Below are 230,686 nucleotides of genomic sequence, written 5' to 3' on the forward strand. Positions count from 1 at the left end.
CTTGTCGATGATGCTGTTATTTGGTTTTCATATAGAAACGGCTCATGGAGAAACACCTCAAATGGAAAAGCGCCCGGTGACACATCAAGTGAAATTAACAGCAGAACAACAAAAAAAAATTGAAATCCTTGAGCAGCAAATTCTTTCTAAGCGAAAAGAAGTCATTGAGAAATATGTACAGTACGGCGTGTTAACAAAGGAACAAGGCACACACATCACGAAACGAATGGATGAGCATTACACTCATTTGAAAAAGAACGGATTTGTTCCATTGCTGAAAAAACCACAGCACCATCGCCCATGATAATGATGAAACCGGCAGCTTTAAGTGCCGGTTTTTTATTGTCGATCAGAAGGTGAGACTTTCCCCATCTTGAGGGACAAAAATGGCTTGATCTGCATGATGCTCTTGAACGTAAGCTTCTAAAGCAGCTCTTGTTAACAGGCAATGATTCACTGCCTCAAGATGACAGACGACAATTTGAGCTTTTGGCTGAGAACGGTGAATGTCTAGAATCTCTTCCTTGGTCATTGTAATAGGATCGCCTTCTAAAAATTGAGCAGCCCCGCTATTGACCACAATGACGTCTGGCTTGCTTGTATTCACAACCTCTTTCGGTTCATCACACCAAATGGTATCACCTGCAATATAAAGGGTAGGTTCATCAGGGTGAGAGAAAACAAAACCGCTCACCTGCCCCATCCGCTTCGCCGTTTCTCCCGTCCCATGCTGTCCGCCTGTACGTTTAATATGAACGCCGCAAATGTCCATTTCATCTTCAATGCATGTGACATGCTGAAATCCAGCTTCTTCAACTTCTTTTCGATCCTTCTCCGATTGAGTATAAATTGGTTGATCCTGAGCTAATTTCCTTTTGGCCTCGTCGTCAAAGTGGTCCACATGTAAATGAGAGAGTAAGACAGCATCTGGGTGTAACAGACTGTCTAAATCTATATTTACAGGAAGCTCCACAATAGGATTGTTCAAATGTTGATTGGCTGTATGAGGGAACGGTGGATATGTTCCTTTTGCTGCTAAAAAGGGATCGATTAAAAAAGTTGAATGACCATAGTGAAGGTATAAAGTCGCATTGCGAATGAGTGTAATTTTCATAAAAAGGCCTCCTTTTTTTCTGATTAAGTTTACAGTATATTAAAAGAGTTCTACGTGACAGAGGATTATGAAAGTCTTTTGGCAGAAGGGCTTGATTTTTGAAAGAGGTGAGCCAATGCTAGACCAAACAGATATGAATATTTTAAAAGAACTATCAAAGAACAGCCGATTAACGATGAAAGCTCTAGGTGAAAAAGTTCATTTAACCGGCCAAGCTGTTGCAAATCGGGTGTTAAAGCTAGAAGAAGAAGGTGTGATTGAAGCATATACCATTTCAATTGATTGGCAGACACAAAAGACGATTCAAACCTTTTTGCAGCTATATACCCGTAGTCATCATCATGAACCACTTTTGTCGTTTCTTTATAAAAAGGAAGAAATCAAGAATTTGTTCAAAATAAGTGGTGAAGGCTGTTATATGGCTGAAGGACATTTCTCCAGTCGTGATGAACTTGATCAGTTTTTAACGGAGCTGACGAATTACGCAAATTACAAACTGTCTATTGCGGTTAAACGTCTCATTCATCAGTAATAGAAGAGACGCAGGAGGAAAAGGAACGATGCAAAAATTAATCGAAAATCAAGCTGAACCGATGACAAAGGAAAGAATCAAAGCAGACTTGGTTCAACTTGGTGTGAAAAAGGGCATGATTTTATGTGTTCATTCATCTTTATCATCAATCGGCTGGGTAAATGGAGGCGCTGTAGCCGTCATACAAGCATTGATGGAAACCTTAACAGAAGAAGGGACACTGATTATGCCGGCACAAACGTTAGAGCTTTCTGATCCCGCCGATTGGATCGATCCGCCTGTTCCTTATTCATGGTGGAAATCGATCAAAGAAACAATGCCAGCATTTGACCCAGCTTACACGACACCAGCAGCAATGGGAAAGGTGGCGGAAACATTTTGGAAATACCCAGGCGTGGCGAGAAGCAATCATCCCCATTTTTCATTCACCGCCTGGGGGAAAAGAAAACATGAAATTCTGCAACACCATGCACTTTCCTTTGGATTAGGAGAGCATTCGCCTCTTGGCCGCATGTATGATCTTCATGCTCAAGTGCTGCTGCTTGGTGCATCATTTGAGAGCATGACAGCTTTTCATCTAGCTGAATACCGAATTCCTCAGCAGGACCTCATGACAAGAGGAGCCCCTATTTTAGAGAATGGATGGAGGGTATGGAAAGAGTACCAAGATATCATCACAAGAGAAGAACTATTTGAACAGATTGGCCGTGATTTTCTGCAATCAGGAGGCATCCATCAGCACAATCAAGTTGGACTTGCCAGTTCATATTTACTGCCCATGAGAGAATCGGTAGACTATGCGGAAAAGTGGCTTGATCTATACGATCAGTCGTAATCTACACTGTTTGGAAATTTACATAATAAACGTCTTGATCAGGCTGCTGTGAGGTGTAGCAGGTAAGCTGATAGTCTCCTTTTGGAATGGAGAAAGACAGCACTCTGGCCATGACGCTTGTGATATAAACTTGATCATTTGTAAGCGTAAAGGGAACTGTTATAGCTCTATCAACCGAGACTTGGGGCTCATCGCTATTTAATGTCACAATAATAGACGCCTTTCCATTATTGATTCCTTCAAAGGAAACTCCTTGATCTCCAGTTGCAAATCCTTGAAGAATGTCCTCATCTGTCCAATCAATGACAGGTGGTGTTTCGCTTCCGGTGTATACCGTGATTTGGTGGTAGGAGATAGATAGGGAATAGGCTTGATTTAAGTGATTCATATAAAAAACTCCTTTATTTAAGAATTTTTGTTGGAACGTGAATGGTTGAAAGAGTGATTCTTGAGGAGAAAGTTAGGCAGCAAGACGATTGTCGCCGTCTTGCGCTATTTGGTGTGGGATCTAGATGTGAAATTGCGAGACCATTGCTTTTAAATCTCCTGCTAAATGGGCGAGCGCTTCTGATGAAGCTGTTACTTCTTCCATTGCAGCAAATTGTTCTTCTGTTAAACCGGCTACTTGCTGTGAATGTTCACTTGTTCGTTTCACGCCTTCTGTAATAGACGCAAAAGACTGTTTCGCATCGTTTGTATAAGCTGCGATTTTTTGTGATGCACTTGATAAATGTTTAATGCCATTTGCCATTTCTCTCATCGACTGCTGGATATCATGAAATGATTCCTCTGTATGAGAGATAAGGACAGCCCCTTGAGCCGCTTCCTCTCTTACTCGTTTGATGGCATTCGTCGAATGAGTCATCTCTTTTTGTATTTCAGAAATGAGATGGGAGATCATGTTTGATGATGCTTGAGATTCTTCTGCGAGCTTTCTCACTTCGTCTGCGACAACAGCAAATCCTTTTCCATGCTCACCTGCCCGTGCTGCTTCAATTGCTGCATTAAGAGCTAGCAGGTTTGTCTGGCTGGCGATATCTGTAATGACTTTGGAAATATGATCGATTTCAGCTGAACGTGTTTCCAATGCTTGAATCGCTGTACCATTTTCTTCAATTGATTTGGCAATAGACGTCATTTGTGAATGAACTTCACCGATATTGTGTACACCTTTTTGGGCCACTTCTTGTGCGGAGTGACTTCTTGAAGCCATTTGTCCTGCATTTTCAGTGATGTTTGCCAGCTCGTTTGATACTTGAATCATTTTGTGCTCACTAGCTGTCATTTGAGCGGACTGTTCTTCTGAAGATTGTGCCACTTCTTGAATCGTGTAGGTGATTTTTTCTGATGCTGCACTCGTTTCTTCTGCGCTAGCTGACAGCTGCTCAGAGGATGTGGCCACTAATTCAGACGTGTTCATGACATTTAGAATGGTTTGATTTAGTTTTTCACGCATCTTATTGAAATGGCCAGCCAGATCAGACAATTCATCACCAGCAGTATCCTTCACATTGATGGTTAAATCACCTTCGCCTGCACTCTTAATGGCAGAAGCCATATGCTTGAGACGTGCCTGAATCCGTTTAGTGAAAATAGAAATAATGATGACCGAAACGATCAGACTTAACAAAAGGACGATGACAAATTGTATATAGAATGACTGAAGCATTTGTGAAATCATGCTTTGATTGGCGCCAGTATAAAAAATACCAATTGTTTCGCCTGCTTCATTTTTGATCGGCATATAAGCCGTTTGATAGTCTTTCCCGGCAACATTTGCTGTGCCGTAATAGTTTTCTCCTTTATCTAAAACAGTGGTCTTCACTTCAGGAGAGACTTCTGTACCTACAGCTCGTTTCCCGTTTAACATGACATTCGTAGCAACGCGGGTATTTCCTTGAAAAATCGTGATGGTATCACCGGTATATTCGGCTAATTGGTCAACCAATGTGTCATGATCATTAATTTGCGTATTTCCTTTGAATAGCTTGTCCTCTTTAATCTGCCACGAGCCTTCTACTTTTTCATTCAGGTAGGCGTAGCCTAGTTTTAAATCACCTTTTGCTTTTTCAGTTGCCATTTGCTTGATGTTTTCTGTCATCTCGCGATTCACCACATAACCAACAACTGCGGAAAAGATGATGAGGACACTTAAAAAGATCAGCAAAATTTTGGCACCGATCCTCAGTTTTCCCTTTTTCTTCATGCTTTTTAACTCCTTTAGGTATAAGGTAGGGTATCCCTCCTTAAGGATTATCGGCATGAAAAAAGTGTTTAAAATACCTGCATGCAGTCATGTGAAAATTTTTTTAATATAGAAAAGGGAAAGGCTGCTAATCGATGATAAATTGGATTCTTGTGCCGTCTGGATCATCCGATAATTGATGACTTACCCACGAGCCTGCGCCTCTATTATCAGAAGGGCGTACATATTTGACAGAAGCTCCTGTGCCTCCTTCTTTGCACATCGCCATTGGCCATTCGTCACGATCATACCCGCGCTTTGTTGGAACGCCATGTAATGATCGGTCCCTCTGCTCATCACTATGTTTACGGTCAATTGTACAAATGGACGAATGACCTTCATCAATGGCTTCTTCTATGTGCTTGGCTGTTTCGGGATAGCGGTCTGATGGAAAATGAATCGTTTTGTCATAAGATGAATTCGCTGTCTCTTGTTTCCCTTGCTCCAGCTGGATATAGCCTGTTGCTACACCAATAACAATCAATAAAAGCAAGAGAAACATTTTAAGAAGTTTCATAGGTGCTGGCTCTCTTTCTTGTTTGCGTATTTTGTAAACAGAAGTATAGCAGAATTACTTACCAATTTCCCCTGGTTTTGAAAAAACGCCTTTTAAAATTCAAAAAACAGATTTTACAAGATTTCATGCTTTTCATTTTTGTAAAAATTCATAAAAATTTTAATTTTGTAGATTATAAAACGAATATGCTCATTCAAAATGGCTTTATCACTGCTTTTTGAGCTAATTTCAAGAATTTAACACACAGAAATTTCAAAAAAATAAAATTGACTAGACCGATCTGCTTTAATAATATGGAGTCAAATATCAAAAAATGTCGTAATTTATCAAAATATGATTCTAATTACATTGTAGGAGGGAAGTACAAATGGCGGATGTCTCATACCGGCTCGGAATAGACATAGGCGGAACATTTACTGATTTATCGTTGATAAATGAAGCAACAGGGGAGCTGACTGAACTCAAGACACCCACAGTGACTGATGACCCAGCCCAAGGAATTATCAATGGGTTAAATCTTCTAAAAAAAAGAGGTGTTGATTTATCCAACATTCAATACCTCGTTCACGGAATGACAATTGGTCTTAATACATTATTGCAGCGAAAAGGAGCAGATTTAGCCCTTTTTGTGACAGAAGGATTTCAAGATATATTGTCACTTCAACGTTTACGACTACCCATTCCTTATGACTTCAATTCTCGTTTGCCAGAACCATTGATACCACGGAAGCATGTATATCCAATCTCTGAAAGGTTGATACACGATGGTACGATCAAAAAACCTCTCCATCTGCAGCAGTTAGATGATGCAGTCCAGCATGCTATATCTAAAAAGCTAGCAGGTATCGTCATTTCTTTTTTACATAGTTATCAAAACCCAGTTCATGAATTACAGGCAAAAGCCTATATCAATCATCATTATCCACAGTTAGAAGTCCTTACCTCATCTGAATTATGGCCTCAAATGAGGGAATACGAGCGTACAGTGATGTCTGTTGTTAATTTGTACATTCAACCAAAGGTGAAACAGTATTTGCAAACACTGAAAAGTCGTTTGAAGGAAGAAGGTGTACCAATTTCTCCATACATTACACAATCAAATGGTGGTTTAATGGATGCAGAAAGTGCGGCAGCCTCGCCTGTGAAGACTCTCTTTTCTGGTCCGGCAGCCGGTGTCATCGGTGCGGCTAGAATTGCAGCATCATCTATTGAACCCAACCTGATCACTTTTGATGTTGGGGGGACGAGTGCAGATATCTCGATTATTCAAAATGGAAAGCCTACAATGGCGCAATCGAATCAGCTTTCAGGCTTCCCAATTATTCTTCCATCTGTTGCGATGTATTCAATAGGAGCAGGAGGAGGTTCGGTAGCATGGATTGATCAGGGCGGACTTCTAAAAGCGGGGCCAGAATCAGTTGGCTCAAACCCGGGACCAGCTTCGTATGGAAAGGGAGAAAAAGCAGCTTTAACTGATGCGTTTCTCATATGCGGTTACCTCAATCAAGAACGTTTTGCCGGAGGACATTTACAATTACAGTTGTCTGCGGCGAAAAAGGCTTTTCAGCCAATTGCTGATCAGCTCAACAAAACGGTTGAAGAAGCGGCTGACCAGCTCATTCAAGTAGCCGTAGCCAATATGTACACAGAATTAAGCAATGTGATGGAGCAGCAAGGGTTTGACCCTAGAGATTTTAGTTTGCTGGCGTTTGGCGGAGCAGGGCCGGTTGTGGCGAATTTCCTTGCGAGAGAAATTCATGCGAAAAATGTGGTTGTTCCTCCAAGTCCGGGTACATTATGTGCGTTAGGTGCTCTGACTGCTGACTTTATTCATGATGCGGTGCTGTCGAAGAAAATATGCTTACAAGACTATTCGATCAACCAACTAAAACAAGATTATGAGAAGCTGTCGCGAAAAGCGACTGATTGGGTCAGCCAGCAAAACATTCAGCATATCAATCAGACATCCATTCTATTATTAGCAGACGCACGTTATCAGGGACAGGCATTTGAGATTGAACTGCCATTATCGATTGATTGGCTAAAGCAGGAACAAAATATCCACCAACTCATTGAAGCCTTTCACAAATTGCATCAGCGTCAATATGGTCATAGGGATGATCAGGCAAAAATCGAGTTTACTCATTTACGCGTTCGAGTCATAGGCGAGACGCCTCCGCTGCCTTTTTCACCTGTTCATGAAAGCAGCGGACAGTCTTTGAAACCATATGAATATAGGCGGATTTTTATTGAAGAAAAAGAATACGAAGCATCGGTTTATAACCGGGATACTCTGTCAGTAGGTTCTATTGTAAATGGGCCTGCCGTTATTGAGCAGGATGATACAACAACATTAATTTTGCCAAACTGGGCAGGCAGCATTGATCCATCAGGTAACTTAGTGATTTCAAAGGAGGCGGCTTTACATGAGAACTGACCCAGCAAAGCTTGAGATGATGCGCAGTTATTTTAATGCGATTGCATCAGGTATGGGGCATGTCATTGAACGGACGTCATTTACGACCTTCGTTAAAGAATCTGCTGACTTTGCGACAGCATTAGCCACGCCATCTGGAGATTTCTTTGTTTATCCGAAGACAGTAGGTGTGACGATCTTTTTAGGGCTGAGTCTAAAAAAAGCGATTGAAGAAAGCGGGCCGATGCAGCCAGGAGACATTATCATCACTAATGATCCTTATACGACAGACGGTTTGGCGACTCACCTTCCAGATGTCCATATCATTAAGCCGATTTTTGTAGATGGTGAAATCGTAAGCTATGCTTGGTCTTTTGTTCATGTCAGTGATGTGGGTGGGCTTGTGCCTTCGAGTATTTCACCGACAGCAACGGATGTTCATCAAGAAGGATTAAGAATTCCGCCAGTGAAAATTTATGCAGGCGGGAAAGAGAATCAAGTCGTACGTACCTTTTTAAGAGCGAACAGCCGCGCTAGTCATCTAAATGATGGTGATATTAATGCGATGATTGCAGCAGTTAATACAGCAGATATTCGGTTAAAAGAAATGATTGAGAAATTTGGAAAATACGAAGTGAAACAAGGAATGATAGACTTGCTGAAGCAAGCCGAGGATCGTGCTGGAAAGGTCATTGAAGCTATACCGGATGGAACGAGTGAATTTGCTGATTATTTAGATGATGATATGATCTCAGACGTCCCTATTCGGTTGAAAATCAAGCTAACGATTAAAGGGAAACGGCTGACGCTCGATTTTTCTGAGTGTGACCCGCAAGTGAAAACAGCCTTTAACCTCGTTACCAATGGTCAGAAGCATTCCTTTCTTTATCAAGGATTGATTAATTACATCATTAGTAAGGATCCTTTTATACCGATTAATGGTGGAATAACGTATCCAATTGACGTGATCTCTCCTAAAGGAACGCTGGTGCATCCAGAATACCCGGCTTCTGTCGGGATTCGTCATTCGATTACGATGAGGCTGTACAATGTCGTGCTAGGCGCCATTGGTAAGCTGTTACCTGAAGCGGTGCCGGCAGCAGGTGCAGGTCAATCTGCTATTGTGGTTCTCTCAGTACCTGATGATCAAACGGGTGGCAGGAAAATGTCCGTTGTCGAACCATTAGGCGGAGGCGGCGGTGCTCAAAATGGTACTGATGGAGTGGACGGTATTGATCATTCGTCAGGCTTTTTGAAGAATACCCCAATTGAGAGTTTGGAACAGCATATTGATATTCATGTTCACCGATATGAACTTCTGCCGAATACAGGTGGAGCTGGTGAAAATCGAGGCGGACATGCGATTGGTTTGGAATTTGAAATGATAAAGCCTGAATCAATGGTGACAGCACGAGGAATGGAACGGATGAAGTTTCAGCCTTGGGGATTAATGGGCGGCCGAGCAGGATCGGTTGGTGAGGTCAAGCTGATCACGGCTAATGGTGAGAAACAAGACCAGCCCAAAATAGATGTTCTGCGACTTGAAAAAGGCGATATCGTTCAATTGATTTCACCAAGTGGAGGCGGCTGGGGGAATCCATTTGCCCGAAAGAAAGAAAAAGTCCTTCAGGAAGTGGAAGCAGGTCTATTAAGTGAAGAGAGAGCGCTGCAGCAATATGGTGTGAAAGTATATTTAGACCAAAATAAATGGAAGATTGATGAGGAGCAGACGAGCAGGGTGCGAGAAAAGGTTGATGTTTCTGCATCTACTGACGTGTGGGATTTCGGAGAACAAAGAGCAGCTTATGAGAAAGTATGGACGGACGAAGCCAGCAGTGAGCTGGCCGTTCAGCTTCGTTCCTATCCGGCTAACGAACGTACGCACTATAAACATGCAGTTCATCAACATTTCAGTCATAGAAATGAGCCGTTAACAAAGGAAGATATTACTCAAGCACTTTGTCAATTGAATGGACAAAAAGGGGGAAATAAATCATGAATAGAAGATTAATTGCTATTTTTGCAGGTATCCTATCAATCGTTGTACTGCTGGCCGCTTGTGGTGGAAATGGAAAGGATCAAGGCAAACAGCAGCAGACTGTGATTGTTGGCGTATATGGAGGCGATTGGGAAAAGAATATCAAACCAATCCTCGAAAAGTTTGAAAAAGATACAGGAATTAAAGTGCAAACCGTCTCTGGGGCGGATTCTGAATGGTTTACAAAATTAAAAGCGTCAAATGGAAAAAATCCACCATATGACTTACTAATCTTACAGCCCGATACGATTCAAAGAGGTATCGCAGCAAACGTTCTTGCGCCTATTGATGAAGATCAAGCGCCGAACGTCAAAAAGCTTTACCGTTCTGTCCAAAAGAAGCTTACTGTGAATGGAAAACAATATGCAGCAGGCTTTAGTATGGGGCAGCTTGGTATTGCTTATAGAAAAGACCTCGTCAAGCAGGAACCAAACAGCTGGACTGACCTATGGAGCAGTCAGCTGAAAGGGAAGGTAGCCATTTCATCTCCGACTTATTCAGCCGGTTTGCAATTTTTCTCTGCACTTGTTCATGCGCAAGGGGGGACAGAATCAAATCCTAAGGATATTGATAAAGCATTTAAAAGTCTCGCGCAGTTAAAAGGTCATGTAGCTGCTTTTCCAGATAACCCAGGATCGATTCAAACCTTGTTAGAACGTGGGGATGTTGCGGCTGTTCCATATTGGGACGGGCGAGTATTTGCACTTGAAGAAGAAGGAATGGATATTGGTTTCTCATATCCGAAAGAAGGTGCTGTTGCAGCTGTTGCGAGCTGGGCTTTAACGAAGGGAAGTTCGCATGAAGAAGCGGCGTACAAACTATTAAACTACTTAAGTGGAAAAGAAGCTCAGGAGGCTTTCTCGGAAAAATCTTATTATGGCATGTCGAATTCTGATGTGAAATACGATGACAAGATTAAGGGGAAAGTGAAAGTTGGAGAAAATTATTACAGCAAGCTGACGTGGGTAGATTATGAAACAGCGACCTCTGAGCTTGGCAATTGGACAAACCGATGGAACGAAGTATTAGGCGGAGGAAAATAGGTGATCGCATGAGTGGAATTCATTTAGAACACATCAGTCAGCACTTCGGTGAGCAGATTGCTCTCAACGATGTCAGTCTTACGGTGAATGAGGGAGAGTTTTTCTCCCTTCTTGGTCCTAGCGGCTGCGGAAAATCAACGTTATTAAACATCATTGGCGGTTTTTTAGAACCAACAAAAGGTGTCGTCTATATTGGTGATCAGGATGTGACAGCTTTGCCGCCTTACCAAAGAAAAACAGGTATGGTCTTTCAAAGCTATGCACTTTTTCCGCATCTGACTGTATTTGATAATGTGGCGTACGGGCTAAAGGTTCAAAAGAAAAAGAAGGCGGAAATCAAAGAGAAGGTGATGGAAAGCTTGTCTCTTGTTCAATTAGAGGCATTTGCGAAACGGATGCCCCACCAATTAAGCGGTGGTCAACAGCAGCGGGTAGCGATTGCAAGAGCGCTGGCGATTCAGCCATCTGTTCTCCTTCTTGATGAACCGCTCAGCAACCTAGATGCCAAACTAAGAAAAAATATGCAGACAGAGCTGCGAAATATTCAAAGGAATGTCGGGATTACAACCATTCTTGTGACACATGATCAAGAGGAGGCCTTAAGTCTTTCTGATCGGGTTGGAATTTTAGGAGAGGGAAGAATTCAGCAGATTGGGACGCCTTTAGAGGTGTACCGCCAGCCAAACAATCGATTTGTAGCTGAATTCATCGGACAGGTGAACATCTTTGAGGCTGTGTACAATGAAGCTGATGCGGCATTTACAGTTCCGCATGTCACCCATTCAAACGGTCAGCATCTTCAGCTGCAGGCTGCGGCACATCAAGAGAAGAGGGAAAAGCAACTGCTTATGCTGCGTCCTGAAAGAATCAGCATCTCTTCTGAGCGGGAGGAAGTAAAGCCGAACCATGTATCAGGCATGCTGTCAGATGTGAGTTATATTGGGCATTCATTACGTTTGGTTGTGGGACTTGATCATGGTGAAATCATTGTCCATGCTTCTGATGCGGCATTTCCCGAGCTGCCTAAAGTTGGAGAAACCGTCCATATCCATTGGCAGCCTGAAGATATCGTTTTCTTAGATTCGAAGGTGCATACGTGATGCGAATCAAGAAAAAGAATCAACGATTTCATTGGTTTATGCTGCTGCCAGCCTGTTTGTTTCTTGTTGTATTTTTACTAGCTCCTCTGGTGATGATGCTCGTTCTCAGTTTTCGCGATGTCGATTCGATGATGAATACATTACAAACGTATAGCTTTTCTCAATATATTCATGTGTTCACGACAGATGCATATGTAAAGGCGATTGGAAGTACTGTGTGGGTGGCTTTGCAGACAACGGTGATTTGTTTATTCATGGCATACCCCGCAGCATACGTGCTCGTCAAAGCACCTAATCCGCGTCTGCGGGCATTTTTCTATATCCTACTTGTGTCGCCGCTTTTGACAAGTGTTGTGATTCGGACATTTGCATGGATTGTTCTTCTTTCGCAAAATGGTCTGATCAATGGCATGTTACTAGATTTACATGTAATTGAGAAGCCGCTCTCGATGCTGTGGAATATGAATGCGGTCATTATTGCCTATGTCCAAGTCATGCTGCCATTTGCAGTACTGCCGATCGCAACAAGCTTAACCGATATGGATCGTCACTTAAGACCGGCTTCTATGAGTCTTGGAGCTGGCCGGATTCGAACCTTTTTTCATGTCACCTTACCACTGACCATTCCAGGCATGGTGACTGGCGCGATCATCGTCTTCTCACTGGCAGCAGGAAGTTATATCACCCCGCTGTTAGTCGGCGGACGGATGCAGCCGCTGCTGCCGCTGTCAATTTATCAGCAGGTCATGCAGGTGTATAATCTGCCTCTTGCTGCCGCTATGTCCTTTACATTATTGGTTTGTGTGCTTGTGGTAGTCAGTCTATTAAGCTATTTATTGAAGCGTTGGGAGGCGAGGATGCATGCGTAAAAAGTCAATAGGTGACCGCTTGCTTTCCATCCTGATTTGGACTGCTGGGTCATTGGTTTATCTTTTTTTAACCATACCTGTTCTTGTGATCGTCCTATCTGCTTTTAGTCCAAATGCCTTTCCTGAATTTCCACCGACTTCGTTCTCTGTTCGCTGGTTTCATGAGGTCGTGTCAAATCCAGAATGGATGGAATCTCTTCGGATCAGTGTGATTCTGCTGTTCATCGTGACGCCTCTCACGGTTCTTTTAGGGACAATGGCTTCGTATGCTTTAGCAAGGCTTTCCTTTAAGGGAAAGGAGGCTGTCCAAGCTTTCATTCTGTCACCTCTCATGATTCCTCAGGTGGTGTTAGGGATTGCGATGCTTTACTTGTTTACGGCTATGGGCTTTACAGGGTCTTTGTGGGCGCTCGTCATTGGTCACGTCATCATTGGTTTTCCCTATGTGGTTCGAACGGTAGGCGTGAGTGTTTCGAATTTAGATCCGCGGCTTGAGCTGGCTTCAATGAATCTTGGCGCAGGACCCATTCGCACGTTTTTTCGAGTCACATTGCCTTTGATTAAGCCGGGAATCATTGCAGGAGGGGTGTTTTCAGCTGTGACGTCATTTGGGGAAATATCGATCAGTTTGTTCGTTTCCTCTCCTCAAACCATTACAATCCCCGTCAGGACCTTTAATTACATTGAGCAGACCTTTGATCCGAGTGTCAATGCGATATCTGTCATATTTATTATCATTTCTATCATTGCGCTGCTCATTATTGAGAAAACGATTGGTCTGTCTAAGGTGATGTAAATATAATGAAGAAACAAGGAGTTGTCATTTGAAATGACAGCTCTTTTTTTGTTGTTTTTACAGTAAAAAAAATTCATTTTTTTAGGGAATATAGTTCTTAAGATTTAAGAATTTGCGGGGAACGCAAGGAGACCTCTATCCTACGTTTTCGGTCATATTTTCAAAATTTAAGGGAAAATATGAAATTTTTGCGGTATTTAGTCGATTATTTTCGGTTGAACGCAACTATTATTAGTTATTTTCGGTAAATATCGTCAATTCTCACAGGATCCCTTCGGTATGACGCATGAATCTTTACACCCATTTTTCGGTGAAAAAAACAATATTTTCATATAAAGTGGACGTAAATAGAAAATATCTAAAAGAAAAGAAGAAAAAGGCAAATCTATGGAAACATAGAGACGCAAAGCCATGTCCTAAGGTAAATGATTCTTTTTTTGCTAAGGTCGGCAGGCTACCGAATGAAAATGGGAGTCCCTCCGTTTTATTCGGGGTGGGCTCCTTTTCTGTTAAACCGTCTATTTTAATGAAATAGACTTGGTTCTTTTGATATAGAGGGTGCAGGGTGAAATTGGTGGAGAAAACATAGAAGAGGCGGAGGATGAGAATGAATACAGTTTATTACCCCTTAACACATGCGCAAAAGCGAGTATTCTACACGGAAAGATTTTATCCAGGTACAAGTATTTCTAATTTGGGTGGATTCGCCAGGTTGAGATCAGCATCTGGTCTCGATCCTTCTTTGGTCGTCGATGTGCTTCAAGCGTACATTCGACAAACTGACTCTCTTCGGCTGAGGCTCGTGTATCGAGATGAAGAAGAGGAGCCTGTTCAATATATCAAACCTTATGAAAAACAGCCGATTCGCATGGAAAAGGGCTGGAGTGTAGAGGAGGTAAGGGCTTGGGCAAACGAGCAGATTCGTGAGCCAATGCCATTGATTGACAGCCCCTTGATTGAATTTACGGTGTTTCAAATCAGTGATCAAGAGTGCTGGCTGTTCTGTAAAGCACATCATATTGTCGCGGATGGTATTTCCATCATTTTAATGGGAAATCGCATTATTGACTTATATCATGACATGCTGCAAGGAGTAGACATCTCGCCAGTTGAGGAGATTTCCTTCGTTGATCACATCATGAGTGAGCAGACCTATGAATCTTCTAAACGTTTTCAAAAAGACCAAGCTTTTTGGAATGAGCAATTTGCTCATATTCCAGACTTCGCATCGTTAAAACCGCATAAGGGATACGAGATGAGTTTACATGCGGAGCGATTTTCAGGGGATGTTCCAGATTCTTTAAAAGAGAAGCTTCGTGTCTTTTGTGAAGAGCAGAAAGTCAGCATGCTTTCAATGTTTATGTCCACTGTCTATATTTACTTACATCGTTTTAGCGGTATGGAAGATGTCGTTCTTGGAACCTTTATGGGCAACCGGACGAATGCCAAAGAAAAAAAGATGATTGGGATGTTTGTATCCACGATTCCAATGCGTGCATCTGTTCAAGGGTCGCAATCGTTTCTTGATTTCGTAAAGCAGGTTATGGCGGATCAAATGAAGATATTACGTCACCAAAAGTACCCTTACAATCTGCTCATGAATGATTTGCGGGAAAGAGAAGGGTTTACAGGACGCCTTTTTGATATTTCTTTAGAGTATCAGGTGATGCAGTGGCAGAAAAAAGAGAATCTGTCGTTCATTACTGAACCGATTTTTAGCGGGAGCGGAATGAATGATATTTCAATACATGTGAAAGACCGCTGGGATACTGATACATTGACCATTGATTTGGATTACCGTACAGATGTATTCACAGAAGAAGAAATGAGTAAGATGTTTGATCGATTCTTGATATTACTAGAAGCGGCCGTCTCTCAGCCTGATCAGCTGATCGGGACACTGCCTTTACTTTCAGCAGGTGAACAAAAGGAGCTGCTGCAATTATCTGAAGGAGAATCGTTTGAAAGGCCAGCAGCAAAACCGGTTCATCACATGTTTGATGAGACAGCCCACAAATATGCAGACCGGACAGCCGTTATAGCAGAAAATGGAACAATTACTTATGGAGAGCTGCAACAACAGGCAGAAAAGCTGGCTCGTTTTTTACAAATGAAAGGTATCTCACGTGATGTGCCTGTTGCTGTTTTGATGGAGCGGAAGACAGATGCCATGGTAGCAGTCTTCGGCATACTAAAGGCTGGCGGGGCATATGTACCAATTGATCCGGCATTACCTGAGGAGCGCATTCAATTTATTGTGGAGGATTCAGGTGCTTCTATTGTGTTAACAGATGAATCTTTCATTCAAGAGTACCCAGTCCTCTCGGAAAAATTGATCGTGCAGCAGCAAATATTATTAGATGGTGGACAGCTGCCTGAGCTCGTAGAACAGACGGCGCCGGAGGATTTAGCCTACATGATTTATACATCCGGTACGACTGGAAAGCCGAAGGGCGTCATGATTGAGCATCTTCAGCTGCATCATTTGGTCCATGCTTTGCATCATGAGATTTATCAAGGGACGAATGAGCTACAAATGGCGCTTCTAGCCCCATTCCATTTCGATGCATCGGTCAAACAAATCTTTGCTGCCCTTTTATTTGGACATACGCTTCATATCATCCCGCGAGAAACGACGAGAAATGGCATGCAGCTAGCGGCTTATTACAGAAAACATCAAATTGAAGCGGCAGATGGAACACCGGCGCATGTGCAGCTTTTACTTGCTGCGGATTTGGACGGGCTGTCATTGATGCACATGCTGATTGGGGGAGAAGCGCTGCCTGCGAAAGCAGCACGTTCACTCATCGAAGCAGTTCGTATGAGTCAGCCTGATTTTACTCTGTGGAATGTGTATGGTCCAACTGAGACGTGTGTGGATGCGGCGGTGCATCGTCTAGCTCTCAGTGAGCTGAGCGAATCAACTGAACAGCGCTATGTGTCGATTGGAAAACCGCTTGGTCATCACCGTGTTTATATTTTAAATGAACATGATCAATTACAGCTACATGGGGCTGCTGGAGAACTGTGCATTGCCGGTATAGGTGTTGGGCGAGGCTATGTGAATCAGCCTGAATTGACGGAGAAGGTATTCACAGCAGATCCGTTTTCTCCGCATGAGCGGATGTATCGAACGGGGGATCTAGTCAGATGGCTTCCAGATGGCACGATTGATTATCTTGGCAGAATGGACGATCAAGTGAAAATAAGGGGTTACCGCATAGAAACAGGCGAGATTGAAGCTGTGATGGAGCAGGTAGATGGAGTTGATAAGGCTGTCGTGCTAGTGGTTGATGAAGCGGATGGAGAAAAGGCGTTAAGTGCTTACTATCAAGCTCGTCAAGAAGGTGTGTCTGTTGACATGCTGCAAGCGGCTATCAAACATCAGCTTCCAGCCTACATGATGCCTCTTTATTTTAAAGAGCTCGATGCTTTTCCACTCACAGTCAGCGGCAAAGTCGACCGTCGTGCACTTGCTGCGTTAAAAGGTGATAGAGCGGCTCATGCTGTTTATACGGCACCTAGAAACGATATAGAAACGAAGCTTGTTCATTTGTGGGAAGACATTCTTGATCAAGAGAAGATCGGTGTATATGATTCTTTCTTCGATCGAGGCGGGCATTCGCTCAAAGCGATGACCGTACTTACACAGGTTCAGCGAGACTTGCAAGTGGAGGTGCCGCTGTCCGTTTTATTTGAACAGCAGACGATTGCTGCTTTGGCTGCTTATATTGAGCAGGCAGAAAAGTCTTCTGAAACGGTGATACCAAAAGCGCCGGCTGCTGATCATTATCCATTGTCGCCTCCACAGCAGCGCGTCTACATGGTGAGTCAATTGGAGCAAAGCACTGCATATCATATGCCTGCTGTTGTGAGGTTAAAAGGAATTCTGCAGCTTGAGAAGCTGACTGAGGCTTTTAACAGACTGATCACACGTCATGATATGCTGCGTACTTCTTTTCATACGATAAAAGGTGTTCCTCGTCAGCGGATAGCATCATCAGTGTCCTTTCAAATAGAACAGCTGACAGGCGGTACGATGGAAGAAAACATGCAGCAATTTGTCAGACCTTTTGATCTTGAGTGTGCGCCGCTTCTTCGAATTGGTTTGCAGTCATTGCATGATCAGGAGCATTTGCTCTTTTTCGATATGCATCATCTGATTTCAGATGGTCTTTCGATCGATTTAATGCTGCGTGAGCTGTCAGATGCTTACGAGGGCTTGGTTAAAGCACCATTGAAGCTTCAATATCAAGATTATGCTGTTTGGCAGCAGCACCAAGGCTTTCAAAAAGAAGAGGCATTTTGGCTGCAAGAATTTTCGGGCGATATTCCGGCTTTACAGTTGCTGACCGATTATCAGCGACCAGCTGTCCAGTCTTTCGCAGGTGATCGTGTCATCAAAGAAATAGATGAAGTGTTAAAGAATCAATTACAGGAGCTTGTAGCAAACCATCACACGACACTGTATACAGTCTTGCTTTCTGCTTACTATACATTGCTTGCCAAATATACAGGTCAAAAGGAATTCGTGGTCGGAACACCGGCTTCAGGGCGTGTGCATACAGATTTGAATGACATGATCGGTATGTTTGTCCAGACACTTGCTTTGCGGTCGGAGGTAGATCCGAATGGAACCATGTCTCAGCTGATTGAGCAAGTAAAGAAAAAGACAATGCAGGCATTTGAGCATCAGCAATATCCATTTGAACGGCTGCTTGAAAAGCTGAATGTGCCAAGAGATTTTAGCCGTCATCCATTGTTTGACACCGTCTTTACACTCGCGCCGGATCATGGAGCAGCTCAGCATATTGGAGACATGCTGGTCGAGGTTGAAGAAACCAATTTCCATATTGCGAAATTTGATTTAACACTGCAAGCGATGGAGTCCGATCAAGGTTTATCCTTTGTACTTGATTACAGTACGGCTCTATTTAAACGAAGTACGGCAGAGCAGATGATGAAACATTATATTTATCTGCTGGAGCAGATGGTTCAAGCGCCGCAGGAAGCTATTCAATCCTATCGATTACTGTCTGAACAAGAAGCAGAAGCTCAGTTAAATAGGTGGAATCCGTTACCTTCGCCTTATCCAGCAGAAGAAACCATTGTGACGCAGTTTGAAAAACAGGTGCAGCAGCATGGTCATCAGCCTGCATTGCAATGTGAAGATGTGGTTCTTTCTTATCAAGAGCTGAATGACCGAGTGAATCAGCTGGCTCATTATTTGCGTGAAAATGGTTTTGAAAAAGGGATGAAAGCGGCCTTATTCTTTGAACGATCCAATGAAATGGTGCTCTCTGTTCTGGCTGTGCTTAAGGCGGGCGGTGTCTATGTACCAATTGACCCCGATTTCCCTGATGAGCGCGTGAAGCACTTTTTAACAGACAGCGGTGCACAATTCTTACTGACACATCAAGTGCTGCGCCATCGCTCGGTGCTCACTGCATTTGAGGGAACCATCATAGAAACAGAAGATCAAGCGATTGCTCAGCAGTCAGACAGCCCTATAGATGTTCATATTTCACCTGAGGACTTAGCGAATTTGACCTATACATCTGGTACAACCGGTAAGCCTAAAGGAAATATGGTGACACACCGGAACATTTTGAGAACGGTGAAGCAATCGAATTATCTCACCATTCATCCTGAAGACACAGTGATGAGCCTCTCAAACTATGTATTTGATGCCTTTATGTTTGATGTGTTTGGTGCATTATTAAACGGAGCGAAACTCATTGTTCTGCCAAAGGATCATATTTTAAACATGAATGAGCTTTCTGGAGCGATTAAGAAGGAAAAAGTCAGTATTTTAATGATCACGACAGCTCTTTTTCACTTACTCATCGATATGAAAAAAGACAGCCTGAAAAACGTAAGAAAAGTGCTGTTTGGCGGAGAACGTGCTTCTGTGCCTCATGTAGTGACTGCACTTGAGACAGTTGGGAAAGACAAGCTTGTTCATATGTACGGACCTTCTGAGAGCACAATTTTCACCACATATTATCCTGTGAATCACATTGAGAAGCAGGCGTTATCCATCCCAATCGGAAAGCCAGTGAGTCAAACGGCTGTTTATATTGTAGATGAGTTTGGACAAGTTCAGCCGCCGGGCGTGGCGGGAGAGCTATGTGTCGCTGGTGATGGACTGGTGAAAGGATATTATAAGCAGCCAGAACTAACAAGCGAAAAGTTTGTCAAAAATCCTTTCCGCCCTGGAGAGACCATGTATAAAACGGGCGATCTTGCGCGCTGGCTGCCGAATGGAGATATTGAATTCATTGGACGGATCGATCATCAAGTGAAGATTCGCGGACAGCGTATCGAGCTTGGGGAAATTGAACACCAGCTGCTGCAGCATCCTCAGGTGAAGGAAGCTGTCGTCATTGCTGCTTCGAATGACACCTTATGTGCGTATTTCACAGCGGAAGGATCTGTTTCATTATCTGATTTGCGCGAGCAAGCAGGACGTGAACTGCCTGTATATATGATGCCGGCATTTTTCATGCAATTAGACGAGCTTCCTTTGACGAATAATGGCAAGGTCGATAGGCGGGCGCTGCCGGCACCTGATCTCAGTGAGCAGGGGGCAAATGAATACACCTCTCCTCAAACAGAAACAGAGCGTCTGCTGGCGAACATTTGGGAGGAAGTTCTTGAAGTGCCGCGAATCGGCAGGCATGATCATTTCTTTGAATGCGGAGGCCATTCGCTACGCGGCATGAAAATGCTGAACAGGCTTTATGAAGAGATGCAGGTGGAGCTCACTTTGAAGTCTTTATTTGAATCCCCAACATTAGAAGCGTTCGCCCTTGCAGTTGATCAAGCGGATCAAACGGAGATCAAGCGAGTGGAAGTTGCCAAAGAAGCGGCCTATTATCCAGTGACATCTGCTCAGAAAAGACTGTTTGTTTTGGAGAAAATGACTGATGCGGAGCAAAGCTATCATATGCCGGCTGCCTTAAAGCTAGAAGGCGTCTTTGATGAAAAACAATTTGAAAAGGCAATTGATCAGCTAGTCCAACGTCATGAAGCTTTCCGAACGAGTTTTGATTTTGTTCAGAATGAACCTGTTCAACGGATTGAAACAAATGTCTCTATAGACATAGAAAAAATTGAACAGAACGGCCGAGACATACAGGAATTGATGAATGACTTTATCAGGCCATTTGATGTAGAAAAAGCGCCTTTACTCAGAATAGGGCTGGTTTCTGTCTCCGTAAATGTCCATTATTTACTGATTGATATGCATCATATCATTTCAGATGGTGCGTCTGTTGGCATTTTAATTGAGGAGCTATCAGCCCTGTATCGGGGAGACAAACTAGAGGAATTACCTGTTCAATATAAGGATTATGCAGTTTGGTCAAAAAGTGAGGCATCTGCTGCGCAAAAAGCAGCTGAAGAGGCATTCTGGCTGGATCAATTAGAAGGGGAACTGCCTGTACTGGCACTGCCGGAAGACCTGCCAAGACCAAAAGTGCAAACATTCGCAGGAGACCGTGTCTCATTTACAATCGAAGGTTCGCTTAAAGCGAAATTGGACCAACTCGTTAAAGCGCTCAACAGTACGACCTATACAGTCCTGCTTGCTGGCTACAGTATTCTTTTGAGCAAGCTTTCAAGACAAGAGGATATCATCATCGGTTCTCCGGTTGTTGGCAGAACCCATCCTGATATTCAATCTGTGATCGGCATGTTTGTGAACACGCTGGCACTTAGAACAAGACCAGCAGGACATCAGACAGCTGCTGAATTTGCGTCAAATGTGCATCAGCTTGTGTTAGAGGCAAACGAGCATCAGCTGTACCCATTTGAAGAATTGGTAGATCAGGTGCAAACGGTTCGAGATACAAGCCGCCATCCAATTTTTGACGTGGTATTCTCAATGGAAAATGCGGATATTCGTGATTTATCAATGGATGGGCTTCACATTGTTTCACAGCCATTCGAAGAGAAGATCGCCAAATTTGATTTGACCTTAACTGGAAACGAATCCGCAGATCAAATTGAGCTCGTGTTTGATTTTAATTGTTCTATCTTTCAAAAGTCGTCAATTGAAAAGTGGAAAGAATATTTCCTTCATTTGCTTGAACAAATGGTGTCAGCACCAGATCAATCGTTAGATCAAATGCGATTATTGTCACCGCAGCAGCAGCAAAAACAGCTGAACGAATGGTCAGGGCCAGACCTTGACGTCCCATCAAATCAAACCGTTCATGCCCTGATTGAGGCTAAGGCACAAGAAGCGCCGCACCAAAAAGCGGCAACCTTCTGCGGAACGAGCTGGACGTATAAAGAGCTGAACAGCCGGGCGAATGTAGTCGCTTCAAGACTTATCGCAAACGGCACAAAACCAGGAGACCGCGTCGGTATTCTCACCCGTCCTTCTCTTGACATGACAGCCGCTGTCCTTGGCGTCCTCAAGGCAGGTGCGGCATTCGTTCCAATTGATGCAGACTATCCAGCGCAGCGTATTGCCTACATGCTGGAAGACTGCGGGGCAGAGGTACTTCTAATGCAAAAAGGACTCACTGCACCATCTTCATTTACAGGTCATGTGTTGTTCATAGAAGATGCGGTAGAAGGAGAAGCTCACGAGATTCAGGTTCATATCAAACCAACGGATCTCGCTTATATGATTTACACGTCCGGGACGACAGGACAGCCGAAGGGTGTCATGGTTGAGCACCAGTCCCTTGTGAATCTTGCATTTTGGCACAATGATGCGTTCCAAGTGACGAAAGACGATCGAACTGCGAAATATGCTGGCTTTGGCTTTGACGCCTCCATTTGGGAGATGTTCCCGACGTGGCTCGCCGGCGCAGAGCTGCACATTATCGACGAAGCGATTCGCCTCGATATGATCAAGCTCAATGCTTATTTCAATGAAAAAGGCATCACCATTGCCTTCCTGCCGACCCAGCTATGCGAGCAGTTTATGTCAATGGACAACCATTCTCTGCGTTATTTACTAACAGGCGGAGACAAGCTTAAACAGGTAAAGCCAGTTCCATACAAACTAGTGAATAACTACGGTCCAACTGAAAATACAGTCGTAGCGACAAGCGGAATGATCGATCCAGAAAAAGGCACGATTCCGATAGGAACAGCCATTGCCAATACACGTTTTTACATCATGGGTTCTTTATACGACCTGTCGCCGCCAGGCGTACCTGGTGAGCTCGTCATTGCAGGAAAAGGATTGGCAAGAGGCTACTGGAATCTTCCAGAGGAAACTGACAAACGATTTGTCCCAGATCCATTTTATCCAGGCGAGCGCATGTACCGCACAGGCGATTTAGTGAAATGGACAGAGGATGGTGAGCTGATCTATCTCGGCAGAATAGACCATCAGGTCAATATCCGCGGCTTCCGGATTGAACTGTCAGAAATTGAAGCGCAGCTTTTGACGCTGGATTCGGTCAAAGAAGCCGTCGTGACAACGGTCAAAGATGCGGGTGATCACGACGCCCTTGCCGCTTACGTAATCACGAAGAACGATACAGATACAGAGAACTTAAAAGAAAGCCTAAAACGCACGTTACCAGAATACATGGTGCCATCATGGATCATAAAACTAGATCAATTTCCAATGACGGCCAATGGAAAAATCGATCTCAAAGCATTGCCAGCACCTGATATCGAAGCGAATCAAACGGTATACGAAGCACCAAGAGACGAAGTGGAAACACTGCTTTGCGGCATTTGGGAAGATGTCCTTGGCGTCAGCCAAGTCGGCATTCACGATCACTTCTTCTTCCTTGGCGGAGATTCGATTAAAGGCATCCAAATGGCAAGCAGACTCACGCAAGCAGGCTGGAAGCTCGATATGAAACTTCTATTCCAGTACCCAACGATTGCGGAGCTGCGCCCATATATCGAGGAAGCTGATCAAATGACAGCAGACCAATCACCTGTCGAAGGAGAAGCCATTTTAACACCGATTCAGCGCTGGTTCTTTGAACGAAACTTTACGAATCAGCATCACTGGAACCAATCGATGATGCTTCATGCGCCAAATGGTTTAAATGAGAAAAACGTTCAGCAAGTACTGGAACAGCTCATGATTCATCATGATGCCTTGCGAATGGTGTATCCGCTCGAAGAAGGGCGCGTCATCCAGCGTCATCGAGGAATCGAGGAAAATAATGTGGCAATTGATGTGGTGGAAGTAACAGGAGAGCTGTCACAGCAAATTCAGCAGGTAGAAAAGCTGGCAAATGAAGTGCAGGCGAGTATACCGCTAGCAGACGGGCCTTTAGTGAGACCTGCCATTTTCCGAACGGATCAAGGGGATCATTTATTGCTGGCTGTACACCATCTTGTCATTGATGGTGTGTCATGGCGCATTTTCCTTGAAGATTTCATGGCTCTTTATGAACAGTCGAAGCGCGGGGAAACTCTTACCCTTCCTGAAAAAACACACTCCTTCCAAGAATATGCCCAGAAGCTGACTGAATACGCTGTGTCAGATGAGCTGCTATCGGAAAGAGATTATTGGAAAAAGGTGCTTGCGCATTCCGTTCCTCCACTTCAAAAGGATCATGTCACGGAGGATCAACGAATGCTTCATACACATACCATTCGTTTTACATTGTCTGAAGAGGAAACACGCAGTCTGTTGACGGATGTACATGAAGCCTATCAAACAGAAATCAATGATATTTTGCTGACGGCATTAGGGTTGTCCATGAAAGAGTGGACAGGTGAAGACAGGCACTTTATTCATCTTGAAGGACACGGGAGAGAGGACATCCTTCCTGCAGTCAATGTATCACGGACCATCGGCTGGTTTACTAGTATGTATCCTGTGTTATTGGATATGTCGCATGCAGACGATCTTTCTTATCAGATCAAGTATTTAAAAGAGGAACTCAGACACATTCCGAACAAGGGCATCGGCTATGGCGTTTTAAAATACTTAACACCTGACAAGATGAAGGACGATATCGATTTTCAAGTCACACCAGATATCAGCTTTAACTATCTTGGTCAGTTTGATGAACAGATCGGCGGCGGTGAATTGAGGCGTTCTCCATGGCATGCAGGACAATCGCTGAGCCCTGAATCTGAGAAACCTCATGCGCTGGATATTGTTGGTTTCGTAGAACAAGCAATGCTCCATGTGACGATTTCCTATCATCACCTTGAATTCGAAGAACGTACGATCGAACAGTTCAAGGAACTCTTAGAAAAGAATGTGAAGGCACTGATCTCACATTGTCTATCACAGGATGAGAGTCAGATCACACCTAGTGATGTGGGGGATGAGGATCTCACCATGGACGAACTTGAAAAGCTAATGGATCTATTTTAAGCAAAAATGAAGAGGTGGACTTATGAGCAAGCAGAAAATTCAAAAGGTATATCCTTTAACACCAATGCAAGAGGGCATGCTGTATCATGCCATGCTAGACCCTAATTCCTCCTCTTATTTCACACAGCTTGAGCTTGGAATAAGCGGAGATTTTGATCTCGATCTTTTTGAAAAGAGTCTCAATGAACTCGTACGGACATATGACATTCTGCGTACAGCCTTTGTTTATCAGCAATTACAAAAGCCTCGTCAGGTTGTACTGGCTGAACGTCATATAGATGTGTATAGAGAAGATCTATCTCATCTGAATCATCAAGAGCAGAAAAAGGTATTGGATCAATATAAAAAGCAAGTGAGAAAGCAAGGATTTCACTTAACGAATGATCTGTTGTTGAAAGTCGCTGTTTTTCAATTAAATGAAACAAACTGGCACCTGATTTGGAGCAACCATCACATTATTATGGATGGTTGGTCCATGGGTGTGTTGATGAAAAAACTGTTTCATTACTATGAATCTTATCGGAACGGCCGAACACCGGATCGCTCACAAGGTAAGCCTTATGCGGACTATATCCAGTGGCTTGGAAAGCAAAACAAACAAGAAGCGGAAGACTATTGGAAGGAGCGGCTGGATGGTGCTGTTCAGCACCAAGGGCTGCTGCAGCAAAAAGAAGCGAACGGACAATATGATCATCGGGAATGGACGTTTACATGGGACGCTCAAACGGTACAAGCCATTCAAGATGCGGCAAGACAATGCCAAGTGACAGCACCGAACCTTTTTCAGGCTGTCTGGTCCGTTCTTTTAGGCACCTATCATGCAGCAGATGATGTCACATTCGGAACAGTCGTATCAGGCAGACCTCCAAGTGTGTCTGGGATTGAGCGGATGGCAGGGCTGTTTATCAATACGATACCTGTTCGGGTGACATTGGATCAGGAGCAGACCTTTAAACAGCTGTTTCAAACGGTTCAGCAGCATGCATTGGAAGCGGAAAACTATGATTTTATGCCGCTTTATGACATTCAGCAGAAAACAGCTGCTGGAGGAAAGCTCTTTGATCATTTGGTTGGATTTGAAAACTATCCTTTAGATCAAGAGCTGTCTGGTGACACCATGTCTGCACGTCTCGGTTTTGCCATTGATGTAAAGGACGGATTTGAACAAACGAATTTCGATCTCAATGTTCTTGTCTATCCGGGTGAAACGTGGACATTGACATTCAAATACAATGCGATGGCTTTTGAAGAAAAGGTCATTGAAAACATATCCAAACATCTGACCAACCTCATGAAGCAAATCATTCACAATCCTGACGTACGTCTTCATGAAGTGACATGTATTACAGAAGAAGAAAAGCAGCAAATTGAAGCATGGAACCAGACGGAGCGAGATTATCCGAAGCATCTGTCCATTCCTGAGCTGCTCGATGAACGTATCAAAGCGCAGCCTGACCATCCGGCATTAGTCGAAGGCGAGCGAACATTCACATACGAAGAGCTTGGACAGGAAATCCGTCGTTTAGCCAGCAGTCTTGTTAAAAACGGCGTTCAGCCGGGGGATGCTGTGGCGGTATATATGAACCGGTCAGCAGATGCGGTGATCTCTATTTTGGCCATTTTACATGCAGGGGCTGCTTATGTACCGATTGATCCTGCTCAGCCTGAGGAGAGAATCCGTTGGATGCTTGAAGACAGCGATGTATCCATTTTGCTCTATGCTGACAGCCAGCCGCCAGTTGATGAAAGCATCAAAGCTGTTTGTGTGACCGGCTTGTCTCATCACTCACAAGCGGAGTTATCAGTCGAGACGTCTCCATCTCAATTGGCATATATCATGTTCACATCGGGATCAACTGGACGGCCAAAAGGAGTTCAAATTGAGCATCAGCATATTGTGAGGTTAGCATGCTCTCAGGAAAAAATAGGGTTGAAAACGTCGGATCGTATGGCGCATACAGGAGCTGTCAGCTTTGATGCGATTACCCTTGAAATCTTCACTACGCTTCTGAATGGGGCGACGCTTTATCCTGTTGACCGTGATACTTTATTGGATATTCACCGATTTGAACAATTTATCCAAACACATCAGATCACAGCGCTCTTTTTAACGACTGGTTTATTTAATCAGCTCGCTCAGCAGCGGCCGCAAATGTTCAAAGGGTTAAAAACATTATTCACCGGCGGTGATGTGATCAATGTGAAAAGTGCGGAGCTTGTGAAAAAGCATCATCCATCAATTACCTTGCTGAATGTCTATGGCCCAACTGAAAATACAACCATTTCGACCATTTACGAAGTAAGAGGAGATGAAATGGGCCCGATCCCAATTGGTCAGCCGATCAATCATACGTCAGCTTATATTTTAGATGACTATCAAAGACTTCAGCCAATTGGAGCCCCAGGAGAGCTGTATGTGGGCGGAGATGGTGTTTCAAGAGGGTACATCAAACGTCCAGATTTGACTGATCAAGTATTCATGGCAGATCCTTTTAAGCCGTCAGGACGGATGTATCGAACGGGGGACTTGGCTAGATATGGTGCAGATGGTCAGATTGAATTCCTCGGCCGTGCCGATGATCAGGTGAAAATTCGTGGTTTCCGTATTGAGCTTGGTGAAATTGAATCAGTGCTTCACCAAGAAGTGGGCATAGATGAAGCAGTTGTACTTGTTCAGCAGCTTTCTTCAGATGAAAAGGAAATCATCGCTTACTTCACAGGGACACTGACAGAAGAAGAGGTAAGAGATGTATTCAATCAAAAACTGCCAGCTTATATGGTGCCGCACCATGTGATGAAGCTGGATACCTTTGCACTGACATCGAACGGGAAGGTAGATCGAAAAGCTTTACCAAAGCCTGACGAAGTGCATCGCGAGGAAATCAAAATCATTCTGCCTGAGACCGAGACAGAAAAGGCACTCGCTGACATTTGGGAGGAGCTTCTTGGGAAAACGATTGGGATAGACGAGCATTTCTTTATGGCTGGCGGGCACTCACTCAAGGCGATGATGATGTCTGCGAAGGTTCAAGAAGTGCTTCAAAAGGAAGTGCCGATTCAAGTGATTTTCGAGAAGCCGACGATTCGCTCATTAGCGGCTTACATCGATCAGGATGGTCAAGAAGAAGCCGGACATCCTATTTTGCCAGCAGAGCAGGCGGACGAATATCCGGTATCACCAGCCCAGCGCCGTTTATATATTTTGCAGACACTTGAACCTGACAGCACGAATTATCATATTCCGATCGTCTTAACGCTTGAAGGAACACTCGAATATCAGCGGCTCAAATCAGCATTTAATCAGTTAATCCAAACACATGAAATTTTAAGAACGAGCTTTCATATGAACGGGGAAGACATTGTCCAAAGGGTGCATGAATGGACTGAATTTGACCTTCCTGTTCATGACATCAAGGAAGAAGAGGCGGAGGCATTTCTTACAGAACGTCAATCGCCATTTGATTTAACAGCAGCACCCCTTTTGCGAGCTCAGCTGCTGAAAGTCAGTGAGAATCGTCATCTTCTCGCCTTAGAAGCACATCATCTCATTACAGATGGCAGCTCCATGAAGACATTCATTCAAGATTTGGCGAAGGCCTACGATGGGGAAGCTCTTGCTGAACGAGCCCTTCATTATAAAGATTACGCTGTCTGGCAGCTAAGTGAAGAAGAAACGGAGAAACAGAAGGAGCATGAAGCGTATTGGCTGAAGCAATTTGAAGGAGATTTACCGGTTTTAGAGCTGCCAACTGATTATCCTCGTCCAGCAGAACGTGATTTTACTGGAGAACGATTCATGTTTGGCTGTGATCAAGCAACGACTCAGCGCATTCATGAACTGCTTCAGAAAACCGATACGACCATGTATATGTTCTTGTTATCTGCCTTTCAAGTGCTTCTTGCCTCCTATAGCGGGCAGGAAGATATCATTGTGGGTTCGCCTGTTGCTGGACGGACACACCCTGATATCCAGGACATGCCGGGGATGTTTATCAACACCATTGCGATGCGCGGAAAACCAGAACAAACCAAAACATTTTTACAGCTGCTTGAAGAAATAAAAGAAACAAGTGTTGACGCTTTTGCACATCAAAGCTATCCGCTCGAAGAGTTAATTGCATATCTTCCATTAGACCGTGATACAACTCGGAGCCCGCTTTTTAGCGTGTCATTTAACATGCAGAACATGGAGGTACCGGCGCTAAAGCTCGGCGATCTGCACATTTCGCCTTATGCCATTCAGCATCACTCGGTCAAATTTGATCTATCTTTAGAAGCATTTGAACGCGAGGGAGCATTAAAGCTGAGCTTTGACTATGCAGCGGCGTTATTTAAAGAAGAGACCGTCCGCCGGTTCGGAACTCACTTCCTGGCGATTATTCGTGAGGCGGTTCGTCATCCAGAGGAACAGATCGGCTTGCTCCATATACTGGATCAGCATGAACAAATAGAGCGTCTGGAGAAAAAAACCGAAGGACAAACATATCGTCATGAGCCATTCCATGTCCAATTTTCACGTCAGGCGAAGGAAACACCGGATGCTATCGCCGTCATGGATGATCAAAGAAAACTCACCTATCGCGAGCTTGAGGATATGTCATATGCACTTAGCTGTGAGCTTAAGAAACGAGGCGTCGAGAAGGAACAAACTGTGGCACTGATCCTTGACCGCTCTGTCTATGTCATCGTCTCCATGCTTGGTGTGATGAAAGCAGGAGGAGCGTTTGTCCCGATTGATCCGGCCTTTCCGGCTGAACGAATCCGCTACACATTAGAGGATTCAGGTGCACAAGTCATCGTGACAAATGAGTCTCTAGCAGATTCCTATCAAAATCATAAGTCGATTCAAGTGGTGCAGGTTGAACAAGCAGTGCATCAAAGTCATCCACTAGAATTGCCGGAAGTATCGGTTGATCAGCTTGCTTATGTCATTTACACATCTGGGACAACAGGGAAGCCGAAGGGTGTACAGCTCACACATCGTAATCTATCACACTATGTCAGCTGGCTGAAAAATGAGGTGACATTGCAGGAATGTGATCGGACGGCACTGCTTTCTTCTTATGCATATGATCTTGGTTACACAAGCATTTTCCCTGTTTTAAAAGCAGGGGGGACACTCTATGTTCCTCGTGAAGACGTGTATACAGACCCTGTACGTCTGATGCGGTTGATTGATGAACAAGAGCTGACTTATATCAAAATGACACCATCCTTATTTCATATGATGGCAGATTCTAAGGAACATTCATTTAATGCTTTACGCCTGGTGGTACTTGGAGGAGAACCGGTGATCCCTGAGGATGTTGAAACATTTATGATGCAGCATCCATGCGTGGCAGTAATGAACCATTACGGTCCGACTGAGACAACCATTGGTACAGTGACCAAGCTGATCACACCGCAAGAGCTGGACGCTTTGAAGGAACGATCTTTGATCGGACAGCCAATTGCTCACACAAGAGCGCTCGTATGCAATCAGCAGCAGCGGCTTGTCCCTTATGGCGCGCCGGGAGAGCTTTATATATCTGGAGAAGGCGTGTCGAGAGGATATTTGAATCAGCCTGAATTAACAGCAGAACGTTTTCTTGAAAATCCATATGATCCTCAAGAGAGAATGTATCGCACAGGGGATTTGGTCAGACAGCATGCAAATGGAGATATTGAGTTTCTTGGACGAGTCGACGATCAAGTGAAAATCCGCGGCTATCGCATTGAGAAACAGGAAATTGAGCATGCCGCACGTGCACTGGCATCTATTCAAGAAGTCTATGTAAAAGTCCTGCACCTGTCCGGGTTGCCGGAGCTTGCACTCTATTACACAGCGACTGAACACATTGGAACACTGACGTTTAGAGAAAATCTTGCGGAGACACTGCCGGATTATATGATTCCAACATACTTTGTGAAAGTCGATTACATTCCACTTACCCAAAACGGAAAGGTGGATGCGAAGTCTCTGCCGCTTCCGCATGAGGTGCATATGAACCGTACGGCGCATGTGGCACCAGAAACGGAACTTGAGCGGGCGCTGTGTGACATTTGGTCAGAAGTTCTTGGGGTTGAACAAATAGGTGTTCTTGACCACTTCTTTGAATTGGGAGGTCATTCCCTCAAGGGCATGGTGCTCATTTCGAAGGTGCAAGCAAAGCTGAACAAGCATGTGCCGCTCAAAGTCCTTTTTGAAAAACCGACCATACGGGCAATGGCAGCCTACTTGGAAGAAACGGATTCTTCGGTGGTGACATCCATTCAGCCGGCGGAAAAGCAAGATTTCTATCCCGTTTCTTCTGCTCAAAAACGGATGTATGTCCTGCAGCAGCTGCATCCAGAAGCAGTCACTTATCATATGCCAGCCGTTTTAATGATGGAAGGCAGTCTTGATGTAAAGCAGCTGGAAGCAGCGCTTCAAGCCTTGATCGACAGACATGAATCACTTCGGACAGCCTTTGTAGAAATTGACGGCGTACCCGTTCAAAAAGTCTATCGCCAAGTACCGTTTACATTAGAGGTTGATGAAATAGAGGGCGATCAGGAGCAGTCTGTCGTCGAGTCATTCATTACACCATTCTCATTACATCAAGCACCATTAATGAGGGCAAAAGTGGCGAAGCTTTCTGATGAGAAATATGTATTCATGATGGATATGCACCATATCATTGCAGATGGTGTCACACGCAGCCTGCTAATTCAAGAACTCGCAGAGCTGTATGAGAAAAAGACGTTACCGCCAGTTCAGCTGCATTACAAGGATTTTGCGGTATGGCAGCAGGAAGAAAAGCAGCAGGCGCTGCTTGAGAAACAGCGGCAGTATTGGCTGGAGCAATATGCACAGCCGCCGGAAGACTTAGCACTGCCCCTTGATTTTCCGCGTCCTCAAGTTCAGTCATTTGAAGGAGGGCGAGTCGATAGATGGTTGTCTGCTGAAAAGGTGCAGTCCATCAAAACGCTCATGGCGGAAAAAGGTGTGAGCTTGAACATGGTGATGCAAACGGCATTTGCCATTTTCCTTTCCAAGTTAACTGGGCAGACAGATATCGTCATAGGCGCTGTGACCGCAGGACGTACGCATGCTTCGATCGAACGGGTTCCAGGCATGTTTGTCAATACACTGGCTCTTCGAAACGAAGTGCAGCCAGAAGAAACGACAGCGCAGCTGCTTGAAAAAATGAAAGATCGCAGCCTGTCAGCCTATGAACATCAAGAATTCCCGTTTGAGGAATTGGTGGCTCAGTTAGATCTTCCGAAAGACACGAGCCGCAATCCATTGTTTAGTGTCATGCTGACAACAGATGACCGTGACCTGACGTTACCGAATTTGAATGGACTCAAGCTGTCGCAAAAGCAGCAAGATACCGTTCATGCAAAATTTGATATAACGCTCGGTGTATTTGAAGAAAATGACCAAGTGGGCTTGCGCTTTGAGTATGCGGCGGCCCTGTTTAAAAAGAGCACCATTCAGCGCTGGAGCATGTATATTGAAAAAATCATAGACGATATGCTGGCTAAGCTGAATCAGCCAATTTCAGCGCTATCTCTCATAACTGAAGAGGAAAAACGAGAGCTGATCAATGAATGGTCAGGACCTGCCCTAGACGTCCCGTTAGATCAAACCGTTCATGCCCTGATTGAGGCTAAGGCGCTTGAAGCACCGCACCAAAAAGCGGCAACCTTCTGCGGAACGAGCTGGACGTATGATGAGCTGAACCATCGGGCGAATACAGTCGCTTCAAGACTTATCGCAAACGGCACAAAACCAGGAGACCGCGTCGGTATTCTCACCCGCCCATCTCTTGATATGACAGCCGCTGTCCTTGGTGTCCTCAAGGCAGGTGCGGCATTTGTTCCGATTGATGCAGATTATCCAGCGCAGCGTATTGCCTACATGCTGGAAGACTGCGGGGCAGAGGTACTTCTAATGCAAAAGGGACTTACTGCACCATCTTCCTTTACAGGTCAATTGCTGTTCATAGAAGATGCCGTAGAAGGAGAAGCTCACGAGATTCAGGTTCATATCAAACCAACGGATCTCGCTTATATGATTTACACCTCTGGGACGACGGGACAGCCGAAGGGTGTCATGGTCGAGCACCAGTCCCTTGTGAATCTTGCGTTCTGGCACAATGATGCCTTCCAAGTGACACACGAGGATCGAACTGCGAAATATGCCGGCTTTGGCTTTGACGCCTCCATTTGGGAGATGTTCCCGACGTGGATCGCCGGTGCAGAGCTGCACATTATCGACGAAGCGATTCGCCTCGATATGATCAAGCTCAATGCTTATTTCAATGAAAAAGGCATCACCATTGCCTTCCTGCCAACGCAGTTATGCGAGCAGTTTATGTCAATGGACAACCATTCTCTGCGTTATTTACTAACAGGCGGAGACAAGCTGAAACAGGTAAAGCCGGTTCCATACAAACTAGTGAATAACTACGGTCCGACTGAAAATACAGTCGTAGCGACAAGTGGAATGATCGATCCAGAAAAAGGCACGCTTCCGATAGGAACAGCCATTGCCAATACACGTTTTTACATCATGGGTTCTTTATACGACCTGTCGCCGCCAGGCGTACCTGGTGAGCTCGTCATTGCAGGAAAAGGGCTAGCTAGAGGCTACTGGAATCTTCCAGAGGAAACAGACAAACGATTTGTCCCAGATCCATTTTATCCAGGCGAGCGCATGTATCGCACAGGGGATTTAGTGAAATGGACAGAGGATGGCGAGCTGATCTATCTCGGCAGAATAGACCATCAGGTCAACATTCGGGGCTTCCGGATTGAACTGTCAGAAATTGAAGCGCAGCTCCTGACGCTGGATTCGGTCAAAGAAGCCGTCGTGACAACGGTCAAAGATGCGGGTGATCAGGACGCCCTTGCCGCTTACGTGATCACGAAGAACGATACAGATACAGAGAACTTAAAAGAAAGCCTAAAACGCACGTTACCAGAATACATGGTGCCATCATGGATCATAAAACTAGATCAATTTCCAATGACGGCCAATGGAAAAGTCGATCTCAAAGCATTGCCAGCACCTGATATCGAAGCGAACCAAACGGTATACGAAGCGCCAAGAGATGAAGTGGAAACGCTGCTTTGCGGCATTTGGGAAGATGTCCTTGGCGTCAGCCAAGTCGGCATTCACGATCACTTCTTCTTCCTTGGCGGAGATTCCATTAAAGGCATCCAAATGGCAAGTAGACTCACGCAAGCAGGCTGGAAGCTCGATATGAAACTTCTATTCCAGTACCCAACGATTGCGGAGCTTCGTCCATATATTGAAGAAGCCGATCTTCTCACAGCCGACCAATCACCTGTCGAAGGAGAAGTCATTTTAACACCGATTCAACGCTGGTTCTTTGAACGAGCATTCAGCGATCAGCACCATTGGAATCTCTCGATGATGCTTCATGCACCAAATGGATTTGACCTTTCCATTACAGAACAAGTCATGCAAAAACTGCTTTCACATCATGATGCACTGCGTATGGTATACAAGCAGGAACATGGCGGCATCCTGCAATACAACCAGCGGGAGCTCATGGAACCGCTGGCGATTATTTCTCATGATGTCTCAAAAGAGCACGACGTGAAAAAGGCTGTTTCCACATATGCCAATGAGTATCAGCGTCAGCTGAACCTCGAAACAGGTCCTTTAATGAAAGTGATTTGTTTCCATGCAGAAGATGGCGATCATTTACTCATCGTGACACACCATTTAGTCATTGACGGTGTCTCATGCCGGATTTTACTAGAGGACTTTATGTCTCTATATCAGCAGGCAGTTCAGGGACAAAAGCTTGTCCTGCCGCTGAAAACTCATTCCTTTAAAGAATGGGCAGAGGCCATTGAACGTTATGCACAGTCACAGCCTTTAAAAAGTCAGCAGGAGTATTGGGCAGAAATTGAAAGCAAACCATTAACCGCATTACCTGTGGATCATGAAGTGACGAAAAGAAAAGTTGCCGAAACCAAATCGGTTCAAATGCAGCTGACAGAAACAGAAACTGAACATCTTTTGACCGATATTCATCTGCCGTACACTACGGAAATGAACGATATTCTTTTATGTGCTCTCGGTCTTGCTGTTCAAGAGTGGACAGGTGAGTCCCATGTACATGTGCAGCTTGAAGGTCATGGTAGAGAGGATATTTTATCAGGGCTGGATGTCTCTCGCACAATTGGCTGGTTTACGAGTATGTATCCAGTTGTTCTTGAAGCGAAGCCGGATCAGACCATAGCTGATGCTATTAAAGGAACGAAAGAAATGCTGCGGCGTGTGCCAAATAAAGGAATCGGCTATGGGATCTTAAAATACATGACAGCCGCTGAACCGTCAGGGCAGCACGTACATCCTGAAATCAGCTTGAACTATCTTGGACAGATTGATCAGGAAGTGACGACAGAACTCTTTGGGCCGTCGACTTATGATATGGGACGACAGGCAAGCCCTGATTCGGAAGCTGTTTATAAGCTGAACCTTAGTGGTCTTGTTCAACAAAATCGATTCATTTTATCTTGTTCCTATTGTGCAAGTGAATATGAAGAACAGACGATACAGCAGTTCATGGCATTGTTGAAGGGGAAAATTCAATCCATCATCACTCATTGCTTAGCGCAGCAAGAACGGGAATTTACGCCAAGTGACTTCTCTGCGGCTGACCTTGAAATGGATGAAATGGACGACATTTTTGACATGCTTGAGGAGAAATTGACTTAACAACACGAGATGAATCATAAAAAAGGAAGGGAGGATGAAATAGATGAGTCAATTTAAAAGGGATCAAGTTCAAGACATGTATTATCTGTCACCGATGCAAGAAGGAATGCTGTTTCATACCCTCCATCATCAAGAAAAGGGCTTTTATGTAGAGCAAATGGATATGAACGTTAAGGGCACACTGCGTTATGACTTACTTGAGAAAAGCATGAATATCATCGTGGAGCGGTACGATATTTTTCGTACCGTGTTTCTCCACGAAAAAGTAAAGCGCCCTGTCCAAGTTGTACTAAAAGAACGTCCTTTTACACTTGATGTTGTGGACTTGCAAGATCTTTCTGAAGACGAACAGTTTGAACGTATAGATAAATTCAAACAACAGGATCAGCTGAGAGGATTTGACCTCTCGAAGGATTCTCTCATGCGGGCATCTGTTTTCCAAACGGGCCCTGCCAGCTATCGCTGGATATGGAGCTATCATCATATCCTTCTGGATGGCTGGTGCTTTGGACTTGTGGTACAGGAGTTATTTGCGATTTATCATGCACTTTTACATGACGTCCCTTACAAGTTAACGCCGGTCAAACCATATAAAGAATATATAAAGTGGCTGGAAAAACAAGATAAGCAAGCATCACTTCAATATTGGCAGCAATCATTAGCGGGGTTTGATGGACAATCGACCTTTAAAGAGCAGCGGAAACAGACGAATGAACATGAATTAGGCGAAATTGAATGGTCCATGAGCAAAGAAGAAACGGCCGCTTTATCAGAGTTAGCGCTGCAGCAAAATGCGACGTTAAGCAGTGCGCTTCAATCAGTCTGGTCGGTTCTGCTGAGCAGGTATCAGCGGTCAAATGATGTGCTGTTTGGAACAGTTGTGTCAGGACGTCCGGCAGATTTGGCTGGCGTTGACAGGATGGTTGGGTTGTTCATCAATGTCATCCCAAGAAGAATTCAGCTGACAGATCACATGACATTTCGTGCGCTCCTGTCAGAAACACAGCAGCAGTCTCTTGCTGCCGAGCCGCACCAATATATTCCGATTTATGATATTCAGGCAAAGACAGGTCAGCAGCAGCTCATTGATCATATTGTTGTGTTTGAAAATGTCCCAGCCGCAAAGAAGGACGAGCAAGAAGCACGATTAGGGTTCACGGTGGAGGACATGAATGTCTATGAAAAATCAAACTATGATCTCAATCTGCTCGCATCGCCTGGAGAAGAATTACTATTGAAGCTGGCCTTTAACCAAAGAGCGTTTGATCCTCAATTTGTTCATAAGTTAAAGGAACAGCTCAGCCTATTGATACATGAGGCGGTCAAGCATCCCGATCAATCGGTTCATACACTCCCATTCGTCACAAAACAGGAAAAACAGCTGATTCTTGAGGAATGGAATGCACCTGAGCTTGAGCATGACCAGCTGTATTTATCGAAATGGTTTGAGCATAATGTCCGCAAACAGCCAAATGCAGTGGCGCTATCAGCAGAAGAGCAAACGATGACATATGCTGAACTGAATGAACAGGCCAATCGATTGGCACGACATTTGCAAAAAAATGGAGCCGAACATCAAACGGTCATCGCCATTTTAGCCGATCGAACGCCTGAACTCATTGTCAGTCTGCTTGCTGTCTTAAAAGCAGGCGCAGCCTATGTGCCAATTGATCCCGACTATCCAGAAAGCCGCATTCAATACATGCTTAAAGACAGCGGAGCGACGCATCTTCTGACTCACTCATCTTTTATTGGTCAGGCGAAGGGACTTGGGTTTGCTGGCACGTATCTGTTTGCAGATGATCAGGAGATTTCACTAATGAGCTCAGAGAATCTGCCGCTAGAAGCAGGTTTACACGATACGGCATATATCATGTATACATCAGGCACAACGGGTCAGCCAAAAGGCATCATGACAACCCATTCCAATATTGCCCGGGTGGTCAAAAATACGAACTACTTAACCATTTCAGAAACAGATACACTACTGTCGCTATCCAACAGCGTATTTGATGGCTTTACCTTTGATGTATACGGTGCACTTTTAAACGGAGCAAAGCTTGTCCTGCCGAAAAAAGAAACCATTTTAGATATGCATGAGCTGACGGAGCTGATTAAAAGAGAAAGCATTTCTGTCATGTTTGTTCCAACTGCTTTATTTAATCTTCTTATTGATGAAGAAACCGATTGGATGCGCAGTGTGCGCAAGGTGCTGTTCGGAGGTGAGCGTGCATCTGTACAGCATGTGAGAAAAGCCTTTGATGTCATGGGGAAAGGCAGACTAATCAATGTCTACGGCCCAACTGAATCAACGGTTTTCGCCACCTATTATCCTGTAGATGAAGCTCCTCCGATCGAAGCGCATTCTATTCCAATCGGAAAGCCGATTAACCAAACGGGTGCTTATATATTGAGCCAGCACGGACAGCTTCAGCCGATTGGAATGGTTGGAGAACTTTGTCTCAGCGGCAAAGGGCTTGCGAAGGGGTATTTGAATCGTCCTGATCTGACAAAAGAAGCCTTTATCACACATCCATTTGCTGCGGGAGAAAGGCTGTATCGTACGGGTGATTTGGCTTATTTTCGAGCAGACGGTCTGATTGAGTATGCAGGCAGAGTGGACGATCAGGTGAAAATTCGCGGCCACCGAATTGAGCTGACAGAAATTGAAGCCCACCTTCTCATGCATCCGGGCGTAAAGCAAGCTGCTCTTATGACGGATCAGCATGGCTCGCAGCATACAAGACTGCTCGCCTATATGACGTGTGAGGAGGAGTGGAAAGACAAAGTTGATGTGATCAAGTCAGGGCTGAAGGAGAAACTTCCGGCTTACATGCAGCCTCATGAGCTGATCAGACTTGAGAAAATGCCGTTGACACCAAACGGAAAGATTGATAAACGTCAGCTGCCAAAGCCGGAGGCGCCTCAAGGAAACCGCCATGTGAAGCTTCCGGCCAATGAGATAGAACAAAAACTGCTTGTCATGTGGCGTGAAGTACTTGAACGAAATGATATTAGTACAGATGACCATTTCTTTGAGCTTGGCGGACATTCTTTAAAAGCGATGTCACTTTTATCAAAGGTGTCGAAGGAATTCGATGTTCAGGTGCCTATTCACTTGCTGTTTGAGACGCCGACAATTGAAGCCATCAGCCGTTATATTCAACAGCAGGATCAAGAAGCGGCCGGCTATCTTGTATTCAATGAATCTCAAACGCCAACAGTCTTTGCTCTTCCGCCATTACCGGGCTACGGCTTTATCTATCAGGAAGCTGCCAAAACGCTTGATAGCGTTCGTTTGATCGCCTTTGACTTTATTGAAGCTGATCAACGCATGACGCAATACGTTCAGCATATTCAGCACCTTCAGCCTGAAGGACCGCTGACTTTGATGGGCTACTCTGGCGGGTGCTATCTGGCCTTTGAGATCGTTCAATCGCTTGAACAAGCAGGACGGACGGTGGAAAAGGTCATCATGATCGATTCCTATAAGAAAATTGGTGAAAGTGATTTAGAAGGACGATCCATTGATGACGATATCGCAGCGATTGTCCATCAATCAAAGCAAAGTGAACTTGCCCAAGAAGAGCTCGTTCAAGAAGCGCTTGCTCAAAAAGCGCGGGCCTATTATGAAACATTTGTTAAGGGGGTGAATCAAGGAAAGATACAAGCAGATATTGATTTCATCCAATCAGAAGAGCAAATTGAGATTCCAGACTGGATGGGTCATTGGGAAGATGCGACGACCGGTGCTTATCGCTATTATCAAGGCTATGGTCAACATGCTGACATGTTCAAAAACAAAGAATGTGCAGCTCAAAATGCCCAGCTGATCCAAAAGATCGTCAATCAAAAAAATAGAGAAGCCGTTTTGTAAACTTTAGATCAGGCAGGGATGCACATTGGCAGCCCTGCCTGTCAAAAAAGGAAAGGAACTCATATGAAACCATCAATTATGAACGAATCAAATGTACATGAATCAATGGATAAGATTTTACAAGATGTACAGAGAACCATTTTACAAACCAACGAAATCGAACGCTTCGCTGTTTTTTCTCGTGAAAAAACCATTCGACCGCGGCCATATCACCTCTCTCATTTATTTCTCGACAATCACATGGAGCAGGAGGCCGCAGCTGAATCGATACAGATGCAAACGGCTTCCCCTGCTTTAGCGGACACGCCGCCCGCCCTTTCCTATGGAGGGGATCTAGATGTTAAGGCAGGAGCCCAAACCTTGCAGGACGCTTTAACAGAGGCAGCAAAAACGACAAATGGGCTGACTTATATCGTCAATAGTGAAAATGAACTCACGCAATCCTACGCACAGTTAAAGGAGGATGCTGAGCGGGTTTTGACAGGTTTAAGGGCGCTCGGACTTGAACCGGGTGATCCTGTGTTCTTTCAGTTTTCATCCAATCATGCGATGGTAACAGCCTTTTGGGCGTGTGTGTTAGGGGGATTTGTTCCAACATTAGTGTCCGCTGCACCGACCTATCGGGAAATGAATGCCTCTGTGAAGAAGCTTCATCATGCGTGGCACCTGCTGGAGCATCCGCTCATTTTAACAGATGACTCGCTGATTGATGAGGTGCAAGGCTTAGCTTTATTGTGGCATACAGACAAGTTACGTGTCGCAGCCGTTGAGCCGATGCTTTCTTTAGCAAGAGATATAGAAGCTTATCCCGCGTCACCGGCTGATTCAGTCTTTTTTATCTTAACGTCTGGAAGTACAGGGATGCCCAAATGCGTAGAGCATTCTCATCGAAGCGTGCTGGCGAATGTCAAAGGAACAGTGGCAGCCAATGGGTTTACACAAGAGGATGTGTCGTTAGACTGGATGCCTTTAGATCATATTGGCGGCATTGTGATGTTTCACCTTGTCAATGTGTACACGGGCTGTGAGCAGGTTCGGGCAAGAACAGATGATTTTATCGCTCAGCCGCTGCGCTGGCTTGACTGGATGCACCGCTACCGTGCAACAAAGACATGGGCGCCTAACTTCGCATTTGCGATGATCAATGATTATGAGAAAGATATTTCATCAGGATCTTGGGATCTTTCTGCTATGACCTGTATGATCAATGGGGCTGAAGCGGTCGTACCGAAGACGATTCACCGATTTTTACACTTACTTGCTCCGCACGGCTTAAAGGGAGACGTCATGAGACCGGCATTTGGCATGTCTGAAATCTCTTCAGCCGTTGTCTTCTCTTTTGCGATAGAGCGGGGAGATGAAAGCAGCGGGGTTCTAACCTTTGAGGAAACATCACTCACAGAGCAGCTAAGACCAGCGGAGGCACGTGAGACAGGAACTGTCAGCTTTACAGAGCTGGGAAGACCAATTCCTGGTATCACGATTCGTATCGTTAATCATCAGAATGAGCTTCTTCCCGAAGATCATATTGGCAGTGTGCAAATTAAAGGGCCGACGACAATGAAGGGCTATTACAAGAATGACGAAGCGAATCAAGAAGTCTTTCAAACAGACGGCTGGTTTCACACGGGGGATTTAGGTTTTCTGCACGATGGAAGGCTGACATTAACCGGAAGAGAAAAAGACATGATCATCATCAACGGGAAAAATTATCACAACTATGAAATAGAAGTCATTGCAGAGGAAGTACCCGGCGTCGAAACGAGCTTTGTAGCCGCTTGTTCCGCCCGGATGGAAGCATCTGCATCCGACGAGCTGATTCTCTTTTTTACACCAAAGCTGTATGAACCTTCTTATATCATGAGGGCAAGTCAGAATATCAAATCCCATATTGCAACAAAAATGGGGTTGTCTGCATCTCGTGTGATCCCTGTCCAGAAGCACGCCTTTCCGAAAACAAGCTCTGGAAAAATAGAAAGGGCACAGCTTAAGAAGCGATGGCAGGAAGGCGAATTCGATGAAATCATCAAGGAGCTGGACATCAGACTTGAAAATGAACGCACCTTGCCTGATTGGAGTTTACAAAAGAAGTGGACACCTGCTCCGCTTCATGAAGCGGAAAAACAAACAGAAGGGAATATGGTGATCTTTGCAGACACATTAGGGCTGGCAGATCAATTGAGATCCCTTTCAAGCAATGAACAAACATATATTACGGTTGAACCGGGTCAAGCATTCACACAACTTACACATACACACTTCATCATCCACCCGAATCGGCCGTCTGACTACGAACAACTCTTTGAGACGCTCCGTTCGTATGGCGTTTCGGTGAAACAAATCATTCACCTTTGGAACTACACAACTCAAGAAGACACACTTCATGCAGCATTGGCGAAAGAAGCACAGAAAACTGGCAGCATGAGTGCATTATATGTAACTAAATCGGTCGCTGCCTATGATGAGCCGGTAGAGATCACCTTTGTCTCTGCCAATGCGATGAATTTGCCGGAAGATCAAACACATGATGTGGAGAAAGCAACGACAGCAGGACTGATGACAGCTGTTCAGCATGAATGGCCGTTTATCAAGGTGCGGTGTCTTGATTTTTCTCTGACAGAACCGGATGCTGGCCGTTCTCATGCATCATCGATCATGACAGAGCTCACACATGACACAAGCCATCATATCGCCGCTTATCGTGAAGGTGTTCGTTATACTCCTCTTTTAACACCGCTTCATCTGGAAAAAGAACAAAGGATGAAGAAACCGCCATTTGAATCATCCGGGCTTTACGTGATGACAGGCGGGCTTGGCGGCATTGGGAGGATGCTTAGTGAGTACCTGCTGACATCCTATCAAGCGCATCTAGTGCTGGTTGGAAGAAAAGCGCGGGAGGCTTTATCTGCGGAGCAGCAAGACGTATTGATTTCACTTGAGAAACTAGTGAAAAAGCACGGCGGTACAGTTCTTTATGAAAAAGTAGACATTACTGACGCAAAAGCCATTGAAGCCCTGATCTCAAGAGAGGAGACGGCATTAGGTAAAAGGCTGCATGGCGTTATTCATTTCGCTGGCATCATTCAAGAAGAGCTGGTTCGTGATATGACGTCTGTGTCATTACATGCGATGTACGAAGCGAAGGTATATGGCACGATTGCGCTTCATGAAGCAGCCTCTAAACGGGAGAATGTCTTATTTCTTTCTAGCTCGTCAGCTCGAACGTTAAAGGGCGGGATGACCGTTGGCGCTTATTGTGCGGCCAATGAGTTCGTTGAACAATTTGCTCATTATCAGAGGCTGACATCTACAGTAAAACCGTATTGCTTTAGTTTTAGCATGTGGGATGAGACCGGAATGAGTGAAGGGTCAATGATCAAAGGCATGCTAAAAGAAAGGGGCTATCTCCCGATTCCAAAGCGGGCGGGCATTCAAACAATGCTTGCATGCATGATGACAGAAGTTCCCCTCATTTATATCGGGCTGGATCGATCGAAGCAGGAAATTCAAGAGATGATACAGGGGGAGACTCAAACAGAGCAGGTCATATATGTCTTTTTCAAAACCGATCAAACAAAGGCTGTTGAAGAAAGGCTGTATCAATCCATTTATACGTGTATACAGTCTCGTCTCTCTGGTGAATATTCCGTCCATCTATATCCTGAAGAATACTGGAAAGAAACAGAGGATGGGATGCCGGACGAAGTGCATTTCAATGAATTAATAGAGGAAAGTGGACATGCTTCAGAGGACAGAGCACCTCAAACCGAGACGGAGAAACTCTTGGCACACATTTGGTCCGAACTGCTTGATGTCTCAAACATCAGCTGTGGTGATCATTTCTTTCTACTCGGAGGTCATTCGCTCAAGGCAACGCAAATGCTGTCTGCTGTTAGACAGAAAACGGGATTTGATGTGCCGCTCGCTGTTCTTTTTGAGCATACGAGACTTGGAGAGTTAGCGGAGTGGATTGATTCACATGCCAAAGCCGATGAAGCGATTCTGATACGGAAAATAGAAAAGGGTCAGGAGCTTCCGATGTCCTATGCCCAGCAAAGACAGTGGTTTCTCTATCAATTACAGCCTGATCTGCCATTATACAATAATACGATTTCCTTTCGGATGAATGGACCTTTAGATGTAAAGGTGCTTCAGCGCAGCCTGCAGCAAATGGTGCAAAGGCATGAATCGCTCAGAACATCCTTTGCGATGAACGGCGATGAACCGGTACAGATCATACATGAGCATATGACTCTTCCAGCGCTTGAGGTGGTCGATGTATCAGATCTTTCATCACAGGAAGAAAAAGAACAAAAAGCGGCTGAGTGGGCGAAAAAAGAAGCGGGCACGCCTTTCCGCTTAGAGCATGATGCACTTTTTCGCGCGAAATTAATTCGGCTGTCAGAAACAGATCATTTGCTGCTGATGTCCATTCACCACATCGTGTCAGATGGCTGGTCGATTGGCATTGCCGCAAAGGAGCTGTCCGAATGGTATACAGCGATCATCGAAGGGAGGGAGCCTGATCTCTCACCGCTGCCGATTCAATATGCAGATTACGCACTATGGCAGAAGGAGTATTTGACGGGAGAAACGCTTCAGAAGCAGCTTTCCTATTGGAAGGAGCAATTTGCGGTACCTGTTGAAGAGTTGATGCTGCCGTATGACTACACGCGTCCGGCCGTTCAATCCTATAGGGGAAAAACGAAAAAATACCGCTTATCGAAGCCGCTGTCTGACCAGCTGGCTGCTCTTTCTCAGAAAACAGACAGTACCCTTTATATGACATTACTTTCGGCTTTCTCTACCTTGCTGCATCGATTGTCTTCACAGGATGAGTTTGTCATTGGATCCGTCATTGCCGGGAGAAATCGGACGGAGATGGAGCAGCTCATCGGATTTTTCGTGAATACGCTGGCACTTCGGATCGATCATAGCGGGAATCCGGCTTTCACAGAGCTATTAGAGCGAGTGAAGGAAACAACAATGGGTGCCTATGCGCATCAGGATGTGCCGTTTGAGATGGTCGTGGATGAGCTGAATATTGTACGTGAGGCTGGCAAGCAGCCGCTGTTTCAGGTCATGTTCGTTCTGCAAAACCTGCCCCTTGAAGCTTCTCCGATGGGTGAGGTGACATCTGTTTTAGCTATTGAAGATAATGATACAGCCAAATTCGATCTCTCTCTGTTTGTTTTTGAAGGGGCGGAGGGTCTTCAATTAAAACTAGAGTATGATGCAGACTTATTTTCTGACGACACGATGGAACGGTTCCTTCGTTACTACGAGCAGCTGCTTGCATGTATTTGTGAAAATCCAGCACAGCCGATTAGACAAATGAATTACCTGCCAGAAAAAGAGAGGCATCAGCTGCTCTATGAATGGAGCGGCACAACAGATCAACCAGCAGGCCCGCTTCTCATCACAGAACGGTTTGAAGCACAGGTGAAAAAGACACCTCATGCGATCGCCCTCGAATCTGGGGGAAAACAGTGGACGTATCAGGAGTTACAAGAGAAAGCCGACCGGCTTGCCGCTTATCTGCAGCAGCGAGGAGTGAAGCCGCATGAACCAGTAGGGCTTCTGATCGACAGGTCGCCTGAAATGATTTTTGGGGTGCTGGCGATTGTGAAAGCAGGCGGGGCCTACGTCCCAATTGATCCTGAATATCCAGATGCACGCATTGATTATATGCTGAGGGATACAGGTATTCAGCTGTTACTGACAAAAAATGAATGGCTGAAACAAGTCTCGATCAGTCAAACCGAGCTCATTTGTCTTGATCAGGGGTATGAAGAGTTTTTATCAGAGGCAGAACTCAAGTCTGCTGCTTTAAAACCTGATGGACTCGCTTATATCAATTACACATCAGGATCAACCGGTCAGCCAAAAGGGGTTTTAATTCCGCATCAAGCGGTCATCCGGCTTGTATGTGAAACAGATTATGTCACCCTTAATGAACAAACGCGTATTTTACAAATCGCGAGCTTTTCCTTTGATGCCTTTACGTATGAAATATGGGGAGCCCTGCTCAACGGGGGAAGGCTGATACTGACCGATCGTAATACGATCTTATCAATGGATACACTGGCTGACACGCTGACATCTTACAAGATCACAACAGGATTTCTGACAGTGCCGCTGTTTAACCGATTAACAGAGGAACATCCAGAAGCTTTATCTGGATTCGACGCCTTATTGGTCGGCGGTGATGCTTTGTCAGCTGCTCATATCCGTAAAGCGCTGCCGTATTTACCTGAAGGCCTTTTAAACGGCTATGGACCAACCGAGAATACGACGTTCTCCTGTGTGCATCACATTCGGGCAGTGGATGAGGGGCAGGCAACAATTCCTATCGGTCAGCCAATTGCGTATTCACAGGCCTATGTACTAGACGACCAGCTGCAGCCGGTTCCGCAAGGTGTTATTGGAGAGATTTACGTAGGAGGTACAGGGCTTGCACTCGGATACCTTGGAGATGAAGAAAAAACATCGCAATCATTTATCCCGCATCCTTTCCAAGAAGGAGCGCGTTTATATAAAACAGGCGATATGGGCCGCTGGCTGCCAAACGGCATCATCGACTGCCTTGGAAGAATCGATCATCAAGTGAAAATTCGCGGACACCGCGTCGAATGCGGAGAAATTGAAGCTGCTATGCTGCGCTTTGAAGACATCATAGAATGTGCGGTCATTCCGCATCAGCATGATAGTGGTCATAAGCGATTGATCGGTTATTTTGTCCAAAAGGGCAGCATGACCACGCAAGACATTCGCCATCAATTAAAAGAAATACTGCCAGATTATATGGTGCCAAGCCTATTAATAGAGCTGGAGGAACTCCCGCTCACGGCAAATGGCAAGGTAGACCAAAAACGTCTTCCGCCGCCAGAGTGGAGACAGGAAGAAGTGGACAAACCGGCTGACAGGGCACTCAGTGAGGAAGAGCGTGTACTGGAAAAAGTATGGACTCAGCTGCTCGGTACGCCTTCGATTGGCGTACATGATAACTACTTTGAGCTTGGCGGAGATTCGATTATTGTCATACAAATGGTGGCGCGCTTAGCACAGGAAGGCTATGTCATTCAGCCAAGGGATGTATTTGAAAAACAGACGATTTCACAGCTGGCACTTGCTATGAAAAGGTCAGATGCTGCTGCGTTCTATGATCAGTCGCCTGTCACAGGAGCTGTTCGTCTGCTTCCAATCCAATCATGGTTCTTTGAGCAATCAATGACAAACCAAGATTATTGGAATTTATCAGCGCATATGGAATTCAAGCAATCCATACAGCTAAAGCAGCTGACACAGGTTCTCTCAAAAGTTGTCGATCATCACGATATGCTGAGAGCGATGTATACAAAAACAGCAGATGGATCATGGATTCAAACCATTCGTGCGCCTGGCATCACCCCTTGTGTCACCTTCTTTGATTTGACGGGTGTTTCTCAGGAGGAAGCGCTGGAACAAATCCGCATGGAGACCGCCGCTTGTCAAGGAACGTTGTCATTAGAACGGGGAGAAGTGATCAAAGCCATTCTTTTTCACACAAGTGATGGTACGTCTGAACTCTTTATCGCTGCCCATCATCTTGTAATGGATGGAATCTCATGGCGCATCATACAGGAAGACATATTAAATGGACTGAAGCAGCTTGCGGCAGGGCAGGAAATCGCGCTTGCAAAGAAAACTGCGTCCTATCAGCAGTGGGCAGATGCTCTTTATGAATATGCACAAACCGATCAATTACAAGAGCAGGTTCCTTTTTGGCAAAATATCATCAGTCAAGAGGAAGAGGGTTCTCCTTTTCAAACACCTGCGCTTTTCAATATAGAAGAACATGCAGAGATCCTGTCTATTCAATTGACGAAGGATCAAACAGATATTTTATTAAGACAGGCATCACAAGCGTACCGAACAGAGGTAAACGATTTACTCTTATCAGGACTCACACAAGCCGTTGGAAAGCCGCTGCTCATCACGTTAGAAGGGCACGGACGCGAGGATTTATTTGAACAGATGGATTTGTCACGAACAGTCGGATGGTTTACAAGCTCTTATCCTATTTTTATTCCTTTTATTCAAACCGATATTGAGAGACAAATCAAAGATGTCAAAGAAACCTTAAGAGCTGTGCCGCAAAAGGGAATCGGCTATGGCTTGCTTCAATATATGACAGCATCTCGTTTCCTCAAAAAGGCAGCGCCGCAAATGAGCTTTAATTATCTTGGACAGTTAGATCAAATAGACGGTGAAGCACATCTTTATTTAGCAGATGAACGAAATGGACTTGTACATGATCCAAAAGCAGAAAGACAGCATTTGATCGATGTGTACGGATATGTTGTGAACGGTCAGCTTCAGATGAATTTTATGATAAACCGTGAACTGCTTCAGTATGAAGAGGTGCGCCTGTTACCTGAACGGTTCAAAGAAAAAATGGAGGATATTCTGACGCATTGTGTAGAGACAAAAGGCGGCTTTACGCCATCTGATTTTCCAATGGTTCAGCTGACGCAAGAGCAAATCGATGAGCTTCCAGACAATGTAGTGGATGTGTATCCACTATCTCCAATGCAGCAAGGGATGCTGTTTCATGCTCTATTAGATCAAGCGTCACAGGCGTATTTTGGTCAAGTGCATATGACACTCGTAGGCTTAACGGACGGCGCAGCCTATGAAAAGGCCTGGAATCTGCTTGTAGAGCGGCATTCGATTTTGCGGACAACATTTGCTTGGGAAGGGCTAAAGGAGCCTGTTCAGTTGATTCAATCAGAAGGAAGCATTCATCTCACTCAGCACGATGTGCGCCACCTGAGTGAAACGGATCAGAAGGAAGCTATCCAGCAATATTTGCAAACAGATCGTTTAAAGGATTTCAAACTAGAAGATACGGATGAACCGCTGATTCGTATTGCTTTATTCCATCGTGATGAAAACACATGCACGTTTATTTTTAGCTTTCATCATATTTTAATCGATGGCTGGAGCTTGTTCAGTTTTATTGAAGAATCCTTTTCTTTATACCGCTCTCTTGTGGATGAACGGGAGGTGGATCTTCCTGCTGTACGTCCATATAAAGATTTTATCGAGTGGCTGCAAAAGCAGGATCAAGAGAAGGCGCTAGAGTTCTGGAAAGGTTATATGTCAGGAGTAGAAGAGGCTACACCACTTCCAGGAGACGGCGGGCAGGCTTCGGATGAAGATGCAGGTGTTGATCAGCTAAGTATCAAACTAACGCCCGAGATGCAGCAGAAACTCGAAAAGATGACAGGTAAGCAGAAGGTGACAATGAGCACCTTGATTCAAACAGCGTGGGGGCTGCTTTTGCATCTTCATTCAGGGTCAGAGGATGTCGTATTCGGTGTGACAGTGTCTGGCCGGCCGGCGGACTTACCACAAGTTGAAAGCATGACAGGGCTCTTTATTAACACATTGCCGCTCCGTTTGCCGATTACGCCAGAGTGGACCATTTCCAAGCTGCTGGCACATACGCAGGACACAGTTTTTCAGATGCGGGAATTCGAATATACCGTACTGCCAGATATTCAGCAGCTGACCCACATCCCGAATGGAGATTCATTGTTTAACAGCATTGTCGTGTTTGAAAACTATCCGATTGAATCTATCGAGCCATACGGGGTACGCATTTTAGACATTGCAAGTCATGAAGAAACGAACTATGACCTGACCCTTGTGGCAGTTCCGGGAGATACGCTGGAGCTTCGGGTCACCTATCGTTTCAATCAATATACAGAAAAGCAAATACAAGCGCTGATGCAGCAGCTGATCCACACACTTGAAGCTATGACAGAACAAATGGAGACACCCCTCTCTTCCTTCACGATCGTGACGAATGAAGAAAAAGAGCGGATGATCACCGATTGGGCGAAAAATGCACAAGTCAACGTGCTGTACCCAGATCAAGAAGAGGTCTATTCAGGTGTGCATAATCCTTCCTGTGAGACGGAAATATATGTCCTGAGCGAAGAGCATCAGCTCATGCCGGTAGGATTTTCTGGAGATATTTTTATCGGTGCAAAGGACATCAAAGCAATTTGCGGGGAGCTTGCCGATTGGATGGAGACGCATAAAATTCCGCATCCATTCAAACATCAAACTGGCGAATACCTCTATCCGACAGGGGATGTCGGCGTTTGGACTGAAGAAAACAAGATTCAGATTTTGGATTGGATGTAGGAGGAGAAGAACGATGCTAGTGAGTAGACGAAAAGGACATGCAGCAAATCATATCGTCAGAATCAACGGAAAACGGATGGATCTTAAAGCATTAGAGCAAGTCATGATGCTTCATTTTCCACTAAAGGAATGTGCAATCATTCCGAAGAAAAATCAAGAAGGCAGTCTATCGCTTGTGCTATTTGCACAGGCGAAGGACGCTTCGTTGACAAGAGAGGATCTGAAGAAAGGTCCGCTTCATCCTCATGAAGTGCCGGCCGCTCTCGTCTTATTACCTTCTTTGCCAAAGACAGAAAGTGGAGCAGTCGACACAGAGGCACTGCTTTCAATTGAAATCATAGATCAAGAGGAATTAAGAAAGATAGAAGAGCGCACCAAAGCTATAGATGGAGTAGAGGAAGCGGCCGCTTTCATTGAAAGTCAGTCAGAAAAACGCATGCCCTATCATCTAGATGACCTGTTTCCTGATCGACAGCGTACTCAAGGGAACGGAACGCTTTCGAAAAGTGAAGCGGGCGAAGCAAAACCATCATCTCTACATGAGAAGCCGCCCGCACTTGTGTATGGCGGAGATGTGATTAAAAAACCAGGCACACCTGTCACACTGACAGAGGTGCTGATTCGATCAGCCTTTATGTCACCAGACCGCGGGGTGACTTATTTGAAAGAAGGCGGGCGTACGTTGACCCAAACATATCCTGAATTACTAACTAGCGCTGAACGGATTTTGTCCGGTTTAAGGGCAGCAGGACTGTCAAACGGCGATCAAGTGTTACTTCAATTGAAAGACCATCAAGATTTTATCACGGTGTTCTGGGGCTGTATTCTCGGAGGAATCATTCCAACCCCAGTCTCTGTGCCGCCTGTTTATGATGAAGTGAATCAAGGTGTGAATAAGCTGAAGGGCGTGTTTCAGCTGCAAAATGAACCTTTCATTATTACGAATGAAGCAAGTGCTGAGGACATTGCTGGGCTGCGTGACACATTTGAAGCAAAGGTCGTGCCTATCTTAACAATTGAAGCATTGCTGGCGTATGAACCAGATGAACAGCATTATGAGCCGGAGCCGGATGAGCCTGTGCTGCAGCTGCTGTCTTCAGGAAGTACGGGTGTACCAAAGTGTATCCGTCATCATCATCAAAGCATTTTATCTAGAATTATAGCCTTTGAGCAGGTAAACGGCTTTACACATGAGGATGTGTCGCTTAACTGGATGCCGCTTGATCATGTTGGTGGAATTGTCATGTTTCATGTACATGACGTCTACCTTGGCTGCCAGCAGATAAGCCCATCCATCGATCAATTTATCGAGCAGCCGATGGTGTGGCTGGATTGGGTAGAAACATACGGGGTCACAAGGACATGGGCACCAAACTTTGCCTTTGCCATGATGAATGAATATGAAGACGACATTCGTAAGGGAAACTGGGACCTGTCTACTCTGACTTATATCATGAATGCAGCCGAAGCGGTTGTTCCGAAAGTCACGCAGCGCTTCATGCACATGATGGGCCAGCACGGATTAAACCGTCATGCAATGGTACCTGCTTACGGTATGTCAGAAACATCCTCAGCCATTGTTCAGTCAAAGAAATTTATGCGGAACAGTGAACAGGATGGACAGCTGACGATTGATCAAACCTCGTTAACAAGTGAGATTGAATATGTGACGCACGATCATCCGAACAAGATGACGTTTACAGAAGTCGGCACGCCGATTCCGTCTGTATGGATTCGAATTGTAGATGAGCATCACGAGGTGCTGCCAGAAGATCAGGTTGGGCGCTTGCAGGTGAAGAGTCCAACAATTATGATGGGCTACTATCAAAATGAAGAAGCCAATCAAGAAGTATTTGCGGAAAACGGCTGGTTTCACACAGGGGATTTAGGGTTTATTCATGAAGGGCGTCTCGTTCTGACAGGTCGAGAAAAAGACATCATTGTCATCAACGGCGCTAATTATTTGAATTACGAAATTGAAGCTGTTGTAGAAGAGGTGGACGGAGTCGAAGTCACCTTTGCCGCTGCGTACGGCATTTATAATCCCGAATCAAGCAATGACACGCTTGCCGTCTTTTTTGTCTCACAAAGGGATTCAATAGAGGAACAAATCACGATGATTCAACAGATTAGAGAAGCCATCATTCGAAAAATCGGCATAGAGCCTGATCACATCATACCGGTGAAAAAAGATCAATTTCCGAAAACGGAGAGTGGGAAAATTCAGCGTGCCCAGTTAGGCGCAGCACTAAAAGAAGGAGCCTTCCGTGACATTGAACAGGCACTGGATCTTGCTTCTGAAAATGAACAAACACTCCCAGATTGGTTTTTCAAACGCATTTGGGCTAAGGAGCATATCGGTCCAACTCAGCCTTTTGCTGATCATGTACTCGTTTTCGAGGATGAAAAAGGGCTGTATCAATCGCTTTACGCCCAATTTGAGCAAAAGAAACAGCCATATATTTCTGTGAGAAAAGGGCATGAATTTTTGCGTCTGTCCAAAGGGATGTACCAGATGAACCCGAGAATCAAGGGGGATTACGTCAGGCTCATTGCCGCGCTTGAAGCAGATGAACTAAAGATCGGGCGTATGCTCCATCTGTGGAATGTGTCAGACAAAGAAGACATCGTTGATCCTGCGCAGTTCAAAGAGCTGCATGCCAGCACCAATCAATCCATTTTGTACTTGTATCAAGCATTGAGACAAGCAAATAAAGAGCCCATCCGTCTTGTCGTTGTGACAAAAGGTGGTCAATTTGTGAAGCCTGAAGATGATCTTCATGTGGAGAAAACGCCGCTTGTAGGTCTGCTAAAAACCATTCCGCAAGAATGGGAAGGAGCAGAGGTGTCTCATCTTGATATTGAAGCGGAGAATGTAGAACAGGATGCCAAGCATATTGCGGAAGAATTGTCTGCGATTCATATAAAAGCGGAGGTGTCCTACCGAAATGGGGACAGGTTTGTACCAAAGCTGGAAAAAGTCAATATGATCGAAGCGCCTCAAACAGAAGGTTTTTTAGAATATGAAGGTCTTTATTTATTAACTGGAGGACTTGGCGGGATTGGGTTTGAGCTGTCTAAGCAAATGCTCCAATTTGGCTTAAAGCTCATATTGATTGGACGGACATCTCTGGAAGACAGCTTGGAAAAGAAAGAAGCCTTCTCACAGCTTAAAGATGTTGGTGACGTCATTTATATCCAAGCAGATGTGACCGATTTACGTGACATCGAGCAGGCGATTTATGAAGCAGAAAAGCATTTTGGACAATCAATCCGGGGTGTGCTGCATTTGGCCGGTGCTGGTCATGTGTCTGAGCATTTTCAGCAGGCGGACAAGTATACACTGGCTCATACGTCAGAAGAGGATTTCACAAAAGAAATGTCAGGGAAAGCAGACGGAGCATGGGTCCTGCAGGAAGCCTTTAAGTATGATCCGACAGTACCGCTTGTCTTTTTTGGATCGGTCAATGGCTTTTTTGGCGGCACAACATTTGGGGCATACTCTGCGGCCAACAGCTTTTTAGATGGACTCGCGCATGCTCTCACCTTTCAAGAAGGAAGACGAGCGATCTCTTTGAACTTCAGTATGTGGGATAATCTCGGTTTGTCTAAGGGGCATACCGGAGCAGCTCTCACCGTTCGCAAGGGATTTCAATTGATTGGAAAGAAACAAGGTCTCCATTCATTATGTTTAGGTGTCCGGCTCAATGAAGCGCATCTGTTTATCGGTCTGGACGGAGCAAATCCAGACATCGCCGGGTATCTTCAGCCAGCTCCAATACCGGTCTTTGAGAAAAAGCTTTTTTACACCGTTCAGCCTGGCAAAGAAGTGCATGTTGAAGAGATCACGAGCATCTCAAAAGGCAAATGGGACATTCAGCAAGTACAGGAAATACCGAAAAAGCAAGATGGCTCTATTGATCATGAAGCACTCAAATTGAATCATGACAAAAACGGACAAAGCCTTGAAAAGCAATTGCCAGAAACGAAGACAGAGCAGCTTCTTGCCGCCATATGGGAGGACATTTTAGATGTAGATCGCGTGTATAAAGAGGATCAATTTTTCGACCTTGGCGGACATTCACTAAAGGCGACTCAAACCATTTCCCGGATCAATCATGAATTTTCAATGAAGGCGCCTTTAAAAATATTATTTGAAAGCAAACATCTGGCACATCTGGCGCAAATGGTTGATGACATCAAAGGAGCGTCAGTCGTTCAGGAAGCCAAAATTCCAAAGCTTGAAAAGCAAACAAGCTATGAGCTGTCACATGCTCAGAAGCGTATTTGGTTCTTATCGACATTAGAAAAGAGCCATCATTACAATATATTAGGTGCTTGGAAGCTGACAGGACCATTACACATTCAAGCATTAACAAAAGCGATTGGCCTTTTAACAAAGCGGCATGAAGCACTTCGGGCAGTATTTAAATCACTTGGCGGCAAGCCGGTTCAACTTATTCGCGAAGACCTTCCGCCATCTGTGACTGTGGCAAATTTCTCGTTATTTAATGAAAAAACAAGAGCGAGAAGGCTCAAGCAGCTCATTCAGCAAGAGGCAGACCGCGTTTATGATTTAGAAAGAGGACCTCTTGCGCAGTGGACGATAGTAGATATGGGCAAGGAGGAGTATTATCTCCTTTGCGCGCAGCACCACATCATTTCAGATGCATGGTCACTCAGCCTGCTCATTCAGGAATTAGAAGTGGCATATGACGCGCTGCTTGCAGATGAAACGCCGCTACTCCCAGCTTTAGAAATCGAATGGACAGACTATGTACATTGGGAAAATGAACAATTAAAGCATCATCAAGCAGACAAAACCTATTGGCTCAATACGTTACAAGGTGAACTTCCAGTGCTGGAGCTGCCGTTTGACCGTCCTCGTCCGCCGGTTCAAACATTTAACGGTGCTACAGAGCAAATCGTACTGGATGAACCGCTTATCCGCCGCTTGCAGGCTTTGTCCAAGCAGCAGGGCACGACATTGTTCATGACGATGCTGTCCGCGTACTATGTCCTGCTTCACAAGCTGTCCGGACAGACAGATATCATCATTGGATCGCCTATCGCGGGCCGGGATGTCAAGCAATCAGAGCAGCTCGTTGGGATGTTTGTGAATACACTTGCGCTGAGACAGGACGTCTCAACAGCAGAGCCGTTTGCCGATCTTTTGGAAAATGTGAAAGAGATGACGTTAAAAGCCTTTGAACATCAGCATTATCCATTTGACAAGCTTGTCGATGATCTTTCGTTAGATCGAGATTTAAGCCGGTCACCTATTTTTCAGGCAGCCATGGGGTATGTCACCGATTCGCTCGATGTAAATCTCAAAGGACTGACAAGTGAACATGTGATGGTCCATCATACAGTATCTAAATTTGATCTCACCCTGCATATATTTGAACAGGAAGAGCAGCTGTCGATTCATGTGGAATACAATACGGATTTATTTGATCAAGAGACCATCCAACGTTATATGAACTATTATCTCCATTTGTTAGATGGCATGACGGCTCAGCCTGAGCGTACATTTGCTGATTATTGCTTAATGGACAAAGCGGAACAGGCGGCGATGATTCTAGGAAAAAATCAAACGGAAACGCCTTATCCAAAGCGTACGCTTCAAGAATTGTTTGAAGAGCAGGTGCAGCGTGATCCGCATCGTATTGCCTTGTTCTATATGGATGAGCATATGACGTATGAAGCTTTGGATAAGAAGGCGACAAAGCTTGCTGCTTACTTGCAGTCAAAAGGAATTGGACCAGGCTCCCTTGTCCCGATGCTATTTGATCGCTCCTTTGACATGATTGTTTCGGTACTAGGAATCATCAAATCTGGTGCTGCATATGTTCCGATGTCACCTGAATATCCTGATGCACGCATCCGTCTCATCGTTCGTGATACGCAAAGCGATGTGGTCATCACTCAGTCTCATCTTGCAGATCGTCTAGTATGCTTTACAGGTACAAGGATTATCATGGACAAGCCAATACCAGAAACAAATGCAGGTTATCAAAGAGAAGCATCGATCATAGGTGAAGACCAGATCGCCTATGTCAATTACACATCAGGTTCAACAGGTACACCAAAAGGCGTGATGCTTCCTCATGCAGGAGTTGTCCGCTTAGTTAGAGAAACAAACTATATCAAGCTCGGTCCAGATGACAAAATGCTTCAGCTCTCAAACTATGCTTTTGATGCTTTTACATTTGAATTATGGGGGATGCTGCTGAATGGCGGTCAGCTGATTCTGCTCCCAAAATATGCAGCACTGAATATGGAAGAATTAACGAAGTTCATCAAAACGCATCAAGTCACAGCCAACTGTTTGCCAACCGCTTTATTTAATCGACTGGTGGAGCACGATCCGAAAAGTGTGGCAGGCTACCGCACATTACTCGTTGGCGGGGAAGCTATGTCTAGTGGGCATGCACGAAAGGCACTGCCGCATATGGAAGGTGTGCTCGTCAATGCTTACGGTCCAACAGAAAACACGACATTAGCCACAACACATCAAGTCACACATGTGCCAGCAGGCGCAAAATCAGTTCCAATTGGTGTGCCAGTGTCGAATTCAACTGTCGTCATACTGGACGATGCGCTCAATCCAGTACCAGCAGGCGTCAAAGGAGAAATTTATATCGGTGGAACTGGCCTTGCGAAAGGCTACCTTCATGATCCAGAGCAGACAAAGGAGCGGTTTATTGACAATCCTTTCCCTGAACTAAAGGGAGACAAACTGTATCGTTCAGGCGACCTTGGTACATGGCGGTCAGATGGCACCATTGAATATCTTGGCCGAAAAGATCACCTGGTGAAAATTAGAGGCTACCGAATTGAATGCGGAGAAATTGAGACAGCCCTGCTCAAGCATTCACAAGTCAAAGAATGTACAGTCATCGCCAAAACGTATGGCAGCTCAAAACGGCTGGCGGCCTACCTTGTGACAGATGGAGAAAATCCTGTTCCGGGCTGGAAAGCCTTTTTGCAGGAAAGCCTGCCAGGCTATATGATTCCAAGTTACTTTGTCGTACTGGATGAACTGCCGGTGACAACGAACGGGAAGGTTGATCAAAAAGCATTGCCAGAGCCAACAGAAACAATTTCCCTTTCCCATGATGACGACAAACCGGTCACCGAAACGGAGGAGCGGATTGTCGCAGCTTTCAAGGAAGTGCTTGGTGTGAAGCAAGTAGGTATGCATGACTCCTTCTTTGATCTGGGCGGCGATTCCATTATGAGTATTCAGGCTGTGGCCAAATTAAAAGAAAAAGGTGTTCGTGTTGATCCAAAATGGATTTTCATGCACCCGGCGCCTGCGCAATTAGCCGCACATTTGGACGCAGTGCCAGAAGCCGCTGAGAACATCGAAAGGTCTCCGAAGGACTACGTGATCGATCTGAAAAAAGGCGATACAGCCGAACCGAGAATATTCTTCGCGCCGCCTGCTGGTGGAACAGTGATGGGCTATATTGATGTTGCTAAGCTCATGACACATCAAGGGGCTGTGTACGCCTTGCAGTCTCCTGGCCTATATGAGGATGAAGAGCCGCAATTCCTCCATTACACGGAGCTTGTAACCCTTTTTATTGAAGCTATTGAGACGTTCTACCGTCCGGGGATTGACTATCTCGCAGGGCATTCAATGGGCGGGCATCTTGCCTACGGAATGAATCAGCGGCTCTGCCATGCAGGAAAAGCACCGAAAGGACTCATCATTTTAGATACGGTCCCAGTGCTAAGAGATGAGGCAGATCAGGCACTTCATGCCGATATGAACGAAGAAGAAGTAAAAATGCTCGCACTTGTCCTTGGAATGGGGAACCTGGTCGGCATTCAGCCAGAAGCTTTACAAGGATTGAGCTTCCAAGAAGTAAAGCAGAAAATTCTCAAAGAGGCAGAAAAGGATGAAGTTGTTCATCAATTCATGAATGATCAATATTTAGATAAATATTTGCAAATGCAAACGCATAATACGATCATGTCACAAGCCATTGAATTAGAAAAAGAACCATTCCCTGTGCCATTTTATATTGTCCAAAGCAGTGATCACGCAAGCGATTTCCAGAAGAAGTTCGCAGACTGGGAGGCTTATACGAAAGAGTCGTGCTCGTATTACCACATCAAAGGCGACCATGTCACCATGATGAAAAGACCGCAGGCAGATGAACTGGCACGGATTCTTCAAACGATTATAAAGGGGTAAAGACGTATGAATCAGTTATTGAAAACCTTTGAAAAAAAATCAGATCTCATTCAGCTTATTTGTTTTCCTTTTGCCGGCGGATATTCCGCCTCATACCGTCCGCTCTTTGAACAGCTAAAAGACGTGGCCGAAGTCACAGCAGCAGAGCCCCCAGGGCACGGCACCAATCTCATGCCGCTTGAATCAAGCATTGACCGGCTGGCAGAGCTGTATAAAGAAGGACTTACGGACAAATTGAACCGCCTATTTATTCTGTTTGGACATTCAATGGGAGGGCTTGTGGTATATAGACTAACCCAGCTGCTAGAAAAGGAAGGAATTTATCCTGCAGCAGTGGTGATCTCAGCCATTCAGCCTCCGCAAACAAAACGGCAGATGCTGACGCATTTATCCAACGAAGCATTTGTACAGCATATTGCCGAAATGGGCGGGATTCCAAAGGAATTACTAGAGAACAAACCAATGATGGATTACTTTACGCCATCATTGCGTGCAGACTACAAGGCACTAGAAACCTTCCAGCACACAGATCAATCGATTATCGACACACCTGTTTATTTATTCAATGGAAAGCAAGATGAGAAATGCATGCAGGATGCAAGCGGCTGGTTAAAATGGGCAAAAACCATCGAACGCACCAATTTCGATGGAGGCCACATGTACATCAACACACACCTCGAGCCATTTGCAGAGCAGATGAGACAGGTGATTGAGCTTACAGCCAAGCAACAATTGATCAAGAATTAAGAAAAAACGACCCATCAATAGGGTCGTTTTTTACTGAGGAATAATACTTGAAAACGCTGATATAGCTAATGAAAATAAGAATAATAAAACGAATGGGAGGTAAAATTTATAACTTCTATTTTCTTGATCTTTTAAGTAAGAATAGCACCACACACTAAATGCGACTATAACGAAAATGTTGATGTTCCATAAAAATGGAAGTGTAATCGTGCGTTCAGCATTAGATACCTTAAATAGGTATAAAATAATAACAATCAAGTTGCCTAGTAAAATGTAATAGTAAGCTAATATCCCTTTTTTAAAAATATTTTTATAGGAATCTTTTATTCCAAAAATAATAAAACTTAAAAAAATGACTAATGAAAAAAATAAAACTTCAATCATTGGCTTGAATATTTCTCCAATCACAGCAAGTGAAATACCTATCCACTTACTAACTTCAATTACATCTTGATTCCCTTCAAGTTGTAGCTCTAGTAGATTTTTATTTATTTCATCCATTTTTAATATAGAAAGGATGAAAGCTATTATACCAGAAAGCATACATACTAATAAAATGTGTTTTTTCATAATAGCACCCTTTAACAATATCAAATTTTTATAAAATAAAATTCAATCATCGAAGCAATAAATAATAAGAAAACACCGGTTATAAGCTGACTAGCATAGATTTTCCCTTTTGTTTTAAATGAAATTTTGTTTTTAGATATGATATATCCTATAATCTGTCTTGATATATCAAAAGAGACAAAATAAAAAAGGAACAAACCGACAATCTCCATCGGAGCGTGGAAAATAATATAGTATAATGCTATATCAAATCCATATATATAGGTATACGATATAAAAAATGCACCTAAGAAAAAACCATTTAGAAAAATAATCATGCTAGATAACAAACCTAAACTAACTATTCCAGATATTAATATTAGGAGTGACACAAAAAGATTATTAAAAAAAATGTCTAGATAGCTATGAATCTCAATGTTGTTTTTAAAATCTATACTATCTATAAATGTTGAAGCAAAAATACTTAAACTAAAACCTCCTAAAAATAATATGATAAAAACTGAAAAATTTTTAAGATAATTTTTCAAAAAATTTCTTTTCGAGCTGATCCTCATGAAAAGTCACTCCTGAAGATTTTTTTTCTGAGTGAATAATACTACCATTATCAATAAAAAGGATTTCATCACATAAGTCTGCTGCAAATTGAATGATATGTGTGGAGAGCAAAATGATTTTGTTGGCATCTCTGAAATTTCTTAAATGTTTTTTCATGTCAGCCATGTTAGTAGGATCAAGACCTGTAAATGGCTCATCTAATAAAATAATGTTTGGATGATGTAATATTGTTAATATAAAAGACATTCTTTGTCTCATACCTCTTGAAAGAGCAGAGGAACGGCGGTGAGTTTGTTCTTCTAATCCATATTTGCTCAATAAATCCTTGATTTGTTCATTTTCTAAAGGTTGTTCTACAAGCATAGATTGATATTTTACAAGTTCAAAACAGGTTAAGTTTTCAAATAGAGTTGGATCGTCTTCCATATATCCGACAGAAGAAAAATTTTGCTTACTATGATTTATTAATATTTGACCTTCATCAGGATTTATCAATCCAGCTACCATTTCTAAAATAGTCGTTTTTCCAGCACCATTTTTACCTAATAGTCCGATAATTCTACCCTCTTGGAAATGCATCTCAGGGATCATAACTTTAAAGTTAGACTCTTTGTACTCTTTAATTAGACCTTGAATTGATAACATACAATCCCTCACTCAAATAATGTTTTAAATGATTTGTAGTTTTTGTTGATTGTTCTATCCCAAAATTTAATCATTAAAAATAAAATGATGAATGAACAAGCAGCCATAACAGAATTTGTTAAAATGAAATATACTGTGCTGTATGAGGAAATCACTGATAAAGCTAGAATAAATCCATAACAAATATTTAAAGTCAATTTACTAAGAGAACTTGGAACTTGATAAACAAATTCCCAATTAAAATAAGGAAATACAACAGTAGAACCGACAGTACAAATACCGACGAGAATGCAAGTGTTTATTAAAGTAATCATCACGTAAAAAGGCTGATCTAGTTTTAATACAAAGCTTGAAAAAATGATATATAAAATACAAAAAAACAAGTGTAATATAATAGATAAAATTATCTTATTTTTAATTTTATTTTTCACTAAGTTAGGTAGATTCTGTTTTAAAGGAAGAATGGGTCCATCAATATCAAAAGAGACATATGGTTGTATTGCATTCGATATAATAATCATTGGAAAAATCACACTAAAAATAAACAAAAAATCATTTTCTATATTCAATGTTTCAAGTTGATTTGTATTAACACCATAAAGAATTAGACCAAATAACCCCCCAGATAAGGTTAATATGAATAATAATACTGACCATTGAATAGGAGGATTTCTCATGAGAAGCGTAATTTCATAAAACAAAATATGATTAAACTCTCTAGATGTTCTTTTTCGTTTTTCTTTTAATTCTTTTTGGGAATTAAAAATTGGTACATTACGAACATTTTTCTTCCAATTCATCAATAACAATAAACTAATGAATGTGAAGGTTAAAATAAAATATATTGAATAACTAGATAAAGAATTTGTTAATAAATTGAATCTAAATACAGTGAATACCCATAGAGCAATGAGGCCTGTAGTTATATAACCAATGCTCGATGAAATTGAGAAAAACTTTGGATTAGAAAGTAGCAACAAGACGTGTAATCTAAGTAAGTAACCTAAAATAAAAGAAGTGGCGGCGAGAGCTGCTATTGTAAAAGCTCCCTCATACCCATTTATAATTAAGTTTGCTAAGTAGGACCCTAATATGAAGAATAATACACCCATAATAGTGCTGAAAAACTTGCTCATATCTTTGCCGAAAATGTATTGATCAAGATGAACTTTTAAAATAGCCATCTGTTTTTTATCAGAGGAGAAAAGTATTCTCATCAAACTCTTATCAATATTAACTGTAAACATAAATATAAACAGCGATAAATAAATTATTGATAAATCCTTAACGAAAAAAGGAGTTAATATACCTAGTAATAGTGGTGTTATTATGTATAAAAAAGCAAAAAATACAAAAATGAGAGCATTTTTTCGATGATGTCTTCTTAAATCATTGATTAACAAGATTTTTGTATATGTTAAATATTTATGCATTTACAACACTTCCATTTTAAAGGTGTATAGAGAAGGCTGTTACACCTTCTCTATTAAATCTTTTTTAGAAAGAAATAGCGTATTTCACTCCGTATTTTCTAGCATAACTAATGACCAGAGAAGCAATAGCACCAAGTCCAAAAGTACCTAAGACAGCAGCAACAGCACCCACTGTACCTGCAGCATTTAGAATTGCACTAACAGAAGTTATAGCCCAGCCAGGTATTTGAGGATAGTTTGCTACTAGATTTGCAAAAGGTGTAACTGGTTCAAGAGTCAATAAAATCATAGTTGTCAAAGTTAGAGTGAAAATAAGACTCAAGCCTACAATTGCAAAAAATCTATTTTTTAAACTCAATTCCATAATTAACACCCCCTCCCTTGCTTATATGCCCATATTATACAAAAAAAGGATATTTAATAAATGGGTTTTTTATACTGTATTTTATTTCTCTGTAACGAAAGATTTAGTAGTAGTTTGATGGAATATGAGAAAAGGTAGTAAAATTACTCGAGAATTAATAGCCCATAAATCTATTTTTTATATTGATAATGACATTACTTCAGTAACTAGCTATGAAATACAAGGTGAAATCACTTATTTTATTAAATATGATATTTAATTTGGACGAAAAAAGAAGCTTATACAAGACTATCAACAATTAATAGGACATAAGAAAAGCGGCTCTCTATAAAGATGCCGCTTTTTCTTATGAATGCTGTTTCTTCACCACATTCCCGCCAATCACCCCGCCAATGACCAGCACCCCTCCGAGGAGATGATACCAATCAATCGTTTCGTGTAAAATGAGAACTCCGGCGGCGACCGTGATAAACGCGGATAAATTGTTAAAGATGCTGACCTTTGCCGCTTCTAGCTGTGAGAGTGCATAGTTTGATAAATATGCGGTAATAAGAGATGAAAGAATACCTAAAAAGAGCATCGACCATACAAAGGATGCTTCTGTAAATGGACTAAAAAACTGAGGCAATGACCCATTGATCGAATGCCGGATAAGCGCAGCGGCATTAAAAAAGACAAAGCCAAAGAAGGTCATCACAAAGGTGAGTTCGATCACATGGAATCGTTTTGTAATCACTCTGGCAAACACACTATATGCACTGGATGATAAGGCTGAAAGTAAAATCAGCACATAGCCGATGAAGTGAGAATGCTTGACATCAATTCCTTTCATGACAAAGAGAAGCATCACCCCGCACACAGAAAGGAAGGTAAACAGCACTTGTATCCATGTCGCACGTTCCTTTAAAAACCAGGCTGCCAGCAGCATCGTCAGAATGGGAATCGTCGCTTGAATGATGCCAGCCTCTGAAGAAGATGTATACATCAATCCCCACACTTGAAAAGCAAAGAACAAAACAGGGTAAAGCAAGGAAAACGGTACGATATAAATGAGATCACGCCATTGAATGGATATGCGATACTTTTTTCGTAGAAACGGATACAGCAATAAAGCGGCTGCAAAAGAAACAGTAAAGCGGTGTGCCAATAAATCGATTGGATTTGCTGATTCTAATGCTATTTTGACAAACAAAAAGGAAAAACCAATGATAGAGGCGTATGCGATCGCGGCAGCATACGCTTTTTGTTTTGACATCTTCATAACGTGACTCCTTACATGAGCATGCATGCTTCAAATGAATTGACCGGTTCTTTCTTCTATCGTAATCGGATCATCTAACGTGTACAATAAGAGAACATGATATCTGTACCGGTACAAGGAGGAAAAGGCGTGAGGAAATATGATCAGCTTGTCTCGAGTTTAAAAGAAAAAATGGATTCAGGTGAGTACAGCGCTGGAATGAAAATTCCCTCCATTCGCCACTTAGCGGCTCAATATGCAGTGAGTAAAAGCACTGTCATCAAAGCGCTGGAGACATTGGAGCGTGAACATCTGCTGTATTCTGTAGAAAGGAGCGGCTATTATGTCGTGAAAACGAAGCAATCAGCAGGTAAGCAGGACGGCACATGGATTGATTTTGCTTCATCTGCACCTGATCCCGTTGTGTTTCCATATGTCGATTTCCAGCACTGCATCAACCAAGCGATCGATTTATATCAAAATGACTTATTTATTTACGGCACATCCAACGGCTTACCATCCCTGCTGCCAGTCATTTCAAAGCGATTAATGGATTATCAAGTGTTTGCTCATCCAGAACAGATCGTCATGACCTCTGGTATTCAGCTCGCGTTATCCATTTTAAGCACCATCCCTTTTCCGAATGGAAAACAAACCATACTAGTCGAACAGCCGGGGTATCACTTATATCTCCAATATTTAGAGAAAAACCAATTGCCTGTACGCGGAATTCAACGGACGGAAAAAGGGATCGATCTGATCGAATTAGAACGTATCTTTCGAGAAGAGGAGATTCGTTTTTTCTATACGATGCCAAGATTTCAAAACCCGCTTGGAACGAGTTTATCAAAGCAAGAAAAAAGAGCGATTGCAGCCCTTGCTGAGAAATATGATGTCTACATTGTTGAGGATGATTATATAGCAGATTTAGAATTCGACACAAAAAGAGACCCGATCTATTCATACGATCAGGCAGGAAAGGTTATTTATTTGAAAAGCTTTTCTAAAATCATTTTTCCGGGACTGCGAACAGGAGCTGTCGTCTTACCTGAAGAACTGATTACACCTTTTAGCGAACACAAACGGCTGATTGATATCGACAGCTCCATGCTGTCCCAGGCAGCCTTAGAAATCTATTTAAAAAGCGGGATGTTTGAGCGGCATAGAGACAGAATGCGGGCGAGCTATCGAAACCGCTCCAAGCAGCTCGTGGCAAGTTTAAAAAATGATCAGAGCGCTTATCAGCTGGGAGAACAGGAGCCGGCTACCCATACACATGTACGTGTCGACCGGTCGATTCCCATGAACCAGCTCATTCAGCAGCTGAAAAAGGCATCTGTTTCCATTCAGCCAATTGACCGTAATTATCTGCAGGCCTATCAAAAGGACCCCATTCTTCAGCTGAATATCTGGCAGGTGAAAGAAGAGCAGATCACACGCGGAGTCGATCTATTAAAGACGGTATTCCAGCAAAGCACGCGTTATTAAAGCCGGGACAGTATATCACTGCAAGTAAGTCTCTCAACGCTTTCAGCCGCAGCAGACTTTCGTGTGCATACCGCCATTTGGTAGGCAGGGTCAAGTGAATATGTTTGAACAAAGCAAGGTGCTTCATGATCAGGTAATGTCAACGCAGCCTGTCCATCCTCTGACAGACGGGCAGTAAAGGACGACAGCCCATAGGATAATCCTTTTCCAGTCAGCTTGATAAAGGCCTCCTTCATTGACCATAGATGAAAGAAATAGGCTTCCTGCCGTTCTGCCGGCTGTGAGAGTAAATCCTGATACTCATCCGCTGAAAAAAATCGTTTGGCAATCGCCAGATCAATAGGTTTGATCTCCTCAATATCAATGCCCACAGGTGCATCATCTACTGCACAAACGACCCAATTGCCAGAATGAGAAAGATTAAAATGAAAAGAAGGAAGATGCCGGATAACAGGTTTTCCATTGCCCTCTGTTTCAAAAACGATCTGATCCATAGGCAGCTCGTACATATCATGGATCGTTTGACGAACCAGCACTTCACCTAATAAGGTTCTTCTTGCATCGATCAAAAAACGAAAGCGCTCAGTGGCAGCTCGCTTTTCAGATGACACAAAGGGTTTCAGACGCTCTATTTGTTGTCGTGCATTGATTTCATCTAAGTGTTGTAATTGGATAGCAAATATCTTCATAACGAACCTCTAATTTTTTACATTGATTGTACCATTGGAGAGCGACGCGCAAAAGGGTCCATTAACGTAAAAAGGCAGCGAGCCTCGCTGCTTTACGTCTGTTTCACGATGTGGACACCATTCGGATCAATTGTATTCATTTCATCAACATTCGTCATGTTCACGTCAAGCAGGGAAAGCCGTTCTCCTTTTTGCCAATGAATGGGCTGATTCAAAGGTGATAGCAGCTGATCGACTTTAGGTGTCTGTGACAAATCAAGAACAGCAATTGTCATAGCATGCAGCGCAGCGTTTCCATTTTCAATGACATCTGTACGGCGCTGTAATTCAAGCCTTAAACGAAGAGGTGTCGAAAGAAATGTTCTCCGTTCCCCAGCTTGGATTGGCCAGTTTAGTTTTTTAGCTTGTGCAAGCAGTAGATTATATTCTTCGTCTGAGACAAGAAAGCCGATGTGATCAAAAAGGACTTTTTTGCTATAGCCAAATGTGATATTGATCTGTCCTTTTCTCATTTCAATGATTCGAAAGGTCGGCTGCTCTTCTCTAAAATCATCCCATGTCAGCGGGGGATGAAAGGAACCATCCTTTGTAAAACGACCTTTAACCTCAAAGCCTAGCGAACGATATGTTTGTTCTGTCTCTTCGACAAATGGTGTCCAGTAATGATAGTGGAAAAGCTGCATGAGGTCTCCAACTCCTATGTGTGAATATTCTGTTTATTAATTTTAACACAAGAAAAGCCATTCTATGATAAGAATGGCTTACTTTCATCTTGTAAGGGTTTGAACAGGTTTCTCTGCTGTTTTTGTAATGAGCAGCTGCAGGAGCCGTGTCGATTGCGGCAAGGAGAAACGCAGGACAAGACCTGTGAAGATCGCAGTCAAAATCGTTCCAATGCCGATCGGTCCACCGAGCATCCATGCAAACAAAAGCACTGTTAACTCAATGCCATTTCGAACCCACTGAACGTTCAGCCCTGTTTTCGCTGAGATGAGCAACATTAATGAGTCACGTGGCCCAGCACCAAGATTGGCTGAGACATAAATGCCAACGCCGTATCCAGAAACTACAACACCCGTAATAAATACATATAAAGCCGGTAAATACCCATGTGGCGCAGGTAATATCGCATTAAAGAAATCAATAAACACGCCAATCAGCACCATATTCAGTAAAGCGCCGATCTTTGGAAATGATTTCGTAAAAACAGAAGTCAGTGTCACAATGAGTGCACCAATAATAATGGACCATTGTCCAATTGTGAGTCCAAAATGCTGAAACAGTCCGTAGTGGAAAGCGTCCCAAGGACCAATCCCAAGAATCTTCCCTTTCACTGTCAGCGATAGTCCAAAAGCTAGTACGATCAACCCAACAAAATAAAAAAACCACCGTAAAAGATGTTCCCGCTTCAAAAGCATTCCCTTCTTTCTTAAACACTCGATTTCCATCGTAACATACTCTCACACCCCTTTAAATGGCTTAGCCTAATTGTAATCGCTTACTTAAAAAATAATTTTTTCGAATTGTAAAGGTCAAAACGGCAAAACAAGTAGTATGACTTTCGGATTGTTTTTTTTGACAAACCAAGCCATTAATTTCCTATCTTTAAGAAAAAAAGAAAATAATTCAATATATTTTGCCAAAAAAATAATCTACACCCAATTAAAGAATATTTATCTTTAAATAGAAAGGATTGTATGTAATTCACATCATAAGACCTGTTTATAAAGATAGATATATGAGGGGATTTAAGATGAAAAAAGGCTATTTTTTTGGAAAAAACATAGACAGATCAAATGACGAGAGGTGTATAGTTCTAAAAGTCTATTTTTGTCGAAAATAGTCATTTAGTCATGTTGAGGCATTTCGAAAGTTACTGATATTCTTTACCAAAGTGTGGGAGGTGAACTGGTACATACCTTTATGATATGAAGCAGGGAAAAGAGGAGGTCAAAGAATGAATATATTGAAAAGAACGAGTCAATTATTTCTTATATTGGTGCTGATCGTTGGAAATCTATTAACGGTCTCACCAGCTGTTACGAAAGCCGCTGGGACGGTTGTTGTCAATAACACGGATTCTTATATTATTGGGAGTAGGCCACTGGTTCTTCAGCAGCTCGATGGAAATAATCCAACAAATGTAAAAGCTAGTGTAGAGGTGAAAGGAATCGATATGGGTGCAGTGAATGGTGTTGCTGTAAGTGATCGAGAAAATGTTGTGTATGCAACTGCAAATAGCACGACCCCTACTCTATATAAAATAAATGCGACATCAGGGCAAGCAGAGAGCGTAACCCAATTACCAGAAGGTGCTTCTAATGCCGTTGTGTATCAAGATAAATATATCTATTCTTATGCTTCTAATGGTGAGTATTTCCTTGGAACATACGATTTAGCTACGGGTCAAAAATCGTCTAAAAAAATTGTCGGATATGACATCGGGTCTGGCGTTGGCGGAGATCTTGTCGTTGATAAGGACGGCTATCTTTGGTTCGCATCAAATGGCAGTGGGGCCATTGCGCAAATGAACCCTGATACAGCAGAAGTCATTCGTGTCATTCCGATTAAAAATGCAGATGGTAAAACGATTGACGGAGGCGTTCGGGGGATTAGCTTTTTGCCCAATGGACAAATGCTATTACAGTCAGGATTAAATGACTCCATTGGCCATTCCACTCTTTTTACACTTGATGCGAAAACATTAAGTACAACATATATGGGCACTGTAGGTGATTCATTATCTTACGATTTAGCTTCGCGGGTTAAGCCAGAATTTGATCCATATCCTCCAGAGCTTGAATCGGATAAATCAGTTGTTTTACAGAAAAAAGCAGAGGGCAACACAGATGAGAAGCATCCAGAAGTAGGCGACACGTTACTTTATACAATTAAAGCAAAAAATACCGTGCAATATGGTATTGTCAAAAATCTGATCATATCAGATAAGCTGCCAAGCAGCTTAACGTATGTTTCAGGGTCCCTTAAGGTGGATGGAACGAGCGTAACAGATGCAAAAGATCAAGACAAAGGTGATTATACAAACGGCACTGTTTCAGGTCAAATAGGTGACGTGAAAGATACCGATTGGCACACAGTGACATTTGAAGCGACGGTAGGCAAAGGTCAGGCAGGCAAAGATATTCAAAATACCGCGAATGTCAAAGGGGAAAACGCACCTCCGGATGAACCAACAACAAACATAGAAATTTACCCGCGTGACCCAAAGCTTGAATCAAAAAAATCAGCGGTCTTACAGAAAAAAGCAGAAGGTAACACAGATGAGAAGCATCCAGAAGTAGGCGACACATTACTGTATACCATTCAAGCCCGTAATGCGATTGAAGACAGCGTCATTGAAGATCTTGTGATTTCTGACAAGTTACCTCAAGGGTTATCATATGTACCAAATTCACTTCAGGTAGATGGAAATCCAGTCACAGATGTAAAAGATGATGACAACGGGGATATGACAGACGGAACTGTCACTGGAACGTTCGGTGAAGTGAAAGATGCGAAATGGCATACAGTGACGTTTGAAGTGTCGGTTGACAAAGGTCAGGCAGGCAAAGATATTCAAAATACAGCTAATGTCACAAGCGGCAACACACCGCCAGACGAGCCGACAACAAAAACAGAAATCTATCCGCGTAACCCAAAGCTGACTTCTGAAAAATCAGCAGTTTTACAGAAAAAAGCAGAAGGTAACACAGATGAGAAGCATCCAGAAGTAGGCGATACCCTGCTTTATACAATTAAAACAAAGAATACGATAGAAGACAGTCTCGTTGAAAACTTAGTGATCTCAGATGAACTGCCGGAAGGATTGGCATATGTACCGAATTCACTTCAGGTGAATGGAGATGCAGTCACAGACGCAAAGGATGACGATAACGGAGACTTTACAAACGGAACCATCTCAGGACAATTTGGCGACATTAAGGATACAGATTGGCATACCGTGACGTTTGAAGTGACGGTTGAAAAAGGACAATCAGGCAAAGACATTCAAAATACAGCCAATGTCACAGGCGGCAACACACCGCCAGATAAGCCGACAACAAAAACAGAAATCTATCCGCGTGATCCAAAGCTTGAATCAGAAAAATCAGCGGTTTTGCAGAAAAAAGCAGAAGGTAACAAAGATGAGAAACACCCAGAAGTAGGCGATACCCTGCTTTATACAATTAAAACAAAAAACACGGTAGAAGACAGTCTTGTTGAAAATCTAGTGATTTCAGATCAATTACCAAAAGGGTTGAAGTATGTCACCGGGTCCCTTCAAATTGATGGGGAATCTGTCACAGATGTGAAAGACGACGATAGCGGTGACTACACAGATGGAAAGGTTACAGGTTCTTTTGGTGATGTGAAGGACACGGACTGGCATACTGTGACGTTTGAAGTGACAGTTGAAAAGGGACAGGCTGGTCAAGACATTCAAAACACAGCTGAAGTAACTGGCGAAAACACGCCGCCAGATGATCCAACAACGAAAACAGAAATTTATCCTCGTGAACCAAAACTAGCATCAGAAAAGGCTGCAAGTATTCAGAAAAAGGCAGAAGGCAACAAAGATAAAAAGACACCACAGGTAGGCGATACCCTGCTTTATACGATCAAAACAAAGAATCTTGAAGAAGACAGCATCGTCAACAATCTCGTGATTTCTGATGAACTGCCAGAAGGTCTTCAATATGTCGAAGGTTCACTAAAAGTAGATGGTCAAGCCGTCACAGATGCAAAAGATGATGACAACGGAGACTACACAAAAGGTACAGTCACCGCTCAATTCGGCGATATCAAAGATACCGACTGGCATACAGTGACCTTTGAAGCGAAGATTGCTAAAGGCCAATCAGGTAAAAGCATTCAAAACACAGCCAAAGTAACAGGCGATAATACACCGCCAGACGAACCAACAACCGAAACAAACATTGATCCAAGAGATCCAAAGCTTGAATCAGAAAAAACATCAGAAATCTCTCAAAAAGCAGAAGGCAATACCGATGAAAAAGAAGTACAAGTAGGCGACACCCTTCTTTACACGATCAAAACAAAAAATAATGTAGAAGACAGTGTCATCAAAGACTTAGTGATCGCAGATAAACTGCCAGAAGGTCTTGAATATGTCGAAGGGTCGTTAAAAGTAGATGGACAAGCTGCCACAGATGCAAAAGATGACGATAACGGAGATTACACAAAAGGCACAGTCACCGCTCAATTCGGCGATATCAAAGATACCGACTGGCATACAGTGACCTTTGAAGCGAAGGCTGCCAAAGGATCTGAAGGGAAAACCATTCAAAATATCGGAGTCGTGAAGGGTGAGAATGTAGATGAGCCTGACAAACCTGAAAACTCAACGACAGTAGAACCACCAAATGTACCAGAAGTCCCAGCAAATCCAGATCAACCTTCTGAGCCACAACAGGATACACCTGGACATCATCTTCCGAATACTGCAACTGCGATGTACAACCTTTTACTAGCAGGATTTGCACTCGTATTAATAGGTGCAGCCCTGATTTTTTGGAATAGAAGAAAAAGAAACGGATAACCAGTCATGTTTCAAAAATTCATCTCAGCGATAATGATCATAGCAGGGCTTTGTCTTGCGATTGTAGGATATTTGAATATCGTTGATGGACAAAAAGAAGTAGATCAGTCATTTCAGTCTGCACAAGCAGCCATTCAGCAAAAGGGGCAAACAGATTCCCCTTTTGCACCGCAGACTGGTGAAGCGATTGGGCTCTTGCACATCCCAAAACTAAAAACTGAGCTGCCGATTGTAGAAGGAACGGATGCAGATGATTTAGCAAAAGGCGTTGGTCACTTTCATGAGAGTTATTTTCCAAACGAGCACGGACAAATCGTTCTATCAGGGCATCGTGATACGGTGTTTAGACGAACAGGCGAACTTGTGAAGGGAGATCAATTGATTATCGAGCTTTCATATGGACGTTTTGTCTATGAAATCGAGAAAACAAAGATAGTGAAGAAAGATGATCAAAGTATTATTACACTACAACAGGAAAAGGAAGAACTTGTCCTGACAACATGTTATCCTTTTTCTTTCATTGGTCCTGCGCCAAACAGATATATTATTTATGGGAAGCGTGTTTAGCCACTGGATCAGCCTGCAACTTATCCTTTCACTAACCGATTAGAGCGATTCATTCCTTGATAAAAAGGGAATCGCCGATATCTAGAGATGCAGGAGGGGGCAATTTGTTAAATCAAGACTATGTAAGGTATATAGATAACTTTGGGAGAATTGTCCTTCCGACAGATATAAGAAAACGGTTGAAAATTCATCCCCAAGATTTTATGGAGATTTATCGAGAAGAAGACCAAATTGTGATGAAGCCGTATTGGCAGGACAAACCTTGTATCGTAACAGGACAAGTGACTTGTTCCAATAAGGTGTTATCCGGCGGGGTGGTCATCAGTCCAGAGGGAGCGAGACTGCTCCTGCAAGATTTACTGGCGCTTCGTCTGCAAAAAGAGATATAAAAAAAGGCTGTCCTCACGACGTGAGAACAGCCTTTTTTCATCATACTGGATTCAAAATCCGGTTTAAGAATTGTTTTGTTCGTTCTTCCTTTGGTCGTTTGAAGATTTCTTCCGGGGGACCTTGTTCGACGATGACGCCGCCATCAATAAAAATCACTTCGTCTGCTACTTCTTGGGCAAACTTGATTTCATGTGTGACAACTGCCATGGTCCAGCCTTCCTTCGCTAGATCCTTCATGACCTTTAAGACTTCCCCGACAAGCTCAGGGTCAAGCGCAGAGGTGGGTTCATCAAAAAGCATAAGCTCTGGCTGAATGGCAAGTGCACGGGCAATCCCGACACGCTGCTTTTGACCGCCTGACAGCTGGAATGGATACAGGTCTTTTTTATCTTCAAGACCGACCTTTTGCAAGAGCTGAATGGCTTCTTTTCGAACCATTTCCTTTGGACGGCGCTGCACCTGAACAGGACCTTCCATCACATTCTCAAGCACTGTGCGGTGAGGAAACAGGTGATAATCCTGAAACACCATTCCTGATTTCCGTCGAAGCTTCAGCAGATCAGCTGATTTATTTTTTTTCGAAAAATCAATCGAGAAATCATCGAAGGTAAAGGAGCCGCCATTTGGTATTTCAAGTGCATTTAAACAGCGAAGCATCGTTGTTTTTCCTGAACCAGATGGACCAAGAATCGCCACAACCTGCCCTTTGTTGATCGAAAAATCAATCGACTTTAAAATCTCATTTTCCCCAAAGGATTTCTTTAAGCCTTTGACTGTTAGCATGTCGTTCCCTCCTTACCTTGCGACATATCGATCAAGTCGTTTTTCAATTTGATGCTGAACGAGCGATAGAATGAAGCAGAATACCCAATAGATGAGGGCTGCTTCCATATAAATAAACAAGATTTGATCCAAGTTCGCCGCAGCAATCTCCTGTGATTTACGGAACATCTCTGCCACGAGAATTTGGGAGGCAAGGGATGTATCCTTCACCAAACTAATGAATGAATTAGACAGTGGGGGAATTGATACACGCACAGCCTGCGGTAAAATCACGCGGACGAGCGTTTTGCGATGTGTCATCCCAATGGAATAACCAGCTTCCCATTGTCCTTTTGGAACAGACAGGACAGATGCACGGATAATTTCCGACGCATACGCACCTACGTTTAAAGAAAAAGCAATAATGGCACTTGGATATGGATCAAGTGTGATATTAAATGTCGGAAAGAAATAGAAAATAATAAACAATTGCACAAAAAGCGGCGTTCCGCGAACGGCCGACACATAGATGGAGAAAATCCATCTGAGGGCTTTAATCTTAGACATTCTAGCAAGAGCTGTCACAAGCGCGATAAAAATACCAATAATAAAGGCAATGATGGCGAGGGGAATTGTATAATAAATCCCCTGCATCACCATTGGCCAAAAAGATTGCTGAAGAAGATCCCAAGGAATGACGACTCCCAGGATATTATTTTGTAACATCTTCACCAAACCATTTCTTAGAAATCTTAGCAAGTGTACCGTCTTTCTTCATTTCTTTTAATGCGCCATTCACTTTGTCAACGACTTCGCCGCTGCCTTTTCTGAATGCGAAATACGTTTCTTGAGGATCTCCTGTTTCAAATGCAACTTTTAGGTTTTTGTTACCGCTTGTTTTCAAGTAATTCAATACAGCCAATTTGTCATTGAACGTTAGATCAGCACGTCCTTGCTGAATCAATTGAATGGATTGTGCAAGACCTTCAACGCCTTCAATCTTAGCGCCAGCATCTGTTGCTAATTTATTGTAGTTACTTGTTAACGATTGTGCTGCTTTTTTGCCTTTGACATCAGATAGTTTCTTGATGTCGTTGTTATCTGATTTTGTCACAACAATAGCTTGAGATGTCGTGTATTTATCAGAGAAATCATATTGATTTTCACGTCCAGTTTTCCCAACTTGGTTTGCTACCACGTCAAAACGTTTTGCATTCAGTCCAGCAAACATACTGTCCCATTGTGTTTCTTTGAATTCAGGTTTTAAGTCAAGACGTTTTGCTACTTCAGTGATGACTTCTACATCGTAGCCAGTTAATTTATCTGTCTTTTTGTCATGGAAGGTGAAAGGAGCATAAGTTCCCTCTGTTCCGATGGTTAATACACCTTTATCCTGAATGGATTTCCAAAGGTCTCCTGATTCCTTAGACCCAGATTGTTTATTCGCGTTGTCGCTTGCACCAGATCCACATGCCGTGATCAATGCAACACAAACGCCTAAAATAATGGCAAAGAACATTTTTTTCATTTTATTCCCCACTTTTCTTGTTGGTATTTACAACATATGATCTTACAGAGAAGCAACCTAAAAGTAAAGCATTTGAAACTAGCTTGAGCGAATCTCACCAACTTTATGCCCTCAAACGGTCGAACGGACAAACGATAGAACTATACCCAAGTTAAAAGGTGAATAAAACCATACACAAGTTCAAGATGATTTGATTGGTGGAACGTTAGATAAACGATTCGGGTAAAATATGCTATGATCATCCCAACGAAATTTTCCAATCGATTCAATTGACTTCTAAGAAACAAAAGGGAAGTGTGAACATTTGCATACATCGAAACAAAAACCTGTCATGATCTTAATACACGAAATATACGGAATAAATGATCATATGAAGAGTATGATCCATTATTTCGACACAGCTGGTTTTGAGGTTTATTGTCCTCATTTATTGGGACAGGCGAAGCACTTCCCTTATGTCAGTGAAAATGAGGCTTACGACTACTTTATGAATAAAGTTGGTTTTGATAAGCCGGTAAAGAGTGTACTGAATCTGGCAAAAGAGTTAAAAACGAAGAATGCCGCGATAGATATATTTCTGCTAGGTTTTAGTGTGGGGGCAACAATTGCCTGGCGATGCAGTCAAAATGATCAGCTGTTTACCGGAATCATTGGATTTTATGGTTCGAGGATCAGAGATGACGTCGATCTTGCGCCTGCCTGCAAAACGCTGTTATTTTTCCCGGAGATCGAAGCATCCTTTCATCCAAGGGAGATTGCGAGTGTTTTGGAGAAAAAGGAAAAGCTTTGCGTGACAATAGTAGAGGGTGAGCATGGATTCGCCAATTCATATTCTGCGGCCTTTCACGCTGAATCTAAAAAGCGCTGCTTTCAGAAAATAGATGAATTTATCAAAGTGTGTTTGCTAAAAGCAGAATGACTTGTGACTAAAGTGATCATAAGAACTGTCTAAAATGAGACTCGAAAAGAATGAAACGAAACCAGTGTGCAACGATAAAGTTTCAAGCTGGTTTTTTTGTGCAATATTTTAGATATATCGCATCCTATCAAATGACCAGATCCACCACATAGTTGTGCGAACATTACTAAAATAAAGACTTTGAGACAGTGACCATAGAAGGGAGCATATTTATTATAAAAGATGTATAATTAGTAGGTTGTTTTGAAAATGGAATGAATCACATGGAGACATGTTTTGATAACAGAGCATCTTAGAAGAAGGAGGGCATCATTGTGGATGTTGGACAAAGTCAGCCTGAACAATTGAAAAGGGCGATGACCTCCCGCCATTTATTTATGATTTCACTTGGCGGTGTCATTGGGACAGGCTTTTTCTTAGGAACGGGCTATACGATTGGACAAGCAGGGCCAGTCGGAGCTGTTCTTTCATATATTGTGGGCGGATTGATCATGTATTTAACCATGCTGTGTCTTGGTGAGCTGTCGGTTGCACTTCCTGTGTCGGGGTCGTTTCATACGTATGCGACGAAATTTGTCAGCCCGGCAGCGGGTTTTGCTGTCGGCTGGATTTATTGGCTCGGCTGGGCAGCAACGGTCGCCCTTGAGTTCTTATCAGCAGGGCAGCTGATGAGGCGCTGGCTCCCGCAAGTGGATGTGTGGATTTGGTGTCTCATATTCGGACTCTGTCTTTTCTTATTAAATGCCCGGTCAGCGAAAGCGTTCGGGGAGTCGGAGTTTTTCTTTTCTACCATTAAGATTATTGCAATTTTACTCTTTATTGGCGTAGGCGGAGCGGCGATGTTTGGGTTTATTGAAACAACAAGCGGTGAACCCGCCCCATACTTCAGCCATTTTGTGAGTGACGGGCTGTTTCCAAATGGCCTGCTCGCTGTTGTGGTTACGATGATAACAGTAAATTTTTCGTTTCAAGGAACAGAGCTGATCGGGATTGCGGCAGGTGAAAGTGAAAACCCTGAGAAAACCGTTCCCCGCTCGATTCATCAGACTGTATGGCGTACACTCGTCTTTTTCGTCTTATCGATTTTCGTCTTAGCGGGTATGGTGCCTTGGAAGGAAGCTAGTGTGCTGCAAAGCCCATTTGTTACTGTGTTTGAGAGAACGGGCATTCCTTTTGCGGCAGACATCATGAACTTTGTCATTATCATTGCTTTATTATCTGTTGCGAACTCTGGCTTGTATGCATCAACGAGAATGCTGTATTCCTTATCGAAGGAAGGAATGGCAGGAAAAGCGTTTAGACGCGTCAATCAGCGCGGTATTCCGATGAATGCCTTACTGCTCACGTTCCTGTTTACAGGGATTTCGCTGTTATCCGGGTTTTTTGCAGAGAAAACGGTATTTGCCTGGATCGTGTCCATTGCCGGCATGAGTGCCCAGACAGGCTGGATCACGATTACATTATCACAGCTGCTTTTCCGTAGAAAATACTTGAAAGCAGGCGGAAAGCTGGAAAACTTAAAATTTAAAACGCCTCTTTATCCGGTGCTGCCAATCATTGCGATCACACTGAATACCATCGTATTGGTCAGCCTTGCCTTTGATCAAGAGCAGCGCATCGGGCTATATGTCGGTGTACCGCTCATGATCATTGGGTATATTGTCTATCACCGCTATGTGAAAAAGCATCAGGCGAAAAGTGAACCGCTGAAGCTGCAAATTCATGGAGATGATGAGATCCGGTTTTAAAATCAAAAAACACTAAATGTAAGATATTTAAAAACACCTCTGATATCAATCTGAAGGTGTTTTTTTTGAAGTGCAACTAACAACAAAAGTTAGTTCATATCCTGTTTAAAATCTTGTTGTTCAAAATGTTGGCGCTTATTCTGATATCCTACGTTATTATTACCCCAAAGCTTCTCGTAATCCCATCCTGTTAGCGCTTTCAAAACACTTCTTGTTTCATCATCAGCCTGTTCCATTGAACCATTATTCTTTAACCTATTAATTTCATTAATCATAATGGAATGAGTTTTCTTAGATAATTTAAATTTAAATGAAATAACTAAACTAATCCCGACTAGCCCTACAGTTCCGAAAAACAGAATACCTACAATCCCATTTATTGCTGTCGTAGACTGTGTCGTCGCGCTTGCAACGAATCCACTTTCCTGTAAAATAACTCCTACCAAGAATGTGGCTAAAGCTGTAGTACTCTTGCGTGTAAACGTCATAATACCTGCAAATATTCCTTCTCTTCTTTTACGAGTGACCATTTCATCTACATCAGGAATGAAAGTGTAAATATTCCATGGTATATAATATAATCCACTCTTTCCGATGCCTAAGATAACAGAGAAAGCATACAGCGCTATAATCATATAAGCTGGTTGTGTGAAGTATAAAAATATATAACCGCTGATACATGTAATAATCGCAATATAAGATATTTTCAAAGATGGCGCAGGACCTATTTTAATCACGAGCCAACCAAACAATATTGTACATACCATTTGAAGTAATGAACCAATAGATAATAAATCAGCTGCCAGCACTGCATCTTTATTTAAAGAAAACACAACAAAGTAGACAAAGACAGCGTTTAAAATATCCATGGCCGTAAACGAACAAATATACATCGTGAGGTGCTGACGGAAACTTCTTATTCTAAAAGTAGATGTTAAGTCAATGATGACTTTTTTGATGGATTCTATAGCAGGTACTTTTTCTACACCATCAGGTTCTATCATGTCTTCTTCTATTTTACGTTCCCATGTTGTTCTATGTGTAATTAATAATGCAGCCATAAAAATAAAGGTGAAGATAATCCCATTGTAAAGAAAAACTTGAGGTGAATCTTTTCCGAATATTTCGAATAATCTGCCTGGAATAAAGGTAGCTAAAAATGTTCCTAGTCCTGAATAGATTAATCTTATTGTTGAGAGCTTGGTCCGTGCATTAAAATCATTCGTCATTTCAGCTCCAAGAGTTTCAAATGGAATTAATACATGACCTTATCGGGAGGCATTGTATTAAGTCCAGAAGGAGCAAGAATCCTATTAGAGGAAATATTGTCATTGGAAGAGTGAAATCTGGAAAGGTGCACCCGTCTTTAATTCGTGATTTAGCTCATTTGGATCTCCCAAGGCAGCTTGCTTTGTTCGGATTTTCATCACATCACAACAAAAAATCTTTCAGGAGTATGATACTGCATAACATAGGGGATAACACTATTGGTCATTGAGGGCTTTCTCCGATCAAGCATAATGCTTGATAAAGGAGTGTTATAATTTAAAATAGGTATAATTATAAGTTATGTAGAGGATTATCTACATAACTTATAAAAATTAAGATACCGTTTCGGGGACCGGGGTGTCTACTTTGAAAATAAAGGAGAATGATTTACGTGGAACTAACTGGGAAAGTAGCAATAGTAACCGGTGGAAGTAAAGGTATAGGCAGACAGATAGCAATACAGCTTGCTGAACTTGGTGCAAATGTGATCATAAACTTTAGCAGCAATGATGTAGATGCGAAAGCTGTTGAAAGAGAAATCGATTCTAAAGGTGGAAATGCTCATATAATAAAATCCGACATAAGCACAGTGAAAGGGGTAGAGCAATTATTTTCTGCTGTACTTGATGCAGTCGGAAGAGTTGATATTTTAGTAAACAATGCTGGTGTTATGAACCTTAATCCAATAGAGAATGTCACAGAAGAAGAATTTGACCGGCACTTTAATATTAATGTTAAAGGAACATATTTTGCTATGCAACAAGCCAAAAAGCACATGGAAGATGGGGGAAGAATCATAAACCTATCAACTTCTGTAAACGGGCAAATGTTCCCAAATTACAGTGTATACGCTGGCACTAAAGGTGCAGTTGAACAATTCACAAGACAATTGGCAAAAGAATTCGGAAGTAAAGGGATCACAGTAAACGCAATAGCTCCTGGTCCAGTTGGGACTGATTTGTTTCTAGAAGGTAAAACGGAAGAACAGATAAAAATGTTAGGGAAAATGAACGCAATGAATCGATTAGGCACTCCAAGTGATATTGCGAATGCTGTAGAATTACTTGTCAGTGAGAAATCCGGTTGGATAAATGGGCAGACAATTAGAATTAACGGTGGTTTTATTTAGAGGTATGGATTGTAATGACTTTAAAAGAATTGATAGCGGAGATTAAAAAAGTTGAATTAAGCAGAACAACATCGTTTAAAAGAATTCTTTATCATTAAAACTCGGACTGAAAAGTGTTGAACGGCAACGATACCGTTGTAAAGATTTCCGAAAAACATTTACTGATGTGATTTCTATACCTCTTTATCGTACCCATAAACCTGATAAATGGTTGAATTTCATTAAATGTATGTTAGAGGGTTATTCTCTTCGTAAATTTTTCTTGGATATTGTGAAGCATTGAAGTCTAATGCATCTATAACAAAAATGCTTGTGTAAAGCTGTTTATTCTCCACAAGCATAACAAATGAAAGGATTAGACTATCAAGTTTCAGCAATTAGTGTTTAAAGGGGACGTAGGGTAAATGAATATAACAGATAGTATTTATGGCGATTATTTAATAGATGGAATTCTTGAAGAACTTATTCTTAGTAATCCAGTACAAAGACTAAAGGGCGTTTACCAAGGAGGAGCAAGTTATTTTGTTAATGAAAAGTGGAATGTAACGAGGTATGAACATTCCATAGGCGTAATGTTCCTAATAAAAAAACTTGGTGGCTCTTTAGAAGAACAAATCGCAGGATTACTTCACGATGTATCGCATACTGCATTTTCACACGTTATTGATTTTGTGTTTGAAAATAAAAATGAAGATTACCACGAAAAAATTTATCATCAAATCATAACTGATTCAGAAATCCCTCGTATCCTTAGTAAATACGGATATGATTATAAAAAAATTCTTTTAGACAGCTCTAAGTGGAACTTGCTCGAACAACCAGCTCCTGAGTTATGCGTTGACAGGATAGATTACACTTTGAGAGATATGTATCGAGGCGAAAACACTACAATAGAAGAAATTGATGTTTTCTTAGGTAATCTAATTATTAGAGATGGAAAAATATACTTAAAGGATATAAAAGCTGCTGAATGGTTTGTAAGAACTTATTACCAAGAGGTTATTGATTTCTTTATGAATCCTCTTAATATTTATGGTTATGATTTTTTGGCTAAGACTTTAAAAATCGCTTTGGATAAAAAAATAATTAATACCAATACACTACTCGGAACGGATGAAGAAGTAATGGATTTATTGCGTTTATCCAACGATATAGAAGTTGAAAATCTTTTAAATCACATACATCGAAGTGTAATTGTTAAAGAAGATAAGATCGAATATCATTTGCATCGTAAAAAGAAAGTGAGGTTAATTGACCCATCTGTATTCTATAATGACCAACTTATACCTTCTTCTGAATTATCATTTGAAATTAAGCAGATGAACGAAAATGCTAAGAGAAAGGCTGAGGAAGGTATGTATGTAAAAATAATTTCAAACTAATTTACTTTTCCACTTTAGATATAATAAAAATATTTTGAGACTTTCAATAAGAAGTCCTAAAATATTCAAGAAAAAACAACAAAAAATTTTAACATAGCCTAATTAAAAAAACATACAAGTCCGGTATGAAATAAATTCAAGAAGCCGTTAAGGGCTTCTTTTTTATGCAAATTGAAAAAATGAACAGGCTGAAGATTCTTCACTTTATAAGATTATGTTTAGAAGGACTTGATACCTGTCGTATTTCGATAGACATGCTGGTAAGATATATTTAGAAACGTTAGCAAGCGATAGACCTCGCCCCATTCTGTAACGAAAGGGGTGAAAGAGATCATGTCAAGTCGTGTTCAAAATAATCAATACAACAAAACACGTCAAGAACATAAAAAAGACCAGAAAACCCTGAGACGAAAGCAGCTGGTAAAAAATACAGCTAAAACTTTCGGAATCCCATTGGTATTGTCCCTCGTCAAGACTATATCCCATTGGTATTGTCCCTCGTCAAGACTATATCCCACTGGATTTGGGCTAACTGGTTCAACAGGTTCTAACTCTCACTAAAATTTAGGTTAAGTAAGGGGAGCACAACTTTTCTCTCGTCAATTAAAGTTGTTCTATCACGTTTCTGTTTATTGAGGGCTGCCTTTGCTTTTACCTAAATCATTAGTATTGTTATCCTTAGTATATGTTTTTAAACATAGAAAAAGCACTCCAGTAGTCAACTGAGTGCCCAATAGTAAATCATTTGATTTTCATGGTGAAACCAAATCCATTCACCATAATGCTGCACTCTCCGAAAGAGACATGCCAGTCGTGTGATCGACCTCGTCATGATCGATCTAATAATCAATACAAGTTAAGTATAAACCAAAGAAAATAACACTTCAATATTTTTGCGGCTTTTTGTGTAAGAATTTGATCAAGTCAGAAACCTTAAATGTGTACTAATAGGTGGCAAGCATAAGACCAGCAACAGAAAATCATATAATGAAGCTGAAATTTGTTCAATCATTGGTTAGGTATGAAATATTGAGCTATCTGGAGAAAAACAGAGATCGGCTTTTTCTTCATGAAGGCCAATTTTTTGATTATTTCCCAAACGCTAAATCACTCCTGAAGACGGAATTTGCCCGAATATGAGGATCGGCTAAAAAAAAGACTTCCCCGAAGGGTAATTATGTAAACTTACTTTTCGTAAGTTTACATAATTATTACCGAATTATCCACTGCTTGATGAGAAAACGCCAGGTGCTTACACTTCTGTCATGAAACCGAGATAGCTGAATATAAACAAGAGCTGGCACAAGTATGAAAAAACAGAAATGGGTCAGCTCGTATACTTTTGTTTTTTGAGATGTCCTATCAGTGCCCTAAGAACATCATCAGGTCGCTCTTCAACAAGAAAATGGCCAGCATCCACTGCGTGACCAGTGACATGTGGGAACCACACCCGCCAAGCATCGAGAGGATTGAGGTGATGAGCTACTACACCTTTGTTGCCCCATAGAACAAGGCAAGGTATATGACTTATTCGACCAATATCAGCGCGATCATGGTCGATATCGGTCGTTGCAGCAGCCAAATAGTCACAGCACCACGCCGCGATGACTTTCGGATTGAGTGCAACTCTTTCATATTCAGCCAAAGCTTCGGGTGCAAATATTGTGAGTTCACCTGATAGCCCCACCAGCGCAGAATGCAGAAACATCACTGGATCTTTACTAATAAGGCGCTGAGGTATTTCTCCTGGTTGCGATAGGAAGAGCCAATGATAATATCTTCGAGCTAGCCAATCATCCATTGTACGCCAGACGTCCAACGTTGGAAGTATATCAAACAATGCAACTGTCCGAACCGCATCGGGGTGGTCAAGAATCATTCGATGAGCTGTTCGGGCACCACGATCATGCGATACGACATGAAAATTGGTGTGACCAAGATGCCGCATCAGTAAAATCTGATCCATTGCCATAGCACGAAATGTAAAGTCCCCGTCGTGGGCAACGGAATCCCCATAACCGCGAAGGTCGGATACGACAACCTTATAAGACTTTGCAAGTTGTTCGGCTATGGGATGCCACATCACATGAGTTTGCGGATAGCCATGGAGTAAAAGGAGCGGCTCTCCTGAGCCGCCGACCAAGGCATGAATAGTCGCACCGTTTGTCTGAACATTAATTTCCTTAAATCCAGAAAACATAAACATCCTCCCTCTAATTATTAAGTGAAACTTTCCTATACTCTATCTTTTAGAGATACAAGAGAAAAACGACCTGCTAGATGATTATCTGGTTTGCGTAGAAGATAATACATCCCACACACTCATGAGTTGAGTTATAGCCGCATCAATTATCTCATAGGGGACATTGTCCCTGGCTTGTGTAGAAATTCCATGAAGAAAAGTTTCAAATAAAGCGACCAACATGTCGATATCTGTCGAAACGGGCAGTTCATCATTTGTTACAGCTCGCTCTATACAACTTTTCATCCAACTGCGAATTTTTTCCCGTTCTTTGGCGAGCATTTCTCGGATGTGATTTTGCTCGGGAGAACAAGTAGTAGCAGACAAAACCAACAGACAGCCTAAAGGGTGTGATCCCTCAGTCTGCATCTTTGCAGACCGACGTAATCCTTGCTCGATGGCTGCTTTCGAGGTAATACTTGTGTCAAGAAAACTTTTTGAAACTTGGCCATAAGAGGAAATATATTGATCGATTACTTCGCGGAATAATGCTTCCTTGGAATCGAACGCTGCGTAAAAACTTGCTGCTGATATATTCCCCATCGCAGTGCGCAACTGGGCTAGTGACGTAGATTCATACCCGTGTTCCCAGAACAGATGCATGGCGGCAGAAATCGCTTCATCACGATTGAATGCTCTTGGACGTCCTGTTCGTGACATAACATAACCTCCCTCCCTAAAAAGCTTTTCATCCTAATTTTATCAGATTAAATCACAAGCTTTGTTTAAAGTTCATCCAACTCAAATGGGTGGTGTGTTCATGCTGATGGAAAAGCGTGTCTCTTTGCTTTCCAGGTAATGATCACACCTACAAATATTAGAATCAGTAGAACTTTTGGGAATGACTGTACTCCCACCAGTTCCAACAAAGTACCACCTGCGATCCCTCCACCAGCAATGGCCAGATTCCATACAGTTGTATTGATGGGCATGGCAATATCTACACCTTCTTCGCCACTTGCATTGGCTTGAGCGGTTTGTAGCAAGGTAGCAGCGCCTCCAAAACTAAGCCCCCATAATGCGGAAGCTATATATACAATTGGTGCGGAAGCGCCACCTATCCATAGGAAAACAGACGCAAGCACAAATATAAAAAGGCTGATTAATACCAATAAACGTAGCATGCGGTCAACGAGTAGACCAACTATCCAAATGGATACAAGGGAAGATAGACCAAACACTAGTAAGACCAAATCAACACGTCCTCCGAGTCCAGAAAGTTGGAGAAATGGCGCAATATAGGTGTACAAAATATTGTGAGCTAACATCCAACTGAGTACAACGATAAGAATTGGTCGCATTCCAGGTCTCACAAATACCTGTCTTACGGTCATTCGTTTATTGGAAGGTTGCCCAGGATAATCTGGGACTTTCCACAACACCCATCCCAATAAGATAAGAGCGAAGAGAGAGATGACACAGAATACGGCACGCCAGCCAATCAAAGCACCAAGCAATGTTCCAATTGGTACACCAAAAGTAAGAGCGATGGGTGTTCCTACCATCGCAACAGCTAATGCTCTCCCTTTTAAGGAATCTGAAACCATTCGGCGTGCATAACCAGCAATCATGCCCCATGCTGCTCCTGCAGCAACACCTGCAAAGAATCGAGCAATAAGTGTCAAGGTATAACTGTTTGACAAAGCAGTAATGGTGTTGAATATAAAGAACCCCGCAATAATAGTTAGCAGAAGTGGACGTCGTCTAATTCCACTAGTAAATATCGCAAAAGGTATGGCTGCAACCAGTGATCCTATCGCATATAGGGTAACGAATTGTCCAGCCATCGCTTCTGTTATACGAAGTCCTTCTCCTATTAATGGAAGAAGTCCAGCTGGAATGGTTTCGGTAAGAATACAGATAAATCCTGTCATCGCAAGCGCAAGTAAAGCAATCCAAGGAAACTTGACAGGGGTATTAGTTGAATGAGTTGAAGTTATATGTGGTGAATCAGACACTATAATTTCCTCCTTTATCTAAATACAATTATGGAATGATCGTTCCATAATTAGATTAAAGCTACTTCATTCATTTGTCAATTGATTCTGGGATCCATCATGGTTGAAAAGTTTTAGGTGGAGGATGTTTAGTATGAACGGTTTATTGTGCAAGCTCACAGGTGGAATTATTAAGAAAAAGTAAAAGGGAAAATAGCTTGTGGACAAAGCAGATTTTACGGAAGTCCATTTTTTGAACTTCCGTAAGAATAAACGCATAATGAACGTTTTATCATTCAGACTCCAAATAAAACGTTCGTTTATAATCTCAATAGGAAGTGAATTTAGTATTGAATACATCTTAATCCCACAGTAAACTTTAAGTTAAAAACTTGTTGAATTCGCCATTAAACTGGAATATTCCCTTAATAATAATCAGCTATAACTTCCAGGAGATGAATGAACGGTAAAGGTTAGAAATTACTTTGATGAATGGAGGAGAAAGCGATGTCTACGATTAAAGAAATTTCGGAGAAAACTGGGATTACCCCATATACTCTTCGATTTTATGAAAGGGAAGGAATCTTGCCATGCGTCAAGCGAGATTCGAGTGGCCATCGATTGTACGACGAAGAGAGTATAGACTGGTTGGATTTTATTTTAGCTCTGCGGGAGACGGGTATGCCACTTGCCGAGATCAAGCAATATGTGGCTCTATACCAAGAAGGCGAGAGTACGCTTAAGCGACGTAAACAAATGATGCTTAAGCATAAGGAAAAAGTAGAGAAGGACCTCTCGGAAACGATTAAATATTTGGAGCAAATCAATTACAAGCTGGCACTTTATGACATGCAAGAAAAAGGATTGGCCAAGATGCTGCCGTAGATGTCGTTTTTCAACATTTTCACTCTTGCGTGAATTTTTTTGCTGTATACATTAGAGTATACTATAATGATTTTTGTGTAGTTGTTTTCAATGCCTTCCTATTTATTATCCTTTGTTATCTGAAAATATGCGTTTTCATGAGGGGTTTTCTTAAGTGAATTAATTAATTTGACTTATAGATTACTCTAATTGATAACCTAGAATTAAGCCAGCGGTGAATGGCTTATAAAAGAACAAAGGAGATGTATACATGAATACAAAAGTAGCTATCATCACAGGTGCAAGCAGCGGAATGGGAGCGGCTACGGCCAAACTTCTCGCCCAACACAACATTAAAGTCATGCTTGCTGCTCGCCGGGAAAATCGATTACAGCACCTGCAAGAAGAAATCCGTAATGCTGGAGGCGAAGCCATCTACAAAGTGACTGACGTCACTTCGCGTGCTGACGTGGAGGCTTTGGTAGATGAAACTATAAAAGTTTATGGACAAATCGATATTTTGATTAATAATGCTGGAATCATGCCTCTCTCGTTCTTCAAAAATTTGAAAGTTGACGAATGGGAGAGAATGATCGATGTGAACATTAAGGGCGTCCTCTATGGGATGGCGGCAGTGTACAAACATATGGAAGAACGTAATGAGGGACATATTATTAATTTTTCGTCCATTGCGGGACATATCATCTTCCCTTCAAGCTCTATTTATAGTGCGACCAAGCATGCTGTACGGATTCTAACTGAAGGTATGCGAACCGAATTGGGATCCACGCAAAATATTCGGACGACGCTCATCTCCCCTGGTGCGGTAGAGACCGAACTGTACGATACGATAACCGACAACTCGATTTATCCAGCATTGGAGAAATTGGGCAGCCAGGAATGGAGTCAACTTGACCCAGGTGACATTGCGAGAACCATCCTGTTTGCAATTCAGCAGCCGACTAACGTAACCATTAACGAACTAATTGTCCGCCCCACGTCTCAAAGCTTATAAAATTATCATGTCCAAAAAGGCAGAAGGTTAAAGCTTGTCCAGGAAGAACTTTGGACTAAAAACCGATTAGATTTTTGCGGGCTGACTCCGGTTTATAAATCATGGATCAAAATACCTTGCAAGTTAAACAGCCAGTCGCGAAAATTAATCGGTGACTGGCTGTTTAGTTTTGTTTGAATGGGGCATGACCTATGCACTAATGCTTTACCTTGGTCTAAAATTTAAAAAATCAAGAAAGCTGTTAAAATTATGGGTGGAACTCGAGTGGTTGCTAATGCTTTAATTAAAGCTTATAAGCATCAACGTAATTTAGGTTATTCTAGAGCGAAATCTATAAAGAAAGCGATTAATGTAACAAAAAGAGCACTTCCAGCTGAATATGCAAAGCATTGGGTGGAGTCCTTCAGTCTAGGAGTTGTACAAAAAGAATGTTTTTAGTGTGATTTTTGATAAAAGCAGGCTCATATCGATGAACTTAGGAAATACATATCAGCGACTAGGAAAATACGAAGCTGCTTTGAATTACTTGGATGATACATTAAGTGCCAGGTGTTTGATCGGTCATGGCACATTGGCATGTTGGTATTAAGAATTACATTCAATTTGAAACATTTCTCTTTTATTCTTAAAATGGTAAAATAAAGATATGAAGACGAGGTGATAAACATGGGAGGATTTTATTTCTTTGGTGGCTTGTTTCTTGCGTTGTTTGCTGGTATCGGTTTAGTACTATGGGGAGCTTCAACACTTCTTAAATTGGGCAAATAATTAAAGCCAATGAGGACGAAAACAAAAAACTGGCTAAAAAAGAAATACTTCGCAGTCTCGTCACAAATGACGGGACTTATGAGAGACTTGAAAAGCGTACCGGTGCGCCTTACTACGGAAAAAAGGCAGAGAAAGTATGTGATTGTGCGGAATGTCTTGCGTTTAGAAGAGATAACGAAACGGGCAGACTACGATTATATCAAGTCTACTTTTGTAAAGTGAGGTTATGTCCTATGTGTGCGTGGCGAAGGTCGTTAAAAATTGCAAGTCATAATAAATTGATCGTTGAAGAAGCCAATCGGCAATATAAGCCCGCCTGGATATTTCTCACGTTGACAGTTAGAAACGTTGATGGAGAAGATCTGAAACAGACCATTTCGGACATGATGAAAGGCTTTAATAGATTGATGAAGTATAAAAAAGTGGACTCTTCTGTTCTTGGTTATTTCAGAGCTTTAGAGATTACAAAAAATCATGAACAGAATACATATCATCCACATTTTCATGTCTTAATTCCAGTGAAGCGAAGTTATTTCACAGGGAAAAGCTATATCAAACAAGCAGAATGGACAAGCCTTTGGAAGCGGGCAATGAAATTGGATTATACACCGATTGTGCATGTGCAGCGGGTCAAAGGAAAAAAGGGAATTGATGCGGAAGCGATTGAACAAGAAGTGCGTAAAGAGATGGAAGAACAAAAAGCCATTCTTGAAATCTCGAAGTATCCTGTTAAGGATACGGATGTCATACGTGGCAATGAAGTGACCGAGGAAAATTTGGATACGGTCTATTATTTGGATGATGCATTAAGTGCTAGGCGGTTGATTGGTTACGGCGGGATCTTGAAAGATATTCATAAGGAACTGAATTTGACGGATGCCGAGGACGGGGATCTTGTCAGAATTGAAGAAGATGATGATGAGGTAGCCAATGAGACGTTTGAGGTCATGGCACGTTGGCATGTAGGAATAAAAAATTACATAATACAGTAAAAAGCAGACTTTTAAGAGTCTGCTTCTCATTTAATAATTTGAATATACTCTTTTAAAATTAGGAGCTAGCTTTTTAAGGTCAAAGTCATAAGGTCTTACAATTGTAGGTACATATGGATTGAAACTAAATTGATTTTTCTTTCCGTTCCCAAAGTAATATGCTTGCCATACTAATTTAGAGCAGTATTGTGTACCTGTAGACAATAATGTTGGAAAGATTGCATAAGACGCTTTTTGAGGAACGATTTTTGTGCGTGCATATGTACCTGCGTTCTTTGCGATTTTGCTATTTTTATGTCTCACAACTCTGATCTTAGGGTAGTCTTTTTTCCAAGAAGACCATTTACGTACAATTGGTTTTGCCCCAGGTCCACTGATATGTGCGACTCTTCCATCATCAGTAACAATTGCTGAATGTCCAACAAAAGGTGCGCCTGTTACTTTTTTGCTTGTGATTAAGATGTCTCCAGCTTTTGGTTTGTAACTGGGGCTGCCTCTGATGTGCTTGTAAAAATTGTACTGATTAGTAAAGCAGCTAGAAAAGTTAATACTATTTTCGTTAAAGCTTTCAAATTTTTCATCTCCTTGTTAAAATTTACACATGTTCCATTATATAGATAAATAGGTTCAGAAGGGAAGAGGGAAATGAAGAAAAAATATATACTTTTAACTATTCTTTTAATATTTATATTGGGTATTGGTGGGGGGTTTATGAAAAATTATTATGATAAAAAAAGATTAGAAGACGGTGTTTATACTTATTTACAAGAACGAGATATATCTAAAAATGATATATCTGCTATTGATAAAGTTTATGATAAAGGAAGAAAGCCTCCTGCTAAAAATCAAGTCAGAGTGACTTTAAAGAATGATCCTAGTGTAGATTATTACTTTTATAGAACTAAAAAAGACGAGATTATTTTGGATTATGCTACTAGGAACAACGAAGAAGTTGATTTAAAAGATGTTCCTTTAAGGTAATTAAAATAATATTTTGAGAGAGTGATAATTTGAATAAAAAAACTTTAAGGAGTCTTTCATTTCTTTGTTTTATTATTGGTATTTTATTGTGGGTTCCCAATGTTTTCTTTGGGCAAAGTAGTATTCTATGGTTATTAAACTTTGTGATTGGTCCAATTGGAATTGTGTTAAGTATAATGGGTAAAAAATATCTTTTCACGTTCTTAAATTTCATAACTTCTTTCAGTTTTTTTATATTCATGTTTCTTGGTTATCAATTATTGGGACCATGAAATTATTTGGCGAGAGCAGGCTCAAAAGAGTCTGCTTTTTTGTTACACGCTTGACGGAAATCGAGAGATTTTAGCACTAACATAGTGATTTATTTGAAAAATGCCGTTGAGAGCACTCAGATTTGATTCTGATTGCTTTTGTTTTATTTTTTGTAGGGGAATGCGTCAAAAACGCTTATAAGGGCTTTAAATACGTTTTTTCGTTTTGCCTGCTGAAATCAGCTTGAAAATCTGTTTGCGAGATACCGAAAATCTTCAAAATTGGAACGCAAATAGGTTTTAGATGTATTTCATGTGCTAGGATTTAACATAAAACAGCAAATAATGAGAGGGATGTATAAATGGCAGCTGTATCTTCAGCGAAGATCGGTCAGAAGATTAATGAATGGTATTAACATATCAAAAGGCTGAATGTAACAGATGCGGAAATGCTTCGGAGCGAGATCAGATACTTTCTTCCACCCTGATTTAACGCCCCATCTATAGAAATCAGCTGTGATATTACTTGCTAGTTCCCAACCTACAAAAGCTGCTAGTGCTCCGAGATGCTTTTGTCGATACTTTACCGTTGGGTTTAGAATTTTTATTAATTTATCGAGTACTTTTCATCAATGTGATTCTTAGAATACTATAAAAGCAAACTTTTTAAAAATTTCTTTTTTGATTGCGGTATCTTTATAAACTTTTCTATTTTAGGTAATTTTAAGGTTATTTTTGTTGTTTGTATTACCAAAATAATGTAAAGTAGTCTTTGGTAATACAAAAATTGGTTAAAAGGAGTGATCTTTTTTACTTTATTTCGTTATATTAAAGTTTGTTTCGTGCTTGTGACTGGATATAAAGTTTTGTTTTTATTTAAAAACCAGTTCTAAAAGCACTTTTAAAGAAACATCTTTAGGTGTTTAATTAAATTGAACACCTATTAGATCAATGTTCACTTACTTTATTACAAAATTTCTAATAGGGGAGAATGCTGTATTATGAATCTATTTTTTAAATCTATAATTGTATCAATTGTTATGGTTATGTTAGTAACATTTACTTCACCTTTGGCAACATTCGCTATTAACAATTCAGCAGAAGATGTTGATAATTCTATTGAAGATTTAGAAGCTGTTTTAAAGTTCTATTTTGATGAAATAGGGGAATTAACAGATAAAGGTTACGTTATTAAGGATGAAGATGCATTTAATGCTAAAATTCTTATAGGGGATCCTGCTGCTTTGAAATTAAAGGAATTAATCTCTCAAGAACCTGCCTTAAGTACTGCCAGTGCTGCATCTTTTGGAAAATGTGTAGTCAATAAAATGGTGGGGAGTTACGGTAATATTGCACGCCAGTGGTTAAACGGTGCGATCTTTACATATATCAAAACGAAGCAATATGATTTAGCAGCTAGATTAATGTTTAATTCTTTAGTTAAAGCTGGTTTTAAAGTTAATGCTGCTACTCTTGCTATTGAAGTATCTTATTATGGATGGCAGTGTAGAGGTAAATTTTAAGGGGGAAGTAGTGTAATTGTCGATTTTACTTATTATACAAGTTATTGTGGCGTTAACTGTGTTAGGTTTATTCTTCTGGACGTTTACTAGCAAGAAGGCATCTGATGATGAAGATGTGTTTAAGTATGCCAGGTATATGATTTATTTACTTTTTGCTGAAGTATTGATTTATCTTATATTTAATTTAATTTAATTTAATTTAATGGCAGAGGTTAAGAACCCTGCCATTTTTTGTGTTTTTCTGCCGGCGATAAAAAGTAATCAAAGTAATCACCTTGCTAAAATGGTTCATATCCGAATCATACCGAGACTGCTATGGAATGGAGTACATGAAAAAAGACCTTTTTAGGTCTGTCTTTTTTAGAAAACATCAGGGTTCTTTTATCAATTCTTTCAAGGAGGCGAGACAAATGCCTTTCTGGCTTCTGACAACTATCCTTACAGTTATCATATTAGGTTTTTCTTTAATATTTAAAAAAAGAAAATCCTCTTTACAGTATGGATTTCCTTCTGTTTTAATGATGGCAAGCATTATCTTATTAATTATAAGTTTCTTTGTAGGAGAATGGGAAGGTTTAGGAATGGGGGCAATGAGTGTATCTTTGCTAATTGCATCAGTTATCTCTTTAACTATCATCAGCTTCTTGAGTTATCTTAGTGGTGAATGACCAAAAACCTAGCTATAAAGCTAGGTTTTTCTTTGTTAACAACTTCTTGGTTTGTAATACACTCTAATTCCAAATGTAGCCCATGTGATTTCATTCCTACCATTGCTGCAAGGAATTCTAACAAAATATAAACCGTTAAATAGTACCAGTAATTCATATCAGAAATCTAAAGAAGGGAATAAATAATCATCAAAGGGCTTCCAACTAGCAAAAAGAACCTGCGTCTTCCAAATTTTTTCCCAAGTTTTGTACGACCAAAATTATCAGTGATATGGCCCATAATTGGGCTTGCTATCGCATCAATAATACGAGCAATTGCAATAATAGATCCTGCTTCAACAGGGGTAAGACCGCAGTATGTAATGAAAAAATATAACATCCATGCGCCTATTATAGCGAATGCTCCCCCTCCAAATAAATCCATTGTTCCATAACCAATATAATTTTTGAGTGTTAGTTTCCTGTTCTCAGTCTGCATTCTTATGTCTCCTTTCCAAGCCTACTTATAAATTTAAAAAAACATATAAAATAAAGATGTATGACAAGGAAAAAATAAAAATATTAAACACCTGAATACGCCATAAAACCTCCATCAACAGGAATTGTCACGCCGGTAACAAATGCTGACATATGATCATCAACAAGCCATAATAGGGTACCAAGAAGATCTTCTGGCGTACCAAACCTTCTCATTGGTGTGTTCGAAATAATCTTATGAGACCTCTCTGTATAATCTCCTTCTTCATTTAGGAGAAGGTTTTTATTTTGTGAGGTTAAAAAGAAGCCCGGTGCAATGGCATTTACTCTAATTCCTGCCTCAGCCATATGAACAGCTAACCATTTGGTGAAATTTTCAATTGCTGCTTTTGCCGCGCTATAAGCAGGCACTTTGGTCATTGGAGAAGGGGCACTCATAGATGACATGTTGATGACAACTGCTCCCTTTTGATGAACCATATGTTTAGTGAAAACTTGTGTAGGAATGAACGTCCCCATAAAATTTAAATCAAATACATTTTGTACACTATCTGTACTTAAATGAAGAAAAGTATTTACCTTAGGATTAGTAAGATCTTCTATTTGAAATATTTCGTTGGTTGTATTTGCACTGGAGTGGTTACCACCAGCTCCATTTATCAATATTGTACAATTGCCTAATTCCTCTGTTACAATCTTCTCGGCTTGTTCCACACTATCTTTATTCAGAACATCACATTTAATCGCAATCGCTTTCCCACCCATAAGGTTAATTTCTTCGGCTACCTTTTCGCCCTTTTCGACTGTTCTATTTAAAATAGCCACAGACACGCCATGTCTAGCAAGTTCCTTTGCCATGGCGCTGCAAAGTACGCCACTTCCTCCTGTGATGACAGCTACTTTACCAGCTAAATTTTTATTTTCTTGTATGTTTACCATGTAGCTTCCTCCTTTGCTTCTTTTCGTAAAGACTGTTTATTTTTTAAAGCATCCCAAGCTCCCCACAAATACATAATTCCAAGTGCTCTATCATAAAGACCATATCCAGGCCTGCATTGTTCATCCCAAATGTGTCTTCCATGATCGGGTCTGCAATAACCCTTGAATCCGCTTTCATAATAAGCATGTATAATGGCTGAAACGTCTACTGATCCATCTTTTGATCGATGCGATGTTTCAACAAAGTCCCCGTTATCATATATACGTACATTTCTTATATGAGTAAATGGTATTCTATCAATAAATTCGTGAATCATAGAAACTAAATCATTTTCTAAATTTGCTCCTAAAGATCCTGTACAGAGCGTTATACAATGACATGGGCTGCTATTTAGTTGTAAAATTTTTCTGATGTTTTTTTGGTTAGTTACTATTCGCGGTAGACCAAAGACAGGCCAAGGTGGATCGTCAGGATGAATAGCCATCTTAATATCATGAAGTTCTGCAATTGGAATAATCTGATCTAAAAAATATTTCAAGTTGGCCCATAAATCATCTTCTGTTATATTTTTGTAGGCTTCAAAAAGTTGGTGGAGGTGATTTAACCGCTCTGGTTCCCAACCTGGCATGGTTAAACTGGAGTTCTCACTAATTTTATTTACTAATTCTTTCGGATCAATATCTTTAATTCGACTATGTTCATAAAATAGAGCTGTAGATCCATCAGAAAGTGTTTTATTTAAGTCTGTACGGATCCAATCAAAGACAGGCATAAAGTTATAACATATGACTTTAACACCCACCTTTGCTAGCTTCTGAATTGTTTTCTTATAATTTTCTATGTATCGATCTCTAGTTGGAAGTCCGAGCTTAATGTCTTCATGAACATTCACGCTTTCAACTACTTCAATATGAAGGTTATGTTTATCAGCTAATTTTTTCATTTCTAACATTCTTTCTATTGGCCACTCTTCTCCTACGGGCACATCATGCAGTGCCCAAACAATTCCTTCCACTCCTGGAATCTGCTTTATTTGTTCCAGTGTGATCGTGTCGTTTCCTTCTCCAAACCATCTGAATGTCATCCTCATCTACCATCACCCCTAATGTTATTTAAAATAATTTGGATATTCTTTCTTCAATAATTCTTTATCAACAAGTGCAATTTTCAAATGCTCTTCCATGATTTTTTCAGCTTTATTAGCATCTTGATCTTGTATAGCTTTGAAGATATTTATATGTTGAGAAAGAATATTATCCCAATTATAATCTGTTACTAGCCTTAACATGCGACTCCTATTAAAGTGTACATTCATCTGTTGAATAACTAACCATGTTTTTTCTTTTTTACACCGTTTGAAAATAGTTCTATGAAACTCCTCATCTAATTCAAACATTTTTTTATAGTCTTTTTTCTTAACGCAAATTTTTTGCATACTTAAATTCATATCTAAATCATTAATCAGCTCTTCCGAAAATTCCTGACAGGCTAGTCTAATCACTGCCTTCTCGAGATGTTCTCGCATAAACCGTGCTTCCTCCACAAGGTTCAAATCAATTAAAGAAACAAAAGTACCTCGTTGAGGATAGATACTTAATAATCCTTCTTGAGATAATTTTAAAAAGCTTTCTCTTACAGGAGTTCGACTAACATTAAATTGAACGGATATTTCTTTTTCAGAAATATTTGTCCCAGGTGGAAGCTTCAGGCTTAATATTTGATCTTTTAGCATATTGTAAACTTGTTCCCTCGTAGAGAGGTTTTGGTTTTTAAAATCAATATTCATTATTCTAATCTCCTTTCTCTAACATACTACCATACAAGTAGATTAGAATGGTAGACATTAATTTCATTTTTCTGAATACTTTCACTGTGAGCATCTCTTGAGGATTCCACTATGTAAGCCATAATCAATCATAAAAGTGGGGGATATTAAAAGGAAAATTCAAAAAACTATACAAAATTCAAAAAGATTAAGTTATAATGTTTTTGAGCTACCATACTAGTATAACTAGAATATTAATAAAACGAACGGTACTCTGATCTATCAGCTAGGTGAATTATTCAGTTTTTTGAAAGCGCTATCTCGTTATTGGAAGTGAAATTTTATCTTCTTGCAGAAGGGAAAGATTGATATGTCCAACATCGCAATTATAGGAACTGGATCTATTGCAACTGCCCATATCGAAGCTTATCTTGCAATGCCTGAAATGAGTAAAATTGTAGCTTTAGCTGATATTTATCCTGAAAAAGCAATGTCTGCAGCAACAAAATATAACCTAGAAGCACGAGTTGTCGCTAACTACCAAGAGTTATTGAATGATCCTATGATTGATGCCGTTTCCATTTGTACACCCCCTTATATGCACGCAGCCATTGCCATCGATTTTCTTAAAGCAGGCAAACATGTCTTAGTAGAAAAACCTATGGCTTCTTCTCTAAAAGAATGTGACGAAATGATAAAAGCATCTATTGAAAGCCAGAAGCTTTTATCCGTTGTTGCTCAAAACAGATTTATGACGCCCATTATGAGATTAAAACATGTCCTTGATCAAAACCTAATTGGAAAAATCGCTCATACTCAAGTTGATTCTTTTTGGTGGCGTGGTCATAGTTATTATGATTTATGGTGGCGCGGTACATGGGAAAAAGAAGGTGGGGGTTGTACACTTAATCATGCTGTCCATCATATTGATATGTTGCAATGGATGTTAGGATTGCCGGTTGACATTTTTGCAGCAACTAGTAATACCTTGCATGATAATGCAGAGGTTGAAGACCTTTCTATTGCTGTACTTCGCTATGGAAATGGCAGCTTAGCACAAGTAACCAGTTCTGTTGTTCATCATGGAGAAGAACAACAATTGATTTTTCAAGGTGAAAAAGCTAGAGTATCTGTCCCATGGAAAGTAAATGCTCAAATAGCTAAAGAAAATGGGTTTCCTCAAGAGAAAAATGATGAGGATTTAGAAAATCGTATTCAGGAAGCTTTTCATCAATATCCGGAATTACTATTTGAAGGGCATAAAGGACAAATAAATAATTTTTTAATGGCTATCAAGGGTAACCAGAAGCTTTTAATTGATGGAACAGAAGGAAGAAAAACACTAGAACTTATTACAGCCATCTATAAATCTGCAAACCAAGGTGTTCATGTGAAGCTTCCTCTTTCAGCAGACGATCCTTTTTATACACGTGAAGGAATGCTCGCGAACGTTAAGCATTTTTATGAAAAACAAAGCAGTGTAGAAAATTTTTCAGACGATACGATAACCGTTGGAGGAAATTACGAGAAACTATAAGTCTAACGTTATTAAATTATTAAAAATAAACTGGAAGCTAGCTAGAGGAGGAACAATCATGCAGAAAAGTGATGGAATGAATTATGCTCCTAAGGGAAAAAGTGCCCCTGTCGTTACAGAAGGACAATTCGTCATGGCGGCTATAGGTCTTGATCATGGACACATCTATGCAATGTGCAATGGATTAACTGAGGCTGGGGCTACATTAAAATGGGTTTATGATCATGATCAGAAAAAAGTACAAGAATTTTGTAAAGCATATCCGGAGGTACAGGCAGCCAAAAGTGAGAAAGAAATTCTCGAAGATCCAGATGTCAGGCTCGTGGCAGGAGCAGCCATTACATCTAAACGCTGTGATTTAGGGCTGCGTGTTTTAGATCATGGTAAGCATTACTTTACGGATAAATCACCTTTTACAACGTTAGAACAATTGGAGCTTGCTCGTAAAAAAACAGCTGAAACGGGACTTAAATGGGCTGTTTATTATAGTGAACGTTTGCACGTGGAGAGTGCCGTATTTGCTGGTCAATTGATTGAACAAGGAGCCATTGGAAAAGTGGTACAAGTTCTTGGAACTGGCCCACATCGTAGTAATGTGGAAAGCAGACCAAGCTGGTTTTTTGAAAAGGAATATTATGGAGGTATTCTATGTGATATTGGCAGTCACCAAATTGAACAATTCCTTTTCTATTCTGGCGCAAAAGATGCAAAAGTTGTACATAGTAAAGTGGGCAATTATAAGCATCATCAATATCCAGAATTAGAAGACTTTGGTGATGCTACTTTGATTGCTGATAATGGGGCTACAAACTACTTTAGAGTAGACTGGCTGACTCCTGATGGCCTTAGCACTTGGGGGGATGGGCGCACATTCGATGGGTATATTGAAATTCGCAAATACGTAGACATCGCAAGGGATAAAACAGGAGACCATTTATACTTAGTAAATCAACAGACAGAGCAGCATTTTTCTCTAAATGGAGAAGTAGGATTCCCTTACTTTGGTGAACTTATTTTAGATTGTTTAAACGGTACTGAAAATGCTATGACTCAAGAACATACTTTTAAAGCCGCAGAACTTTGCTTAATTGCACAACGAGACGCAATCTACGTAAATACGGAGTTTGAATTAAGTAAGATCTAAAAAAGTGAGGTGTTATTTTTGTTAATAACACCTTATTTCATTTAATTGATTTTCTAAACATAAGTATAGAGGTGACGATATTGTCTACATTCCTAAGCGAAGATATGATGCTTAATCATGAAAGTTCAAAAGTTCTTTATCATGATTACGCGAAAAATATGCCAATCTATGATTTTCATACGCATTTAATGGCTGATGACATTGCTGCTAACAAAAAATATGAAAATATGACTGATATTTGGCTTAATGGAGATCACTATAAATGGAGGGCGATGCGATGGTTAGGCGTAGAAGAAAGATTGATCACGGGGAATGCAAGTGACAAGGAAAAATTCTTAGCTTGGGCGCAAACGGTTCCATATACAATAGGAAACCCTCTTTATCATTGGTCACATTTAGAATTAAGTCGTTATTTCAATATAAATGAGTTGTTCTCAGAAAAAAATGCACATCAAGTTTGGGATATTTGTAATGAGAGATTAAATGAAAGTAACATGTCCACAAATGGAATTTTAGAAAAATTTAATGTAAAAGTTGTGTGTACGACTGATGATCCAATCGATACTTTAGAAATTCATCAAATCATACGTAAAGATGTAGGAATTAAAACTAGGGTCCTACCTACATTTAGACCGGATCATGCTTTAAATATTGAACAATCGAATTTTGTGAACTATATAGAAAAATTAGGTGATTCAATCAACGGCGCTGTTTTAACATATGAAAACTTTATCGCTTCATTACATTCGCGAATTGATTATTTTCACGCGAATGGATGCAGAATTTCTGATCATGGTTTTGAAATATTTCCATTTTCACCAGCTACTGAACAAGAAGTGTCTTCTATATTTGTACGTGCTCTGCAAGGAAAAACACTATCCCTAGAGGATATCAATAAATTTAAAACAAACACTCTTCTTCACCTGAGTAAAAAATATCATTCTCTTCATTGGACCATGCAATTACACATAGGTGCTTTAAGGAATAATAACACACGAATGTTCAAGTTAACGGGGAAAGATAGTGGGTACGACTCTATGTCTGACTTCCATCTAGCAAGACATTTAAATGGTTTTTTGAATGAATTAGACAAAGACAACCTTTTACCTAAAACCATCATCTATAATTTAAATCCCGCTCATAATGCGATTGTGGCCTCTACTATAGGGAATTTTCAGTCTTCTGATGCCAGAGCAAAAATTCAATTTGGGTCTGGGTGGTGGTTTAATGATCAAAAAGACGGCATGCTAGATCAAATGAAAACATTATCTAATATAGGTTTGCTTAGCACTTTCGTAGGTATGCTTACAGACTCCAGAAGCTTTTTATCGTTCCCTCGCCATGAATATTTCAGAAGAATCTTATGTGATTTATTTGGGACTTGGATAGAAAATGGTGAGCTTCCAAGGGATTACGAATTTATAGGAAAAATAGTCAAAGATATTTGTTATCACAATGCCGTGAATTATTTTAATATTGAAATAAATGAGACAGTACCAATGAAAATGAATGAATAATGCAGTAAGATAATGATCATAAATAAAGTAAAAAACTGGACATGATGTACTCATGTCCAGTTTTTTATTAATGAACGCCTTTCATCGCTTTCTTAATCACTGGTGTCAGTAATAGCATCACAACGCATAAAACGATGGCCAGCAATCCGATGATACCGAAATAGACGGTTTCCGGCACTTTATCAAACAGTTTGACTACTTGCGCATTGATCGCCTGTGCCATTGCATTTGAAAGGAACCAAAGGCTCATCGTTTGCGCTGAGAAGGCAGCAGGGGCCAGCTTTGTTGTCGCTGACAGTCCAACTGGGGATAAGCAGAGCTCTCCGATCACGACGAGGAAGAAGCTCAGAACGAGCCATAATGGGCTCACAAGTGTGTTCGGACCGGACATGTATGCAGGAATGATCATGATGATGAAGGATAACCCTGCAAACAGAAGACCGAGTGAGAATTTAATCGGGGTAGACGGCTGTTTCTTCCCAAGTCTGACCCATAACCAAGCAAACACTGGAGACAGTAGCACAATAAAGATTGGGTTCAATGATTGGAACCATGAAGACGCTAGTGTCATCCCAAGGAAATTCAAGTTTGTTCGTTGATCTGCATATGTTGCTAAAATGTTTGAGCCCTGCTCTTGAATCGCCCAGAACATCACGGCAGCAAGGAACAATGGAATATAAGCGAGAACCCTGGATTGTTCCACTGCGCTCGTCTTTTTACTGAAATACATGACAATGAAATAAACAATCGGAATGAGTACACCAAGGGCACTGACAAACCAAGTGAATAGATTAATTGTGAGTGCGCCTGTTTGAATGCCAATGACAGCAAAAACCGCGAGCAAAATCACAACCAATGATCCGTAAATTTTGAAGTTCTTACGTTCGGCAGCTGATAATGGATTTGTCACATACGTGCCGGCAAGACCAAGGTTCGGTTTTTTTGTGACCACAAATGTAATGAGTCCAACAAGCATCCCAACGGCAGCGAGTGAGAACCCGAGGTGGAAATTCACTTTTTGACCGAGTGTTCCGACAATTAATGGGGAAATAAAGCCACCCATGTTGATCCCCATGTAGAAAATACTAAATCCAGAGTCCCTGCGCGGGTCTGTTTTTGTATACAGGTCGCCAACAATGTTTGAAACGTTTGGCTTGAGAAGACCTGTCCCGATAATAATCAGTCCCATACTAATAAAGAGCGCTGTTGCTCCGCTTGGCAAAGCCAAAATCACGTGGCCAAGCATAATGAAAACTCCGCCATAAAAGACCGTACTGGATGATCCAAATACCCGGTCGGCGAGCCATCCGCCAATCACTCCTGACATATAGACAAGCGCACCGTAGACAGACATGATCGAATTGGCTGTCGTCTGGTCAAAGCCTAGACCGCCTTTTGTCACCTCTGTGTACATATAATAAATAAGCAGTGCACGCATGCCATAATAGGAGAAACGCTCCCAAAATTCAGTGAAAAACAGTGTGTAAAGTCCTTTAGGATGTCCAAAAAACCCTTTTTGAGGAACACTTTTAACAATTTTATCGTGATCAATTGTAGACATGGCATAGATCCTTTCTTAAAAAAAGAGATATGAGAAAAATGATATTCTTGTATAGTTCTTGTGTCAATATAAAACTATTCTAAAACAGGAAAATGTTAGTTCAATAGGCGTAAAGACTCAAAAAAATGAAAAATTCATTGAAGTGAAAATTATCGGAAAGTTATTCCTGAAGAATTTATTTAAAATTTGAAGCAATGTACAAGCAAACCTTTGACACATGCATAGGATGACGAGAGAACATGTGTGAAAAGGAGTGATTTAGGTTGGGGGAATTGAATGAAGCTGATCTAAAAAAACCTGTTGTCAATGTACTAGATTTTGGCGTAATTGCTGACGGGAAAACGGATTGCACAGCTAAGCTCAATGAATGTTTAGAGTGGACAAAAGCACAGGGGTATTCCCATGTCTGGCTGCCGAGCGGCACGTATTTAATCGATGCGGTGTACAGAGGTGATTCATTTTTTCCTTTTCGAGGTGCGGGTATACGGGTGCCAAGTCATATATGCATTGAGATGGCGTCAGACGCTGTGATAAAGGTAAAACCAAATGATTCATGGGGGTATGCAGCCTTTTATATAGGAAAGGTTCAGCATGTGACCATCCGAGGCGGGCGTATTGAAGGGGATCGTCATGAACATGTATACAAGCCGCTCCCCGCTGAACGAAGAACCCATGAATGGGGCTTTGGGATATGTATTGAAGGTGCCTCACATGTGGAGGTGAATCATGTCCAAATAAAAAATTGTACGGGAGACGGCATCATTGTCAGTCCCCATGGTTTATTGACAGAGGGTGAACCTTACTCTCCTGCTTCATCTATTGATATTTCTGGCTGCACCATCACAGATTCGAGACGAAACAACATTTCGATTACAGGCTGTGATGGGGTTATTGTGGAGGATTGTCTCTTGGAAAGAGCAGGAGTAAATGGGGTCGAGCCAAGAATGGGCATTGATATTGAAGGCTATGGAGAAAATGCCGTTAATATGGAGGAGCCTCTGAATATTCAGATTCGCAACAACATCGTCAGAGGAGGTGCTGCAAGCTCCATCTATAACTTTAACGGCTATGGTGTGATCATTGAAGGCAATCATACAGATAGCAGTATCTCCTATGGCTTCTCCACCGAAACGATCATTGCCAACAATTTGATTCGTGCAGTAGGAGGAGGTGTGACAAAAGCAGGGATTACGAGCTTAGGCGTCTCACTTGGCCAAACGGAAAACAATGTAATGATTATTGGCAATATGATTGAGGGGTTTGAAAAAGGAATTGATGTGAGAGGAGACAGCGTTCACATTACAGGCAATAAGATTAGTCTTTTTGAAGATGCGGCTGTGTCCGTTTATATGGCGAATCGTATTCTAATAGAAGGAAACCATATTGAATCAGGAACGAATACCGGAAAAAGAAGCGCCTCGCTGCGTATCTATCAATCGGATAGTGTCGTCTTTTCAAACAATACGGTCTACTCTGTTATCGATGCGGCCGTGGTGAGAGGAACGAATATCCTGATCCAGCACAATCAATTCAAAGAATTCAGCAGAGGAATCTGGGTGCAGGAAGGGGAAGCTGGGCTCAACGGCAACCACTTTATTCAAGAAGGACACCCGGAGCTTGGGTCTTCGTATACGATCAGTGTCACTGGAAATGCAAAGGCTTTCATTTGGCATAATCGCTTTAAGCACTATCAAAACTACGCTGTATACAGCAGCACGACGGGGGCATTAGAGATTAAAGATAATTCCTTTGAAGAAACATCCTTATATGTGGTGATGTATATTAAAAATGGTTCACCACAAATTGGAGATAACCGTTTCTATTTAAATCGATCGATTGGACAGCCGACGGCGATCTTTATTGACCAGGCCGCCTCAGCCCGTGTGCTGCGCAATAACATCATCAATATTTCTCCTCAAAAAGCAATTGCCGTCCGCACCGCCAATTCCACTCATTCTGTCATCGCTCACAACATGCTGGAGCGTAGTCAACTGGTGACACATACCACAGACAGGCTCATCGGAAATATTGAGATTGATACACCGTCATGAGTGTTTGAAATCCCTTATTTTGGAGGTTCAGAAGGCGGTTGACAATCCTGTAAAAAGGGCATATAGTAATAATTATTTTTCATTTTTCGCAACATTTGCCCTTTTTTTTATTAATAAAACCGATTAATTCAATCAGAAAAATGTATCTAAGGACTTCGGTTTGATACATTTAGGATATAGAAAGGATGAAGAACAAGTGTTACAGCCGAAAAGGAAGCTCAAGCTAGGCGTATTCATCGCAGGAACTGGACATCACGTTGCCTCTTGGAGACATCCGAATGCAGTACCAGATGCAGCCATGAACCTAGATTATTTTAAACAATTAGCGAAAAAGGCAGAGGAAGGAAAGCTGGATTTGCTCTTTTTAGCCGACAGTTTATCCATTAATCAAACCTCTCATCCGAACGTATTAACGAGATTTGAACCGCTCACGCTGCTTTCATCGATTGCTGAGTCTACTTCAACCATTGGTTTAGCAGCAACAGCATCCACTACATACAGTGAGCCTTTCCATATTGCAAGGCAGTTTGCCTCCCTTGATCATTTATCAGGCGGAAGAGCGGCATGGAATGTGGTCACATCTTCTATTGAAGAAACAGCGAAAAATTTTAGCGGAGAAGAGCATTTAGCACACCATAAACGATATGAGCGTGCAGAAGAGTTCGTCGAAGTCGTCAAAGGTCTCTGGGATTCTTGGGAGGAAGACGCCCTTGTCAGAAACAAGGAAACGGGAGAATTCTTCGAATCTAGTAAGCTTCATGAGCTCCAGCACAAAGGTGAGTTCTTCTCAGTAAGAGGTCCTCTCAACGTATCACGTACGCCGCAAGGGCAGCCCGTGATCATTCAAGCAGGATCTTCTGAAGATGGCCAAAAGCTTGCAGCAAAAACAGCAGAGCTCATTTTCACTGCACAAAACGATCTCGATAAAGCGAAGGAATTTTATCAAAGCTTGAAGGGGAAAGTAGAGGCTGCTGGCCGTGCTAGAGAGGACGTCAGCATCATGCCGGGTATCTTCCCGATCATTGCTGATACAGAGGAAGAAGCCCAAGCGAAATATGAAGAATTACAGGAGCTGATTGTTCCTGAGATTGGACTGAGCATTCTGCAAAATTACTTAGGCGGGATTGATCTGTCTCAGTATCCTTTAGACGGGCCGCTTCCAGAGATTGATCCGAGCACGTCAAATGCGGTGAAAAGCCGTTTTGATCTCGTGATGAATATGGCGAGAAAGGATAACCTGACCATTCGCCAGCTTTATCAATCGGTTGCCGGCTCACGCGGTCATAATATTTTCATTGGAACGCCGCAGCAGCTGGCAGACGTGATGGAAACATGGCTTCGTGAAGAAGCAGCAGACGGTTTTAATGTCATGCCGCCGCTCTTGCCAGAAGGGCTGGATGTGTTCGTAGACCGCGTCGTCCCAATCCTTCAGGAACGAGGCTTATTCAAAACCGATTACACAGGACAAACCTTACGAGAAAATCTTGGATTAACAGAGCCAAAAAATCGCTACACGACATAAGGGTGAGGTGACTAACGTTGGGATACACGTTTCGTCTGGCAACAGAGGCAGATATAGAGGCGCTGCTTGAACTGACAACAAGAGCCTACGAGCCAATTCGTGAGCTAGGCATCCAGTTCCAAGCAGCACATGCTGATTTCGCTCTCGTTCAGAAAAATGTACAAAAGAATCTTTGCTATGTGATGGAAGAAAACGGAGAGCTTCTATCCACCTTATCACTCCGTATGCCTTGGGGAGAGCAGCCAGGACCATTCGGCGTCCCTCACATCTGGTGGTTTGCCTCAGAACCAGCCGCCAAAAAAGGCACAGGCTCAGCCTTGCTGGAATGGGTTGAAACCGAAGTGCTAAGGGATACACTGAAGGTGCCGTACGTGTCGCTCGGTACAGCTGATAAGCATCCATGGCTCATAGAGATGTATGAGCGTAAAGGCTATGTCAGAGCAGGTGAAAAGGATTTAGGCAAAGGTCATATCACGGTTTATTTCAAAAAACAATTAAGATCAGATATCACACAACCATAAGAGGAAGAAGGGTTTACAAACATGAAAAACAAAAAGTGGCTAGTCGTTCTATTTGCAGCAATGCTGGCAGTTTTAGCAGCTTGCGGCGGCAACAATCAGAGTGAAGGCAAAGACGAAAAAGTGTTAAAAGTAGGCGCTACAGGACAAAGCTATCCATTTGCTTATAAAGACAATGGCAAGCTTGTAGGATTCGATGTTGAAGTAACAGAAGCCATTGCGAAAAAGCTAGGCTACAAACTAGACTGGCAGCTGAGTGAATTCAGCGGACTGATGGGACAGCTGACGTCTGGTAAGCTCGATACAGTGTCAAACCAAGTTGCCATCACAGACGAGCGTAAACAAACATTTAACTTTACAGATACGTACGCTTACGCAGGAACACAAATCATCGTGAAAAAAGACAACAACGACATCAAAGGTCTTGACGATTTAAAAGGAAAAACAGTGGCGGCGGTTCTTGGCTCTAACCATGCTAAAAACTTAGAGAGCAAAGACCCTGACAAGAAAATTAAGATTAAAACATATGAAACGCAAGACGGCGTATTAAATGAAGTGGCAAATGGCCGCGTAGATGCTTATGTCAACGGACGCAGTGTATTACTTGCTCAAATTGAAAAAACAGGTCTGCCGCTGAAAATCGTAGGCAACCCAATTGTGTATGAAGAAGTAGGCTATCCATTTGCGAAAGATAAAAAGCATGACAAACTAAGAGAAGAATTTAACAAAGCCATCAAAGAATTAAGAGAAGACGGGACACTTAAGAAATTGTCTGAGAAATATTTCAAAGACGATGTGACAGTGCCAATTAAAAAATAACGACAGCGGCGGTGAAGAGCAGACATGAACAAAATTGATTGGCAGTATATGGTGACGGTGTTTCCGACATTGCTTCAATACTTGCCGATAACGATCTTCATGGCGATTGTCTCCATGGTATTTGCCATTATCATTGGTGTGGTATTCGCTCTCATTACGAAAAACCGGATACCTGTTTTATACCAATTTGCCAAGCTGTATATTTCTTTCTTCAGAGCGGTTCCAACCTTGGTTCAGCTCTTTCTCATTTATTTTGGTCTCCCGCAGCTATTCCCTGCGATGACCTCAATGGATGCTTTAACAGCGGTCATTATCGGATTAAGTATTAAGAACTCAGCATACTTAGCAGAAATTTTCAGAGCGGCTCTGAACTCAGTGGATGAAGGGCAGCTTGAGGCATGCTTATCTGTCGGTATGACAAGATGGCAGTCTTACGTTAGAATTATTTTCCCGCAGGCCATTAGAAATGCAATTCCAGCGACGGGGAATACCTTTATCGGTCTTTTAAAAGAAACATCTCTTGCCTTTACGATTGGTGTGGCAGAAATGTTTGCACAAGGGAAGATGATTGCATCGGCGAACTATAAATACTTTGAAACCTATTTAGCCGTAGGGATCGTGTATTGGGTGATGACGATCATTTATAGCTTCCTGCAGGACCTGTTTGAACGAAAAATCAGCAAACCTTACCGGAATTAAGGAGGTGTGGACATGATCAAGCTCACCAATTTGAAGAAATCATTCGGCGACCTTGTCGTCTTAGACGGAATCAATCTCGACGTGAAAAAAGGGCAGGTTGTGGCCATTATCGGACCTTCTGGCTCCGGTAAATCCACCTTGCTCCGCTGTTTAAATTTATTAGAAATACCAGATGAAGGCACGATTGAAATTGGTGATGCAAGGCTCGATGCGTCCAAATTTTCACGTAAAGAAGCCCATCACCTGCGTCAACAAACGGCCATGGTGTTTCAAAACTATAATTTATTTAAAAACAAGACAGCACTGCAAAACATAACAGAATCATTGCTTGTGACGAAAAAAATGACGAAGCAGCAGGCGAATGAAATCGGTATGAAACTGCTGAAGCAGGTAGGGTTAGAGCAAAAGGCTGACAGCTATCCAGTCACGTTATCTGGCGGACAGCAGCAGCGGATTGGGATTGCCCGCGCGTTAGCGGTTGATCCACATGCGATTTTGCTGGATGAACCAACATCAGCGCTTGATCCAGAGCTTGTCTCAGGTGTGCTTCAAGTCATTAAATCCATTGCGATTCAAGAAACAACAATGATTATCGTCACACATGAAATGGCGTTTGCAAGAGAAGTGGCAGACCATGTGATTTTCATGGCGGATGGTCATATTATTGAGCAGGGGACGCCAACTGAGCTATTTGATGAAACAAAGAATGAACGAACGAAACGATTTATCCAAAAAGAAGCAGCGGCTGAAGAAGCATAAGCTGCTTTTTATTCTTTAGAGGGGTGAGTGTCTAGTGAAATCAATAGGAAATGAAGCTTTAAACAAACGTTTGATCAACATTCGCCGAGCGCTTCATGAGCATCCAGAGCTGGCGTTTGAAGAATATGAAACGACAAAGAAACTGCGCCACTGGTTAGAAGAGGAAGGAATCACTGTACTTGATATCCCAGCCCTTCGAACAGGCGTTGTCTGTGAAATCAAAGGAGAACAAGAGGGGCCGACAATTGCTTTGAGAGCCGATATTGATGCACTTCCGATTGAAGAGGCATCTGGTGAACCATTTTCTTCAAAGGTACCGGGTAAAATGCATGCATGCGGTCATGATTTCCATACAGCTTCTATTTTTGGCGCGGCTCTTTTATTAAAAGAGCGGAAACACGAGATCAAAGGAACGGTCCGTATTTTGTTCCAGCCGGCTGAGGAAGTTGCTCAAGGGGCGAAGCACGTCATAGAGGCAGGTGTTTTAGATGGGGTCGATGCGATTTTCGGTATGCACAACAAGCCTGACCTGCCAGTTGGCACGATTGGCATTAGAGAAAAAGCATTGATGGCGAGTGTGGACCGGTTTGAAATCGATATTAAAGGAACGGGTGGCCACGCCGGTATTCCAAATCACACGGTAGACCCCATTGCCATCAGCGGGCAGATCACAAGCGCCCTTCAGCAAATTGTCAGCCGCCGCATCAGCTCCTTGCATCATGCGGTTGTCAGTATCACACGTATACAAGGCGGTACATCATGGAATGTCATACCCGACCGTGTTGAGATGGAAGGAACCGTTCGCACGTTTGAGCCTGAAGTAAGAGCGATGATTCCGGAGCTTATGAAACAAATCGTCAGCGGAATTGCAGGAGGATTCGGAGCAGAGGCTGAAGTGAGATGGCATCCTTATTTGCCTTCTGTCATGAATGATGAGCGTCTGACAAAGGTAGTAGAAGAAACGGCTGGCTCACTTGACTTACATGTCGTGCAGGCAGAGCAGTCACCGGGCGGAGAAGATTTTGCTCTTTATCAAGAACGCATTCCAGGCTTTTTTGTATGGATGGGGACTAGTGGTACGAAGGAGTGGCATCACCCTGCGTTTACATTAAATGAAGACGCACTTCCAGTTTCCGCTGCCTTCTTTGCTGAGCTTGCCGTTCGGGCATTGGAGTCTCGATCATGGAATTAACAAAACATCTGGCAGAAGCAGTGCTTTCTGCTGATCCGCTGCAAGATGAGCGGGCCATTCAAATGGCTAGAAATGGCCTGTTAGACGCGGCAGCATCAGCGCTTGCTGCGAAAGAGGATGAAGGGATCCAAAAGCTGATGCAGCTTGTTGAACAGGAAGGCGGAGCCGCTCAGATTCCTGTCATTGGACAAGGAAAGAAGGTGAGCCGCCAATCTGCAGCAATGCTGAATGGCTACCTCATCCATGCCCTTGATTATGATGATGTGCACTCAGATGTGAGAGGACATCCGAGCGCGGTCATCATTCCAGCGCTGCTATCACAGCTGACAGACGGCAAAGGGTATGGCGAGCGGTTTTTAGCTGCCTACATCACAGGTGTTGAAGTGATGGCAAGACTTGGCGAATCGATCGGTAAGGCGCATTATGAGCGGGGCTGGCATAATACAGGAACACTCGGAGCCATTGCGGCAGTGTGTGCGATTGGCTATTTGAAACAAGTCTCCAAGGAAGAACTGACGAAAGCAATCGGCTTTGCCGGAGCGCAATCAGCCGGAATGCGAAAGCAATTTGGCTCTGATATGAAACCATTACAAGCCGGCTTAGCTGCTAAAACAGCCGTTTGGTCTATGGATTTAGCTTGTTCAGGTTTTGGCGGGAATGACTCGGTTCTTGATGGCGCGCTTGGTTTCTTTTCACTCTATGGAGATCTGGAACTTGCGAAAAGCCGTTTGCTAGAGGGCTATGGTTCTACATGGCGTATCGTTTCGCCGGGGCTGTGGTTCAAAGTATATCCATTCTGCTCAGCAGCCCACCATGCAGCAGATGCGATCCAATCCTTAATGAAAGAGCGGTCTTTCTTGCCGGAGCAGGTAAAACAGGTCGATGTCATATTCCCGCCAGGCGGAGATGCAGCGCTTATTGAGCGGACACCTTTAACCGGGGAAGAAGGACGATTCAGTGTCGAATATGTCATCGCACTTGCAGTGTTTGGACAGACGCTTACGCTGGATGCCTTTACGAAAAAAAACATTCCATCAGACATGCGGACATGGATGAAGCGGGTGAGCAGAGGTTATGATCAAACGACAGAACCCCATCCCAATGCTGTTCCAAAAGGACGCTTTACGATTGTGAAGCTCACCTTAACTGACGGCACCACCATGAGCAATCGGGTTGATATTCCGCAGGGAGCACCAGGCTGTGCGTTATCGAAAGAAGACATCATACAAAAGTTAAGCAGCGTCACAAGCGCATCTCAGGCACAGCAGATTTTACAGGCGGTTGAAGAGGAAAACAACGCTGCTTATTTGAAGTTGCTGGCATGATAAAAAAGCTCATCGATATAGTGATGAGCTTTTTTAAATAGATCTATCCTATAACTGTCAGGAAGTTCTTTCTCTAAATATATGTAAATGACGCTGTCCTATTTCAACTAACATCTTGACCATCTTCTGCAATGCCATCATAAAAAAACCTCATGTGATTCACCGCAGTACTAGTTCTTTCAAAAAGTATGAATAAAAGATGACCAAACGATGATAAGTTCATAAAAACAGTGGAATCCAATTGAGATTTGAAAGGGAACATGTAAAATAAAGCTACATAAAGAAAAACAATGGTAGCAGCGGAGGCTGATCATGAAAATATTAATGATTGAAGATAATCAGAGCGTTTGTACAATGACGGATATGTTTTTTCAACGAGAGGGATTTCAAGCGGAATTCGTTCATGATGGATTAGAAGGATTGAATCGCTTTAAGCAAGAGGAGGATTGGGATCTGCTCATTTTAGATGTCATGCTTCCTTCGATGGATGGTCTGACCATTTGTCAAAAGGTACGCCAGATCAGTGACATTCCGATTATCATGCTGACAGCCAAGGAAACCGAATCTGATCAGGTGCTTGGTTTTGATCTTGGGGCAGATGATTATGTGACCAAGCCCTTTAGTCCACTAACCTTGATGGCAAGAATTAAAGCGGTGAAACGACGCTTTGCTCATACAACGACTCAAGAAAAGGTGAATGAGGGCGAACGGCTGGAGACAGCACATTTTCAGTTGGATAAAAAAACGAGGGAAGTTTTCCTGGATGGAGATCGAATAGAGAACCTCACACCGAAAGAATACGATCTGCTGTGCTTTTTTATTCAGCATCCTCGGCAAGTATTTTCACGAGAACAATTGCTTGAGCAAATTTGGGGATACCAATTTTATGGAGATGAACGAACGGTAGATGTTCATATTAAACGGCTGCGTCAAAAAATTGGGGACGGGCCTAAGCCCTTTTTGTATACAGTATGGGGCGTAGGGTATAAGTTCGATGAAGATTAAATATTTTTATCAGCTGCTGATCAGCCACCTTGGGTTATTGCTCATCGCCATTGTCATTATCAGCACCCTTTTATCTCATTTTGTGAAAGATATTGCCTATCAAAACAGAGTGAATGAAATGAGCTCCTATGGGAATGAAATCTTGCAAGATTATAAACGACTCCCTAAAAGCGAGATGACCTTTCGTCTGCGGCCATTTGAAGATATTCTTTCGACGAGGCAAATTCGTTTTTTCGTGTTTGATGAAAAAGGAGATATTCTGTCTCAGCAGCAAGTGATGCCGCCTCATGAAGTATTATTGACAAAGGATTTATGGGCCAAACTCTCAAAAGGAGAGCAAATCATTGTGAAGCGAAGTGATTCACGCCGCCTTGATCAAGAGGCATCACTTGTGGCGCTCCCTGTCATGGAGGATGGAAAGCTAAAGGGCGGAGTTGTCCTTATTGCCCCGATTCAAGGCGCTGAACAGCTCATCGCCCAAATGAATCGTTATCTGTATATCATCGTATTTGTGGCGCTGACGATCACCTTTATTCTCAGCCTGTTCCTGTCTAAATTTCATGTGAACCGCATCAAAAAGTTGAGAGAGGCGACTGAAAAGATTGCGCAAGGTGATTACAACATCAAGCTTGAAAACAAACACCTTGATGAAATTGGCACACTTGGTGAGGATTTTAATATTATGGCCAAGCGTCTTCAGCAATCAAGAGAGGAAATTGACCGGCTCGAAAAGCGCAGACGTCAATTCATCGCAGATGTGTCTCACGAATTGAAAACACCGCTGACCACCATTCGAGGACTGGTGGAATGGCTGAACACTGCGGATGTGTCAGCAGAAGAGAAAGAGAAATGCTATGCCTTAATCACTGATGAGACAAAACGTATGCTGCGCCTCGTCAATGAGAATATGGATTATGAGAAAATTAGATCGAATCAAATTACCCTTCAGAAATTTCATTATCCACTCATTGACACATTTGAAGTGATGAAAGAGCAGCTGAGCCGAATCGCCGAAGAGAAAAACAATCAGCTGATCGTGGACGTTGATCCCGAGCTAAAGGTTTATGCAGATTATGACAGGCTCATTCAAATACTTGTCAATATCACAAAGAACGCGATTCAATTCACAGAAGACGGCCGTATTTACTTAAGAGGAAAACAAGAAAATCAAGAGACGATCATCGAAGTGGAAGACACGGGCATTGGCATTGCGCCAGACGAAGTCAAACACATATGGGAACGTTTTTATAAAGCGGATATCTCAAGAACGAATACACCGTATGGAGAATACGGATTGGGCTTGTCTATCGTGAAGCAGCTTGTGGACCTGCATGAAGGGCATATTGATATGAAAAGTGAAAAAAACAATGGAACGACATTTACCATACGACTGCCGTTTCCAAAAGAAAAAGGCTAAAATGAAGTTCATTTTAGCCTTTTTTGGTGAATCACCACTTATTCATTTTTGGTAAACGTCAACCCAATATGAGCAAGTGCCTGCGGCAAGTCTTTCCGGATGGTGATGTCTTTAAACGATATATTGGATTGAATCGCACTTAAAGCAAGGTCTTGCTTAATACCTGTTAAAACTGCCGAAATTCCTAAAAGTCTCAGCGTTTGTGCGTAGCTGACCAAATATTGAATGCTTTGTTCATTCAGGCTTTTGGTTCCCGATACATCAATGACCAAATGAGAGAGCGACAGCCTGTAGCTTTCCTGTAAAATGGTTTCTAAAATATGCTGAGCACGTGTCTCTTCGATATCACCAAGCAGAGGAAGCACAGCGACACCGTCAACAACTGGTACGATCGGTACAGACAATTGCCGAATTTGCCGGTTGGCACGGTCTAGTTCGAGGACATAGCTTAATAATGAAGCCATCGTTTCAAACATATACACATGCTCTTCTGTGAACTGCTTCGGCCTTAAATCAAGTCCGCAAATCGTTCCGTAGTTCGTCCCATCTGTGAAATTAATGGGAACTCCAATAAACGAGCCGCCTTGAAGATTTTTCGTAACCTCTAAGTATTTAAAACGGTCATCCTTCGAAATGTCAGGAATCACAAGTGTATCCCGATGATCGACCACAAGCTTGCAAAATGTCTTTTCGTAAGGAAGTTCTTCTCCTTCTTCAAGAAGCTGCTCGTCATGATTTAGCACCTTTACAATTTGATTGGTGTTTTGATCATTTTTAGCAATAAACAGTGTATTCACATCAATGAATTGACTCATCATGTTTAAAATACTAGTAGAAGCATCATGAAAATTGCGAAACTGTTTTAATAGTTGTTGACGAGGCATTGTTTTAGGACTCCTTGTAGCTCCGATCATAGGCCGGAACGGATAGTTGATTTGTCTCTATCATACAAAATCAAACAAGAAATAGATACACTTTAATGCGCAAAAACACTCTGATCGTTGAGATGAAAAAAGGCTGCCGATCCAAAGATCTGGCAGCCTTCTGATTAAAGAGAGACAGGGACAGTAGACATAGAGAAAAATTCCTCATACAAGGCTTGGACAGCTTCTTTTTCTTGAGCCGCTTTGACGCCAAACATCATGCTGACCTCTGAAGAGCCTTGATTGATCATTTCAATATTGACCTTCGCTTTTGACAGCGCCTTTGCCGCTCTTGCTGTTGTGCCAACATTATGACGCATCGCTTCTCCTACAACCATAATCAGCGAAAGATTTCGCTCTAAAACGACCTCATCTGCATCAAGCACGACCTTCAAGCGGTCTAGCAGCTCCTCTTCAATATGCTGCTCCTCCAGCTGATCCTGCCGTAAAATAATGGTCATATCATCAATGCCAGAAGGAACATGCTCATACGTAAGCCCATACTCTTCTAGTGTTTGCAGCACCTTTCGTCCAAAACCGACTTCTCTGTTCATCAAATATTTACTAATGTAAATACTGCAAAATCCATTGTCTGAGGCGATTCCAACAACAGGTCCATTTGTATGGTCCCGCTGATTTACGATTTTTGTCCCTTTTGCCGACGGGTTGTTGGTGTTTTTAATCTGAACCGGAATTCCTGCACGGAAGGCAGGAATAAGTGCTTCATCATGGAACACAGAAAAACCAGCATAGGACAGCTCGCGCATTTCCCGGTATGTCAGCTCTGTAATCTCTTTTGGTTCATGAACAATCGTTGGATTGACGGCATAGACAGCATCGACATCTGTAAAGTTTTCATATACATCTGCCTTCAAACCGTTCGCCAAAATGGAGCCGGTAATATCGGAGCCGCTTCGCGAAAAGGTGACGATGTCTCCCGCGAGACTAAAGCCAAAAAAGCCAGGGAATATAATAATGCCAGAGCGCTCTCTTAATTTGTACAAATGATCATAAGACTCCGGCAGAACTTGTGCTTGGCCAGGCTCATCGCTCACAAACAAACCAGCTTCCTTTGGATTCACATAATGAGCTTCCACACCTTGGTGGCGGAAATAGGCGGCAATGAGCTTAGCGTTATTGTCTTCACCGCTTGCTTTAATGGCATCAAGATAGCACTCAGGGCGGGATGAATCAGCCTGTAATAATGTGTCTAAATCTTGCCAGATGGTATCGATAATGTCTTGACCTAATCCGAGTTCATCCGCTATTGAGGCATACCTCTCAATGACTGCTTCCTTTAAATCATGTGCTTCGCCTAAACGTAAATATTGTTCACCGCAGCTAATTAATAGATCGGTGACCTTTGTATCCGTTGAATGCCGTTTTCCTGGTGCGGAAACAACGACTGCTTTTCGAGCTGGATCTGCTGTTACAATGTCAAATACCTTTTGCAGCTGCTTGCCAGATGCAAGTGAACTGCCACCAAATTTAACGACCTTCAATGCATACATCTCCTATAGTAAAAATTTTCTCACAAATTGAATAGTTCCTATTATCAACTCTTTTCTTTAAATTATCAAGGTTTTTCTTCACTAGAAATACAAATGTGTTTGCAGAGAGGACGATATTGTATGAGTATATGAAAAAAGAGCCGGCCATATGCCGAGCTCTTTTTCTTATGAAGAAGACGAGGAGGAAGATAGCTCCTGCTTCATCACTTTATTCTCACGTTTTTTTTCCTTTAAGAAAAAGGAGAGGACGAGTCCAATGACGGCAATCAGACCAGAAATGAAAAATGACGTATTCATTCCATGAACGGCCGATTTTAATGGATTGGCCAATTCTGCATTTGCAGCAGAGCTGCTCATGATAGAGACAAGCACAGCCGTTCCAATGGAACCGCCTACTTGTCTCATCGTGTTATTCATCGCTGTCCCATGAGGGATCAAATGAGGCGGTAAAGAGTTAATACCTGCGGTTGTCAGCGGCATCATGATCATCCCAACCCCGATTAACCGAAGCGTGTAGGCGACCGTAATGAGGGCGATCGATGAATCAAGGGTGAGCAGCATAAATGGCAGGGTGGTAACGGTGAGTATCGTAAATCCGCCTAATGCCAGCCCTTTTCCGCCGACTTTATCAAAAATCCGTCCAATAATCGGTGACAGGAGTCCCATGAAGAGAGCACCTGGCAATAAGATAAGCCCTGTATCAAGTGCAGACAGCCCTCTGACATTCTGCGTATAAAGCGGCAGAATCGTCTCTGTCCCAATCAATAAAGCAAAGACAAGCATGCCGAGGAAGGTTGTTAAGCTAAAGATCGCAAATTTAAATACGCCAAACTCCAGCATCGGTCTTGTTAAGTTCGACTGGCGCAGGATAAAGAAGAATAAGCTCACGGCGCCGACAATCAGCGAAATGAGAACAGTCGCACTCGTCCATCCATACGTGCCGACACTAGAAAATCCGTAAAGCAGCCCTCCGAAACCGAACGACGACAAGATGACAGATAAGACATCAATACGTGTTTCTCTTTGCTGCGTCACATTTTTCATTAAGAAGAAAGCAAGAATGAGATCAATGATACCGATTGGCAGAACAATATAGAACAAGAACTTCCAGCTGAAGGAATCAACAATCCAGCCGCCAAGTGTTGGCCCAAGCGCAGGTGCGAACGAGATGACAAGTCCGACCATGCCCATTGCCTGCCCGCGTTTTTCTTTCGGGAAAATGGTTAAAAAGATCGTTTGCATCAGCGGCATTAAAATCCCTGCGCCTGCTGCCTGTACGATTCGCGCTGCAAGTAACACCGGGAAATTCGTTGCAAATGAAGCAAGAATTGTACCGGCTGTAAAGATGCTAAGTGCCGTTAAAACTAAAGAACGGCTTGAAAATTTCTCAATGAGGAAAGCCGTAATGGGGATGAGAATCCCGTTTGTCAGCATAAAGGCTGTTGTAAGCCACTGTCCTTTGCTGACCTCAATATTGAAATCTTCCATGATATGCGGGATCGCTGGAATGAGAAGCGTTTGGTTTAAAATCGCAACGAATGCCCCAACGAGGAAAATCCCAACAATCACAGATCGATTATACGATGTAGTTGATTGGTTCATGTTATCCCTTCTTTATCTATAAAATGATGTTTTTCAGCTGTGACACGTTTTGTGATAAAACGCTGTTTTTGCCTAAATAATCGAGCAGTGAGCTGACTAAAAAGGTTCTCGGTTCATCCTTTGATAATTCTTGATTGAGCAGCTCATAAGCAGAGAGGAGATCGTCTTTTTCTTCTCCGTTTGACAGTGCGTGAAGCTCTTGTTTGATCTTCGTTAAGTACGAGATGACAAGTTTTTCTTCATCATATCCGTCCTGTGAGGAAAACAAATAAGAGTCCATGAGCTGATCTGTTAACACAGGCTCAATTGAGCAAGGCTTTTTCGATACACGGTCCATCACACCGATAATCATCTCAGCAGCATTTTCTAATTTGATGTTCTTGTGCTCAATCGCCAGCATTAAGATGAATTCTCTCATTAATCCATTGAGAACAATCACGAGATCCCAGACATAAGGAGCGACAGATTCACCATAGGTGCTCAAAATAATGTCTTTGTGCCGCTGCATGATAATGGAGCGTGTCTCGCGTAAGTGTTTAATGACAATAGGCGAATGCTGAGAAAAAGCTTCAAAGGACAGCATGTTCAAAAATTTATGATTCTCTTTAAACTCTTCAAGCTCAAGCTTGATCTTCTTTGTGAATTTTTCCTTTTTGGACAGCGTCGTTTCTGAATGAATGATGCGGGAAATCTCTCTCATTTTGCGCTGATTGTATTTAATCAGTTCTAGTAGAAGGGCTTCCTTTGAATCAAACAGTTTATAAATAGACGCTTTTGATATTTTACAGGCATCGGCAATTGACTGCATGGAGACACTCATATAGCCTTTTTGAGAAAATAATTTCTTTGAAACCCGCAAAATCTCTTCTTGCTTTTCGTTCATCTTCATAAGTCCTTTCCGAATCGGCAAAACCATATGGTCACAATGGAAACCGAGTGGTCACTTTTGCTATGATAACAAAACCAATGACCCATGACAAGAAAATGAACTTAAAAAAATACCCGTCTGCATGACAGGTATTTTATCCTTCCGCATGTGCGGTATATATTTTTGTTTTGCCGTGAAGTTCGACGACCAACATGTCTTCTCTCTCTTTCACAGAGTAAATAGCGGTCCCTTTTTGCAGCCTAGAAGCTGTACCATGTTCAAAATTTTTGACGGCTGTTTTCTGAATGACACCTACTTGCTGATGTTTTGTGACGTGTAAGGATGTCGTCCAATTTACATTTGTTTCATAGACCGTTCCTTCCCATTGAAATAAATCTGCCTGCTGATCCATAGCTAATAACTCTTCCGCACTAGGTGGTTTTGACTGAGAATATTGGACGGACTGGCAGGCGCAGAGGAAGATCGCGAGAATCATCATCAATAAACTAATCCTTATATTATGTTTCAAAACGGGTTCCTTCCCTTCAGACAGTCTCATGAATAATGGACGTTTGTGAAGTCATATCGTTACTTGACCAGTCAGCTTCAGGTGAATGAGATTGTATGTTGGCACTAAATACGATACATTTATTGTATGACGAATCCAAACCATCCAAACAAAGAAGATATGAGATTGATTTCTGTGCTGCACGCATTGGCTGATCCAATCCGGTTAGAAATTGTCCGCTGCTTAGCGGAAGCGGGGGAGAGGACATGCGGCACGTATGAGATGAATATTGCCAAATCCACGCTTTCCCATCACTTCAAAGTGCTGAGGGAGGCAGGCGTCGTGAAAGTGAGAATTGACGGGAAGCACCGTTACTATTCTTTAAGAAAAGAAGACATCGAGACCGCTTTTCCTGGACTCATGTCATCGATTCTAGCTATAGATAAAGAACGGTGGTAAGCCAGCTGTCTATGAAGAGCAGCTGGCTGTTTTATTTCCCAAAAATGGCGTCATACAGCCGTTTCACTGCCGGCTGAATATCCTCTTGCTTCATATGTGAGAAGCCGAGGACAAGCGGAACAAAGCCTGGCTGATGCCCCGGCAATTGCTCATCAAGGGTAAAACGATCCATTCCGTACATTTTCAGCTTTCTTTCCTTCGCTCGCTGTAAAATCTCATGCTGCGTTCGATTTGAGCGGAACTCTGCGATAAAATGAAGACCGGCATTTTCTCCAATAATCCGCACATTGTCAGCAAAAACCGTATTGAGCTCTTCAATGAGCTGCTTCCGTTTTTCCTCATATAAACCATTCATTCTTTTAATATGCCGTTGATACGCCCCATCTTTTATAAAATGAAGAAGGGTGTATTGTGTAAAAAGATTAGCTGTTTGAATGAAAAAATGCTGTTCCTCCTTATAGCGTCTCAATAAATGCTGAGGCAGCACCATATAGCTTAGCCGCAAGCCAGGCAGCAATGATTTTGAAAAGGTGCCCATATAAATGACTTTGTCATATCGGTCAAGACTTTGCAGCGCCGGAATGCTGTCTGTGCCATATTTAAATTCACTGTCATAATCATCCTCAATGATATAACGATCTGGCTGATCGGCTGCCCAGTTTAACAGCTGAATGCGCCGGGAAATCGGCATAATCACCCCTGTTGGAAATTGATGTGAAGGGGTAATGATCAACACATTCGGCTGTTTTTTTAGAATGTCGCTCATCCGCACACCTTTTTGGTCAATGCCAATCGTTTCAATTTGGTGATGATTGTTTTTCAGCATTTGATAGAGCCGGCGGTAGCCAGGGTTTTCTAGCCCGTATACTTGATCGGCCGGAAGAATGCTTGATAACGAATGGATCAGTGACTGTGTGCCTGCACTTAAAATGAGCTGTTCTGGATAGCATTTGACTCCTCGCGCAAGTCCGATCAGCCGGGCAATCGTTTCCCTCAGCTCATACACACCTTGTGGATGCGGAAGCTCACCGAAGGCATCTTGGTGGAGATGGATCGCCTTTTGTTCACTTTTCAGCCAGCTTTTAAATGGAAAGTTCGCTGTATCGACGGAGATATGTGAAAAGGAATACCAGTCGTCTCGTGCAATCGGTTCTTCCTTTAAATCTACAGGAAGAGAAGAGGGTTTTAGCTGACCAGATTTATGAAACGTTTCTAGTGATTCCACGAAAAACCCTTTGCGTTCAACCGAATATAAATATCCCTCGGCAAGCAGCTGCTGATAGGCGCCATTCACTGAATTAACGCTGACGTTTAATGTATCGGCTAACTCTCGTTTGGACGGTAATTGATCATGCGGCTGAAGGTTGCGGTTTAAGATTTCCCCTTTAATTTTCGTATAAATTTGATGATAAATATATCCGTTTTGCCCTGTTTGATCTAGTTGAATTGTCAGCATCTCATCATTCCATCCTCTCTGATACCATGAAAAAAATGATATTGGTACTTTCTATCATACCAAAAAATATTCAGAATAATAAAAAAGGATATAAAGGGGATGGATGACAATGAGTCAAACGACAACAAACCGTTTTTCAACTGAAGAATGGCAGGGGAAAAGAGATCAATACGTCGCAAGAGGCGTGAGTAATGGCAACCGTCATCTTGCAGCGAAGGGGAAAGGAGCCGAGCTGTTCGATATTGATGGGAACCGATTTATCGATTTTGCAGGCGCCATTGGCACATTAAACGTAGGACATTCACATCCAAAGGTCGTGGAAGCGGTCAAAGCACAGGCAGAGAGCCTGATTCACCCAGGATTCAACGTGATGATGTACGAATCGTATATCGAATTGGCAGAGAAGCTGTGCCATCTCACACCAGGGGATCATGATAAGAAAGCCATTTTCCTTAATTCAGGTGCAGAAGCTGTTGAAAATGCGGTGAAAATTGCACGTAAATATACGAAAAGACAGGCCGTTGTGTCGTTCACAAGAGGTTTTCACGGCAGAACGAATATGACAATGAGCATGACGAGCAAGGTTAAGCCGTATAAATTTGGATTCGGGCCATTTGCATCTGAGGTGTACCAAGCACCGTACCCTTATTACTATCAAAAACCTGAAGGATTAAGCGATGCTGCTTACGACGAGTACATCATTGATCAATTCAATCAATTCTTCGTCGCAGCCGTTGCACCAGAAACCGTTGCTTGTGTGGTCATGGAACCAGTCCAAGGGGAGGGCGGATTCATTGTGCCATCGAAGCGCTTCGTTCAGCATGTCGCTTCCTTCTGTCAGCAGCACGGGATTGTCTTTGTTGCAGATGAAATCCAAACCGGTTTTGCAAGAACAGGGAAATACTTTGCGATTGAGCACTTTGATGTGGTACCGGACTTAATTACTGTGTCAAAATCTCTTGCAGCTGGCTTACCGCTGAGCGGAGTCGTTGGCAGAAAAGAACTGCTTGATGCGGCAGATCCAGGGGAGCTCGGGGGAACATATGCAGGAAGTCCGTTAGGCTGTGTAGCTGCACTAGCTGTCCTTGATATCATTGAAACAGAACAACTGAATCAACGATCTGAACATATTGGACAAGTCATTGAGGACAAAGCCAATGAATGGAGAACAGCGTATCCATTCATTGGGGAAGTCCGCCGGTTAGGGGCAATGGCGGCAATTGAAATTGTGGAAGATCAAACAACGCGTACACCAGATAAGAAAAGAGCCGCAGCGATTGCAGCATATGCAAATGAGCACGGGCTGCTTCTTTTAACGGCAGGGATTAATGGGAATATCATTCGCTTCTTAACACCACTTGTCATCACAGATGAGCTGCTTCACGAAGGACTAGGGATCATCGAGGACGCCTTCAAAGCACGCTAAACAACAAAGGGGGATGGTTGTATGCAAAAACAACAAATGGCAAAAACCATGTCGCAGTCTGACGTACTGTTTTTGTCCATTGGTGCAATGCTTGGCTGGGGCTGGGTTGTACTTTCGGGAGATTGGATTTTAACAGCTGGATTTTTAGGCAGTGTGATTGCTTTCGTTATAGGCGGTATTCTCGTCATCTTTATCGGACTTACGTATGCTGAGCTTTCGTCTGCGATTCCAGAGACAGGCGGAGGGCTCGTTTTTGTCCAGCGGGCATTTGGGATGAAAGCAGCGTTCGTCTCAGCATGGGGCGTATTATTTGGTTATGTGTCTGTGATTACGTTTGAAGCTGTTGCCTTGCCGACCGTCATTGATTATGTGATTCCAACACAGCATGCTGGCTTCTTATGGAATATAGGGGGATGGGACGTTTATTTCACGTGGGTATTGATTGGATCTGGCGGTGCATTGTTTTTAACAGCGCTGAATTACATTGGGGCGAAGCCTGCTGCCATTTTTCAGTCCGTGTTCACAGTGGCGATTATTCTGACAGGTTTTCTCCTTTTAGGCGGCGCAACATTTAATGGAGATTTTGCAAACCTTGAGCCGATGTTTCAAGGCGGGGTTGGCGGTCTTATGGCGGTGTTAGTCATGATTCCCTTTTTATTCGTTGGGTTTGATGTCATTCCGCAAGTAGCGGCGGAGATTAACGCACCAAAAAAAATCATTGGGAGAATCTTGATTATTTCCATCGTGAGTGCGGTCATTTTTTATCTGCTTATTGTTTTTGGGGTAGCTGCTGGAATGTCAAAGGGACAGCTTGAAGCCTCTTCATTAGCAACAGCAGATGCGATGGTTCAGCTTCTCGGTCATCAAGCGTTTGGAACAGTGCTGGTTATCGGCGGTGTAGCAGGGATTGTGACGAGCTGGAATGCTTTTATTATCGGTGCAAGCCGTATTCTATATGCTATGGCGGAAAGAGGTATGATTTCCAAATGGTTTGCGTATATTCATCCAAAGTATAAAACACCGACAAATGCCATTTTATTTCTTGGAGCTTTAGCTTTTTTCGCTCCATTATTAGGGCGTCCTGCCCTCGTATGGATTGTCAATGCAGGCGGTGTCGGAATCATCGTCGGGTACTTAATAGTATCCATTGCCTTTATGAGACTTCGGAAAACAGAACCTGAGCTGGAGCGTCCATATCGCATAAAATATTGGCGGACGACAGGTGTTTTAGCTATCGGACTGAGTCTTCTTTTCCTTTCATTTTACTTTCCAGGAATGCCGGCCTCCTTATCTTGGCCAGCTGAATGGATATTGCTTTTAGGTTGGGTACTCATTGGGTATATACTATATGTAATGAATCCAAGAACGAAGGAGACGATAGAGCATGACAAACGAACTCAAAGTGTATAATCCTGCAACAGGAGAAGAAATTGCTTCAGTTGCTCAGCATACAAAAGAACAGATCGAAGATGCAATTTCCCGTTCACACAAAGCATTTAAATCATGGGCAAAAACGTCAGCACATGAACGTGCCAATATCATTCGCAAGTGGTTTGATCTGATGATTGAGCATAAAGAGAGGCTTGCGAAAATCATCACAGAAGAAAACGGAAAGCCGTATCAAGAAGCATTAGGAGAAATCGTCTATGCGGCTGGTTATATTGAATGGTACGCAGAAGAAGCAAAGCGAATCTACGGCAGAACCATCCCGTCACATACGACGAACAAACGCCTTTTCGTCACAAAACAGCCAGTTGGTCCTGTTGCTGCCATTACTCCGTGGAATTTCCCTGCGGCGATGATTACGAGAAAGGCAGCTCCTGCGCTTGCAGCAGGCTGTACGTTTATTGTAAAACCTGCTGAAGACACACCGCTGACAGCTATAGAACTAGTAAAATTAGGTCATGAAGCCGGCATTCCAGAGGATGCACTGCAATGGGTTGTGGGAGACGGCAAAGAAGTGGGGGAAATCTTCACAGATAGTCCATTGATTCGAAAAATCACGTTTACAGGCTCAACGCCCGTCGGGAAGCACCTGATCAAAAACAGTGCCAGTACAGTCAAACACGTATCAATGGAGCTTGGCGGTCATGCTCCGCTCATCGTAGACAAGGATGCGAATCTTGAACTAGCTGTCAAACAAGCAGTGGCATCTAAGTTTCGGAACGCAGGGCAAACCTGTGTCTGTGCCAACCGCTTAATTGTGCATGAAGACATTCATGAAGCATTTGCGCAAAGATTCAGCAAAGAAGTAGAAAAGCTGAAAGTAGGAAATGGGTTTGAAGAAGGCACATCCATCGGTCCTATTATCAACAAGCGCGGTTTTGATAAAATTGTCGGCCAAATTCAAGATGCAGTGGATAAAGGGGCGAAAGTTCTTGTCGGCGGCGATACGCATTTCGACGATGACAAATCATATTATTTTGTCCAGCCAACGGTTCTTACACATGTGGACCCTTCGATGAACATTATGCATGAAGAGACCTTTGGTCCAGTGGCACCTATTACGGCATTCAAAACGTTAGACGAGGCAATTGAATTAGCCAACGATACACCTTTTGGCCTTGCAGCTTATTTCTTTACAGAAAATTATCGGAACGGACTCTACATTTCAGAACATCTCGATTATGGGATCATTGGCTGGAATGATGGCGGTCCATCGGCTGTCCAAGCACCTTTTGGCGGTATGAAAGAGAGCGGAATTGGCCGAGAAGGCGGCATCGAAGGGATCGAGCCTTATTTAGAAACAAAATATGTATCCATTGGTTTAGACGAATAAACGTGAAAAAGACTGTCAGAGGAATCTCGGCAGTCTTTTTTATGTTAAACAGCAGGCGGGAAAAGCTGATCCACCGTTTCTTTCGTTTCTTTCAGAATTTCATGTATGTAATCTGCAGATGCCTGCTCCATGCTGCTGAACAAAAGCCGTTCGACAGGCTGAACGCCAATAAAATTGAAGACTTCTGTATCAGTTGTCATGTGATGGGAGGAGGTGGAAATCTTATTGGAATTAAGAAAAGTCCTCGGTGCATCGTGGGTGTTGATAATGACACCTTTTTTGTGCCGAAGCAGATTTTCAATCTCTCCATCCTCACTGATCTGATAAGCAAAACCTTCAGAAAAGACGCGTTCTACATATCCTTTTAGCATAGCCGGCAAGCCTGTCCACCATATTGGAAAAATAAACGTCAGCACATCCGCTTGCTGAATCAGCGTCTGCTCTCTTTGAATGGCAATCGGGACATCACCGCATTTGATGGCAGCCTTTTCTGCAATGGTGAGCTCTGGCGAAAAACCTAGGGCATAGACATCACGAACAGTCACTTTATGACCATTGTTCAATAGAGTGCTCACAACAAGATCTAATAAGGTTTGATTTAAGCTTTGCTGGGGATGAGCAAATATGATTACATGGTTCATCTCATAGCCTCCTATGTGGTCATCTGTCTCATTATGTCACGCAGCTTTATCCTATTCAATCCTATATTGGTAATAACAAGTTGGGAAAATGGAAAATAATTGATCGTGATAAAAGTAAACAGTGCGATTTGTACATGTGTAAAGGAAGAAAAAGCGATCGTTTCTAAGAAAACGATCGCTCATACACTTTTATTTCTTTCTAAAAGCAAGTCCAAGTGCAATCAGTGCCACGACTAGAGCAGCAATGGACAGACCAAGGACAAGTGGTGAGGAAGAAGCAGTGGCTGTTTCAGAGGCCTTTTCTTCTTTTGGTTTTTCCTGGCCATGTGAATCCGTTACAGTATTAGATGCCACAATGTTTGTGATGGAGTGAGGTTTATCAGCATCTTTATCGCCAGTCCATTCAACGACTGTTCCATCCTTATAATATTGATACGCATCCCAAGCAGCTTCACCTGCTTTTTCAGGGTTTTTCGCTACAAAAACGAATTGCTGGAATTGTCCAGCAAGCACACCTTTACCTGTTGCTTCCCAAGTCACTCTTGTTACCTTGCCATCTTTCTCTTCAGTTGATGTTTTCCAGCCAGGTACTGGCTCATATTGCTGGAATTCTACGCCTTTAGGAATTGTCACGACAACCTTAGTCGTCGGGCTGTCACTCTCAGAAGGAACCTTTAATGTATAGGTCTCCCAAGCATTTGTCGCAGATGTATCAGGCTTGACTGTTACGTGCGCACTCACAGGAATCGCCAATAAAAATGAAGCGAGAAGCATTGGTAATAAAGCTTTAACGTATTTTTTCATATGTGATAACTCCTTTTAGTTTCTTCTAATAAATGTGGTATCGATATTCTTAAAAGAACCAGTTAACGCATGGATTTCAATTTTCCATGTGCCTTTTTCATTTAATAAGAGATTTTCAGCAGAGAAATGACCATTTTTTAATCGTTTCAGCTGAAATTCACTCGGTGTCTCATCACCGAATAAAGCCACCTTATGGATCTTGGCTGTCACAGATTGAATATCAGTGATCGTTTCGCCATTCTTCTTTGTAAATGCCACTTCGAATGAGTTTTTCCCCGGGGCATTCGGAGTAATGCTCAAGGACACAATATCACGATGCTCGACCTGATTTGCGCCAAAGAAGGGCTCTGGTGCAGGCGGAGGAGGGCTCGGAATATTGGTAAAGACAGCCGTTAATAACAAAATGGCGATCCCGATCATCCATTCAGCTCGTAAGGAAATGCTGCGTTTCTGCTTCTTTTCCCATCTCAGCATCAAGTAATGCATAAGCCCAAGAAGGCCCATGATGATAAATAAACCAAGCTTGATTAAAAAGGTGCGTCCGTATGCTGATTGGAAAAGAGCGTCAAACGATTGCAAAATAAAGATCGCATTCACAAATCCTGAAAACACAATGAGTCCAACAGAGAGCAGTGCCCAAGGATGAAATGCTGCTAGCGTACTCCGTATGAGCGGCTCATCTTCATTTGGCAGTTTCTTTATCAATAGAAGGACAATGGCTGTTAAACCACCGACCCAAATCGAAGCAGAGATGAGATGGATGAAATCAAGTGATGTTGTGAGTATTTTATTGTCTGTTGCGGCTGGATGTCCGATTTGTGCCTTCAGCCAAAGAAGCACTATGAAGAGAAGCAGTGGAAACAGCCAAACTCGAAAAGAAGAGAAATCCCCTTTTCTCACCGCCACAATTGTCCAGATGGTGAGAAGAACAAATGACGCCATAAGCATCATCCACAGACTACCGCCAGAAGTGGACGCAATCGTTTCTTGTAAAAGCGAAGGCTGAAATGCCCCCCAAAAGGACACGTCTGCCGCTGATTTTGTCTGAATCGGCAGCTGGAACACAAGTGCTCCGCCCATCATGATCAATGACACGGTCAAAAGCCGCTTCATTCGTTTCTCCAATACAGGTGAAATCGTATTCTTAAACCAAAGCAGTCCAAACAAAATGGTCCCAAGGAATAAGCTGAATGACGTATAAAGAAAGGCTTTATCAATAGTTGAAGCCATATCTATGGATTCATCCGTTTGGCCTTGCTCTAATTGGTCAAAACCGCCATCCGCTTTTCCAATACTAAACGGAATCATGCCAGAGACAGAGTGTCCGTCCGCTGATACCGCATTCCACTGAATGGTGTAAATCCCTTTTGGTAAATTCTTTTTTAAAGCTGCTTCCATGATCTTTTGATCTTTAATGACCGTATCTCCTTTATCCACACGATCACCTTTTGCATTTAACACCTTAATGGCATGAAAGCCGCTTTCAATTCCTTCACTAAATGTGATCGAGACTGAAGGAGGCTGCTGATCCAGCTCTTCATTTGCCGCTGGGTTCGAGCTCACGACGTATGCGTGAGCAAATGCTTCCTTTGGAATGAAAAAAGCGAACATGACCATAAGAAGCAGAAGCCACTTACTATTTTTAAACAAGGTGAATAACCGCCTTTCTACCTATGAAAATGTCTCATGTATCAGAAAGAAAGCGGCAGTAAACTGTGAGTCACAGAAAAAACCGCTCTTCCTATTGTACCGCCCTCTTTAAAAGGTAAACGAAACAAACAGCAAGATGGTTCACTTTTTCTGTGTCATGTCTGCGCAGACATTTCTTAATTGAATAGGTTTGATCAATTATAAGCCTATTCGATTTAAGAAGAGGAAACAAGAAGAGACCATTTGAAAGTTGTGAAATTCCCATGAATTTTGTTTCAAAACAACGGCAGATCAACCTTTTCACCCCTTTTGTATTGGGATCTGAAGGTATTTTCACATCATTTTTCAATTTTGTCACACACTATGTGACAAAGTGACATTTAGTTTCAATTGAAGAGAAAGTGAAAGCGTTTTACGATAGGCATAAGGGCTTCACTGAATCTTGTTCTTATATCTTTTGACCTATAAAGCCCTAAATAAAGGGAGAGAAGAAAGGAGTTTTCATAGATGCAGGAAAAAAGCGGATTTCGAGTAAAAGTACAGCGCTTTGGAAGCTATTTAAGCGGTATGATCATGCCGAATATTGGAGCGTTTATCGCTTGGGGACTCATCACCGCATTATTCATTCCAAGTGGTTATTTTCCAAATGAACAATTAAATACACTTGTTGGTCCAATGATCAACTACTTGCTGCCGCTCTTAATCGGTTACACAGGCGGGAAGCTCGTATATGACCATCGAGGCGGGGTACTCGGTGCAACCGCTACGATTGGGGTTATTGTCGGTTCGGACATCCCAATGTTTTTAGGCGCAATGATCATGGGACCGCTTGGCGGTTATCTCATTAAGAAAATCGACCAGCTGTTTAAAGACCGAATCAAATCAGGTTTTGAAATGCTGATTAATAACTTTAGTGCAGGTATTCTAGGTGCCATTTTAGTCGCCATTGCTTTCTACGCCATCGGTCCAGTGGTACTAGGCCTGAATAAAGCCCTTGCGGCAGGTGTAGATATCATTGTCAATGCACATTTACTTCCGCTGGCAAGTATTTTCATTGAACCAGCGAAAGTATTGTTCTTAAACAATGCAATTAACCAAGGAATTTTAGGTCCATTAGGGGTGGAGCAAGCGGCGAAGACAGGCCAGTCCGTTCTGTTCTTGCTTGAAACTAACCCAGGACCAGGTCTAGGTGTTCTTCTAGCCTACATGTTCTTTGGGAGAGGGACTGCAAAGCAGTCTGCACCGGGTGCGATTGTCATTCAATTTTTAGGGGGAATCCATGAGATTTACTTCCCATACATCTTAATGAAGCCAAAGCTCATTTTGGCGGTTATTGCTGGGGGAGCGAGCGGCGTTCTGACCTTTACACTGTTAAATGCAGGCTTAAAGGCTGTGCCGTCACCAGGAAGTATCATCGCTCTTATGCTCATGTCACCAAAAGGCGGCCACCTTGCCGTTCTAGCAGGTGTTGTCGTGGCAGCGGTCGTATCATTCCTTGTCGCTTCTGTCATTTTGAAAGCGTCTAAAGCAGTGGACGAAGACTTAACAGCAGCAACTGAAAAAATGCAAGACATGAAAGGCAAGAAAAGTGCAGCAGCAGCTGCTCTTACAGCACAAAAAGAAGGTGCTGAAGCAAGCGAGCAAGCAGCATCTCCAGATGAAATCAATCCAGATAACGTGAACAAAATCATCTTTGCCTGTGATGCAGGAATGGGCTCAAGTGCGATGGGTGCGTCCGTTTTAAAGAATAAAGTCAAAAAGGCAGAGCTAGATATTGATGTAACAAATACATCCATCAGCAACATCCCAGATGATGCCGATGTGGTCTTTACTCATAAAGATTTAACAGATAGAGCCAAGGCAAAACTGCCAGGAGCTGTCCATATCTCAGTTGATAATTTCTTAAACAGCCCGAAATACGATGAGCTGATTGAGAAATTGAAAAAATAACATGACGAAACGGGTTGAGTCCAATTTTTCCTAATTGAACTCCCCGTTTTGGTTGTTTTCTGATTTTCCATTCTAAAAAAGGTGTGTGATCTTTCATGAAACAAGTACTTTCAAAAGACAATATTTTTCTAAACGAACAAGCGGGCTCTAAAGAAGAAGCCATTAAAAAAGCAGGCGAAGTCTTAGTGGCAAACGGTTATGTCACAAGTGATTATGTGGACAAAATGTTTGAAAGAGAAAATATTTCTTCTACATTTATGGGCAACGGAATTGCCATTCCTCATGGAACAGAGGATGCGAAAGCGGCTGTCCTTCATTCAGGAATTTCCATTATCCAAATTCCAGATGGCGTTGAATATGGCGAGGGGAATATTGCCAAAGTTGTATTTGGTATCGCTGGTAAAAACAATGAGCATCTCGATATTCTTTCTCAAATTGCGATTGTCTGTTCAGAGGAAGAAAACGTAGAGCGTATCATTCATGCAAAGGATCAGGATGAACTGATCGCCATCTTTAACGAGGTGAACTAACATGAAGGCACTTCATTTTGGAGCAGGCAATATTGGCAGAGGATTTATCGGATCTTTGTTAAAAGCATCAGGCTTTGAGCTCGTTTTTACCGATGTAAATGAAGCGGTGATCAACGAGCTGAATGAAAAAAAAGAATACACAGTGGAACTCGCAGCTCCAGGGCAGCAGCAAGAAGTAGTCGGTCCTGTGTCCGCCATCAATTCCGCAAAAGATCCAGCTGCATTAACTGAGGCAGTTGCAACAGCTGACCTCATTACAACAGCTGTTGGACCAGCTGTTTTGAACATCATTGCTTCATCGATTGCTGAAGGTTTAAAACAGAAAAAGCCTGATCATATCATCAACATTGTGGCGTGTGAAAATATGATTGGCGGCAGCTCTCATTTAAAGGAAGCTGTTTTCTCTCATCTAACAGCTGATGAACAAGAAGCGCTGTCACACACAGTTGGTTTTCCAAACGCTGCGGTTGACCGCATTGTCCCAATTCAGCACCATGAGGACATTTTGAAAGTATCAGTCGAACCATTTTTCGAGTGGGTCATTGATGAGACAGGCTTTATTGGAGACGTTCCTCAGATCGATGGAGCGACCTTTGTACAAGATTTGACGCCTTATATTGAGCGTAAGCTCTTTACTGTCAACACAGGACATGCACTAGCTGCTTATGTCGGGTACGAAAAAGGCGTTCAAACGATTAAAGAAGCTGTCGATACACCAGAGATCCGTCAAGTGGTCGAAGGTGCACTTCACGAAACGGGCAGTTATTTAATCGACACATATGGTTTTCAAAAAGAAGAACATGATGCGTATATCCAAAAAATCATCAAACGATTTGAAAATGCCTTTATCTCTGATGAAGTCACGCGCGTCGCACGTTCCCCGCTTAGAAAGCTTGGAGCAAATGACCGTTTAATCGGTCCAGCGAAAAAAATCAAACAGCCACAGTATTTAATTAAAGGCATTGTGGCAGCTTTGGCTTACGACTTTACTGAAGACGAAGAAGCTGTTCGTCTGCAGGCATTAAGAAAAGAAAAAGGAATTGAAGGTGTGCTGGAAGAGGTATGTGGACTCTCACCATCAGACGATCTTTATCAAGCCATTCTTAAAGAAGCAGCTCATTAATCAGAAAATCCCTTTCCATTGTGAGAAAGGGATTTTTTCTATGACTTTTTTAATACTTTTCCCTGCTTGACGATATATAAAGTAAGGGGGAATTTGTATGAAAAAGAAAGCGTTTGCGTCAAGAAGTGTCTTTTTTCAATTAATGTCTGCCATTATCGTGATCACGATTTTAACGGGCGGACTAGTTGGAACAACGGGGTATTTGTTAGCGAAACATGTCTTAATTGATGCAGGGAAAGCAGATTTAAAGCACATCGTCAGCGGAGCGATGGCCACACTTGAACAGTTGAATGACCGTGTGGAGAAAAAAGAACTGACGCTTGAGCAGGCGCAAGAACAAGCCCGGCTTTACTTGAGCGGACCCAAAAATGACAACGGGAAGGGATATCAATCTCAAAAATCAGATTTTATCTATAAAAATAAAGGCTATCTGATCGCTTATGGCACTGACTATTCTACCCAGGTTCATCCTGTCAACGACATCGGTGTCATTCCAGATAACACGACCAATCGTGAAAAAATGGTCGCTGGCGCCAATGCAAAAGGCGAGGATGCACACTATGTGACCTATATGGATAAGGACGATGCAACCGGCGAAGAAAAAGAAAAGCTCGCCTATATGAGCCAGTTTACACCGTGGAATTGGAGTGTAGGTATCGCTGTCTTCCAGGACGAATTTTATAAAGAATTAGAGCAGATGAAGCTTTATATTATTCTCATTACAGCGGGTGTCGCCCTTCTGAGTCTAGGCGTCTTTTATTTAGCTGCTCGAGGAAAAGTCAGACTGCTGAAGCAAGTCACTGCTGCTTCAAAGGAAATTGCGGCGGGGAATATTGAACGCACCAGCTTAAAGGAAACAACGGATGAAATCGGACAGCTGGCAAAAGGCTTTAACCATATGTCAGGAGAGCTCAGAACACTGGTGAGCGGTTTACAGGAAACGAGCAGTCAGCTTGTTGAATCAGCGACAGATTTATCGGCGATATCTGAAGAAACCTCAGCCAGCAGTGAAGAAATTGGACGAGCCATCGGAGACATTTCGACTGGAACACTTCATCAAGCATCTGATCTTGAAGAAGCCAATCAACAAATGACCCAGTTTAATCAATCGATTGAGAATGTCAAAGAACAGAGTGATCAAATTAAACGGATTTCCGACCAATCGAGTCAATCATCACAGCAGGGCCAGCAAATCGTACAGCAATTAAAACAATCGAATGAACAATCGATTCAGGCGTCTCAAGGCATTAGAGCAGGAATCGAGCAGTTAAGTACAAAAGTACAGGATATCTCTCAAATCACAGATACGATTGAGAGCATTTCAAATGAGACGAATTTACTGGCACTGAATGCAAGTATTGAGGCAGCACGTGCAGGAGAGCATGGCAAAGGCTTCTCAGTTGTGGCGAGTGAAGTGCGGAATTTAGCTGAACAGACAAAACAATCAGCCGTTCAAATTCAGCAAATGATTCAAGGCATTAAAGAAGAAACGACGGCAACAGCCGGCATCATGTCGAGCACAATGGATCGTTTTGCCGAGCTGGATGAAGCAGTGCATGCAACAGAACATGAATTCAATGCCATCTCTACATTGATTTCACAAACCATCGTTGAAACAAACGCGATGGCAAAAGAACTGAATACACTGCTGGAGCAAAACGACCTCATCACAAAAGCCATGCACGGCGCAGCACATGTTTCTCAAGAAAATGCGGCGGCGATCGAAGAAATCACTGCATCCACAGACGAACAAGTGACAGCCATCTCTAATGTGGCAAAAGCAGCAGAAAGACTTAATGAGCTTAGCATGCGATTGAATCAGGACATTGCGCGTTATCGTCTATAAATCATTTTGACGATGTATCACCTGTCAGGTACGATGAAGTTAATCAAAACCTTGCTCACGCAATCAAAAGGAGTTTTCCGGTCATGAAAAAGAAGATATTGATGTTCTTACCTTGTGGCTATGGATATTCCACTGCTGTTTTCTTTTAGGATAGATAGAAATTGGTGAAGTCTATCTACAAAACGAAGAAACTAGCAGAAAAATAAACGTGAGTGAGGGACATATCATGGAAAAAATCACGAGAAAAAACCCAGAAAGTATGCCGAAACCTGTTGGTCACTACAGTCATATCACAAGGGTGCCAAAGGGTGCGGGATTATTTGTTTCATCGGGTCAGGTAGGGACAGATATAGATGGGCAGATCCCATCAAGCTTAAACGACCAAGTAACGAATACGTTTGAAAACATTAAAAAAATCCTTGAATCAGAAGGATTGAATGAAGAACATGTGATCAAGGTCAATATATGGGCAACAGAAGAAATCGACTGGGACCATCTATATCCTCAGTGGGATACGATCTTCAAAACAGCTTACCCATCAATGACGATTGCTTATGTATCAGCTTTAGGATGGCCGGAGCTGAAAATTGAAATTGAATTATGGTGTGCGGATAGATGATTCAAAAAAAGAACAGTGAAAACTGTTCTTTCAAATTGTTGACAAAGGGCTAAAATGATCTTGATTTTAGCCCTTTGTCTTCTTTTTTCAGCGTGATAGAAAACCTTTGAAGTCTAGGAAGGACGAGTACCGGCTCGGAGCGAATTTGACATTCGTGAGCACCGGCACGCAGACCTGACACAGAATGGGAGGGTTTGTCTACACGCTGAGCCGCTTTGTGATCCATCCAGCAAGGAACGTAAAGACGGTGTAGACGATGACCCAAATGAGAAAAGATACGTTCCCGCCAATAGAGGTGAACATGAAGATCAAGCTTGCTAACAGCACAATCAAAGTAGGCATCCAAACATTCTTCAAAAAGAGCGTGCCCAAAATGCCAATCAGCACAGAGATAATAGGAAAGCCAAATACAATGAATAGAATAAAAACAGCCATATTGCTAACTCCTTTTAATAAGTGTTTACATCAAAACATAAAAGACCGAAGCAGCCATGTGCGGAAGTGCAAAAATCATCACAAGAAAAGCCGTATCAAGGCGCCACATGCGGTGTTCTTTTGTTTCAGAATGATAGGCTGCTCGTGTCTCTTCTCCACTTGTCCAAGCACCCATTAGCACCCCAGACATCACGACCCCAATAATAGAAATCCCGCCGCTGACAAACCCAATCCATTCAAGGTGCTGCAACATCATAGCGGCGCTGCAAATCACAATCATTGAGCAAACACCGGCGAAAAAAGCATGTTTTTTTCTCATTCTGGTTCACTCCCTTCAAAGTCCATTAGGAGACCGCATCACATATTTCAATGAAATGACCATCAGGATCAGACACATAAGCGACCGTTTGACCCCATGGTTTTTTTGCAGGTTCTTTGATGATCGAAACCCCTTTTTCCTTCATTGATGCAATCGTTTGCTCCACATCATCCACAACAAAGCCAATTTCAAACGTTTGAGACGCTTGATTTGCATCAGGAACAGTCAATCCGAGTGCATCTTTGACATCCTGGCGTGAATTAATCGATAACGTCACGTCTCCAGTATCAAACTCAACATAGGATTCAACCCTCAATTTTATTGGGAAACCAAGTACTTGTTGATAGAAATGAATACTCGCCTCCACATCGTTTACATATAAAATGGTATATTTCATTTTCATGTGAAAAACTCCTTTCTTCATATACGTGTCAAAAACGGAAAGGTTTCCCACTCATTGTACCATATAGGATATAAGGTGTATTTCGTTCCAAAAAAATCAAAATATTTAGCTCAATAGTCTTGAAAAACAAAAAGTGGTGACATATGATAAAAATGTAAAAATAGAAAAAATAGGGGGATCTTACATGTTGAAAAAAATCATGGTGGCTGTCTTGTCTTTAGGACTTTTGCTAAGTTTTACACAAGTCGACACCCACACAGCAGATGCAAAAACGGTCAAGTCTTACAAAAACTGCAAAGCGCTGAACAAAGTATATAAAGGCGGCGTAGCAAAAAGCAAAAACACGAAAAACAAAGGCGGAAAAACAAAATACAAGCCTTATGTATCTAAAGCACTTTATCAAAAAAATAAGCACCTTGACCGCGATAAAGACGGCATTGCGTGTGAACGCTAAGCACATGTGAAAAAGACCTGCAACAAGGTCTTTTTTCTATGGGATCAAACTCGTCCCTTTGTGCCTTCTTCCTCTTTATATTAAAATAAAGATAGTTTCAAAAATCGATACAAAGTGGGGTACTCAATTTGTCAACACAAGCTCATAAGAAAGACATCCGATTGATTGCCATTGATATGGATGGCACGCTGTTAAACAGTGAGCACATCATTCCAGAGGAAAATAAACAAGCCATTAAAGAGGCTGAAGCAAAAGGGGTCCATGTGGTCATTAGCACAGGGCGGACACTGATGACATGCCGAGAGCTGGTTGAGCCGCTCAAGTTATCGTCTTACCTTGTGACAGCAAACGGAAGTGAAATCTGGGATTCAAACTTCCAGCTGATCGAACGGGATCTGCTGCATCCTGATCACGTCCAAATGATGTGGGATTTAAAAAATAGGTACGAAACCGATTACTGGGCTTCAACTGTGGATAAGGTGTGGAGAGGTGAATTCCCAGAACGAATTCATGACCATGAATGGCTGAAATTTGGCTTTGATATTCATGATGATGACGTTCGTGAGGAAGTACTCAATACATTGAAAACAAATAAGCACCTAGAGATCACAAACTCAAGTCCAACGAATATTGAAGTCAATGCAGCCGGCATTAACAAAGCGGCAGCTCTTGCAAAAGTAGCTGAACGCATTGGCTGTACGATGGACAACGTCATGTCACTTGGCGACAGCCTCAATGATATGGCCATGATTCAAGAAGCCGGGTTAGGCATTGCGATGGGAAATGCCCAGGAAGTGGTGAAAGAGGCCGCTGATTGGATTACGGCTCCTAACACAGAACACGGTGTGGCAAAAGCCATCCAACATTGGGTGCTGTCTAAATAAGGTGCATTTCATGACAGAAAAAGTGAGAGGATTTTGCCTCTCGCTTTTTTTGTTTTCTCCTAGTTCGATTGTTATATTTTCTGACAATTTCATGTGCAGTCTATCCAAAGTTGGTATAATCAATATAAATTCGAATATTCGGACTTTATATTCCGTATTTCGGAACAACAAGGAGGGATTCTATGTATCAAGTGGATATCAACTGTGATTTGGGAGAAAGCTTTGGTCAATACACAATCGGTGCAGACGAACAAATCTTAGAATATGTCACCTCAGCCAACATTGCTTGCGGTTTTCATGCAGGAGATCCAACCGTTATGAGAAAGACGGTCAGAATGGCACTGGATAAAGGGGTCAAAATTGGTGCACATCCTGGTTTGCAAGATTTGGCCGGCTTTGGCAGACGTCCAATGGCTATCTCCGCAGAGGAAGCCTATGATCTTGTCATCTATCAAATTGGCGCTCTATCAGCCTTTCTCAAGGCCGAGGGTGGTACGATGCAGCATGTCAAACCACACGGCGCCCTCTACAACATGGCGGCTGAAAATACGGAATTATCTGAATCGATTGCGAAGGCTGTGTATGATGTGGACCCAAACCTTGTGTTATTTGGTCTGTCAGGCAGTGAACTTGCGTTAGCAGGTGAACGAATAGGTTTGCAAGTGGCACATGAAGTGTTTTCTGATCGGACGTATCAAACAGACGGGACGCTGACATCGCGCCGCGAACCACATGCACTCATTGAAGAGGATGAACGGGCCGTCCAGCAGGTTGTTCGTATGGTGAGAGAAGGCAGGGTTCGTACAGTTCAAGGAGAAGATATCGAGCTCAAAGCAGATACGGTCTGCATTCACGGAGACGGCAGCCATGCGCTTCAATTTGCGAAGACCATTACAGCGAAGCTAAAAGAAGCCGGGATTCATCTCAAGGCCTTTCAATAAAAATCGTCATCAAAGGGGGAAACAGCATGAAAACAGAGAAAGTCAAACAAATGAAGGCACCAAAGGGGAATCGCTCTATGCTGATGGGCGCTGCCTTTTTAATGGCGACGTCCGCGATCGGCCCGGGATTTTTAACACAAACAACCGTCTTCACACAGCAGCTTGCGGCTAGCTTTGGGTTTGTCATTTTGATCTCAATTTTATTAGATATTTTTGCACAAACAAATGTATGGCGCATCATTGCCGTTTCAGAAAAACGAGGTCAGGATATAGCGAATATGGTGCTCCCGGGTCTCGGCTATGTGCTGGCCTTTTTGATTGTCATTGGAGGACTTGCCTTTAACATCGGAAATATCGCTGGCGCTGGTCTCGGTTTCCAGGTAATCTTCGGAGTCGATCCGCGAATCGGCGCAGGGATCAGTGCTGTGATTGCCATTCTCATCTTTGTGATCAAAGAGGCTGGGAAAGCGATGGACCGTTTCACACAGGCAGCTGGTTTTGTCATGATTGGCCTGATGCTGTATGTGGCGATTTCAACAGCGCCGCCAGTTGGAGAAGCGGCCGTGAGAACATTTGTCCCAGAGACGATTGATATTTTATCCATTGTGACACTTGTGGGCGGAACGGTAGGCGGCTATATCGTCTTTGCTGGCGGGCATCGCTTGCTGGATGCAGGTATTAAGGGGAAGGAAGCACTGCCGCAAGTGACGAAAAGCTCTATTTTCGGTGTGCTAATTACATCTGTCATGCGTGTAGCACTTTTTCTTGCCACATTAGGAGTTGTCTCAAAAGGCTTGCAGATAGATCCATCCAACCCGCCTGCCTCTGTTTTTCAATTAGCTTCAGGAAATATCGGATATAAAATGTTCGGGATTATTATGTGGGCTGCGGCGATTACATCCGTCATTGGAGCAGCATACACATCTGTTTCCTTTTTTAAAACCTTCTCACCAAAAATTGAGCAAAACCAGCGTGGTATCATCATTGGCTTTATTGCCCTCTCGACCATTTGTTTTATTACGATCGGAAGACCAGTGAACATCTTGATATTAGTTGGAGCAATCAATGCATTGATTTTGCCGCTCGCCCTTGGCACATTACTCGTTGCGGCGTATAAGAAAGACATTGTCGGAGATTATCGGCATCCATTCTTTTTGACAGTGACTGGTGCATTTGTTGTGGTCATTATGGCGATGATGGGCGGCTATACCATCATTAATGAAATCCCGAAACTATGGAGTTGATTCAGATGAATACTTATCAAACATATGAGCCATCACAGATGAGAGAATTGATTCGCGAAAAAAAGATCACAGGACCAACGGCTGGCTTTGCAGAGGGGTTTGCTCAAGCCAATTTAATGATTGTCAAAAAGGAACTTGCCTTTGATTTTCTATTATTTTGTCAGCGGAATCCGGCTGCATGTCCCTTGCTTGATGTACTGGACCCAGGTGATCCAGTGCCAAGACGGTCTGCGCCTCAAGCGGATATTCGTACGGACTTTCCTAAGTACCGTATTTACCGAAAAGGGATTCTTGAAGAAGAGGTGACAGATATCACTGCTTATTGGGAGGATGATATGGTTGCCTTTCTCATTGGATGCAGTTTTACGTTTGAGCACGCGCTTATGCTAAATGACATTCCTGTCCGCCATATCGAAGACGGTCATAACGTACCCATGTATCAAACAAATATAGCTTGTGAAAAAGCAGGAGTCTTTCATGGCCCGATGGTGGTCAGCATGAGACCCATTCCGGCGCATCAAGTCACAAGAAGTGTTCAAGTGACATCTCGATTTCCATCAGTCCATGGCGGACCGATCCATATAGGGGACCCAGCGGTGATTGGCATTTCCGATATAGGTCAGCCTGACTTTGGAGAACCATCTGTGATCAAAGAAGGAGAAGTCCCGGTGTTTTGGGCATGTGGTGTGACGCCGCAAGCCATTGTCATGCATACAAAACCCGATATTGCGATCACTCATGCACCCGGTCATATGTTCATCACAGATCGAAGAGATCAAAAGCTAGGTGTACTGTAGAAAGAGAGGTGTTCTCAAGTGGCTTTTTCAACGATAAAAGACTCCATCACCTACCACCCGCTGGGAGATGCAGCGATCGTCATCCAAGCTGGAGCTGACATACGTGAGGAGATTCATGCACGTGTTGAGCAGCTGTTTGCATGTATTGAACAGCACCCATTTGAAGGATATGTAGAAGCGGTTCAAGCCTTTACTAATGTGACTGTTTTCTACGAGCCTTATACCGTTCATCAATCGGCCCAGCTTCAAACACATGACCTGTCTCCATATGAATGGGTCAAAGGCTATATTGAACAACTTCTTGAAGACAAATGGCAGGAGGGAGTTCAGGTAAAGCGACGCATCGTTGACATTCCAGTCTGTTACGGGGGAGCGCTGGGCCCTGATTTAGAAGAGGTTGCCCGTATCAATGGTTTAACGCCAGAGGAAGTCGTGCGTATTCACACTGCGGGCACGTACCTTGTCTATATGATTGGATTTGCCCCAGGGTTTCCGTTTTTAGGCGGGCTGTCTGAAAAGATCGCAGCACCACGCAGAGAAACACCAAGAATGTCCATTCCAAAAGGCTCTGTTGGTATTGCAGGAAAGCAGACAGGCGTTTATCCAATTTCTACACCCGGGGGCTGGCAGCTCATTGGACAAACCCCACTGCCGCTTTTTCGCCCAGACGAGGAAGTTCCGAGTTTATTGAAAGCAGGGGACGAGGTCAGATTTGTCCAAATGTCTGAAAAGGAATTTTTCAGCATGAAGGAGGCAGAACGTTGAGTATTCATGTCATCAAGCCAGGAATCTACACAACCATTCAAGATAAAGGGCGGCAAGGCTATCAAAAGTATGGCGTCTTAACGAGCGGCGGCATGGACCCGCTCTCACTTAGAATCGCCAACATTCTCACTGGCAACCAAGAAAACGAAGCCGTGCTGGAAGTGACGTTGATGGGGCCGGGGCCTGTGCTCACATGTGAGAAGGATCAGCTCATTGCCGTCACTGGTGCTGATGTTGAGATTGATATTGATGGAGAGCGGGCACCATTATGGAAGCCGCTCTTTGTTCGATCAGGAAGCACGATCACCTTTGGGCTTTGTAAGAGAGGCTGCCGCGTTTATCTTGCTGTGGCAGGTGGATTTGATGTGGCGCCAGTCATGCAGAGCAAAAGCACTTATGTCAGAGCAGGAATCGGTGGACTGAAAGGACGACCGCTTGAAAAAGGCGACATTCTGCCTGTTGGAGAGCCGTCTATCGTAGCGGATCATTTGTTTGATAGGCTAATAAATAAAGTGAATCAGACGGGGTACGGCGAACCCGATTGGACAGTGAGTCATGATCATTTTTTGCCGCTGCGGAAATCGCCAGTGATTCGCGTGCTGGCAGGCAGGCATCTTTCTTTTTTTCAAGAAACATCTCAAACCGCTTTTTTTGAGCAGCCTTATCAGGTCACACCCCAATCAGATCGTATGGGCTGCCGGCTGAAGGGGGAGCCGGTTCATTTAAAAGAAAAGCTGGAATTGATCTCAGAAGCTGTCGCCTTTGGATCTATTCAAATTCCACCCGATGGCCAGCCGATTATTCTGCTGGCAGATCGGCAGACGACAGGCGGATACCCGCGTATAGGAGAAGTAGCGACTGTTGATTTGCCGCTTATTGCACAGGCGATGCCTGGGGCAAAGCTGTATTTTGAACAAATAGATCATCGGGATGCAGAGCAGGCGTTATTTAAGCAAGAAGCAGAACTGAGGGAGCTGGCCGCAAGAATCAAGCTGGAAGCATTCTCGTTTAGAAAAGGTGAAGAAGATGCAAAACACAAATAAAACGGTTGTGAAATCAATGGAGATTTTGCGGCTGTTTATCGCTCACGATCAATTAACATTAAATGAAATGATCGAGCTTTCCGGTATGCCGAAAACCTCTGTCCATCGCATGGCGAGCTCTTTAGCCGATATGGGACTGTTAGAAAAGCAAGAAACAGGTGTTTATCGATTAGGCTTAATGTTCCTTGAATACGGTCAGCTTGTGGCGGACCGCCTTGATATTCGAAGGATTGCAAGACCATTTATGGAAAGCTTACGGGATGAAGTAGGAGAGGCTGTACAGCTCATTGTTCGTGAGGGCGACGAAGCCATTTACGTGGAAAAGATTGAAGGTACGCAGCCTGTTCGTCTCTACACCGCCGTTGGCAGACGGTCTCCCCTATATGCGGGTGCCTGTGCGAGAAGTATTCTCTCCTTTTTGCCAGAGAGCGAGAGAATTGCCTATATTGACTCAATTGAGCTGGGGAAGATCGGAATTGGGACCATCACAGATAAAGAGGTTCTAAGAAACATGCTGGAAGAATCAAATGCGCGGGGATATACGCTAAGCTATTCTGAGCTTGAAAACTATACAGCTGCGATTGGAGCTCCTATTTTCAATCATCTAGGGGAAGTGGCAGCAGGTATTAGCATTGCAGGATTTGAAGCAGGATATCAAAAAGAACGCTTACCTTACTTAATTAAACAGGTGAAAAAAGCCGCCAGTGATATTTCGAGAGAATTAGGTTTTTCTGAACAAATAAAAAGCCAATGACCGTAAAGATCATTGGCTTTTTGTGTGCAGTTATTAGAAAGTTTTTCCTAAAGCTTTCGCACGTTCGATTGCATCTGCTTTAATTTGCTCTGCTTTCGCAGGCTCAGCATTGTGGCCTTCAACGATAAGACCTTCGAAAGAAGGAATTCCGAAGAAGTTAGCGATTGTACCAAGGTAACGGTGACCTGCTTCAAGTTCAGCAGCAGGACCTTCAGAGTAGTATCCGCCACGTGCTTGGATGTGAAGAGCTTTTTTGTCTGTTAATAATCCAACAGGACCTTGCTCAGTGTATTTGAATGTTTTACCAGCTACAGCAACAGAGTCGATGTATGCTTTAAGAACTGGTGGGAATGAGAAGTTCCAAAGTGGTGAAACAAATACATATTTGTCAGCAGAAACGAATTGATCACTTAATTCGTTTAGACGAGCAACTTTCGCTTGCTCTTCAGCTGAAAGTGTATCGAAACCAGCGCCAGATTGAAGTTTGCCCCAGCCAGCGAATACATCTGCATCAATGTGAGGGATGTTTTCTTTGTACAAATCGATATGTACAACCTCGTCACTTGGATTTGCTTCCTTATAAGATTCGATAAATGCCTTAGCAGTAGCCATACTGTAAGAAACTGTTTCATCATGCGGATGTGCAGTGATGTATAAAACTTTTGCCATGTTCATTCAATCCTTTCTGTTTCGGTTATTTTTTTAGCGTATCCCAAAGGTACACTGAATATGTGGCATCTTTAATCATATTGGAATGCTATGAAAAAGATGTAACAAGCACAGTTACATGAAAACTGATATTTTCATTGTAATCACTATGTAGTTTGAAGTCAAGGTAAAAAGTCTCGAAATCAAGATAAAAAGTTTGTAAATTTTTCTGGAACGCGTAAACACGCAGTTTTCAGCGCAAAAAGCCTACTCTTATTGAACAAAAAATTGATCGATATCGCAAGTAAAGAGTTTGTAAAGGCGCTGCATCTCAAAAAAAGATGGATGCCCCTAAGTCATCTGCTACAAGCATCTGTTCTCCGGTTTCGTATATATAAGAGAAGGCAGGAGAGAGTGAGGGATAAGAGTGGGACGATCCTATGTTGCGATTGGAGATTCCTTAACAGTTGGGGTGGGGGCACGTTTATTTGGCGGAGGATTTGTTCAGCGGTTTTGGTGGATGCTTGAAAAAAAGACGCATGCACCAGTTGAGCTGTCCGTATTTGCAAAATCAGGGTTAACGACCGAGCAGATTTTACAGCTCTTCAAACGATCAGAGGTGAGACGTGCGATTGCAGCAGCAGACATCATCACCATCACAGGCTGTGGGAATGACCTTGTTCAAGCTGTTCAGCAGTATGAAGAAGGTGAAGATGAAAAGAAACTGCTGCAAGCGGTCACGCATTGCCAGGCGAATTTTAGCAAGATGATTCAAGAAATCGCTCAGATCAAAAGAGGGCAGCATCAGCCCTACTACGTGTATTTCATGAATTTATATAATCCATTTCCGCAAATACCAATAGCCGGGCGGTGGCTTCAGCAATATAATCAACAGCTTCGTTTGCTTGCTGCGAATCCGCATGTAGAAGTTGTGGATGTGTACCGGGCGTTTGAAGGACATGAAAGAGCCTACTTATCGATTGATCAATTTCACCCGAATCCTAAGGGGTATGAAGCAATGGCAGAAGCATTGTTTAAGGCATACTGTAAACAGCTGTAATCCGGTGGGATTGCAGTTTTTTTCATCCTTTTCAATATATGACGGTTTCGATATGATAAAAGAAACGAAGGCGAAAGAGGTGTGCAGGCATGGAGGAAATCAGTGCGTTTTTTCAAAAGATGACAGGAACGGCTTATGAAGTAGGAAAACAGCAGGCTGTCTGGCTTAAGGAGAACCCGCTGCTAAAGACACAATATATTCGAACAGAACCGGTAACACAACAGGCTGTGAAAGAAACGAAGCAGCTGATCCGTCCCTTTCTTCCTCAATTAGATGAAGAGATTGCTGGGTTTTGTGATGAAATGCAATTAGATGAGCGTTATTTGACCTTTTTCTATTCATCTCATCTTCAGCCAGGCTGTTCCCACTGTGTGAGGCAGGGGAATATGGCGGCCGGTCAACAAACGGTCATGCTGCGTAACTATGATTTCTCCCCGATTTTTGATGATATGCGTCTTGTGACGACACATGTGAAAGGCTCAGTATATCATACAGGCTCGTCGCTGCTGTTGTTTGGCAGATCTGATGGAATGAATGAGCATGGTCTTGCTGTGACTTTCTCTGCTTGCGGTCCGCCGGTTGGCAATGAACCCGGTTTAAAGCCTCCAGCCGTCGCCGGTTTGCAGGTGTATCATGTGATTCGCTCTGTTCTGGAATCCTGTCCAACGGTTGAGGAAGCCATTCGCTCTATCGAGGAAATGCCCGTTGCCTCAAATGTTCATATCATGCTTGCCGATCGAAAAGGAAAGGCGGCTGTGATTGAAATCATTGATGGTCAAAAAAGGGTGAGAAGACCGGAGAGAGGTTATATTGCTGCAACGAACCATCCGGTAGCTGATCAAACAGCAAAAGGGATGACCAAACATCATTCTGTTGTCAGATACGATATGTTAATGGAAGCTTTAAAAGAGCAACGATCAAGTGATTCTCTTTTGAAACTGTTCCAGTCAGAATATCCTGATGGTTTGACTGTGCACAATTATGAGGAGCTGTTTGGAACGATGCGAACCGTGATGTTCCGTCCAGAAGAAGGCACAATCGATTATTGCTTTGGCTCTCCCGTATACAATCCGACTTATTCTTTAAAAGCTGGGGGTTCACTGCCTTTTCAAAAACAAAAGGTTCAATTTCATCAAAAGGATTATGGGCCTTCATTTTGGAGAAGTGTCTGATGAAACCCTTGTTTTTAATTTTGTCATAGCCGCTGTGCCAAATTCAGATCAACTTAAGATTGCAGCGCTCGTTGAAAGCGTTTTATATTAAGGTGTGACAATAGACCTATTTATGCAGAAGGAGGCATTTCATGTACATAACGGCACGAGAACAGAAAGTCATTAAATACATCATTCAGCAAAATCGTTATGTCACCATTCGTGAGATAGCCGATTCTGTTCAGGTAAGTACTAGAACGATCCATAGAGAACTAAAATCCATTAAACCAATTTTGAAAGATTATCATCTTTCATTAGATAAACAGCCGGGGAAAGGCTTGAAGGCAGTCGGCGAACAGGAGGATAAACAGCGGCTTCTTGCTCATATGTCAAATGAGGATCAAATCGAATATAGCTCAGATGAACGAAAGCTCTTAATTCTATGTGCGCTGCTTGAAGCGAAGGAACCGGTGAAATTATACACACTCGCAGCTGACTTGCAGGTAACAAATGCGACGATCAGCTATGATTTAGATGAACTAACGGAGTGGATTGCTCCATACGGTTTGCAGCTTATCCGCAAGCGCGGGTACGGCATTGAATTAAAAGGGCCGGAGGAAGCAAAACGAAAAATTGTCGGCAATCTCATTGTTGACCGGCTCGACATTCAATTATTTTTAGAAACGATTGAAATGAATATCAAACATCGAACGAAAGCGACGGAAAAGGTGTTTGGCGTTGTCAGCAGAGGACAGCTGCTAAAGGTAGAAAGGCTGCTCTTTCATTTGAAAGATCGACTGTCACTCTCATTATCTGATAGTGCCTATATTGCACTTGTTGTTCACTTAACCTATGCTATCGAACGTATTCAGCTTGGGGAAACCATTCGAATGGAAGAGGAAGAGCTGCTGGAATTAAAGCGGACGAAGGAATTTGAATCATCACTTCGAATGGCAAGGGCGCTTGAACGCATGTTTAATGTGGAGATTCCTGAAGCGGAGGTCGGATATATGACCATCCATCTTCGCAGTGCAAATCGCAGCTTTGGGGCAGAATACCGTATTGATGAAATTGAGCTGGATATAGCGCTGAGAACGAAAAAGCTCATTGATTTTATTTCAAATAAAACCGGCTATCATCTCAATGAAAATGATTCATTGTATGAGGGGCTCGTGTCTCATCTTGAGCCTGCCATGAACCGTCTAAAGGAAAAGATGAGAATCTATAATCCGCTCACACAACAAATTAAAAAAGATTACTTTTTGCTGTTTATGGCGATTGAAGAAGGAGTCGAGCGTTTCTTTCCAGAGATTGAATTTCCAGAGGATGAAATCGCCTTTCTTGTGCTTCACTTTGGCTCAGTGCTTGAAATCAAAAAAGAAGAAACAAAAATTCATGCGCTGGTTGTTTGTTCAAGCGGGATTGGTTCCTCGAAAATGCTCGCCTCCCGGTTGAAAAAAGAATTGCCGGAGATCGCCAAATTCGATCTATCCTCCTTGATGGAGCTAAAGGAAATCGATGCATCGAGCTATGACATGATTGTCTCGACCGTTCCGATTCCCTATGAGCATATCGATTACATTATGGTCAGCCCCCTTTTAAACGAGGATGATGCCATGCGTGTGAAGGCTCATATTAAACGGAAGATTCCTTATATCATCGAGAAAAAAAGAACAAAAGAATCTCCTAAAGAATTGGTGCAAGAAACCGTTGATATGATGGCGGTTGCAGAGCAGGTGGCGAATTATATGTTTGTGATTCGCAGCATTCTGTCCCATTTTACCATCGAAAAAAGAAAGACGATGCCGCAGCATGATGAAACCATCAGGCAGCTGCTTTGTCAGCTTGAAGAGGAAGGGTTTATCATACATGCGGATGATGTAGCGGGCGGCCTTTTGGAACGTGAACAGCAAGGCGGCTTAGGCATACCTGGGACTGAGTTTGCTCTTTATCATTTAAAACATACATCCATCAAAGAACCAATCTTTCATATTTATGATCTTGATCAGGCATACGAGGTTAAAAGCATGGATGGCGGGCAGCAGCAGATGTCACGAATGCTCATGATGCTGGCGCCGCAAGAGCTTGGCAAGGAAGGGTCAGAAATGTTTAGTCTGATCAGTTCATCCATCATTGAAAGTGAAGAAAGCATGGCGCTTTATGGACAAGGAACAAAGGAAAACATTGAACAGAAATTACATCAGCTTTTCTATCAATTTGTCAAAGAGGCAAAGTGGTAAGAAAAAGGCCGAGAGCTTATTCGCTTCTCGGCTTTTTTGCTGTGACACAGACGGCAAGGGTAGGTCGAATCTCTTCATACTCAATAGAAAATTCATCAAACCCTGCAAACTGCAAGTCATTTAATATGTTTTCACCCATCTCTTTTGTCCGATTGGCGTCAGCTCCTTTTTCTCTTGGCTGCATCACAATAACGAGTGTCCCGCCTGGTTTTAAGGTGTGATAAAGATTGAGTAAGCCCGTTTTTGGATCATCCCAAATCGTAAAATTGTTAACAGACAGTACTTTGTCATACTGCTCTCCGGGAAGACGTGTTTTCTCGATTTTGCCGACATACAGACGAACCTGTTTGTCTTTTGCCCGTTTGCTGACGCGGGACTGTGCTTGCTCCTGCATGGTGGAAGAAGCATCCAGCCCATCAATGTGAAGGTCTTGATAATGCTTGAGCATATGTTTGATACTGTAGCCTGGTCCATAGCCAATTTCCAAAATGTTTTCACCATCTGTCAAATCTAAGTGGCGGATGGCCCACTGATTCAATGCTTTATTTTCATTTGCCATAATGAGTCCAGCAATGCTTCCGAGCCAGCCTTTTGGTCTGCTAAAGGTTTTCGAAATAGACAGCATGTGAGAACGCTCCTTTTTGATGATCATGTAACCGATTTTTCCCTTGTTCAAACATGCTGATTTTCGGGAACACATCAATACAGCTTCATGATGTTTGAGTGAAAAAATGAGGTGGTAATGAAAGGATACATCAACAAATCAAGGAGGAGCTTACACATGGATTTACGTGATTATTTAACAAATGGCATTCCGCGCCAAACGCAGGATCAGCAGCCAGGCAGTGAAAGAGAAATGAATCCAGTGCCGATCTTTGAGGATGAATCATATCAAGGTTCTGGCAAGCTAAAAGGAAAAGTGGCACTGATTACAGGTGGAGATAGTGGAATTGGACGGGCAGTATCTGTTGCCTATGCAAAGGAAGGTGCACATGTTGCCATTGTGTATTTAAATGAACATGAGGATGCAGAGGATACGCAAAAACGTGTAGAACAAGAAGGCGTCAAATGCTTAACGATTGCAGGAGATGTCGGTGACGAAGCCTTTTGTGAGAAAGCAGTAGAAAAAACAGTTGAAGCCTTTGGTCAATTAGACATTTTAGTAAATAATGCGGCTGAACAGCATCCGCAAGAACGTATTCAAGATATTTCGAGTGAACAGCTTCACCAAACCTTTAGAACCAACTTCTATTCCTATTTCTATTTTACGAAAAAGGCATTGGATTATTTAAAACCGGGAAGCTCCATTATTAACACAACATCCATTAACCCATATAGAGGTAACCCAGTGCTGATTGATTATACGGCAACAAAAGGAGCCATTAACGGCTTTACGCGTTCTATGGCACAATCGCTTGTGAAAGATGGGATTCGGGTGAACGGTGTAGCGCCAGGTCCAATTTGGACGCCGCTCATTCCATCTACATTTGATGAAGACAGTGTGGAAAGCTTCGGCGCAGAAACCCCAATGGGAAGACCAGGACAGCCTGTAGAGCATGTCGGCTGCTTTGTCCTGCTGGCTTCTGACGAATCGTCTTATATGACAGGACAAACACTTCATGTCAATGGCGGTTCCTTTATGAATACATGATCTACCGCAGCACCGCCCAGCTTTGATTGGGCGGTGTTTTTAGTATTTCTTGCGATTTTTCTGCACAGATATGACAGACCATACGATAATGCCTACAACAACTGCCACAATGACAAGTGAACTCAAATGGAACATCGTTTCATGATGCATGTTCAATTTCTCCCTTCATTGAACCTGTTTTCTATAGCATCAGCCAGAAGGTCGCTTTTTATGAAAAACACATTTCTTTGTTTAATGAATGGGCTGTCGTGGAAACCTACGTATACGGATGAAATTTTGAAGGAGTGAAACGATATGTCTCAAGAAGAATTAAAACAAAAGGTATTAAACCTATTAGATGAACAAAAGGTCGGGACACTAGCGACTGTTGAACAGGATAAGCCGCATACCCGCTATATGACTTTTTTCCATGAAGGGCTGACGTTATATACACCAACGAGTAAAGAAACACATAAAGCAGAAGAAATTGAAAAAAACCCGAATGTTCATATTCTTATTGGATATTCAGGCGAAGGATTCGGTGATACTTATGCAGAGATTGCAGGCACCGCAGCATTAACCGACGATCCGGAACTGATTGACCGTCTTTGGTCTGATGAGATGGAGAAATGGTTTAAAGGAAAAGATGACCCAAATCTAGTGATCCTGAAGATTGACCCAGCCTCCATTCGTTATATGAATGAAGGAAGCCGTACACCAGCAGAATTATCACTTTAACACTTGCGCAAGCAGGGGGAATGTGTTATAGTTTGATATTAAGTGTTGAAATAAGCAAATAAATAAAGAAAGTAAACTTTCTTTTTTCTATGACATAATGAGAAGCAATAGAGCTTCTACTTGATAAGAACGAGACGCTGTCAAAGCGAACAAACTTATTCTTTTCCTTCTGCCACCGCCCCCCTATAAGAGCGGAAGAATGGAAAAAAGACGTTTTGATTTACAATTCACACTGGCACGGCTTCGGAGCCGTAAGGACGAATGAGAGGTAGGGCTTTCGTTGTCTTGTTATCCAGAACTTCCATGGCGTTTACTTTCAAACGTAGGTTCACTCGGAACACATATGACACACTGATATGATCGAATCTTAATTCATACACTCCGTAACGGAGATTAAACATTGATTATTTATTTGCATGAAAAGAGTAAGGAAAAGGCTGCCATCTATTTGGCAGCCTTTTTCATTGGGTCAAACAATAGAACCCCGAAACCAATGAGCACAAGAAAAGGAAAAACAAAGGTCGCTACCATTCGCATAGCGTCCGCTCCAAAAGGGTTCGATACTAACAGCAGGCCGATAAATGTACAGATCATCAGAGTGAATAAGGCGAGCTTCATGATCATTTACTTTGTCCTTTCTTCTGATACCGCCAAATTCTCTCAATAAAAAAGAACATAACCGCAAACAAAATAGAAAACATGAACATGTCCAGCAGTGTCACCCCTCTATTTGGGTGCACAAGACCAAACCAAACGAATTGCAGAACAAAAGAGATCGCAAAATATAGAATCGTTTTTTTCATCATATTGTCCTCTTTTCACTTATTTTTTTGTCCCTTAAGCCACATCAGCCAAATGATGAAGGAACCAATCACACATGAGAGCAAAGTGACAGGCGGCAAGGTGTGCCAGCTAGTCAGCCCCTTTACAAAACACATATAAAAAAAGAAAATGGAAATGGATACGAGTACCCATTGCTTGAACCAGCGAGGGACACGCAGCCAAGCTGCTAGAATGATTGATGATAGCTTATCCAATGAGATAACTCCTTTTTTGAATCTGATTGGATTTTATCGTAAACAACAAAGTTTGTAAAATATGGATTTTAGAGGCTTTGATGGTATTCTTCTAGCATGAAACATTTTCGCTGTACTGACGTATAAGTGAAAGGAACCTCAAGAAAGGAAGCGATCAAGTGAAAAGAGTACCAGTCATCTTCCTCAGATATATTGTCTTCTTTATTCCAGCAATCATTCTTAGTTTCTTGGTGTGGAACCATTACCAAGATGATTTGTCAGCAGGGAAAGCGACGCAATATGACGTCAGACGAATATTTACATTTGATGAAGGGAAACGAGTGGTGAGTGCTGTATCAAAAGACCAGCAGCTCCATTTTGCAATGTATGATCCTCAATCAGGAAAAAGAATTAGTGAATGGACCACAGAAAGTGATACGTTTCATGAAATGCTGCCATCCATTCAAGGAAACAATCTCTTACTGGCTTTAAAAAATAAAGACGGGCAGCTGTTGATCGAGAAACTAACACCAAGCGGAGAAAAGAAAGAGCTCGTTCAAAATAACCTGCAGATTCCCTCATTTTTAAAAACGAATACATACCAATGGAATGGACGGCTCGTATTTACAGGAGAAATGGACGGTGCCGCTGCAGTCATCGGTGAGCTGAAGGATGGTCAGTTTCATGTGCACAATCTGAACGATCTAAAGCTGCCAGCAAGACCCGTTTCTATCGATGTCGTCATGAATTCCTTTAGAGGGCAGACGCCAATTCCTATGTTTGAATTGGCTTTGAAAAATGACCAGAAGGCGTATGTCAGCGGAATCTCAAACGAGAAGCAACAGCTTGGGGTTTATGTCTCCAAAAACGCTGAACCGTTCAGTCTCATTGAAGATAAAGTGGAGCAGCAGCTGGAGAAAACAATCGGGACATCACAAAACTTTGCAGTCGCTGTCGAATCTAACTATCCAAAAAGGGCAAGGAAAGTGAATGCAGAGGGAAGGCTTGGGGAAGTCGTTCCAACACCAAAGCCGATTTATCAAACCTTTATTTACCAGCTTAATGAAGAAGAAGTTCTTCTTGCAGGCTCTACAGCAAAGGACGAAGCAAAAGGCAAACTGACAGGTTATATTTATAACCATCGCACGAATAAGGCGACGTCTGCCAGCAAGCTTTTGCAGTCGTTTTCATATGAATCTTTACAAAGAGAAGGGCTCTCTTTCAATAAAAATGTGAAGAGCGACTGGCTCTATTATTCATTTGACAATCAATTAACGGGTGCATTTGAGACGAAAAGCAAAGAACTAAAGGAATTTCCTTTGCAAAAGGTCATCTCAATTGAAAACGCCAGTCCGGCCCACCAAACGTCTGTTGATACCTTTACGCAATATGTTATGAAGGGCGGACCGCTCATTCTTAACTGGGCGATATGGATCTTGATCCCGCTATTATTATTTGTGCTAGCGATCTTCCTGCCGCCGATTTTGAGACTGGTGAGGAGAAACAAGATAAAGGACAGTGTCACATTAGAAGCCAATATTGTGTCTGTTAAAGAAACGGGCACCTACATTAACGAACAGCCAGTCGTCAAAATGCAGCTTCAATTTCAATATGATGGGGAAAACATCGAGAAGGCGGTTAAAACGGTTGTATCCTATACCCAGATACCGCAGCCGGGTCAGCGTATCGCCATCCTCTATGATCCGAAGAAGAAAAAAGCAATGCTCTTAAAAGAAGGTGACTTCTCGCAGCTAAGCGGGCCAAAATTCATCAAAGGCGCTGTTTTAAGAAAAATAGAATCATATGGAACTGTAGGACGAGGCACCGTCTTATCACTCACATTTGAATTAGATCAGAAAACGTATATCATTCCGATGATTCAAGCCGCTGGTTTTGAATTTAGAACAGGAGAAAAAGCCGATCTCGTTGACATCAACGGCCAGCTCAAAATGGCAGCCTATGGCCATGAAGTGCGGAATCGATCGGGGAAAGATGTGACGTTAACAGGAACGATCCAGCGTGTGAAGCAATATCCAATTGCCATCCATGAACAAAAGCCTATTCAGCTCGATGTGACGGTTTCAAACGGAGATGAGTCCATCACAAAAACGGTCAGCCAGTTTATCCCTGATCATATGCAGGTCGCAGCGGGCACTCAAATCACGATCCAGACAAAGAAAGAAGAGCTGGATAGAGAAATGGGTCTCATGCAAGAGAAACAAGGAAGTGCAAAAGTGACCAATGTTGAATTTGCGGGCGTCATCGGCAATCTGCCGTTAGCGATCATTCAGGTTGAGAGAAATGGCATGATGTATGAAGTGAAACAGCCAATTGATCCAATCACCAGCGTCTTGCCTGGTGATGAATTATGGGTGGCATATCACGACATGACGCGTCGAGCAGCCATTGTGAAATATGCATCAATATAAAAAAGCGTTCCTTTATCAGGACGCTTCAGCGTGAAGACTAAGGGCTAAAACGAATGTCGTTTTAGCCCTTTTTGATTAAGCTTTTGTATCATATTGGCGGAGCACCTTATCGTAGGCGAAGTTACCGAAAGGAATGAAAGCCGCAAAAAAACCAGCGATGGACCATTTCAAATGCCAGCGAACTTTAAAAGTCACATATGCCAAAATGAGCATATAGATGACAAACAATGCGCCATGAAGAGAGCCTACAATAGTGACTGCCATCGGAATATCCGCAAAATATTTTAGAGGCATGGCAATTAAAAGAAGGGTTAAAAGAGACATACCCTCAATAAAACCCGCCTGTCGAAGACGGCTAATACTTGTATGCATATACAAATCCTCCTGTATAAAAGCTAGTTTCTCATCTTCTAATATAAACGAAAGATCGTCTGGACATGCTGAAATCTACGAAAAATTCAAAATATGTTCATGTTATTTTTAAAAAATGTCTTTTTTATGCTGGATCTATTCAGATTGTTCCTTTTTAAAGTGTTTAAATCATTATGCATTTTCCATTGGTTTTTGTCGCCATTGTAGTAAAAGTATTTTTTCGTCATAAAGTGCTCATTTTTATAAGAAAGATCTAATACCATGGATTTTTCTAAGATATTTGCAGAAACTTTTTTTGTTTGCTTTAACCTTAGATCAAGTAAAAAAGATGTAATTAAGATTCCCACTACATATGGTGCAAAAAGAATTGTACCAACACTTATAATATTCGCTTTGGAAAAATCACTTAAATATGTTTTAAAGTTAGAGAAATTATTCTGAATCACTGCGATATCAGTATCCTTGTAGTATTCCAAATTTTTAAGTTCGTTTAATAAAGAAATTGGTGAAAAACTTATACTTACAAAGAAAAAGATTGCTAAAGAGCTTAAGGTTAAAGTGATATTGCTTATTTTAAAAGCTGTACTTAATTGCTCAAGTTGATATGCTGGATGGATAAGTACAGTTATGCATAAAAATACAGTTGAGTAGATGGATAGTATTATAGACTCGTATGAGTAGTTTTCTACTACAAATGATAGAATAATTAAAGTTTTTAGCGAAAATACATTATAAATTTCTGTATAAAAGTTTTGGTTACTATTACTAGCTTCTAAGGGTAAAAAAGTGATAAGTAAAGATAACAAAGATACAAAAACTAAAAGTAATGTGAATAATCCTAAAAAAGTTACACTAATAATACAACAAAATCTGAAAATATAACTATTTTTAATTATTGCAAGCCCACTAAAAAACAAACAGATAATAAAGCAGAAGAAAGAAATCGTATGAAAATTGCTAAAATAATTATAACCAAGATATTTAAATGTTATAAATCCTAAAATCAAAGTTAATACAGAAATATATATATAGGTTTTCCCTCTAGCTACACGATCTGATTTAAACCCTGGTTCACTAATGTCTATATTTTTGAAATTCTTGAATGAATTAACTATACTAACTATTTTTAATATCCATGTAAAAGGGATTAATAGTATAGAGATAAGTAATAAATATTCATTTTCAGAAAATAATATTAGAGTAGTAATAAAATAGAGAAGAGATGTCCAGCAGAGATCAAAAAAAGATACATTGTGTATGTAATCATTAAATATTTTCATAAATTACTCCTGATTTGTAAAATAATTTAATTAAATATAACATGATCAGAATTTATTTTCTAGAAGATCATTGAATTTTTTAGTCATTAGAACCACATCTCCACGTCTGCTATAATAAAAGGATGGATAGAAGAAAGAGATGTGAAATCTAGTGTCAAAAACAGTTGTATTAGCAGAGAAACCTTCAGTAGGCCGTGACTTAGCACGTGTACTGAAGTGTCATAAAAAAGGAAATGGTTTTTTAGAAGGAGATCAATACATTGTAACGTGGGCCCTTGGCCATTTGGTTACACTGGCTGATCCAGAAGGCTACGGAAAAGAATTTCAATCCTGGCGTTTAGAGGATTTGCCGATCATTCCAGAGCCGCTAAAGCTTGTCGTCATGAAAAAGACAGGTAAACAATTTCAAGCAGTAAAAGCACAGCTTGCAAGAAAAGATGTAAAAGACATTGTCATCGCAACAGATGCTGGACGTGAAGGGGAGCTTGTCGCAAGATGGATTCTTGAAAAAGCGCATGTGAAAAAGCCCCTAAAACGACTATGGATCTCATCTGTTACGGATAAAGCCATTCAAGAAGGCTTCAAACGACTAAAAGACGGCAGAGAATATGATAATCTGTATCGCTCAGCGGTTGCACGTGCAGAGGCAGACTGGATTGTAGGGATCAACGCAACAAGAGCGCTGACGACCAAATTCAATGCACAGCTTTCCTGCGGACGGGTACAAACACCAACGATTGCCATGATCGCCAAACGAGAAGAAGACATTCAGCAATTCCAGCCAAAGCCGTTTTATGGAATGACTGCACAAGTAGATGGACTTACCTTGACGTGGCAGGATGCCAAAACAAAGCAAAACCGCACATTCCAAGAGAATGCCATAAAAGAGCGTTTGGCAGGCTGCAAAGGAAAACCAGCAGTGATCGATGCATTGAAAAAAACAGCGAAAAAAGCTTTTGCTCCAGGGCTGTACGACCTCACTGAATTGCAGCGTGATGCGCATAAACGCTACGGCTTCTCAGCGAAAGAAACCTTGTCTACGCTTCAGCGGTTGTATGAGCAGCATAAGCTTGTGACATATCCGCGTACAGATTCACGATTTATTTCAGCGGATATCGTTCCTACATTAAAAGATCGATTAAAAGGAATGAATGTCAGACCGTACGCTCAGCATGTGAACCGCATTTTACAATCAGGTGTGAAAGCGCACAAAGGCTTCGTCAACGATGCAAAAGTGTCAGATCACCATGCGATCATTCCAACCGAGGAAGAGCTGTATCCTGGTGCATTAAGTGATAAAGAGCGTAAATTGTATGATCTTATTGCCAAACGATTCCTTGCTGTACTCATGAATCCTTTTGAATACGAGGAAACAACGGTGATCGCCAAAATAGGCAGTGAAACATTCACAGCAAAAGGAAAAACCGTGCAATCAGCCGGCTGGAAAGCCGTGTATGATGAATCCTATGAAGACGAGGAATCAGCCGAAGCAGATCAGCATCTGCCGGTACTTTCCGAAGGGCAATCACTTGAAGTGCGCCAGCTGAAAGAAACAAAAGGAGAAACGAAACCTCCTGCTCGTTTTAATGAAGCAACCTTGCTATCTGCTATGGAGAACCCAGCGGCATTTATGCAAAATCAGGAAAAGGACTTAGTGAAAACCCTTGGTGAAACAGGCGGACTAGGGACAGTAGCCACAAGAGCCGATATCATTGAAAAACTGTTCAACAGCTTCTTAATCGAGAAAAAGGGCAAAGATATTTTCATCACATCAAAAGGGAAGCAGTTACTCTCCTTAGTGCCTGAAGACTTAAAGTCTCCAGCATTAACAGCAGAGTGGGAACAAAAGCTTTCTAAAATCGCAAAAGGACAGCTGAAGGCTTCTAAATTCATGAGTGAAATGAAGTCCTATGCAAAACAAGCCGTATCTGAAATCAAACAGACGAACCAAACCTTTAAGCATGACAATGTCACTGGCACCCATTGTCCCGACTGCGGAAAACTTATGCTAAAAGTAAATGGAAAACATGGCACAATGCTCGTGTGCCAAGACCGAGAATGCGGCCACCGTAAAAATGTGGCGAAGAAAACAAACGCACGCTGCCCGAACTGCCATAAAAAGCTCGAGCTGCGCGGAGAAGGCGATGGCAAAATCTTCGCTTGTGTGTGCGGCCATAGAGAAAAACTGTCTGTTTTCGAAAAACGCAAATCACAATCCAATCAAAAGAGAGCCAGTAAGCATGATGTGTCTAAATATATGAAGAAACAAAAGAAAGTGGAAGAACCAATCAATAACGCACTGGCTGAGCAATTAAAGAAATTAAAATTAGATCAATAGTATTATAAAAACCCATGCGGAAACGCATGGGTTTTCCAATGTAATCAAGCATATCGACATATTGTTTTTCTGAAAATGGGAATGTCTATGCGAAAAGACTCGTAATTTGGTATAAAATATTTATTTAAATTTAAACAGAAACAATCTATAATAAATCGTTGGAATGCTAAGAGAACGGGAGTTGAAAGGGGACACGAATGGATACACCCATACATCGCATAGGTATTGTTTTACTCATTGTCATTCTACTAGGTGGATGTACCTGGAAGCAGCAGACGGAATCAGCTTATCCAGTATCACCACAGCCAGTATTGCCTGGAGAATATTTTATTACTCATCACCTCATGACAGATCAAGGCTTGATCCGCACTTCATTTGCAGAGCAGCACATCTACTTATCCGAATCGCTGGGGCTTTGGATGGATTATCTTGTTCGAAAAAAAGACCAAAATTCGTTTGACCAACAATTGGGTGTCCTGCAAGATGAATTTTTACTAGACCATCATCTTCTCAGCTGGCAAATCGAATCTGATCAAAAAAGTAAAGCCAATGCCTTGGTTGATGATTTACGGGTAGTGGCGGCACTTCAAAAGGCAGATCGTTTATGGAAGAATGCAGCATATCAAACAACAGCAAAAGAAATCGCACAAGCGTTAAAAGACAAAAATATGTATAGAGGCATCTTGTCCGATTATTATGATGCATCAACAAATCGAACTTCACACACAATCACACTCTCATATTTAGACCCAAAAGCAATCAAAGAATTGGAATCCCTCAAAATATTCACGAAACAAATGACGAGTAACCAATTGGCCATTCTAAAACAAGCACCGAGAAAAAAAGGATTCTTTCCTAAATCCTATGACATAAAGAAAAAAGCCTATTCATTTGATCGAGAAATCAATATGATTGATCAACTCTATACGGCTCTACATGCCGATCGTGCAAAGGTGAATACGTCCGCGATCATGAAATGGCTTAAAACGACTTTTACAAAAGAAGGAAAATTGTACGGTAGATATAAACTGAGCACATTGCAGCCAGCAGTGACGTATGAATCGCCTTCTGTATATGCGCTGGTCATCTTGTATGCTCTTAAACAAAACGAATCGGAATTCGCAAAAGAGGTGTATGACCGCATGAAAGAATTACAAATTCAAGATCCTCTCAAGGATTATTATGGAGGGTACATGAACGAAAAAGACACACACTCATTTGACAATTTATTGCCTCTCATTGCAGAAAGGGAGCTTTTTAATGAATCGGTTATTCAGTAATACGTATCGTTTATATTATTCTCTGCTCCTCACGTTTGCAGGTCTTATTTTGTTTATGGGCTACCTTGGCGTACATGATGCAGAGAGCTTTTTGATGATCACACTGACTTTTGTCGTGTTAGGATGCGGGATTTTATTTGGCATCTTACCAGCATTAATTTTTACCTTGCTGATGTTGTTCTTTATAGGAAGTGCTATGTTCTTTACAGAGCTTGGCCACACAACCCCCTTCTTTACCAATCAAACATTGCAAGATGTGGTGATTTGGGGCGCAGCCCTCCTCTTTTTCGCGATTTCAGCAGGAAGCTTGCATGAGCGGATCAAGACGATGCGGCAAACCATTGAACAACAAAAGCAGGCGATGAAACAATTTGTGGCAATTGACTCGACCACTGGATTTGACAATGCAGAACGGATGAGGCTGGAATTGTCTGAGGAAATGAAACGGGCAGAACGCTACAAACAGCCATTCGTTTTTATCCTTCTTCACATTCATTATGCAGCAGAATTCAAATCGTTATATGGAGAAAAAGAAATGCAGCACCTATTTCAGCAATTAAGTAACAAGATTCGCGAAAGTGTCAGAGAAACCGATAAGAAATTTCGATTATCTGAAGAACGAATAGGCCTGCTGCTTACTCACACACCAGAAGAAAATGTCTCTGTCGTCCTTGAGAAGCTAAAGGATAAATTGAAAAAGCATGTGCTGTTAAACGGCCGTGAAGTCACCTTGACATTTCATGTCTGTCATTTAACAAGCAGTTCGGAGTATCGCACGCCAGAACAATTTTTAGAAGAACTAGAAAAAGAGATGATGATGAATGAACTTTAATTCTTTGATGAAATTCTGTTTGATGATTGCTCTCTTTTTGATTCTTTCGTTTCAATACATGGCTTCAGCCGACGCTCTTGCCAAGCCAGATACCCTGATCGTTTATTCAACAGAATCAGGAGAAACGACTCCAGCAGTGCATATGCTGGATCTACTCGCCGGACATTTTTCCAAACAGACGACGATTGTATCTGATGAACATTTGGCTGAAAAGAAGATCAGCGAATTTCAGCAAGTCATCTATCTAGGGGAAATAAAGAGAACCTTACCAAAACAGACCATTCGTGTAATGAACGAAGCACAGAAGATCATAGCCATTGGATACAATGCGGAACAGCTGCGCCCATTTTCCGCGCTTACTTTTCACAAACAAGATCACACGAGTCAAATCAAATATACAGATGATAAAGCATACCGTCAGCTAGAGAAAAGGATCAGTGCGTTAACGGTTCAAGGGGCAGACTTGCAAAGGGAATTTCTATTGAAAAAACATAAAGCTGATCTTCCATTTGTGATTCAAACAAAGGAAGGTGCCGCCTATATTGGAATCCTAAATGTCGTGCAGCACAGCGAGCTTCTTGCAGAAGTGCTAGAAAAACGCCTTCCTTCTTCTAATCAGCTGACCACAAAATACTTAAGGCTTGGGAACATCAGTCCTGTCACTGACGAAAAGAAGCTGCTTGAGCTTGGACAATACGTATCCACTCAGCATATTCCGTTTCTAATAGCGGTAACCCCTGTTTGGGTGGATCGAACAACAGGCGATGAAGTGACACTGAGTGACCGCCCGAAGCTTGTAAAAGTGTTAAAACAATTGCAAAGCGATGGAGCCAGCATCATTCTCCATGGATTTAGCCGTACGTATCGCACGGAGGATTCTGGTCAGGACTTTGAGTTCTGGGATGCAAAGAATGATCAGTCCATTACGTCAAATGACCCTAAAAAAGCTGAGAAGAAGCAAAGTGAAAGCCATTTTTCGAATGAAAAAGACTTCCATGCTTATACGAAATCGAATCAGCAGCAAGAAACCATCTATACAGAAGAAAAACTGACAAAAGGCATTGAGTTTCTTGCGCAGCAAGGTCTCTATCCACTGGCATTCGAGGTGCCGCATGATGCCATATCTCAACAAGGCTACGAAGTGATATCAAGGCATGTGTCCAGTCTGTTTGGACAGGTACAGCTGTCGGATCATACTTGGAAAACAGCCGGTGCTCCGCCGCTCGTGACGAAACCCGACATGCTTCATGGCATGACTTTATATCCTCAGCAATCAGTAGAGGCAGCGTCTGACGAAGAAGGTTCAAATATTTTAACAGAACAAAAGATTCAATCCATCCAGCATCTTCAATCAGCCGCAATCGGGCTGTCCTATGATGTGGAATCCGGAATAACTGGATTGCAGAATCTGATGACGCAGATGGATGCAATTCCTTCTAGTGAATGGCTGGATTTAAAGAAAACAAAACAGACAGTCCAAACACCACATGTACAGATCAAAACATCAGGGGATGGACATATTCATGTAGAACAATCCAATAGAGCGGAAACCACAACAGTTAAACGAAGCGGCATGGAAAATATGCTGCGAATTCTCACCGTCGTGGTGATGCTGTTTATTGCGGCATTTGCTTTTTACACATTGTATTTAAGACTGACAATGAAAAAACGTATTTTTAAGGAGAGAAAATTAGGTGGCTGATGTCTTATTTTATCTTTCATTAATACTGATTTGGATCATGCTCCTATACCACATGTTTCTCATGCAGGGCGGCTTTCAGCACTACCTGACCTACGAAAAAGTGCTGCCTGAATGGACGAAACAAGGGAAAGAACTGCCGACCGTCAGCATTCTGATTCCTGCTCATAATGAAGAAGTTGTCATTCGGCAAACGCTAAAAGCAATGGTCCAGCTATCCTATCCTCAACATCTCCTTGAAATCATTGTGATTAATGACAATTCCTCCGATGGCACAGGGGACATCGTGCAGTCATTCAGTGAGCAATATGATCATGTCCATATGATTGAAACGAAACCGCCATTTGCAGGAAAGGGAAAATCAACTGCACTGAATGAAGGCTTAAAGGCTTCAACAGGAGAAGTCATCTGCGTATACGATGCAGATAACATGCCTGAACAAAAGGCCGTCTATCATTTGGTTCTTGGTTTATTGAATGACCCAAAGGCAGGCGCTGTTGTCGGGAAATTCAGGGTCATCAATGCAGCCAAAAATCTGCTGACCAAATTTATTAATATTGAGACCATCTGCTTTCAATGGATGGCGCAAGGCGGAAGATGGAAGTGGCTTGGCATTGCGACAATACCGGGCACCAACTTCGCCATCCGCCGGCACATTTTAGAAGAGCTTGGCGGCTGGGATGTTCATGCGTTGGCTGAAGACACCGAATTAACGATCCGTGTCTATAACCTTGGCTATGTCATTCGATTTTTCCCAGCTGCTATTACATGGGAACAAGAGCCTGAGACATGGAAGGTCTGGTGGCGGCAAAGAACGCGCTGGGCTCGAGGCAATCAATATGTTGTCCTCAAATTTTTGAAACAGTTTATGAAGCTGAAACGAAAACGAATGATTTTTGATTTGTTTTATTTCTTCTTTACGTATTTCTTATTTTTCTTCGGTGTCCTGCTCTCAAATGGCATCTTTATCGTGAACCTATTTGTTGACCTTCACTTATCTGTAGGGGCTGTTGCACTGATCCTGTGGGGATTGGCCTTCTTCCTCTTTCTAACAGAAGTGATGATTACACTAAGTATTGAGAAAACAGAGCTCACCAAACAAAATATACTCATTGTGGCGCTCATGTACTTCACTTATTCTCAAGTATGGATTGCGCTAGTCGTGTACTCCTTATGTGTAGAGGCAAAGAGCCGTTTATTCAAACAAGAAGTGAAATGGTACAAAACTGAGCGTTACGATCAACAACAAAAGAAAAGCGGGTGACAAATTGAAATCGGTAAAATGGATGATTTTTATATTGATGATATCCCTTGCCATTCAGCCTTTTTTCATGGCGGGTCAAGCAATGGCGCAATCAAATCGAGTACAAGTGAAAGATGACTGGATTCGCACATCTAAAGGAAGTCAAACGGAAACGCAAGCATTATCAGAAGATGTAGTAACCTTGTATGGACAAGAAGACCGCACTGAATTTTCCTATCAAATAGAGAGAGGAAAAGTTGAGTCTAGCACCCTTACATTAAATATAGAGGCTTCACCATTACTTATTTCGCCATCTTCGTTCACAGTCATGATTGATGGAGAGATTGAAAAGACCATTCCCGTATCAGGGAAAAATCAAAAGAAATCAATTCAAATCAAATTGAACAAAGCGCAATTGAAAAAAGGTTCTCATCAAATTCAGCTCACATTTTATGGCGTGTTAAAAGAAGGTGTGTGTATCAACCAAGAGACACCTGCCAATTGGCTGAAAGTATATCCTGAAAGTGAGCTGGATTTCAAAGGAACTCAAACGAAAGACGTGACGTTAGACAGCTTCCCTTCATTTTTCATTCAAACAGGTGATCAGAAAGAACAAACAGATATTGTGATTCCAAATTCACCGGAAGCAGCTGAATTAGAAGCGGCTATGAAAGTATACCGGACGTTGAAAAACAAAGACCGCCAAGCAGACCTCAAACTCGTCCAAGAAAAGGACCTCAAGCAAATCGCTCATCCAACCATTGCTGTGGGAGCAAAAGGAAACTGGGATGGACGAGTGAAATCGATCGAGCAAGCTGCAAAGATGAAAACAGCAAGCGATCAGCTCACGTTAGCGGTGAGAACCTTGACAGGAAAGAAAAAAGAACAGCCCATTTTATTTGTCACTGCTAAGCAGCCAAAAACAATTGCTGAAAAAATCAATGTCCTGACTCAACCAGAACTGACAGGTCAGCTCACTGGGACAGATTTACTCCTTCAAAAGGTTACTGTTAAAACATCAAAACCATCTCATCAAATTCGTTTAAAAGATTTTGGTGGTGATGATGTCACAGTCGGAACCCAAAAGACGGCATCTGATCATTACTATTATCCAAAGGCATTGATCGCTCATCAAAAATCAGGAGCTAAACTAAATCTATCATTTAAAAAATCTGATACAGCGAACAAAGCGGAACGCTTAACAGTCATGATCAATAACGAACCGCACGACGTACCATTAACAAAACTAGGAAACAAAGATGAGAATGGGTTCTATCATGTGTCAATTCCAGTAGATTCACAAGTACTCCAAAAGAACGAATATATTGATTTGCAATTTGTTACTACAGGCTTTAAAAACATGGAAGCCTGCAGATATACGGATGAAGAAGGCTGGATTTACATTGATAAGAACAGCTCTCTTCAAATACCAGAAGGTACGACTAGTGATACACCGGATTTAGCCGCATGGCCGCTTCCTTTCACATCAAAAACGCAGCAAGGAAAAACATTGATCATCATGCCAGATCAAATCAAGCAAGAAACGATCAATCAAATGGCGATGCTGACAGAATCGTTTAGTCAGCCGGAAGCTGCCCAATATCATTTGATCAAAGCTTCAAATGTGACAAATGATCAATTGAAAGATCACTCTCTCATTTTCATCGGGGGCATTCAAACGTTCTCTTTTTTAAAAGAAAAGGCAGACGATCTCATCGTTCCAGTGAAAAAGGATCAGTATGATGTATCCTCCTTTGGCATGATCAACGAAACGACTGCTCGTATTGTATGGACGCAGCCATCTGTATGGAATAAAGAACAGACAATGACCGTCTTTTCCGGAATGAATGCAGCTGACGCTGATCTTTCACATGAAGTGATTCATTTCCTGCAAACAAATACGGAAACGGCAACAGTTGCAATCGAGAGCAAAAACAAAGACATGTTCTCTAATCATCAAACGGTCAGCAGCACAACAAATGATCTCCCAAAAGGTGAAAAGCAAGGCATCAATGATTCTTGGATTTACTTTGCATGTATCGCTGCACTGATTATTTTTGTGGTCGTGATGATTATTTATTTCGTGCGAAAAAACCGCAAAAAGACTGATTGATAAACGATCAAAAGACCTTGAAAAAATGTCTTTACTTTGGTGTTAAACGGGAGTATGATCTCTTTTATAAAAGACCAATCGCTGAATCATTTCGATGAGCGGGGGAACCATTGGTGGTGCAGGACACCACGTGGGGTGAATCCTTTTTAGGTAGGGCAAAGTCTCATGCGCCCGAATCCGTCAGCTAACCTCGTAAGCGTTAAAGAGAGCAAAGACCAACCTGTGATCTAAACAATAGACGCAGGGGCATTCTATTGCCTCTGTGTCTTTTTGGCGATCCATCTTTTGTAACTTAAATCGTTTGACACTAAAGGAGCGGGCATCACATGTACAGTTTGATGAAGCGTATTTTAATTGGGAAACCATTAAAATCACAGGCAGCAGGAGAACAAAAACTATCAAAAATCAAAGCGTTGGCATTATTGTCATCAGACGCATTGTCATCCGTTGCATACGGTACAGAACAAATCTTGATAGTTCTTTCAGTCGTTAGTGCAGCAGCATTTTGGTACTCACTCCCGATTGCAGGTTGTGTATTAATTCTTTTAATGGCGTTAATTCTATCTTACCGCCAGATTATTTATGCTTATCCAGAAGGCGGCGGAGCCTATGTCGTCTCTAGCAGAAACTTAGGTGAAAAACCAGGACTGGTCGCAGGCGGATCATTGCTTGTAGATTATATTTTGACTGTAGCAGTGAGCATATCAGCGGGTACCGATGCCGTCACATCGGCTTTTCCGGCACTATATCCATATCATGTGCTGATTTCAATTGTATTGGTCATCTTGATCATGGTGCTTAACCTTCGTGGATTGACAGAATCGGCATCTATTTTGGCTTATCCCGTATACTTGTTTGTCATATCACTTCTTATATTAATTGGAGTCGGCGGTTTTAAATTATTAACAGGAGGCGTTCCTCCAGCACCTGAGCATACAGCGATAGGCACGCATGTACCTGGCATTACATTGTTTCTTTTATTAAAAGCATTTTCGTCTGGCTGTTCTGCACTGACTGGGGTAGAAGCCATTTCAAATACCATTCCATCCTTTAAAAAACCAGCTGCACAAAATGCAGCGAGAACATTATTGATGATGGGTGGATTACTAGCTGTTTTATTTGTGGGTGTGACATTGCTTGCGTTTGGTTTTGGCATCTCACCAAAGCCAGAAGAAACGGTTGTATCACAAATTGCATCAGATACATTTGGACGTACATTTTTCTATTATGTCATTCAAGCTGTCACAGCTTTAATCTTGATATTAGCGGCAAACACAGGTTTTTCCGCCTTTCCTTTATTGGCGGTCAACTTAGCAAAGGATAAATATATGCCGCGCATGTTTACTGTAAGAGGGGATCGACTCGGTTATTCTAATGGCATTATCTTTTTAGGTGTAGCTTCTATGCTGCTGATTTGGTTGTTTGATGGGAAAACGGAACACCTCATTCCGCTATATGCTGTAGGTGTATTTATTCCATTTACGTTGTCACAGACCGGTATGTGTGTGAAGTGGATTCGTGAAAAACCGCAGGGCTGGAAAACGAAAATGCCTATCAATATTGTCGGAGCGCTAATTTCGTTCACGGTTCTCATGATTCTCATTTTGACCAAGTTCCATCTTGTATGGCCAGTATTTGTTTTCATGCCTATTGTGCTATTGATCTTTCATTCCATTAAAAAACATTATCTGTCTGTTGGAGAACAACTGCGTTTAATGAATGAAACAGAGCCTGTTGAGATTAAAGGAAATGTGGTCATCGTGCCAATAGCCGGTGTAACACGTGTCGTCGAGCAATCGGTTCAATATGCAAAATCTTTATCAGAGCAAGTCATAGCAGTTCATGTATCCTTTGATAAAGAAAAAGATAAGAAAATTGAAGCGGATTGGGAAAAACTGAACAGCGGTGTGCGGCTTGTGATATTGCATTCGTCTTATCGAAGTCTTATTCATCCGCTTGATAAATTTCTTGAAACGGTTGAGGTAAAAGCAAATGCGCATCAATATAAAGTGATGGTGCTCGTGCCTCAATTTATCCCGAAAAAAAGATGGCATACGATCTTGCATAACCAATCTGCCTTTTTATTAAGGTTCCGTCTATTATGGAAACGGGATATTGTGGTCGCCACCCTTCCATATCATTTTAAAAAGTAGCAGCAAGTTGAAACGTTTGATCAAAAGGGTGCGGTGGTATGGAGTAAGAAAAAAGGAGTTTTCTCACATGCCGCAAAGAACCGCAGGAAAAGAAGTAACAGCGCTACTGGAAGAGTGGGGCGTAAAACATATTTATGGAATGCCCGGCGACAGCATAAACGAATTGATTGAAGAGCTTAGGCATGAATCAAGCCAAATACAATTTATACAAACGAGACATGAAGAAGTGGCGGCACTCTCAGCGGCGGCTGATGCCAAACTAACAGGTAAGCTCGGTGTCTGCTTATCCATCGCTGGACCGGGTGCTGTCCACTTATTAAATGGACTATACGATGCAAAAGCAGATGGCGCACCCGTTTTAGCAATTGCAGGGCAGGTTGCGTCGAATGAAGTAGGAAGAGACACATTCCAAGAAATCAAATTAGAGCGGATGTTTGACGACGTCGCTGTCTTTAATCAGCAGGTACAAACAGCAGAAGCTTTGCCTGATTTATTGAATCAAGCCATTAAAGCAGCTTATACCCATAAAGGGGTGGCTGTTCTCACCGTATCAGATGACTTATTTTCTCAAAAAATTAAGCGTAAGCCAGTTTATACATCTCCTCTTTATGTTGAGGGAGAGGTACGGCCAAAGAAAGATCAACTGCTAAAGGCAGCACAGCTAATTAACAATGCGAAGAAGCCGGTCATCTTAGCAGGTAAAGGATTACGAAATGCAAAAGAAGAGCTTCTTTCATTTGCAGAAAAGGCTGCTGCACCTATCGTCATCACACTTCCTGCAAAAGGGGTGGTGCCAGACAGGCATCCATACTTTTTAGGAAACCTAGGTCAAATTGGAACGAAGCCAGCTTATGAAGCAATGGAAGAGTGTGATCTCTTAATTATGCTTGGAACTTCTTTTCCATATAGAGACTACTTACCAGAGGACACACCTGCCATTCAACTGGATATTAAACCAGATCAAATCGGTAAAAGATATCCAGTAGACGTAGGAATCGTGAGTGACAGCAAGAGTGGTTTGCAGGAACTGACCTCCTACATTGAATATAAAGAGCAGCGTGGTTTCCTTGAAGCTTGTACCGAGCATATGATGAAATGGCGAGAAGAAATGGATAAGGAAAAATCCGTTGCCACATCACCGCTTAAACCGCAGCAAGTCATTGCTAGACTAGAAGAAGCAGTTGAAGACGACGCCATTCTTTCTGTTGATGTAGGGAATGTGACCGTATGGATGGCACGCCATTTTGAAATGAAACAGCAGGATTTCATCATCTCCAGCTGGCTTGCCACAATGGGCTGTGGTTTGCCTGGAGCGATCTCTGCTAAGTTAAATGAACCGAATCGTCAAGCGGTTGCTGTCTGCGGCGATGGTGGCTTCACAATGGTCATGCAAGACTTTGTGACAGCGGTAAAATATAAACTGCCGATCGTTGTTGTGATCTTAAACAACAACAACCTTGGAATGATCGAATATGAACAACAGGTAAAAGGAAACATCAATTATGGTATAGAGCTGGAAGATATTGATTTTGCTAAGTTCGCAGAAGCATGCGGCGGCAAAGGAATCTCCGTGTCATCACATGAAGAACTAGCTCCATCTTTTAGTGCAGCCCTTCAATCAGATAAACCCGTCATTATTGATGTTGCTGTCACCAATGAACCGCCGTTACCTGGGAAAATTACGTACACACAAGCAGCTGGTTTTAGTAAATACTTACTGAAAAAATTCTTCGAAAAAGGCGAGCTGGATATCCCTCCACTCAAGAAAAGTTTAAAACGCTTTTTCTAAACAAAATGTAGTCGGTCCTCTCAAAAGAGGACTGACTTTTTTTAATGAAAGGAAAAAAACATTTCAATTATCACTTGTTTTATTTCCTCTAAAAATATATGGAAATTATTTTTGTAACTTAAAGCCTATTTTTCCAATTCGCTGAGAAAGGTAAAATAGACTTTATGATCAATAATGGAGGGAGTGACTTCTTCTGGGCAAGATACTTGATGCAAAAGCACTAACCAGTGCCATGGACACAAGGGCAAAACACTATCAAGAACTCCGCGAACAAATGGTAGATTTAAAAAAGGCATTACAAGGTGTTGCCAACCTCGGTGATGATTTCACTGGGAAAGGTGCCGATAATATTAAAAGTTTCTATAAAGAGCTCGCTGGAAATGTAGACATGTTTATCAGCTTCATTGATAAACAAAAAGCCTTTCATGAAGGTGTTTCTGGGACACTGGATGATACGAGCTTTGGCGGCGATACCTTTATAGAGGAACACTTTTTAGACAACGCAGTACATATGGGCATCAAAAACGCCAAAAGCATTGTAAAGGATCAAAAAAAGGCACTCAAAACGATTTTTCAAGACATTGATGACCTCATTTCCCTAGAGGTATTTGATAGCCAAACCTTTGATGAAAAAATAGAAGATGCGGAAGATGATCGAAAAAAGACGGTCAAAGAACTGAGAGAGCTTGATCAAAATTTAAAAGATGAATATGCTTTGTCAGAGACGGAGCAGCAAGCTACAATGGCATTGTATGCTGAAATGATGAATGCGACAAATGACGGAAAAGCGATTTCACCTATGAATTTTGATAAGAAAGCGTATCAAAATAGCGACATCTACAAGGCAAAAAGCGATATTGAGAAGCAAACTTCTGAATATCTGAAAATCAAAAAAGAACAAGAAGAAGCCCGAAAGATTGCGAAGGAACAAGAAGCCCTCGCCAACCGCCCTTGGTATGAAAAAGCCCTCGATTATGGTGGAAACATCGTGAATGAACTGACCGGCGTGAACGATGCAAAACGTGCCGCAACAGGCGTTGATCCAATCACAGGCGAGGAACTCACCGCAGGACAGCGAGTCGCGGCAGGCGGCATGGCTGCAGCCGGCTACATCCCAATCGTCGGCTGGGCAGGCCGCATTTTCAAAGGTGGAAAAGCTGTCTATAAAACGACTCAAGCCACATCAGCCGCAGTCAGGGCAGTCGACATCTACAAGACATCACAAAAGTCTTTTGACGCCTTAAAAACATCTCAAAAAGGCTTATATGGCCTCACCGCCACAAACGGCTTCAGCGAAGCGATCACAGGCCGAGACATGTTTGGAAACAAGATCTCAATAGAAAAGCAGGAAGCGAGTATGAACGCGGCGCTTGGAATGCTTTTGCCGTTTGGGGCGAAAGGGTTTCATGGGAAGATAGGGATTAAGAGTACAGAAAAAACTTTGAGAAATAAAAAAGTAGCAGTAGGTGAAGAAATTATTGCTCAGAGGGTACAGAAAGTAGAATTAGATTTAACTACAAAAGTTACACCTTACAAATCGTTAAGTCGGAATCAGCAGAAGAAAATAAAGGAAAATATTGAAAATCGTACTGTTACAAAGGAAGAGTATAAACGATATCAATGGGATAAAAGATTCTCCAAAAGAAGGGCTGCAGGGGTTACTGAATTCTGGAAACAAGAAAAGAAAAGAATCTTAGATGGAGAATCTACAACAAGGAATTGGACTAATGAACAAAAACAAGAGATTTTAAAAAGCAAAAAACCACAATATAATGGGAAATCCATTATCGGACACCATACTTACAATGCTATGAATTATCCACATATCAGTAATAGAGGAGAATTAATTTATCCTGTGACTGGAAGAGAACATTTAAAGGGTTGGCATGGAGGAAGTTATAGCAAAAATGCACCTGGTAGACCTGTTAATCCAGATTATTTAGAGGAATTTTAATAGGGAGGAAAAATATGAGTAAGATAGCTATTAAGATAAGCTCAAAAGGTCCAATTAATAAATATGTATTACCTTTAAGAAAGTACACCGGTTTAGGAATTACAGATATAAAAAGTGGGATTGAAAACAAGGACTTTTTTTCCGAAACGGATGCAAATGATATTGATAGTATGGAAAATTTAAAGGAATTAGTTGATGCTTTACTGAATTTGGGAGCGGATGTGAAAATCTTTGATAGTGATGAATATGGTGAAGGAATATTTAATTATCAAGAAATTTCTTACGATGAATTGATCAATAGTATTGAGCGATTAAAAGAAATAATGGAAGAATTACAGGATTACGACGATGCTATGTCTGATGAGTGAAAGTGAACAATTAATAAAAGAATAATGAATGGAGCTTTGCCAGTAAAAGAACCTATGTAATTTTAACGTCTAAATGATGACATAAAAACTAAAAGATTACGATACTATGTTAACCTTGATTTTTTTACGAAATATCAAGGTTTTTTAAACTGAAAAAGCACTTGCAAACTCAATCACCCACTCATAATTGGAAATTACATGTTAAACTAATCCAATCACCACAAAAAAGGAGCTAAAACCATGCTATGGATTTTCACACAAAACCAGCAAAGTTTCGTTCATGTCCACGAAGTCACTGTAGCCGGCAAAAAGATTGAAGGGATGATCGCAGGAAGCGATACTTGGGTCAAGACGCTCGGTAAGTATGACTCAAACGATCGTGCAGCAGAGGTCCTTCAAGACATTGTGAAAACGATTGAAGCCAATCAAGATGCCACTGTGACTTACAGAATGCCAAATCAATAAAAAAGAAACCACCTTTCCATTGCGAAAAGGTGGTTTTTGTTTATGATTGTGTTTTTGCAAAGGCTAAAAATAAAGGAATGCCTGTGCCGACAAGGGTTGTGGCAAATAGGAACATACCGCAAATGAATAGAAAATGGCTGGCTGAAAAGACAAGTGCCAGAATGAGAAAAACGATGCTGAGTCCTGCCATGCTATATGATGGGACAAAGCGGCGTTTGTATGTGGCTTTCTTTGTTAAGAATGAGAAGAAAATGCCAAATAATAAAGGGACAATCCATAAGTAAAATAAAATAATAAGAGACATACTTCATACCTCGATTTTTCCTTCTATTTTATCAGATGCTGATCGCAACCGATACTACAAAGCTTCACTTTGTAAAATAATTCATGCAATCGACACAATTACGTGGGCTGATTCATAGAATGCGTTTTTTCTTTCATATATTCAGGCTGCAAAAGGGCGTATACACAATGATCCGTAAAGCGGTCGCCCAGCCATTCACATTGTCTCAAAATGCCTTCAAGCGAAAAGGATAAACGCTCTGCGATGCGTCTGCTCTTCAGGTTATCGACAGCAGCCCTGATTTCAATGCGGTGCAGTCCACAATCTTCAAATAAATAATGAATGACTGCTTTGCACGCTCTTGTCATGATGCCTTTTCCTTGATAGCCTTCTCCGAGCCAATAGCCAATTGAAACAGTCCTGTCGATCCAATGAATTTGGTGGGTGCCGATGATCCCGACAAGCTCTCCATGTGACCAGATGCCCGCTTGAAAACCGTTGTTCTGCAAGGCTTGCTGCATTGCGCCTTGAATGAACGCCATGCTGTCTTCTTCTGTTTTCGTTGAATCCACCCAAAGCATCCATTCACGTAAATGCTCTCTTGACCGCTGGATGAGCAAATATAGACTTCTTGCGTCTCTTGGCTCAAGCAGCCGCATAGCTATCTCTTGATCCTGATAAAAAAACATGTGCCCACATCCTCTCAGGGGAATTTTACCATAACCATATGAAAAGAAAAAGACAGCATCACTACTGTCTTTTACATAAACGTATCCACAATTAAAAAGAGATTGAGTGCGACAACAAGAGCTGCTATCACCCAAGATATTCCTGTTACCCAGCGGGCATTCGTTAATTCGCCCATAATTCGTTTTTTACTTGTAAATAAGATGAGCGGAATTAAAGCAAAGGCAATACCAAAGGATAAGACCACCTGGCTCATCACAAGTGCAGATGTCGGATTCACCCCAGATGCAATGATCACAATAGGGGGAATCATAGTAATCAGCCGGCGGACATACAGCGGAATCCGGTATTGAATAAAACCCTGCATAATGATATCGCCTGACAATGTACCGACAGAAGAGCTTGATAGTCCGGCTACAAGCAGTCCTACACCAAATAAGATAGCTGATACAGGACCTGCGAGTGTGCTAAAATGCTGGAACGCAACATCCAGATCTTCAACAAAGAGACCATTTTTATAAAATAAAGCGGCTGCCACAATCAACATACTGGCATTGATGGCTCCAGCGACTAGCATCGCAATAAGGATATCTAAAAACTCAAAGCGGAAAATCTGTTTTTTCTCCTTTTCCGTTCTGCCGACGACTCTCCTTTGGGTTAATGCTGAATGTAAATAGATCGCGTGCGGCATCACAGTGGCACCTAAAATTCCGGCTGCAAGCAGTACACTATCTGCGCCATCAAATTTTGGAATGAAAAGCCCGCCTGCGACACTTGCCATATCAGGCTTGGCGACAAAGGTTTGCACAGCGAAAGCGATCACGACAACGAACAGCATGCCAGTGATGCCGGCTTCTAATGCGCGATATCCCCGTCTTTGCAATTCTAAAATCGCAAATGATCCGATAGCTGCAATAATGGATGCTTCAAGCAGCGGGATCCGAAAAAGCAAGTATAAACCAAGTGCAGCCCCGATAAACTCGGCTAAATCTGTGGCAATAATGACGAGTTCGCCCTGAATCCATAAACCGATGGAGACGGGTTTTGGAAACTCTTCACGTGCGATTTCAGGTAAGTTTTTACCTGTCGCTATTCCAAGCTTTGCGGACAATGATTGAATGAGCAAAGCCATGAGATTTGATATGAGAATGACCCATAAAAGGAGATATCCATATTTAGAGCCAGCCGCAATGTTGGTGGCAAAATTTCCTGGGTCAATATATGCAATGGCAGCGATAAAAGCAGGGCCTAGAAAAGGAAGAAGCCTTCTAAATCCTTTGACCTTACCTTCAAGTGCACGCTCAGCTGCCGCTGACATGTGTGCCTGTGCCTCGATGTATTTGTTTGTCATATGTCATCACCTAGATTCTACAAAGTTTTGCTTGGGCACAAAAAGTTTCCTTGATGCAATTTTTAATCATCATATGCCCATATTCATGAAAAGTCAACTATCTGAACTAATAGGTTTGTTTATCATATGTAAGTGAAAAAAATAGATAGCTTGTCAACGAGCAACATAAAAAACACCGCCTCTTAGACGGTGTCCCTACTGCTTCCTCTGTTATTTGTTTTTTAAGATACCCTTGATCCCACACTGCGGAAGATCAGGCTTAAAATAATGACAAAGATCGCTGCTCCTAAGATTGCTGGAATGATCGCAAAGCCTGCCAGACTAGGACCCCACGTTCCCAGTAATCCATGACCAATCCAAGCGCCTACAAACCCGGCAATCATTGAACCGATCCATCCTCCTGGTACACTGCCCCCAGCGAGTGCACTCCCAATGAGACCGATGACAATCGCCACAACTAATGAAATTAGAAATCCTAACATGTTGACCACTCCTCTTTTGTTTGTTTATTAAGCAATAACCGTTTTGAAAAAGATTAAAACCTTTCGGAACCGCTTCAATGTTCTATACGTATGATGGACAAGGATTGTGTATAATAACAGACAAATACTTCAGCGACATCTAAGGAGGCATATGCATGGAGGAAAGAGAGTGGCTAAAAGCACAATTAAAGGAGATTGAAAAATGGGAGAAAGACCAGCAAAAGGTATGGTTTTGGGAGAAACTCAGCCGTCTTCCATTTCAAATGCTGGACAAGCTGACGCCTGCTTTTATTCAGAAAAAAATCGGTGTGCTGCTAGATGAAATGGGTCATTACATTCAGTCTGGCGGTGCCTATTTGACGTCGGAAAAAGGCATCATTCATCAATTTCAAAAGAAGTGTGAGGGCGAATCCATCCAGCGTATAGAGGATATTGGAAAGGCCCCAATCGAATTGATGGATGCCATTAGTGAACATATGGGGAAAAACAGAACGAATCTCGCGACGGTACAAGGTGCGACAACTGGTGTCGGCGGAATGTTTACGCTAGCTGCTGATATTCCTGCGGTCCTGGGCCTCTCTCTGAAAACATTGCAGGATATTGCCGTCACCTATGGCTATGATCCTAAAAACAAAGAGGAGCGGGTCTTCATCATTAAATGCTTGCAGCTGAACTCTGCGGATGTCGTTGGAAAGAAATCGATTCTAAAAGAGCTGAAAAGCTATCATGCATCCGAAGGGAAGCATGAAAACATGATTTCGCAAATTCAAGGGTGGCGTGAGGTCGTCTATAATTACCGGGATTCGTTTGGCTGGAAGAAACTGTTTCAGCTTGTGCCCATTGCTGGGATTTTGTTTGGTGCCGTTTCGAACCGCTCACAATTAAAAGGAATTGCCGAAACAGGCATGATGCAATACCGAAAACGAAGAATTTTAACAAGATTAGAAGAGCTCACGCAGCAAGAACAGAGTGAGTCCGGCGCATAAAAAAATCCCTTATCAAAGGGATTTTTTATTTGCTCTCATCCTCTTCCTGAAAAGCATGAATAGGTGAGTGTTCATAACGTGCACGCAGTTCGCGGATCTGTTTGATGAGGGTGGAGCCGATCGTTTTTTCGGCTTCATCATACAAAGGATCAAGGGCTTTCATCCATTTTTGTCTTTCTGCTGGCGTCAATTCATGAATGGCAATCGGCGATTCACGTTTAATGTCCTCCAGCTGATCTTTGTTCATCTGTTCTGCATGCTTTTCATTCCAAGCCGTTGTTTCTTCCATGGCTTCAAGTAAAATTCGTTTCGTTTCGGGTGTCTGGCGGTCAAAGAAGGATTGATCTGTTAAGACCACATAGCCTAAATACCCGTGATTGCTGATCGTCATATAGTCTTGTATATGATAGAATTTTTTTGAATAAATATTTGAAATGGTATTTTCTTCACCGTCTACTTTTTTGGTTTCTAATAGCTGAAACGTTGAATTAAATGATTCCTGATAGGGCTTTGCGCCAAGGAGTTTGAATTGTTTTTCAATCATGTCGCTTTGCATAATGCGGAGAGACTGGTTTTTTAAATCAGCCGGCTGTTTGATGGGCCCTTTATTAGAGGTAATTTGCTTAAAGCCATTTGTCCAATAAGCCATTCCCTTTAATCCATCTTTTTGCAGCGTGCCAAACAACCTTTGTCCAATTGCACCGTGCAGGCCTTCTTGAACCGCGCTGTAATTTGAAAAAGCAAAGGGAAGATCAAGTGCCAGCCACTCAGGAGACAGCATGCCGAGCTTCGAGGTAGACGGAGCGATAAATTGAACTTGATTCTCTTTGAGTGCATTAATTTCTTCAATATCAGAATAAAGGCTTCCGTTGGAGAAAATTTGAATGCTGATCTTTCCATCGGATTTTTCGTGCACGAGCTCAGCAAATTTCTTTGCGGCAAGTCCTTTAGGTGTATTGTCTGCCACGACATGGCTGAATTTGAACACAAGCTGGTCCTTCAGTCCTGTCTGTTCATCATCAAAGGTTGTCGCTGATTTTGGCATCATATGATAAAAACCAAAGTATAAAGCGGTTACAAAACCGATCATGAGCAAAAGTGTATAAGCGAGTAAATTCTTCATGCGTCAGATCCCCCTTATGTCAAGCATACTTGACAGAGGAAGAATTCGTAAAGATACAGGTGAAAAAATGATGAGAAATCGATTGAAATTACAACAATTATCTATTAGATGGAAGCTTACCATCCTCACATATTTCGTTGTCATTTTCGCCCTTTTAATCGGAGGAATTGTCCTTGTTGGGGGAATTCAGCAAACAGAGGAACGGGAGCTTCGAAAAAGACTCATGAACACGGCGAGAACTGTGGCTGAAATGAATGAGGTGAAGCAGGCGTTAGCTGATCAGACAAAGGAACGTGATCGATTACAGCATGCGATCGAAGAGATTCGGATTATTCAAGACGCTGACTACATTGTCGTGATGGATATGGATCATGTGAGATTAACGCATCCAGTGAAAACGAGGATTGGCCAGCGCTCAGAAGGAACTGATGAAGAGCCGGCTTTTGCAGAGCATATTTATTTCTCAGAAGCAGAGGGAGAGCTTGGAACAGCCATCAGAGCTTTTTATCCAGTCAAGGATGATCAATTTAATCAAACAGGGGTTGTGCTTGTAGGAAGAACTCTGCCAAGTATGGCAGATATATTAGGCGAAATGAAGCGCGATATCCTCATGATTCTCCTCTTGACGCTCAGCTTTGGGCTTGTGGGTTCATTTTTGCTCGCCCGTCATATTAAACAGCAAATGTTTAAGCTGGAGCCGCATGAGATTGTGAGAATGCTAGAGGAACGCACTGCAACCTTTCACTCTATTAATGAAGGGGTTATCGCCATTGATAATCAGCACATGATTACCATTTTTAATGAGAAGGCGAAGCAGATTTTTGGCGTGACGGGTGATGTCGTGGGCCGGAATATTTGGGATGTGCTGTCTGATACAAGACTTCCTGAAATTATCGATCGCGCAGAACCCGTCTACAATGAAGAAATTCATATGAGCGGAAAGCGGATCATGAGCAGCCGGATTCCGATTGTGATGAAAAAGAAGATCATCGGAGCAGTTGCCATTTTTCAGGACCGGACGGAAGCGGCAAAATTGGCGGAGGAGCTCACAGGGGTTAAGAACTTTGTGGACGGTTTGCGGGTGCAAAACCATGAGCATATGAATAAGCTTCATACGATTGCCGGTCTGATTCAGCTGGGTAAAGCCGATCAGGCGCTCGATCTGGCCTTTCAAACGACAGAGGAGCAGGAACATGTGACGGACTTTCTTCACCGCGTCATAGAGCATGATGCTGTCTCAGGGTTATTGATGAGCAAAATCAGAAGGGGCAAGGAGCTTGGCATCATGGTCGAAGTAGATGAACATAGCTGTCTGCGTGATTTCCCTGAACGGCTTGATCAGCATGATATGACGAAGCTGCTCGGAAATCTCATTGAGAACGCCTTTGCTTCGTATGATACTGTAGAAAGAGACACAAAAGTCATTTCCATTAGTATCGATCAAACGGAGGATGTCCTCGCGATTTTAATTGAAGACAATGGCTCCGGGATCGAAGAAGAAATGATTCCTTCTATTTTCGATAAAGGCTTCACACATGGCAAAGAGGGCGGAACAGGCTATGGCCTGTATATTGTAAAAACGATTATCGACAAAGGGATGGGAAGTGTAGAGGTCACATCAAGCATCGGCATTGGTACCACCTTCTCAATCGAATTCCCAATGACCATAGAGGAGAGAGACAGATGACTCAGATTAAGGTGCTGTTAATTGAAGATGATCCGATGGTGCAAGAAGTGAATAAAGAGTTCATTATGAGTGTTCCTGGCTTTCAAGTAGCAGCTGTCGCTGGAAATGGGGAGCAGGGCATCCAGCTGATCAAAGAGATTCGTCCAGACCTCGTGGTACTTGATGTATATATGCCAAAAAAGGATGGCGTCAAAACGCTACAAGACATCAGAAAACAGAAGATGAAAGTGGATGTGATTGTCATTTCAGCAGCGAAGGACAAAGAGACCATCGGCATCATGCTTCAAAATGGTGCGCGGGATTATATTATTAAACCATTCAAATTTGAACGAATGAAAGAATCACTTGAAAGCTATAAGGCGTTTAAATCAAAAATCCAAACCGCAGCAGAATTTTCTCAGGAGATGCTCGATGATATCATACGAAAGCCTGCTGTTAAGCAGGAAGATACTTGGCTTCCTAAAGGGCTGAATGTGCATACGATGAACGAAATTAAAGCTTATATGGGCTTGCAGGAAGGCGCCCAGTCTGCAGAGGAAGTTGCTAATGCACTTGGCATAGCCCGTGTCACGGCACGCCGGTATTTAGACTTCCTCGTCAAAGAAGGCGAGCTGAAATTAGATATGCAATATGGGGGGATTGGACGTCCTGTGAATAAATATATCGTACATTCTGACTAAGAGACCAAAAAGACCAAAATGTACGATATGTCCATAAGCTTCACAGCCTTTGATGAAATCGCTATCATTTATCTACAGATAACAGTTAAGCGTTTACATCAAAGGGTGAGGGAGTTGATTTTTTATGAAAAGGCTTTTGAAGAACCTGACATTTCAGGTGATTGCAGCTGTCATCATCGGGATCATTGTCGGGATGGTTTGGCCAAACGTCGGAAAAGAAATGAAGCCGCTTGGTGACACCTTTATCAATGCCGTTAAAATGGTCATTGCACCAATTATTTTCTTAACCATTGTTCTTGGTATTGCCAAGATGGGGGATATGAAAAAGGTTGGAAAAGTTGGGGGAAAAGCATTTATTTATTTTGAAGTCGTCACGACACTTGCTCTGGTCATCGGTCTTTTTGTTGTGAATATCATGAAGCCAGGTGCAGGTCTTGACTATAGCAAGCTTGAAAAAGGGGATGTCTCACAATATACCCAAAATGGCGGACAGGGTATCGACTGGATGGAATTTGTTACACACATCGTGCCATCTAACATGGTTGATGCTTTCGCAAAGGGTGATATTTTACAGGTCTTATTCTTCTCTATTTTATTCGGTGTTGCGCTCGCTGCTCTTGGCGAGAAGGGGAAAGGCATCATCGAATGGCTTGATAAGCTGTCACTTGTTTTCTTTAAAATCATTGGATATATCATGCGTGCTGCGCCGCTCGGTGCGTTTGGGGCAATGGCTTATACGATCGGACACTTTGGTTTAGCATCAATTAGACCGCTGGCAAGTCTGATGCTCTCCGTTTATATGACGATGTTCCTGTTCATCTTCGTTGTGCTGAACATCATTTGTAAAATGTATGGCTTCAGCCTGCTAGGTTATTTAAGGTTTATCAAGGATGAAATTTTGATTGTTCTTGGCACAAGTTCTTCAGAATCCGTGCTGCCAAGAATGATGGATAAAATGGAACGCTACGGGTGCTCTAAGTCTGTTGTTGGTCTTGTCATTCCAACAGGTTATTCCTTTAACCTAGACGGAACTTCAATCTATTTATCAATGGCCGTCGTCTTCTTGGCACAAGTGTTTGGTGTAGACTTGTCGATCGGTCAGCAGATCACTATTATCCTTGTTCTGATGCTTACATCAAAGGGAGCAGCTGGGGTGACAGGAAGCGGATTTATCGTGCTTGCATCTACTCTTGCGGCACTACAGGTCATTCCGTTAGAGGGTCTAGCACTGCTGCTTGGGGTTGACCGCTTCATGAGTGAAGGAAGAGCGATTACAAACCTCATTGGAAATGGAATTGCAACAATTGTTGTCGCGAAGAGTGAAGGTGAATTTGACGAAGCGAAGAGCAAAACAGCACTTCAGGAAATGCGGAATATGAAGCAGGCTGTTTAGTATAAAAACAACCAAAAACCGAAACCTTATGTTCTACATGGGTTCGGTTTTTTTGTGTAAAAAAGAAAAAACAATAAAATTAATACAAATCGTAAGACCTCTTTGACCTTTTATTATATAATTTACAGAAGGATCCGATATAATGTATATCAGATACGATGAAAAATAGACTTTAGTCCTGGCAGGTGTGTAACGTAATGACGGCATTTTTAAAATTGTTCGAAAAACCCGGTGTTAAGCGGTTTTCAGTATTTGTAGTATTAGCCACAGCATTATATCTATTAAGAGGAATGATGAATTTAATTCTTTTGACCTTCATTTTCACCTTTTTGATGAATCGGTTGGAAGAGGTCATTAGAGGCTTTTTAAATCGCTTCCTGAAAATAGGACAGAAATCGGTCATTACCATTTTGTATATTCTTCTGGCTGGCGGATTGACATTTGGCGGATTCGTTTTTGTGCCAATCATCGCCAAACAGGTAGAGCAGCTATTTCATTTAGGAAAGAAAATTGCAGATCATCCACAAGATTTACCCTTCTTTGACGTCATCACGAACGTATTCGGAGATTTCAAAATATCAGCTTTCTTTGAGAAAGGGTTTAATTTCCTCTATACATACATAACCGATTTCAGCACATTCAGTATCCAGGTCATTATGTCCTTAATATTAAGCATGTTCTTCCTGTTCGAAAAAGAACGCCTCATTCAATTCATGAACAAGTTCAAAACGAGTAAAATCTCCGTGTTCTATCATGAAATTGCCTTCTTTGGACGTAAATTTTCCCGAACGTTTGGAAAAGTACTTGAAGCTCAGTTTATTATTGCAACCGTTAATTGTGTGCTAACGACCATCGCGTTAGGCATTATGGGTTTCCCGCAGTTATTTGGATTAGCGGTCATGGTCTTTTTGCTAGGCTTAATCCCAGTAGCGGGTGTAGTGATCTCTCTTATTCCACTCAGCATCATTGCGTATACACTCGGAGGCGGAATGTATGTCCTGTATATTGTGCTGGTGATTGTCATTATCCATGCCATTGAAGCATACTTCTTGAATCCGAAGCTCATGTCAGCTAAAACAGAGCTCCCTATTTTCTTCACGTTTATTGTGCTGATCTTCTCTGAACACTATATTGGCATTTGGGGACTTATTATCGGTATCCCAATCTTTGTGTTTATTTTAGATATTCTTGAAGTGACAAATAGGGAAGAAAGTAATTAAAAAGTTCATATGAACCTGTTTACAATTTTCTAAAAATAAGGTATAAATGGTATGAAAATATCATATTACCACACGCTTAATCCTTCTAAAGGAATGGGGGACCCAAATTTTTGGGGTGAATTTTTCTTATCTGAGAAAAAAGGACATCTCTTCGTCCTAACCCGTCAGCTAACCTCATCAGCGTGAAGAGAGTAGACAGTGGTACATGTATGGACACGCAGGCCCACGAGAAGACTCTCTCGTGGGCTTTTTGACGAGGAAGGGGAGATTTTATTGAAGCTGGCGACGAAAATTATTATTGCCTTGTTTGTAGGTGCAATCACAGGATTGCTGCTCAACCTTTTTGCTCCAGATGTATTCAAAGTGTTAGACCCTTATTTATTTACACCTCTAGGTCAAATCTTCTTAAACCTGATTAAAATGCTGGTTGTGCCCATTGTATTCTTTTCGATCACGCTCGGTGTAGCAGGCCTTGGTGATCCGAAGAAGCTAGGCAGAATCGGCGCAAAAACCATTACTTATTTCCTGCTCACTACAACTTTTGCCATCATCATTGGCATCTCATTAGCCTTATTGATCAAGCCGGGAGCCTTCGGCAATTTTGATACAAAAGCGGCTGATTATTCCGCAGAGGAAGCCCCATCAATGGCAGACACACTACTCAACATCATTCCAACCAATCCAGTCCAATCGTTAGTTGAAGGAGACATGCTTCAAATTATCGTCTTCTGTGTATTTTTAGGTCTTGGCATAGCCATGCTTGGTAAAAAAACGGAAGGCTTGCTGAAACTGTTTGAACAAGGAAATGAATTAATGATGTATCTTGTCGGTGTTGTGATGAAATTTGCACCGTACGGGACATTCGGTTTGATTGCAACGGCAATCGGCAGTCAGGGCCTGGATGCCATGAAAGCGATGGGACTTTACTTCTCGGTCGTGTTAATTGCGCTGATCCTGCATTTCTTCCTGACATATGGATCAACCATTGCTATCTTAGCTAAACGAAATCCAATGGCATTCTTTAAGGGATTTTCACCAGCGATGGTTGTTGCATTTAGTACATCAAGCAGTAACGCAGTGCTGCCGGTATCAATGGAAACAGCGCAAAAGCGTTTAAAGGTGCCAGAGCCGATTTCAAGCTTTGTACAGCCGCTGGGTGCAACCATTAATATGGATGGCACAGCCATTATGCAAGGTGTTGCGACCATTTTTATCGCTCAAGTGTATGGGGTTGAACTGACGCTTGTTCAAATGCTGACGGTTGTCTTAACAGCTGTTTTAGCAAGTATCGGTACAGCAGGTGTCCCAGGGGTAGGGCTCATCATGCTGGCCATGGTGTTAAATTCCGTGAATCTTCCTGTTGAGGGAATAGCGCTGATCCTTGGCATAGACCGCTTATTAGATATGGCAAGAACCGTAGTTAATATTACAGGTGACGCAGCATGTGCGGTGATTGTTTCTGAAACCGAAAAGAAGCACGAAAAAGAAGCGCCGACACCTAACTTATCACTGTAATAAGCAAGAAGGGCTGACTGGATCAGTCCTTTTTTTCATGGAATGATTTGTCTCGCGTGATATACTTTTTACAGGATGAGCGGTCATAACTGCCGCCACAGGCTTTACATCAGAAGGAGGAACCACTTTGCAGTCTGCTGTTTTAAAAGTAGAGAAAGTCGATAAACTAATTGGCCGGAAAATGATCTTGCAGGATATTTCTATAGACATTGGGCAAGGAGAAATTGTCGGATTACTTGGTCCCAATGGGTCTGGCAAAACAACTTTGATTCGATTGATCGTTGGCTTGATGAAAAAAAACAATGGCAACATCATGATCAATGGATATTCACAAGATGACGATTTTCTTAAAGCGATGTCATCTGTTGGTGCGATCATAGAAAACCCAGAATTTTATTCGTATTTAACAGGCTTTGAAAACCTTGAAATGTATGCAGCGATGCACGATGGCGTGACGGAGGAACGCATTCAGGAAGTGGTGGAAAGAGTTCGTCTGGAGGATGCCATTCATCAGAAGGTCAAGACGTATTCACTAGGGATGAAACAAAGGCTTGGGATTGCACAAGCTATTTTGCATCGGCCAAACCTGCTCATTTTAGACGAACCGACAAATGGACTGGACCCTGCAGGAATGAAGGAATTCCGGGAGCACTTACAAATGCTTGTAAAGGAAGAAGGAACCTCGGTGTTATTTGCGACGCATTTATTGCATGAGGTAGAGGAGCTATGTGACCGCATGATTATCATTCAAAAGGGACAGATCAAAGCTAGTACTCATCTCCGGGATATGGAGGGGAAAGAGCAGGTGCTGATGAATGTTCAGCCAGTAGAAAAGGCGGTCTCATGGCTTGACGCACACGACTATACATATGAACGAAATGGAGCGCGTGTACTGCTTCAACTGAACAAAGAACGTGTGCCAGAGCTGAACAAACAGCTTGTGCTGGCGGGGTTTGATGTACTTGAATTGATGCCTCAAAAGCAGTCAATTGAAGAGGCATTTATAAAATGGACGGAAGGCGGGACGACAGATGCTTAACCTCATCAAGAATGAGCATAAGAAAATCATGAAGAAAAAGATCACACTCATTGCTCTTTTATTGATCGTTGTATTTCAACTGGCCATGGCTCTAACCTTAAAACGAGTCATATCAAGCTTTGGCGGACAAGACACAGTCGCGAACTATTTTGCTTATTCCACGAACGTCGTGTTTATTTTGCAGGTGCTTGCTGTTGTTATTGGCGCGACCTTGATCTCAACAGAGTTTCAGAAAAGGACGATCAAGTTTCTATTGATCCGGCCAAAAACAAGACTGCACATTTTTCTGTCAAAATACATCACACTTGTGCTGACAGTCATTTATTTGTTTGTTTTTTATTATGTTTTGGCTTTTCTATTTGGTCTTATTTTCTTCGGTACTGATTTTGATGAAAGAACAGGGCAATTATTTCAGCATACGTTTGCCGTCATTGGATCTCAGTGGGTGGAAGTGATCATGATGGCAAGCTTTGCTTTTATGTGTTCCAGTTTGTTTAGAAACAGTCTTGTTGCCCTTGTGACCTCGTTTTTTGTTTTATATGCGGCGAAATCACTTGTGCCGATCATGTCTCTCTTAGAAAATCAGTGGGGGAAAATACTCCTTTTCGCGAATACGGACTTTACTCAGTACAGCTTTCAAGGACCGCCGCCTTTTCATGGGATGAGCATTTTGTTTTCTCTATTTATAGTAGGGGCGCATTTTGTTTTCTTTATTGGATCGGCTTGGATTCTTTTTTGGAAACGTGATGTAAATGTGTAAAAATTGTGTCAAATAACAAGAAAAATTCGTGACATCTTTGTGAAAACGAGTCTGTATTTCACGATAACCGGCTGATTTTGTCTTATAATAAGAGGGAGTCATGGAGGTGGCACTATCGTGAAAAATTTCATTACGGCTTTACCAATTTTGCTGCTGCTGTCGTTTTCGTTTGTGTCTTTTGCCTTCCAATTTGATCATCTTGTTTATTTCAGACTAGCGCTGGGGATTTTTTCGTTAGCGGGTCTTTTCTTTCTGTATACACTTAAAAGAAATATGAAATGGTTCATGGTCTATTTATATGCGAGCTGGATCGTTCTTGCTGCCGTCACGACATTTGAGGAACCTGTCTTTTCTCAATTTTTCTTCGGTGGTTTAACGATGACAATGGGTTATCTCACATATATGCTCATTTATTTAGGTATGAAGCAGGACCGTGTAGCGAAATCACATTAAAACAAAAGCCGATAAAATCGAATAACAGATTTTATCGGCTTTTTTATTTTGTTGAAGCAGACAAAAGAGCAGTCAGTGATGACTGCTCCTCTCATAGTTATGATTCACGCCCAGCAGCTGCAAGCTGCTTCTGGTGTTTTTTGTCGATGGTTTCGTAAATACTTTCCATCATTTGAGGATCGCGCATGATGGCCTTTTTGTTCTCTTCAATCAATTGCTGGTAGGTTTTAATTTTCTTCTTAGACATGTGACTCATCGCTCCTTAATAAGAATGGACGTCTATAGGATTTCACATAGATGAAATTGATAATCATTTTCAATTAGCAATTCCATTATACAAAGACAAATGTCAGAAGTAAAGATTCAATTCAGAAAATTCACGTAACCGACATATTCCAAGCTGGTTCGACGCTGCATTCTTTCCCAGGAAATAATGTTGTCGTGACTTGTCGTAAGTGAAACATCAATTTGAAACGTTTTGGCTGTGCAGCTCGTCTTATGAAGAGATTTAAAAAGAAAAAAGACATCAGCAAGAGTTTGCTGATGTCCTTCGTTTCATCAATTAAGAAACGTGCTCTTGAAGAAATTCTGTCACTTCTTCAGGCGATTTTGCATTTGCACTGTGTAAATGACCTGTTTTTTCACCATTTTTGAAAATTAACAGGCTTGGAATGCCCATTACCTGATACGTTTCAGCTAATTCAGGGAAATCATCTTTATTTATTTCAAACCATTCATGGTGAGCATAAGCTTCTAGGATGTCTGGAATGAACATGTCCATTCTTGTACAGTCAGGACACCATGTTGCAAAGAATTTAACGATGACTTCTTTGTCTGATTGAATCATTTCATTGAATTGTTCAGTACTTGTGATTTTTTTCAATTTGTCACAACTCCTTTTCAATGTCATTTTAATATAAAATAAAGGCGAATGACATACAAATGCTCGGGAGGCGCTTACAACCTTTACAAATCATTTCAATTACGTAACAACAAAAATTAATTAGAGCATTTTTGCTTGAAAGTGATAAGATAGTAAAGATGAATTTTAGTGGGGGGAGTATCCATTGAAAATAAGTTTAGGATTGATTTACGGCGGAAAGTCAGCCGAACATAATGTATCACTGCAAACAGCCCTTGCAGTTACAAAAGCACTTAACACTGAGAAGTTCGATATACATCCAATTTATATTACAGAAGAGGGTGAATGGTTAAGAGGAGAAAAACTCACTGAACCAGTATCAAACGTCAAAATGCTTCAATTTGAACAGAACGCAAAGACGTTTTTACCAACTTCTTTAAATGAAAGCATGTTTCCACAGCCTGCATCGGCTGATGAGAAAATTGATGTTGTCTTCCCGTTGCTGCACGGACCAAATGGAGAAGATGGCACAATGCAAGGATTACTTGAACTGTTAAATATCCCGTATGTCGGCAACGGCGTTCTCGCGTCTGCCGCGGGTATGGATAAAGTCATGATGAAAGATGTTTTTGCACAAGCAGGACTTGCACAAGCAAAGCACCTTTCTTTCAATAAAAAAGACTACGAGAAAGCGACACCAGACAGCTTAGAACAGGTTGAAAAGGTACTGGGCTATCCATGCTTTGTGAAACCTGCCAACATGGGATCAAGTGTTGGAATTAGCAAATGCCGCAGCAAAGAAGAACTGCAGACTGCATTTGACCTCGCTTTCCAATATGATCGTCGTGTGGTCGTAGAAGAAGGCGTCGTTGGAAGAGAAATCGAGATTGGTGTATTAGGCAATGATGAGCCGAAATGCTCTGTCGTTGGTGAGATTGCACCTAAAACAGATTTTTATGATTACAAAGCAAAATATGAAGATGGCGATACAGATTTGATCATTCCGGCGAGTGTGTCAGAGGATGAATATAAGACGATTCATGACATGGCAATTAAGGCATTTAAAGCCCTCGATGGATCTGGTCTCGTACGTGCAGACTTCTTCCTTACAGAAAAAGGTGAAGTGTTGATCAATGAAGTGAATACAATGCCTGGATTCACACCATTTAGTATGTTCCCATTACTTTGGAAGCACACTGGTGTAGAGTATCCAGAGTTAATTGAAAAGCTGGTGTCACTTGCAATTGAACGCCATCAAGAAAAACAAACCATTAAAACAACTTTTTAATGTGAGCAGCAAGCAGACACTATCCTTAGGTAGTGTCTCTTTTCCTTCAAACGTGAAATGAGAAAGAGAGGCGAAAAATCATGATCAAACGTACAGTGAAACAAATCGCCCAAATGGCTGGTGGAACCCTATCTAATCAAGCTTTTGGCGAAGAACAGATTCACGGAGTGACAACAGATACACGAAAAGTATCAAACGGCGCCCTGTTTATCCCGCTTATCGGAGAACATTTTAACGGTCACACATTTGCTTCGAAAGCAGTGGAGCTTGGAGCATCAGCTGTTCTTTGGAATCAAAAAGAAGCCAATCCGCCAGAAGGCGTTCCAGTAATTCTTGTAGAGGATACACTAACTGCGCTTCAACAGCTGGCAAAATCATACTTAAAAGAAGAAAATCCTCGTGTTGTCGGTATTACAGGAAGTAATGGGAAAACCACAACGAAAGATATGATTCATTCCGTCTTGCAAACAGCGTATCAAGTTCATAAAACAGACGGTAACTTTAATAATCATATCGGTCTTCCGCTCACCATTCTTGCAATGCCTGAAGGAACCGATATTGCGGTTTTGGAGATGGGCATGAGTGCAAAAGGCGAAATCGAATTTTTATCAGATCTGGCTGAGCCTGATGCGGCAGTCATCACAAATATCGGGGAATCACATATGCAAGATTTAGGATCAAGAGAAGCCATTGCTGATGCAAAATGTGAGATCGTAAAAGGATTAAAAGAAGACGGCATCTTTTATTACTTAGGTGATGAGCCTTTGCTTCGCGAAAGAGCAAGTTCACTCTCTCAGCGTGTAAAAACCTTTGGAGAAGCAGAGGACTGTGATATCAAGGTAACGCACATCAACCAGCTTGCAGAAGGAACAGAATTTCAGGTCGAAGGGTATGCCCAAGGTTTTCTCATTCCTGTATTAGGGAAACATAATGTGAAGAATGCGCTTGCTGCTATTGCTATTGGCCAACATTTTGGGCTGAATGAAAGACAAATAGCCCAGGGACTGATGCAAACGAAGTTGACGGGGATGCGTCTTGAGCTGTTTAAAACAGATAAAGGAATCACTGTCATTAATGATGCGTATAATGCAAGTCCTACTTCTATGAAAGCAGCCATTGATCTTGTGGGGGATATGGACGGCTTCGCCAATCGTATTCTTGTACTTGGAGACATGCTCGAAATGGGCAGCGAAGAAGAAACGTATCATTATGAATTAGGCCGTTACATCAAGCCAGAATTTATTGATCATGTCATGACGTATGGCCGTCTAGGTGCATTCATTGCTGAAGGAGCGAAAAAATCATTCGGGGCTGAGCACGTGTTCTCCTTTATGAACAAAGAGGACCTAAAGAAAAAACTAGCTGAAGTGGCAGGGCCTGACGATGTTGTGCTTGTCAAAGCCTCACGCGGAATGAGATTGGAAGAAGTCATTACTGCACTATAAAAGTGAGAAGGTGACAGAATGATTGGCTGTTTATGTATCCACGGTTTTACGGGTGCCCCTTATGAAGTAGAACCGCTGGCGCAGTATTTAAAACAGGCGGCAGATTGGAATGTGCAGTCTGTCACGCTTCCGGGGCATGGGGATGAGCTTCAGTTAAAAGGCATTCTTTATCAAGAATGGATAGCGACAGCTGAACTCGAACTTCTATCCCTTTATCGAACTTGTGACACCGTGTATTTGGTCGGCTTTTCTATGGGCGGAATGATTGCTTCTTACTTAGCAGCGAAGTACCCAGTTGCCCGTCTCGTTCTTTTAAGTGCTGCGGCCAAATATGTGAACCCAAAACAAATGATGCAAGACACAAGGCAGATGGTAAAGGAGTCCCTGTCAGGGATCATTGATACAAACCCTTTATATGATCGATATCGCCATAAGCTCACAAGCACGCCGCTGTCAGCTGCGATAGAATTTATGAAGCTGGTAAAGCAAACGAAGAATTCGCTTGAGAAGCTTCATCTGCCTGTGTTAATTGTTCAAGGGGAAAGCGACGGGATTGTGCCTGCTTCAAGTGCAGAATTTATTTATCATAAGGTCCCGTCTCGCCAGAAAGAAATGTTTTATTTGCCCGATTGTAAACATCATGTTTGTCATGAGCCATGTGCCCAGCAATTGTTTGAGAAAGTAGAACATTTTCTAAAAAAAGCAATTTAATATATAGAAAAGCTAAATTGTGGCTAAACTAATATAAATTGAATCCCACTTGTTAAAATTTGCATCATTTTTGTCGAATGTGTGACAGGCCTATGGTACAATAGGAAAGAAAAGGTGGTTGATTCGGTTGTTTCAATATGACGGAAAAACCTTTATCCCGCAGTCTAATTCGAGTAACGGAGAAGTATCAGCAGGAACCATATTTCAATATCGTCAGGACGGAAATATATTAACGGGCACATATCAAGGCGGCAGTATTGTATCTGGCGTACTTGTAGGAACTGTGAATGAGGATGGAACACTTCATTTTAGATACCACCATGTAAGCAAGGACGGCAGCATGAGAAGCGGGGCTTGCGAGTCCACTCCTAAGCAGCTGGATAACGGAAAAATTCAACTGTTTGAAAAGTGGAAATGGATGGACGGAGATCAAAGTGAAGGTGAATCTGTCATTGTAGAGCAGTAGATATATCCATTTCTGTCTTGTTGAAAAACAAATAGTGTAATGGTAAGATATAAGGTAGGGTAATTCGGGCTTTGTATATAATGGACCTGTCCTTTCAGAAAAGGGCAGTTTTTAATGATCATTCACGAGATTACTGAAACAGCAATTAGAAGGAGTTTGAATAAATTGACTATAACGTTTCAAGATTTTCAATTAAGCGAAAGTCTCATGAAGGCTATTAACCGCATGGGATTCGAAGAAGCAACACCGATTCAAGCAGAAACGATTCCTCTCGGTCTTCAAAATAAAGATGTCATCGGACAAGCACAAACAGGAACAGGAAAAACTGCAGCATTTGGTATTCCTCTTGTAGAAAAAATCGACCCAGCGTCTCCAAATATCCAAGCGATTATCATTGCGCCAACAAGAGAATTAGCGATTCAAGTATCTGAAGAGCTATATAAAATCGGCCAAGACAAGCGTGCACGCGTACTTCCTATTTACGGTGGACAAGATATCGGCCGTCAAATCCGTTCGCTCAAGAAAAATCCTCATATCATCGTAGGGACTCCAGGACGTTTACTCGATCACATTAACCGTCGTACAATGCGTCTTCAAAACGTTGAAACAGTTGTGCTAGATGAAGCAGACGAAATGCTAAACATGGGTTTCATCGAAGACATTGAAGCGATCCTTTCAAATGTACCAAGTGAACACCAAACACTTTTATTCTCTGCGACAATGCCTGCACCAATTAAGCGCATTGCAGAGCGTTTCATGACAAACCCAGAACACGTAAAAGTAAAAGCGAAAGAAATGACTGTATCTAACATCCAACAGTTCTATTTGGATATTCACGAACGTAAAAAGTTTGATACATTGACTCGTCTTCTTGACATTCAATCACCGGAGCTTTCAATTGTCTTCGGCCGTACGAAACGCCGTGTGGACGAATTGACTGAAGCACTTAACCTTAGAGGTTATACAGCTGAAGGAATTCATGGTGACCTGACTCAAGCAAAACGTATGGTTGCGCTTCGTAAATTCAAAGAGGGTTCAATCGATGTGCTTGTCGCAACAGACGTTGCAGCACGTGGACTTGATATCTCAGGCGTCACACACGTGTATAACTTTGACGTACCGCAAGATCCAGAAAGCTACGTGCACCGTATTGGACGTACAGGACGTGCTGGACGTACAGGTATGGCGATGACATTCATCACACCACGTGAAAAAGATATGCTTCGTGCGATTGAGCAAACGACTAAACGTAAAATGGATCGTATGAAAGAACCTACACTAGATGAGGCGATTGAAGGACAACAGCAAGTAACAGTTGACCGTCTACGCACGATCATCAGTGAAAACAACTTGAACTTCTATATGACAGCTGCTGCTGAATTGTTGGAAGATCATGATTCTGTGACAGTGGTTGCAGCTGCGATCAAAATGATGACAAAAGAGCCGGATGCAACGCCTGTTCGTTTAACAGATGAAGCACCGATGATTTCTAAACGTCATCGTAACAACCGCAGTTCTTCTAAACGCAGAGACGGCGGCGGTGGCGGAGGCTACCGTGGAAAAGGCAAGAACACCCGTTCATCTTATGGTGATAAAAAGCGTTCTTCAAATGACCGCAATCGTTCTTCTAACGATCGTCGTCAAAAGAAATCTTATAACAACTAACATACAAGAGCGAATCCTTTGCAGGGTTCGCTTTTTTTAACAGGCTGAAATTGAAACTTTTTAGGCTTTGTTACGTAATATATTGATAGAAAAGTAAGAGAATGGGGGAAGAATGTGAGAAAACAGCCGCAACGTCAAATTAGTTTAAATGGTTTAAAGGTATGGCGTCTTCAAAATGGAATTATCTCATTGATTTTCTTACTCATCATCATTGGGGTATTTGTTGCCAGCTACTATTTTCAATGGCCATATTGGATTGGAGCGATCCTTTCTGGTTTATGGGTCTTACAGGTCATTTTTGGCATTTGGCTCATACCAAAAATCCGCCACCACATCTGGCGCTACGAAGTATTCGAAAATGAAATTGAAATACAGCATGGACTCATTCGCGTCACACGTGTAATTGTGCCAATGGTTCGTGTTCAGCATGTTGATACATCTCAAGGACCGCTTTTAAGGCGCTACCGTTTGGCCTCTGTTCAAATTTCGACTGCTGCCACAGTTCATGATATACCGGCGCTAGAATTAGAAGAGGCAGATGAGCTTCGTGATTACATATCTCGTTTAGCAAGGGTGACAGAAGATGATGTCTGAACCAAAACGTGTACATCCCATCTCGATGTTCATTGATTTTATATCAGATGCTGTATCCATGATCAAAAACTTCATTATCCCTTTTTTCGTGCTGATTTTTGTGAACTCGAATTCGAGCATTCGTTTTTATGCATTTATCATTCTCGGTGTGCTGCTTTTATGGAAAGCTGTTTTTACCATTTTAGAATGGAGACGATTTACCTACCGGATGGAAGACGATGAATTTCGCGTGGAATCGGGTGTAATCACGAAAAAGAAAAAATATATCTCGTTAGAACGTATTCAAACGGTCAATACAAGTGAAGGTATTTTCCAGCGAATTTTCGGTTTAGTACGGGTCCAAATCGAAACGGCAGGCGGAACGGATGGTCCAGAAGTGAGCCTGACCGCGATTACAAAAGCAGAAGCGGAACAATTAAAAAAGTCGATTTTCAACCGGAAGAAAAGCTTGCAGGAAGAAGAAATGACGGATGAAGCAGGTGATCTTAATGGCCATTTGACTGCGCAAAAACCTGTGCAGGAAGAAATCAATGTCTCCTATCGTATGGGTGTGCCAGAATTGCTTTTGGCTGCGACCACTTCAAGCGGTATCGGTGTCATTATCTCAGGGTGTCTCGCCATCTACACGCAAATAGATGAAATTCTCCCTTTGGACGGGTTCTTCAAGCAGTTCTCTTTTTTAAGCCATGCGAGCATTGAAATCTATGCGATTTTGATATTTCTTGCCGTATTGATCGCATGGATCTTGAGTGTTGGGGTAACAGCACTTCAGTATGCGAATTTTGCTGCAAAACGAAAAGGGAATGACATCATCATTACAAGAGGGCTCATCGAGAGACATCAAATGACCATTCCACTTGCGAGAATTCAAGCAGTGAAAATCAAAGAGAATATGATCCGTGAGCCTTTTGGTTTTGCGACGGTGATGCTTGTTAGTGCAGGAGGTTCGATTACAGAGAAAGAAACCTCTTCCGTCTTATTTCCGCTCATTCGGAAGAAAAAAATAAATGAATTGCTTTCACAATTCACCGATCATTATCATGTAGCACCAGAAACAGAGCTGAAAAAAGTGCCAAAACGTTCGCTCAAGCGCTACCTGATCTCATATGGCTTTGTGCCGTTACTTGTAGGTATCATCCTGTCGGTACGCTTTCCGCCATGGGGATATTTGGGACTCATTCCGTTACCGCTTGCTCTATTCTTTGGCTATTTAGCTTATAAACAATCAGGATATACAATCAAAGATTCATTGATTCAAATGACATCAAGAGGCATTGGCAAGACCACTGGCATTGTCTTGAGAAAACGAATGCAAAACTATACGATGACGCAATCTTTTTTCCAAAAGAAAGGTCGGGTCGCCAGTATTCACACCTTTGTGAAATCCTCTGCGCTGCTTGATTCCTTTGGTGTGCATCACCTTGAGGAAGAAGATGCGGCACGTGTATTTGATTGGTATTCGTATGAAAAAAATCAATCGTCTTAAACGAAAAATGTCGATCAGCTCCTGCTTGAGGAGTGATCGACATTTTTTATGAGATTAATAGCGTCTTTTTTTCGAATGGAAAAGCAGCGTAATCGGTGCTAGAATCATACCGCCGATCAATCCAAATAAGTGAGCCATGATATTGATGTTCGAATTGACGAACGTCATGATGACAGAAACAGCAAGAATCGTTAAAATCACTTGTGAATTCCCGCGGTCCATCATGTGCGGTTTAAACAGGACAAGGTATAGATAAACCCCAAACAAACCGAAGATCGCACCGGAAGCGCCAACATGTACATACTCTAAAGGCTCCACCCAATAGGTTCCGAGATTGCCAATGAATCCTGCACCGAGATAAATGATTAGAAATCGAACCTTCCCAAGCAAATGTTCAAGCGCTGGGGCGAACAAGAAAAGGGACATGGAATTGAATAAAATATGCGTGAGACTCCCGTGCAGAAAAATAGGTGTGACGAGACGCCACCATTCCCCAGCTGCTACACCATAATTGAAACCGACGAGATGATCCTGTCCAAGCTGTATAATAGGGATAGGAACCGCAAAAATAAGCCACAGGCCGATTTGTAAAGCAAGGATCGCTGTTACGATTGGATACGATCTAATAAATTGTTGAAAGCTCTCCGTTCGAATAAACATAACAAACCCCTTTTGACTAGATAATGGTAAGTTTATAGTAACACGTTTATGAAGCGAACACTCAAATTAGTACGAGTATCATAGGAGGTACCTCATGATCAAAGGAATAGGCATTGATATTGTAGAGATCGACCGTCTTTCGCGGGTGCTCAGCAGACAGCCCCGTTTACCGGAACGAATTTTGACTTTAAGTGAACAGGACGTCTTTCTTACACTCAGTGAAAAAAGACAGCTGGAATTTTTGGCAGGACGCTTTGCGGCAAAGGAAGCCTTCGCTAAAGCATACGGAACGGGAATCGGTGAGCATTTAAGCTTTCATGACATAGACATTCAAAAAGACGATAAGGGGAAACCCTTCATCAAAAGCGAGAAAGCAGAGGGAGATCAGGTCCATGTGTCGATAACCCATACAAAGGAATATGCTGCTGCACAAGTTTTAATTGAAAGGTTGTCAAGCTAGTCTGCATATTGTTTGTCCCCCCTTCATATATTGGGTAGTGCGATAAGGAAGGGCGAGTTGCTAACAGGCTTTGATGGTTCGCGGTACGCAGTTAACTCTTGAGGCGTACTGTTAAAGTCAAACAAGCGGTTTCTTCCTTTTAACACAATTAACGAAGGGGTTGAAAAGGGTGAGAAAAAGCTTTGTTTTGCTTGTAACGGGAATCCTTTTTGTACTGATTCTCTCCGCATGCGGTCAAAAATCTCAGAAGGATATCGTTGGAGATTTAAACAAAAAGGCAGAGGAAATGACATCATACAAAGCCAAAGCAAAAATGACCATTGAGACAGGAAATGACCCGCAGGAGTACCAGGTAGAAATTTGGTACAAAAAGCCGGAGCTTTACCGTGTCTATTTAGAAAATCCGAAAAAGGATCAGAGTCAAGTCATTTTAAGAAATGGCAATGGTGTGTTTGTGCTGACACCTTCATTGAACAAGAGCTTCCGTTTCCATAGTGATTGGCCGAATAATAGCAGTCAGGTCTATTTATTCGAATCACTTGTGAAGGACATTAAAAATGACAGTGCAGCTCAGTTCAAAGCGAAAGAGTCAAAGTATGTGTTCGAAACGAAGACCAATTATCAGCACAACCAAATGCTGCCTACCCAAGAGATTACCTTTCATAAGAAAACAATGGCGCCTGCCAGTGTGAAAGTGCTGGATAGCGACAAAAAGCCAATGGTGAAAGTGGAATTCTCTCACTTTGAATTCAATAAATCCTTTGACAAAGATGCATTTGATGAGAAGAAAAACATGACACTCTCTCAAATGGATGTTGCCACAAGTGCAGACCCATCTGACAGCTTTGCGGTGAAAACACCAGTTGATATGCCAGAAGGCGTGAAGAAGATGGAAGAAAAAGAAATGACGACAGATGCTGGGAAGCGTTATGTGATTACTTACGGCGGCAAGAAATCCTTCACACTCATCCAGGAAAAAGCGAGAGTAGCTGAAGCATCTACGCCTGTCACGATGAACGGCGAGCCGGTCGATCTTGGCATGACAGTAGGGGTTCTGACAGATCAATCCCTCTCATGGACATCTGACGGAGTTGACTATTTAATTTCCTCAAGTGATCTATCGAAGGAAGAGCTGTTGATGGTTGCAAAGAGTGTAGAAGGCCAGTCAGCTAAATAGGCGAGAGCCTTAAAAAACAACATATCAGCCCTGTGCAAGGGCTGATTTTCTTTGATTTGTTTCACATTATTCTTGATTTTTAGTATCATATGAGGGGATTGAATCATTCAATAGGGAAGTGTGACTGATGGACACAAATGCCTTTTATAGAGACACATGGGCAGAAATTAATTTAACAGCAATCAAGCACAATGTTTCACATATGAAAGATCATATCGGTCAAAATGTTCAATTGATGGCTGTTGTGAAAGCCAATGCATATGGACATGGAGATATAGAAGTGGCAAGAGCTGCCCTCAAAGCAGGTGCAGACTTGTTAGCTGTAGCCTTTTTAGATGAGGCCATTTCTTTAAGAAATCAAGGCATTAAAGCACCGATTCTTGTACTCGGCGCTGTGCCGCCGGAGTATGTCAAAACCGCCGTTCGATACAATGTGGTCATGACCGCTTACTCCACCAGCTGGCTGAGGGAAGTCGTCGATATGATGAAAGGGCAGATGGGACAACCCATTCGTTTTCATTTAAAAATAGACAGCGGAATGAACCGTTTAGGTGTGAAAACGTTAGAGGAAGTGAATGAAGTAAAGAAGCTTGTCAGCGAGCATTCTTATTTACAGCTGGAAGGTGTATTTACTCACTTTGCGACAGCAGATGAAAAGGATGAGAACTATTTTGAGCGGCAAGTCGACACCTTTCAAACCCTGCTTCAGCCGCTTCATACGGAAAAGCTGCTCGTTCATTGTGCCAATAGTGCAGCAGGTTTGAGGTTTAAAGAAGTGTTGTTTAATATGGTTCGCTTCGGCATCAGTATGTACGGGCTGTCACCATCAGAGGAAATCAAAGATGAACTTCCTTTCAAGCTGGAAGAAGCCATGTCTCTTCATACAAAACTCGCCCATGTGAAGCTCATTCAAAAGGGTGAGAGTGTCAGCTATGGGGCGACGTATACAGCTAATCAAGATACATGGATCGGTACGGTACCAGTCGGCTATGCAGACGGGTGGATCCGGAAGCTGGCAGGAACGGAAGTACTTGTTGGCGGTAAGCGCCGGAAGATTGCCGGAAGGATATGTATGGATCAATTCATGGTTGAACTGAAAGAGAACCTTCCGGCAGGGGAGCCAGTCGTTTTGATTGGTGGACAAGGTGAAGAAATGGTATCAGTCGATGAAATTGCCAAAAGGCTTGAAACCATTAACTATGAAGTCACTTGCTCCATTGGCCACCGCGTCCCAAGAGTTTATATAGAGGACGGCAAAAGGGTGCATGTGCGGAATCCGCTTCTTCAAGGCGGGGCAAGCTTTTTCTAAACAGCTTTCACAGGAACGATCGTCAAACTGACATCGTTCCTTTTTATTCTACAAAGAAGGGGTAAACATTCTCCCTTTTTTAGAGATTTTGGAAATACCGTATGATTTTCGGAAAAAAGCGTATAATGTGAAAGAGGAACTCCATTATCATCTTTGATTTACGGGTGAACAGCCGCTTCATGTTCTAATAAGAAATCATGAAAAAACAGCTTTGCTTGCGCATTGAATAATGGTATGATTAGTCTTGGAATGGATCGAAACGGTATCCGTAAGTTTTGTGGAGGTGTATGTTTTTTGTCTGAATCCAGCGCAACAAACGAAATGAAGATTCGACTACCGGAGGCTTTGATGTCTGAAATCGAACGAGTAGCAGAGCAGGATAAGGTAACAAGAAATGAATTGATCTACCGAGCGACAAAAACGTATATTCGTGAACGCAATATTCGACAAAATCGTGAATCGATGAGACGCGGCTACATGGAGATGGCGAAAATTAATCTGAATATCTCTTCAGAGGCACAATACGCAGAATTTGAGGCTGAGAATACAGTTGAGCGATTAGTCAGCGGGGGTTAAACATTTGATTGTTAAACGCGGTGATGTTTACTTTGCTGATTTATCTCCTGTTGTTGGCTCCGAGCAGGGCGGGGTTCGCCCAGTATTGGTGATTCAAAATGACATTGGAAATCGCTTCAGCCCGACTGCTATCGTTGCAGCCATAACAGCCCAAATACAAAAAGCGAAATTACCGACTCACGTCGAAATTGATGCAAAGCGCTACGGCTTTGAACGAGATTCTGTCATTCTCTTGGAGCAGATTCGTACAATCGATAAACAAAGATTGACAGATAAAATCACACATCTTGATGATGAGATGATGGAGAAGGTTGATGAAGCCTTACAAGTTAGTTTGGCTCTTATTGATTTTTAATATGGTGAGATTTGGTTGCTCTCTTGGGAGCAACTTTTTTTTGTGTTCAATTTTTATTAACGTTATAATGAAGAAAGACTAAAAAGAAGTGCTGTTTATGTACGTAGGGGGTAAAACATGTCGAATCATATCGTGTTAGCTTTTGCAAGAGAGCATCGAGAGGAATTACAAAAAGAGTGGACGGACATTTTTAGACGACTCGGAGAAAAAGAAACGGACATGATGCTGAACGACAATATGTATGAAACCATCTGTTCGGAATATGTTCAATTAATCATTACATCTCTTTCAGAAGGGTATGCTGAAGATTTTGAAGAAAAAGTGCAAACTTTTGCTTTAAAAATTGTTCAAATGGGTATATCACTTAAGTTACTGGCAAATGGTCTAACAGAAATCCGTTCACATTTATATCAAAAAATGAACGATGACAAAGATACAACAGAAGAAAGTCATGACCTCATCTGGCAAATTGATCGATTCATCACACCTATTCATAACGAGATCTTAAACCAGTATTCCATCTCATGGGAGAAAACAGTCAACCTTCAAAAAATCGCGCTGCAGGAACTTTCTGCCCCGCTGATCCCAGTATTTGAGCACATTACCGTCATGCCGCTTGTTGGAACAATTGACACAGAACGTGCCAAAAAAATTATGGAGAATCTGCTCAACGGTGTCGTCAAACATCGCTCACAAGTCGTCTTAATTGATATTACGGGTGTACCTGTCGTTGACACAATGGTAGCGCATCATATCATTCAAGCATCAGAGGCTGTGAGATTAGTAGGTGCGAAGTGCTTGCTTGTCGGTATTCGTCCAGAAATAGCCCAAACCATTGTGAACCTTGGAATTGATTTATCTCAAGTTACAACAAAGAATACCCTTCAAAAAGGAATTCAAACTGCTTTGGAAATGACAAATCGAAAAATTGTTTCATTGGAGGGATAACCCAGTGAGAAATCACCCGAAGATTCCAATCTTAAAACTATATAACTGTCTTCTGATTTCGATACAGTGGGAGCTTGATGATCAAACAGCTCTCCACTTTCAAGAAGACTTGCTGAATAAAATTCATGAAACAGGAGCAAACGGTGTTGTCATTGACCTCACATCCGTTGATATGATTGATTCCTTTATTGCAAAGGTATTAGGTGATGTGATCACGATGTCCAAGCTCATGGGGGCGAAAGTTGTATTAACAGGAATACAGCCGGCAGTCGCTGTGACGCTGATTGAACTTGGAATATCGCTTGAAGAAATTCAGACAGCACTAGATCTTGAACAAGGGCTTGAGACACTGAAGCGGGAATTGGGGGAATAGATATGAAAGACCAATCCTGTGTAAGAATATTGACGGAATGGGACATAGTCGCAGCAAGACAATTGGGGCGCAATGTTGCAAAAGAACTTGGATTTGGAACAGTTGACCAAGCAAGAATTACGACGGCCATTTCAGAATTAGCTCGAAACATCTATTTATACGCTGGTAAAGGTCAGATTTGTATAGAAGAAGTGATGGAGCGCGGAAAGCGTGGACTCAAAGTCATCGCAGCCGATGAGGGGCCGGGTATCATGGATATACGTAAAGTAATGGAAGACGGATTTTCAACATCAGGCGGACTCGGAGCAGGTCTTCCGGGCGTCAGACGACTGATGGATGAATTTAAATTAGATTCTGCACCAGAACAAGGAACGGAGATACAAGCTGTTAAGTGGCTTCGCTAGGAGGGAAACCATGGATTTTAAGGAGGTAATGGAGCAGCGGTACCATCAGCTGCTCAGTCGTTATATCAGTGATTTAACTGAAACATCGCTTTATCAAGCTCAAAAATTTAGCCGTAAAACCATTGAGCATCAAATACCTCCTGAAGAAATAGTGAGTGTTCACCGAAAAGTGATTCAGGAGCTTTACCCTGATTTGCCGGAAGATGTTTTTCATTCACTAGACTTCTTAATTGAAGTCATGATTGGGTACGGACTTGCCTACCAAGAACATTTAACACTCAGAGGCATCCAGCAAGAAATAAAATCTGAAATCGAAATTGCTGCAAATGTTCAGCAAACCCTTCTGGAAACGAAAATTCCAGAAGGAGATACCTTTGATATTGGTGCAATTAGTGTACCGGCAAAACAGATGAGTGGAGATTATTACCACTTTGTAACGGATCACGATACAATCAATATCGCGATCGCAGATGTCATTGGAAAGGGAATCCCGGCTGCGCTCTGTATGTCGATGATTAAATATGCGATGGATTCCTTGCCAGAGTCAGGGAGCGGCCCAACAAAGGTGCTGAAAACCCTGAATCGTGTAGTCGAGCAAAACGTAGACCCAAGTATGTTTATCACGATGTTCTATGGCAGCTATAATAAAGAAACGCATGAGTTTAAATACGCATCGGCTGGTCATGAGCCGGGCTTTTTCTATTGCAAAAAAGAGAACACATTTTACGATTTAGATGCAAAAGGGCTTGTCCTTGGGATCGCACCAGACTTTGACTACAGACAGTACGAGAAGCATTTGGACGCAGGAGACATGGTGATCTTATTCTCTGATGGGGTCACAGAATCCAAGTCAGAGGATGGTTTCTTAGAGCGGGAGGACATCAAAACACTCATATCTGAGCACCTATCCTACTCAGCTCAAGAAATGGTGGATGCCATCTACGCCAGCTTACTCAAACTGCAGGATTTTCAGCTGCACGATGACTTTACTTTACTTGTTCTCAAAAGAAAGGTTTAGAAAGTGAACATGCGGGTATATAAAACTTTAGGAAACAAGAATTTCGAGGTGAATGCATAATGAATATGTCTGTAAAAGAGCATCAAATAGATCAAAAAACGAAAATCAGTGTCAGCGGAGAAATTGATGTGTACTCCGCTCCTGAGCTAAGAGAAACGCTCATGCCTAAAGCTGAGGCGGGAGAGCATCTTGAAATCTGTCTAAAGGATGTTACGTATATGGATAGTACAGGTTTAGGTGTATTCGTTGGGCTGTTTAAAGCTGCTCAAAAAGCAGGTGGCACATTAAAGCTTGAGAACTTGTCAGAACGGCTTGTAAGGTTGTTTGAAATCACTGGATTAAAGGACATCATTGACATTTCTGCAAAGTCAGAGGGTGGGGTACAATGAACGAATCAGTAGATCTAATCGAGATGAAAATACCGGCAAAACCAGAATATGTAGGCATCATTCGCTTGACTCTGTCAGGCGTAGCGAGCCGGATGGGCTATGCCTATGAAGAGATTGAGGACTTAAAAATTGCCGTCAGTGAGGCCTGTACAAATGCAGTTCAGCATGCCTACAAAGGTGAAGACGGCGAAGATGGAGAGGTGGCTGTTCGCTTTCTTGTTTACGAGGATCGTCTAGAAATCATTGTCGCTGACAAAGGCGGTAGCTTTGACTTTAAGCAAAAACAGGAAGACCTCGGACCGTACACATCTGCTCATACGGTGGATCAATTGGCAGAAGGAGGTCTTGGTTTATACTTAATGCAAACATTGATGGATGAAGTCGAGGTGCAAGCAAACTCCGGAGTTACCGTGGCGATGACAAAGTTTTTAAACAGGGAGCGAGTTGACCATGACACAACCATCCAAAACTATGAAACTAACTAAAGATGAAGTAGACCGCCTCATCCAAAGCTATCAAACCAATCAAGACGAGCAGGCGCAGCTCACGCTGGTCGAATGCTATACAAACTTGGTTGATATGCTGGCGAAAAAATATTCTAAAGGAAAAAGCTTTCATGAGGACCTTAGACAAGTTGGAATGATAGGTTTACTTGGCGCTATTAAACGATACGACCCGCTCGTCGGTAAATCATTTGAAGCCTTTGCTATTCCAACCATCATCGGGGAAATCAAACGCTTTTTACGAGATAAGACATGGAGTGTCCATGTACCAAGGCGGATTAAAGAGCTTGGACCAAGAATCAAAATGGCAGTTGATCATTTGACAACAGAGACACAGAAATCACCTAAAGTCCAAGAAATTGCAGAGTACCTAGATGTAACAGAAGAAGAAGTACTTGAAACCATGGAGATGGGCAAAAGCTATCAAGCACTGTCTGTTGACCAAGGCGTAGAGGCTGATTCTGAAGGAAGTACTGTGACGATTTTAGACGTTGTCGGCTCACAGGAAGAGGGCTACGAACGTGTGAATCAAAAAATGATGCTTGAGAGTGTGCTTCATGTGCTGTCGGATAGAGAAAAAGAGATTATCAATCTGACTTACTTGCAAAATAAGAGTCAGAAAGAGACAGGCGATTTGCTTGGTATATCCCAAATGCATGTATCGAGACTGCAGCGAAAGGCAGTGAAAAAACTGCGAGATGCATTATCAGAAGATGCGTCTATGGAGCTAGGGTAATGAAGCAGATTGAACAGCATGAGCATGTAAACGCCATTATTTATCAATCGAATAAAGAAGGAAAAGCATGCTGCGGGGACAGTTTTTTTATTAAAGCAGATGATGAAGAACTAATTTGTGCTGTAGCAGACGGATTGGGCAGCGGCCAGTACGCCAATGAATCATCTTCTTTAGTCAGCGAAATTGTCGAAGAATATGGACATGAGGATGTGGCGGCCCTCATCGACAGATGCAATCAGGCTATGAAAAATAAACGCGGGGCCACTGTGGCCATATTAAAGGTGAATTTTTCCCAGCAGCAATTTACCTATTGTTCGGTTGGTAATATTCGGTTTATCTTGAATGCACCTTCTGGCGACTATATTTATCCACTTCCGACATCAGGATACTTATCAGGGAAACCTAGAAAATATAAAACATACACCTATTCCTACGAAAAAGGATCGATATTCATTATGTATTCAGACGGACTGAATGTGCCAAACATGCGCATGTGTTTAAAGCATGGACATTCAGTTGAAGACATCGCCAAACAGCTTGAAACATACACACAAGACAAAAAGGACGATCTCACCTATGTACTTGGTCAGCTCACGTAAAATAGCTGACCTTTTTTCTGTTTTGCCGGTTTTTTTGATACACTAAAAGAGAAGACACAGTGAGAGGATGCAAAGTATGAAGACATCTGACTTTTTATTGAAACAAATTGCGACAGAATTAAAGCTTTCAACAAAACAAATTGAAAGTGTGATCAAGCTTTTAGAGGATGGCAACACCGTCCCGTTTATTGCCCGTTATCGGAAAGAGCAGACAGGCTCACTGGATGAGGTGCAAATTCAAACCATTTCAGAGCGCTATACATATATCCAAAATGTCATGAACCGAAAAGAAGAAGTCATTCGTTTAATTGCTGAACAAGACAAACTGACTGATGAATTAAAACAGAAAATTGAACAAGCGCATAAACTGCAAGAGGTCGAAGATTTATACCGGCCATTCAAACAAAAGCGCAAAACAAAGGCGAATGTAGCCAAAGCAAAAGGGCTGGAGCCGCTGGCAGAATATTTACTCACGCTGCCAAGCGATCAGATCGAGAAGAAAGCAGCTGCTTTTATTAACGAAGAAAAAGAAGTGGCAAATGTAGAAGAGGCACTTGAGGGTGCGCAGCACATCATTGCTGAACAGCTTGCAGATGATCCTGATATGCGAAAATGGATTCGCAGTGAAACGTACCAAAAGGGTAGTCTGGTCACATCAGGAAAAGACGTCGAAAGCGATGAGAAAAACGTCTATGAAATGTATTACGATTATCAAGAGCCAATCAAAAAGATTGTCCCGCACCGTATACTAGCGGTCAACCGCGGGGAGAAAGAGGGCATTTTAAAGGCAGCCATCGAACCACCTGCTGAAAATATTCGCTTCTATCTCGACAAACAAGTTCTAAAAGGCAAACAGACGACGGCGAGACCGTTTATTGAAGCGGCAATCGATGATGCATATAAACGTCTCATTCAGCCTTCCATCGAACGAGAAATACGAAAAGAGCTGACAGAAAAAGCAGAGGAACAAGCGATTCATATTTTTGCTGAAAACTTAAGAAAACTGCTGCTTCAGCCGCCGATGAAAGGGAAGCGTGTACTTGGAGTCGACCCCGCATTTCGGACAGGCTGTAAATTAGCTGTCGTGGATGATACAGGCAAAGTCCATCATATTGGCGTCATTTACCCGCATCCGCCCGTGCAGAAAAAAGCGGAAGCGAAACAAAAAGTCAAAGAGATCATTCAATCATCAAACATCGAAGTCATTGCGATTGGAAACGGAACAGCCTCAAGAGAGACAGAACAATTCATTGCAGACTTGATTCAAGAGCTGGATCAGCCGGTTTCTTATTTGATTGTGAATGAAGCTGGAGCAAGTGTTTACTCCGCATCAGCGCTGGCACGAGAAGAGTTTCCAGATCTGCAAGTCGAAGAGCGAAGCGCCATCTCAATCGCTAGAAGATTACAAGATCCTTTAGCAGAGCTCGTGAAAATTGATCCGAAGTCTGTCGGTGTGGGCCAATACCAGCATGATGTCAGCCAGAAGCAATTAAACAGCTCGTTAACCTTTGTGGTAGAAACAGTCGTCAATCAAGTTGGTGTAAACGTCAATACCGCCTCACAGGCGCTGCTGCAATATGTATCAGGCCTTTCAAAAGCCGTCGCAGGGAATATCATCAAGCGCCGCGAAGAGATTGGGAGATTCACAAGCAGAAAAGAATTGAAAGATATCCCAAGGCTCGGTGCTAAGACATATGAGCAGTGTATTGGTTTCCTTCGCATTACAGATGGACAAGACCCGCTTGATCGTACAGGTATTCACCCTGAGAGCTATAAAGAAACAAAACAGTTTTTACGCATGATCAACATGACGCCAGACGATCTTGGCACAGAGCAGTTAAAGGAGAAAATTGCTGAAGTGAAACTGGACGAAGCAGCCCAGCAGCTGGACATTGGGACAATTACACTTCAAGATATCATTGATCAGCTGACAAGACCTGAGCGTGATCCGCGGGATGAAGTGCCAAAACCGCTGCTCAAAACAGATGTGTTGAAATTGGAGGACTTGAAGCAAGGAATGGAGCTGCAAGGAACGGTGAGAAACGTTGTAGACTTCGGTGCATTCGTTGATATTGGTGTAAAGCAGGATGGGCTTGTGCATATTTCCAAGCTAAGCAATCGTTTTGTGAAGCATCCGCTTGACGTTGTATCAGTTGGTGACATTGTGACCGTATGGGTGGACTCCGTTGACCAGGCAAAAGGCCGCGTTGCCCTCTCCATGCTGAAACCAGAGTAACAAAAAAACGAGGCGCACCTTAGGATGGGGTGTGCCTTGATGTGACTGAATGTTTTTTTCTATAGAAGTACCAGCATTGATTCAGCAATTTGATTTGATAATGATTTTTCTCATAAAATGCCTTCTGCATCTGATTTTTCAGCCAGTTGGGCATCGCCCATTCCTCCTTTGATCGAAACAGTGGATGTACCTTCAATGTATGCATAGGGGAAATTGTCCCGTTCGAGGTTTTTATAGAAAGGAACGATCTTGATTGAACGAGAGAGAGTTACAGCAGTTAACAGAGCACATTTCCCAGCAGTTCTTTGGCAAGGCATTCCGCCATCAGGCTGTTTTTAATGACCGTCTAAAAACGACAGGCGGGCGATATTTACTTGGTACACACAACATCGAACTGAACCGCCGATACCTAGAGGAGCATGGACGAGAAGAATTAATCGGGATCATCAAGCATGAGCTGTGTCATTATCATCTGCATCTTGAAGGAAAGGGCTATCAGCATCGCGACCGTGATTTTAAAGCGTTATTAAAACAAGTAGGAGCCCCGCGTTTTTGTACACCGCTAAAGAACGTACAAAATAAGCGCCGTGCGGGGAAACGCCATGAATATATTTGCACAGGATGCGGCCGGTCTTTTATAAGGAAAAGACGGTTTGATACCTCTCGTTATGTATGCGGCGTCTGCAAAGGGAAATTAAAGTGGCTGCGTACAACCGATTCATTGTGAAAAGCATTTCCTCTACTAAGGGGATGCTTTTTTTGTTCCAATTGATGTGTGGACATATTGAGACAAAAAGAGACGCATGTCTCATTTTGTCTCTTTTTTCATCGGTGTGATTCAGTCAAAGCCTAAGTGTTTATGCGTCGTCATGTTGGCACGATTTTTGCTTGTATAGAAGTGCAAGCAAAAAAGATAGGAGGTTTTACTAAATGGAAATGGCATTGACTAAAGAAAAAGCCGTATGGATGTATCAAAAGATGCAGGAAATCCGCCAATTTGAAGACCGGGTGCACACGCTTTTTACAAAAGGAATTTTGCCGGGGTTTGTCCATCTTTATGCTGGCGAAGAAGCTGTTGCCGTAGGAGTCTGTGCTCATCTGAATGAAAAAGACAGTATTACAAGTACACACCGGGGCCACGGCCACTGTATAGCGAAAGGCTGTGATCTAAAAGGAATGATGGCAGAAATCTATGGGAAAGCCACAGGTCTCTGTAAAGGCAAAGGCGGATCCATGCACATTGCAGATTTTGATAAAGGAATGCTCGGTGCCAACGGAATTGTTGGAGGCGGCTTTCCTCTTGCGTGCGGGGCAGCCCTCACCGCTAAATATAAAAAGACAGAAAATGTAAGCGTTTGCTTTTTTGGGGATGGTGCAAACAATCAAGGAACTTTCCACGAAGGAATCAATCTCGCGGCCATCTGGAAACTGCCCGTCATTTTCATTGCAGAAAACAATGGGTACGGGGAAGCGACACCATTTTCTTATGCTTCAAGCTGCAAATCAATCGTGGATCGAGCGGCCGGTTATGACATTCCTGGGATTCAAGTAGATGGAAAAGATGTGATGGCCGTTTATCAAGCAGCAGAACAAGCAATTGAACGAGCAAAAAATGGAGAAGGTCCGACATTAATTGAATGCATGACATATCGAAATTATGGCCATTTCGAAGGAGATGCCCAGCGTTATAAAACCAATCAAGAAAAAACAGAACACCAAGAAGAGAGAGATGCGATCGCTCTTTTTAAAAATGAATTGATCAAGCAGCAGCTGCTGACGAATGGGGAGCTATCAAAGATTGAAGCGGCTGTAGCAGAAGCGATAGATGAAGCCGTTACATTCAGTGAAGAAAGTGAATATCCAGATCAGACCGAATTATTGACCGACGTGTATGTTTCGTATCAATAAATCAAAGGGGGAGAGGAAAATGACAAGAGAAATCAGCATGTCTAGTGCATTAAATGAAGCGATTAAACTTGCCATGAGAAGAGACGAGGATGTCATTTTAATGGGGGAAGATGTTGCTGGAGGTGCTCATGTCGATCACTTACAGGATGATGAAGCATGGGGCGGTGTGCTTGGTGTAACGAAAGGAATCGTTCAGGAGTTTGGACGTGAGCGAGTTCTTGACACACCGATTAGTGAAGCTGGCTATGTAGGTGCGGCCATGGCAGCAGCTTCCACAGGGCTAAGACCAATTGCAGAACTCATGTTTAATGATTTTATCGGCACCTGTCTGGACCAAGTGCTGAATCAAGGAGCAAAATTCCGATACATGTTTGGCGGAAAAGCAGAGGTACCGATCACGATCAGAACGACACATGGGGCGGGTTTTAGAGCAGCTGCTCAGCATTCGCAAAGCTTGTATGCGCTATTTACAAGCATCCCTGGATTGAAAGTAGTGGTGCCTTCTTCACCATACGATGCCAAAGGATTGCTGCTGGCAGCCATCGAGGATCAGGACCCTGTCATCTTTTTTGAAGATAAAACGCTTTACAATATCACAGGAGATGTTCCAGAGCGATACTACACGCTGCCGCTTGGTAAAGCAGAGGTGAAAAGAGAAGGCTCAGATGTGACCATTTTTGCGGTAGGCAAACAAGTTCATACAGCACTCGAAGCGGCAGAGCAATTAGCTACACGTGGAATTGAAGCAGAGGTCATTGATCCAAGAAGCTTGTCGCCGCTCGATGAAGAAGCCATTCTAACTTCAGTAGAAAAAACAAATCGGCTTGTCATTGTAGATGAAGCAAATCCAAGGTGCGGAATTGCCGCAGATATTTCTTCTCTGGTTGCGGATAAAGGATTCGATTTACTTGACGCTCCAATCAAAAAAGTGACGGCTCCTCATACACCGGTTCCGTTTTCACCACCGCTTGAAGATATCTATTTGCCGACACCTGAAAAGGTTGTGAACACCGTATTAGAGATGGTTGGAAAGAGTCATGACAAGATCTTGAACTAAAGAAAGGAGAGAGGGAGATGGCTGTCGAGGTTGTGATGCCGAAATTGGGCATGTCAATGAAAGAAGGAACGGTATCTGTCTGGAATAAAGAGGTCGGAGAAACCGTAAATAAAGGGGAAAGCATTGCAAGCATCAACTCTGAAAAAATTGAAATGGAGATCGAATCACCTGCAGAAGGAACCATATTGGATATAAAAGTGCCTGAGGGAGAAGGTGTACCGCCTGGCACGGTCATCTGCTATATCGGTGAAGGAAATGAACAGGTCGAGGAAAAGAAAGAAAAAGACCTGCCGCCAAAACAAAAGAAAGAGAGAAAGAAAATCTCCCCTGTGGCACGTAAGATTGCTCAAAGCGCTAATCTGGATATTCATACACTAGTGGGAACAGGTCCAGATGGGAGAATCACGAAAGCGGATGTGCTTCGGGCACTTCCTGATGAAAAAGAAAAACAACACAATGAACCAACAAAGCCTCAGCCAGTCAGCATGATGCGGAAAACCATTGCCTCGCGAATGATGGAAAGCCTGCAAACAAGTGCACAATTAACAATAACGATGAAAGCGGATGTGACAAAGCTGACAGCATTACAGTCTGAGTTGAACGAAACAGCCGCAGGACGACACGATATGAAATTAACCATGACCGATTTTGTAGCCAAAGCAGTGGTTCTTTCCCTGCTAGAGCATTCTGCAATGAACAGTCAATATCAGAATGATAGAGTCGAAACTTTTGAGTATGTTCATCTTGGAATCGCTGCTGCTTTAGATCACGGTCTGGCAGTGCCTGTTATTCAGCACGCGGAAAAACTTTCACTTATTGAGCTGGCGAAGAGCATCAAATCGTATGGCAAAAAAGCACGTGAAGGCAAACTTCTCCACGATGAAATTGAAGGCTCTACCTTTACAATCACTAACCTAGGCGCCTATGGTGTGGAACATTTTACACCGATTTTGAATCCGCCGGAAGCAGGTATTCTTGGCGTTGGTAAAGCGGATCACATGCCTGTATATCATGGGAATGAATTATGTAAAGGGACGATCCTGCCACTCAGTCTGACATTTGACCATCGCGTGCTGGACGGGGCGCCGGCATCACAATTTTTATCAACTGTTAAAGCGTATTTAGAAAATCCAGTATCCATTCTTTTATAGGAAGAAGGTGAAATGACCATGACGCTAGTCATTATAGGAGGCGGGCCAGCAGGATATGTGGCGGCAATAACAGCCGCCCGTTTTAACAGAGAGGTTGTATTAATCGACCAAGGCCAGTTAGGAGGGACCTGCCTGAATGAAGGCTGTATTCCAACGAAAGCACTTTTGCAAAGCGCCGATATGTACGAGCATGTGAAATCAGCTGGACATTTTGGAATTGAGCTTTCAGAAAAGGAGCCTGTTATTCATTGGGATGCCGTTCAAAGGCGGAAACGGTCAGTCGTCAAGCAGCTGACTGATGGCGTTCGTTATTTGATGAATAAAAACAAAATCAGCGTGTTAAATGGGAAGGCATCATTTCTTTCAGCACATGAGCTATTGATAGAAAGTGAAGGGAAATCTGAAATCATTCAGGCAAAACAAATCATTATTGCTTCAGGATCAGAACCTGCTGCTTTACCTTTCGCCCCATTTGACAGAGAGTGGATCATTGATAGTAAGGATGCGATGACGCTCCCTTCAATACCAGATTCGCTTTGTATCATTGGTGGAGGGGTGATCGGCTGTGAGTTTGCAAGCATCTTTAGCCGAATGGGATCAAAGGTTGTCATGGTGGAACAGGCAGCACACATTTTACCTGAAGAAGATCACGATACGGCTAAATGTCTTCACGATCAGCTTCAAAAAGCAGGTGTGGAGATTTTGACATCAGCAGCAGTCAAACAGCTTGATGCAATTTCAAAAAAAGTGGTCATTGAGAAGGATCATGGGGAGCGCTGTGACATCCAGTCTGATCATTGTTTAGTCGCCATTGGCAGAAAGCCGAGGCTGGGAGAGCTGAATCTTGAGCAGATCGGCATTGAATTTGACAGGAACGGCATCTGCGTGAATGAGCATATGCAAACCAATCTCCCGCATATCTATGCGTGCGGTGATGTGACAGGCGGCGTTCAGCTTGCTCATGCTGCTTTTCATGAAGGAACGATTGCGGCATCACATGCATCAGGTGAAGATGTAAAGGTCAATGAACAAGTGATTCCAAGGTGCATCTACACGTCTCCAGAAATCGCTAGTGTCGGTTTAAATGAAGAGAGTGCTAGAAAGCAATATGGGGAGATTCGAATAGGGAAATTCGCATTCTCTGCAAATGGAAAAGCATTAATTTTAAATCAGCCAGCTGGTCAAGTAAAGGTCATTGTCGAACCGCAATATCAAGAAATTTTGGGTGTATCCATTATCGGGCCGAATGCAACAGAACTGATTGGACAAGCGGCGGTGATGATGCATACAGAGTTGACAGCTGATACATTAGAGCAGTTTATTGCGGCACATCCGACACTCTCTGAGGCAATACACGAAGCCTTGCTGCAAACAAATGGGCGAGCGGTGCACTGCTGATAGAGAAACTTTCTATCCGAATGACTTCCTGGGTTAGCCAATAATTGAAAGCGCTTTTATAATTATCTATAATGGATAAAAAGCCCCCAGAGGAGAGGATGGAATGAATCCGACGCCTTGTTATTTAAATACTTGGAAACGTTTTGTTCATGAAGGTTTGCTTGATAGGTCTCGTCTGGATAAGAGAGTGATGGAGTCATGGCACAGATGTAAACAGGCAAATGTGAATCCGTATTTAGATAAAGGACAGTCGTTGTTAGAAAAGGAATTATTCAGTGTTCAAAAAAAGAAGTACTCACTATTCCTAAATGCCGCTCTTCCTTACTTAAATAAAATCAGTCAGCAATTAAAAGAATCTGACATGATGGCATTACTTATCGATGCAGATGGTTATGTGCTAAGTCTGACAGGAAGTCAAAGGACGCTGGTAGAAGCGAAAAAAATAAATTTTATGGAGGGCGCGCGCTGGACCGAAGCCGATGTGGGAACGAATGCTATTGGAACGGCACTGGTCATTGGGGAAGCCGTAGCGATCAACGGAACTGAGCATTTTTCAGTCGCTTCCCACCATTGGAGTTGTTCAGCGGCCCCTATTCGTGATGCAGACGGCACGATCATAGGAGTCATTGATATCTCCTGTATGGCGGATCAAAGGCATCCTTTTATGCTTGGAATGGCTTCAGCAGTTGCATATGCCATCGAGAGAGAAATTCAGGTCCAGCAAAAAAGGAAAGAGATGGAGCTGATCAGTCTTTGTCTCCAGCAGGTAGAAGCGGACGAGCCGTCTGTTGTCTGTAATGAGAAAAAGCAGATTGTTTTGGCAAGCAAGCCGATTAGAGACCGGTTTTCAGACTGGTACGGAATGGATGTTGAGCTGCTCATGGCTGATACATTTGTTACACGGGGCAAGCAGATCATTCAGTCAGAACAAGACGGAAAGCTGCTTGGGATGTCTTTTTCTCTTGAAGAAGCAGCGAAGAGTAATATAACCGTTTCTTTTGCTCAATTTCCCGGGGAATCTGGAACAAGTACGGCATTTCAGCAGACGCTCAGCGAAATAAAACGAGCGGCACAAACAGATGCAAATGTATATATTTGGGGAGAAACAGGTACAGGGAAAGAACTGGCCGCTCGAGCGATTCACTTAGCTAGTGAAAGACATGAAGGACCGTTTATTGCCGTTAATTGTGGAGCCATACCTGAAAGCCTGTTAGAAAGCGAACTATTTGGTTATGCTGAAGGTGCTTTTACAGGGGCAAAACGTCATGGAGCAAAGGGGAAATTTGAACAGGCGCAGAAAGGAACGCTCTTTTTAGACGAAATTGGCGAAATTCCTTATGCGATGCAAGTGGCGCTTCTTAGGGTCATTGAAGAAAGGAAAGTCGTACCGCTCGGCGGGACACACGAAATCCCTTTGGATATTAGAATCATTACAGCGACACACCGAAATATGAACGAACTGCTGAAGGAAGGTGAAATACGAGAAGATTTGTATTACCGACTTCATGTCTACCCAATCAACATCCCGCCGCTTAGAGAAAGAAAAGAAGACATTGTTGATTTATATCGCTATTACCAAAAGAAACACCAATGGAATGCGACATTTCCTGAATCATTTTTTCGTAAGCTGGAAGCGTACCATTGGCCTGGAAACATACGAGAGCTTTTTAATCTGTTTGAACATATAAGGGTACTGTTTCCTAAAGGAGGATGGATTGGTGAATCGCAATATACGGAGGTATTAGAGACGATGGATCAGAAAAAGCAGAAGCTGCATCTACCAGAGTATACCGAGAATCCAAAAGAACTCACGCTAAGGGAACGCATTCAAAAGCAAACAGTGATAGACGCACTGCACAAAACGAAAGGTCATGTGACAGAAGCAGCGAGGCTGGCAGAGGTGCCAAGAAGCACCTTTTATAAGTGGATGCGAAAGTATAAGCTGTCATGAACCTATAGGGAGCGCAGCAGCAAGGAGGCCTTGGTCTTTAGTTAGAGGTCGGGGTCTTTCTGTCGTGTCTAAACAGAAAACAAAAAGGAAGGAAGAAAGGCTTGACTGTTATATTAGTATATGTTAAATTATAAAAGCCGTCGCTAATGAGACAGGAATGAAACACTTAAAAATTCTTGACACATTTTTCTGGCATAGATATAATGAAACATGTCTTATTATTCCGCAGTAGCTCAGTGGTAGAGCTATCGGCTGTTAACCGATCGGTCGTAGGTTCGAGTCCTACCTGCGGAGCCATAATGGAGAAGTACTCAAGTGGCTGAAGAGGCGCCCCTGCTAAGGGTGTAGGTCGCGCGAGCGGCGCGAGGGTTCAAATCCCTCCTTCTCCGCCATTATTGTATGGCCCGTTGGTCAAGCGGTTAAGACACCGCCCTTTCACGGCGGTAACACGGGTTCGAATCCCGTACGGGTCATGTTTTGTTTTTTGATTCGTTGGGCTATAGCCAAGCGGTAAGGCAACGGACTTTGACTCCGTCATGCGTTGGTTCGAATCCAGCTAGCCCAGCCATTTTTTATATATGTTTTTCTGTATAGCAGATGAGCCATTAGCTCAGTTGGTAGAGCATCTGACTTTTAATCAGAGGGTCGAAGGTTCGAGTCCTTCATGGCTCACCATTGTCACGCGGGTGTGGCGGAATTGGCAGACGCGCTAGACTTAGGATCTAGTGTCTTTATGACGTGGGGGTTCAAGTCCCTTCACCCGCATTGTTTTTTCAAACAGTGCACTTATGAATATATGAGCACATCATACACGCGGTCGTGGCGGAATGGCAGACGCGCTAGGTTGAGGGCCTAGTGGGTGAATAACCCGTGGAGGTTCAAGTCCTCTCGGCCGCATCTAAGAAACCAAAGTTTGTAGACCTTTGGTTTTTTTTGTATCCTCTAAAGTATAGTTACCAGTCATGATGCGGTTGTTGTCCATAAGAACATCATGAATAAATTCTTTTATTCAGCTTCTAGCTTCCTTTCATTTTTTATATTGTTAAATAAAGGTTTCGATGAGATAATTTGATAAAATGGAATTAAGTTGCATAAGGTCAACTTCAAAAAATTTATAAGCTCATGACCAATTCATGATTATCCAGAAAATACAGCGATTTGTGTCAACATAAAAATTGGTTGACTAAATTAGCCTGTTCCTATAAAACTATTCAATATGAAAAAGGAGTTATAGCATGATAAAAAGGTTTTCTCTAGTTTTACTTACTCTAATGATGTCTATAGTTGTTATGTTAGTGGCTGCCCAAAATTCTCCTGGAGATAATGTCATTTCATTTGATCAGCCTCGCATCTTAATAATATCAATTGGAATAGTGGTTTTTTTATTCATTCCTCCGTTGGTGATGTCTTTTTTCAGTAACTTGATTGTGAGAACTATATCTGGTGTATACCAATGTTTTATTGTTCTCTCTTTTCTGGTACTAATTCCAATAGGATTTTTTATTCCAGATGGCTTTTTGACAATTGTTGTTTCTATCGCAGGAACTTTAGTCAGCGTAGCTAGTCTTATAGTAACTTTAATAATAGATAGGAATAAAAATGTTGAATATTAGCTGAAATAGAAATGACATCAATTTTCTAAGAGTACAGTAATGTTTTCGTTATTACCACTTTTAAATAATACTGACAGATGTCTGAAAAATGGAATGACGTTATGAACTTGTTTATTCCTTTCGAGATTGAACGTCCATTTTGTAGAAAAAATTATCTTAAAGTCAGAGAAGAACAAAATTATGTGGGATCGTTGATTTTGTTCTTTTGAATCCTAAATTGCAATTATTTCCGATTCATGTTACAATAAGAATAATTATTTTTGTTCGGCGTAAAGGATAGCATGAAGAAAGACTTTTCGTCTTGAGGATACTTTGGGCAAGGATAGTATAATACATTGTGTGGTATACGCACGAGGAGGCAACAAACATGGAACAAGGTACAGTAAAATGGTTTAACGCAGAAAAAGGTTTTGGATTTATCGAACGTGAAGAAGGCGACGATGTATTCGTACATTTCTCAGCTATCCAAGGTGACGGATTCAAATCTTTAGACGAAGGTCAAAAAGTAACATTTGACGTAGAGCAAGGTTCTCGTGGAGCTCAAGCTGCTAACGTTCAAAAAACTGCTTAATCTTCATCCTTTTAAAACAGGTTCTCTGTAGAGAGCCTGTTTTTTTATGCTTTCACGCATTTTTTCAATAAAAAACCCTACTCAGCGTACAAGTAGGGAGGTGTTACAAGGTAATCGTAAAAAAATTCATGCTTCAAAGGTTTATCAACAGTATAGCATATTGGATTTACAATATGCGGAATTTGCCTAAATAAATTCTTTTTTTCTTTAATAAATTGAAGGATGGACATGCTCGTAGAGAACTTGTATTCAAAAATGGTGAGTGTGGAAGAGGTTCTTAACAGAAACTTTTGATTTGTTTTTCTGTAATTCCTTTGATGACTTCTAATTCACTTAGCAAAAATTCATGGGCATCATCCAGCATTTTCTTTTCACTTGCATTGAGTGCTTTCTCTTTCTTCATACGCATCAGATCACGCACAACTTCAGCACCTTCTTGGATGTTACCCGTTTTTATTTTGTTTGTGTTAATTGTATGCCGTTCTTTCCATGTCAGTAATTGATCTGATTTGCCATGCTGGAAAATGTGCATTACATTCTTTAAAGCCAGTATATCTGTAACAGGTCTAATACGTGAACCTGACATTTTCCGTGTTGGAATCATTACTTTCATATGACTGATTGACATTTTAATCACATAATACTGTTGTTTTTCATCAGAGAATTCTTTTTCTTCTATGGCTTCAATTATACCTGCTCCGTGCATTGGATAAACAATGTTATCACCAATTTGAAACATATCATCCACCTCCATATAATGTATCTACTTTAAGGGTACCACACTTATGGGTAAAATAATCAAATTTTTAATAATAACATGTTTATTTATTTGTTGTCAATAAATTTTGTTCTAAAAAAGGGAGGTTATTTTGTGGGAATTTTGGATGTGATTTTTTTCATTTGAACATATCCTCCTCGCTATAAGAAAAACAGGATATCCACAATTACAGCTCGGGAGCCAGCCTTTATATCCGTATCCAGTCATTCAAACGTAAAAAGCTGTTTATGAGAAAATCATGTTAAAAAAAAAGACTAGCCATTGAGCTAGTCTTTCAAAATGGAATCCGATCATAACGTCGAAATATCAATCACAAACCGGTAACGCACATCACTTTTCAACACCCGTTCATACGCTTCATCAACTTGATTCGCATTGATCACTTCAATTTGTGGTGCAATGTTATGAGCAGCTGCGAAATCGAGCATTTCTTGTGTTTCTTGGATGCCGCCAACGAGTGAACCAGCAATGCTGCGGCGGCCGGAAATTAATGAAAAGACGTGGAATTGATCCGGCTTAGGCGGTGCACCGACGTTCACCAAGGTTCCATCTACACGGAGTAAGGACAAATAGGCATCCACATTAATGTTGGCAGAGACCGTATTGAGAATAAGGTCGTACTGACCGGCTAGTGTCTGAAACGTATCAGGATCACTTGTAGCAAAGTAGTCTTTTGCGCCAAATGACAGCGCCTCTTCTTTTTTATTCAAAGAGCGGCTCAATACCGTCACATCAGCGCCTAGAGCACTCGCGAATTGAATAGCAACATGGCCGAGCCCGCCCATTCCGACGATAGCAACCTTTTTGCCAGGGCCTGCCTTCCAGTGCTTTAATGGTGAATAAGTTGTAATGCCAGCACAGAGAAGAGGGCTTGCGGCATCAAGGGGCAGTTGATCAGGAATGCTGACGACAAATCGTTCAGTCACGACAATTTTTTGACTGTAGCCGCCATAAGTCGGCTCCCCGTCATAGTCACGGCTGTTATACGTTTGGACGACCCCTTTTGTGCAATACTGCTCGTCTCCATTTTGACAATATTCACAGGTGCCGCAGGAATCCACAAAGCAGCCAACGCCTACACGGTCTCCGATCTGAAACTTCGTCACATCATCCCCTACAGCTGTAACGACCCCAGTGATCTCATGACCTGGAACCATCGGGAAAATGCCGCCGCCCCATTCATCAAAAGCGCTGTGGATATCTGAATGACAGATCCCGCTAAATTGAATATCAATTAAAATATCATGTGGACGAAGCGCTCTTCGTTCAATGGTCGTCCGTTCAAAATTCGCTTTTGCGTGTGAAACACTTAAAACATTTGATTGGTGCGTCTGACACATTCTTGATCATCCTTTCAAAAATAAGATTCGATTCTTTCTTCTATACTGTACGTCTTAAAGTGAACTATAAGTCAACAGAAAACCTTCTGTCATAGCGAATTCAGGCTTTTATAACATTCCTGAATCAAGAATTGAGCCAAAAGCATCTTGCTTTCTTTTTCAAAATGGAGATGATGAGGAAAGGGAGATCGGAAGGTAAGAGAAAGAAGGAGGGCACAATGAAAATAGCACAAGCAGCAAAACAGCTCGATTTATCTACTGCGACACTTAGATATTACGAAAATATTGGTTTGATTAGGGAAATCAAACGTGACGATCATGGGATTCGTGATTATACGGAGGATGATCTTCAATGGATCGAATTTATCAAGTGTATGAGAAATGCAGGGCTCTCGATTGATGCGCTTAGAGAATATACAGCCTTATTTTTTGAGGATGATGATCATACGTTATCTTCGCGAAAAAACATTTTGGTCAATGAACGAGAAAGACTCGTCCAAAAACAAAAGGAAATCGAAGAGACCATTAAACGATTGGATTTCAAAATAGAAAGTTATGAAGATATTATCCACAATCATGAGAAAAAACTCGCTCATCAGCTGAAAACTCATTCTAATTAAACGAAGAAAAACCTGTGAAAAATCACAGGTTTTTTTGATAGAGTTATCTTTTTGTGTAACGCACCCAGTTATAATGTGCGTGGAGCGGGGTAACACCGTTGTAGGAGCCGAGCCATTCATCGACACCTGCACCATTCCACAGGTTCATCATAATTTTCCCTGGTGTTTGAGGAATTTGAGTGGTGGCGGTATGTTTTAATTGTCCATCGACATACCATTTGATAGAGTTTGGCTGCCAGTCAAATGCATACGTGTGATAAGAGTTCGCTGCATCGAAACCAAGGTTGACGATCTTTTCATGATTTCCTACACCATTGGTATAGTAGTTAAACTGTACCTTTGTCGTATCTTTTCCTAGAAATTCAATGTCAATCTCATCCCAAGGCGTGCCATCAGTCGGTCCCGTATAAGTGAAGAAAGAAGAGACGATCCCCACATTTTTGGCTGGCTTCATGTTGACTTCATATAGCCCATAGCCGTACGTTTGAACGGAGCGGTTTTCTCCGCAGTCAAACTTGTTATAGGCGGGACTTGTGAGCGATAAACGCATTTCACCTGATGAGGTCATCGACACGTTATTTGCACGCCACGTACAGTTAAACATGTTTCCATTCGAGTATCCATCGGCTTTTTGCCATAACCCCGTATTATAGTTGTTAAAAGGTTCATAAAACGATCCACCCGTTTGTGCCGAGGCACCCGCAGTAAATGTGGACAAACTCAAGACTAATCCAGTGACAAGCAGCATCAACATTCGTTTCATACGGTACATATTCGCATTCTCCTCTCCTTTTATGGAAGCGCTTTCTTTATTGATCATACATGATTCTTTCAAAAGGGAAAATCGGTCTAAATAATGATAAACAGCGTGTATTATTTAATAGAATTGAAAGAAGAATCATAAGTAAAAAATAATGATTGACATTGCGGACAGTTGTCCGTAAGATAATATCGGGACAATTGTCCTAAGAAAAACCTAAAGTGTTTTGATTTAACACATAGAGATAAGTGACATGTGGATGAAGGTAAAGAAGGTGAGCATGGTGGAAAAGGATATTGGGGAGGAAATTGAAGAGATCGCATTCTCCTTGTTTCAAGAATTTGGTGTAGAAAATGTCAGCATGCATAAAATTGCGAAAACAGCTGGTGTTGGGCAGGGTACTCTTTACCGCCGCTACGCCAATAAAAGTGATTTGTGCCTTTCTATCCTTGGGGAGAGATTTGAACAGCTGATCCCAGCTTTGCATCTTTACTTGAGCAAAATAAGTGATCAGCCGGTCCGTGAACGTTTGCGCTATGTTCTCGAAGAAATTCATCTCATCGTCGGTCACCATCTAGACTGGATTCGGATACTTACAATCTCTGGGAATTTAGAGCAGACAAGTAAAGTGTATGATAGTCATTACAGTCAATCACTTAGACAAATCATTCGTGATTTGCTTGAGGAAGCGAGAGAAAAGGGAGAAGCGAATATACAGGACATAGAACTGACAACGTTATGTATGTCCTCTCCAATGACGCCTGAGCTCATGTTTTATATACATGAATCTGGCTATTCAATCGAAAGAATCGCTCAATTTGCTGCAGAAAAACAGATTTTATCCGTCTTTCAATAGACATGAAAGTGGCTCATTTCTGACCACCCTGACTTCCTAAGGTTCATCTAAATTGAAAAAGAAAAGGAGCCAACTTAATATGAACAAACAGAAAGCAGCAGCTTCTGACATTCGAACGCTGCCCATTATTATTTCTTTTATCACAGCTGGATTTATTGGCTTGTTCAGTGAAACGGCATTAAACATGGCGCTGAGAAGTTTAACGTTAGACTTTGGAATTGAAGCGACGACTGCTCAGTGGCTGACAACAGGATATTTATTAACACTTGGTATTCTCGTACCGATTTCAGGACTCATTCTTCAATGGTTTACGACAAGACAGCTTTTCATTACATCGCTTGTCTTTTCGATCATCGGAACATTTATTGCGGCGGTTGCGCCGGTCTTTAGTATTTTAATGGTAGCACGTGTCGTGCAGGCAGTCGGTACAGCATTGCTTCTGCCATTGATGTTTAATACGATTTTGGTCATCATCCCGCCTCATAAACGAGGCAGATCGATGGGGATTATTGGTCTTGTGATCATGTTTGCACCAGCAGTCGGTCCAACCGTCTCCGGTCTTATTCTGAAATCGTTGACGTGGCATTGGATTTTCTGGATTTCACTTCCTTTATTAATGGCTGCACTCGTATTTGGTTATATCTTTATGCAAAATATTACAAAACCAACAAGACCGAAAATCGACATCTTATCAATTGTGCTTTCAACCATTGGTTTCGGCGGAATTGTGTATGGCTTTAGCAGTGCCGGTGAAGGCGGCGGCTGGAGCAGTATGCATGTCATCGTTGCAATTGTAGTTGGTGTCATAGGAATCCTTGTGTTCTCTTTAAGACAGTTGAACATGAAAGAACCAATGCTGAACTTAAGCCCGTTTAAATATCCGATGTTTGTTATTGGGTTACTTCTGATTTTAGTGTGTATGATGGTGATGCTGTCTGCTATGATGATTTTGCCATTGTATCTGCAAACATCCTTGGCGCTTTCTACATTTACAGCAGGTTTAATGCTGTTGCCAGGTGGAATTATCAACGGACTCCTATCTCCAATCATGGGTGGTCTATTTGATAAGTTTGGTCCAAAATGGCTTGTCATTCCAGGTCTTGTCATTGTCGCAGCGACGATGTTTGGCTTTACGAATCTAAGTGTGAATACGTCGATTGGATTCATTGTCACCCTTCATATTACCTTAATGATCGGAATCGCGATGATCATGATGCCTGCTCAAACAAATGGATTGAATCAGCTGCCGCCAGAGCTATATCCGCATGGTACAGCGATTATGAATACATTGCAGCAGGTGTCAGGAGCCATTGGTACTGCGGTCGGTATCTCGATCCTTTCTTCAGGCGCCCGCAGCTTTATGGAAAATGTGTCTGATCCCGCAAATCCGGTGAATCAGCTGCTCGCCTTTACAAATGGCGTCCAGCACGCATTTATCTTTGCAGTAATCATGACCATCGTTGGTTTAATTATTGCTTTCTTCATTAAACGAGTGAAGGTAGAACAGCAAGTATCATAAGAGAAATCAAAAGCACTGAGGACATAGCGCCGCAGTGCTTTTTTATTTGCTCAATGCTTGTTTCAAAGAGAGAGGAAAAGGGGAGATAGGTAAAAAGTGAACCAATGAAAATTGCAGTAGGAGGAGAAGAGGAAAAAGGAACGAATGAGTTAGAAATGAATATGAAAGGAGTCTGAGATCATGAACTTAGAAGAACAAATCAAAATCGCTGCGTCATTACGCCAGCCATCTGAAGGTTCATTACCGAGTCAATCGGAACTAAAACCGGTAAATCCTCCTGAAGTGAACAAAATGGAATATGACATTCCAACAAGTGCTGGCGAAACAAAGGTGTGGGTATTTAAGCCAGTGAACACACAAAAACAGCTGCTTCCTGTTTTTGTGAATTTACATGGCGGCGGATTTATCATGGGCAGTGCTGAAATGGATAATCCCTGGTGTCCAGTCATTGCAGACCGGGCGCAATGTATCGTCGTCAATGTCGAGTATCAGCTTGCACCCGAGCACCCTTTCCCAGCCGCTCTTCATGAATGCTACGATGTACTGAAGTGGCTGTATGAACATCCTGAGGAGCTTCAAATCGATCGGAATGCATTAGCCATTGGCGGACATAGCGCAGGAGGAAATTTGGCAACGGCTGCTTGTCTATTGAATATTCAAAGAGGAAATACACTCCCAATTGCCTATCAAGTGCTTGATTATCCGCCGCTTGATCTAGCCACTGATCCAGCACAAAAGCCAGCGTTTAAAGAAGCGATCCCAGTTGAATTGGCGAGGCTCTTTAATGCCTTCTATCTGCAAGGCCAAGATCCGCACAATCCGCTCGTTTCTCCGGTTTTTGCAGATCGTTCATCCTTAGCACAAATGCCTCCAGCTCTCGTCATCACAGCAGAGAGGGATTCGCTGGCTGAAGAAGCCGAACAATATGCTGCCAAGTTAAAAGAAGCTGGGGTAGACGTCACGTACAAACAATTTAAAGGCGTTCCACACGGCTTCACGCACGCCGGAGATTTAGCCATAGCTGAAGAAGCTTGGCATCTGATGAGTGATCAATTGAAGAAGGCGTTTGAATAAGAAAAGTAGAGTGATTCAAAAGCACAGGAGACAATGGGCCTGTGCTTTTATTACTGTTTCTGAAAAAAAAGTGAATGTAAAAAGGGTCAGATATCTTTCCTCAAGGAATTATCCCTGGCTACTATATGAATAAGACTCATTGGAATTCCATTTACCTTGATGCAGACATTCCATCCTCATTTGTAGAGGAGTTAATCGAACATTCCTACCAATTGGTTTTTCAAAAATGAACAAAAAAATCTCAACATGACATCCTCCAAAATGATTCAAAAGGAAGTGACTGAGGAGCTGTATCTCAGTTAGACATAATGCCCTTTGACTCTCTTCAAAATTGACTTGAGCGAAACGCTGTCGTTATAATTTAACCAGTTAGAAGACACGAATAGGGGGATATAAAATGGGCTATACAGTCATTACAGGAGCAAGCTCAGGTATTGGATATGAGGCGGCTCTCGCCTTTGCAGCACGAGGGGAAAATCTTATATTAGCTGCACGCCGGCTTGATAAACTCCAAGAATTGAAGATGAAGATTCATGATCAATATCCCGATATCAAAGTAGTCATACAGTCAGTCGATTTAACAAACAAAGAGCAAGTGTATTCATTTTATGAATCATTATCAGATTATGAGCTGGATACGTTTATAAATAATGCAGGGTTTGGTCACTTTGGCTCTATAGGAGAACAAGATTTAAGTAAAATTGGGGACATGCTTCATCTGAATATCGAAGCATTAACGATTCTATCCACTTTATTTGTTCGTGATTATGAGCAAGTAGAGGGAGCGCAGCTCATTAACATTTCTTCACGAGCCGGCTATACAGTCGTCGGCAATGCCGTCACCTATTCAGCAACGAAGTTTTACGTGAGCGCCTTTACAGAAGGGCTGGCCCTAGAGTTGAAAGGAAAAGGAGCCAAATTACAGGCAAAAGTATTAGCGCCATCCGCGACAGAATCAGAATTCGCAAAGCGTTCATTGGATGTTGACGAATTTGAATATGAAGGCAATTTCAAGAAATACCATACATCAAAAGAAATGGCAGCTTGTCTGCTTGAGCTTTATGACAGTGAAAAAACAGTCGGTATTGTGGACGGAAAGACATTCGAATTTGAATTAAAAGATCCGATCTTTTCACACGCTGGTACAAGTATGAAATAACGATTCCCATCACTGAGGTAGATTTCCTTAGTGATTTTTTTATGGCATGATTGGCTGTGTGGTCAAGCATAGGAGAAATGTAACAAGTGAAGGCGATTAAGCATTACAAAATTGCCCTTTGTCACTTTACAGAAAAGGATTTTGTACGTCCTAGGAAGATCGCTCAAAATGGATACCGATTATTTGATGAGAAAAATGCTTTAAAGAAACTAATGAAAAAAACACCTTCGCGTTAGGTGTTTTTTTCATGCATTCTTTGATAAAACAAAGAATCACAAGTCCAGTAGATAAGACTGCTCATGATGATGATGGGTAAAGACGCTTGACTCCCAATTCCATCAATGAAAAAGAGCATGACAACCATTGCAATCAGTAAATACGCAGCTAAATAAAGAGGATGGAAAGCCTTTGGCTGCAAAGAAAACAATAACTGCAAAGGAACCGCAAAGACGAAATAAAAAACAAAAAAGATAGGAATATAAAATATCAGAAACGTAGGCTCAGCTTGAATAGGTGGAAATAAGCAGACAAACAAGCCGAGTAAAATAGAGCTGATGAATAGAGTGATTAGGATTTTGTAAAAGGGTTGAAGCGAATGCAAAATGTATACTCCTTTTTTGTAAAATTTACTATATTTTATCATAAATTCATTAACAAGCATCAGTTATTTTTAAAATACGCCACCTTCAATACTCAACTTAATTACAGCAAATTTAGGTAATAAGAATTGAATAAATCATTAATATAATGCCCTTTTTACCTTTATTTGGTTCTATATCTTTAGCCTCATGCCGATGAATGAAGGTATGGTATAAAGTAAAGCCTATAGAAAGAGATTTAGCCATGAAATCCATCAAATGAGGAAAAGAGATGATCCAATGAACATGACAAAATGGTTAGGTGCTGTCCTTCTTTCTGTTTTATTACTAGTGACAGCAGCCTGTGCGAACACAGGCACTCAAGAGAATACTCAAAGCGAAAAAGAAAACGTATCCAGTGAAACAAAAGAGAAAAACAAAGCGGTTGAAACAGGGAATAAGTCCTTATCAAATATTAAGGTATTAGCCACAGGCGGTACAATTGCTGGCAGTTCGGACAGTGATACAGATACGACGGGCTATAAATCCGGTTCACTTGGCATTGATAAAGTCATTGCTTCAGTTCCACAGCTGAAGGATATTGCAAATGTTACCGGTGAGCAGGTCGCGAATGTCGGCAGTGAAAATGTTGATAACGCTCTTCTTTTAAAATTAGCCAAACGAGTGAATGAACTATTAAAAGATGATCAAGTGGATGGCATTGTCATCACGCATGGAACAGATACACTTGAAGAAACAGCTTACTTTTTACATCTGGTTGTCAAAAGTGATAAGCCTGTGGTGGTCGTTGGCTCAATGAGACCAGCATCGGCAATCAGTGCGGATGGCCCGCTTAACTTGTATCATGCGGTGAAAATTGCATCAGCCAAAGAAGCAAAGGGCAAAGGGGTCATGGTCACATTAAATGACCGAATTGCATCGGCTCGATTTGTTACGAAAACAAACACGACCACAACCGATGCCTTCAAGTCACTTGAGCAAGGGTACATCGGAGAAGTTACTGGTGAAGTGGTGTCCTTTTATAACGAACCGACAAGAAAACATACGACTGAAAGTGAATTTGATGTATCAAAGATAAAAGAATTGCCGCAAGTTGATATTTTATACGGCTATCAAAATGATCAAAAATATATGTATGATGCCGCAGTCAAAGCAGGTGCGAAAGGGATTGTCGTGGCTGCAGCAGGAAATGGAACGATGTCTACAGAAGCCATCAAAGGGGCAACAGATGCAGTGAAAAAAGATGTGGTTCTTGTGAGATCAAGCCGTACGGGGAATGGAATTGTCACCCACGAAAAAACGGATGATGAACATCACTTTGTGTCCTCTGATTCATTAAACCCGCAAAAAGCACGTATTCTGCTCATGCTGGCACTGACGAAGACAAAAGATCCAGTTAAAGTGCAAAGGTATTATGAACAGTATTAATGAAGAAAAAGACCCAAGTCATATTGGGTCTTTTTTTATGCATGTTTCTGATGTTCAGCACGTTCCTTTAAAGAGAGTAAAATATCTCGCCAAATATCGTCTACATCAGTAAGAAAGTGCCCCGCTTGATCTATAAAATGGGTTTTGACGTTTGGAATCGCCTGAGCTATTTTTTCTATTTCTACAAATGGAGCCATTGTATCTTCTTTTCCGTGCCAGACATCAACAGGGATTTGAATATCTTTCATATCGAATGCCCATGGTTTTGAGAGTAAAATGGGTTCACGAATACATTCATCCACTGATTGACGAGTCGCTTCGTATAAATGTGTCATCATCATCTCTAACTGCTCATCGGTTTGAAGGAATTGCCGATCCCACGGATGTAAATGCTTGTTCCCGTTTTTGGCCAGCTTCTTAAATTTCTCTGGTTTGTTCTCAATCATTTTTTTCTGGGAACGATAGCTTGCTTTCAATAGCCAAGGAAACTTCTTACTAAGGAAAAAGGCTAATTTATTTTCTTTTAGCATGCTTTTTGGCGGTTTTCCGCCTTGAAAAGGGGTTGTGCTTGAGATCAGAGCGGCTGAAAGGACGCGATGCGGCAATTGATAGGCACAACCAGCTGCGAATGCGCCGCCTCCAGATACACCCATCACTGAAAAATGTTGAATGCCAAGATTATCTGCCACTTCCAGCACGTCTTTTGTCCAGTCTAAAATTGTGCGGTCAGGTAGAGGGGTGGATAAACCGAATCCAGGTCGATCCAAACAGATGAGACGAATGCCGAGCTTTTGAGAGATTGGATCATCATCTAAAAACATCACTCTTGATCCAGGTGTTCCATGAAAAAAGAAAATTGGAAACCCCTCAAGATCACCGTATTGAGTCAAACCAATGTACCGGCCATCTTGTAAATGAATGCTTTGCATATTTTCATCCCCTTAATAGTTTAGATAACTTAAATATCAGTGAGAGAAACACCGTATTAAGGCGCTTCTTTTGCAATCTGATAGATTTTTTCGTATAGAGATAGTAATGTTTTTAAATCTTCTTTTGGAAGCTTTGCATAATATTTTTGAATAAGGTGCAATTGAATGTCTTCCGTATTCTTGTGGTAGTCATGGCCCTTTTGAGCAAAATCAACAATGATTTCTCTTCGGTTATGTGGATTAATTTCTCGTTTGACATAGCCGAGCTGCTCAAGCTTTGATACAAGCTGGCTAGCTGCGCTGGCAGAAATTGAAAAGTAATCAGCTAATTCATTGATTGTTCTCGTTTTCGTGCGCAGTAGCTCAAGTGTCAGCTCTTGTTTGGCTGATAAATCTGCATACTCATGTTTTAAGAATCGTTGATACTCTTCTACATAAATTGAGCCTAGAGCATTCGAGTATTCAATGATCTTTTTACCGTAATGAATGATTCCCTCATCCAATGACATCACCTCTCTTCTATTATAGGCAATCTTTATAGTTAAGTGAAGTTAAATATAAAGAAGAATTAAATGAATGACGGATATATTTGAAAGGAGATCACCGGTATATCCACTTTTTCATCAAAAAGGGACATAGTATACTTCCCATGACCCCTGCACATTCATAAAATGTGGTTGGTTTGAATTTGAACACGTAGTACGCCAAAGCAGCCATGAAAAGGTCGCAGAAGAAAAATACATATAAGTCCTTTTTGGTGATAGCGCAAATGACTGTTCTGTTTGTTTTCACATGAATCATTCCTTATGAAGTCGATGACTTTTTCATTGTATTATAAGGAAAATCCATTTATAATTAAAAATAAACCAACTGGTCGGTTTTATTTAGTCTGCATGAAGAAATGCAGGGTAGAAAGGGATTGTGACACATGAAAAGTACACAAAGCGGGGCTGGAAAGAGTGAGAAGACGAAGCAAAAAATCGTCACCGCTTCTCGTGATTTATTTGCGAAAAAAGGTTATTCAGAAACATCCGTGCGTGATATTTTAGAGGCTGCTGAGGTGAGTAAAGGCAATCTCTATCATCATTTCAAAGGAAAAGAGTTTTTGTTTCTTCATATTATGGAAGAGGATCATCGTTTGATGATGGAAACGTGGCAAGAGGAGAAGAAAACACTGAACCGAGCTATCGACAAGCTTGTCGGGTTTGCAGAACTGCTCAGTCAAATGGGGATTAACTACCCATTAATGAGAGCGAGTGAGGAATTTTGTGCCAGTGCCTTTACATCAGACGAAGTCATGGAACGGCTGAACAAAATTGATGTCGATTTTGATGATGTGATGAGAGATATCTTACTTGAAGGAAACAAAGATGGCAGCTGGTCAATCCAGCATGTGGAGTCAAAAGTGAAAATATTACTTTCAGTTTTTTATGGATTAGACGTGTTATATAAAAATGACACCATCGAGCAGAAGAAAGAGTTACAAAAAGAGGCGATCTCATTGTTTATTCACGGAATCAACCATCATGAGTAACAAGTGAGTCAGTAAAGGGGAAACAAACATCATGCAAAAACCGATTCGTGAGCAAAAAGCAGTACTCGTTATTTTATTAAGTAATATATTTATTGCGTTTTTAGGCATCGGTCTCATTATTCCTGTCATGCCGCTATTCATGAATGTCATGCATCTAACAGGAAGTACAATGGGATACCTTGTGGCGGCGTTTGCCGTTGCTCAGCTCATCGCATCACCTATTGCAGGTAGATGGGTAGACCGCTACGGAAGAAAGATTATGATTGTGTCTGGGCTGTTTCTATTCGCATTATCAGAACTCGTTTTTGGTCTTGGTACACACGTGTATGTTCTGTATGTTGCAAGGCTTCTAGGCGGTATTAGTGCGGCATTTATTATGCCGGCTGTCACTGCGTATGTCGCAGATATTACGACCGTTCAAGAAAGATCAAAGGCGATGGGTTATGTCTCTGCGGCCATTAGTACCGGTTTTATCATTGGCCCGGGAATTGGCGGGTTTATTGCAGAATACGGCGTACGCCTGCCATTCTTCTTTGCGGCAGGGATTGCGTTTATTGCCGTTATTTCGTCTATGTTTATGCTGAAGGAGCCTTTAACAAAAGAAGAGCGAGCGAAGCAAATGAATGAAGTGAAAGAATCGACTTTCTTTAAAGATTTGAAAAAATCAATTCATCCAAGCTACCTCATCGCCTTTATCATTGTGTTTGTCCTCGCATTTGGACTATCTGCATATGAAACAGTCTTTAGCTTGTTCACAAATCATAAGTTTGGATTTGGTCCAAAAGATATTGCCGTGATCATTACCGTCAGCTCGATTGTGGCTGTCATCATACAAGTACTTGTGTTTGGTAAACTGGTAAATGCCCTAGGAGAAAAAAGAGTCATTCAGCTATGTCTGATTATCGGGGCTGTCCTTGCTTTCGTTTCAACTGTTGTTTCAGGCTTTTTGGTTGTTCTGATTGTCACATGTGTCATTTTCCTTGCCTTTGATTTATTACGTCCAGCATTAACGACCTTCTTATCTAAAATCGCTGGCAACCAGCAAGGATTTGTCGCAGGAATGAACTCCACTTACACAAGCCTAGGTACGATTTTCGGGCCGGCACTTGGCGGCATCTTATTTGACCAAAATATTCACTTCCCATTTCTATTCGCAGGTGTTGTCTTATTTCTTGGATTAGGCTTAACCCTGATTTGGAAGGGAAAAGTGTCAGAAGAGGCAGCGGCAGAATAATGTCATGCAGAAGTAAGAGACCTTTTAACTAAGGTCTCTTTTTTAAATTGCGCTATTGATGCAGAAGAATTCATTTTGCTGAAAAGAGACCTGAATGTCAGCAGCTTTTTCTTTATAATGGAAGGGAAGGAGGAGAAATCGTGCATTTCTTAGAACGGCAAAAGACACCATCAATGAAAAAAGGAATTCGGCAGATCGATCCGGCATATCCAGTGTTTGTAGATGCGGTCATGGATGGTGTCATAAAAGGGCATCTTTATGTAGATAATGAAGCGCATCCGCTTGTTTATTTTCTCGAAGCTTCATGCGGCATTTATTATGTAGCAGGAAGGAATGAAGTGGAGCTGTTACGCTGCTCAGCCTTTATCGTGGATGTGTACGAAAGGCAGAAAAGACAAAACGGCCGATTTACCATATTTTCAGCAAATCCATTAACAGATGCGATGATGAAAAAATGTCTTGGGTCACATCTGAATGAAATGGAAAGACATGCGTACGTTTATTCACAGGCATATTCTCATGCCACTCAGCCTCATCCAGGCTATAGAGTAGAGCGGACAAATGAGCAGGTGATGACTGCAAGCAGTGCTTTCCCTTCTAGCTATTACGAAGCCTATTGGGGAGAAACAGCTCGTTTTCTATCAAAGGGAATCGGGATTGCCATTTTAAATGGAGAGAACGTGGTAAGTGAATGCGTCTCTATTTTTTCAAGTATGGATCGTGCGGAGATAGATATTTGGACAGATGAGTCTTATCGCGGAAAAGGTTTAGCGCTGCTGTCAGCTCAGCATATGATCAGCACCTGTCTTGAAAAAAAGAGGACACCGCATTGGGATTGCGATGTCCATCACCTAGCTTCAATCAAACTGGCAGAGAAGTTAGGCTTTCAGAGGCTCAAAACCTATCGATTGTTTTATGGTTCAAGATGAGAAGGTTTTGAGATACCAAGCATCCATTGCAGAATGCTCAGAGCCTTCAAGCGGTTCTGAAAGAAGAGAAAAGCCATATCGCTGATAAAGGCCTATAGCTGCTGTTAATTCCCGGCGGGTTTCTAAATAACACGCTTCGTAGTATGCAGAGGCATATTCCAGTGCCGTATCCATCAGTTTTTTGCCCGCACCTTTTCCTTGTGCTTTTGGACTTAAATAAAGCTTTTGTAATTCACATACTCCCTTTGTAAATGGAGCAATCCCTACACCGCCCACAATCTCACCCTGCTCTTCAGCAATCCAATAGGCTGCATGAGTCAATGATTGATAGTATTCGAAAAGCTGGTCAAGTTGGGGATCAGTGTAGGCTGTTCCTTCAATCGCTAGATTCGCTGATTCTAGTGACTGGCGGATAATCGCTGCGATATACGGGTTGTCTTTTTGCTCAATGGGTCTAATGTTCATTTGAAGTACCTCCATTGTTATGGGTTAGGAGTTGATATCACATGTTCTGGCTGCAAACCGCCTTTTTTACAATCGTTGTTTTGTGTCTCTCATGGTGGGCAGGGAAAAGACGCCGGCAGCGCCATGCGAGGTTCATTGTCCCTATATGCTTGATTTTATTTGGTTTGGTTTTATTGATTGTCAGTTTTTTTATTGGAAGATGGGAAGGCATGGCGCTTAGTCTAGTGAGTGTCTCTATCGTTCTATCTTCCATTATTTGTTTAATCATCGTCACTGGGATTCAATTTTTTAAAAAAGACGACTTTTCTTAAACAGGAGCATCTGTATTCATCATGTGGTTATATTCTTCACGAAGGATGCCCATGATGATGACATCTGAGTATGTACCGTTGAAATAGAGCGCTTGGCGTCTTTTTCCTTCATATTGAAATCCGGCTTTCTCATAGCTTCGAAAGGCCCTTGGATTGTGGGAAAAGACTTCAAGCTCAAGACGGTTGAGTTCTAATGTGTCAAAGGCAAATGCTTGAACCATCCGAACCGCTTCAGTGCCATATCCCTTTTGAAAATGCTCCGGCCCGTGAAGCGCAATGCGGAAGCTTGCCGTATGATTGATTGGATCAATGTCCACAATCGCCGCATCCCCAATCATCTCTTTCGTGTCTAGCAGACAAATAGCGAAATCTCGTCTGCTGTCATCTTGCAAAAAGCGGGTATAGGCGGAGCGGATTTCTTCTAGTGTGAACGTTTTGCGTGTGCCAGTCATATAAAGTGTCTCTGCATGCTGGCATCCTCTTTGAATACCAGGATAATCTTGCTCTTCAATCGGTCTCAAAAATATACGAGTCATGACGGATCACCCTCCTCTATATATCGAGAGATTTCAATTAAATTCAGATCAGGATCACGGATATAAACAGATTCAATTGGACCTAATGTACCGGTGCGTCTGACCGGCCCCTCTTCAATGGGGACCACTTGCTTCCGGAGGTGCAGCAGCAAACTGTCCATGTCTAAATCGGTGATAAAGCACAAATCATGAGATCCAGGAAGAGGATGAGCCGCTTTTGGCTCAAATTCATGACCAGCTTCATGAAGGTTGATTTTCTGTAAACCAAAACGAAGCGCTTTACGGCCTTCACCAAAAGTCTCTTCCTTCATCCCTAATACGTTTGTATAAAAGCGAATGGTGTCCTCCATATGTTGTACAGTCAACACGATATGATCAAGTCGTCGTATCATCAGTCTCTCCTCCAAGTATGATCATTGATTGAACTGACTCTATTATATCATCACCTGAAGAGGATACCTTATTTAATCACGGTTTTATAGCTCCAGCTTTCCAAGGACATTTCCTTTCCGCGCAGTACCCTTTCATCAAACTCCACCCACCCATTTTTTCGGTAGAAATGACGATTGGCTTCGTTGTGTGTCATCAGCGTGAACAGTCCGCCGCCTTGCCGGGCGATAAAGGGAAAAAGACATTGCTTTAACATGCGGCTTCCAAGTTTTTTTCCTTGCTGGTCTTTTGCCACGACAAGTGCTTCTAAATACCAGTAAGGCTGCTTTAAGGAAGAACATGCTTTTTTCGCCTCCTTTAACACACGGAACACATGCTGAACCGCCGATATACCGCCAATGAAGAGCAGCTTTAACCCACCTGATAACACATAATCCATGAAGCCTGGTTCAGGAAGACGCGGATGCTTTAAAAGGGCAGCAGACACAATGTTCTCGTTTTCAACCCCGACCAAACAGATTTGATGCTGAAAATACACCTTTGTATTGATCAAATGCAGCTGACGAGCGAAAGCAGACCGGTTTGAGACCTTTTCACATAATAGGTCAAAAAATGAATAGTCCTGAAACGAATCATCTAACAACTCTGCCACTTGAGGCAGTTCATCCTCTCTAGCAAGTCTAAAATGAAACATATAATGGTCCTCCTTTACTGAACACATATAGATTATTGAACATGTGTTGAGTATAATAAGAAGTAAACCAATCGAACATCGGCAATGGATGAGATCCTGTTCATAAATAGACATTTGGCGCCTGAT

187 protein-coding genes, 7 tRNA genes, 3 pseudogenes and 3 riboswitches (1 of these 200 only partly in view) are annotated in these 230,686 nt (G+C 42.1%); of the genes and pseudogenes, 135 read left to right on the forward strand and 62 right to left on the reverse strand.

Translation table 11 applies throughout. The annotated features are described in order from the left end of the window. Window positions 1-304: the 3' portion of a YckD family protein gene (locus NSS80_RS01840; protein WP_317222586.1), read on the forward strand. It extends 26 nt beyond the left edge of the window; the window shows 304 of its 330 coding nt (coding positions 27-330); the start codon falls outside the window, past its left edge; its stop codon occupies window positions 302-304. Between the two features lie 45 nt (window positions 305-349). Here NSS80_RS01840 and NSS80_RS01845 read toward each other — a convergent pair whose 3' ends face one another. Beyond that, window positions 350-1,114: an MBL fold metallo-hydrolase gene (locus NSS80_RS01845; protein ID WP_034624002.1), complete on the reverse strand. Its 765-nt coding sequence runs from the start codon at window positions 1,112-1,114 to the stop codon at window positions 350-352. A gap of 115 nt (window positions 1,115-1,229) precedes the next feature. Here NSS80_RS01845 and NSS80_RS01850 point away from each other — a divergent pair, with 115 nt between their 5' ends. Then, a complete protein-coding gene (locus NSS80_RS01850; RefSeq protein ID WP_317222234.1) occupies window positions 1,230-1,646 on the forward strand; it encodes an Lrp/AsnC family transcriptional regulator in 417 nt (138 codons plus the stop codon). Between the two features lie 28 nt (window positions 1,647-1,674). Then, window positions 1,675-2,481: an AAC(3) family N-acetyltransferase gene (locus NSS80_RS01855; RefSeq protein ID WP_252050065.1), complete on the forward strand. Its 807-nt coding sequence runs from the start codon at window positions 1,675-1,677 to the stop codon at window positions 2,479-2,481. Between the two features lies 1 nt (window position 2,482). Here the strand turns inward: NSS80_RS01855 and NSS80_RS01860 are convergent, their stop codons facing one another. The 3 genes from NSS80_RS01860 to NSS80_RS01870 form a co-directional block, all read right to left on the reverse strand. Beyond that, complete coding sequence (locus NSS80_RS01860) at window positions 2,483-2,869, reverse strand: competence protein ComJ (RefSeq protein ID WP_034283302.1); 387 nt, start codon at window positions 2,867-2,869, stop codon at window positions 2,483-2,485. Window positions 2,870-2,989: 120 nt separating this feature from the next. Further along, the gene (locus tag NSS80_RS01865) at window positions 2,990-4,687 is read right to left on the reverse strand and encodes a methyl-accepting chemotaxis protein (protein ID WP_041116607.1); all 1,698 of its coding nucleotides are present in this window, start codon (window positions 4,685-4,687) and stop codon (window positions 2,990-2,992) included. 127 nt (window positions 4,688-4,814) lie between these two features. Beyond that, window positions 4,815-5,243, reverse strand: a complete 429-nt coding sequence (locus NSS80_RS01870) for a NucA/NucB deoxyribonuclease domain-containing protein (protein WP_041116609.1) — start codon at window positions 5,241-5,243, stop codon at window positions 4,815-4,817. 367 nt (window positions 5,244-5,610) lie between these two features. Between NSS80_RS01870 and NSS80_RS01875 the strand changes: the two genes are divergently transcribed. The 12 genes from NSS80_RS01875 to NSS80_RS01930 all read left to right on the forward strand — a co-directional run bounded on the left by NSS80_RS01875 (window position 5,611) and on the right by NSS80_RS01930 (window position 58,578). Next, window positions 5,611-7,680, forward strand: coding sequence for a hydantoinase/oxoprolinase family protein (locus NSS80_RS01875; RefSeq protein ID WP_041116611.1), 2,070 nt, complete (start codon window positions 5,611-5,613; stop codon window positions 7,678-7,680). Beyond that, complete coding sequence (locus NSS80_RS01880; protein WP_041116613.1) at window positions 7,670-9,658, forward strand: hydantoinase B/oxoprolinase family protein; 1,989 nt, start codon at window positions 7,670-7,672, stop codon at window positions 9,656-9,658. Before NSS80_RS01875 ends, NSS80_RS01880 begins: the two co-directional genes overlap by 11 nt. Then, entirely contained in the window at window positions 9,655-10,740 is a 1,086-nt protein-coding gene (locus NSS80_RS01885; protein ID WP_317222233.1) for an extracellular solute-binding protein, read from the forward strand. The genes NSS80_RS01880 and NSS80_RS01885 overlap by 4 nt, the downstream gene beginning before the upstream one ends. Window positions 10,741-10,748: 8 nt before the next feature. Then, window positions 10,749-11,840: an ABC transporter ATP-binding protein gene (locus NSS80_RS01890; RefSeq protein ID WP_041116617.1), complete on the forward strand. Its 1,092-nt coding sequence runs from the start codon at window positions 10,749-10,751 to the stop codon at window positions 11,838-11,840. Next, window positions 11,840-12,709 carry an ABC transporter permease gene (locus NSS80_RS01895; RefSeq protein ID WP_041116620.1) on the forward strand — a complete coding sequence of 290 codons (870 nt, stop codon included), beginning with the start codon at window positions 11,840-11,842 and terminating at the stop codon, window positions 12,707-12,709. The genes NSS80_RS01890 and NSS80_RS01895 overlap by 1 nt, the downstream gene beginning before the upstream one ends. Continuing rightward, window positions 12,702-13,505 carry an ABC transporter permease gene (locus NSS80_RS01900; protein WP_024424298.1) on the forward strand — a complete coding sequence of 268 codons (804 nt, stop codon included), beginning with the start codon at window positions 12,702-12,704 and terminating at the stop codon, window positions 13,503-13,505. The genes NSS80_RS01895 and NSS80_RS01900 overlap by 8 nt, the downstream gene beginning before the upstream one ends. A 368-nt stretch (window positions 13,506-13,873) precedes the next feature. Beyond that, window positions 13,874-13,967: riboswitch (cyclic di-GMP riboswitch) on the forward strand. A 145-nt stretch (window positions 13,968-14,112) separates the two neighbouring features. Beyond that, on the forward strand, window positions 14,113-24,825 hold the full coding sequence (locus NSS80_RS01905) for an amino acid adenylation domain-containing protein (protein WP_342498396.1): 10,713 nt from the start codon (window positions 14,113-14,115) through the stop codon (window positions 24,823-24,825). Window positions 24,826-24,847: 22 nt separating this feature from the next. Beyond that, a complete protein-coding gene (locus tag NSS80_RS01910) occupies window positions 24,848-35,548 on the forward strand; it encodes an amino acid adenylation domain-containing protein (protein ID WP_342498397.1) in 10,701 nt (3,566 codons plus the stop codon). A gap of 43 nt (window positions 35,549-35,591) precedes the next feature. After that, a complete protein-coding gene (locus tag NSS80_RS01915; RefSeq protein ID WP_317222230.1) occupies window positions 35,592-39,425 on the forward strand; it encodes an amino acid adenylation domain-containing protein in 3,834 nt (1,277 codons plus the stop codon). A gap of 63 nt (window positions 39,426-39,488) precedes the next feature. Continuing rightward, window positions 39,489-49,622 carry an amino acid adenylation domain-containing protein gene (locus tag NSS80_RS01920; protein WP_342498398.1) on the forward strand — a complete coding sequence of 3,378 codons (10,134 nt, stop codon included), beginning with the start codon at window positions 39,489-39,491 and terminating at the stop codon, window positions 49,620-49,622. A gap of 13 nt (window positions 49,623-49,635) precedes the next feature. Continuing rightward, window positions 49,636-57,831 (forward strand): amino acid adenylation domain-containing protein, encoded by an 8,196-nt coding sequence (locus NSS80_RS01925; RefSeq protein ID WP_342498399.1) that lies wholly within the window; start codon window positions 49,636-49,638, stop codon window positions 57,829-57,831. A 6-nt stretch (window positions 57,832-57,837) separates the two neighbouring features. Beyond that, entirely contained in the window at window positions 57,838-58,578 is a 741-nt protein-coding gene (locus tag NSS80_RS01930) for an alpha/beta fold hydrolase (protein ID WP_252050076.1), read from the forward strand. Between the two features lie 30 nt (window positions 58,579-58,608). Here NSS80_RS01930 and NSS80_RS01935 read toward each other — a convergent pair whose 3' ends face one another. The 6 genes from NSS80_RS01935 to NSS80_RS01960 all read right to left on the reverse strand — a co-directional run bounded on the left by NSS80_RS01935 (window position 58,609) and on the right by NSS80_RS01960 (window position 63,406). Then, window positions 58,609-59,148 (reverse strand): hypothetical protein, encoded by a 540-nt coding sequence (locus NSS80_RS01935; RefSeq protein WP_025092825.1) that lies wholly within the window; start codon window positions 59,146-59,148, stop codon window positions 58,609-58,611. 20 nt (window positions 59,149-59,168) lie between these two features. After that, window positions 59,169-59,702 carry a stage II sporulation protein M gene (locus tag NSS80_RS01940; RefSeq protein WP_034622973.1) on the reverse strand — a complete coding sequence of 178 codons (534 nt, stop codon included), beginning with the start codon at window positions 59,700-59,702 and terminating at the stop codon, window positions 59,169-59,171. Then, window positions 59,659-60,348: an ABC transporter ATP-binding protein gene (locus tag NSS80_RS01945; protein WP_041116637.1), complete on the reverse strand. Its 690-nt coding sequence runs from the start codon at window positions 60,346-60,348 to the stop codon at window positions 59,659-59,661. The genes NSS80_RS01940 and NSS80_RS01945 overlap by 44 nt, the downstream gene beginning before the upstream one ends. An 8-nt stretch (window positions 60,349-60,356) precedes the next feature. Beyond that, on the reverse strand, window positions 60,357-61,781 hold the full coding sequence (locus NSS80_RS01950) for a hypothetical protein (RefSeq protein ID WP_041116639.1): 1,425 nt from the start codon (window positions 61,779-61,781) through the stop codon (window positions 60,357-60,359). 64 nt (window positions 61,782-61,845) lie between these two features. Next, window positions 61,846-62,145 (reverse strand): hypothetical protein, encoded by a 300-nt coding sequence (locus tag NSS80_RS01955; RefSeq protein WP_024427284.1) that lies wholly within the window; start codon window positions 62,143-62,145, stop codon window positions 61,846-61,848. Window positions 62,146-62,491: 346 nt separating this feature from the next. Beyond that, window positions 62,492-63,406: a DMT family transporter gene (locus tag NSS80_RS01960; protein WP_317222227.1), complete on the reverse strand. Its 915-nt coding sequence runs from the start codon at window positions 63,404-63,406 to the stop codon at window positions 62,492-62,494. 129 nt (window positions 63,407-63,535) lie between these two features. Between NSS80_RS01960 and NSS80_RS01965 the strand changes: the two genes are divergently transcribed. Then, window positions 63,536-64,873 (forward strand): PLP-dependent aminotransferase family protein, encoded by a 1,338-nt coding sequence (locus NSS80_RS01965; RefSeq protein WP_317222226.1) that lies wholly within the window; start codon window positions 63,536-63,538, stop codon window positions 64,871-64,873. On the opposite strand, the gene NSS80_RS01970 is transcribed toward NSS80_RS01965, so the two are convergent. The 3 genes from NSS80_RS01970 to NSS80_RS01980 all read right to left on the reverse strand — a co-directional run bounded on the left by NSS80_RS01970 (window position 64,870) and on the right by NSS80_RS01980 (window position 66,974). Continuing rightward, the gene (locus NSS80_RS01970) at window positions 64,870-65,562 is read right to left on the reverse strand and encodes a 4'-phosphopantetheinyl transferase superfamily protein (RefSeq protein ID WP_317222225.1); all 693 of its coding nucleotides are present in this window, start codon (window positions 65,560-65,562) and stop codon (window positions 64,870-64,872) included. The two genes, NSS80_RS01965 and NSS80_RS01970, sit on opposite strands and share 4 nt — an antisense overlap. Before the next feature lie 92 nt (window positions 65,563-65,654). Further along, on the reverse strand, window positions 65,655-66,245 hold the full coding sequence (locus tag NSS80_RS01975; protein WP_317222224.1) for a hypothetical protein: 591 nt from the start codon (window positions 66,243-66,245) through the stop codon (window positions 65,655-65,657). An 84-nt stretch (window positions 66,246-66,329) separates the two neighbouring features. After that, window positions 66,330-66,974, reverse strand: a complete 645-nt coding sequence (locus NSS80_RS01980; protein ID WP_039182975.1) for a YitT family protein — start codon at window positions 66,972-66,974, stop codon at window positions 66,330-66,332. A gap of 545 nt (window positions 66,975-67,519) precedes the next feature. Here NSS80_RS01980 and NSS80_RS01985 point away from each other — a divergent pair. The 3 genes from NSS80_RS01985 (at window position 67,520) to NSS80_RS01995 (ending at window position 72,078) form a co-directional block, all read left to right on the forward strand. Next, the gene (locus tag NSS80_RS01985; RefSeq protein ID WP_041116649.1) at window positions 67,520-71,122 is read left to right on the forward strand and encodes an isopeptide-forming domain-containing fimbrial protein; all 3,603 of its coding nucleotides are present in this window, start codon (window positions 67,520-67,522) and stop codon (window positions 71,120-71,122) included. A gap of 6 nt (window positions 71,123-71,128) precedes the next feature. Beyond that, the gene (locus NSS80_RS01990; protein WP_041116650.1) at window positions 71,129-71,689 is read left to right on the forward strand and encodes a class D sortase; all 561 of its coding nucleotides are present in this window, start codon (window positions 71,129-71,131) and stop codon (window positions 71,687-71,689) included. Window positions 71,690-71,793: 104 nt separating this feature from the next. Beyond that, window positions 71,794-72,078, forward strand: a complete 285-nt coding sequence (locus NSS80_RS01995) for an AbrB/MazE/SpoVT family DNA-binding domain-containing protein (RefSeq protein ID WP_041116652.1) — start codon at window positions 71,794-71,796, stop codon at window positions 72,076-72,078. Window positions 72,079-72,118: 40 nt separating this feature from the next. Here NSS80_RS01995 and NSS80_RS02000 read toward each other — a convergent pair whose 3' ends face one another. From NSS80_RS02000 to tcyA, 3 genes are read right to left on the reverse strand one after another with little or no spacing between them, the layout of a single operon-like run. Continuing rightward, window positions 72,119-72,862 (reverse strand): amino acid ABC transporter ATP-binding protein, encoded by a 744-nt coding sequence (locus tag NSS80_RS02000; RefSeq protein WP_041089051.1) that lies wholly within the window; start codon window positions 72,860-72,862, stop codon window positions 72,119-72,121. 12 nt (window positions 72,863-72,874) lie between these two features. Then, the gene (locus NSS80_RS02005) at window positions 72,875-73,567 is read right to left on the reverse strand and encodes an amino acid ABC transporter permease (protein ID WP_024424286.1); all 693 of its coding nucleotides are present in this window, start codon (window positions 73,565-73,567) and stop codon (window positions 72,875-72,877) included. Further along, the gene (gene tcyA, locus NSS80_RS02010) at window positions 73,554-74,369 is read right to left on the reverse strand and encodes a cystine ABC transporter substrate-binding lipoprotein TcyA (RefSeq protein ID WP_024424285.1); all 816 of its coding nucleotides are present in this window, start codon (window positions 74,367-74,369) and stop codon (window positions 73,554-73,556) included. Before tcyA ends, NSS80_RS02005 begins: the two co-directional genes overlap by 14 nt. 304 nt (window positions 74,370-74,673) lie before the next feature. Here tcyA and NSS80_RS02015 point away from each other — a divergent pair, with 304 nt between their 5' ends. Together NSS80_RS02015 and NSS80_RS02020 are read left to right on the forward strand one after the other, a co-directional pair. After that, entirely contained in the window at window positions 74,674-75,288 is a 615-nt protein-coding gene (locus tag NSS80_RS02015; RefSeq protein WP_111927535.1) for a dienelactone hydrolase family protein, read from the forward strand. A 356-nt stretch (window positions 75,289-75,644) separates the two neighbouring features. After that, window positions 75,645-77,036: an amino acid permease gene (locus tag NSS80_RS02020; protein ID WP_044332722.1), complete on the forward strand. Its 1,392-nt coding sequence runs from the start codon at window positions 75,645-75,647 to the stop codon at window positions 77,034-77,036. Window positions 77,037-77,125: 89 nt separating this feature from the next. Here the strand turns inward: NSS80_RS02020 and NSS80_RS02025 are convergent, their stop codons facing one another. After that, the gene (locus NSS80_RS02025) at window positions 77,126-78,292 is read right to left on the reverse strand and encodes an MFS transporter (RefSeq protein WP_317222585.1); all 1,167 of its coding nucleotides are present in this window, start codon (window positions 78,290-78,292) and stop codon (window positions 77,126-77,128) included. 395 nt (window positions 78,293-78,687) lie between these two features. Here NSS80_RS02025 and NSS80_RS02030 point away from each other — a divergent pair, with 395 nt between their 5' ends. The 3 genes and pseudogenes from NSS80_RS02030 (at window position 78,688) to NSS80_RS02040 (ending at window position 80,816) form a co-directional block, all read left to right on the forward strand. Next, entirely contained in the window at window positions 78,688-79,434 is a 747-nt protein-coding gene (locus NSS80_RS02030) for an SDR family oxidoreductase (RefSeq protein ID WP_317222223.1), read from the forward strand. Between the two features lie 14 nt (window positions 79,435-79,448). Then, a pseudogene (locus tag NSS80_RS02035) lies at window positions 79,449-79,690 on the forward strand (IS1595 family transposase); the annotation flags it as partial. A gap of 148 nt (window positions 79,691-79,838) precedes the next feature. Next, complete coding sequence (locus tag NSS80_RS02040) at window positions 79,839-80,816, forward strand: HD domain-containing protein (RefSeq protein WP_317222222.1); 978 nt, start codon at window positions 79,839-79,841, stop codon at window positions 80,814-80,816. A gap of 1,327 nt (window positions 80,817-82,143) precedes the next feature. Here the strand turns inward: NSS80_RS02040 and NSS80_RS02045 are convergent. From NSS80_RS02045 to NSS80_RS02055, 3 genes are all read right to left on the reverse strand, one after another. Further along, window positions 82,144-83,016: an alpha/beta hydrolase gene (locus NSS80_RS02045; RefSeq protein WP_317222221.1), complete on the reverse strand. Its 873-nt coding sequence runs from the start codon at window positions 83,014-83,016 to the stop codon at window positions 82,144-82,146. An 84-nt stretch (window positions 83,017-83,100) separates the two neighbouring features. Beyond that, window positions 83,101-83,718, reverse strand: a complete 618-nt coding sequence (locus tag NSS80_RS02050) for a TetR/AcrR family transcriptional regulator (RefSeq protein ID WP_317222220.1) — start codon at window positions 83,716-83,718, stop codon at window positions 83,101-83,103. Window positions 83,719-83,816: 98 nt separating this feature from the next. Then, window positions 83,817-85,016 (reverse strand): MFS transporter, encoded by a 1,200-nt coding sequence (locus NSS80_RS02055; RefSeq protein WP_317222219.1) that lies wholly within the window; start codon window positions 85,014-85,016, stop codon window positions 83,817-83,819. A 486-nt stretch (window positions 85,017-85,502) separates the two neighbouring features. On the opposite strand from NSS80_RS02055, the gene NSS80_RS02060 reads away from it, so the two are divergent. The 7 genes and pseudogenes from NSS80_RS02060 to NSS80_RS02090 all read left to right on the forward strand — a co-directional run bounded on the left by NSS80_RS02060 (window position 85,503) and on the right by NSS80_RS02090 (window position 92,057). Then, window positions 85,503-85,880 carry a MerR family transcriptional regulator gene (locus tag NSS80_RS02060; protein ID WP_135033087.1) on the forward strand — a complete coding sequence of 126 codons (378 nt, stop codon included), beginning with the start codon at window positions 85,503-85,505 and terminating at the stop codon, window positions 85,878-85,880. Between the two features lie 250 nt (window positions 85,881-86,130). Then, window positions 86,131-86,874 carry an SDR family oxidoreductase gene (locus NSS80_RS02065; protein WP_317222218.1) on the forward strand — a complete coding sequence of 248 codons (744 nt, stop codon included), beginning with the start codon at window positions 86,131-86,133 and terminating at the stop codon, window positions 86,872-86,874. A 264-nt stretch (window positions 86,875-87,138) separates the two neighbouring features. After that, window positions 87,139-87,312: a hypothetical protein gene (locus NSS80_RS02070; protein ID WP_317222217.1), complete on the forward strand. Its 174-nt coding sequence runs from the start codon at window positions 87,139-87,141 to the stop codon at window positions 87,310-87,312. Window positions 87,313-87,719: 407 nt separating this feature from the next. Further along, window positions 87,720-88,634: pseudogene (locus NSS80_RS02075) on the forward strand (protein rep); the annotation flags it as partial. A 645-nt stretch (window positions 88,635-89,279) separates the two neighbouring features. Beyond that, entirely contained in the window at window positions 89,280-89,615 is a 336-nt protein-coding gene (locus NSS80_RS02080) for a DUF3139 domain-containing protein (RefSeq protein WP_317222216.1), read from the forward strand. A 1,252-nt stretch (window positions 89,616-90,867) separates the two neighbouring features. Then, on the forward strand, window positions 90,868-91,389 hold the full coding sequence (locus tag NSS80_RS02085) for a hypothetical protein (RefSeq protein WP_317222215.1): 522 nt from the start codon (window positions 90,868-90,870) through the stop codon (window positions 91,387-91,389). Between the two features lie 410 nt (window positions 91,390-91,799). After that, on the forward strand, window positions 91,800-92,057 hold the full coding sequence (locus tag NSS80_RS02090; RefSeq protein WP_317222214.1) for a YesK family protein: 258 nt from the start codon (window positions 91,800-91,802) through the stop codon (window positions 92,055-92,057). A 166-nt stretch (window positions 92,058-92,223) separates the two neighbouring features. Here NSS80_RS02090 and NSS80_RS02095 read toward each other — a convergent pair whose 3' ends face one another. From NSS80_RS02095 to NSS80_RS02110, 4 genes are all read right to left on the reverse strand, one after another. Then, the gene (locus tag NSS80_RS02095; RefSeq protein WP_342498400.1) at window positions 92,224-92,535 is read right to left on the reverse strand and encodes an MFS transporter; all 312 of its coding nucleotides are present in this window, start codon (window positions 92,533-92,535) and stop codon (window positions 92,224-92,226) included. A gap of 83 nt (window positions 92,536-92,618) precedes the next feature. Then, window positions 92,619-93,473, reverse strand: coding sequence for an SDR family oxidoreductase (locus NSS80_RS02100; RefSeq protein ID WP_317222212.1), 855 nt, complete (start codon window positions 93,471-93,473; stop codon window positions 92,619-92,621). Beyond that, window positions 93,467-94,564: a mannonate dehydratase gene (gene uxuA, locus NSS80_RS02105; RefSeq protein WP_317222211.1), complete on the reverse strand. Its 1,098-nt coding sequence runs from the start codon at window positions 94,562-94,564 to the stop codon at window positions 93,467-93,469. Before uxuA ends, NSS80_RS02100 begins: the two co-directional genes overlap by 7 nt. Window positions 94,565-94,582: 18 nt before the next feature. Then, the gene (locus tag NSS80_RS02110) at window positions 94,583-95,260 is read right to left on the reverse strand and encodes a GntR family transcriptional regulator (protein ID WP_317222210.1); all 678 of its coding nucleotides are present in this window, start codon (window positions 95,258-95,260) and stop codon (window positions 94,583-94,585) included. Window positions 95,261-95,609: 349 nt separating this feature from the next. Here NSS80_RS02110 and NSS80_RS02115 point away from each other — a divergent pair, with 349 nt between their 5' ends. The 3 genes from NSS80_RS02115 to uxaC all read left to right on the forward strand — a co-directional run bounded on the left by NSS80_RS02115 (window position 95,610) and on the right by uxaC (window position 99,437). Beyond that, window positions 95,610-96,776 carry a Gfo/Idh/MocA family oxidoreductase gene (locus NSS80_RS02115; protein WP_208946016.1) on the forward strand — a complete coding sequence of 389 codons (1,167 nt, stop codon included), beginning with the start codon at window positions 95,610-95,612 and terminating at the stop codon, window positions 96,774-96,776. Window positions 96,777-96,834: 58 nt separating this feature from the next. Beyond that, window positions 96,835-97,920 carry a Gfo/Idh/MocA family oxidoreductase gene (locus NSS80_RS02120; protein ID WP_317222209.1) on the forward strand — a complete coding sequence of 362 codons (1,086 nt, stop codon included), beginning with the start codon at window positions 96,835-96,837 and terminating at the stop codon, window positions 97,918-97,920. A gap of 80 nt (window positions 97,921-98,000) precedes the next feature. Beyond that, window positions 98,001-99,437, forward strand: a complete 1,437-nt coding sequence (gene uxaC, locus NSS80_RS02125) for a glucuronate isomerase (protein ID WP_103132454.1) — start codon at window positions 98,001-98,003, stop codon at window positions 99,435-99,437. A gap of 67 nt (window positions 99,438-99,504) precedes the next feature. Here uxaC and NSS80_RS02130 read toward each other — a convergent pair whose 3' ends face one another. Continuing rightward, window positions 99,505-100,998, reverse strand: a complete 1,494-nt coding sequence (locus tag NSS80_RS02130; protein ID WP_024425520.1) for a peptide MFS transporter — start codon at window positions 100,996-100,998, stop codon at window positions 99,505-99,507. 263 nt (window positions 100,999-101,261) lie between these two features. On the opposite strand from NSS80_RS02130, the gene NSS80_RS02135 reads away from it, so the two are divergent. The 10 genes from NSS80_RS02135 (at window position 101,262) to NSS80_RS02180 (ending at window position 112,305) form a co-directional block, all read left to right on the forward strand. After that, window positions 101,262-103,049, forward strand: a complete 1,788-nt coding sequence (locus NSS80_RS02135; protein ID WP_111927533.1) for a right-handed parallel beta-helix repeat-containing protein — start codon at window positions 101,262-101,264, stop codon at window positions 103,047-103,049. 196 nt (window positions 103,050-103,245) lie between these two features. After that, window positions 103,246-104,571 carry an LLM class flavin-dependent oxidoreductase gene (locus NSS80_RS02140; protein WP_317222207.1) on the forward strand — a complete coding sequence of 442 codons (1,326 nt, stop codon included), beginning with the start codon at window positions 103,246-103,248 and terminating at the stop codon, window positions 104,569-104,571. Between the two features lie 17 nt (window positions 104,572-104,588). Continuing rightward, window positions 104,589-105,092, forward strand: coding sequence for a GNAT family N-acetyltransferase (locus NSS80_RS02145; RefSeq protein ID WP_024427303.1), 504 nt, complete (start codon window positions 104,589-104,591; stop codon window positions 105,090-105,092). A gap of 21 nt (window positions 105,093-105,113) precedes the next feature. Beyond that, window positions 105,114-105,908, forward strand: a complete 795-nt coding sequence (locus NSS80_RS02150) for an amino acid ABC transporter substrate-binding protein (RefSeq protein ID WP_024427304.1) — start codon at window positions 105,114-105,116, stop codon at window positions 105,906-105,908. Between the two features lie 24 nt (window positions 105,909-105,932). After that, complete coding sequence (locus NSS80_RS02155; protein WP_024427305.1) at window positions 105,933-106,607, forward strand: amino acid ABC transporter permease; 675 nt, start codon at window positions 105,933-105,935, stop codon at window positions 106,605-106,607. A 12-nt stretch (window positions 106,608-106,619) separates the two neighbouring features. Then, on the forward strand, window positions 106,620-107,366 hold the full coding sequence (locus tag NSS80_RS02160; protein ID WP_317222206.1) for an amino acid ABC transporter ATP-binding protein: 747 nt from the start codon (window positions 106,620-106,622) through the stop codon (window positions 107,364-107,366). Window positions 107,367-107,400: 34 nt separating this feature from the next. Next, complete coding sequence (locus NSS80_RS02165) at window positions 107,401-108,558, forward strand: amidohydrolase (protein WP_041116662.1); 1,158 nt, start codon at window positions 107,401-107,403, stop codon at window positions 108,556-108,558. Continuing rightward, window positions 108,549-109,883, forward strand: a complete 1,335-nt coding sequence (locus NSS80_RS02170) for an MmgE/PrpD family protein (protein WP_041116664.1) — start codon at window positions 108,549-108,551, stop codon at window positions 109,881-109,883. Before NSS80_RS02165 ends, NSS80_RS02170 begins: the two co-directional genes overlap by 10 nt. Before the next feature lie 312 nt (window positions 109,884-110,195). Further along, entirely contained in the window at window positions 110,196-110,888 is a 693-nt protein-coding gene (locus tag NSS80_RS02175; RefSeq protein WP_041116666.1) for a response regulator transcription factor, read from the forward strand. After that, window positions 110,878-112,305 carry a HAMP domain-containing sensor histidine kinase gene (locus tag NSS80_RS02180; protein WP_041116668.1) on the forward strand — a complete coding sequence of 476 codons (1,428 nt, stop codon included), beginning with the start codon at window positions 110,878-110,880 and terminating at the stop codon, window positions 112,303-112,305. Before NSS80_RS02175 ends, NSS80_RS02180 begins: the two co-directional genes overlap by 11 nt. A gap of 38 nt (window positions 112,306-112,343) precedes the next feature. On the opposite strand, the gene NSS80_RS02185 is transcribed toward NSS80_RS02180, so the two are convergent. From NSS80_RS02185 to NSS80_RS02205, 5 genes are all read right to left on the reverse strand, one after another. Next, a complete protein-coding gene (locus NSS80_RS02185) occupies window positions 112,344-113,189 on the reverse strand; it encodes a GAF domain-containing protein (RefSeq protein WP_025093640.1) in 846 nt (281 codons plus the stop codon). A gap of 164 nt (window positions 113,190-113,353) precedes the next feature. Then, window positions 113,354-114,730 carry an aspartate kinase gene (locus tag NSS80_RS02190; RefSeq protein ID WP_317222205.1) on the reverse strand — a complete coding sequence of 459 codons (1,377 nt, stop codon included), beginning with the start codon at window positions 114,728-114,730 and terminating at the stop codon, window positions 113,354-113,356. Window positions 114,731-114,904: 174 nt separating this feature from the next. Beyond that, window positions 114,905-116,341 carry an MDR family MFS transporter gene (locus NSS80_RS02195; RefSeq protein WP_025093639.1) on the reverse strand — a complete coding sequence of 479 codons (1,437 nt, stop codon included), beginning with the start codon at window positions 116,339-116,341 and terminating at the stop codon, window positions 114,905-114,907. 16 nt (window positions 116,342-116,357) lie between these two features. Beyond that, window positions 116,358-117,224 (reverse strand): TetR/AcrR family transcriptional regulator, encoded by an 867-nt coding sequence (locus NSS80_RS02200; protein WP_225315557.1) that lies wholly within the window; start codon window positions 117,222-117,224, stop codon window positions 116,358-116,360. Between the two features lie 139 nt (window positions 117,225-117,363). After that, window positions 117,364-117,738 (reverse strand): hypothetical protein, encoded by a 375-nt coding sequence (locus tag NSS80_RS02205; protein WP_241770680.1) that lies wholly within the window; start codon window positions 117,736-117,738, stop codon window positions 117,364-117,366. Window positions 117,739-117,864: 126 nt separating this feature from the next. On the opposite strand from NSS80_RS02205, the gene NSS80_RS02210 reads away from it, so the two are divergent. Further along, the gene (locus NSS80_RS02210) at window positions 117,865-118,176 is read left to right on the forward strand and encodes a metalloregulator ArsR/SmtB family transcription factor (RefSeq protein ID WP_024425536.1); all 312 of its coding nucleotides are present in this window, start codon (window positions 117,865-117,867) and stop codon (window positions 118,174-118,176) included. 31 nt (window positions 118,177-118,207) lie between these two features. Here NSS80_RS02210 and NSS80_RS02215 read toward each other — a convergent pair whose 3' ends face one another. Beyond that, window positions 118,208-119,632 carry a PLP-dependent aminotransferase family protein gene (locus tag NSS80_RS02215; protein ID WP_041116672.1) on the reverse strand — a complete coding sequence of 475 codons (1,425 nt, stop codon included), beginning with the start codon at window positions 119,630-119,632 and terminating at the stop codon, window positions 118,208-118,210. Between the two features lie 109 nt (window positions 119,633-119,741). On the opposite strand from NSS80_RS02215, the gene gabT reads away from it, so the two are divergent. The 3 genes from gabT to NSS80_RS02230 are packed head-to-tail and all read left to right on the forward strand — an operon-like array spanning window position 119,742 to window position 123,837. Continuing rightward, entirely contained in the window at window positions 119,742-121,058 is a 1,317-nt protein-coding gene (gene gabT, locus NSS80_RS02220; RefSeq protein WP_041116674.1) for a 4-aminobutyrate--2-oxoglutarate transaminase, read from the forward strand. A gap of 21 nt (window positions 121,059-121,079) precedes the next feature. Then, the gene (locus NSS80_RS02225; RefSeq protein WP_034283791.1) at window positions 121,080-122,468 is read left to right on the forward strand and encodes an APC family permease; all 1,389 of its coding nucleotides are present in this window, start codon (window positions 121,080-121,082) and stop codon (window positions 122,466-122,468) included. After that, complete coding sequence (locus NSS80_RS02230; protein WP_041116676.1) at window positions 122,443-123,837, forward strand: NAD-dependent succinate-semialdehyde dehydrogenase; 1,395 nt, start codon at window positions 122,443-122,445, stop codon at window positions 123,835-123,837. Before NSS80_RS02225 ends, NSS80_RS02230 begins: the two co-directional genes overlap by 26 nt. Before the next feature lie 44 nt (window positions 123,838-123,881). On the opposite strand, the gene NSS80_RS02235 is transcribed toward NSS80_RS02230, so the two are convergent. From NSS80_RS02235 to NSS80_RS02245, 3 genes are all read right to left on the reverse strand, one after another. Then, window positions 123,882-124,478 (reverse strand): NAD(P)H-dependent oxidoreductase, encoded by a 597-nt coding sequence (locus NSS80_RS02235; RefSeq protein WP_034283793.1) that lies wholly within the window; start codon window positions 124,476-124,478, stop codon window positions 123,882-123,884. Between the two features lie 189 nt (window positions 124,479-124,667). After that, window positions 124,668-125,282, reverse strand: coding sequence for a DUF1775 domain-containing protein (locus NSS80_RS02240; protein ID WP_041106532.1), 615 nt, complete (start codon window positions 125,280-125,282; stop codon window positions 124,668-124,670). Window positions 125,283-125,297: 15 nt separating this feature from the next. After that, window positions 125,298-126,932, reverse strand: coding sequence for a copper resistance CopC/CopD family protein (locus tag NSS80_RS02245; protein WP_041116678.1), 1,635 nt, complete (start codon window positions 126,930-126,932; stop codon window positions 125,298-125,300). 507 nt (window positions 126,933-127,439) lie between these two features. Here NSS80_RS02245 and NSS80_RS02250 point away from each other — a divergent pair. From NSS80_RS02250 to NSS80_RS02270, 5 genes are all read left to right on the forward strand, one after another. Then, window positions 127,440-128,882, forward strand: a complete 1,443-nt coding sequence (locus NSS80_RS02250) for a PTS mannitol transporter subunit IICB (RefSeq protein WP_034283798.1) — start codon at window positions 127,440-127,442, stop codon at window positions 128,880-128,882. Between the two features lie 95 nt (window positions 128,883-128,977). Further along, entirely contained in the window at window positions 128,978-129,412 is a 435-nt protein-coding gene (locus tag NSS80_RS02255) for a PTS sugar transporter subunit IIA (RefSeq protein ID WP_012008933.1), read from the forward strand. A 1-nt stretch (window position 129,413) separates the two neighbouring features. Continuing rightward, window positions 129,414-130,535 (forward strand): mannitol-1-phosphate 5-dehydrogenase, encoded by a 1,122-nt coding sequence (locus NSS80_RS02260; protein ID WP_342498401.1) that lies wholly within the window; start codon window positions 129,414-129,416, stop codon window positions 130,533-130,535. Between the two features lie 97 nt (window positions 130,536-130,632). Continuing rightward, on the forward strand, window positions 130,633-132,381 hold the full coding sequence (locus tag NSS80_RS02265) for a methyl-accepting chemotaxis protein (RefSeq protein ID WP_041116683.1): 1,749 nt from the start codon (window positions 130,633-130,635) through the stop codon (window positions 132,379-132,381). Between the two features lie 226 nt (window positions 132,382-132,607). Continuing rightward, window positions 132,608-133,000: a RidA family protein gene (locus NSS80_RS02270; protein ID WP_041116685.1), complete on the forward strand. Its 393-nt coding sequence runs from the start codon at window positions 132,608-132,610 to the stop codon at window positions 132,998-133,000. A gap of 198 nt (window positions 133,001-133,198) precedes the next feature. Here the strand turns inward: NSS80_RS02270 and NSS80_RS02275 are convergent, their stop codons facing one another. Genes NSS80_RS02275 through NSS80_RS02285 form a run of 3 tightly spaced genes read right to left on the reverse strand, consistent with a single transcriptional unit; the run spans window position 133,199 to window position 134,157 of the window. Then, a complete protein-coding gene (locus tag NSS80_RS02275; RefSeq protein ID WP_041116688.1) occupies window positions 133,199-133,435 on the reverse strand; it encodes a DUF2651 family protein in 237 nt (78 codons plus the stop codon). Between the two features lie 25 nt (window positions 133,436-133,460). Continuing rightward, entirely contained in the window at window positions 133,461-133,754 is a 294-nt protein-coding gene (locus tag NSS80_RS02280; RefSeq protein WP_041116690.1) for a DUF5316 family protein, read from the reverse strand. Between the two features lie 25 nt (window positions 133,755-133,779). Beyond that, window positions 133,780-134,157, reverse strand: coding sequence for a VOC family protein (locus NSS80_RS02285; RefSeq protein WP_041116692.1), 378 nt, complete (start codon window positions 134,155-134,157; stop codon window positions 133,780-133,782). A gap of 184 nt (window positions 134,158-134,341) precedes the next feature. Here NSS80_RS02285 and NSS80_RS02290 point away from each other — a divergent pair, with 184 nt between their 5' ends. From NSS80_RS02290 to NSS80_RS02325, 8 genes are all read left to right on the forward strand, one after another. Further along, on the forward strand, window positions 134,342-134,611 hold the full coding sequence (locus NSS80_RS02290) for an excalibur calcium-binding domain-containing protein (protein ID WP_080652949.1): 270 nt from the start codon (window positions 134,342-134,344) through the stop codon (window positions 134,609-134,611). 128 nt (window positions 134,612-134,739) lie between these two features. Then, a complete protein-coding gene (locus tag NSS80_RS02295) occupies window positions 134,740-135,495 on the forward strand; it encodes a Cof-type HAD-IIB family hydrolase (protein WP_024425552.1) in 756 nt (251 codons plus the stop codon). 182 nt (window positions 135,496-135,677) lie between these two features. Then, a complete protein-coding gene (locus tag NSS80_RS02300; protein WP_025093623.1) occupies window positions 135,678-136,436 on the forward strand; it encodes a 5-oxoprolinase subunit PxpA in 759 nt (252 codons plus the stop codon). 26 nt (window positions 136,437-136,462) lie between these two features. Continuing rightward, window positions 136,463-137,680, forward strand: a complete 1,218-nt coding sequence (locus NSS80_RS02305) for an NRAMP family divalent metal transporter (protein ID WP_025093622.1) — start codon at window positions 136,463-136,465, stop codon at window positions 137,678-137,680. Between the two features lie 5 nt (window positions 137,681-137,685). Next, window positions 137,686-138,477, forward strand: coding sequence for a putative hydro-lyase (locus tag NSS80_RS02310; RefSeq protein ID WP_041116698.1), 792 nt, complete (start codon window positions 137,686-137,688; stop codon window positions 138,475-138,477). Between the two features lie 18 nt (window positions 138,478-138,495). Then, window positions 138,496-139,242, forward strand: coding sequence for a 5-oxoprolinase subunit PxpB (pxpB, locus tag NSS80_RS02315; protein ID WP_041116700.1), 747 nt, complete (start codon window positions 138,496-138,498; stop codon window positions 139,240-139,242). After that, a complete protein-coding gene (locus NSS80_RS02320; RefSeq protein WP_317222203.1) occupies window positions 139,239-140,285 on the forward strand; it encodes a biotin-dependent carboxyltransferase family protein in 1,047 nt (348 codons plus the stop codon). Before pxpB ends, NSS80_RS02320 begins: the two co-directional genes overlap by 4 nt. After that, window positions 140,269-141,039, forward strand: a complete 771-nt coding sequence (locus NSS80_RS02325; protein WP_317222202.1) for an IclR family transcriptional regulator — start codon at window positions 140,269-140,271, stop codon at window positions 141,037-141,039. Before NSS80_RS02320 ends, NSS80_RS02325 begins: the two co-directional genes overlap by 17 nt. Window positions 141,040-141,072: 33 nt before the next feature. Here NSS80_RS02325 and NSS80_RS02330 read toward each other — a convergent pair whose 3' ends face one another. Beyond that, entirely contained in the window at window positions 141,073-141,708 is a 636-nt protein-coding gene (locus tag NSS80_RS02330) for an FMN-dependent NADH-azoreductase (RefSeq protein WP_024425558.1), read from the reverse strand. Window positions 141,709-142,114: 406 nt separating this feature from the next. On the opposite strand from NSS80_RS02330, the gene NSS80_RS02335 reads away from it, so the two are divergent. From NSS80_RS02335 to NSS80_RS02345, 3 genes are all read left to right on the forward strand, one after another. Next, window positions 142,115-142,747, forward strand: a complete 633-nt coding sequence (locus NSS80_RS02335; protein WP_254968179.1) for a GDSL-type esterase/lipase family protein — start codon at window positions 142,115-142,117, stop codon at window positions 142,745-142,747. 89 nt (window positions 142,748-142,836) lie between these two features. Further along, a complete protein-coding gene (locus NSS80_RS02340; protein ID WP_317222200.1) occupies window positions 142,837-143,919 on the forward strand; it encodes a C45 family peptidase in 1,083 nt (360 codons plus the stop codon). Between the two features lie 131 nt (window positions 143,920-144,050). Then, the gene (locus NSS80_RS02345; protein ID WP_317222199.1) at window positions 144,051-146,138 is read left to right on the forward strand and encodes a PRD domain-containing protein; all 2,088 of its coding nucleotides are present in this window, start codon (window positions 144,051-144,053) and stop codon (window positions 146,136-146,138) included. Window positions 146,139-146,154: 16 nt separating this feature from the next. Here the strand turns inward: NSS80_RS02345 and NSS80_RS02350 are convergent, their stop codons facing one another. Further along, complete coding sequence (locus NSS80_RS02350; RefSeq protein WP_034283827.1) at window positions 146,155-146,763, reverse strand: class I SAM-dependent methyltransferase; 609 nt, start codon at window positions 146,761-146,763, stop codon at window positions 146,155-146,157. 156 nt (window positions 146,764-146,919) lie between these two features. On the opposite strand from NSS80_RS02350, the gene NSS80_RS02355 reads away from it, so the two are divergent. Together NSS80_RS02355 and NSS80_RS02360 are read left to right on the forward strand one after the other, a co-directional pair. Further along, the gene (locus NSS80_RS02355) at window positions 146,920-147,789 is read left to right on the forward strand and encodes an SDR family oxidoreductase (RefSeq protein WP_317222198.1); all 870 of its coding nucleotides are present in this window, start codon (window positions 146,920-146,922) and stop codon (window positions 147,787-147,789) included. 294 nt (window positions 147,790-148,083) lie between these two features. After that, window positions 148,084-148,506 carry a pyridoxamine 5'-phosphate oxidase family protein gene (locus NSS80_RS02360; RefSeq protein ID WP_081123998.1) on the forward strand — a complete coding sequence of 141 codons (423 nt, stop codon included), beginning with the start codon at window positions 148,084-148,086 and terminating at the stop codon, window positions 148,504-148,506. A gap of 444 nt (window positions 148,507-148,950) precedes the next feature. Here the strand turns inward: NSS80_RS02360 and NSS80_RS02365 are convergent, their stop codons facing one another. The 3 genes from NSS80_RS02365 to NSS80_RS02375 are packed head-to-tail and all read right to left on the reverse strand — an operon-like array spanning window position 148,951 to window position 149,543. Beyond that, on the reverse strand, window positions 148,951-149,130 hold the full coding sequence (locus tag NSS80_RS02365; RefSeq protein ID WP_034283833.1) for a hypothetical protein: 180 nt from the start codon (window positions 149,128-149,130) through the stop codon (window positions 148,951-148,953). Then, complete coding sequence (locus NSS80_RS02370; protein ID WP_034283835.1) at window positions 149,127-149,309, reverse strand: hypothetical protein; 183 nt, start codon at window positions 149,307-149,309, stop codon at window positions 149,127-149,129. The genes NSS80_RS02365 and NSS80_RS02370 overlap by 4 nt, the downstream gene beginning before the upstream one ends. 15 nt (window positions 149,310-149,324) lie before the next feature. Next, window positions 149,325-149,543, reverse strand: a complete 219-nt coding sequence (locus tag NSS80_RS02375; protein WP_034283837.1) for a hypothetical protein — start codon at window positions 149,541-149,543, stop codon at window positions 149,325-149,327. 158 nt (window positions 149,544-149,701) lie between these two features. Between NSS80_RS02375 and NSS80_RS02380 the strand changes: the two genes are divergently transcribed. Beyond that, window positions 149,702-151,951 (forward strand): hypothetical protein, encoded by a 2,250-nt coding sequence (locus NSS80_RS02380; protein ID WP_317222197.1) that lies wholly within the window; start codon window positions 149,702-149,704, stop codon window positions 151,949-151,951. 75 nt (window positions 151,952-152,026) lie between these two features. Here NSS80_RS02380 and NSS80_RS02385 read toward each other — a convergent pair whose 3' ends face one another. Continuing rightward, window positions 152,027-152,323 (reverse strand): DUF3817 domain-containing protein, encoded by a 297-nt coding sequence (locus NSS80_RS02385; RefSeq protein ID WP_008347156.1) that lies wholly within the window; start codon window positions 152,321-152,323, stop codon window positions 152,027-152,029. Between the two features lie 86 nt (window positions 152,324-152,409). Then, window positions 152,410-153,603 carry a hypothetical protein gene (locus NSS80_RS02390; protein WP_317222196.1) on the reverse strand — a complete coding sequence of 398 codons (1,194 nt, stop codon included), beginning with the start codon at window positions 153,601-153,603 and terminating at the stop codon, window positions 152,410-152,412. 151 nt (window positions 153,604-153,754) lie between these two features. Between NSS80_RS02390 and NSS80_RS02395 the strand changes: the two genes are divergently transcribed. The 11 genes from NSS80_RS02395 (at window position 153,755) to NSS80_RS02445 (ending at window position 169,837) form a co-directional block, all read left to right on the forward strand. Further along, complete coding sequence (locus NSS80_RS02395) at window positions 153,755-155,941, forward strand: DNA topoisomerase III (RefSeq protein WP_317222195.1); 2,187 nt, start codon at window positions 153,755-153,757, stop codon at window positions 155,939-155,941. A gap of 197 nt (window positions 155,942-156,138) precedes the next feature. Further along, window positions 156,139-157,221, forward strand: coding sequence for a glycosyl hydrolase family 8 (locus NSS80_RS02400; protein WP_041116728.1), 1,083 nt, complete (start codon window positions 156,139-156,141; stop codon window positions 157,219-157,221). Next, window positions 157,202-158,053, forward strand: a complete 852-nt coding sequence (locus NSS80_RS02405) for a diguanylate cyclase (protein ID WP_041116730.1) — start codon at window positions 157,202-157,204, stop codon at window positions 158,051-158,053. The genes NSS80_RS02400 and NSS80_RS02405 overlap by 20 nt, the downstream gene beginning before the upstream one ends. Further along, on the forward strand, window positions 158,043-159,755 hold the full coding sequence (locus NSS80_RS02410) for a DUF2334 domain-containing protein (RefSeq protein ID WP_317222194.1): 1,713 nt from the start codon (window positions 158,043-158,045) through the stop codon (window positions 159,753-159,755). Before NSS80_RS02405 ends, NSS80_RS02410 begins: the two co-directional genes overlap by 11 nt. Continuing rightward, a complete protein-coding gene (locus NSS80_RS02415; protein WP_317222193.1) occupies window positions 159,748-161,016 on the forward strand; it encodes a glycosyltransferase in 1,269 nt (422 codons plus the stop codon). The genes NSS80_RS02410 and NSS80_RS02415 overlap by 8 nt, the downstream gene beginning before the upstream one ends. Before the next feature lie 4 nt (window positions 161,017-161,020). Then, window positions 161,021-163,108, forward strand: a complete 2,088-nt coding sequence (locus tag NSS80_RS02420; RefSeq protein ID WP_317222192.1) for a cellulose biosynthesis cyclic di-GMP-binding regulatory protein BcsB — start codon at window positions 161,021-161,023, stop codon at window positions 163,106-163,108. A 69-nt stretch (window positions 163,109-163,177) separates the two neighbouring features. Further along, window positions 163,178-163,322: riboswitch (cyclic di-AMP (ydaO/yuaA leader) on the forward strand. A 112-nt stretch (window positions 163,323-163,434) separates the two neighbouring features. Further along, window positions 163,435-165,261, forward strand: a complete 1,827-nt coding sequence (locus NSS80_RS02425; RefSeq protein ID WP_317222191.1) for an APC family permease — start codon at window positions 163,435-163,437, stop codon at window positions 165,259-165,261. Between the two features lie 67 nt (window positions 165,262-165,328). Next, a complete protein-coding gene (locus tag NSS80_RS02430; RefSeq protein ID WP_317222190.1) occupies window positions 165,329-167,050 on the forward strand; it encodes a pyruvate oxidase in 1,722 nt (573 codons plus the stop codon). 193 nt (window positions 167,051-167,243) lie between these two features. Then, entirely contained in the window at window positions 167,244-169,004 is a 1,761-nt protein-coding gene (locus NSS80_RS02435; RefSeq protein ID WP_342498477.1) for a T7SS effector LXG polymorphic toxin, read from the forward strand. A 14-nt stretch (window positions 169,005-169,018) separates the two neighbouring features. Then, the gene (locus NSS80_RS02440) at window positions 169,019-169,372 is read left to right on the forward strand and encodes a hypothetical protein (RefSeq protein WP_024425366.1); all 354 of its coding nucleotides are present in this window, start codon (window positions 169,019-169,021) and stop codon (window positions 169,370-169,372) included. Between the two features lie 240 nt (window positions 169,373-169,612). Continuing rightward, window positions 169,613-169,837, forward strand: coding sequence for a hypothetical protein (locus NSS80_RS02445; RefSeq protein ID WP_034283982.1), 225 nt, complete (start codon window positions 169,613-169,615; stop codon window positions 169,835-169,837). A gap of 40 nt (window positions 169,838-169,877) precedes the next feature. On the opposite strand, the gene NSS80_RS02450 is transcribed toward NSS80_RS02445, so the two are convergent. The 4 genes from NSS80_RS02450 to NSS80_RS02465 all read right to left on the reverse strand — a co-directional run bounded on the left by NSS80_RS02450 (window position 169,878) and on the right by NSS80_RS02465 (window position 172,640). Further along, window positions 169,878-170,141 carry a hypothetical protein gene (locus tag NSS80_RS02450; protein WP_034283979.1) on the reverse strand — a complete coding sequence of 88 codons (264 nt, stop codon included), beginning with the start codon at window positions 170,139-170,141 and terminating at the stop codon, window positions 169,878-169,880. A 98-nt stretch (window positions 170,142-170,239) separates the two neighbouring features. Further along, on the reverse strand, window positions 170,240-170,809 hold the full coding sequence (locus NSS80_RS02455) for a GNAT family protein (protein WP_034283978.1): 570 nt from the start codon (window positions 170,807-170,809) through the stop codon (window positions 170,240-170,242). 71 nt (window positions 170,810-170,880) lie between these two features. Further along, window positions 170,881-172,158 carry an Nramp family divalent metal transporter gene (locus NSS80_RS02460; protein WP_034283976.1) on the reverse strand — a complete coding sequence of 426 codons (1,278 nt, stop codon included), beginning with the start codon at window positions 172,156-172,158 and terminating at the stop codon, window positions 170,881-170,883. A 221-nt stretch (window positions 172,159-172,379) separates the two neighbouring features. Continuing rightward, window positions 172,380-172,640 (reverse strand): GlsB/YeaQ/YmgE family stress response membrane protein, encoded by a 261-nt coding sequence (locus NSS80_RS02465; protein ID WP_024427360.1) that lies wholly within the window; start codon window positions 172,638-172,640, stop codon window positions 172,380-172,382. A gap of 155 nt (window positions 172,641-172,795) precedes the next feature. On the opposite strand from NSS80_RS02465, the gene NSS80_RS02470 reads away from it, so the two are divergent. Further along, window positions 172,796-173,626 (forward strand): EcsC family protein, encoded by an 831-nt coding sequence (locus tag NSS80_RS02470; RefSeq protein ID WP_034283975.1) that lies wholly within the window; start codon window positions 172,796-172,798, stop codon window positions 173,624-173,626. A gap of 25 nt (window positions 173,627-173,651) precedes the next feature. On the opposite strand, the gene NSS80_RS02475 is transcribed toward NSS80_RS02470, so the two are convergent. Next, entirely contained in the window at window positions 173,652-174,749 is a 1,098-nt protein-coding gene (locus NSS80_RS02475; RefSeq protein ID WP_041116739.1) for a DctP family TRAP transporter solute-binding subunit, read from the reverse strand. A gap of 82 nt (window positions 174,750-174,831) precedes the next feature. Between NSS80_RS02475 and NSS80_RS02480 the strand changes: the two genes are divergently transcribed. The 8 genes from NSS80_RS02480 (at window position 174,832) to NSS80_RS02515 (ending at window position 183,496) form a co-directional block, all read left to right on the forward strand. Beyond that, window positions 174,832-176,436, forward strand: a complete 1,605-nt coding sequence (locus NSS80_RS02480; RefSeq protein WP_169737561.1) for a sensor histidine kinase — start codon at window positions 174,832-174,834, stop codon at window positions 176,434-176,436. Next, entirely contained in the window at window positions 176,433-177,116 is a 684-nt protein-coding gene (locus tag NSS80_RS02485) for a response regulator (protein WP_034283970.1), read from the forward strand. The genes NSS80_RS02480 and NSS80_RS02485 overlap by 4 nt, the downstream gene beginning before the upstream one ends. Window positions 177,117-177,240: 124 nt before the next feature. Then, window positions 177,241-178,509 (forward strand): C4-dicarboxylate transporter DctP, encoded by a 1,269-nt coding sequence (gene dctP / locus NSS80_RS02490; RefSeq protein ID WP_034283967.1) that lies wholly within the window; start codon window positions 177,241-177,243, stop codon window positions 178,507-178,509. 197 nt (window positions 178,510-178,706) lie between these two features. Further along, window positions 178,707-179,729, forward strand: coding sequence for an AI-2E family transporter (locus NSS80_RS02495; protein WP_024425375.1), 1,023 nt, complete (start codon window positions 178,707-178,709; stop codon window positions 179,727-179,729). 63 nt (window positions 179,730-179,792) lie between these two features. Next, window positions 179,793-179,926, forward strand: a riboswitch (cyclic di-AMP (ydaO/yuaA leader). A 76-nt stretch (window positions 179,927-180,002) separates the two neighbouring features. Beyond that, on the forward strand, window positions 180,003-181,244 hold the full coding sequence (locus NSS80_RS02500; RefSeq protein ID WP_034283966.1) for a dicarboxylate/amino acid:cation symporter: 1,242 nt from the start codon (window positions 180,003-180,005) through the stop codon (window positions 181,242-181,244). Between the two features lie 127 nt (window positions 181,245-181,371). Next, window positions 181,372-182,283 (forward strand): ABC transporter ATP-binding protein, encoded by a 912-nt coding sequence (locus tag NSS80_RS02505; RefSeq protein ID WP_041116741.1) that lies wholly within the window; start codon window positions 181,372-181,374, stop codon window positions 182,281-182,283. Beyond that, on the forward strand, window positions 182,276-183,043 hold the full coding sequence (locus NSS80_RS02510) for an ABC transporter permease (protein WP_041116743.1): 768 nt from the start codon (window positions 182,276-182,278) through the stop codon (window positions 183,041-183,043). Before NSS80_RS02505 ends, NSS80_RS02510 begins: the two co-directional genes overlap by 8 nt. A 117-nt stretch (window positions 183,044-183,160) precedes the next feature. Then, window positions 183,161-183,496 carry a hypothetical protein gene (locus tag NSS80_RS02515; RefSeq protein ID WP_017366657.1) on the forward strand — a complete coding sequence of 112 codons (336 nt, stop codon included), beginning with the start codon at window positions 183,161-183,163 and terminating at the stop codon, window positions 183,494-183,496. A 97-nt stretch (window positions 183,497-183,593) separates the two neighbouring features. Here the strand turns inward: NSS80_RS02515 and fbpB are convergent, their stop codons facing one another. Continuing rightward, a complete protein-coding gene (gene fbpB / locus NSS80_RS02520; protein WP_065215285.1) occupies window positions 183,594-183,743 on the reverse strand; it encodes a Fur-regulated basic protein FbpB in 150 nt (49 codons plus the stop codon). Window positions 183,744-184,058: 315 nt separating this feature from the next. Further along, a complete protein-coding gene (locus NSS80_RS02525; protein ID WP_034283964.1) occupies window positions 184,059-184,379 on the reverse strand; it encodes a thioredoxin family protein in 321 nt (106 codons plus the stop codon). A 184-nt stretch (window positions 184,380-184,563) separates the two neighbouring features. On the opposite strand from NSS80_RS02525, the gene NSS80_RS02530 reads away from it, so the two are divergent. The 7 genes from NSS80_RS02530 (at window position 184,564) to NSS80_RS02560 (ending at window position 192,013) form a co-directional block, all read left to right on the forward strand. Beyond that, window positions 184,564-185,646 (forward strand): D-alanine--D-alanine ligase, encoded by a 1,083-nt coding sequence (locus NSS80_RS02530; protein ID WP_041107469.1) that lies wholly within the window; start codon window positions 184,564-184,566, stop codon window positions 185,644-185,646. 80 nt (window positions 185,647-185,726) lie between these two features. Continuing rightward, the gene (murF, locus tag NSS80_RS02535) at window positions 185,727-187,091 is read left to right on the forward strand and encodes a UDP-N-acetylmuramoyl-tripeptide--D-alanyl-D-alanine ligase (protein ID WP_317222187.1); all 1,365 of its coding nucleotides are present in this window, start codon (window positions 185,727-185,729) and stop codon (window positions 187,089-187,091) included. An 18-nt stretch (window positions 187,092-187,109) separates the two neighbouring features. Then, window positions 187,110-187,802, forward strand: a complete 693-nt coding sequence (locus tag NSS80_RS02540) for an alpha/beta fold hydrolase (RefSeq protein WP_041089194.1) — start codon at window positions 187,110-187,112, stop codon at window positions 187,800-187,802. Window positions 187,803-187,929: 127 nt separating this feature from the next. Next, complete coding sequence (locus tag NSS80_RS02545) at window positions 187,930-188,268, forward strand: n-acetylglutamate synthase (protein WP_081124015.1); 339 nt, start codon at window positions 187,930-187,932, stop codon at window positions 188,266-188,268. Between the two features lie 165 nt (window positions 188,269-188,433). Next, on the forward strand, window positions 188,434-189,933 hold the full coding sequence (locus NSS80_RS02550) for a DEAD/DEAH box helicase (protein ID WP_034283956.1): 1,500 nt from the start codon (window positions 188,434-188,436) through the stop codon (window positions 189,931-189,933). 114 nt (window positions 189,934-190,047) lie between these two features. After that, the gene (locus tag NSS80_RS02555; RefSeq protein WP_024425383.1) at window positions 190,048-190,527 is read left to right on the forward strand and encodes a PH domain-containing protein; all 480 of its coding nucleotides are present in this window, start codon (window positions 190,048-190,050) and stop codon (window positions 190,525-190,527) included. Beyond that, window positions 190,517-192,013 (forward strand): PH domain-containing protein, encoded by a 1,497-nt coding sequence (locus NSS80_RS02560; protein ID WP_041116752.1) that lies wholly within the window; start codon window positions 190,517-190,519, stop codon window positions 192,011-192,013. The genes NSS80_RS02555 and NSS80_RS02560 overlap by 11 nt, the downstream gene beginning before the upstream one ends. A gap of 54 nt (window positions 192,014-192,067) precedes the next feature. On the opposite strand, the gene NSS80_RS02565 is transcribed toward NSS80_RS02560, so the two are convergent. After that, window positions 192,068-192,673, reverse strand: a complete 606-nt coding sequence (locus tag NSS80_RS02565) for a rhomboid family intramembrane serine protease (RefSeq protein WP_041116754.1) — start codon at window positions 192,671-192,673, stop codon at window positions 192,068-192,070. A 94-nt stretch (window positions 192,674-192,767) separates the two neighbouring features. On the opposite strand from NSS80_RS02565, the gene acpS reads away from it, so the two are divergent. From acpS to NSS80_RS02635, 14 genes are all read left to right on the forward strand, one after another. Further along, complete coding sequence (gene acpS, locus NSS80_RS02570) at window positions 192,768-193,133, forward strand: holo-ACP synthase (RefSeq protein ID WP_061110630.1); 366 nt, start codon at window positions 192,768-192,770, stop codon at window positions 193,131-193,133. A gap of 160 nt (window positions 193,134-193,293) precedes the next feature. Next, window positions 193,294-194,310, forward strand: coding sequence for an outer membrane lipoprotein-sorting protein (locus tag NSS80_RS02575; protein ID WP_098677666.1), 1,017 nt, complete (start codon window positions 193,294-193,296; stop codon window positions 194,308-194,310). A gap of 127 nt (window positions 194,311-194,437) precedes the next feature. Then, on the forward strand, window positions 194,438-195,619 hold the full coding sequence (gene alr, locus NSS80_RS02580; protein ID WP_034283949.1) for an alanine racemase: 1,182 nt from the start codon (window positions 194,438-194,440) through the stop codon (window positions 195,617-195,619). A gap of 294 nt (window positions 195,620-195,913) precedes the next feature. Further along, entirely contained in the window at window positions 195,914-196,195 is a 282-nt protein-coding gene (locus NSS80_RS02585; RefSeq protein ID WP_003214273.1) for a hypothetical protein, read from the forward strand. 4 nt (window positions 196,196-196,199) lie between these two features. Continuing rightward, window positions 196,200-196,550, forward strand: coding sequence for a type II toxin-antitoxin system endoribonuclease NdoA (gene ndoA, locus NSS80_RS02590; RefSeq protein WP_024425388.1), 351 nt, complete (start codon window positions 196,200-196,202; stop codon window positions 196,548-196,550). 117 nt (window positions 196,551-196,667) lie between these two features. Beyond that, on the forward strand, window positions 196,668-197,498 hold the full coding sequence (locus NSS80_RS02595) for an RsbT co-antagonist protein RsbRA (protein WP_098677664.1): 831 nt from the start codon (window positions 196,668-196,670) through the stop codon (window positions 197,496-197,498). A 4-nt stretch (window positions 197,499-197,502) separates the two neighbouring features. After that, window positions 197,503-197,871, forward strand: coding sequence for an RsbT antagonist protein RsbS (gene rsbS, locus NSS80_RS02600; protein ID WP_003214235.1), 369 nt, complete (start codon window positions 197,503-197,505; stop codon window positions 197,869-197,871). 2 nt (window positions 197,872-197,873) lie between these two features. Further along, the gene (locus NSS80_RS02605) at window positions 197,874-198,275 is read left to right on the forward strand and encodes an anti-sigma regulatory factor (protein ID WP_024427376.1); all 402 of its coding nucleotides are present in this window, start codon (window positions 197,874-197,876) and stop codon (window positions 198,273-198,275) included. Between the two features lie 10 nt (window positions 198,276-198,285). Next, window positions 198,286-199,293 (forward strand): PP2C family protein-serine/threonine phosphatase, encoded by a 1,008-nt coding sequence (locus NSS80_RS02610; RefSeq protein ID WP_024425391.1) that lies wholly within the window; start codon window positions 198,286-198,288, stop codon window positions 199,291-199,293. Between the two features lie 59 nt (window positions 199,294-199,352). Beyond that, window positions 199,353-199,682, forward strand: coding sequence for an anti-sigma factor antagonist (locus tag NSS80_RS02615; RefSeq protein ID WP_024425392.1), 330 nt, complete (start codon window positions 199,353-199,355; stop codon window positions 199,680-199,682). After that, window positions 199,679-200,167 (forward strand): anti-sigma B factor RsbW, encoded by a 489-nt coding sequence (gene rsbW, locus NSS80_RS02620; protein WP_024425393.1) that lies wholly within the window; start codon window positions 199,679-199,681, stop codon window positions 200,165-200,167. Before NSS80_RS02615 ends, rsbW begins: the two co-directional genes overlap by 4 nt. Next, window positions 200,133-200,921: an RNA polymerase sigma factor SigB gene (sigB, locus tag NSS80_RS02625; RefSeq protein WP_024427378.1), complete on the forward strand. Its 789-nt coding sequence runs from the start codon at window positions 200,133-200,135 to the stop codon at window positions 200,919-200,921. Before rsbW ends, sigB begins: the two co-directional genes overlap by 35 nt. Continuing rightward, window positions 200,921-201,520 carry a PP2C family serine/threonine-protein phosphatase gene (locus NSS80_RS02630; RefSeq protein ID WP_024427379.1) on the forward strand — a complete coding sequence of 200 codons (600 nt, stop codon included), beginning with the start codon at window positions 200,921-200,923 and terminating at the stop codon, window positions 201,518-201,520. The genes sigB and NSS80_RS02630 overlap by 1 nt, the downstream gene beginning before the upstream one ends. A gap of 76 nt (window positions 201,521-201,596) precedes the next feature. Then, a complete protein-coding gene (locus NSS80_RS02635) occupies window positions 201,597-203,756 on the forward strand; it encodes a Tex family protein (RefSeq protein WP_248351562.1) in 2,160 nt (719 codons plus the stop codon). 19 nt (window positions 203,757-203,775) lie between these two features. Here the strand turns inward: NSS80_RS02635 and cmpA are convergent, their stop codons facing one another. Then, on the reverse strand, window positions 203,776-203,910 hold the full coding sequence (gene cmpA / locus NSS80_RS02640; protein WP_008346893.1) for a cortex morphogenetic protein CmpA: 135 nt from the start codon (window positions 203,908-203,910) through the stop codon (window positions 203,776-203,778). Between the two features lie 99 nt (window positions 203,911-204,009). Between cmpA and NSS80_RS02645 the strand changes: the two genes are divergently transcribed. The 15 genes from NSS80_RS02645 to NSS80_RS02715 all read left to right on the forward strand — a co-directional run bounded on the left by NSS80_RS02645 (window position 204,010) and on the right by NSS80_RS02715 (window position 213,405). Then, window positions 204,010-204,483, forward strand: coding sequence for a SprT family protein (locus NSS80_RS02645; RefSeq protein WP_041116763.1), 474 nt, complete (start codon window positions 204,010-204,012; stop codon window positions 204,481-204,483). 203 nt (window positions 204,484-204,686) lie between these two features. Next, complete coding sequence (locus NSS80_RS02650) at window positions 204,687-205,664, forward strand: thiamine pyrophosphate-dependent dehydrogenase E1 component subunit alpha (protein WP_041116764.1); 978 nt, start codon at window positions 204,687-204,689, stop codon at window positions 205,662-205,664. A gap of 19 nt (window positions 205,665-205,683) precedes the next feature. Next, the gene (locus NSS80_RS02655) at window positions 205,684-206,721 is read left to right on the forward strand and encodes an alpha-ketoacid dehydrogenase subunit beta (protein WP_041116766.1); all 1,038 of its coding nucleotides are present in this window, start codon (window positions 205,684-205,686) and stop codon (window positions 206,719-206,721) included. A 17-nt stretch (window positions 206,722-206,738) separates the two neighbouring features. Beyond that, entirely contained in the window at window positions 206,739-207,872 is a 1,134-nt protein-coding gene (locus tag NSS80_RS02660; protein ID WP_342498402.1) for a dihydrolipoamide acetyltransferase family protein, read from the forward strand. Between the two features lie 18 nt (window positions 207,873-207,890). Further along, window positions 207,891-209,270: a dihydrolipoyl dehydrogenase gene (gene lpdA, locus NSS80_RS02665; protein WP_342498403.1), complete on the forward strand. Its 1,380-nt coding sequence runs from the start codon at window positions 207,891-207,893 to the stop codon at window positions 209,268-209,270. 103 nt (window positions 209,271-209,373) lie between these two features. Then, a complete protein-coding gene (locus NSS80_RS02670) occupies window positions 209,374-211,221 on the forward strand; it encodes a sigma-54-dependent Fis family transcriptional regulator (RefSeq protein ID WP_342498404.1) in 1,848 nt (615 codons plus the stop codon). A gap of 222 nt (window positions 211,222-211,443) precedes the next feature. After that, window positions 211,444-211,518: transfer RNA gene (locus NSS80_RS02675), tRNA-Asn, on the forward strand. A 4-nt stretch (window positions 211,519-211,522) separates the two neighbouring features. Further along, window positions 211,523-211,613, forward strand: a tRNA-Ser gene (locus tag NSS80_RS02680). A gap of 9 nt (window positions 211,614-211,622) precedes the next feature. Further along, window positions 211,623-211,694 (forward strand) — tRNA-Glu (locus tag NSS80_RS02685). 20 nt (window positions 211,695-211,714) lie between these two features. Further along, a tRNA-Gln gene (locus NSS80_RS02690) sits at window positions 211,715-211,789 on the forward strand. 31 nt (window positions 211,790-211,820) lie between these two features. Continuing rightward, window positions 211,821-211,896: transfer RNA gene (locus tag NSS80_RS02695), tRNA-Lys, on the forward strand. 7 nt (window positions 211,897-211,903) lie between these two features. Further along, window positions 211,904-211,986, forward strand: a tRNA-Leu gene (locus NSS80_RS02700). 48 nt (window positions 211,987-212,034) lie between these two features. Further along, window positions 212,035-212,118: transfer RNA gene (locus NSS80_RS02705), tRNA-Leu, on the forward strand. Between the two features lie 338 nt (window positions 212,119-212,456). After that, window positions 212,457-212,834, forward strand: coding sequence for a hypothetical protein (locus NSS80_RS02710; protein ID WP_034284113.1), 378 nt, complete (start codon window positions 212,457-212,459; stop codon window positions 212,832-212,834). 367 nt (window positions 212,835-213,201) lie between these two features. After that, on the forward strand, window positions 213,202-213,405 hold the full coding sequence (locus NSS80_RS02715) for a cold-shock protein (protein WP_003214229.1): 204 nt from the start codon (window positions 213,202-213,204) through the stop codon (window positions 213,403-213,405). A gap of 277 nt (window positions 213,406-213,682) precedes the next feature. Here NSS80_RS02715 and NSS80_RS02720 read toward each other — a convergent pair whose 3' ends face one another. Further along, window positions 213,683-214,144 carry a CarD family transcriptional regulator gene (locus NSS80_RS02720; protein ID WP_098677662.1) on the reverse strand — a complete coding sequence of 154 codons (462 nt, stop codon included), beginning with the start codon at window positions 214,142-214,144 and terminating at the stop codon, window positions 213,683-213,685. 329 nt (window positions 214,145-214,473) lie between these two features. After that, window positions 214,474-215,523: an NAD(P)-dependent alcohol dehydrogenase gene (locus NSS80_RS02725; protein WP_041116774.1), complete on the reverse strand. Its 1,050-nt coding sequence runs from the start codon at window positions 215,521-215,523 to the stop codon at window positions 214,474-214,476. A 218-nt stretch (window positions 215,524-215,741) separates the two neighbouring features. On the opposite strand from NSS80_RS02725, the gene NSS80_RS02730 reads away from it, so the two are divergent. Then, window positions 215,742-216,143, forward strand: a complete 402-nt coding sequence (locus NSS80_RS02730) for a MerR family transcriptional regulator (RefSeq protein ID WP_008346757.1) — start codon at window positions 215,742-215,744, stop codon at window positions 216,141-216,143. A 43-nt stretch (window positions 216,144-216,186) separates the two neighbouring features. Here NSS80_RS02730 and NSS80_RS02735 read toward each other — a convergent pair whose 3' ends face one another. Beyond that, entirely contained in the window at window positions 216,187-216,915 is a 729-nt protein-coding gene (locus NSS80_RS02735) for a glycoside hydrolase family 16 protein (RefSeq protein ID WP_025093569.1), read from the reverse strand. Window positions 216,916-217,186: 271 nt separating this feature from the next. On the opposite strand from NSS80_RS02735, the gene NSS80_RS02740 reads away from it, so the two are divergent. The 7 genes and pseudogenes from NSS80_RS02740 (at window position 217,187) to NSS80_RS02770 (ending at window position 223,538) form a co-directional block, all read left to right on the forward strand. Then, a complete protein-coding gene (locus NSS80_RS02740) occupies window positions 217,187-217,759 on the forward strand; it encodes a TetR/AcrR family transcriptional regulator (RefSeq protein ID WP_317222579.1) in 573 nt (190 codons plus the stop codon). Between the two features lie 79 nt (window positions 217,760-217,838). Then, window positions 217,839-219,278, forward strand: coding sequence for a DHA2 family efflux MFS transporter permease subunit (locus tag NSS80_RS02745; RefSeq protein WP_252050111.1), 1,440 nt, complete (start codon window positions 217,839-217,841; stop codon window positions 219,276-219,278). A gap of 180 nt (window positions 219,279-219,458) precedes the next feature. After that, a complete protein-coding gene (locus NSS80_RS02750) occupies window positions 219,459-220,352 on the forward strand; it encodes an alpha/beta hydrolase (protein WP_217008895.1) in 894 nt (297 codons plus the stop codon). A gap of 101 nt (window positions 220,353-220,453) precedes the next feature. Then, window positions 220,454-220,582: pseudogene (locus NSS80_RS02755) on the forward strand (MmcQ/YjbR family DNA-binding protein); the annotation flags it as partial. Between the two features lie 167 nt (window positions 220,583-220,749). Then, entirely contained in the window at window positions 220,750-221,511 is a 762-nt protein-coding gene (locus tag NSS80_RS02760; protein WP_317222183.1) for an SDR family NAD(P)-dependent oxidoreductase, read from the forward strand. Window positions 221,512-221,597: 86 nt separating this feature from the next. Continuing rightward, window positions 221,598-221,747: a hypothetical protein gene (locus NSS80_RS02765; protein ID WP_157840126.1), complete on the forward strand. Its 150-nt coding sequence runs from the start codon at window positions 221,598-221,600 to the stop codon at window positions 221,745-221,747. 642 nt (window positions 221,748-222,389) lie between these two features. Beyond that, a complete protein-coding gene (locus tag NSS80_RS02770) occupies window positions 222,390-223,538 on the forward strand; it encodes a type II asparaginase (RefSeq protein ID WP_041116784.1) in 1,149 nt (382 codons plus the stop codon). A 35-nt stretch (window positions 223,539-223,573) separates the two neighbouring features. Here the strand turns inward: NSS80_RS02770 and NSS80_RS02775 are convergent, their stop codons facing one another. Together NSS80_RS02775 and NSS80_RS02780 are read right to left on the reverse strand one after the other, a co-directional pair. Beyond that, a complete protein-coding gene (locus NSS80_RS02775; RefSeq protein WP_041116786.1) occupies window positions 223,574-224,467 on the reverse strand; it encodes an alpha/beta hydrolase in 894 nt (297 codons plus the stop codon). Window positions 224,468-224,523: 56 nt separating this feature from the next. Next, complete coding sequence (locus NSS80_RS02780; protein ID WP_041116788.1) at window positions 224,524-224,976, reverse strand: MarR family winged helix-turn-helix transcriptional regulator; 453 nt, start codon at window positions 224,974-224,976, stop codon at window positions 224,524-224,526. Between the two features lie 419 nt (window positions 224,977-225,395). On the opposite strand from NSS80_RS02780, the gene NSS80_RS02785 reads away from it, so the two are divergent. From NSS80_RS02785 to NSS80_RS02795, 3 genes are all read left to right on the forward strand, one after another. After that, window positions 225,396-226,001, forward strand: coding sequence for a TetR/AcrR family transcriptional regulator (locus NSS80_RS02785; protein ID WP_041116790.1), 606 nt, complete (start codon window positions 225,396-225,398; stop codon window positions 225,999-226,001). Between the two features lie 31 nt (window positions 226,002-226,032). Next, window positions 226,033-227,235 carry a tetracycline resistance MFS efflux pump gene (locus NSS80_RS02790; RefSeq protein WP_034284096.1) on the forward strand — a complete coding sequence of 401 codons (1,203 nt, stop codon included), beginning with the start codon at window positions 226,033-226,035 and terminating at the stop codon, window positions 227,233-227,235. 140 nt (window positions 227,236-227,375) lie between these two features. Continuing rightward, complete coding sequence (locus NSS80_RS02795; RefSeq protein ID WP_041116792.1) at window positions 227,376-228,164, forward strand: GNAT family N-acetyltransferase; 789 nt, start codon at window positions 227,376-227,378, stop codon at window positions 228,162-228,164. Here the strand turns inward: NSS80_RS02795 and NSS80_RS02800 are convergent. After that, window positions 228,156-228,629 (reverse strand): GNAT family N-acetyltransferase, encoded by a 474-nt coding sequence (locus NSS80_RS02800; protein WP_025093555.1) that lies wholly within the window; start codon window positions 228,627-228,629, stop codon window positions 228,156-228,158. The two genes, NSS80_RS02795 and NSS80_RS02800, sit on opposite strands and share 9 nt — an antisense overlap. A 41-nt stretch (window positions 228,630-228,670) precedes the next feature. Here NSS80_RS02800 and NSS80_RS02805 point away from each other — a divergent pair, with 41 nt between their 5' ends. Beyond that, window positions 228,671-228,940, forward strand: coding sequence for a YesK-like family protein (locus NSS80_RS02805; RefSeq protein WP_041116794.1), 270 nt, complete (start codon window positions 228,671-228,673; stop codon window positions 228,938-228,940). On the opposite strand, the gene NSS80_RS02810 is transcribed toward NSS80_RS02805, so the two are convergent. The 3 genes from NSS80_RS02810 to NSS80_RS02820 form a co-directional block, all read right to left on the reverse strand. Further along, the gene (locus NSS80_RS02810; protein WP_034284087.1) at window positions 228,937-229,476 is read right to left on the reverse strand and encodes a GNAT family protein; all 540 of its coding nucleotides are present in this window, start codon (window positions 229,474-229,476) and stop codon (window positions 228,937-228,939) included. The two genes, NSS80_RS02805 and NSS80_RS02810, sit on opposite strands and share 4 nt — an antisense overlap. Then, window positions 229,473-229,868: a VOC family protein gene (locus tag NSS80_RS02815; protein WP_024425420.1), complete on the reverse strand. Its 396-nt coding sequence runs from the start codon at window positions 229,866-229,868 to the stop codon at window positions 229,473-229,475. The genes NSS80_RS02810 and NSS80_RS02815 overlap by 4 nt, the downstream gene beginning before the upstream one ends. A gap of 68 nt (window positions 229,869-229,936) precedes the next feature. After that, window positions 229,937-230,560: a GNAT family N-acetyltransferase gene (locus tag NSS80_RS02820; protein WP_317222181.1), complete on the reverse strand. Its 624-nt coding sequence runs from the start codon at window positions 230,558-230,560 to the stop codon at window positions 229,937-229,939. Window positions 230,561-230,686: the final 126 nt, after the last annotated feature.

Origin of the sequence: Bacillus sp. FSL M8-0350 (genome assembly GCF_038593345.1) — a bacterium.
Lineage (GTDB): Bacteria > Bacillota > Bacilli > Bacillales > Bacillaceae > Bacillus > Bacillus safensis.

What these genes read in the sequence shown, in the direction of transcription:
- NSS80_RS02080 (WP_317222216.1), top strand. Translation starts at nt 89,280, where the DNA reads ATGAAGAAAAAATATATACTTTTAACTATTCTTTTAATATTTATATTG.
- NSS80_RS02670 (WP_342498404.1), top strand. Translation starts at nt 209,374, where the DNA reads ATGAATCCGACGCCTTGTTATTTAAATACTTGGAAACGTTTTGTTCAT.
- NSS80_RS02710 (WP_034284113.1), top strand. Translation starts at nt 212,457, where the DNA reads ATGATAAAAAGGTTTTCTCTAGTTTTACTTACTCTAATGATGTCTATA.
- NSS80_RS02595 (WP_098677664.1), top strand. Translation starts at nt 196,668, where the DNA reads ATGTCGAATCATATCGTGTTAGCTTTTGCAAGAGAGCATCGAGAGGAA.
- uxuA (WP_317222211.1), bottom strand. Translation starts at nt 94,564, where the DNA reads ATGAGGATGACATTCAGATGGTTTGGAGAAGGAAACGACACGATCACA.
- cmpA (WP_008346893.1), bottom strand. Translation starts at nt 203,910, where the DNA reads ATGCCCAACTGGCTGAAAAATCAGATGCAGAAGGCATTTTATGAGAAA.
- NSS80_RS02210 (WP_024425536.1), top strand. Translation starts at nt 117,865, where the DNA reads ATGACGAATCCAAACCATCCAAACAAAGAAGATATGAGATTGATTTCT.
- NSS80_RS02300 (WP_025093623.1), top strand. Translation starts at nt 135,678, where the DNA reads ATGTATCAAGTGGATATCAACTGTGATTTGGGAGAAAGCTTTGGTCAA.
- NSS80_RS02185 (WP_025093640.1), bottom strand. Translation starts at nt 113,189, where the DNA reads ATGCCTCGTCAACAACTATTAAAACAGTTTCGCAATTTTCATGATGCT.
- NSS80_RS02000 (WP_041089051.1), bottom strand. Translation starts at nt 72,862, where the DNA reads ATGCTAACAGTCAAAGGCTTAAAGAAATCCTTTGGGGAAAATGAGATT.
- NSS80_RS02200 (WP_225315557.1), bottom strand. Translation starts at nt 117,224, where the DNA reads ATGAACGAAAAGCAAGAAGAGATTTTGCGGGTTTCAAAGAAATTATTT.
- NSS80_RS02060 (WP_135033087.1), top strand. Translation starts at nt 85,503, where the DNA reads ATGTCTACGATTAAAGAAATTTCGGAGAAAACTGGGATTACCCCATAT.
- NSS80_RS02230 (WP_041116676.1), top strand. Translation starts at nt 122,443, where the DNA reads ATGACAAACGAACTCAAAGTGTATAATCCTGCAACAGGAGAAGAAATT.
- NSS80_RS02485 (WP_034283970.1), top strand. Translation starts at nt 176,433, where the DNA reads ATGACTCAGATTAAGGTGCTGTTAATTGAAGATGATCCGATGGTGCAA.
- NSS80_RS02045 (WP_317222221.1), bottom strand. Translation starts at nt 83,016, where the DNA reads ATGTTTTCTGGATTTAAGGAAATTAATGTTCAGACAAACGGTGCGACT.
- NSS80_RS02760 (WP_317222183.1), top strand. Translation starts at nt 220,750, where the DNA reads ATGGGCTATACAGTCATTACAGGAGCAAGCTCAGGTATTGGATATGAG.
- alr (WP_034283949.1), top strand. Translation starts at nt 194,438, where the DNA reads ATGGACACAAATGCCTTTTATAGAGACACATGGGCAGAAATTAATTTA.
- NSS80_RS02475 (WP_041116739.1), bottom strand. Translation starts at nt 174,749, where the DNA reads ATGAAGAATTTACTCGCTTATACACTTTTGCTCATGATCGGTTTTGTA.
- NSS80_RS02240 (WP_041106532.1), bottom strand. Translation starts at nt 125,282, where the DNA reads ATGAAAAAATACGTTAAAGCTTTATTACCAATGCTTCTCGCTTCATTT.
- NSS80_RS02750 (WP_217008895.1), top strand. Translation starts at nt 219,459, where the DNA reads ATGAACTTAGAAGAACAAATCAAAATCGCTGCGTCATTACGCCAGCCA.
- NSS80_RS02095 (WP_342498400.1), bottom strand. Translation starts at nt 92,535, where the DNA reads ATGCAGACTGAGAACAGGAAACTAACACTCAAAAATTATATTGGTTAT.
- NSS80_RS02450 (WP_034283979.1), bottom strand. Translation starts at nt 170,141, where the DNA reads ATGTCTCTTATTATTTTATTTTACTTATGGATTGTCCCTTTATTATTT.
- NSS80_RS02180 (WP_041116668.1), top strand. Translation starts at nt 110,878, where the DNA reads ATGAAGATTAAATATTTTTATCAGCTGCTGATCAGCCACCTTGGGTTA.
- NSS80_RS01930 (WP_252050076.1), top strand. Translation starts at nt 57,838, where the DNA reads ATGAATCAGTTATTGAAAACCTTTGAAAAAAAATCAGATCTCATTCAG.
- NSS80_RS02465 (WP_024427360.1), bottom strand. Translation starts at nt 172,640, where the DNA reads ATGTTAGGATTTCTAATTTCATTAGTTGTGGCGATTGTCATCGGTCTC.
- NSS80_RS02560 (WP_041116752.1), top strand. Translation starts at nt 190,517, where the DNA reads ATGATGTCTGAACCAAAACGTGTACATCCCATCTCGATGTTCATTGAT.
- NSS80_RS01935 (WP_025092825.1), bottom strand. Translation starts at nt 59,148, where the DNA reads ATGAAAAAACACATTTTATTAGTATGTATGCTTTCTGGTATAATAGCT.
- NSS80_RS02630 (WP_024427379.1), top strand. Translation starts at nt 200,921, where the DNA reads ATGAAGCAGATTGAACAGCATGAGCATGTAAACGCCATTATTTATCAA.
- fbpB (WP_065215285.1), bottom strand. Translation starts at nt 183,743, where the DNA reads ATGTCTAAGAAGAAAATTAAAACCTACCAGCAATTGATTGAAGAGAAC.
- NSS80_RS02360 (WP_081123998.1), top strand. Translation starts at nt 148,084, where the DNA reads ATGTCTCAAGAAGAATTAAAACAAAAGGTATTAAACCTATTAGATGAA.
- NSS80_RS02255 (WP_012008933.1), top strand. Translation starts at nt 128,978, where the DNA reads ATGAAACAAGTACTTTCAAAAGACAATATTTTTCTAAACGAACAAGCG.
- NSS80_RS02370 (WP_034283835.1), bottom strand. Translation starts at nt 149,309, where the DNA reads ATGAAAAAAACGATTCTATATTTTGCGATCTCTTTTGTTCTGCAATTC.
- NSS80_RS02215 (WP_041116672.1), bottom strand. Translation starts at nt 119,632, where the DNA reads ATGCTGACAATTCAACTAGATCAAACAGGGCAAAACGGATATATTTAT.
- NSS80_RS02290 (WP_080652949.1), top strand. Translation starts at nt 134,342, where the DNA reads ATGTTGAAAAAAATCATGGTGGCTGTCTTGTCTTTAGGACTTTTGCTA.
- NSS80_RS01945 (WP_041116637.1), bottom strand. Translation starts at nt 60,348, where the DNA reads ATGTTATCAATTCAAGGTCTAATTAAAGAGTACAAAGAGTCTAACTTT.
- NSS80_RS02790 (WP_034284096.1), top strand. Translation starts at nt 226,033, where the DNA reads ATGCAAAAACCGATTCGTGAGCAAAAAGCAGTACTCGTTATTTTATTA.
- NSS80_RS02100 (WP_317222212.1), bottom strand. Translation starts at nt 93,473, where the DNA reads ATGGTAAACATACAAGAAAATAAAAATTTAGCTGGTAAAGTAGCTGTC.
- NSS80_RS02785 (WP_041116790.1), top strand. Translation starts at nt 225,396, where the DNA reads ATGAAAAGTACACAAAGCGGGGCTGGAAAGAGTGAGAAGACGAAGCAA.
- NSS80_RS02780 (WP_041116788.1), bottom strand. Translation starts at nt 224,976, where the DNA reads ATGTCATTGGATGAGGGAATCATTCATTACGGTAAAAAGATCATTGAA.
- NSS80_RS01915 (WP_317222230.1), top strand. Translation starts at nt 35,592, where the DNA reads ATGAGTCAATTTAAAAGGGATCAAGTTCAAGACATGTATTATCTGTCA.
- NSS80_RS02120 (WP_317222209.1), top strand. Translation starts at nt 96,835, where the DNA reads ATGCAGAAAAGTGATGGAATGAATTATGCTCCTAAGGGAAAAAGTGCC.
- NSS80_RS02365 (WP_034283833.1), bottom strand. Translation starts at nt 149,130, where the DNA reads ATGATCATGAAGCTCGCCTTATTCACTCTGATGATCTGTACATTTATC.
- NSS80_RS02150 (WP_024427304.1), top strand. Translation starts at nt 105,114, where the DNA reads ATGAAAAACAAAAAGTGGCTAGTCGTTCTATTTGCAGCAATGCTGGCA.
- NSS80_RS01900 (WP_024424298.1), top strand. Translation starts at nt 12,702, where the DNA reads ATGCGTAAAAAGTCAATAGGTGACCGCTTGCTTTCCATCCTGATTTGG.
- NSS80_RS01905 (WP_342498396.1), top strand. Translation starts at nt 14,113, where the DNA reads ATGAATACAGTTTATTACCCCTTAACACATGCGCAAAAGCGAGTATTC.
- NSS80_RS02030 (WP_317222223.1), top strand. Translation starts at nt 78,688, where the DNA reads ATGATTTACGTGGAACTAACTGGGAAAGTAGCAATAGTAACCGGTGGA.
- NSS80_RS02170 (WP_041116664.1), top strand. Translation starts at nt 108,549, where the DNA reads ATGGAATTAACAAAACATCTGGCAGAAGCAGTGCTTTCTGCTGATCCG.
- NSS80_RS02820 (WP_317222181.1), bottom strand. Translation starts at nt 230,560, where the DNA reads ATGTTTCATTTTAGACTTGCTAGAGAGGATGAACTGCCTCAAGTGGCA.
- NSS80_RS02610 (WP_024425391.1), top strand. Translation starts at nt 198,286, where the DNA reads ATGGATTTTAAGGAGGTAATGGAGCAGCGGTACCATCAGCTGCTCAGT.
- NSS80_RS02040 (WP_317222222.1), top strand. Translation starts at nt 79,839, where the DNA reads ATGAATATAACAGATAGTATTTATGGCGATTATTTAATAGATGGAATT.
- NSS80_RS01860 (WP_034283302.1), bottom strand. Translation starts at nt 2,869, where the DNA reads ATGAATCACTTAAATCAAGCCTATTCCCTATCTATCTCCTACCACCAA.
- NSS80_RS02130 (WP_024425520.1), bottom strand. Translation starts at nt 100,998, where the DNA reads ATGTCTACAATTGATCACGATAAAATTGTTAAAAGTGTTCCTCAAAAA.
- NSS80_RS01885 (WP_317222233.1), top strand. Translation starts at nt 9,655, where the DNA reads ATGAATAGAAGATTAATTGCTATTTTTGCAGGTATCCTATCAATCGTT.
- NSS80_RS02635 (WP_248351562.1), top strand. Translation starts at nt 201,597, where the DNA reads ATGAAGACATCTGACTTTTTATTGAAACAAATTGCGACAGAATTAAAG.
- NSS80_RS02280 (WP_041116690.1), bottom strand. Translation starts at nt 133,754, where the DNA reads ATGAGAAAAAAACATGCTTTTTTCGCCGGTGTTTGCTCAATGATTGTG.
- NSS80_RS01910 (WP_342498397.1), top strand. Translation starts at nt 24,848, where the DNA reads ATGAGCAAGCAGAAAATTCAAAAGGTATATCCTTTAACACCAATGCAA.
- NSS80_RS02565 (WP_041116754.1), bottom strand. Translation starts at nt 192,673, where the DNA reads ATGTTTATTCGAACGGAGAGCTTTCAACAATTTATTAGATCGTATCCA.
- NSS80_RS02470 (WP_034283975.1), top strand. Translation starts at nt 172,796, where the DNA reads ATGGAGGAAAGAGAGTGGCTAAAAGCACAATTAAAGGAGATTGAAAAA.
- NSS80_RS02605 (WP_024427376.1), top strand. Translation starts at nt 197,874, where the DNA reads ATGAAAGACCAATCCTGTGTAAGAATATTGACGGAATGGGACATAGTC.
- dctP (WP_034283967.1), top strand. Translation starts at nt 177,241, where the DNA reads ATGAAAAGGCTTTTGAAGAACCTGACATTTCAGGTGATTGCAGCTGTC.
- NSS80_RS02065 (WP_317222218.1), top strand. Translation starts at nt 86,131, where the DNA reads ATGAATACAAAAGTAGCTATCATCACAGGTGCAAGCAGCGGAATGGGA.
- NSS80_RS01895 (WP_041116620.1), top strand. Translation starts at nt 11,840, where the DNA reads ATGCGAATCAAGAAAAAGAATCAACGATTTCATTGGTTTATGCTGCTG.
- NSS80_RS02405 (WP_041116730.1), top strand. Translation starts at nt 157,202, where the DNA reads ATGAATCGGTTATTCAGTAATACGTATCGTTTATATTATTCTCTGCTC.
- NSS80_RS02020 (WP_044332722.1), top strand. Translation starts at nt 75,645, where the DNA reads ATGACCTCCCGCCATTTATTTATGATTTCACTTGGCGGTGTCATTGGG.
- NSS80_RS02355 (WP_317222198.1), top strand. Translation starts at nt 146,920, where the DNA reads ATGGATTTACGTGATTATTTAACAAATGGCATTCCGCGCCAAACGCAG.
- NSS80_RS02455 (WP_034283978.1), bottom strand. Translation starts at nt 170,809, where the DNA reads ATGTTTTTTTATCAGGATCAAGAGATAGCTATGCGGCTGCTTGAGCCA.
- NSS80_RS02085 (WP_317222215.1), top strand. Translation starts at nt 90,868, where the DNA reads ATGAATCTATTTTTTAAATCTATAATTGTATCAATTGTTATGGTTATG.
- NSS80_RS01975 (WP_317222224.1), bottom strand. Translation starts at nt 66,245, where the DNA reads ATGCAGCTTTTCCACTATCATTACTGGACACCATTTGTCGAAGAGACA.
- NSS80_RS01960 (WP_317222227.1), bottom strand. Translation starts at nt 63,406, where the DNA reads ATGAAGATGTCAAAACAAAAAGCGTATGCTGCCGCGATCGCATACGCC.
- NSS80_RS02260 (WP_342498401.1), top strand. Translation starts at nt 129,414, where the DNA reads ATGAAGGCACTTCATTTTGGAGCAGGCAATATTGGCAGAGGATTTATC.
- NSS80_RS02725 (WP_041116774.1), bottom strand. Translation starts at nt 215,523, where the DNA reads ATGTGTCAGACGCACCAATCAAATGTTTTAAGTGTTTCACACGCAAAA.
- NSS80_RS02390 (WP_317222196.1), bottom strand. Translation starts at nt 153,603, where the DNA reads ATGAAAATATTTAATGATTACATACACAATGTATCTTTTTTTGATCTC.
- NSS80_RS02495 (WP_024425375.1), top strand. Translation starts at nt 178,707, where the DNA reads ATGACGGCATTTTTAAAATTGTTCGAAAAACCCGGTGTTAAGCGGTTT.
- NSS80_RS02340 (WP_317222200.1), top strand. Translation starts at nt 142,837, where the DNA reads ATGGAGGAAATCAGTGCGTTTTTTCAAAAGATGACAGGAACGGCTTAT.
- NSS80_RS02425 (WP_317222191.1), top strand. Translation starts at nt 163,435, where the DNA reads ATGTACAGTTTGATGAAGCGTATTTTAATTGGGAAACCATTAAAATCA.
- NSS80_RS02050 (WP_317222220.1), bottom strand. Translation starts at nt 83,718, where the DNA reads ATGTCACGAACAGGACGTCCAAGAGCATTCAATCGTGATGAAGCGATT.
- NSS80_RS02730 (WP_008346757.1), top strand. Translation starts at nt 215,742, where the DNA reads ATGAAAATAGCACAAGCAGCAAAACAGCTCGATTTATCTACTGCGACA.
- rsbW (WP_024425393.1), top strand. Translation starts at nt 199,679, where the DNA reads ATGAACGAATCAGTAGATCTAATCGAGATGAAAATACCGGCAAAACCA.
- NSS80_RS01925 (WP_342498399.1), top strand. Translation starts at nt 49,636, where the DNA reads ATGCTAGTGAGTAGACGAAAAGGACATGCAGCAAATCATATCGTCAGA.
- NSS80_RS02115 (WP_208946016.1), top strand. Translation starts at nt 95,610, where the DNA reads ATGTCCAACATCGCAATTATAGGAACTGGATCTATTGCAACTGCCCAT.
- NSS80_RS02330 (WP_024425558.1), bottom strand. Translation starts at nt 141,708, where the DNA reads ATGGCAAAAGTTTTATACATCACTGCACATCCGCATGATGAAACAGTT.
- NSS80_RS02275 (WP_041116688.1), bottom strand. Translation starts at nt 133,435, where the DNA reads ATGGCTGTTTTTATTCTATTCATTGTATTTGGCTTTCCTATTATCTCT.
- NSS80_RS01890 (WP_041116617.1), top strand. Translation starts at nt 10,749, where the DNA reads ATGAGTGGAATTCATTTAGAACACATCAGTCAGCACTTCGGTGAGCAG.
- NSS80_RS02510 (WP_041116743.1), top strand. Translation starts at nt 182,276, where the DNA reads ATGCTTAACCTCATCAAGAATGAGCATAAGAAAATCATGAAGAAAAAG.
- NSS80_RS02400 (WP_041116728.1), top strand. Translation starts at nt 156,139, where the DNA reads ATGGATACACCCATACATCGCATAGGTATTGTTTTACTCATTGTCATT.
- tcyA (WP_024424285.1), bottom strand. Translation starts at nt 74,369, where the DNA reads ATGAAAAAAATGTTCTTTGCCATTATTTTAGGCGTTTGTGTTGCATTG.
- gabT (WP_041116674.1), top strand. Translation starts at nt 119,742, where the DNA reads ATGAGTCAAACGACAACAAACCGTTTTTCAACTGAAGAATGGCAGGGG.
- NSS80_RS02745 (WP_252050111.1), top strand. Translation starts at nt 217,839, where the DNA reads ATGAACAAACAGAAAGCAGCAGCTTCTGACATTCGAACGCTGCCCATT.
- NSS80_RS01920 (WP_342498398.1), top strand. Translation starts at nt 39,489, where the DNA reads ATGAAACCATCAATTATGAACGAATCAAATGTACATGAATCAATGGAT.
- NSS80_RS02445 (WP_034283982.1), top strand. Translation starts at nt 169,613, where the DNA reads ATGCTATGGATTTTCACACAAAACCAGCAAAGTTTCGTTCATGTCCAC.
- NSS80_RS02715 (WP_003214229.1), top strand. Translation starts at nt 213,202, where the DNA reads ATGGAACAAGGTACAGTAAAATGGTTTAACGCAGAAAAAGGTTTTGGA.
- NSS80_RS02235 (WP_034283793.1), bottom strand. Translation starts at nt 124,478, where the DNA reads ATGAACCATGTAATCATATTTGCTCATCCCCAGCAAAGCTTAAATCAA.
- NSS80_RS02325 (WP_317222202.1), top strand. Translation starts at nt 140,269, where the DNA reads ATGCAAAACACAAATAAAACGGTTGTGAAATCAATGGAGATTTTGCGG.
- NSS80_RS01955 (WP_024427284.1), bottom strand. Translation starts at nt 62,145, where the DNA reads ATGGAATTGAGTTTAAAAAATAGATTTTTTGCAATTGTAGGCTTGAGT.
- NSS80_RS02430 (WP_317222190.1), top strand. Translation starts at nt 165,329, where the DNA reads ATGCCGCAAAGAACCGCAGGAAAAGAAGTAACAGCGCTACTGGAAGAG.
- NSS80_RS01845 (WP_034624002.1), bottom strand. Translation starts at nt 1,114, where the DNA reads ATGAAAATTACACTCATTCGCAATGCGACTTTATACCTTCACTATGGT.
- NSS80_RS02815 (WP_024425420.1), bottom strand. Translation starts at nt 229,868, where the DNA reads ATGATACGACGACTTGATCATATCGTGTTGACTGTACAACATATGGAG.
- NSS80_RS02440 (WP_024425366.1), top strand. Translation starts at nt 169,019, where the DNA reads ATGAGTAAGATAGCTATTAAGATAAGCTCAAAAGGTCCAATTAATAAA.
- NSS80_RS02195 (WP_025093639.1), bottom strand. Translation starts at nt 116,341, where the DNA reads ATGAACCAATCAACTACATCGTATAATCGATCTGTGATTGTTGGGATT.
- NSS80_RS02175 (WP_041116666.1), top strand. Translation starts at nt 110,196, where the DNA reads ATGAAAATATTAATGATTGAAGATAATCAGAGCGTTTGTACAATGACG.
- NSS80_RS02005 (WP_024424286.1), bottom strand. Translation starts at nt 73,567, where the DNA reads ATGTTACAAAATAATATCCTGGGAGTCGTCATTCCTTGGGATCTTCTT.
- NSS80_RS02270 (WP_041116685.1), top strand. Translation starts at nt 132,608, where the DNA reads ATGGAAAAAATCACGAGAAAAAACCCAGAAAGTATGCCGAAACCTGTT.
- NSS80_RS02810 (WP_034284087.1), bottom strand. Translation starts at nt 229,476, where the DNA reads ATGACTCGTATATTTTTGAGACCGATTGAAGAGCAAGATTATCCTGGT.
- NSS80_RS02460 (WP_034283976.1), bottom strand. Translation starts at nt 172,158, where the DNA reads ATGACAAACAAATACATCGAGGCACAGGCACACATGTCAGCGGCAGCT.
- NSS80_RS02265 (WP_041116683.1), top strand. Translation starts at nt 130,633, where the DNA reads ATGAAAAAGAAAGCGTTTGCGTCAAGAAGTGTCTTTTTTCAATTAATG.
- acpS (WP_061110630.1), top strand. Translation starts at nt 192,768, where the DNA reads ATGATCAAAGGAATAGGCATTGATATTGTAGAGATCGACCGTCTTTCG.
- NSS80_RS02345 (WP_317222199.1), top strand. Translation starts at nt 144,051, where the DNA reads ATGTACATAACGGCACGAGAACAGAAAGTCATTAAATACATCATTCAG.
- NSS80_RS01865 (WP_041116607.1), bottom strand. Translation starts at nt 4,687, where the DNA reads ATGAAGAAAAAGGGAAAACTGAGGATCGGTGCCAAAATTTTGCTGATC.
- NSS80_RS01970 (WP_317222225.1), bottom strand. Translation starts at nt 65,562, where the DNA reads ATGAAGATATTTGCTATCCAATTACAACACTTAGATGAAATCAATGCA.
- NSS80_RS02735 (WP_025093569.1), bottom strand. Translation starts at nt 216,915, where the DNA reads ATGTACCGTATGAAACGAATGTTGATGCTGCTTGTCACTGGATTAGTC.
- NSS80_RS01950 (WP_041116639.1), bottom strand. Translation starts at nt 61,781, where the DNA reads ATGCATAAATATTTAACATATACAAAAATCTTGTTAATCAATGATTTA.
- NSS80_RS02090 (WP_317222214.1), top strand. Translation starts at nt 91,800, where the DNA reads ATGCCTTTCTGGCTTCTGACAACTATCCTTACAGTTATCATATTAGGT.
- sigB (WP_024427378.1), top strand. Translation starts at nt 200,133, where the DNA reads ATGACACAACCATCCAAAACTATGAAACTAACTAAAGATGAAGTAGAC.
- NSS80_RS01990 (WP_041116650.1), top strand. Translation starts at nt 71,129, where the DNA reads ATGTTTCAAAAATTCATCTCAGCGATAATGATCATAGCAGGGCTTTGT.
- NSS80_RS02350 (WP_034283827.1), bottom strand. Translation starts at nt 146,763, where the DNA reads ATGCTGTCTATTTCGAAAACCTTTAGCAGACCAAAAGGCTGGCTCGGA.
- NSS80_RS01870 (WP_041116609.1), bottom strand. Translation starts at nt 5,243, where the DNA reads ATGAAACTTCTTAAAATGTTTCTCTTGCTTTTATTGATTGTTATTGGT.
- NSS80_RS02225 (WP_034283791.1), top strand. Translation starts at nt 121,080, where the DNA reads ATGCAAAAACAACAAATGGCAAAAACCATGTCGCAGTCTGACGTACTG.
- NSS80_RS01985 (WP_041116649.1), top strand. Translation starts at nt 67,520, where the DNA reads ATGAATATATTGAAAAGAACGAGTCAATTATTTCTTATATTGGTGCTG.
- NSS80_RS02800 (WP_025093555.1), bottom strand. Translation starts at nt 228,629, where the DNA reads ATGAACATTAGACCCATTGAGCAAAAAGACAACCCGTATATCGCAGCG.
- NSS80_RS02310 (WP_041116698.1), top strand. Translation starts at nt 137,686, where the DNA reads ATGAATACTTATCAAACATATGAGCCATCACAGATGAGAGAATTGATT.
- NSS80_RS02160 (WP_317222206.1), top strand. Translation starts at nt 106,620, where the DNA reads ATGATCAAGCTCACCAATTTGAAGAAATCATTCGGCGACCTTGTCGTC.
- NSS80_RS02660 (WP_342498402.1), top strand. Translation starts at nt 206,739, where the DNA reads ATGGCTGTCGAGGTTGTGATGCCGAAATTGGGCATGTCAATGAAAGAA.
- NSS80_RS02285 (WP_041116692.1), bottom strand. Translation starts at nt 134,157, where the DNA reads ATGAAAATGAAATATACCATTTTATATGTAAACGATGTGGAGGCGAGT.
- NSS80_RS01855 (WP_252050065.1), top strand. Translation starts at nt 1,675, where the DNA reads ATGCAAAAATTAATCGAAAATCAAGCTGAACCGATGACAAAGGAAAGA.
- NSS80_RS02410 (WP_317222194.1), top strand. Translation starts at nt 158,043, where the DNA reads ATGAACTTTAATTCTTTGATGAAATTCTGTTTGATGATTGCTCTCTTT.
- NSS80_RS02805 (WP_041116794.1), top strand. Translation starts at nt 228,671, where the DNA reads ATGTTCTGGCTGCAAACCGCCTTTTTTACAATCGTTGTTTTGTGTCTC.
- NSS80_RS02305 (WP_025093622.1), top strand. Translation starts at nt 136,463, where the DNA reads ATGAAAACAGAGAAAGTCAAACAAATGAAGGCACCAAAGGGGAATCGC.
- NSS80_RS02155 (WP_024427305.1), top strand. Translation starts at nt 105,933, where the DNA reads ATGAACAAAATTGATTGGCAGTATATGGTGACGGTGTTTCCGACATTG.
- NSS80_RS02110 (WP_317222210.1), bottom strand. Translation starts at nt 95,260, where the DNA reads ATGAATATTGATTTTAAAAACCAAAACCTCTCTACGAGGGAACAAGTT.
- NSS80_RS02540 (WP_041089194.1), top strand. Translation starts at nt 187,110, where the DNA reads ATGATTGGCTGTTTATGTATCCACGGTTTTACGGGTGCCCCTTATGAA.
- NSS80_RS01875 (WP_041116611.1), top strand. Translation starts at nt 5,611, where the DNA reads ATGGCGGATGTCTCATACCGGCTCGGAATAGACATAGGCGGAACATTT.
- NSS80_RS02775 (WP_041116786.1), bottom strand. Translation starts at nt 224,467, where the DNA reads ATGCAAAGCATTCATTTACAAGATGGCCGGTACATTGGTTTGACTCAA.
- NSS80_RS01880 (WP_041116613.1), top strand. Translation starts at nt 7,670, where the DNA reads ATGAGAACTGACCCAGCAAAGCTTGAGATGATGCGCAGTTATTTTAAT.
- NSS80_RS02770 (WP_041116784.1), top strand. Translation starts at nt 222,390, where the DNA reads ATGAACATGACAAAATGGTTAGGTGCTGTCCTTCTTTCTGTTTTATTA.
- NSS80_RS02650 (WP_041116764.1), top strand. Translation starts at nt 204,687, where the DNA reads ATGGAAATGGCATTGACTAAAGAAAAAGCCGTATGGATGTATCAAAAG.
- lpdA (WP_342498403.1), top strand. Translation starts at nt 207,891, where the DNA reads ATGACGCTAGTCATTATAGGAGGCGGGCCAGCAGGATATGTGGCGGCA.
- NSS80_RS01850 (WP_317222234.1), top strand. Translation starts at nt 1,230, where the DNA reads ATGCTAGACCAAACAGATATGAATATTTTAAAAGAACTATCAAAGAAC.
- NSS80_RS02720 (WP_098677662.1), bottom strand. Translation starts at nt 214,144, where the DNA reads ATGTTTCAAATTGGTGATAACATTGTTTATCCAATGCACGGAGCAGGT.
- NSS80_RS01940 (WP_034622973.1), bottom strand. Translation starts at nt 59,702, where the DNA reads ATGAGGATCAGCTCGAAAAGAAATTTTTTGAAAAATTATCTTAAAAAT.
- NSS80_RS02385 (WP_008347156.1), bottom strand. Translation starts at nt 152,323, where the DNA reads ATGCATACAAGTATTAGCCGTCTTCGACAGGCGGGTTTTATTGAGGGT.
- NSS80_RS02250 (WP_034283798.1), top strand. Translation starts at nt 127,440, where the DNA reads ATGCAGGAAAAAAGCGGATTTCGAGTAAAAGTACAGCGCTTTGGAAGC.
- murF (WP_317222187.1), top strand. Translation starts at nt 185,727, where the DNA reads ATGATCAAACGTACAGTGAAACAAATCGCCCAAATGGCTGGTGGAACC.
- NSS80_RS02655 (WP_041116766.1), top strand. Translation starts at nt 205,684, where the DNA reads ATGACAAGAGAAATCAGCATGTCTAGTGCATTAAATGAAGCGATTAAA.
- NSS80_RS02615 (WP_024425392.1), top strand. Translation starts at nt 199,353, where the DNA reads ATGAATATGTCTGTAAAAGAGCATCAAATAGATCAAAAAACGAAAATC.